221 protein-coding genes, 1 tRNA gene and 1 riboswitch (1 of these 223 only partly in view) are annotated in these 221,269 nt (G+C 64.7%); of the genes, 119 read left to right on the top strand and 103 right to left on the bottom strand.

From position 1 onward, the window contains the following. Positions 1-827: the 3' portion of a LysR family transcriptional regulator gene (locus AB7531_RS38470; RefSeq protein ID WP_063985662.1), read on the top strand. It extends 82 nt beyond the left edge of the window; only the last 827 of its 909 coding nucleotides appear in the window; the start codon falls outside the window, past its left edge; its stop codon occupies positions 825-827. A gap of 237 nt (positions 828-1,064) precedes the next feature. On the opposite strand, the gene iaaH is transcribed toward AB7531_RS38470, so the two are convergent. Together iaaH and AB7531_RS38460 are read right to left on the bottom strand one after the other, a co-directional pair. Continuing rightward, on the bottom strand, positions 1,065-2,483 hold the full coding sequence (gene iaaH, locus AB7531_RS38465) for an indoleacetamide hydrolase (protein WP_063985661.1): 1,419 nt from the start codon (positions 2,481-2,483) through the stop codon (positions 1,065-1,067). A 76-nt stretch (positions 2,484-2,559) separates the two neighbouring features. After that, the gene (locus AB7531_RS38460) at positions 2,560-6,009 is read right to left on the bottom strand and encodes an indolepyruvate ferredoxin oxidoreductase family protein (RefSeq protein WP_063985660.1); all 3,450 of its coding nucleotides are present in this window, start codon (positions 6,007-6,009) and stop codon (positions 2,560-2,562) included. Between the two features lie 152 nt (positions 6,010-6,161). On the opposite strand from AB7531_RS38460, the gene AB7531_RS38455 reads away from it, so the two are divergent. Beyond that, positions 6,162-6,617, top strand: coding sequence for an Lrp/AsnC family transcriptional regulator (locus AB7531_RS38455; RefSeq protein ID WP_014491864.1), 456 nt, complete (start codon positions 6,162-6,164; stop codon positions 6,615-6,617). A gap of 252 nt (positions 6,618-6,869) precedes the next feature. Here AB7531_RS38455 and AB7531_RS38450 read toward each other — a convergent pair whose 3' ends face one another. Genes AB7531_RS38450 through AB7531_RS38440 form a run of 3 tightly spaced genes read right to left on the bottom strand, consistent with a single transcriptional unit; the run spans position 6,870 to position 10,110 of the window. Continuing rightward, entirely contained in the window at positions 6,870-7,655 is a 786-nt protein-coding gene (locus AB7531_RS38450; RefSeq protein ID WP_231143644.1) for a fumarylacetoacetate hydrolase family protein, read from the bottom strand. A 15-nt stretch (positions 7,656-7,670) separates the two neighbouring features. After that, the gene (locus AB7531_RS38445; RefSeq protein WP_028147946.1) at positions 7,671-9,038 is read right to left on the bottom strand and encodes an LLM class flavin-dependent oxidoreductase; all 1,368 of its coding nucleotides are present in this window, start codon (positions 9,036-9,038) and stop codon (positions 7,671-7,673) included. A 19-nt stretch (positions 9,039-9,057) separates the two neighbouring features. Continuing rightward, entirely contained in the window at positions 9,058-10,110 is a 1,053-nt protein-coding gene (locus tag AB7531_RS38440; RefSeq protein WP_063985658.1) for an Ldh family oxidoreductase, read from the bottom strand. Between the two features lie 294 nt (positions 10,111-10,404). On the opposite strand from AB7531_RS38440, the gene AB7531_RS38435 reads away from it, so the two are divergent. Further along, positions 10,405-14,520 carry a bifunctional diguanylate cyclase/phosphodiesterase gene (locus AB7531_RS38435; RefSeq protein ID WP_441280255.1) on the top strand — a complete coding sequence of 1,372 codons (4,116 nt, stop codon included), beginning with the start codon at positions 10,405-10,407 and terminating at the stop codon, positions 14,518-14,520. Here the strand turns inward: AB7531_RS38435 and AB7531_RS38430 are convergent. From AB7531_RS38430 to AB7531_RS38410, 5 genes are all read right to left on the bottom strand, one after another. Continuing rightward, a complete protein-coding gene (locus AB7531_RS38430) occupies positions 14,494-14,835 on the bottom strand; it encodes a hypothetical protein (RefSeq protein WP_063985656.1) in 342 nt (113 codons plus the stop codon). The two genes, AB7531_RS38435 and AB7531_RS38430, sit on opposite strands and share 27 nt — an antisense overlap. A 223-nt stretch (positions 14,836-15,058) precedes the next feature. Beyond that, the gene (gene galE / locus AB7531_RS38425) at positions 15,059-16,051 is read right to left on the bottom strand and encodes a UDP-glucose 4-epimerase GalE (protein WP_028147948.1); all 993 of its coding nucleotides are present in this window, start codon (positions 16,049-16,051) and stop codon (positions 15,059-15,061) included. A 19-nt stretch (positions 16,052-16,070) separates the two neighbouring features. Next, a complete protein-coding gene (locus tag AB7531_RS38420) occupies positions 16,071-16,877 on the bottom strand; it encodes a WecB/TagA/CpsF family glycosyltransferase (RefSeq protein WP_063985655.1) in 807 nt (268 codons plus the stop codon). After that, on the bottom strand, positions 16,870-19,248 hold the full coding sequence (locus AB7531_RS38415; RefSeq protein WP_441280254.1) for an exopolysaccharide transport family protein: 2,379 nt from the start codon (positions 19,246-19,248) through the stop codon (positions 16,870-16,872). The genes AB7531_RS38420 and AB7531_RS38415 overlap by 8 nt, the downstream gene beginning before the upstream one ends. 282 nt (positions 19,249-19,530) lie before the next feature. Further along, entirely contained in the window at positions 19,531-20,331 is an 801-nt protein-coding gene (locus AB7531_RS38410; protein WP_063985653.1) for a class I SAM-dependent methyltransferase, read from the bottom strand. Between the two features lie 396 nt (positions 20,332-20,727). Here AB7531_RS38410 and AB7531_RS38405 point away from each other — a divergent pair, with 396 nt between their 5' ends. Then, positions 20,728-21,756, top strand: a complete 1,029-nt coding sequence (locus AB7531_RS38405; RefSeq protein ID WP_063985652.1) for a glycosyltransferase family 2 protein — start codon at positions 20,728-20,730, stop codon at positions 21,754-21,756. A gap of 6 nt (positions 21,757-21,762) precedes the next feature. Here AB7531_RS38405 and AB7531_RS38400 read toward each other — a convergent pair whose 3' ends face one another. After that, positions 21,763-22,749: a glycosyltransferase gene (locus AB7531_RS38400; RefSeq protein WP_038942514.1), complete on the bottom strand. Its 987-nt coding sequence runs from the start codon at positions 22,747-22,749 to the stop codon at positions 21,763-21,765. Positions 22,750-22,995: 246 nt separating this feature from the next. Here AB7531_RS38400 and AB7531_RS38395 point away from each other — a divergent pair, with 246 nt between their 5' ends. The 3 genes from AB7531_RS38395 to AB7531_RS38385 all read left to right on the top strand — a co-directional run bounded on the left by AB7531_RS38395 (position 22,996) and on the right by AB7531_RS38385 (position 26,726). Continuing rightward, entirely contained in the window at positions 22,996-24,063 is a 1,068-nt protein-coding gene (locus AB7531_RS38395) for a glycosyltransferase (RefSeq protein ID WP_063986713.1), read from the top strand. Positions 24,064-24,113: 50 nt separating this feature from the next. Further along, the gene (locus AB7531_RS38390) at positions 24,114-25,466 is read left to right on the top strand and encodes an O-antigen ligase family protein (protein WP_063985651.1); all 1,353 of its coding nucleotides are present in this window, start codon (positions 24,114-24,116) and stop codon (positions 25,464-25,466) included. A 117-nt stretch (positions 25,467-25,583) separates the two neighbouring features. After that, positions 25,584-26,726 (top strand): GNAT family N-acetyltransferase, encoded by a 1,143-nt coding sequence (locus AB7531_RS38385; protein WP_231143642.1) that lies wholly within the window; start codon positions 25,584-25,586, stop codon positions 26,724-26,726. 21 nt (positions 26,727-26,747) lie between these two features. On the opposite strand, the gene AB7531_RS38380 is transcribed toward AB7531_RS38385, so the two are convergent. Further along, positions 26,748-27,287: an RBBP9/YdeN family alpha/beta hydrolase gene (locus AB7531_RS38380; protein ID WP_063985649.1), complete on the bottom strand. Its 540-nt coding sequence runs from the start codon at positions 27,285-27,287 to the stop codon at positions 26,748-26,750. Positions 27,288-27,409: 122 nt separating this feature from the next. On the opposite strand from AB7531_RS38380, the gene AB7531_RS38375 reads away from it, so the two are divergent. Both AB7531_RS38375 and AB7531_RS38370 read left to right on the top strand, forming a co-directional pair. After that, positions 27,410-27,886, top strand: a complete 477-nt coding sequence (locus AB7531_RS38375; protein WP_063985648.1) for an Lrp/AsnC family transcriptional regulator — start codon at positions 27,410-27,412, stop codon at positions 27,884-27,886. Positions 27,887-27,999: 113 nt separating this feature from the next. Then, positions 28,000-28,884: a protein-L-isoaspartate O-methyltransferase family protein gene (locus AB7531_RS38370; RefSeq protein WP_063986712.1), complete on the top strand. Its 885-nt coding sequence runs from the start codon at positions 28,000-28,002 to the stop codon at positions 28,882-28,884. Positions 28,885-28,899: 15 nt separating this feature from the next. Here AB7531_RS38370 and AB7531_RS38365 read toward each other — a convergent pair whose 3' ends face one another. From AB7531_RS38365 to AB7531_RS38350, 4 genes are all read right to left on the bottom strand, one after another. Continuing rightward, a complete protein-coding gene (locus AB7531_RS38365) occupies positions 28,900-29,118 on the bottom strand; it encodes a hypothetical protein (protein ID WP_187388105.1) in 219 nt (72 codons plus the stop codon). A 44-nt stretch (positions 29,119-29,162) separates the two neighbouring features. Continuing rightward, positions 29,163-29,762, bottom strand: coding sequence for an NAD(P)H:quinone oxidoreductase (wrbA, locus tag AB7531_RS38360; RefSeq protein ID WP_063985647.1), 600 nt, complete (start codon positions 29,760-29,762; stop codon positions 29,163-29,165). 163 nt (positions 29,763-29,925) lie between these two features. Continuing rightward, positions 29,926-30,624 (bottom strand): pirin family protein, encoded by a 699-nt coding sequence (locus AB7531_RS38355; RefSeq protein WP_028147960.1) that lies wholly within the window; start codon positions 30,622-30,624, stop codon positions 29,926-29,928. A 50-nt stretch (positions 30,625-30,674) separates the two neighbouring features. Further along, positions 30,675-31,427: an SDR family NAD(P)-dependent oxidoreductase gene (locus AB7531_RS38350; protein WP_063985646.1), complete on the bottom strand. Its 753-nt coding sequence runs from the start codon at positions 31,425-31,427 to the stop codon at positions 30,675-30,677. A gap of 117 nt (positions 31,428-31,544) precedes the next feature. Between AB7531_RS38350 and AB7531_RS38345 the strand changes: the two genes are divergently transcribed. Together AB7531_RS38345 and AB7531_RS38340 are read left to right on the top strand one after the other, a co-directional pair. Beyond that, positions 31,545-32,483 (top strand): LysR family transcriptional regulator, encoded by a 939-nt coding sequence (locus AB7531_RS38345; RefSeq protein ID WP_028147962.1) that lies wholly within the window; start codon positions 31,545-31,547, stop codon positions 32,481-32,483. 129 nt (positions 32,484-32,612) lie between these two features. After that, complete coding sequence (locus AB7531_RS38340) at positions 32,613-33,134, top strand: REP-associated tyrosine transposase (protein WP_063985645.1); 522 nt, start codon at positions 32,613-32,615, stop codon at positions 33,132-33,134. Between the two features lie 128 nt (positions 33,135-33,262). Here the strand turns inward: AB7531_RS38340 and AB7531_RS38335 are convergent, their stop codons facing one another. Beyond that, entirely contained in the window at positions 33,263-33,520 is a 258-nt protein-coding gene (locus tag AB7531_RS38335) for a hypothetical protein (RefSeq protein ID WP_063985644.1), read from the bottom strand. Positions 33,521-33,670: 150 nt separating this feature from the next. Here AB7531_RS38335 and AB7531_RS38330 point away from each other — a divergent pair, with 150 nt between their 5' ends. After that, on the top strand, positions 33,671-34,657 hold the full coding sequence (locus AB7531_RS38330) for a tripartite tricarboxylate transporter substrate binding protein (RefSeq protein WP_063986711.1): 987 nt from the start codon (positions 33,671-33,673) through the stop codon (positions 34,655-34,657). Positions 34,658-34,752: 95 nt separating this feature from the next. Further along, positions 34,753-35,106: a cysteine rich repeat-containing protein gene (locus AB7531_RS38325; protein WP_063985643.1), complete on the top strand. Its 354-nt coding sequence runs from the start codon at positions 34,753-34,755 to the stop codon at positions 35,104-35,106. Between the two features lie 72 nt (positions 35,107-35,178). Here the strand turns inward: AB7531_RS38325 and AB7531_RS38320 are convergent, their stop codons facing one another. The 3 genes from AB7531_RS38320 to AB7531_RS38310 all read right to left on the bottom strand — a co-directional run bounded on the left by AB7531_RS38320 (position 35,179) and on the right by AB7531_RS38310 (position 37,479). Continuing rightward, entirely contained in the window at positions 35,179-36,045 is an 867-nt protein-coding gene (locus AB7531_RS38320) for an adenylate/guanylate cyclase domain-containing protein (RefSeq protein ID WP_063986710.1), read from the bottom strand. Between the two features lie 193 nt (positions 36,046-36,238). Then, positions 36,239-36,706 (bottom strand): YbaK/EbsC family protein, encoded by a 468-nt coding sequence (locus AB7531_RS38315; RefSeq protein ID WP_014491890.1) that lies wholly within the window; start codon positions 36,704-36,706, stop codon positions 36,239-36,241. 41 nt (positions 36,707-36,747) lie between these two features. After that, entirely contained in the window at positions 36,748-37,479 is a 732-nt protein-coding gene (locus AB7531_RS38310; RefSeq protein WP_063985642.1) for a haloacid dehalogenase type II, read from the bottom strand. Between the two features lie 533 nt (positions 37,480-38,012). On the opposite strand from AB7531_RS38310, the gene AB7531_RS38305 reads away from it, so the two are divergent. The 3 genes from AB7531_RS38305 to AB7531_RS38295 are packed head-to-tail and all read left to right on the top strand — an operon-like array spanning position 38,013 to position 39,810. Further along, positions 38,013-38,609: a superoxide dismutase gene (locus AB7531_RS38305; RefSeq protein WP_028147969.1), complete on the top strand. Its 597-nt coding sequence runs from the start codon at positions 38,013-38,015 to the stop codon at positions 38,607-38,609. A gap of 14 nt (positions 38,610-38,623) precedes the next feature. Next, complete coding sequence (locus tag AB7531_RS38300) at positions 38,624-39,274, top strand: hypothetical protein (protein ID WP_063985641.1); 651 nt, start codon at positions 38,624-38,626, stop codon at positions 39,272-39,274. 38 nt (positions 39,275-39,312) lie between these two features. Continuing rightward, a complete protein-coding gene (locus AB7531_RS38295) occupies positions 39,313-39,810 on the top strand; it encodes a GlcG/HbpS family heme-binding protein (RefSeq protein ID WP_063985640.1) in 498 nt (165 codons plus the stop codon). Positions 39,811-39,908: 98 nt separating this feature from the next. On the opposite strand, the gene AB7531_RS38290 is transcribed toward AB7531_RS38295, so the two are convergent. Next, entirely contained in the window at positions 39,909-40,793 is an 885-nt protein-coding gene (locus AB7531_RS38290) for an amidohydrolase family protein (protein WP_028147972.1), read from the bottom strand. A gap of 329 nt (positions 40,794-41,122) precedes the next feature. Here AB7531_RS38290 and ykgO point away from each other — a divergent pair, with 329 nt between their 5' ends. From ykgO to AB7531_RS38275, 3 genes are all read left to right on the top strand, one after another. Next, a complete protein-coding gene (gene ykgO / locus AB7531_RS38285; protein WP_006611362.1) occupies positions 41,123-41,248 on the top strand; it encodes a type B 50S ribosomal protein L36 in 126 nt (41 codons plus the stop codon). A 107-nt stretch (positions 41,249-41,355) separates the two neighbouring features. Next, positions 41,356-42,012 carry a tetratricopeptide repeat protein gene (locus AB7531_RS38280; protein WP_094184308.1) on the top strand — a complete coding sequence of 219 codons (657 nt, stop codon included), beginning with the start codon at positions 41,356-41,358 and terminating at the stop codon, positions 42,010-42,012. A 124-nt stretch (positions 42,013-42,136) separates the two neighbouring features. Continuing rightward, the gene (locus AB7531_RS38275; RefSeq protein ID WP_063986708.1) at positions 42,137-42,397 is read left to right on the top strand and encodes a hypothetical protein; all 261 of its coding nucleotides are present in this window, start codon (positions 42,137-42,139) and stop codon (positions 42,395-42,397) included. Positions 42,398-42,404: 7 nt separating this feature from the next. On the opposite strand, the gene AB7531_RS38270 is transcribed toward AB7531_RS38275, so the two are convergent. Next, positions 42,405-42,587, bottom strand: a complete 183-nt coding sequence (locus AB7531_RS38270) for a hypothetical protein (RefSeq protein WP_063986707.1) — start codon at positions 42,585-42,587, stop codon at positions 42,405-42,407. Between the two features lie 328 nt (positions 42,588-42,915). Between AB7531_RS38270 and AB7531_RS38265 the strand changes: the two genes are divergently transcribed. Then, positions 42,916-43,872 carry an alpha/beta fold hydrolase gene (locus tag AB7531_RS38265; protein WP_063985639.1) on the top strand — a complete coding sequence of 319 codons (957 nt, stop codon included), beginning with the start codon at positions 42,916-42,918 and terminating at the stop codon, positions 43,870-43,872. A gap of 118 nt (positions 43,873-43,990) precedes the next feature. Here AB7531_RS38265 and cycA read toward each other — a convergent pair whose 3' ends face one another. Then, positions 43,991-44,386 carry a cytochrome c-550 CycA gene (cycA, locus tag AB7531_RS38260; protein WP_063985638.1) on the bottom strand — a complete coding sequence of 132 codons (396 nt, stop codon included), beginning with the start codon at positions 44,384-44,386 and terminating at the stop codon, positions 43,991-43,993. 264 nt (positions 44,387-44,650) lie between these two features. On the opposite strand from cycA, the gene AB7531_RS38255 reads away from it, so the two are divergent. Together AB7531_RS38255 and AB7531_RS38250 are read left to right on the top strand one after the other, a co-directional pair. Continuing rightward, entirely contained in the window at positions 44,651-46,144 is a 1,494-nt protein-coding gene (locus tag AB7531_RS38255; RefSeq protein ID WP_063985637.1) for an FAD-linked oxidase C-terminal domain-containing protein, read from the top strand. Positions 46,145-46,170: 26 nt separating this feature from the next. Beyond that, positions 46,171-47,334 (top strand): acyltransferase family protein, encoded by a 1,164-nt coding sequence (locus AB7531_RS38250; RefSeq protein ID WP_063985636.1) that lies wholly within the window; start codon positions 46,171-46,173, stop codon positions 47,332-47,334. A gap of 45 nt (positions 47,335-47,379) precedes the next feature. Here the strand turns inward: AB7531_RS38250 and AB7531_RS38245 are convergent, their stop codons facing one another. Continuing rightward, positions 47,380-47,865: a putative quinol monooxygenase gene (locus tag AB7531_RS38245; protein WP_155794877.1), complete on the bottom strand. Its 486-nt coding sequence runs from the start codon at positions 47,863-47,865 to the stop codon at positions 47,380-47,382. A 221-nt stretch (positions 47,866-48,086) separates the two neighbouring features. On the opposite strand from AB7531_RS38245, the gene AB7531_RS38240 reads away from it, so the two are divergent. The 4 genes from AB7531_RS38240 (at position 48,087) to AB7531_RS38225 (ending at position 52,570) form a co-directional block, all read left to right on the top strand. Next, positions 48,087-49,325: an FAD-binding protein gene (locus AB7531_RS38240; protein WP_063985635.1), complete on the top strand. Its 1,239-nt coding sequence runs from the start codon at positions 48,087-48,089 to the stop codon at positions 49,323-49,325. Next, positions 49,322-50,644, top strand: a complete 1,323-nt coding sequence (glcF, locus tag AB7531_RS38235) for a glycolate oxidase subunit GlcF (RefSeq protein WP_063985634.1) — start codon at positions 49,322-49,324, stop codon at positions 50,642-50,644. Before AB7531_RS38240 ends, glcF begins: the two co-directional genes overlap by 4 nt. 68 nt (positions 50,645-50,712) lie before the next feature. Next, on the top strand, positions 50,713-51,087 hold the full coding sequence (locus AB7531_RS38230) for a histone (protein ID WP_071909499.1): 375 nt from the start codon (positions 50,713-50,715) through the stop codon (positions 51,085-51,087). A 451-nt stretch (positions 51,088-51,538) separates the two neighbouring features. Then, a complete protein-coding gene (locus AB7531_RS38225) occupies positions 51,539-52,570 on the top strand; it encodes a TorF family putative porin (RefSeq protein WP_063985632.1) in 1,032 nt (343 codons plus the stop codon). Positions 52,571-52,828: 258 nt separating this feature from the next. Here AB7531_RS38225 and AB7531_RS38220 read toward each other — a convergent pair whose 3' ends face one another. Then, a complete protein-coding gene (locus AB7531_RS38220) occupies positions 52,829-54,592 on the bottom strand; it encodes an ABC transporter ATP-binding protein/permease (protein ID WP_063985631.1) in 1,764 nt (587 codons plus the stop codon). Positions 54,593-54,899: 307 nt separating this feature from the next. On the opposite strand from AB7531_RS38220, the gene AB7531_RS38215 reads away from it, so the two are divergent. Both AB7531_RS38215 and AB7531_RS38210 read left to right on the top strand, forming a co-directional pair. After that, positions 54,900-56,564, top strand: coding sequence for an L-lactate permease (locus AB7531_RS38215; protein ID WP_063985630.1), 1,665 nt, complete (start codon positions 54,900-54,902; stop codon positions 56,562-56,564). A 242-nt stretch (positions 56,565-56,806) separates the two neighbouring features. Then, a complete protein-coding gene (locus AB7531_RS38210) occupies positions 56,807-57,205 on the top strand; it encodes an META domain-containing protein (RefSeq protein ID WP_063985629.1) in 399 nt (132 codons plus the stop codon). A 146-nt stretch (positions 57,206-57,351) separates the two neighbouring features. Here AB7531_RS38210 and AB7531_RS38205 read toward each other — a convergent pair whose 3' ends face one another. The 3 genes from AB7531_RS38205 to AB7531_RS38195 all read right to left on the bottom strand — a co-directional run bounded on the left by AB7531_RS38205 (position 57,352) and on the right by AB7531_RS38195 (position 60,743). Next, the gene (locus AB7531_RS38205) at positions 57,352-58,563 is read right to left on the bottom strand and encodes a hypothetical protein (RefSeq protein WP_063985628.1); all 1,212 of its coding nucleotides are present in this window, start codon (positions 58,561-58,563) and stop codon (positions 57,352-57,354) included. A gap of 143 nt (positions 58,564-58,706) precedes the next feature. Beyond that, positions 58,707-60,338 (bottom strand): chaperonin GroEL, encoded by a 1,632-nt coding sequence (gene groL, locus AB7531_RS38200; protein ID WP_063985627.1) that lies wholly within the window; start codon positions 60,336-60,338, stop codon positions 58,707-58,709. Between the two features lie 108 nt (positions 60,339-60,446). Next, a complete protein-coding gene (locus tag AB7531_RS38195) occupies positions 60,447-60,743 on the bottom strand; it encodes a co-chaperone GroES (protein WP_014491914.1) in 297 nt (98 codons plus the stop codon). A gap of 329 nt (positions 60,744-61,072) precedes the next feature. Between AB7531_RS38195 and AB7531_RS38190 the strand changes: the two genes are divergently transcribed. Next, entirely contained in the window at positions 61,073-61,594 is a 522-nt protein-coding gene (locus AB7531_RS38190) for a hypothetical protein (RefSeq protein WP_063985626.1), read from the top strand. Between the two features lie 189 nt (positions 61,595-61,783). On the opposite strand, the gene AB7531_RS38185 is transcribed toward AB7531_RS38190, so the two are convergent. Then, positions 61,784-62,563 carry a protein phosphatase CheZ gene (locus AB7531_RS38185; protein WP_063985625.1) on the bottom strand — a complete coding sequence of 260 codons (780 nt, stop codon included), beginning with the start codon at positions 62,561-62,563 and terminating at the stop codon, positions 61,784-61,786. Positions 62,564-62,877: 314 nt separating this feature from the next. Between AB7531_RS38185 and AB7531_RS38180 the strand changes: the two genes are divergently transcribed. Next, positions 62,878-63,693, top strand: a complete 816-nt coding sequence (locus AB7531_RS38180; RefSeq protein ID WP_063985624.1) for a L,D-transpeptidase — start codon at positions 62,878-62,880, stop codon at positions 63,691-63,693. Positions 63,694-63,766: 73 nt separating this feature from the next. Here AB7531_RS38180 and AB7531_RS38175 read toward each other — a convergent pair whose 3' ends face one another. The 6 genes from AB7531_RS38175 to AB7531_RS38150 form a co-directional block, all read right to left on the bottom strand. Further along, complete coding sequence (locus tag AB7531_RS38175) at positions 63,767-64,642, bottom strand: DUF2076 domain-containing protein (RefSeq protein ID WP_063985623.1); 876 nt, start codon at positions 64,640-64,642, stop codon at positions 63,767-63,769. Between the two features lie 125 nt (positions 64,643-64,767). After that, positions 64,768-65,613, bottom strand: a complete 846-nt coding sequence (locus AB7531_RS38170) for a ChbG/HpnK family deacetylase (RefSeq protein WP_063985622.1) — start codon at positions 65,611-65,613, stop codon at positions 64,768-64,770. Beyond that, on the bottom strand, positions 65,610-66,656 hold the full coding sequence (locus AB7531_RS38165) for a glycosyltransferase family 2 protein (protein ID WP_063985621.1): 1,047 nt from the start codon (positions 66,654-66,656) through the stop codon (positions 65,610-65,612). Before AB7531_RS38165 ends, AB7531_RS38170 begins: the two co-directional genes overlap by 4 nt. A gap of 85 nt (positions 66,657-66,741) precedes the next feature. After that, positions 66,742-67,719, bottom strand: a complete 978-nt coding sequence (hisG, locus tag AB7531_RS38160; RefSeq protein WP_063985620.1) for an ATP phosphoribosyltransferase — start codon at positions 67,717-67,719, stop codon at positions 66,742-66,744. A gap of 3 nt (positions 67,720-67,722) precedes the next feature. Then, on the bottom strand, positions 67,723-68,874 hold the full coding sequence (locus tag AB7531_RS38155; protein ID WP_028157923.1) for an ATP phosphoribosyltransferase regulatory subunit: 1,152 nt from the start codon (positions 68,872-68,874) through the stop codon (positions 67,723-67,725). Between the two features lie 195 nt (positions 68,875-69,069). Next, positions 69,070-69,294 (bottom strand): hypothetical protein, encoded by a 225-nt coding sequence (locus tag AB7531_RS38150; RefSeq protein WP_063986705.1) that lies wholly within the window; start codon positions 69,292-69,294, stop codon positions 69,070-69,072. 248 nt (positions 69,295-69,542) lie between these two features. Between AB7531_RS38150 and AB7531_RS38145 the strand changes: the two genes are divergently transcribed. After that, the gene (locus tag AB7531_RS38145) at positions 69,543-69,995 is read left to right on the top strand and encodes a hypothetical protein (RefSeq protein WP_441280253.1); all 453 of its coding nucleotides are present in this window, start codon (positions 69,543-69,545) and stop codon (positions 69,993-69,995) included. A 10-nt stretch (positions 69,996-70,005) separates the two neighbouring features. Next, a complete protein-coding gene (locus tag AB7531_RS38140; protein WP_081369124.1) occupies positions 70,006-71,016 on the top strand; it encodes a helix-turn-helix domain-containing protein in 1,011 nt (336 codons plus the stop codon). Positions 71,017-71,072: 56 nt separating this feature from the next. On the opposite strand, the gene AB7531_RS38135 is transcribed toward AB7531_RS38140, so the two are convergent. Further along, complete coding sequence (locus AB7531_RS38135; RefSeq protein ID WP_063985618.1) at positions 71,073-71,837, bottom strand: 16S rRNA (uracil(1498)-N(3))-methyltransferase; 765 nt, start codon at positions 71,835-71,837, stop codon at positions 71,073-71,075. Between the two features lie 211 nt (positions 71,838-72,048). On the opposite strand from AB7531_RS38135, the gene AB7531_RS38130 reads away from it, so the two are divergent. After that, a complete protein-coding gene (locus AB7531_RS38130) occupies positions 72,049-72,708 on the top strand; it encodes a hypothetical protein (RefSeq protein WP_063985617.1) in 660 nt (219 codons plus the stop codon). Then, positions 72,705-73,637: a 4-hydroxybenzoate octaprenyltransferase gene (gene ubiA, locus AB7531_RS38125; protein WP_063985616.1), complete on the top strand. Its 933-nt coding sequence runs from the start codon at positions 72,705-72,707 to the stop codon at positions 73,635-73,637. The genes AB7531_RS38130 and ubiA overlap by 4 nt, the downstream gene beginning before the upstream one ends. 113 nt (positions 73,638-73,750) lie before the next feature. Here the strand turns inward: ubiA and AB7531_RS38120 are convergent, their stop codons facing one another. Next, entirely contained in the window at positions 73,751-74,269 is a 519-nt protein-coding gene (locus AB7531_RS38120; protein WP_063985615.1) for a DUF6101 family protein, read from the bottom strand. Between the two features lie 276 nt (positions 74,270-74,545). Here AB7531_RS38120 and AB7531_RS38115 point away from each other — a divergent pair, with 276 nt between their 5' ends. The 7 genes from AB7531_RS38115 (at position 74,546) to AB7531_RS38085 (ending at position 80,711) form a co-directional block, all read left to right on the top strand. Continuing rightward, positions 74,546-75,949 carry a TldD/PmbA family protein gene (locus AB7531_RS38115; RefSeq protein WP_063985614.1) on the top strand — a complete coding sequence of 468 codons (1,404 nt, stop codon included), beginning with the start codon at positions 74,546-74,548 and terminating at the stop codon, positions 75,947-75,949. After that, positions 75,936-76,754, top strand: coding sequence for a 3'(2'),5'-bisphosphate nucleotidase CysQ (locus AB7531_RS38110; protein ID WP_063985613.1), 819 nt, complete (start codon positions 75,936-75,938; stop codon positions 76,752-76,754). Before AB7531_RS38115 ends, AB7531_RS38110 begins: the two co-directional genes overlap by 14 nt. A gap of 60 nt (positions 76,755-76,814) precedes the next feature. Beyond that, positions 76,815-77,057 (top strand): DUF4170 domain-containing protein, encoded by a 243-nt coding sequence (locus tag AB7531_RS38105; protein ID WP_063985612.1) that lies wholly within the window; start codon positions 76,815-76,817, stop codon positions 77,055-77,057. Continuing rightward, positions 77,054-77,767, top strand: coding sequence for a lysophospholipid acyltransferase family protein (locus tag AB7531_RS38100; RefSeq protein ID WP_063985611.1), 714 nt, complete (start codon positions 77,054-77,056; stop codon positions 77,765-77,767). The genes AB7531_RS38105 and AB7531_RS38100 overlap by 4 nt, the downstream gene beginning before the upstream one ends. Beyond that, positions 77,760-79,064, top strand: coding sequence for a 3-deoxy-D-manno-octulosonic acid transferase (locus AB7531_RS38095; RefSeq protein WP_063985610.1), 1,305 nt, complete (start codon positions 77,760-77,762; stop codon positions 79,062-79,064). Before AB7531_RS38100 ends, AB7531_RS38095 begins: the two co-directional genes overlap by 8 nt. Further along, positions 79,057-80,073, top strand: a complete 1,017-nt coding sequence (gene lpxK / locus AB7531_RS38090; RefSeq protein WP_231143640.1) for a tetraacyldisaccharide 4'-kinase — start codon at positions 79,057-79,059, stop codon at positions 80,071-80,073. Before AB7531_RS38095 ends, lpxK begins: the two co-directional genes overlap by 8 nt. A gap of 302 nt (positions 80,074-80,375) precedes the next feature. Beyond that, entirely contained in the window at positions 80,376-80,711 is a 336-nt protein-coding gene (locus AB7531_RS38085; protein ID WP_063985608.1) for a GYD domain-containing protein, read from the top strand. A 382-nt stretch (positions 80,712-81,093) separates the two neighbouring features. Here the strand turns inward: AB7531_RS38085 and AB7531_RS38080 are convergent, their stop codons facing one another. Beyond that, the gene (locus AB7531_RS38080) at positions 81,094-81,291 is read right to left on the bottom strand and encodes a hypothetical protein (RefSeq protein WP_223153847.1); all 198 of its coding nucleotides are present in this window, start codon (positions 81,289-81,291) and stop codon (positions 81,094-81,096) included. A gap of 510 nt (positions 81,292-81,801) precedes the next feature. Between AB7531_RS38080 and AB7531_RS38075 the strand changes: the two genes are divergently transcribed. Further along, entirely contained in the window at positions 81,802-82,116 is a 315-nt protein-coding gene (locus AB7531_RS38075; RefSeq protein ID WP_063986703.1) for a hypothetical protein, read from the top strand. 16 nt (positions 82,117-82,132) lie between these two features. Here the strand turns inward: AB7531_RS38075 and AB7531_RS38070 are convergent, their stop codons facing one another. Continuing rightward, the gene (locus AB7531_RS38070; protein WP_014491939.1) at positions 82,133-82,360 is read right to left on the bottom strand and encodes a DUF2093 domain-containing protein; all 228 of its coding nucleotides are present in this window, start codon (positions 82,358-82,360) and stop codon (positions 82,133-82,135) included. Positions 82,361-82,554: 194 nt separating this feature from the next. Here AB7531_RS38070 and AB7531_RS38065 point away from each other — a divergent pair, with 194 nt between their 5' ends. After that, positions 82,555-83,379 carry a dienelactone hydrolase family protein gene (locus tag AB7531_RS38065; RefSeq protein ID WP_441280252.1) on the top strand — a complete coding sequence of 275 codons (825 nt, stop codon included), beginning with the start codon at positions 82,555-82,557 and terminating at the stop codon, positions 83,377-83,379. A 224-nt stretch (positions 83,380-83,603) separates the two neighbouring features. Next, the gene (locus AB7531_RS38060; protein ID WP_008130160.1) at positions 83,604-83,753 is read left to right on the top strand and encodes a hypothetical protein; all 150 of its coding nucleotides are present in this window, start codon (positions 83,604-83,606) and stop codon (positions 83,751-83,753) included. 180 nt (positions 83,754-83,933) lie between these two features. Here the strand turns inward: AB7531_RS38060 and xseA are convergent, their stop codons facing one another. Continuing rightward, a complete protein-coding gene (gene xseA, locus AB7531_RS38055) occupies positions 83,934-85,574 on the bottom strand; it encodes an exodeoxyribonuclease VII large subunit (protein ID WP_084795308.1) in 1,641 nt (546 codons plus the stop codon). Between the two features lie 118 nt (positions 85,575-85,692). Here xseA and AB7531_RS38050 point away from each other — a divergent pair, with 118 nt between their 5' ends. The 5 genes from AB7531_RS38050 (at position 85,693) to AB7531_RS38030 (ending at position 90,267) form a co-directional block, all read left to right on the top strand. Further along, positions 85,693-86,703: an alpha/beta hydrolase gene (locus AB7531_RS38050; protein ID WP_063985605.1), complete on the top strand. Its 1,011-nt coding sequence runs from the start codon at positions 85,693-85,695 to the stop codon at positions 86,701-86,703. Next, positions 86,700-87,254, top strand: a complete 555-nt coding sequence (locus AB7531_RS38045; protein WP_063985604.1) for a hypothetical protein — start codon at positions 86,700-86,702, stop codon at positions 87,252-87,254. The genes AB7531_RS38050 and AB7531_RS38045 overlap by 4 nt, the downstream gene beginning before the upstream one ends. 3 nt (positions 87,255-87,257) lie before the next feature. Continuing rightward, positions 87,258-87,557 (top strand): winged helix-turn-helix domain-containing protein, encoded by a 300-nt coding sequence (locus tag AB7531_RS38040; RefSeq protein WP_063985603.1) that lies wholly within the window; start codon positions 87,258-87,260, stop codon positions 87,555-87,557. Positions 87,558-87,865: 308 nt separating this feature from the next. Next, complete coding sequence (gene purD / locus AB7531_RS38035; protein ID WP_063985602.1) at positions 87,866-89,149, top strand: phosphoribosylamine--glycine ligase; 1,284 nt, start codon at positions 87,866-87,868, stop codon at positions 89,147-89,149. 215 nt (positions 89,150-89,364) lie between these two features. Continuing rightward, a complete protein-coding gene (locus tag AB7531_RS38030; protein ID WP_063986702.1) occupies positions 89,365-90,267 on the top strand; it encodes an alpha/beta fold hydrolase in 903 nt (300 codons plus the stop codon). 142 nt (positions 90,268-90,409) lie between these two features. Here AB7531_RS38030 and AB7531_RS38025 read toward each other — a convergent pair whose 3' ends face one another. Then, complete coding sequence (locus AB7531_RS38025; RefSeq protein WP_038945284.1) at positions 90,410-90,868, bottom strand: nucleoside deaminase; 459 nt, start codon at positions 90,866-90,868, stop codon at positions 90,410-90,412. A gap of 119 nt (positions 90,869-90,987) precedes the next feature. Between AB7531_RS38025 and AB7531_RS38020 the strand changes: the two genes are divergently transcribed. Then, positions 90,988-93,147 carry a pseudouridine synthase gene (locus AB7531_RS38020; protein WP_231143639.1) on the top strand — a complete coding sequence of 720 codons (2,160 nt, stop codon included), beginning with the start codon at positions 90,988-90,990 and terminating at the stop codon, positions 93,145-93,147. Then, positions 93,148-93,702 carry a 16S rRNA (guanine(966)-N(2))-methyltransferase RsmD gene (rsmD, locus tag AB7531_RS38015; protein WP_063985600.1) on the top strand — a complete coding sequence of 185 codons (555 nt, stop codon included), beginning with the start codon at positions 93,148-93,150 and terminating at the stop codon, positions 93,700-93,702. A gap of 103 nt (positions 93,703-93,805) precedes the next feature. Here the strand turns inward: rsmD and mutL are convergent, their stop codons facing one another. Further along, positions 93,806-95,617, bottom strand: coding sequence for a DNA mismatch repair endonuclease MutL (gene mutL, locus AB7531_RS38010; RefSeq protein WP_063985599.1), 1,812 nt, complete (start codon positions 95,615-95,617; stop codon positions 93,806-93,808). 242 nt (positions 95,618-95,859) lie between these two features. Between mutL and AB7531_RS38005 the strand changes: the two genes are divergently transcribed. After that, the gene (locus AB7531_RS38005) at positions 95,860-96,177 is read left to right on the top strand and encodes a ribbon-helix-helix domain-containing protein (RefSeq protein WP_063985598.1); all 318 of its coding nucleotides are present in this window, start codon (positions 95,860-95,862) and stop codon (positions 96,175-96,177) included. A gap of 229 nt (positions 96,178-96,406) precedes the next feature. On the opposite strand, the gene AB7531_RS38000 is transcribed toward AB7531_RS38005, so the two are convergent. From AB7531_RS38000 to AB7531_RS37985, 4 genes are read right to left on the bottom strand one after another with little or no spacing between them, the layout of a single operon-like run. Continuing rightward, positions 96,407-97,975, bottom strand: coding sequence for a GMC family oxidoreductase (locus tag AB7531_RS38000; protein WP_063985597.1), 1,569 nt, complete (start codon positions 97,973-97,975; stop codon positions 96,407-96,409). A gap of 29 nt (positions 97,976-98,004) precedes the next feature. Then, positions 98,005-98,553: a hypothetical protein gene (locus tag AB7531_RS37995; protein ID WP_063985596.1), complete on the bottom strand. Its 549-nt coding sequence runs from the start codon at positions 98,551-98,553 to the stop codon at positions 98,005-98,007. A gap of 45 nt (positions 98,554-98,598) precedes the next feature. Continuing rightward, entirely contained in the window at positions 98,599-98,994 is a 396-nt protein-coding gene (locus tag AB7531_RS37990; protein WP_063985595.1) for a VOC family protein, read from the bottom strand. Continuing rightward, positions 98,995-99,381, bottom strand: coding sequence for a c-type cytochrome (locus tag AB7531_RS37985; RefSeq protein WP_084795402.1), 387 nt, complete (start codon positions 99,379-99,381; stop codon positions 98,995-98,997). Positions 99,382-99,576: 195 nt separating this feature from the next. Here AB7531_RS37985 and AB7531_RS37980 point away from each other — a divergent pair, with 195 nt between their 5' ends. Next, positions 99,577-99,990, top strand: coding sequence for a hypothetical protein (locus AB7531_RS37980; protein ID WP_245328492.1), 414 nt, complete (start codon positions 99,577-99,579; stop codon positions 99,988-99,990). A 69-nt stretch (positions 99,991-100,059) separates the two neighbouring features. Here the strand turns inward: AB7531_RS37980 and arfB are convergent, their stop codons facing one another. The 7 genes from arfB to AB7531_RS37945 all read right to left on the bottom strand — a co-directional run bounded on the left by arfB (position 100,060) and on the right by AB7531_RS37945 (position 109,069). After that, entirely contained in the window at positions 100,060-100,479 is a 420-nt protein-coding gene (arfB, locus tag AB7531_RS37975; RefSeq protein WP_063985592.1) for an alternative ribosome rescue aminoacyl-tRNA hydrolase ArfB, read from the bottom strand. A 116-nt stretch (positions 100,480-100,595) separates the two neighbouring features. Further along, on the bottom strand, positions 100,596-101,951 hold the full coding sequence (locus tag AB7531_RS37970; protein ID WP_063985591.1) for a M16 family metallopeptidase: 1,356 nt from the start codon (positions 101,949-101,951) through the stop codon (positions 100,596-100,598). Next, positions 101,948-103,342 carry a M16 family metallopeptidase gene (locus tag AB7531_RS37965; RefSeq protein ID WP_371496566.1) on the bottom strand — a complete coding sequence of 465 codons (1,395 nt, stop codon included), beginning with the start codon at positions 103,340-103,342 and terminating at the stop codon, positions 101,948-101,950. The genes AB7531_RS37970 and AB7531_RS37965 overlap by 4 nt, the downstream gene beginning before the upstream one ends. Before the next feature lie 204 nt (positions 103,343-103,546). After that, positions 103,547-104,269: a hypothetical protein gene (locus AB7531_RS37960; protein WP_063985590.1), complete on the bottom strand. Its 723-nt coding sequence runs from the start codon at positions 104,267-104,269 to the stop codon at positions 103,547-103,549. A 106-nt stretch (positions 104,270-104,375) separates the two neighbouring features. Then, entirely contained in the window at positions 104,376-104,870 is a 495-nt protein-coding gene (gene lspA, locus AB7531_RS37955) for a signal peptidase II (protein ID WP_063985589.1), read from the bottom strand. A 9-nt stretch (positions 104,871-104,879) separates the two neighbouring features. Continuing rightward, positions 104,880-107,879, bottom strand: coding sequence for an isoleucine--tRNA ligase (gene ileS / locus AB7531_RS37950; RefSeq protein ID WP_063985588.1), 3,000 nt, complete (start codon positions 107,877-107,879; stop codon positions 104,880-104,882). 218 nt (positions 107,880-108,097) lie between these two features. Continuing rightward, positions 108,098-109,069, bottom strand: a complete 972-nt coding sequence (locus tag AB7531_RS37945; protein ID WP_063985587.1) for a bifunctional riboflavin kinase/FAD synthetase — start codon at positions 109,067-109,069, stop codon at positions 108,098-108,100. A gap of 231 nt (positions 109,070-109,300) precedes the next feature. Here AB7531_RS37945 and AB7531_RS37940 point away from each other — a divergent pair, with 231 nt between their 5' ends. Beyond that, positions 109,301-109,696, top strand: coding sequence for a response regulator (locus AB7531_RS37940; protein ID WP_007596883.1), 396 nt, complete (start codon positions 109,301-109,303; stop codon positions 109,694-109,696). Positions 109,697-109,904: 208 nt separating this feature from the next. On the opposite strand, the gene AB7531_RS37935 is transcribed toward AB7531_RS37940, so the two are convergent. The 3 genes from AB7531_RS37935 to AB7531_RS37925 form a co-directional block, all read right to left on the bottom strand. Then, positions 109,905-110,759 (bottom strand): TIGR01459 family HAD-type hydrolase, encoded by an 855-nt coding sequence (locus AB7531_RS37935; protein ID WP_063985586.1) that lies wholly within the window; start codon positions 110,757-110,759, stop codon positions 109,905-109,907. 15 nt (positions 110,760-110,774) lie between these two features. Further along, complete coding sequence (locus AB7531_RS37930; RefSeq protein WP_063985585.1) at positions 110,775-112,250, bottom strand: EAL domain-containing protein; 1,476 nt, start codon at positions 112,248-112,250, stop codon at positions 110,775-110,777. 230 nt (positions 112,251-112,480) lie between these two features. Further along, positions 112,481-114,043, bottom strand: a complete 1,563-nt coding sequence (locus AB7531_RS37925) for a winged helix-turn-helix domain-containing protein (RefSeq protein ID WP_063985584.1) — start codon at positions 114,041-114,043, stop codon at positions 112,481-112,483. 119 nt (positions 114,044-114,162) lie between these two features. On the opposite strand from AB7531_RS37925, the gene AB7531_RS37920 reads away from it, so the two are divergent. Next, positions 114,163-115,002: a class I SAM-dependent methyltransferase gene (locus AB7531_RS37920; protein ID WP_063985583.1), complete on the top strand. Its 840-nt coding sequence runs from the start codon at positions 114,163-114,165 to the stop codon at positions 115,000-115,002. A gap of 49 nt (positions 115,003-115,051) precedes the next feature. Here the strand turns inward: AB7531_RS37920 and AB7531_RS37915 are convergent, their stop codons facing one another. From AB7531_RS37915 to uvrC, 7 genes are all read right to left on the bottom strand, one after another. After that, entirely contained in the window at positions 115,052-116,182 is a 1,131-nt protein-coding gene (locus AB7531_RS37915; RefSeq protein ID WP_231143638.1) for a YihY/virulence factor BrkB family protein, read from the bottom strand. Between the two features lies 1 nt (position 116,183). Continuing rightward, positions 116,184-116,771 carry a phage holin family protein gene (locus AB7531_RS37910; RefSeq protein ID WP_063985582.1) on the bottom strand — a complete coding sequence of 196 codons (588 nt, stop codon included), beginning with the start codon at positions 116,769-116,771 and terminating at the stop codon, positions 116,184-116,186. A gap of 90 nt (positions 116,772-116,861) precedes the next feature. After that, positions 116,862-117,821 (bottom strand): 50S ribosomal protein L3 N(5)-glutamine methyltransferase, encoded by a 960-nt coding sequence (gene prmB, locus AB7531_RS37905; protein WP_063985581.1) that lies wholly within the window; start codon positions 117,819-117,821, stop codon positions 116,862-116,864. Beyond that, positions 117,821-118,303 (bottom strand): molybdenum cofactor biosynthesis protein MoaE, encoded by a 483-nt coding sequence (locus tag AB7531_RS37900; RefSeq protein ID WP_063985580.1) that lies wholly within the window; start codon positions 118,301-118,303, stop codon positions 117,821-117,823. Before AB7531_RS37900 ends, prmB begins: the two co-directional genes overlap by 1 nt. Before the next feature lie 3 nt (positions 118,304-118,306). Next, on the bottom strand, positions 118,307-118,558 hold the full coding sequence (moaD, locus tag AB7531_RS37895) for a molybdopterin converting factor subunit 1 (protein ID WP_015688556.1): 252 nt from the start codon (positions 118,556-118,558) through the stop codon (positions 118,307-118,309). Then, the gene (gene pgsA / locus AB7531_RS37890; RefSeq protein ID WP_014491974.1) at positions 118,555-119,172 is read right to left on the bottom strand and encodes a CDP-diacylglycerol--glycerol-3-phosphate 3-phosphatidyltransferase; all 618 of its coding nucleotides are present in this window, start codon (positions 119,170-119,172) and stop codon (positions 118,555-118,557) included. Before pgsA ends, moaD begins: the two co-directional genes overlap by 4 nt. Before the next feature lie 96 nt (positions 119,173-119,268). After that, entirely contained in the window at positions 119,269-121,332 is a 2,064-nt protein-coding gene (uvrC, locus tag AB7531_RS37885) for an excinuclease ABC subunit UvrC (protein ID WP_085403343.1), read from the bottom strand. A 249-nt stretch (positions 121,333-121,581) separates the two neighbouring features. Between uvrC and AB7531_RS37880 the strand changes: the two genes are divergently transcribed. Further along, positions 121,582-122,205, top strand: coding sequence for an outer membrane protein (locus AB7531_RS37880; RefSeq protein WP_014491976.1), 624 nt, complete (start codon positions 121,582-121,584; stop codon positions 122,203-122,205). Between the two features lie 85 nt (positions 122,206-122,290). On the opposite strand, the gene AB7531_RS37875 is transcribed toward AB7531_RS37880, so the two are convergent. The 4 genes from AB7531_RS37875 to AB7531_RS37860 form a co-directional block, all read right to left on the bottom strand. After that, positions 122,291-122,506 (bottom strand): cold-shock protein, encoded by a 216-nt coding sequence (locus AB7531_RS37875; RefSeq protein ID WP_063986700.1) that lies wholly within the window; start codon positions 122,504-122,506, stop codon positions 122,291-122,293. 254 nt (positions 122,507-122,760) lie between these two features. After that, positions 122,761-123,621 (bottom strand): 23S rRNA (adenine(2030)-N(6))-methyltransferase RlmJ, encoded by an 861-nt coding sequence (locus AB7531_RS37870; protein WP_063985579.1) that lies wholly within the window; start codon positions 123,619-123,621, stop codon positions 122,761-122,763. A 121-nt stretch (positions 123,622-123,742) separates the two neighbouring features. Then, complete coding sequence (locus AB7531_RS37865) at positions 123,743-124,465, bottom strand: ribonuclease T2 family protein (protein ID WP_063985578.1); 723 nt, start codon at positions 124,463-124,465, stop codon at positions 123,743-123,745. Between the two features lie 122 nt (positions 124,466-124,587). Continuing rightward, the gene (locus AB7531_RS37860) at positions 124,588-125,049 is read right to left on the bottom strand and encodes a hypothetical protein (protein ID WP_063985577.1); all 462 of its coding nucleotides are present in this window, start codon (positions 125,047-125,049) and stop codon (positions 124,588-124,590) included. Between the two features lie 183 nt (positions 125,050-125,232). Here AB7531_RS37860 and AB7531_RS37855 point away from each other — a divergent pair, with 183 nt between their 5' ends. From AB7531_RS37855 to AB7531_RS37845, 3 genes are all read left to right on the top strand, one after another. Further along, complete coding sequence (locus tag AB7531_RS37855; RefSeq protein WP_063985576.1) at positions 125,233-125,526, top strand: hypothetical protein; 294 nt, start codon at positions 125,233-125,235, stop codon at positions 125,524-125,526. Between the two features lie 29 nt (positions 125,527-125,555). Continuing rightward, positions 125,556-126,086 carry a DUF3617 domain-containing protein gene (locus AB7531_RS37850; protein ID WP_063985575.1) on the top strand — a complete coding sequence of 177 codons (531 nt, stop codon included), beginning with the start codon at positions 125,556-125,558 and terminating at the stop codon, positions 126,084-126,086. A gap of 205 nt (positions 126,087-126,291) precedes the next feature. After that, a complete protein-coding gene (locus AB7531_RS37845; protein WP_166348444.1) occupies positions 126,292-127,251 on the top strand; it encodes an IS5 family transposase in 960 nt (319 codons plus the stop codon). Between the two features lie 129 nt (positions 127,252-127,380). Here the strand turns inward: AB7531_RS37845 and AB7531_RS37840 are convergent, their stop codons facing one another. The 3 genes from AB7531_RS37840 to AB7531_RS37830 are packed head-to-tail and all read right to left on the bottom strand — an operon-like array spanning position 127,381 to position 130,058. Next, positions 127,381-128,769, bottom strand: a complete 1,389-nt coding sequence (locus AB7531_RS37840) for an ATP-binding protein (protein WP_063985574.1) — start codon at positions 128,767-128,769, stop codon at positions 127,381-127,383. Between the two features lie 18 nt (positions 128,770-128,787). Continuing rightward, a complete protein-coding gene (locus AB7531_RS37835) occupies positions 128,788-129,519 on the bottom strand; it encodes a response regulator (RefSeq protein ID WP_028169830.1) in 732 nt (243 codons plus the stop codon). Beyond that, on the bottom strand, positions 129,516-130,058 hold the full coding sequence (locus tag AB7531_RS37830) for a MarR family winged helix-turn-helix transcriptional regulator (RefSeq protein ID WP_063985573.1): 543 nt from the start codon (positions 130,056-130,058) through the stop codon (positions 129,516-129,518). The genes AB7531_RS37835 and AB7531_RS37830 overlap by 4 nt, the downstream gene beginning before the upstream one ends. Positions 130,059-130,394: 336 nt before the next feature. Between AB7531_RS37830 and AB7531_RS37825 the strand changes: the two genes are divergently transcribed. The 5 genes from AB7531_RS37825 (at position 130,395) to AB7531_RS37805 (ending at position 134,648) form a co-directional block, all read left to right on the top strand. Beyond that, positions 130,395-131,477, top strand: a complete 1,083-nt coding sequence (locus tag AB7531_RS37825) for a branched-chain amino acid aminotransferase (protein WP_063985572.1) — start codon at positions 130,395-130,397, stop codon at positions 131,475-131,477. 138 nt (positions 131,478-131,615) lie between these two features. Further along, entirely contained in the window at positions 131,616-132,140 is a 525-nt protein-coding gene (locus tag AB7531_RS37820; RefSeq protein ID WP_063986699.1) for a YegJ family protein, read from the top strand. 84 nt (positions 132,141-132,224) lie between these two features. Beyond that, entirely contained in the window at positions 132,225-133,745 is a 1,521-nt protein-coding gene (hisS, locus tag AB7531_RS37815) for a histidine--tRNA ligase (RefSeq protein ID WP_063985571.1), read from the top strand. Between the two features lie 55 nt (positions 133,746-133,800). Further along, positions 133,801-134,049 carry a tautomerase family protein gene (locus AB7531_RS37810; protein ID WP_071909549.1) on the top strand — a complete coding sequence of 83 codons (249 nt, stop codon included), beginning with the start codon at positions 133,801-133,803 and terminating at the stop codon, positions 134,047-134,049. A 206-nt stretch (positions 134,050-134,255) separates the two neighbouring features. After that, entirely contained in the window at positions 134,256-134,648 is a 393-nt protein-coding gene (locus AB7531_RS37805; protein WP_063985570.1) for a thioesterase family protein, read from the top strand. A 150-nt stretch (positions 134,649-134,798) separates the two neighbouring features. On the opposite strand, the gene proC is transcribed toward AB7531_RS37805, so the two are convergent. Then, positions 134,799-135,635, bottom strand: a complete 837-nt coding sequence (proC, locus tag AB7531_RS37800) for a pyrroline-5-carboxylate reductase (RefSeq protein ID WP_231143637.1) — start codon at positions 135,633-135,635, stop codon at positions 134,799-134,801. 191 nt (positions 135,636-135,826) lie between these two features. Then, positions 135,827-136,327, bottom strand: a complete 501-nt coding sequence (locus AB7531_RS37795) for a YbjN domain-containing protein (protein WP_028151553.1) — start codon at positions 136,325-136,327, stop codon at positions 135,827-135,829. A 387-nt stretch (positions 136,328-136,714) separates the two neighbouring features. After that, positions 136,715-136,890, top strand: a riboswitch (FMN riboswitch). Positions 136,891-136,964: 74 nt separating this feature from the next. Here AB7531_RS37795 and AB7531_RS37790 point away from each other — a divergent pair. The 9 genes from AB7531_RS37790 to AB7531_RS37750 all read left to right on the top strand — a co-directional run bounded on the left by AB7531_RS37790 (position 136,965) and on the right by AB7531_RS37750 (position 146,523). Continuing rightward, on the top strand, positions 136,965-137,522 hold the full coding sequence (locus tag AB7531_RS37790; protein WP_063985568.1) for a 6,7-dimethyl-8-ribityllumazine synthase: 558 nt from the start codon (positions 136,965-136,967) through the stop codon (positions 137,520-137,522). Between the two features lie 100 nt (positions 137,523-137,622). Next, positions 137,623-138,825: an MHYT domain-containing protein gene (locus tag AB7531_RS37785; RefSeq protein WP_063986698.1), complete on the top strand. Its 1,203-nt coding sequence runs from the start codon at positions 137,623-137,625 to the stop codon at positions 138,823-138,825. Between the two features lie 359 nt (positions 138,826-139,184). Beyond that, positions 139,185-140,048, top strand: a complete 864-nt coding sequence (locus AB7531_RS37780) for an FAD binding domain-containing protein (protein WP_063986697.1) — start codon at positions 139,185-139,187, stop codon at positions 140,046-140,048. A 13-nt stretch (positions 140,049-140,061) separates the two neighbouring features. Further along, positions 140,062-140,562, top strand: a complete 501-nt coding sequence (locus AB7531_RS37775) for a (2Fe-2S)-binding protein (RefSeq protein ID WP_063985567.1) — start codon at positions 140,062-140,064, stop codon at positions 140,560-140,562. Next, the gene (locus tag AB7531_RS37770) at positions 140,559-142,979 is read left to right on the top strand and encodes an aerobic carbon-monoxide dehydrogenase large subunit (RefSeq protein ID WP_063985566.1); all 2,421 of its coding nucleotides are present in this window, start codon (positions 140,559-140,561) and stop codon (positions 142,977-142,979) included. The genes AB7531_RS37775 and AB7531_RS37770 overlap by 4 nt, the downstream gene beginning before the upstream one ends. 153 nt (positions 142,980-143,132) lie before the next feature. Continuing rightward, entirely contained in the window at positions 143,133-143,999 is an 867-nt protein-coding gene (locus AB7531_RS37765; RefSeq protein ID WP_063985565.1) for an AAA family ATPase, read from the top strand. Beyond that, complete coding sequence (locus AB7531_RS37760) at positions 143,996-145,204, top strand: vWA domain-containing protein (RefSeq protein ID WP_063985564.1); 1,209 nt, start codon at positions 143,996-143,998, stop codon at positions 145,202-145,204. The genes AB7531_RS37765 and AB7531_RS37760 overlap by 4 nt, the downstream gene beginning before the upstream one ends. 10 nt (positions 145,205-145,214) lie before the next feature. Continuing rightward, positions 145,215-146,054 (top strand): XdhC family protein, encoded by an 840-nt coding sequence (locus AB7531_RS37755; protein ID WP_063985563.1) that lies wholly within the window; start codon positions 145,215-145,217, stop codon positions 146,052-146,054. Between the two features lie 10 nt (positions 146,055-146,064). Next, positions 146,065-146,523, top strand: coding sequence for an SRPBCC family protein (locus AB7531_RS37750; RefSeq protein ID WP_063985562.1), 459 nt, complete (start codon positions 146,065-146,067; stop codon positions 146,521-146,523). Positions 146,524-146,637: 114 nt separating this feature from the next. Here AB7531_RS37750 and AB7531_RS37745 read toward each other — a convergent pair whose 3' ends face one another. The 4 genes from AB7531_RS37745 to AB7531_RS37730 form a co-directional block, all read right to left on the bottom strand. After that, positions 146,638-147,672, bottom strand: a complete 1,035-nt coding sequence (locus tag AB7531_RS37745) for a D-alanine--D-alanine ligase family protein (protein WP_063985561.1) — start codon at positions 147,670-147,672, stop codon at positions 146,638-146,640. Further along, a complete protein-coding gene (locus AB7531_RS37740) occupies positions 147,669-148,697 on the bottom strand; it encodes a putative zinc-binding metallopeptidase (RefSeq protein ID WP_063985560.1) in 1,029 nt (342 codons plus the stop codon). Before AB7531_RS37740 ends, AB7531_RS37745 begins: the two co-directional genes overlap by 4 nt. Before the next feature lie 216 nt (positions 148,698-148,913). Continuing rightward, the gene (locus AB7531_RS37735) at positions 148,914-149,867 is read right to left on the bottom strand and encodes a ribose-phosphate pyrophosphokinase (protein ID WP_063986696.1); all 954 of its coding nucleotides are present in this window, start codon (positions 149,865-149,867) and stop codon (positions 148,914-148,916) included. Positions 149,868-150,060: 193 nt separating this feature from the next. Continuing rightward, positions 150,061-150,675, bottom strand: a complete 615-nt coding sequence (locus AB7531_RS37730) for a hypothetical protein (RefSeq protein ID WP_063985559.1) — start codon at positions 150,673-150,675, stop codon at positions 150,061-150,063. A gap of 87 nt (positions 150,676-150,762) precedes the next feature. Here AB7531_RS37730 and AB7531_RS37725 point away from each other — a divergent pair, with 87 nt between their 5' ends. Next, positions 150,763-151,332, top strand: coding sequence for a hypothetical protein (locus AB7531_RS37725; RefSeq protein WP_187387821.1), 570 nt, complete (start codon positions 150,763-150,765; stop codon positions 151,330-151,332). Positions 151,333-151,370: 38 nt separating this feature from the next. Here the strand turns inward: AB7531_RS37725 and pgeF are convergent, their stop codons facing one another. Genes pgeF through AB7531_RS37705 form a run of 4 tightly spaced genes read right to left on the bottom strand, consistent with a single transcriptional unit; the run spans position 151,371 to position 154,866 of the window. Then, positions 151,371-152,138 carry a peptidoglycan editing factor PgeF gene (gene pgeF, locus AB7531_RS37720; protein WP_063985557.1) on the bottom strand — a complete coding sequence of 256 codons (768 nt, stop codon included), beginning with the start codon at positions 152,136-152,138 and terminating at the stop codon, positions 151,371-151,373. Continuing rightward, positions 152,135-153,253, bottom strand: a complete 1,119-nt coding sequence (locus AB7531_RS37715; RefSeq protein ID WP_441280251.1) for a class I SAM-dependent methyltransferase — start codon at positions 153,251-153,253, stop codon at positions 152,135-152,137. Before AB7531_RS37715 ends, pgeF begins: the two co-directional genes overlap by 4 nt. Before the next feature lie 21 nt (positions 153,254-153,274). Further along, the gene (gene lgt / locus AB7531_RS37710; RefSeq protein WP_063985555.1) at positions 153,275-154,120 is read right to left on the bottom strand and encodes a prolipoprotein diacylglyceryl transferase; all 846 of its coding nucleotides are present in this window, start codon (positions 154,118-154,120) and stop codon (positions 153,275-153,277) included. A gap of 14 nt (positions 154,121-154,134) precedes the next feature. Further along, positions 154,135-154,866, bottom strand: a complete 732-nt coding sequence (locus AB7531_RS37705) for a dienelactone hydrolase family protein (protein ID WP_063986695.1) — start codon at positions 154,864-154,866, stop codon at positions 154,135-154,137. Positions 154,867-155,033: 167 nt separating this feature from the next. Here AB7531_RS37705 and AB7531_RS37700 point away from each other — a divergent pair, with 167 nt between their 5' ends. From AB7531_RS37700 to ychF, 4 genes are all read left to right on the top strand, one after another. Further along, complete coding sequence (locus tag AB7531_RS37700; RefSeq protein WP_063985554.1) at positions 155,034-155,285, top strand: accessory factor UbiK family protein; 252 nt, start codon at positions 155,034-155,036, stop codon at positions 155,283-155,285. 342 nt (positions 155,286-155,627) lie between these two features. After that, entirely contained in the window at positions 155,628-156,344 is a 717-nt protein-coding gene (locus AB7531_RS37695) for a 50S ribosomal protein L25/general stress protein Ctc (protein WP_063985553.1), read from the top strand. A 58-nt stretch (positions 156,345-156,402) separates the two neighbouring features. After that, entirely contained in the window at positions 156,403-157,008 is a 606-nt protein-coding gene (gene pth / locus AB7531_RS37690) for an aminoacyl-tRNA hydrolase (RefSeq protein ID WP_063985552.1), read from the top strand. A 54-nt stretch (positions 157,009-157,062) separates the two neighbouring features. After that, positions 157,063-158,160 carry a redox-regulated ATPase YchF gene (gene ychF / locus AB7531_RS37685; protein ID WP_028151572.1) on the top strand — a complete coding sequence of 366 codons (1,098 nt, stop codon included), beginning with the start codon at positions 157,063-157,065 and terminating at the stop codon, positions 158,158-158,160. 151 nt (positions 158,161-158,311) lie between these two features. Here ychF and AB7531_RS37680 read toward each other — a convergent pair whose 3' ends face one another. Beyond that, on the bottom strand, positions 158,312-158,608 hold the full coding sequence (locus AB7531_RS37680) for a DUF4282 domain-containing protein (protein ID WP_063985551.1): 297 nt from the start codon (positions 158,606-158,608) through the stop codon (positions 158,312-158,314). Positions 158,609-158,764: 156 nt separating this feature from the next. Between AB7531_RS37680 and AB7531_RS37675 the strand changes: the two genes are divergently transcribed. From AB7531_RS37675 to AB7531_RS37665, 3 genes are all read left to right on the top strand, one after another. Next, positions 158,765-159,217, top strand: a complete 453-nt coding sequence (locus AB7531_RS37675; RefSeq protein ID WP_063985550.1) for a MaoC family dehydratase — start codon at positions 158,765-158,767, stop codon at positions 159,215-159,217. Beyond that, positions 159,217-159,696: a MaoC family dehydratase gene (locus tag AB7531_RS37670; RefSeq protein ID WP_063985549.1), complete on the top strand. Its 480-nt coding sequence runs from the start codon at positions 159,217-159,219 to the stop codon at positions 159,694-159,696. The genes AB7531_RS37675 and AB7531_RS37670 overlap by 1 nt, the downstream gene beginning before the upstream one ends. A 199-nt stretch (positions 159,697-159,895) precedes the next feature. Continuing rightward, the gene (locus tag AB7531_RS37665; protein WP_166103493.1) at positions 159,896-160,042 is read left to right on the top strand and encodes a hypothetical protein; all 147 of its coding nucleotides are present in this window, start codon (positions 159,896-159,898) and stop codon (positions 160,040-160,042) included. Between the two features lie 42 nt (positions 160,043-160,084). Here the strand turns inward: AB7531_RS37665 and AB7531_RS37660 are convergent, their stop codons facing one another. The 5 genes from AB7531_RS37660 to AB7531_RS37640 all read right to left on the bottom strand — a co-directional run bounded on the left by AB7531_RS37660 (position 160,085) and on the right by AB7531_RS37640 (position 163,779). Further along, positions 160,085-160,222 carry a hypothetical protein gene (locus AB7531_RS37660; protein ID WP_014492018.1) on the bottom strand — a complete coding sequence of 46 codons (138 nt, stop codon included), beginning with the start codon at positions 160,220-160,222 and terminating at the stop codon, positions 160,085-160,087. A gap of 485 nt (positions 160,223-160,707) precedes the next feature. After that, positions 160,708-161,130, bottom strand: a complete 423-nt coding sequence (locus AB7531_RS37655; protein ID WP_063985548.1) for a hypothetical protein — start codon at positions 161,128-161,130, stop codon at positions 160,708-160,710. A gap of 213 nt (positions 161,131-161,343) precedes the next feature. Next, entirely contained in the window at positions 161,344-162,267 is a 924-nt protein-coding gene (locus tag AB7531_RS37650; RefSeq protein WP_063985547.1) for a hypothetical protein, read from the bottom strand. A 382-nt stretch (positions 162,268-162,649) separates the two neighbouring features. After that, positions 162,650-163,090: a nuclear transport factor 2 family protein gene (locus tag AB7531_RS37645; RefSeq protein WP_063985546.1), complete on the bottom strand. Its 441-nt coding sequence runs from the start codon at positions 163,088-163,090 to the stop codon at positions 162,650-162,652. 236 nt (positions 163,091-163,326) lie between these two features. Continuing rightward, positions 163,327-163,779: a nuclear transport factor 2 family protein gene (locus AB7531_RS37640; protein WP_063985545.1), complete on the bottom strand. Its 453-nt coding sequence runs from the start codon at positions 163,777-163,779 to the stop codon at positions 163,327-163,329. 293 nt (positions 163,780-164,072) lie between these two features. On the opposite strand from AB7531_RS37640, the gene AB7531_RS37635 reads away from it, so the two are divergent. After that, entirely contained in the window at positions 164,073-164,309 is a 237-nt protein-coding gene (locus AB7531_RS37635) for a hypothetical protein (protein WP_028151579.1), read from the top strand. A gap of 100 nt (positions 164,310-164,409) precedes the next feature. Here the strand turns inward: AB7531_RS37635 and uvrB are convergent, their stop codons facing one another. The 4 genes from uvrB to AB7531_RS37615 form a co-directional block, all read right to left on the bottom strand. Beyond that, positions 164,410-167,367, bottom strand: coding sequence for an excinuclease ABC subunit UvrB (gene uvrB, locus AB7531_RS37630; protein WP_084795307.1), 2,958 nt, complete (start codon positions 167,365-167,367; stop codon positions 164,410-164,412). 89 nt (positions 167,368-167,456) lie between these two features. Then, positions 167,457-167,687 carry a hypothetical protein gene (locus tag AB7531_RS37625; protein ID WP_063985544.1) on the bottom strand — a complete coding sequence of 77 codons (231 nt, stop codon included), beginning with the start codon at positions 167,685-167,687 and terminating at the stop codon, positions 167,457-167,459. 54 nt (positions 167,688-167,741) lie between these two features. Then, the gene (locus tag AB7531_RS37620; protein ID WP_063985543.1) at positions 167,742-167,969 is read right to left on the bottom strand and encodes a hypothetical protein; all 228 of its coding nucleotides are present in this window, start codon (positions 167,967-167,969) and stop codon (positions 167,742-167,744) included. Between the two features lie 125 nt (positions 167,970-168,094). After that, positions 168,095-169,012 (bottom strand): LysR substrate-binding domain-containing protein, encoded by a 918-nt coding sequence (locus tag AB7531_RS37615; RefSeq protein ID WP_063985542.1) that lies wholly within the window; start codon positions 169,010-169,012, stop codon positions 168,095-168,097. 314 nt (positions 169,013-169,326) lie between these two features. On the opposite strand from AB7531_RS37615, the gene AB7531_RS37610 reads away from it, so the two are divergent. From AB7531_RS37610 to AB7531_RS37600, 3 genes are all read left to right on the top strand, one after another. Then, a complete protein-coding gene (locus AB7531_RS37610) occupies positions 169,327-170,106 on the top strand; it encodes a sulfite exporter TauE/SafE family protein (protein ID WP_063985541.1) in 780 nt (259 codons plus the stop codon). Continuing rightward, positions 170,103-170,333: a hypothetical protein gene (locus AB7531_RS37605; RefSeq protein WP_063985540.1), complete on the top strand. Its 231-nt coding sequence runs from the start codon at positions 170,103-170,105 to the stop codon at positions 170,331-170,333. The genes AB7531_RS37610 and AB7531_RS37605 overlap by 4 nt, the downstream gene beginning before the upstream one ends. A 185-nt stretch (positions 170,334-170,518) precedes the next feature. After that, positions 170,519-171,214: a glutathione S-transferase family protein gene (locus AB7531_RS37600; RefSeq protein WP_441280250.1), complete on the top strand. Its 696-nt coding sequence runs from the start codon at positions 170,519-170,521 to the stop codon at positions 171,212-171,214. Between the two features lie 62 nt (positions 171,215-171,276). Here AB7531_RS37600 and AB7531_RS37595 read toward each other — a convergent pair whose 3' ends face one another. Next, on the bottom strand, positions 171,277-171,504 hold the full coding sequence (locus tag AB7531_RS37595) for a cysteine-rich CWC family protein (RefSeq protein WP_084795306.1): 228 nt from the start codon (positions 171,502-171,504) through the stop codon (positions 171,277-171,279). A gap of 114 nt (positions 171,505-171,618) precedes the next feature. On the opposite strand from AB7531_RS37595, the gene AB7531_RS37590 reads away from it, so the two are divergent. The 3 genes from AB7531_RS37590 (at position 171,619) to AB7531_RS37580 (ending at position 174,805) form a co-directional block, all read left to right on the top strand. Continuing rightward, positions 171,619-173,175: a DUF1800 domain-containing protein gene (locus tag AB7531_RS37590; RefSeq protein ID WP_063985538.1), complete on the top strand. Its 1,557-nt coding sequence runs from the start codon at positions 171,619-171,621 to the stop codon at positions 173,173-173,175. Positions 173,176-173,177: 2 nt separating this feature from the next. Then, positions 173,178-174,395, top strand: a complete 1,218-nt coding sequence (locus AB7531_RS37585) for a DUF1501 domain-containing protein (RefSeq protein WP_063986693.1) — start codon at positions 173,178-173,180, stop codon at positions 174,393-174,395. Between the two features lie 86 nt (positions 174,396-174,481). After that, positions 174,482-174,805 (top strand): antibiotic biosynthesis monooxygenase family protein, encoded by a 324-nt coding sequence (locus AB7531_RS37580; protein WP_028151824.1) that lies wholly within the window; start codon positions 174,482-174,484, stop codon positions 174,803-174,805. 18 nt (positions 174,806-174,823) lie between these two features. On the opposite strand, the gene AB7531_RS37575 is transcribed toward AB7531_RS37580, so the two are convergent. The 6 genes from AB7531_RS37575 to AB7531_RS37550 form a co-directional block, all read right to left on the bottom strand. Beyond that, positions 174,824-175,765, bottom strand: coding sequence for an aldo/keto reductase (locus AB7531_RS37575; RefSeq protein WP_063985537.1), 942 nt, complete (start codon positions 175,763-175,765; stop codon positions 174,824-174,826). Between the two features lie 262 nt (positions 175,766-176,027). After that, on the bottom strand, positions 176,028-176,483 hold the full coding sequence (locus AB7531_RS37570) for a GNAT family N-acetyltransferase (RefSeq protein WP_014492036.1): 456 nt from the start codon (positions 176,481-176,483) through the stop codon (positions 176,028-176,030). 87 nt (positions 176,484-176,570) lie between these two features. Beyond that, on the bottom strand, positions 176,571-177,383 hold the full coding sequence (locus AB7531_RS37565) for a PAS-domain containing protein (protein WP_063985536.1): 813 nt from the start codon (positions 177,381-177,383) through the stop codon (positions 176,571-176,573). A gap of 128 nt (positions 177,384-177,511) precedes the next feature. Next, complete coding sequence (locus tag AB7531_RS37560; protein WP_162137015.1) at positions 177,512-177,658, bottom strand: hypothetical protein; 147 nt, start codon at positions 177,656-177,658, stop codon at positions 177,512-177,514. 85 nt (positions 177,659-177,743) lie between these two features. Then, positions 177,744-177,920, bottom strand: a complete 177-nt coding sequence (locus AB7531_RS37555) for a hypothetical protein (RefSeq protein WP_187387820.1) — start codon at positions 177,918-177,920, stop codon at positions 177,744-177,746. Positions 177,921-178,072: 152 nt separating this feature from the next. Continuing rightward, complete coding sequence (locus tag AB7531_RS37550) at positions 178,073-178,723, bottom strand: glutathione S-transferase family protein (protein ID WP_063985535.1); 651 nt, start codon at positions 178,721-178,723, stop codon at positions 178,073-178,075. Between the two features lie 574 nt (positions 178,724-179,297). Between AB7531_RS37550 and AB7531_RS37545 the strand changes: the two genes are divergently transcribed. From AB7531_RS37545 to AB7531_RS37505, 9 genes are all read left to right on the top strand, one after another. Beyond that, positions 179,298-180,500 (top strand): pyridoxal phosphate-dependent aminotransferase, encoded by a 1,203-nt coding sequence (locus AB7531_RS37545; protein ID WP_039157959.1) that lies wholly within the window; start codon positions 179,298-179,300, stop codon positions 180,498-180,500. 172 nt (positions 180,501-180,672) lie between these two features. Further along, positions 180,673-181,155 carry a DUF992 domain-containing protein gene (locus AB7531_RS37540; RefSeq protein WP_063985534.1) on the top strand — a complete coding sequence of 161 codons (483 nt, stop codon included), beginning with the start codon at positions 180,673-180,675 and terminating at the stop codon, positions 181,153-181,155. Positions 181,156-181,308: 153 nt separating this feature from the next. After that, positions 181,309-183,357: an elongation factor G gene (locus AB7531_RS37535; protein ID WP_063985533.1), complete on the top strand. Its 2,049-nt coding sequence runs from the start codon at positions 181,309-181,311 to the stop codon at positions 183,355-183,357. Between the two features lie 307 nt (positions 183,358-183,664). Further along, positions 183,665-183,937: a helix-turn-helix domain-containing protein gene (locus tag AB7531_RS37530; RefSeq protein WP_014492044.1), complete on the top strand. Its 273-nt coding sequence runs from the start codon at positions 183,665-183,667 to the stop codon at positions 183,935-183,937. Between the two features lie 96 nt (positions 183,938-184,033). Further along, positions 184,034-185,788 (top strand): SulP family inorganic anion transporter, encoded by a 1,755-nt coding sequence (locus AB7531_RS37525; protein WP_063985532.1) that lies wholly within the window; start codon positions 184,034-184,036, stop codon positions 185,786-185,788. Positions 185,789-185,854: 66 nt separating this feature from the next. Then, positions 185,855-186,499: a YoaK family protein gene (locus AB7531_RS37520; protein ID WP_063985531.1), complete on the top strand. Its 645-nt coding sequence runs from the start codon at positions 185,855-185,857 to the stop codon at positions 186,497-186,499. Positions 186,500-186,551: 52 nt separating this feature from the next. Further along, positions 186,552-187,391, top strand: a complete 840-nt coding sequence (locus AB7531_RS37515; protein WP_063985530.1) for a shikimate dehydrogenase — start codon at positions 186,552-186,554, stop codon at positions 187,389-187,391. A 67-nt stretch (positions 187,392-187,458) separates the two neighbouring features. After that, positions 187,459-188,085 (top strand): hypothetical protein, encoded by a 627-nt coding sequence (locus AB7531_RS37510; RefSeq protein ID WP_028151813.1) that lies wholly within the window; start codon positions 187,459-187,461, stop codon positions 188,083-188,085. Between the two features lie 14 nt (positions 188,086-188,099). After that, a complete protein-coding gene (locus AB7531_RS37505) occupies positions 188,100-188,720 on the top strand; it encodes a hypothetical protein (RefSeq protein WP_063986692.1) in 621 nt (206 codons plus the stop codon). A gap of 126 nt (positions 188,721-188,846) precedes the next feature. Here the strand turns inward: AB7531_RS37505 and AB7531_RS37500 are convergent, their stop codons facing one another. Further along, a complete protein-coding gene (locus AB7531_RS37500; RefSeq protein ID WP_014492050.1) occupies positions 188,847-189,983 on the bottom strand; it encodes an alpha-hydroxy acid oxidase in 1,137 nt (378 codons plus the stop codon). Positions 189,984-190,102: 119 nt separating this feature from the next. Between AB7531_RS37500 and AB7531_RS37495 the strand changes: the two genes are divergently transcribed. From AB7531_RS37495 to AB7531_RS37445, 11 genes are all read left to right on the top strand, one after another. Continuing rightward, complete coding sequence (locus tag AB7531_RS37495; RefSeq protein WP_166103414.1) at positions 190,103-190,270, top strand: hypothetical protein; 168 nt, start codon at positions 190,103-190,105, stop codon at positions 190,268-190,270. 218 nt (positions 190,271-190,488) lie between these two features. Continuing rightward, positions 190,489-191,832: a phosphoglucosamine mutase gene (glmM, locus tag AB7531_RS37490; RefSeq protein ID WP_063985528.1), complete on the top strand. Its 1,344-nt coding sequence runs from the start codon at positions 190,489-190,491 to the stop codon at positions 191,830-191,832. A gap of 296 nt (positions 191,833-192,128) precedes the next feature. Then, positions 192,129-193,379, top strand: a complete 1,251-nt coding sequence (locus AB7531_RS37485) for an MFS transporter (protein WP_063985527.1) — start codon at positions 192,129-192,131, stop codon at positions 193,377-193,379. Positions 193,380-193,607: 228 nt separating this feature from the next. Beyond that, positions 193,608-194,438, top strand: a complete 831-nt coding sequence (locus AB7531_RS37480) for an outer membrane protein (RefSeq protein ID WP_063985526.1) — start codon at positions 193,608-193,610, stop codon at positions 194,436-194,438. 169 nt (positions 194,439-194,607) lie between these two features. After that, a complete protein-coding gene (locus AB7531_RS37475; RefSeq protein ID WP_063985525.1) occupies positions 194,608-195,495 on the top strand; it encodes an outer membrane protein in 888 nt (295 codons plus the stop codon). Between the two features lie 75 nt (positions 195,496-195,570). Further along, entirely contained in the window at positions 195,571-196,161 is a 591-nt protein-coding gene (locus AB7531_RS37470) for a glutathione S-transferase family protein (protein ID WP_063985524.1), read from the top strand. A gap of 30 nt (positions 196,162-196,191) precedes the next feature. Beyond that, positions 196,192-196,656: a GNAT family N-acetyltransferase gene (locus AB7531_RS37465; RefSeq protein WP_063985523.1), complete on the top strand. Its 465-nt coding sequence runs from the start codon at positions 196,192-196,194 to the stop codon at positions 196,654-196,656. Positions 196,657-196,829: 173 nt separating this feature from the next. Then, positions 196,830-197,021, top strand: a complete 192-nt coding sequence (locus AB7531_RS37460) for a hypothetical protein (protein ID WP_014492058.1) — start codon at positions 196,830-196,832, stop codon at positions 197,019-197,021. Positions 197,022-197,100: 79 nt separating this feature from the next. After that, positions 197,101-198,273 carry a phosphoserine transaminase gene (locus tag AB7531_RS37455; RefSeq protein WP_028151805.1) on the top strand — a complete coding sequence of 391 codons (1,173 nt, stop codon included), beginning with the start codon at positions 197,101-197,103 and terminating at the stop codon, positions 198,271-198,273. 237 nt (positions 198,274-198,510) lie between these two features. Further along, positions 198,511-200,100 carry a phosphoglycerate dehydrogenase gene (gene serA / locus AB7531_RS37450; RefSeq protein ID WP_063985521.1) on the top strand — a complete coding sequence of 530 codons (1,590 nt, stop codon included), beginning with the start codon at positions 198,511-198,513 and terminating at the stop codon, positions 200,098-200,100. A gap of 189 nt (positions 200,101-200,289) precedes the next feature. Then, complete coding sequence (locus AB7531_RS37445; protein ID WP_063985520.1) at positions 200,290-201,462, top strand: thiolase family protein; 1,173 nt, start codon at positions 200,290-200,292, stop codon at positions 201,460-201,462. Positions 201,463-201,611: 149 nt separating this feature from the next. Here the strand turns inward: AB7531_RS37445 and AB7531_RS37440 are convergent, their stop codons facing one another. Further along, on the bottom strand, positions 201,612-202,544 hold the full coding sequence (locus AB7531_RS37440; RefSeq protein WP_063985519.1) for a LysR substrate-binding domain-containing protein: 933 nt from the start codon (positions 202,542-202,544) through the stop codon (positions 201,612-201,614). Between the two features lie 106 nt (positions 202,545-202,650). Between AB7531_RS37440 and AB7531_RS37435 the strand changes: the two genes are divergently transcribed. Then, positions 202,651-204,093 (top strand): MFS transporter, encoded by a 1,443-nt coding sequence (locus AB7531_RS37435; RefSeq protein WP_231143633.1) that lies wholly within the window; start codon positions 202,651-202,653, stop codon positions 204,091-204,093. Positions 204,094-204,410: 317 nt separating this feature from the next. On the opposite strand, the gene AB7531_RS37430 is transcribed toward AB7531_RS37435, so the two are convergent. Then, positions 204,411-207,857 (bottom strand): PAS domain-containing protein, encoded by a 3,447-nt coding sequence (locus AB7531_RS37430; RefSeq protein ID WP_231143632.1) that lies wholly within the window; start codon positions 207,855-207,857, stop codon positions 204,411-204,413. A 702-nt stretch (positions 207,858-208,559) separates the two neighbouring features. Between AB7531_RS37430 and AB7531_RS37425 the strand changes: the two genes are divergently transcribed. From AB7531_RS37425 to AB7531_RS37405, 5 genes are all read left to right on the top strand, one after another. Continuing rightward, positions 208,560-208,994: a phasin gene (locus tag AB7531_RS37425; protein ID WP_063985516.1), complete on the top strand. Its 435-nt coding sequence runs from the start codon at positions 208,560-208,562 to the stop codon at positions 208,992-208,994. 191 nt (positions 208,995-209,185) lie between these two features. Further along, positions 209,186-209,262, top strand: a tRNA-His gene (locus AB7531_RS37420). 96 nt (positions 209,263-209,358) lie between these two features. Continuing rightward, a complete protein-coding gene (locus AB7531_RS37415; protein ID WP_231143631.1) occupies positions 209,359-210,168 on the top strand; it encodes a hypothetical protein in 810 nt (269 codons plus the stop codon). An 874-nt stretch (positions 210,169-211,042) separates the two neighbouring features. Further along, on the top strand, positions 211,043-211,186 hold the full coding sequence (locus AB7531_RS37410) for a hypothetical protein (RefSeq protein WP_166103377.1): 144 nt from the start codon (positions 211,043-211,045) through the stop codon (positions 211,184-211,186). 191 nt (positions 211,187-211,377) lie between these two features. Beyond that, positions 211,378-212,667: a tetratricopeptide repeat protein gene (locus AB7531_RS37405; protein WP_441280249.1), complete on the top strand. Its 1,290-nt coding sequence runs from the start codon at positions 211,378-211,380 to the stop codon at positions 212,665-212,667. Positions 212,668-213,114: 447 nt separating this feature from the next. Here the strand turns inward: AB7531_RS37405 and AB7531_RS37400 are convergent. Beyond that, positions 213,115-214,304, bottom strand: a protein-coding gene (locus AB7531_RS37400) for an IS3 family transposase (protein WP_094183805.1) whose coding sequence is annotated in 2 segments (ribosomal slippage) — positions 213,115-214,055 and positions 214,055-214,304 — 1,191 coding nt in all. Because the reading frame shifts where the segments join, the coding sequence is not laid out codon by codon here. Between the two features lie 208 nt (positions 214,305-214,512). Here AB7531_RS37400 and AB7531_RS37395 point away from each other — a divergent pair. Beyond that, entirely contained in the window at positions 214,513-215,739 is a 1,227-nt protein-coding gene (locus AB7531_RS37395; protein ID WP_441280248.1) for a chromosomal replication initiator DnaA, read from the top strand. Between the two features lie 101 nt (positions 215,740-215,840). Further along, entirely contained in the window at positions 215,841-217,331 is a 1,491-nt protein-coding gene (locus tag AB7531_RS37390; protein ID WP_084795305.1) for a hypothetical protein, read from the top strand. Between the two features lie 29 nt (positions 217,332-217,360). Here AB7531_RS37390 and AB7531_RS37385 read toward each other — a convergent pair whose 3' ends face one another. Beyond that, a complete protein-coding gene (locus AB7531_RS37385; protein ID WP_231143629.1) occupies positions 217,361-217,633 on the bottom strand; it encodes a hypothetical protein in 273 nt (90 codons plus the stop codon). Between the two features lie 242 nt (positions 217,634-217,875). On the opposite strand from AB7531_RS37385, the gene AB7531_RS37380 reads away from it, so the two are divergent. Then, entirely contained in the window at positions 217,876-218,463 is a 588-nt protein-coding gene (locus tag AB7531_RS37380) for a DUF4126 domain-containing protein (protein WP_063985511.1), read from the top strand. Positions 218,464-218,483: 20 nt separating this feature from the next. Here the strand turns inward: AB7531_RS37380 and AB7531_RS37375 are convergent, their stop codons facing one another. Next, positions 218,484-219,428 (bottom strand): AEC family transporter, encoded by a 945-nt coding sequence (locus AB7531_RS37375; RefSeq protein ID WP_063985510.1) that lies wholly within the window; start codon positions 219,426-219,428, stop codon positions 218,484-218,486. A 372-nt stretch (positions 219,429-219,800) separates the two neighbouring features. Between AB7531_RS37375 and AB7531_RS37370 the strand changes: the two genes are divergently transcribed. Together AB7531_RS37370 and AB7531_RS37365 are read left to right on the top strand one after the other, a co-directional pair. Continuing rightward, on the top strand, positions 219,801-220,136 hold the full coding sequence (locus AB7531_RS37370; RefSeq protein WP_063985509.1) for a hypothetical protein: 336 nt from the start codon (positions 219,801-219,803) through the stop codon (positions 220,134-220,136). Between the two features lie 432 nt (positions 220,137-220,568). Next, entirely contained in the window at positions 220,569-221,246 is a 678-nt protein-coding gene (locus tag AB7531_RS37365) for a ParA family protein (protein ID WP_028150667.1), read from the top strand. Positions 221,247-221,269: the final 23 nt, after the last annotated feature.

Raw genomic sequence — 221,269 nt, 5'->3', positions numbered from 1 at the left:
TGTCCACGACCATGGTGAGCAACCACGTCCAGGCGCTGGAGGACCGGCTCGGGGTTCGGCTGCTGAACCGCACCACGCGAAAAGTCAGCCTCACCGAAATCGGCAAGGCCTATTACGACCGCTCGACGCAGATCCTCGCCGATCTCGAACAAGCCGATGACATCGCCGGCGCGCTGCAATTGACGCCGCGCGGCACGCTGCGCATTCACACCGCAACCCACATGGTGCCGTTCGTCGCGCCCGTGATGGCCGAATTCCTCGCGACCTATCCGGAGGTGAAGGTCGATCTGCGCATGGGCGAGACCAATGTCGACCTGATCGAGGAGGGCTTTGATCTCGCGCTGCGCATGGTCGCGCCGCCGGACTCCAGCCTGATCGTGCGGAGCCTGGCGACCTGGCGGCACGTGCTGTGCTGCTCGCACGGCTATATCGAGGCGCATGGGCGCGTGCAGACGCTCGAAGAGCTTGCCGGGCACAATTGCGTGCGCCACATCAACTATCCCTTCGACGAGTGGCGCTTCTTCGATCGTAAGGGCACGCCGGCGTCGGTGCGCGTCTCCGGCAACCTGATCACCAACAGCGGCGAAGCGCTCCGTGAGGCGGCGCTACAGGGCGCCGGCATCAGTCTTGCGGCCGGCTTTCTGGTGGGGGATGACCTTGATGCGGGCCGGCTGGTGCGCCTCCTGCCGGAGTACCGGCCGGTCGAGATGTCGATGAACGCGGTCTATCCGCATCGGCATCATCTGTCGGCGAAGGTCAGGACCTTCATCGACATGCTCGTCCAGCACAGCGCCGAGCAGCAGAAGCTGATCAATCCGTATGCGTGAGACGTCGTCGGTCCTCATCCTGAGGAGCGCGGAGCGCGCGTCTCGAAGGATGAAGGCCCTGCTGGTGGCCTCGCCCTTCGAGACGCTTGCTTCGCAAGCTCCTCAGGGTGAGGAGATAGATATATGTTCGCCTCAAGCGGCAGAGCCGTAGGGTGGGCAAAGGCGCGAAGCGCCGTGCCCACCACCCATCAATGATAGGTGGTGGGCACGCTTCGCTTTGCCCACCCTACGAGAGCGTCAACGCGGTGCGGGCAGTCGTCCGAACACGCTGTCGAGCGCCACGCCGATCGCGAGCAAGCGGCGATCGCTTCCCGCAGGACCATCCAACTCAAGTCCGATCGGCAATTTGCTTGTCGCGCCAAGCGCGATCGGGATCTGGACACCGGGAATGCCGGCATTGCTGCCGGGATCGGTGTTCTGGATGCTCAGGCCGAAATTCTCGAGACTGCTGGCGTCCGGATTGGAGGCAATTGCAACGCGCGGCGTGGTCGGGAAGGCGACGGCGTCGAGCTTGTTGCTGGCAAACGTATTGCCGTAGAGCGCCTGAAGCGCGGGGCGGGCGGTCTTGATTGCGGCGTCATAGATCGGCCTCGCGTCGAACAGCGCGTTGTCGGGGCCGGGCAGTTTTCGCGGGATCACCATGCCATCATAGATGCTTTTCACGTCGGCGCTGGAGATCTTCTCTGCCAGCGCCTCGATGCTGAGGCCGGTCCCGGTGTGCTTGAGATAGGCGACCATGTCGTCATAGGCCTCATACAGCGCGACGGGAAAGCTGACCTGGCCGTTGAGTTCGGCGAGCTCAGGCATCTCGATCTCGACGACCGTGACGCCCTTCGCCTTCGCTTTTGCGATCGCCGTGTGGAACGCGGCTTCCGTATCGGCGTCGAGATTGGTCAGCATCGCGTTCGCGATGCCGATCCGCACCTGCTTCAGATCAGCCGGCGCAACCTCGTCGCCGCCGGCGATCACGCGATCGAGCAGCGCGACATCCGCCATCGTCGCGGCCATGGGCCCCGCGGTGTCGCGGGTGTGCGAGATCGGCGCAATACCCTCTTGCGGATAGCGCCCGACCGTCGGGCGCAACGCGGCGCATCCGTTCAGCGCGGCGGGGACACGGACCGATCCGCCGGTGTCGGTTCCGAGCCCGCCCGTGACGATTCGCGCGCCGAGCGCGGCGCCCGTGCCGGACGAGGAGCCGCCGGCGATCAGCGTGCGGTCATAAGCGTTGCGCACGCCGAACTCCGCGCCGGTCTTGAACGCGGTGTTGTAGCCGGAGATGCCGAAGGCGAGCTCATGCATGCTGGTCTTGCCGATGATGACGGCGCCTGCAGCCCGCAGCTTCGCAACCACCGGTGCGTCAGCATTCGGAATGTAGTCCTTCAGTGCCGGTGTGCCGGCGCTGCAGGGCAGTCCCGCGACCTCGATATTGTCCTTGATCACGATGGGCACGCCGCCGAGCGGCTTTGTCCTGTCGCCCGTCGCGTCGAATGCGGCGGCGGCTTTCAGGGCGCCCGCTTCGTCCAGGGTGACGAAGGCATTGAGCTCGGCATGGGCTTTGGCGCGGCTCAGTGCTTCCGTCGTGAGTGCGGTACTCGTGACTTTCCCGGCGCGCAGGTCGGCGACGGCCTGACTCAGGGTCAACTGGTCCAAATCCATGATGCGTCATCCGATTGCAGGGGCGCCAACAGGGTGCCGCCTAAAGTCCGGAGGCTGAGGCCTCACTGGTGCCGCGTCAACCGTGGGCGTGCATCTTTTGCGTTACCGACGTCGTCAAATTCGTGAGCAGCCGCTCGACCTCGGGCTTCACCTTGGCGATCGCGGTGTCCTTCACTGGTCCGTAGCCGCGGATCTCCATCGGCGCTTTTGCGACGGCAACGAGGTCGGGAAGATGTGCTGCCTCGAGCTGGCCGAGCATGCGTTCGATCAGGCCTTCATACCAGGCGATCAATTCCCGTTCAGTGCGCCGCTCATTCGTGTAGCCGAATGGATCGAACGGCGTTCCGCGTAATCCCTTCAACCGCGCCAGCATGGCGAGCGGCATCTGGATCCACTGGCCGAAAGCGCGCTTGCGCGGACGGCCGCGTGCGTCAGGTTTTGACGGCAGGAACGGCGGCGCGAGATGATATTGGATGCGAAAACCGTCCTCGAACTCGCGCTTCAGCTCGCCGAGGAAGCCGCTCTGCATGTGCAGACGCGCCACCTCGTATTCGTCCTTGTAGGCCATCAGCTTGAACAGGGCGCGCGCGACCGCCTCGGTCAGCACCTCACTGCTCAGAGCGGCTTCGGCCCGGCGGACCCTCGCGACGGTCGCCCGAAAGCGCATCGCATAGGCGGCGTCTTGATAGGCGGCGAGGAAATCGGCGCGGCGATCGATGATCTGATCGAGCGTCTCGGCTTCGAGCGCTTCGTCACTCCCCGGCAAAAACTCCGGATCGGCCGCGGCGATCCGGCCCCAGGCAAAGGCCTGCTTGTTGCGTTCGACCGCGACGCCGTTGAGCTCGATCGCGCGCAGCAGCGCTTGCAGCGCGACCGGCACAAGCCCGTGCTGCCAGGCAAAGCCGAGCATGATGATGTTGGCATAGACGGCATCGCCGAGCAGCCGCTCGGCGAGCGCGTTGACGTTGATGGTGTCGAGATTGTCGTTGCCAATGACTTGTCGGATCGCGCGCAGGCGGGCGGGCGAGGCAAGGTCGGCGTCGCGGAAGCGGACGACGTCGCCGGTCGGCATCTCCGCGGTGTTGATGGCGGCGCGTGTGCCGCGGTGATAGGTGCCGGACGCCTTAGGTGAGGAACTGACGACGAGGTCGCAGCCGATCAGCGCGTCGGCCGCGCCCTGGTCGATGCGGACCTGGTGCAACGCGTCCGGACTTGACGCAAGGCGGATGAAGCTCAGCACGGGACCAAATTTCTGTGCAAAGCCGGTGAAATCCAGCACGGAGACGCCACGCCGCTCCAGATGCGCGGCCATGCCGATCAGCGCGCCGACCGTGATCACGCCGGTGCCGCCGACGCCGGTCACGAGCAAATCGTAGGGACGATCGAGCGTGGCGGGAGCGGGCAGGGGAAGCGTAGCCGCGCGACCGACGGCGTCGGTCTCGCTCGCGGTCTTTTTCCGGCGCGTCGCGCCTTCGACGGTGACGAAGCTTGGGCAAAAGCCGTTGAGGCAGGAAAAATCCTTGTTGCAGGACGAGAGGTTGATCTGGCGCTTGCGACCGAACGGCGTCTCCTTTGGCTCGACACTGAGGCAGTTGGATTCGACCGAGCAGTCGCCGCAGCCTTCGCAGACGAGATCGTTGATATAGGCAAAGCGCCTTGGGTCGGCCATCTGTCCGCGTTTGCGCCGGCGACGCTTCTCGGTGGCGCAGGTCTGCTGATAGATCAGGACGGAGACGCCGGAAATGTCTCGCAGCTCGCGCTGCACGGCGTCCATCTCCTCGCGCGGATGGATGGTCACGCCGATCGGCAGGTCTGCCGGCAAGAACTGCGCGGGATCGTCCGACACCAGCGCGATGCGTCCCACGCCTTCGGCGCGAACGCTGTGGGCGATGGCATGCACGCTGATGGGACCGTCGACCGGCTGGCCGCCGGTCATCGCCACGGCATCGTTGAACAGGATCTTGTAGGTGATGTTGGCCCTGGCGGCGATCGCCTGCCGGATCGCCATCGAGCCGGAGTGGTAGTAGGTGCCTTCGCCGAGATTCTGGAACACGTGCTTGTGGCCGGTGAAGCGTGACGACGCCGCCCAGTTGACGCCTTCGCCGCCCATCTGGATCAGCGAGGAGGTCTCGCGGTCCATCCAGCTCGCCATGAAATGGCAGCCGATGCCGGCTAACGCCTTGGAGCCTTCCGGCACCTTCGTCGACGTGTTGTGCGGACATCCGGAGCAGAAATACGGCGTGCGCGTCGCACCGCTGACGTTGATCGTGCGCGCGGCCTCGGGCATCAAGGCGGCCGCGCGCGCGGCGAGATTGAGGCCTGGGAACATCGGGTCGAGCCGGCGTGCGAGCACGCCAGCAAGCGCACGCGGCGACAATTCGCCGATCCAGGAGATCAGCCGCGCCCCTCGCTCGTCGTGCTTGCCGACCATGCGCTCGGGCTTTGAGCCTGGATAGTCGTAAAAATATTCCTTGAACTGGCTCTCGATGATGCCGCGCTTTTCCTCGACGACGAGGATCTCGCGCTTGCCCTTCACGAAGTCCATCGCGTCATGCAGCGCCAGCGGCCAGACCATGCCGACCTTGTAGACGTCGATCCCGATGTTGCGGCAGGCCGCTTCATCCAGGCCCATCAGCCGCAGGGCCTCCATCAGGTCGAGATGCGCCTTGCCCGTCGTGACGATGCCGTAAGTGGCGTTGGGAATATCGTAGATGTGGCGATCGATCGGATTGGCTTTTGCAAAGGCGTAAACCGCGTGCTTCTTCGCCTCCAGCCGCTCCTCGATCTGGGGGCCCGGCAGGTCGGGCCAGCGATAGTGCAGTCCGCCCGGTGGCGGCGTGAAATCGGGCGTGTTGAAGACGCGTGGCGGGCGCAGCGCGACGGATGCACCTGACTCCACGATTTCCGAAATCGCCTTGAAGCCGACCCACATGCCGGAGAAGCGGCTCAGCGCGTAGCCGTATTCGCCGAACTCCAGATATTCGCTGACGCTTGCGGGGTGCAGCGTCGGCATGAACCAGCTCATGAAGGCGACATCGGACTGGTGCGGCATCGAGGAGGAGACGCAGCCATGGTCGTCGCCGGCGACAACCAGCACGCCGCCACGCGGCGAGGAGCCATAGGCGTTGCCGTGCTTGAGGGCGTCGCCGGAGCGATCGACGCCGGGGCCCTTGCCGTACCAAAGTCCGAACACGCCATCGACTTCGCGATCTGCCTGCGTCTCTACCTGCTGCGAGCCGAGCACTGCTGTTGCCGCGAGGTCCTCGTTCACCGCGGGGAGAAATTCGATGCGATCCCGCTTCAGCCGCTCCTGGATGCGCCAGAGCTCGAGATCGACGCCGCCGAGCGGCGAGCCGCGATAGCCGGAGATGAAGCCGGCGGTGTTCAGCCCGGCGGCGCGGTCGCGCCGCGCCTGGTTGAGCGCGATGCGGACGATCGCCTGCGTGCCCGTGAGGAAGACGCGCCCCTCTTCGCGGTCGTAGCGGTCTGAGAGCTCGTAGCTGTCGAGTGATGGAACGGCGTCCATGGCGGACCTCGTGCGGCATCCTGCCTGATGACGGAAGGGTATGCCGGGGAGGCTGGTAGGTCTTGCCTATTCACCCTGTCTTGATCGATAATTCGGTAAAATTTTGCGGAGGATGGCATAATTCGGTAGAAGTTACCGAATCGGGGGCTTCCATGATTGAAGAGCAGGACGCGCGGATTCTCGCCCATCTCCAGACGGACGGCCGCGCCACCAACCAGCAGCTCGCCGACGAGGTCGGCATGTCCACCTCGGCGTGCTGGCGCCGGGTGCGTGCGCTGGAGGAGGCCGGCGTCATCCAGGGCTATGCCGCGCTGATCGCGCGCGAGCAGGCGGGCTTTGCGATGTCGGCCATCCTGCATGTCTCGCTGGAGCGGCACGATGCCAAATTCGTCGACGAGTTCGTCGCGCGGGTGACCACGCGGCGCGAAGTGCTGGAGTGTTTCGCGACCACGGGCGACGCCGACTATCATTTGCGCGTCGTCGTGCAGGACATGGCGGCCTACAACAGATTCCTCGACGAGTTCATGTTCCGCATTCCCGGCATCCGCTACGTCCGCAGCAACGTGGTGCTGAAGGAGATCAAGACGAGTGTGGCGCTGCCGTTTTGATTGCGCGGGAAGTGCCGTGGTGCCGTAGGGTGGGCAAAGGCGCGCTTGCGCCGTGCCCACCATCTCGCCTCCATTACGAATGCGGTGGGCACGCTTCGCTTTGCCCACCCTACGGCACTGTTGATTTCGCGGCGTATACAACTCTATCTCCTCACCCTGAGGAGGCCGCGCAGCGGCCGTCTCGAAGGGCGAGGCCACAGTCGGGCCTTCATCCTTCGAGACGCTTGCTTCGCAAGCTCCTCAGGATGAGGACTACCGCTGCTCCCGCACAAACCTGTTCCGCAACGTCCCTACGCCCGTGATGTCGATCTCCACCACGTCGCCGTGCCCGATGTCAGGCGAGGCGCCGTCCGTGCCCATCCAGATCACGTCGCCGGGCCACAGCGTGAAGTACTTGGTCAGCTCGACCAGGAACGGCACCACGCCGAAGATCATGTCGTTGGTGTAGAAGCGGTTGGTCTCCTTGCCGTTGACCCGGACGACGGTTTCCATTTTCGCCAGATTGGCCTCGGTTTCGATCCAAGGGCCCATCGGCTTGAACGTGTCGGCGTTCTTCGAGCGCCACAGGCTGCGGTCGGCCTTCTGCCAGCTGCGTTCGCTGACGTCGTTGCCGATGGTGTAGCCGAACACGCAATCCATCGCATTCTGCTTGGTGAGATGCTTCACCTTCTTGCCGATCACGACGACGAGCTCGCCTTCATAGTGGATCTTGTCCGTCGCAAAGGACGGGATCACGACGTCCTCGTCATGCGCGATCAGCGCGTTCTGGGCGCGGTAGCCGATCTCGGGTCTATCAGGGACGGCCGGCACCTCGCCGCGCTTGTCGGCGGCTTCCTTCAGGTGCTTCAGATAGTTCAAGCCGACGCAATAGAAGGTGCGCGGGATTAGCGGCAGCTCGATCCGAACTTGTGCCAGCGGATGCGTGCGCGAGGTGCGCTGCCATTCGCCAAAGGGATCGCCGTCGACCGCGATCACCTGGTCGCCCTCGACAATTCCCCAGGAGGTCTTGTCCGAGACAGTGAATCTCAGCCAGCGCATGCTCTGTCCTCGTTGTTATTCCGCGGCATCGCGCGGCTGCACCTTCCAGGCGCCGGCCGCGGGCCGCTTCAGCCCGAGATTTTCGCGGAGTGTCTTGCCCCGATACTCCTTCTGGAACAAGCCGCGCCGTTGCAGCTCCGGCACGACGTGTTGCACGAAGTCCGCATAGGAGCCGGGCACATAGGTCGCGGCGATGACAAAGCCGTCGCAGCCACGCTCGACGAACATCTCTTCCAGTCTGTCCGCAATCTCCTTGGGACCGCCGACCATGGCGTCGTGGACCTGGCCGCGGCCGGAAAAGGTGACGAAGTCGCGCGCGCTCGGATTGCTCTTGCCGGAATTCTTCAGCACGCCGTCGCGGAGGCCCAGAATGCCCTGCATGCTCTTCAGATCGTCCGTCGTCAACGGCTCGTCGAGGTCCTTGGAGGCGAAGTCGTAATTGAGCGCTTCGGCAAGTAGCGACAGCGCGTCGATCTCGAGCGGCAGTTTGTTGATCAGCGCCATCTTGTCCTCAGCCTCGGCCCTGGTCGCGGCGCAGACCGGCGTCGTCAAATTGCAAAGGCGCATCTGATCGGGATCGCGGCCAGCCTTGGCTGCCTCGTTTCGAACGGCGGCATAACCTTCCTTGGCACCAGCGAGATTGCGCGCGGCCGTGAAGATCACCTCGCCCCAATGGCCGGCAAAGCGTTGGCCGCGGCCGGATGCGCCGGCCTGGATGATGACGGGATGGCCCTGGTCCGAGCGCGGGACCGTGAAGGGACCACGGGACTTGAAGGCCGCCCCCTTGTGATCGAGCCGCTTCACCTTGGCCGGATCGGCAAAACGGCCGCTCTTCTTGTCCATGATGAGCGCGCCGTCTTCCCAGGTGTCCCAATGCCCGAGCACGACCTCCATGAATTCGTCGGCGCGGTCGTAGCGCGAATCATGTTCGGGATGGGAATCGCGACCCATGTTGAGCGCCTCGCCGTCATTGAGCGAGGTGACGACGTTCCAGCCCGCGCGCCCGCCGGACATCAAATCGAGGGTCGCGAAGCGGCGGGCGACGTCGAACGGCTCGTAATAGGTGGTCGAGCAAGTGGCGCCGAGGCCGAGCTTGTCGGTGACCATGCCCATCGTGGTCAGCACGATCAGCGGATCCATCTTCACGCAGCGGATGCCGTATTCGACGGTGTGGGCATGATCGTTGCCGTAGCGGTCCGGCATCGCCAGCCGATCGTCGAAGAACGCCATGTGGAACTTGCCGGCTTCGAGGATCTTGGCGATCTCCTGATAATAGTCCGCCGACATCGAATCGTCGCGCGAGTCCGGATGCCGCCACGAGCTCGGCAAATTCGTGCAGTTCTGCGCCTGGAGGAAGCCGACCAGTACCATCTGCCGCGTCATGCTGTTCTCCCAAATTCCGTCAGGCCAGATCAAGGACGGTGTCGAGCCGGTACTCGCGCGCCAGCGCGCGCAGCTTTTCCCAGGTCGCATCCTCGATCTCGATGCCGTCGCGCAGGCGTTGCTGCTCGCGCAACCCCTCGATCTCGCCGGGATAGTACACGCCCTTGCTGCCTTCGGAGGGCGGCGTCGATTTCAGATAGTGCGCGAATTCGGCGACCTCGCGCTTGAATTCCTTCAGCGGACGGAACGCGGCGACGTTGAACACCGCCATGAAGCATCCGTCATTGTGACGTCCGGTCGGTTCGACGCCGAAGCCGAGACCGGTCAGCAGGCCGCACAGCACCTCGACCATGGCGGCGAGGCCGCTGCCCTTGTAGCCCTCGGTGCCGCCGAGCGGCAGCAGCGCGCCGCCCTTGCGATATTGCGTGGGGTCGGTGGTGTGCCGTCCCTCGGCATCGATGATCCACCCCGTCGGAATCTCCTCGCCGCGGGCGACCGCGAGCTGGATCTTGCCGGCCGCAACCGCCGAGGTTGCCATGTCGAGATAGAACGGCGCATCCAGATCGGACGGCACCGCGATCGAGATCGGGTTGGTGCCGAGCCTAGCCTCCTTGCCCCCGAACGGCGCCACGTGCTTTGGCGAGCGGCCGGAATCCGCCGTCGCAATCCCGATCATGCCTTCGCGCATCGCCATCAACGGATAGGCGGCGAGGCGACCGACATGGCTTTGCCGGAATACGGTGCAGGCGGCAACGTTCGCCGTCTTCGCCTTCTCGATCGTCAGCGCCATCGCCTTGGCGTTGACGTGGAAGCCGAACCCCCACTGGCCGTCGATCACCGTCGTGGTCGGCGATTCCTGGACGATGGTCCATTTGGCGCCGGGCACGATGTGGCCGGCCTTGATGCGGTCGATGTAGGTCGGAACCGCGATCACACCGTGGGAGTCGTGACCGGCGAGGTTGGCGTTGACGCAGCCTGTGGCCACCGCATCGGCCTCTTCGTCGGAAGCTCCGGCGGCACGGAGCAGCGCGGCGCTGATGAGCGTGAGGCGGTCGGTCTTGACGACGGGCATGGCGTTCCCTCGGCATTCTGCCCTTAACGGGCTGCTTGTTGGGAGCCATCGTCTCAAAGCGTGGGAGCGATATCAATCTCCCGTAAACCAATACAGGGCTGCAAAATCGTAAAGAGAGCGCGCCTTCGTCGAAGAATCCTCCCGTGCGGCGGCATTCCCGACAGTTTGGCGCCGGCCGTTCGCAGCTCATTCACTTTGATCGCGGGTTTGCAGCGCGCAATAACGACCACTTAGGCCGTCGCCGTTCATAAAGCACCCGGGAGAATTAGGCAGAAATGCCCGGGAGCTGAGACCGTGCAGACGACCCTCGCGCGCACCTTTGCAGCGTTGAGCGCCATCAACGAAGCGATCCTTTACGCGAAATCGCCGGACGAGCTGTACCAGAAGGTCTGCGACGCCGGGTTTTCGAGCGGAGACTTTTTGGCCGTTGCGGTTTTCCTGGTGGGGCCGGATGGCCGGCGGCTGTGCTTTGCGGCCGGTTGCGGCGATGACATTGCGCGGCTGCGTTCGCTCGAGATCACGACCGACTCCGGCACGCCCGAGGGAGCGGGTGTCGGCGGCGAAGCCTTTCGCAATCAGAAGCTGAGCATCAGCAACGACTACCTGAATGATCCTCGCTCGCTGGCGTGGCGCGAGGGCGCAGCCAAGGCCCACATCGGCGCGGCGGCTGCGCTGCCGCTGCTCTGCAACGGCAAGAGCGTCGGCGTGCTGTATGTGACCCGCAGGGAAGCCGGCTCACTGAACGAGCAGATGGTGTCGCTGTTCGAGCGCATGTCGGCCAACATCTCCTATGCGCTGGACAATTTCGCGCGCGAGACCGCGCGGCAGACCAGCGAGCTCGCGACGCGGCGGCTCAACCGCATGTTCGGCGCGCTCAGCGCGACCAACGAAGCCATCCTGCGTGCGAAGACCGAGCGGGAATTGTATCAGCTCGTGTGCGACGCCTCGGTGCACGGCGGCAAGTCGCTGGCGACCTTCGTTCTGCTGAAAGAGCAGGACTCGCATTGGCTGAAGCCTGTCGCCGGCACCGGCGAGAATCTGGAGATCGTGGCCCGGACCCACTACTCCGTCGACCCCGAGAATCCCTATGGTCGCGGCATTTCCGGCGAGGTGTTTCGAACCCAGAAGCCCCATGTCGAACGTGATCTCGCGCGTCGCACCAGGGGAACGCCGTGGGAGCAGGCCAATCTCAACACGGGTGTTGCCGCCTGCATCGCGGCCCCCCTGATCCGGAACGGCGAGAGCATCGGCGTCATCCTGTCCTTCCTCAGCAAGTCCTGGGCGAAGGATGAGGGGGTCGTCGCGCTCATGCTGCGCATCGCCGAGAACGTCTGCTTCGCGATCGACAATTTCGACCGTGAGGCCGAGAAGGCGCGGATCGCCGAGGAGGAAGACCGCCTGGCGCGCATGTACGCGGCACTGAGCGCGACCAATGAGGCGATCCTGCGCGCACGCTCGCGGGCCGAGCTCTTCGACCTCGTTTGCGAAGCGACGGCGAAAGGCGCCAAGTTCACCTCGGCCAACATCGCGCTCGTCGATCACGATGCCGAGCTGCTTCGCGTCGTTGCTTGCTACGGGCCGAACGCGGATATGGTCCGAAATTTCAAATTCTCCACGTCCGACCAGGTGCCTGAAGGCCGAGGGCTGACGGGAACCGCTTTCCGCACGCGCCAGCCCTGCCTCAGCAACGACGTGCTGTCCGACGACAGGATCAAGCCCTGGCAGGCCAATGCCCGCCGCAACGGCATCGGCTCCTCCGCGGCGCTGCCGCTGTTCAATGGCGACAGGGTCGAAGGCGTCTTCCTCTTCAACTCGCCGGAACGCGGCACGTTCACGCCAGAATTCGTCGAGCTGCTGCAACGGCTCCAGGCCAATGTCGCCTTCGCGCTCGAGAACTTCGATCGCGCCGACGAGAAGGCGAAGGCCGAGATGCAGCGCAACCGTCTTCGGGGCATGTTGGAGGCGCTGAGCGCGACCAACGAAGCGATCATGCGCGTGAAATCCCGCGCCGAGTTGTTCGAAGCCGTGTGCGAGGCCGCCGTGCTCGGCGGAACGTTCTCATCTGCCACCATCGCCTTGGTCGATCCGACGGCGCGCTTTCTCGACATCGTCGTCACCAAGGGCGAGTGTCGCAGTCACGTCGAGAACTGGCGTTTCGCGACGTCCGCCGATGAGCCCGAAGGACGGGGGCTCGCCGGCACCGCATTTCGCACCAAGGCACCCTGCGTCGCGAACGAGCTCCTCACGGACGTTCGTGCGACGCACTGGCGTCGAATCGCGCGGGATCAAGGGACGAAATCCGGCGGCTGCTTCCCGCTGCTGAAGAACGGCACCGATGCCGTCGGCGTCCTTCTGTTCCTTTCGCCGGACGAAGGCACCTTCACGCCTGACCTCATCCAGTTGCTGGGGCGCCTCGCGGAGAACGTCTCCTTTGCGCTCGACAATTTCGCCCGGGCCGAGGAGCGGTCACGGGCCGAGGCGCAGAAGGAGCGCCTGACGCGCATGTTCGCCGCGCTGAGCGCCACCAATGAGGCGATCGTGCGGGCCAAGTCGCGCACCGAGCTGTTCGAGCTGGTGTGTCAGGCCGCGTCCACCGGCGGCAAGTTCACATCGACGACCATTGCGCTGGCCAAAGCCGACAGCGACCAGCTCGCGATCGTCGCGGCCGCAGGGCCGTCTGCCGAAACCACGAGGAACGTTCGCCTCTCCATCGACGCCGACCGGCCCGAGGGGCGCGGCATGAGCGGCACCGCGTTCCGCACCCGGCAGCCCTGTGTCAGCAACGACTATGTCAACGACAGCCGTGTGAGCGCCTTCCACGCCGTCCTGCAAGGCGACGGCGCGCGCTCCGGCGCGGCGTTCCCGCTGATCACGCACGGCCAGCCCGTCGGCGTCATGATCTACATGTCGACCGAGCAGGAGACCTTCACGGCCGAGTTCGTCGAGCTGTTGCAGCGCCTCGCCGACAACGTCTCCTTCGCGATGGAGAATTTCGATCGCGCCGACGAGAAGAACGAGGCCGACGAGCGGATCGAATACCTCGCCTCGCATGACAGCCTGACCGACCTGCCGAACCGCGAGACCTTCAACGGGCTGTTGCGGGAGGCGATCGACGAAGCTCAGCGCCACGATCATCGTTTCGCGGTGTTGTTCATCGATCTCGACCGCTTCAAGGTCATCAACGATTCGCTCGGCCATGAGGCCGGCGATCTGCTCCTGCTCGAAGTGGGGAGCCGACTGCGCGGCGCGCTGCGGGAAACCGACGATGTCGCACGCCTTGGCGGCGACGAGTTCGTGGTGATCCTCGACCAGTGCGGTGAGATCGACGATGTCCAGCGCATCGCGACCGGGCTTCTCGTGGCGCTCGCCGAGCCCATGGAGCTGGCCGGCCACGAATGCCACACCACGGCCTCGATCGGCATCGCGATGTATCCGGCCAACGGCTCCGACGTTCAGACGCTGACCAAGAACGCCGACATGGCGATGTATCTCGCCAAGGAGGACGGCAAGAACGGCTATCGCTTCTTCTCCAAGGAGGTGAAGACGCAGTCGATCGAGCGGCTGTCGCTCGAGAGCGCGTTGCGCCGGGCGTTGGAGCGCGAGCAGTTCTCGCTGAACTACCAGCCCAAGGTGGACATGGAGACCGGCCAGATCACCGGCGTGGAAGCGCTGCTGCGCTGGACGCACCCGGATCTCGGCAGCATCTCGCCGGCCCAATTCATTCCGCTTGCGGAAGAGACCGGGCTGATCGTGCCGATCGGCCGCTGGGTGGTGAAAGAGGCCTGCGCGCAGGCCATGGCCTGGCAGCGTCGTGGCCTGTTGCCGGTGTCGATGGCGGTCAACCTGTCGCCGCGGCAGTTTGTCGACGAACATCTGTTGCAGGACGTCGACGAGGCGCTGGCGGCGTCCGGCATGTCGCCGGTACTGCTCCAGCTCGAGGTCACCGAGAGCATGATGATGCGCAATGTCGGTCGTGCGCTGAAGGTGCTCGACGCCATCCAGAGCCGCGGCATCCGCCTCGCCATCGACGATTTCGGCACCGGCTATTCGTCGATGTCGCTGATGAAGCATTTTCCGATCGACACCATCAAGATCGACCGCTCCTTCGTGCGCGACCTGCCGCAGGATTCGGAGAACCAGGCGATCGCGCAGGCGATCATCAGCATGGGCAAGGCGCTCGGCATGACCGTGGTCGCCGAAGGCGTCGAGAACGCCGAGCAGGAAGCGTTCCTGCGCGCCCATGGCTGCGACGAGATGCAGGGCTTCCTCATCTCCAAGCCGGTGCCGGCGCGGCAGATGGCCGAGCTGCTGCGGCCGATGGAGCTGCCTGTCGCGCCGCCGCTCCAGCCGGAGCCTGACCTCGCTGCGACCGAAGCCGCGGCGTTACGGCTGAAACGCGCTGTCATCTGACGGCTGCGGGTGCAGTTCGCGGACGTTGTCTTGCTTGATGTCCGCTTTGCGCGGAAAATCATCCGGCCAGGGCTGCGAGGTTTGCTCGGCGAACAGCTCAAGGAGGGCATGCGCACCTTCGGCAAAGCTTGAGCCGTCGCCGAGGCCCAGCTCACAACACCAAACCTGTCGCATCGGCTCGTGCGCGTCGACCACCGCCATCGCCGGTCCCCACCACCAGGCCGGTGCGGGCGAGCGTTCGTCCTCCGGCACGGCGTGCCATAGGACGAGCTCGTCCATCACGCGCTCGAATTGCAGGCTTGCGGCCTGATGCATTCGCTCCGTGCTCCCTGGGCCGCGCCTGAAAGCAGGCCGATGCCCGGACTCGATCGTGGCCTTCGCTGTGAAGAACAGGCTCGCGCTATTGGCGGAGCCTCACATGCCGCTTCCATTGGCGGCCATAAGAGCAACATGCGGCGGTCGGGACATGCGCCGCCGCCGGCTGTGATCATCTCTTTAGCCGCTCGGGGGCCCGACCGGCAAGCCGTAATACGGGTGTCTAGCGCGTCCTGAGCGGATGCGCTGTCTGGTGCCAGGCCCAGGCAGTCCGGATCACCGTCGGCAGGTCGGAATGGCGCGGCACGAAGTTCAGCACTTTTCGCGCGGCAGAGGCATCGGCGACCAGATAAGTGGGATCGCCGGCGCGACGCGGCTTCATGGTGTGCGGCACCTCGCGCCCGGTCTCCTGCCTGATGGCGTTCAGGATCTCGCGGACCGAAAAGCCGGAGCCGGTGCCCAGATTGAAGCTGCCGCCGGCATGTCCCGTTTCCAGGAGCTTCAGTGCTGCGACATGCGCCGCAGCGAGGTCGGTGACGTGGATGTAGTCGCGGATCGCGGTGCCGTCCGGCGTGTCGTAGTCGTCGCCGAACACGGCGAAGTCGACATGGCCCTGGAGCGCCATCATGGCGCGCGGAATGAGATGCGTTTCGTTGTCACGCAATTCGCCGATGCCGCCGGCCGGGTCGGCGCCGCTGGCGTTGAAATAGCGCAGGCAGAATGCGCCGAAGCCATAGGCTGCGCGATAATCGGCGAGCATGCGCTCGATCATCCATTTCGACGCGCCGTAGGGATTGATCGGCGCGCAGGGGAAGTCCTCCGGCAGCTCCTTGGAATCGGCGTTGCCGTAGACGGCGCCGGTCGAGGAGAACACGATGCGCTGGCAGCCTGCGTTGCGCATCGCCTGCAGCAGCGACAGCGTGCCCTGGACGTTGTTGATGTAGTATTTCTGCGGGTCGGTCATGGACTCGCCGACGAGGCTTGCCGCCGCGAAATGCATCACCGCCGTGACCTTGTGGTCGGCGAAGGCGCGCGCCAGCGCGGCGCCGTCGAGCAGGTCGCCCGTCACCAGCGGACCGGCGACGAAGCTGCGATGACCTGTCGAGAGATTGTCATAAACGACGGGCTGATAGCCGGCGGCAGACAGTGCGCGGCAGGCATGCGAGCCAATATAGCCCGCGCCCCCTGTGACGAGGACGGTCGGTCGGTCGGTCATGTCGTCTTCTACTCTTCTCTCAGCGATTGGAAGGCCGTTTGCGGCTGAAGAGAAGATAGAGCGCACGAGGGTTGGTGGTCAAATAGCGCCAGAGCAGGCGGCGCGGCTCGAGCCATGTGCGCCAGGCCCATTCGAGTCCGATCTTCTGCATCCACTGCGGCGCGCGGGACCGGCTGCCCGATAAAAAGTTGAACAAGCCGCCGGATGTCTTGATAACGCCAACATTGGTCAGCAGCGGCGTGTATTGCTCGACGAATGCCTGCTCGTTGGGCACGCCGAGCGCGACCCAGAGGTAATCCGGCGCGAGCGCGTTGATCTCCTCGACTTTCGCGCGCAGGGCGTCGCCGCGCAGATAGCCGTGGCTGTACCCGACGATCTTGAGGTTCGGATACAGCCGCTGGACATTCGCGACCGCCGCGGCGTTCTCTTCCTCGCTGGCACCGAACATGTAGAAAGTGCGGCCGACGGCTTCGGCCTTGCGCGCGACCACGTGGAACAAATCGGTGGTGGCGACGCGCTCCGGCAGCGGAAACCAGGATTGCAGCTTTGACGCCGCGACCAGCGGCTGGCCATCGGCGTTGATGAGGTCGGCGCCGCGGAACAGGCGTTCGGTCTCCGGTTCGGTCGAGCAGCGCGCCAACACCTCGCCATTGGCCGAGGTCAGGTGCAGCGGACGGCCGATGCGATGTCTGGGATCGGTGGCCTCGATCATGAAATCGGCAGTTGCTTCCAGGTCGAGCGCGGCCATGCGAAGGCCGCCGATAGTGATCCGCGGCACGTCGGCGGTTGCGGCCCGGCCGTCCAGATTGACGCGGCGCTCAAGCATATTGTCTGCCTCGCTGGCGCGCTTGAGTTGCGGGGGTGAGCTCGTCGAGCACGACGCCGACGAGCTTGCGCTCGGCGCGGCCGAGCGTGTTCAGGATTTCTTCCAGGCCGTCGTTGATGTCGAGGCTGGTCGGCAGCACTGCCACCAGCGCGTCGGCGTCGTCGAGCAGCTTGCGGCTGGCTGCACCAAGCGGCGTCACGGGGCCGTCGAGGATCACGAGATCGTAGCCGCCGGCGGCGCGCGCCTGCTCGATGGCCTTGCGCATGGCCTCAGTCGCCTTGCCGGCATCGCCGTCGGCGGCCGGCAGCACCGAGATGCCGTTGACCGTCTTGATCTCGCGCGAGGCCTTGCTGCCGATCGAGAGCCAGCCGAGCCGGCTTGGCTCGCTCTTGCCGGGGCGGCTCACCTTGTTCGAGAGCGAGTGTGCCTGATGGTCGGCATCGATCATCAGCACGCGGGCGCCGTCGCGCGCGGCCGCGAGTGCGAAATTCAGCGCGGTCACGCTGCGCCCGGTGGTCTCGCCCGCGCCGACCAGCGCGATGACCGGCATGGCCTTGCCGCCGGCACGCCCGGCCACGGCAGTGCGCATGTCGCGCCAGGCGTTGAGCAGCGTCGTCAGCGGAAAGCCGGGGCGGAGCGTCGGCCAGCCCAGCCGGGTCAGATCGACGCCGCCACCGGTGGCGAGGATGGCGCCGAGCGTGTGAATGACGTCGGCCTCCTGGAGGCGCGCGATCAGCGGCTTTCCGATCAGCGTGTTTTCGTCCATCTCAGGCTGCAGCGATGGCGCGGCTAGCTCCGGTAGAGATTGCGCAATTTCCGGAGCTCGCGGAGCCGGCTGCGGCTGGGCTGCTTCCGGTGTCCGCGAAATCTCCGGCGCTCGCGGAGCCCGCGGTGCCGGCGTGCGCTCACGACGGGCCGGTGTGGGCGCTGCCGGCGCGGTCGCACCGGCGGACAGCAGCTCGGCCGCGACGAACCAGCTTGCAGCAGCGAGCGCACCGAAGATGAAGCCGATCATGGCAAACATGCTCATCGCCGGCGGGAACGAGCGCCGCTGCGGCACGGTGGCTTCGCCGATGACGCGGGCCGCCGAGGTGTTCAGGGTCTCCTGCTCCTCGGTCTCGCGCGAGCGCTTGAGGAAGGACTGATAGACGTCGCGGCTTGCATCGGCCTCGCGTTCGAGCTCGCGCAGGCGCACGGCGGCCTGGCTGAGCTGAACGCTCTGCCGCTTCTGCGCTTCCAGGGCCCGGTTGAGCGAGGCTTCAAAGTCGCGGGCGCGTGTCAGATCGTTCTTGGCGGACTGCGCGAAGCGATCGATCTCTTCGTTGATGGTGCGCTTGAGATCCTCGACCTGCTTCTCGGTCTGGCGCAGCGCCGGATGCCGCGGGCCGAGCTCGCCGGCCTGCTCCGCATATTTCTTGCGGGCGTCGGCATATTGCGCGCGCAGGTTTGCGATGGTAGGCGATTGCAGCGCTTCCGAATTCGCGCCGGCATCGGCAGCGGTGCGCCGGCTCGCTTCGATCTGGTCGAGCCGCGCCTGTGCGTCCATCGTCGCCGCGCGGGCCGCGGAAAGCCGCTGGTTGCTGGCGGAGAGCTGCTGGTCGCTGATCAGCGCGTCCTGGGTGCCGACGAAATTGTTCTGGGCCTTGTAGGTGGCGAGCGCGGTCTCGGCACTGCGCAGCCGCTCGCGCAACTCCTTGAGGCGGCCGGAGAGATCGTTGGTGGCGCGTCGCGCGGCCGAAGCCTGCGAGTTGCGGGATTCGGCGAGGTAGGCATTTGTCAGCGTGTTGGCGAGCATCGCCGCTTTCGCCGGATCGGTCGACCAGACCTCGATGTCGACGATGAAGCTCTTCTCGGTCTTGCGGACCGTGACGTGCCTGTTCAGCGCGTCGAGCGCCGCGAGCTGCACTTCCTTCGTCTCCGCGGCGGAGGGCGCGCGGGGCTGAAGGCCGATCAGGCCGAGCAGCGACGACATCAGGCTCCTGGCGTCACCGCCGCCGCCGAATTCGGGATCCTTGTCCAGATTGGCCTGCTGGATCACCTGGAGCAGCACGCTGTTCGAGGTAATCAGGCGCGCCTGGCTCTCCACCACCATGGCCATGCCGGAGACGTCCTGCGCGCGCGGCGTGAGCTCGCGATCGACGAGCTGAAGCTCGCGCGGGTCGACATAGAGCTGGGCGGTGGCGGTGTAGCGGGGCGTCACGCTCTTGCCCGCGGTGACGGCAAGCGTCGCGCCGAGGAGCGCGGCAGCGGCAATCGCGATCTTTCGCCGCCAGAGCAGATTGACGAGCTCCAGCACGTTGAAGCCGGCTTGAGGCCTCTGCTGCGGGGCCTCCGGTCCGGCCCGATCTATCGGCTGGTTGTAGTCAAGCATAGTCCCCAGCTTTCATTCCAACGACCGCGGGCTGAGGGGTTACTCTTCGCTTTACGCCACGCACCCGGGATATAGATGCCCAATCAACGCAACAGGGAAAATTAACCATACTCATTGAGGGACTATTCACCGAAATGGCAAACAAAGCGTTTAAGCGCATGCCACTCTTCGACGCGTCGCGATGACGCTGAGGTCCCCAAGGAATTAACGGTTCGTTACCGCGCGCAGCGATGCCGCAAGGCTTCGCTCGTCCCGCGATGGACCGCGCGCGTGCCATGATCGTCAGCGCTTCCTCAGAATGACGTGGTAATCACCGCGGCGAACGTCGATCCTGCCCGGCAGCACGGCGTTCATCACGGCGGCGCCGGCATCGACCAGAGCGGCGAACAGCGGCTTGCGCCGGCGCATCTCGGGATAGCGCGGACTCTCGACCTCGCGGCGGTAGATCATCTCGAGGCCGTTGGCCGCGGCGAATGTTTCGAGCCGCGGCAGCGTCACCAGCGGATGGAAGAAGGTCGGGAACGGCGGCTCGCCGGGCAGGCCGGCATCCTTGATGCCTCGGATATTCCGGTAGAACCAGACATGAAACCAGTGCGGCGAGTATTTGGTGACGACGCCCGACAGCGAGCGCGGATTGGGTGCGCCGATCAGGATCATTCCACCGGGCTTGAGTGCGTCGCGGAAATTCAGGAGCGCGGCATCGACATGGGGCAGATGCTCGATCACGTTGTAGCAGATCACCAGATCGAAGGTTTCGCGTCCAAAGCTGTAAGTCTGCACGTCGCCTAGGATCGCCTCGTCGGCGTAAGTGTTGTTGCGGACCTGATCCTCGTCGATGTCGACGACGGTGACCTTGCTGCGGTTGAGCAGCTCCGGTGGCAGAACACTGCACGAGCCGCCGCCGGCCTCATAGGTGGCGAGCTGGCCCTGCGGCAGCTCGCGGCGGAGCACGTCGTGGACGGCGAGCAGGCTGTCGCGGGCTTCGCCGGGGACCAGATCGTGCAGCGCCTGGGTGCGTGCCGTGGCCGTTGGGATTTGGATCGCCGTGGCTGTCGCGAAATCGATCGAGGCTGGCTTGTTCATTTTTTCTGACCGCGCTTGTTCGACTCAAATTTACAGGAAAAATCTCGCATGCCCGAAGAGCAAATCCGGTGCCGGGCCGCTTCACCGGTCGCGGTGCTTACGGTCGGGTTAATGCGGGCAGGCGTTAACTACGGCATTGTCCATGTTGCGCTGTTGTGCGCGTGATGGACTGCGAATTGCACTATCACGTATGCAGGGACTTGCAGGAGAAACGCGCAAAAGCGGTTAAGTGTATGGAGGGCGGGAGATCGGCGGCGTTGCGCCGTCGCGAGCCTCGGGCCCGCCGTTCATTTTGGGGCTGATATGTCCCGCGGCGATGTGCCGTCGCAGGACAGCGCCGATTGCTGCGCGATTGACGCAGGGCTTTTTCAATACATATCGGACATCTAGGATGCCATGACGCTGATCCCGACAGACCTTTCCGCCAGCCGGATCTCGGATGCCGTGCGCGATCCCAACCGGGAGATCGCGGCGAGCTCCCGCGTCATCGACCTGTCGGTCGGCATCGTCGTCTGCATTCCATGCTTCCGCCGCCCGCACCATCTGCGGCTGACGCTGGACTCGCTCGCGAGCCAGCGCACGCCGCGCTCCTTCGCGGTGGTCATGGTCGAGAACGACGCGGTGGGGCGCGAAAGCACGCCGGTTGCCGCGGAGTATCTGGCCGACGACCGGCTCCAGGGCGTTTGCCTGGTCGAGAAACGGCAGGGCAATTGCCAGGCGATCAACGCCGCCTTCGAGACGGCCCAGGCGCTGTTTCCGGCCGCGACCCGCTTCCTGATGATCGACGACGACGAGATCGCCTCGCCCGACTGGCTCGAGCTGATGGTTCGCACCGCGGAGGCGACCGGCGCCGACGTGGTCGGCGGGCCGGTGCTGCCGGTCTTCGACGACGACAGCAAGCCCTGGCTGGCACGTCATCCCGCCTTCTGCCCCGCATATGATTACAGCGGCGCGGTGCCGCTGATCTATGGCTGTGGCAACTGCCTGATCACGCGCGCGGCGTTCGAGCGGTTCGATCGTCCCGCCTTCGACCTGCGCTTCAATTTCCTCGGCGGCGGCGATTGCGATTTCTTCGTGCGGTGCCGCGATGCCGGCATGATCTTCCACTGGACGGCAGAGGCGGTCATCACCGAGACCGTGCCGCAAAGCCGCACCAGCCTCGGCTGGATCGCCAAGCGCAGCCTGCGTATTGGCGCTATCAATTATCGCGTGCAGTACAAGGCCGCACAGAGCGCAGGCGCGCGGGCGCGGGTGTTCGCGCAGATGCTAGGACGGCTGCCGCTGTCGCTGGTGCGCTCGGCCCGTCTGCTCGCGACATCGAAGGCCGTCGTCGCCATGCATCCCGCGCTGGTCGCGCTTGGCTCAATGCTCGCGGCGCTCGGCTTCGCTCCGAAGCCCTATGAGGCCTCGAAAATCGTGTCGTGACGCGGGTTAGATGCCCAAACGGGCGAGGGCGACCCTGACCGCGGCGCGGGGCAGCGATTTGAGCGAGCGCCGGCCGACCATCCCGAGATAAGCCAAGGCGTCGCGATATCTGCCGAAGCGGACCGCCTGCATCGCCGAATAGGTGACGAGATGGACCTCGGCGGCCTGGCGCAGCCCGGCCGCCGTACCCTCGGGCAGTCTCGCCAGGATCAGCCCATCGTCGAACACCCGCGCGATCGCAGGGAAGAAGTCCTTCGGCGTCCGCACCGCCGCATTCATGGTGTTGGCGGTGTGCAGGCGATAGTCGAGCAGGAGCTTTGGTGCGAACTCGAACTCGCCGATAGCGGCGAGGCGGCACCAGCAATGCCAGTCCTCGCAATATCTGAGGGACGTGTCGAAGCCGCCGATGGCGCGGAACGCCTCCGCACGTGCGAGCGCGATGCCGCCATTGACGATGAAATTGCCGGCCGCGAGCCGCGCCAGCACGTCGCCTGACGGCTTGCGGCGTCCCTTCAGCAGGCCCCGCCGGCCAATCTGCCGTCCTTCGCTGTCGATCGTGTTGTAGTCGCCGTAGACGAGAACCGCGCGCGGAGCACCGCGGGCCGCCGCCAGCAGCGCCGCCACCGCGCCGGGGCGCAGGCGGTCGTCGGCATCGAGGAAGAGCAGCCATTCGCCGCTCGCATATCGTGCGCCGAGATTGCGCGCGGCGGATACGCCGGCGGAGTCGTTGGTCATCAGGCGCAGCCGCGGGTCACGAATGGCGCGGACAATGGCCGTGGTGGTGTCGCTCGAGCCGTCGTCGACGACGATCACTTCGGTGATCTCGCCTTGCGCCAGTGCGCTGGCGAGGGTTTCGCCGATATAGGCCGCAACGTTCTTGGCGGGAATGACGACGGACACCGATGTGGTTGAGCCGGCCGGCAGCGGGAGACGCGGCGCCGGAACGACGCGCGAGGTAGCCGGCAAATCGAGAACATCTTCGGCAGTGATCAGGGCCACGGCTCGCCTTTAAGGGTCTGTTAACCAGGGCGCATCTGCCGACTGGCATTGCGATCAATCGCGACATTGGCCCGCCGCGAATGATACTCGCATTACGGCCAAATCGTTGTCGCGAAGGCCTGCGTGTTTCTGGTTTCGTAGATTAGCGTTAAGCCGCGGGCATTAAGCCTGTCGCAAATTTAAGAGTGCGACAGCGGGTCCCATGCGAGAATGCGGACCTGTTTGCCGCGGATGGATCTAGTGCCCGCAAAGACGTTCGAACACGACCCCGATGCCATGGTCCTCAACCTCTTCTACGAGGACAAGGACGATCGCTGGTTTCCCGGCGACCGGCATCTGCGGCGCATGGCGCGCCGGATGCTGCTCGGTGAGCCGCGCATGAGCGGGCAGCTTCGCGTGTTCCTCAATCTCTGCGCAGGGCTCGACCGGCTCGGCATCCGCTACCGCGTCAACGATTACGGCTACATCGCGCAGCATCCCGACGAACTCGCCTGCATCATCGGTCGCACCTTCCTGCTCGACAAGTTCGCGTGGAAGAATCCGATCCTGCTCGGCGTCGCCGCCCACAATCATCCGCTGGACGATCCTGATCTGTTCAAGCGGCTGCCGGTGAAGAAGGTCGTGGTGCCCGGCCCTTGGTACGTCGACATGTACCGGCCGTACTGGCCCGACACGGAGGCCTGGCCGATCGGCATCGACACGGATCTCTGGGCGCCGTCGGCGCCGTCGCAAAAGACCGTCGACGTCCTGATCTACGACAAGGTCCATTGGGACCGCGAGCGCTATGCGCCGGAGCTGATCGAGCCCGTCCGCGCCCGGCTCCTCAAGGAGGGCCGCTCGTTCACGGAATTGCGCTACGGCAGCTACAAGGAAGAAGACTATCAGGCCGCGCTGGCGTGCTCGCGCGCGATGATCTTCCTGTGCCAGAACGAGAGTCAGGGCATCGCCTATCAGCAGGCTCTGTCCTGCGGCGTGCCGGTATTCGCCTGGGATCCCGGCGGCCCGTGGCGTGACCCGGATTATTATCCGCACCGCGTCCGGTTCGCACCGGTGTCGTCGGTGCCGTATTGGGACAACCGCTGCGGCGCCAAGTTCATCGACATCGCGGGGTTCGAGGCTGGCTGGGACCGTTTCTGGGCCGGCTGCACCGCTGATGCGTTCGATCCGCGCGGCTTCGTGCTCGACAATCTCACGCTGGAGCAGCGGGCGCTGCAATATTACGAGATCGCGCGCAGCATCGTGCGGCCGCAGGCGGCAACGCAGGCCTCGGCCCTATTGGTTGACGGATGCTTAACAAGGATGGGCTAGACTCAAAGCGTCCCCGGCTTCACCACCTGCCTTGAGCCATGGATCGAAGCATGGATCGCAGCGCCGCTGACATGACCGACGTGGAGACCCGAACGCTGGGCCGCGTCCTGCACGATGGGCTCGCGGGGCTGAATGCCGCGCGGGCGGCGCGCTGCCTCGTCGCGGTTGCGGCGCTGCTGCTGGTGCTGATCACGCTCGATCCGTTTCCTGACCTTCGCAACGAGGATGTGACCACGGTCGTCGGCGGGCGCATGGCGCTCACCTATATCTCCTGGGGTCTGCTGGCTGCGGTCGCGATGTTGTTCGTCGCCGCCACCGATGCGCCTGCGCTGAAGAGCCTGGTGACGCCGCTGCATCTTTGCCTCGTCGGCTGGCTGTTGATCAACATCGTCTTCTCCGAGAGCCGCGGCGTTTCGATCCAGCGCTTCGTGCTGGCGGTCAGCGTGACGTCGCTCGCCATGCTGTTGCCATTGCTGCCGCCGACACAGCGGACTTTCAACCTGTGTCTAGGCGGCGCCGCGCTCGTGCTGCTGGTGCTGTGCTATCTCGGCGTCTTCCTCGCGCCGCAATATTCGATGCACACCGCGCTCGATCTCACCGAGCCGCAGCTTGCCGGCGACTGGCGCGGCAGCTTCGGCCACAAGAACATCGCTTCGCCGGTGATGACCATCCTGGTCTATGTCGGTATTTATCTCTGCGGCGTCGGCTCGTTCGTGATGGGGCCCGCGATCGCCGCGCTTGCCGGCATCTTCCTGATCTACACCGGCGGCAAGACGTCGACGGTGCTGTGCCTTGCGATCTACGCGCTCGCCTCGCTGGTCTATGCCACGCCAGGCCTGTGGCTGAAGCGGCTCATCTGCTTCGTGCCGCTGATCGTGATGAACCTGCTGACGGTCGGCAGCGTCTTGAGCCCGGCGCTCGGGGCGCTGACGCGGCTGCTTCCCCTCGATCCCACCTTCACCGGCCGGTCCGCCATCTGGGAATTCGCGCTCGCGGCCGTCGCCGAGAAGCCGATCATCGGTCACGGCTATGCGGCGTTCTGGGACGACGTGACCGCGCGGCAGACCGCCCAGGGGTCCGAATGGGCGACGTCCGCGGCGCACAGCCACAACAGCTATCTCGACCTCGCGGTCACCATCGGCCTGCCGGGGCTGATGCTCGTGATCCTCGTCTTCGTGCTCGCACCGCTCGGCAATTTCCAGTCGGCCCAGGCTCACAACCGTAGTCGCGCGCTGGCAAAACTGTTCCTCACCGTATGGCTGTTCGGCCTGTATTACGGGGCCACCGAGACGTTCCTGCTCGAACGGCAGAATCCGATCTGGTTCATGTTCGCGCTTGCAGTGGCTGGCCTGCATTTCCTCGCCAGGTTCCAGTGCGTCGAACAGACGGAACCGGAGCGCTGACAGCTTGTCGCAGCCGGAGCGATAGTGATGTTGGCTTAACGATAAGCCGTTACGTCACTTGTGGTCTGCGACAAACATAATCTATCTGGAAACATTCAGTAATCGCATGTCCCGCGGATGACGTTTCTCAGCGTCGAGCAATCAGATGGTCTTGTGTCCAGCACGTCGGGAATCGCTGTCGATTTCGTGCGTGACTGGCGGCAGGCCGCATCGCGCCTGAGCGTGGGGCATCGCACCGCATTCCAGCACGGTTACTGGCTCGGCGCATGGTACGAGGCGTTTCACGGCTTTGCACCGCTGATCGCATTGATCTCCGATGCCGCGACCGGCAAGGACATCGCGGTGGTGCCGATGATCAGCCACATCAGGCGCGGCATCCGCATCGTCGAATTCGCCGACCTCGGCGTCTCCGACAACAACGCGCCGATCCTGGCGCTCGATGCCGCGTTGGACGCTGCGGCGACGGATGCGATCGGCAGGGCGCTGGTCGACGCGGTGCGCGCCTTGCCCGACTGCTTCGATCTGCTGCGGCTGAAGAAGATGCCGGCCCATGTTGGCGACAAGCCGAACCCGCTGGTGTCGCTCGGACGGATCGGATCCTGCTCGCTCAACGGCAACCTCGTGCTGACGGGCGACGACTATGAAGCCTATCGGGCCTCGATCAAGCGCATGCAGATGCCGCGCTGCTGGCGGGTCTTCAGCCGTCATGCCGGCGCGCGGTTCGAGATCGCCACGGATGTCGCGCGTGCGCGCGAGATGCTGGACGTGATGGATGTCCAGCAGCAGGCCCGCATGCGAAAGCTCGGCTCGCGCTTCGTCCTCAACGACGACGCTCATGCCCGGTTCTATCGCGAGGTCACCCGCCAGGGTATCGCGGAGGGCTATGCCGTCATCTCGGCGCTGGTCTGCGACGAGGCCGTCGTCGCCACCACGTTCGGTGTCAGGTTTGGTGCGAGCTATTTCCTTCTGCGTATCAGCCACGCCGCCGATTCATGGCCGAACTGCTCGCCGGGGCTGCTCGTCACCGAACGGACCATGGCGGCGCTGCATGCAGAGGGCGTGCGCCGTTTCGATCTGAGCATCGGCAACCAGGACTACAAGCGCCGCTTCGGCGCCGAGAAGGTCGCGTTGACCGATGTCAGCATCGCGCTGTCCTGGCGCGGCGCTCCCTATGCATGGCGCGACCATACCGCGCAGAACCTGCGTCGCTATCCCAGGCTCGCCGCCTTCGCCAGCAGGGCGATACGCAAGATGCGGTGACGGAGGCCGTCAGTACGCGCGTCATCTCGAAAGGCCGGCACTGAAGGCGTCCAGCAGCGCGCGACCCTGCGGCCAGTCGCCGAGCCCGCTCGACGCATTGATGTGGCCAAGGGCGCCCAGCACGATCAGACCGGACTTCCAGGCACGCGCCCGCTGCTGCGTCTTATCGAGCCTGCCAAAGGGATCGTCGGTGCTGGCGATGATGAGCGAGGGGAAGCGCAGCGTGCGGTCCGGCACCGGCTTGAACGCAGCCGCCTCCGCGGGAAAATTGGCGCCATCGGGATCGGGCACCGCGACCAGAAAAGCACCCGCGATCGTGGATGGGAAGCGCGTGGCCCAGTGCGCCACCAGCAGGCAAGCGAGGCTGTGTGCGACCAGCACCGGCGGTTTCGCGCAGCGCCCGACCGCCTGCTCCAGGGATTGCTCCCAATCGGCGAGCTCCGGCCGGTCCCAGCTCGCCGGCTGAAACCGCGTGAAACGTGTATCGTTGCGCTCCCAGAGTGTCTGCCAATGAGTTTCTGCGGAGCCGCCGAGGCCGGGCAAGGTGATGATGTCGTGCATGATCGTCCCGTGATATCTGAGATGCACGTGCAGTGTGGCCGGTCTTGGCGCTGCGTCACATGGCAAGTCATCGGCGAAAGAGATCATCTGCCGATGATCTCAAGGTGGAATGGAGAATTGTCTTGGATCGCTTCGGAAGCATTGACACCAAGGATCTGAAGATCCTGGAGGCATTGCAGGTCAATGCGCGCGTGCCGCTGTCCGAGCTCGGCCGTTCCGTCGGGCTGTCTCAGCCGGCCATCTCCGAGCGCGTGAAGCGGCTCGAGGAAGCCGGGATTATCGAAGGCTACGGCGCCCGCATCAATCCGCGCGCGCTAGGGCTCGGCCTGATGGCGCTGGTCCGCCTGCGCACCTCGCATGAGCACATCAAGACCTGCCTCAAACGGTTCGGCGAGATTCCGCACATCGTCGAAGTCCATCGCGTGACCGGCGATGATTGCTTCGTGCTCAAGGTGCTGGTTCCGGCGCCGGAAGATCTGGAGACGATCGTGGATCGTATCGCCGGCTTCGGCACTGTGACGACCTCGCTCGTGCTGCGGAGCGAGCCGGCGCGACCGATCGGTAAAGACCTCATCAGGAAGAAGACCGAACGCGGTTGAGGCGTGGCCCGCGCGATCGACACGTCACCGGGCTGTCACAAAGCCTTCGATTGCGCCGAGCTTCGATGATCGCGCGCGTTGTGCTATCGTCGCCCCCGCTTTCCGGAGGCGACATGGAAGATCGTTCGGCGAAATATCGCGCATTCTATGCGCAGTTGATCTGCGCTGCGGCCAAGACGACGGATCCCCGTATCGAGCAGGCCTTTAGCACGGTCAGGCGCGAACCCTTCGCCGGACCCGGACCGTGGTCGATCTCCGTCGGTGGCCATCCCTATGTCGTGACGCCCGACGATGATCCCGCCTTCCTCTATCAGAACACGCTTCTGGCGCTGGATCCGGCGCGCGGCCTCAATATCGGGATGCCGGGCGCGCACGCCTATTGGCTCAGCGGCTGCGGTGTGCGGGAAGGCGAGACGGTGATCCAGATCGGTGCGGGCAGCGGCTACTACACGGCCCTTCTCGCCGAGCTCACGGGACCTTCGGGCCGTGTCCATGCCTATGAGATCGACGAAGGCCTGGCGGCGCTCGCGCGCGAAAATCTGAAGGACATCCCGCATGTCGAGCTGGAAGATCGCTCGGGCATCGCGTCCGATTTACCGGGAGCGGATGTGATCTATGTCTGTGCGGGTGCGGCGCAGCCGGCCACGGAATGGCTCGATGCGCTGCGGCCCGGCGGCCGGCTGGTGTTTCCGTTGGCGCCGGAGGGCATGCTCGGTGGCATGTTGATGATCACGCGCCCGGACGAGGGCACGGTCTGGCCGGCGAAATTCCTGAGTCGAGCCCAGTTCATCGGCTGCGCGGGACTGCAGGACGCGGATGCCGGCCGGCGATTGGCCGAGGCGTTCGCGAAAGGATGGGAGAGCGTACAGTCGCTGCGCAGAGGCGGCGCTCCGGACGAGACGTGCTGGTTTGCCGGTGAGGGCTGGTGGCTTTCGACGGCTGCAGCACCCGTTCCGACGGATTCAATCAAGCCCCACGCCGACCTCACGCAGGCGTGACGGACCGCTCGCGCCTTACGATTTCGCGCACCCGGCGCAATGCAACCGGCCGCGCGAGGCGCGGAACAGGCTGCGGCAATACCAGCGCCGCGCCAATGCTTGCGCAGGCCTGCGGATCATCTGCGCGATCAACAAGAGTTCGAAAGCCATTCGTATCGCTTTGGTCAAATATCCCGACCACGTAAATGGGGCGGCGTTCCCGAATGAGAACGCCGCCCGCGTCGCATCAGCCATGCAGTCGTTCGTGCATAAAGCCTAACTGCGCTCAGCCATGAAGTTCAGCCATGAAGTTTCTTGGCGGTCTCCGCGATCTGGCGGCCCTGATAGCGCGCGCCGGCGAGCTCGTTGGCGCTGGGCTGGCGGCTGCCGTCACCGCCGGTGATCGTGGTGGCGCCGTAGGGGGCGCCGCCGGTGACCTCGTCGAGCTTCATCTGGCCGGCAAAGCCATAGTTCAGACCGACCACGACCATGCCGAAATGCAAGAGGTTGGTGATGATCGAGAACAGCGTCGTCTCCTGGCCGCCATGCTGGGTCGCGCTCGCGGTGAAGGCGCCACCGACCTTGCCGTGCAGCGCGCCCTTGGCCCAGAGCCCGCCGGCCTGGTCCAAGAAGTTCGCCATCTGCGAGGCCATGCGGCCGAAGCGGGTGCCGGTGCCGACGATGATCGCATCGTAATTGGCGAGGTCCTCGATCTTGGCGACGGGCGCAGCCTGGTCGACCTTGTAGTACGAGGCCTTGGCGACCTCGGCCGGCACCAGCTCAGGCACGCGCTTGATGTCGACGGTGGCGCCGGCCTCGCGCGCGCCTTCGGCGACGGCATGGGCCATCGCTTCGATGTGGCCATAGGCGGAATAATAGAGGACGAGAACTTTGGTCATGGTGGTCTCCGTTGGGATCGATGTTGACTGTTTGTGGGGGACGTCATGTCCGGGCAGAAGCGCGAAGCGCGTCTTCGCGCTAGATGTCCCGGGCATCCACGTTCTTGTGCGCCCATGGTGGGGCGTGGATGGCCGGGACAAGCCCGGCCATGACGGATAGCGCTTAAGCCGCGTCGACGAGCACGAGCTCGGAATCTTCCAGAGCCGTGATCTTCAGCCTGTCCTCGTCGCGGATCGCGGCGCCGTCGCGGGCATTGACGCGCACGCCGTTGATTTCGACCGCGCCTGCCGCTGGCACGAGATAAAGGTGGCGCGACTTCTGAGCTGAATACTCAGCCGTTTCGCCGGCCTTGAGCGTGGTCGCCAGCACCCGCGCGTCGGCGCGGATCGGCAAGGCGTCCTTGTCGTTCTCGTCGCCGCTGGCGATGGTGACGAGCTTGCCGGAACGGTCCGCCTTCGGAAACGGCTTCGAGCCCCAGGTCGGCTGGCCCCCGCGCGCCACAGGCTCGATCCAGATCTGGAAGATGCGGGTCTTGGTCGGCTCCAGATTGTACTCGGAGTGGCGGACACCGCTGCCCGCGCTCATCACCTGCACGTCGCCCGCTTCGGTGCGGCCCTCGTTGCCGAGGCTGTCCTGATGGGTGATCGCGCCTTCGCGCACATAGGTAATGATTTCCATGTTGGCGTGAGGATGGGCGGGAAAGCCGGTGTTCGGCGCGATCTCGTCGTCGTTCCACACCCGCAGGGCGCCATGACCCATGTTGTTTGGGTCGTAGTGGCTGGCGAAGGAGAAATGGTGCTTGGCCTTGAGCCAGCCGTGATCGGCGCCGCCGAGCTTTGCGAAAGGTCTGAGTTCGATCATCTGCGTAATTCCTTTGTGTGATCCTTTGGGTTGAACGGGTGGCGCCTTGATCAGGCGCCGAACCCGCCGTCGACGTTGAGCACTGTGCCGGTGACGAAGGAGGCTTCCGGGCTTGCGAGGAACACGACGCCGGCGGCGACTTCCTCGGGGCGGCCGAAGCGCTGCAGCGCGTGCTGCTTGCGCTGCGTCTCGGCGAACTCGCCGCCGTCCTTCGGGTTCATGTCGGTGTCGATCGAGCCGGGCTGCACCACGTTCACGGTGATGCCGCGCGGGCCGAGGTCGCGTGCCGCGCCCTTGGTGTAGCCGACGACGGCCGCCTTGGTGGCGACGTAGTCGGCAAGCCCCGGGAACGAGGCGCGGTCGGCGAGCATGGAGCCGACGGTGACGATGCGGCCGCCTTCGCCCATCAATTGCGAAGCAGCGCGGATCGCCGCGATCACGCCGTGTACGTTGATGGAATCCTGCCGCTCAAGCGCGGCCGTGTCAGCCTTCGCATCATCGATCGCTCCGCCCGCGGCAACGCCGGCATTGTTGACGAGGATGTCGAGATGGCCGAATTCCTTGGCGACGTCGTTGACGAGCTGCGTCACGTCCTTGGCCGAGGCTTGGTCTGCCTTGAAAGCGCGCGCCTTGACGCCGCGGGCCTTGAGCTCGGTAACGACCGCCTCGGCCTTTTCCGGCGAGGCGACATAGCTGATGGCGACATCCGCGCCTTCATCGGCGAGAGCGCGGGCCGAGGCCGCGCCGATGCCGCGCGAGCCGCCGGTGACGAGGGCAACCTTGCCTGAGAGCTTCTTGGTCATTGGATTTCTCCATTCCTGAATGTCTGATGACCCTTGGATAAGCCTCCGTCTGTGGTATAGAAATAGAAACTGTTGAAACGCATTGTTTCCTGAAATACCCCAATTGGACCGGCGCACATGGCAAAACTCCCCGATTTCGAGGCGCTCGCGATTTTCGCAAAAGTCGTGGAATTACGGTCGTTTGCGGGGGCCGCGAGCGAGCTCGCGATGTCCAAGGCAACGGTGTCCAAGGCGGTCACGCGGCTGGAGGAACGACTCGGTGCCCGGCTGTTCAACCGCACCTCGCGGCGGCTGGCGCTGACCGATGCCGGGCACAAGCTCGCCGAACGCGCCACGCGCCTGCTCGTCGACGGCGAGGCGGCCGAGAACGAGGCGCTGGCGCAATCGGTGGCGCCGCGCGGCCTGGTCCGGCTCGCTGTGCCCATGACGTTCGGGATCAAGGCGGTGGCGCCGTTGCTGCCGGAGTTCTTCGAAACCTATCCGGAGGTCTCGGTCGATCTGCATCTGAGCGATGCGACGATCGATCTGATCGGCGAGGGTTTTGACATGGCGGTGCGGATCGCGCGGCTGCCGGACTCTTCGCTGATCGCACGGCGGCTCTTCACCATGCCGCGCTTCACGGTGGCGGCGCCGTCCTACCTCAAGAAACATGGCCGGCCGACGCATCCGATGCATCTCGCCGAACACAAATGCTTCAGCTACGCCTATCTCTCCACGCCCAATGTCTGGAACTACACCAATTCGGCAGGCGAGCAGGCCAGCGTCCGTCCGGGCGGACAGCTTCGCGTCAACAACGGTGAAGCGGTGATGCCGGCGCTGATCGCCGGTCTCGGCATCGCCGAGCTGCCCGAGTTCATCGTCGGCGAGGCGATTTCGTCCGGCGAAGTCGAGGTGATCCTGAAAGACTGGAAGCAGGCCGAAGGCGCCGTGCATCTGGTCACGCCACCCGGCGGCCCGCGCCCCGCACGCGTCGAGGCGCTCGGCGATTTTCTCGCGGCGAAGCTGCCGGGCACGTGCAAGCGGCGGCCGAAGAAAGGTGTCAACAAAGCGGGGTAGATCCCTTGGTGGGCACGGCGCGTTGCGCCTTTGCCCACCCTACGTGATCTCGCTAGTCTATCCTGCAAACGGCTATCGTAGGGTGGGCAAAGCGAAGCGTGCCCACGCCTTTGCCTGATGGGATCGCAGATGTCTCGATATCGGCGCACACAAGGCAGCACATTCTTCTTTACGGTCGTGCTCGCCGATCGTTCAAGCACTCTGCTCGCGGATCATGTTGATCGCCTAAGACGAATTTACCAAACCGTTCAGCAGCGCCGACCGTTCGAGACCGTCGCGATCTGTATCCTGCCCGACCATCTCCATGCCATTTGGTCGCTCCCGAAGAATGATTCCGACTTTTCGTCGCGTTGGAATTTGATCAAGGGCGGTTTCTCGCGAGGATTGGAAGCGCAGGAGCGCTCGGCAAGCAAGTCACTCAAGCGCGAGAAGGGAATTTGGCAGCGCCGCTACTGGGAGCACGCGATTCGAGACGACGCGGACTTGGAGCGCCACGTCGATTACATCCACTTCAATCCAGTGAAGCATGGCCTCGTCACGCGTGTGCGCGATTGGTCGCTCAGCAGCTTCCATCGCTACGTCGACCAAGGCACTCTCCCCGTGGATTGGGGAGGGGATATGCGGGATATCGCGGGGCAGTTCGGAGAATGATGGTGGGCACGGCGCGCGAAGAGCGCGCCTTTGCCCACCCTACGAGATCTCGCTCGTCGATCCTCCGCACAACTATCGTAGGGTGGGCAAAGCGAAGCGTGCCCACCATTTCAGATTACGACTTCCGATCACGACACCTTCACGCCGTTGATCGCGACAATGCGCAAGGCTGGCTTCAGCGTCTCCTCCAGCTGCGACTTCAGTTCATGAACACGCGGGTCGTTCGAGCGCGCCGCGCAGGCGGTGTATTGATGGACCGATTGCGCCAGGGCGCGCCGCGCTTCCGGCGTTCGCGTCAATTCGGGCTTTGAAAGCCGCAAGACGATCGCTGCGAGATTCACCAGCATCTCGTCCAGGGCGACGTCGATGGTCGCAAGATTCCGCATCACTCACTCCCTCAAGAGGGCAACAGCGGGTTCACGGAAGCGTTCCGGGCCGGACCGAACATGGTCAATACTTCGTAAACGCCTTGTTCTTGCCGCTCGGCCGGTTAGGCTGCCAGCGAAACAAAGATAATCGGGGGCGAGGGGACTATGATGGATCGACGCGATCTCTTGCGCGCCGCTGCGGCATTGCCGTTGTTGCGGGCTGCTTTACCTGACAAGGCCTTCGCGCAAGCCTATCCGGTGCGCAACATCACCATGATCGTGCCGTTTCCGGCCGGCGGCCAGGCCGATCTCGCGGCGCGCCCCGTCGCGATGGCGCTGGAGCGGATCCTCGGCAAGCCCGTCATCGTCGACAACCGCGCCGGTGGCGCCGGCGGATCGGTCGGCAATGCCGCGGCGGCGCGCGCAGAGCCCGACGGCTACACGCTGCTGATGACGCTGTCCTCGCTCGCGGTGCTTCCCGAGGCCGACCGTCTGTTCGACCGACCCGTTGCCTACGAAGTCTCGCAGTTCATGCCGATCGCGCGCGTCCTCGCCGATCCCACGCTGCTCGCGGTGCCGGCCTCGGCGCCGTGGAAGACGGCGCAGGATTTCGTCGAGGATGCGAAGAAGCGGCCGGGCCAGATCACTTACGGCTCGTCCGGTCCTTACGGGACGCTGCATGTCGCGATGGAGATGTTCGCGAGCAGCGCCGACATCAAATTGCTGCATGTTCCGTTCCGCGGCGCGGGCCCGGCGCTGACCGCGCTGCTCAGCGGCACCGTGCAGGCGATAGCAGCCGCGCCCGGTACCTTGAAGCCGCAGGTCGACGACGGCAAGCTGCGCGTGCTCGGCAATTGCGGCGCACAGCGCATCGCGAGCTTCCCCGACGTTCCGACCTTTCAGGAGCTCGGCTACAAGGACGTCGAGATGTACATCTGGGCCGGGCTCTTTGCGCAGAGCGCTCTTCCTGCGCCGGTCGCGAGCCGCCTGCGCGAAGCGATGGCGAAGGTGATGACGAGTCCGGATGTGCTCAGGAGCTTCGAGGCCTCGGGCAGTCTGGCCGCCTATCAGGACGCGCCGGCATTCTCGCAATTCGTGGCGACGGACAGCGCGCGGCTGATCGCGGCGGTGAAGAAGATCGGCAAGGTGGAATAGGTTCCCGCCGCATTTTCACATTTTTTTGTTGGTTCAGAACCTGACCGCGTCTCATTGATTGAAGACAAATCAAGGGAATCGAGAAGGATCGGGATATGCGAACAGAGCGGATTGCGCTGGGTCTGGCGCTTGCAGTCAGCGGCATCGTCGCGCAGGGCGCGGCGTCAGCCCAGGACTATCGCGGCACAATGGAACAGCAGATGGCGTGCACGCCGGATGTCTGGCGCCTGTGCAGCGACCAGATTCCGGATACGAACCGCATTGTGGCCTGCCTGCAGCAGAACACGCCGCAACTTTCGAGCGCATGCCGGGCGGTGTTCCAGTCGAACAACCAGGCCCAGCCGCAGCAGCCGGTCCCGCGCGGCCGGTCTGTGCCGCCGCCGCGCTACAACAATGCGCCGCCGCCTGTCGCCGCGCCACCACGTCCCTATGATGATGACAACGACTAGAGCATGATCCGGAAAAGTGTGATGCGATTTTCCGAAGAGGTCATGCTCAAGTCATAACCTGAAGCGACCGTCTCACTCCCGACTCGTTTGGCGCTCCCGCTTGCTGTTCGGCTCGGGTCGCTGCCGGAGCGCTGTCCGCAAGAGGGCACCGAAGAGCAATGCTGCGACTGGCCAATGGAACCAGATCTTGTGCATGCCGGTGAAAACGTTGATCAGAATCAGAAAGCCCGAAACCGTGAGGGCCACTGCAACCGGGCGGGGCAGCTTCGCCAGCCAATCCGAGACGAAGCCCATCCAGGTGGATGGCTCGTGCCTGCTGTCAATCCATCGCGCGCCAGTTTCCGAATCTGCAACTGCCCGCCCCTGGGAAGGGAGGCTTTCGTCAACCGGGAAGCTCCGTCGCCCAGCGCTTTGGCCGCTCATGGCCACGCGATAGCTGGTCATGGGAGCAACGTTCTTCATTGGTCGCTGGCCGAGACAGTCGAAGCCAACGGACAATTTGTTGTGCACCTGATCGTAGACGGAGCTTGAGATCACAACGCCGCCGGGTTCGGCGAGCTCTTGCAGCCGCGACGCGATATTGACTCCGTCGCCGTAGATGTCGGACCCGTCCACCATCACATCGCCGAGGTTAATGCCGATGCGAAACCGCATCGGGTTCGCGTGAGGTGGGTCCGAATCCTGGTTGGAAATTTCCTGCTGAATTTCGACCGCACATTGCACGGCCTCGACGACGCTGGCGAACTCGGCGATCACAGCATCGCCCCAGGTATTCACGATCCGGCCGTCATGACGCTCCACCAGTCCCGCAAAGGCAGTGCGGTAGCGGCGCAGCGTCTCCAACGTTCCGGTCTCGTCTGCCTCCATGAGGCGAGAATAGCCCTGCACGTCAGCGCACAGGACGGTGGTCAATCGTCGTTTCACCTTGTCGTCGGTCATGGTCCATATGGTAGCCTCCCTGACCGGCAATTGCATCAGGCATCGCATCTGGCCCCATCGCGGCTCAACGACCGGTCGTCCAGTCCCGAAACCGTCATACCCGTGCAACGAATGCAGCCAGCCAGGTGCCAAAACCGACCTGGCGTGAGGTCTGCCTCCGCGCCGTGGTTCACGAGGACAGGCCGGAGCCGCCTTAAGGCCTGTGCTCGCAGACGTCGACCCATTCGGCCGCGGTGAGCTCCGCCATCCGCTCGGGTGTGATGCGCACGGCGCTGTGGGTCGAGCCTGCGGCCGGCACCACCACGTCGAACGCCTTCAGCGACACATCGCAATAAATCGGCAGCGGTGACTTCAGTCCGAACGGGCAGACGCCGCCGACCTCGTGGCCGGTGATCTCGGCAACCTCCTCCAGCCCCAGCATCTTCGGCTTGCCGCCGAACGCAGCCTTGACCTTCTTGTTGTCCATGCGCGAGGTGCCGGCGGCAACGATCAGGATCACACGCTCGCCGATGCGCAACGACAGGGTCTTGGCGATCCGGCCGGGCTCGACGCCATAGGCTTCGGCGGCCAGCGGCACCGTGGCCGAGCTGATCGGGGATTCGATGACGGAGATGTCGGGGGCTTTCTCGGCGAAGAAGGCGCGAACGGATTGAAGGCTCATTCCAAACAGCTCATTCCAGACTCATGGGCGGGCGGCGATGCTTAGGCGATCGTTGGCAGTTCCGAGAGCGCGCGGACACGATGATCCGGCGCGAACCCTAGCTCGTCCATCTGGGTCCGGATCGCCTTATACATCGTCAGCGGTGCCACGAGTTCGTTCTCGACGCAAGCCAGCGCCATCGCCTCGGGCGTCACGCGTTCGATCCAGGCGACGTTCAGCCCGAACGACTTCGCGCCGGCGACATCCCAGGGATTGGACGAGACGAACAGAACCTCATCCGGCTTGGTGCCGAACGTCTCGCCGATCAGCGTGTAGGCCTCTGGAGATGGCTTGAAGACCTTCTTTGCATCCACGCTGATGGTAGCGTCGAGCAGACGGTCGAGCCCGGAATTGCGCACGAGCGCATTCAGCATGTCCGGACTGCCATTCGAGAGGATGGCGAGCTTTCGCGGCTTCAGCGCGGCAAGCGCGGCGGCTGCATCGGGGTAGAGATCGAGATCCAGGTATTTCTCGATCACCCGCTCGAACGCTTCGCCTTCGTAGGCGAGCCCGAGCAGGCGCAGCGTATGGGCGAGCGAGTCGCGCGTGACGGCGGCAAAATCCTGGTAGCGCCGCATCAGCGAGCGCAACCAGGTGTATTCGAGCTGCTTGATCCGCCAGACCTGCGTGATGATCTCGCCATAACCCGGAAAAGCATCCTCGGTGATCTCTGCGACCGACTGGATGTCGTACAGCGTTCCGTAAGCGTCGAAGACGACGGCCTTGATGCTCATGGCTCGCTCCTTTGGGACTTTGCGGTGGCGCACGGACAATACCGAAACGGCCCGGTACTCGACAAGGTCGGAACCTTCTTCAAACAATCGTCACCCCGTCGACCTCGCGCAGCAGATTGACACTGCCGCCGGCAGGCGTTTAATTCAGGGTACGGGGATTTGCGATCTCCCCGCGAGGCGACATGCCCAAGTATCGCGTCCTGGTCACCAAGGACGCCGCATGTCTTCTTTCATCTCGATCTCATCAGAGAAATTGTCCCGTCAATTGGCGCCGCCAGCGCGCCGACCCTCGTCGATGTCCGTATCGACAAGGACCGCGCGGTCTATTTGCGCACTCGACAAGACGGCGAGCACCAAGAGCTAGCGAGCACACGGGGCAAGTCGGGGACGACGATGACGTGGAGGACTCCATGACGACGAATACCGACCGCCGAGACTTCATCAGGGGCGTGGGGGCCGCCGCGGCATCGACCGCAATACTCGCGGGGACGCAAGCCCTTGCGCAAGCCAATCAGCCAACAGGAGCCAGGCCAATGACATACCAGCCCAAGCCGATGCCGTTCGATCCGAAATCCATTGCCGGCATCTCGGAGAAGGTGCTCGTCAGCCACTACGAGAACAACTATGTCGGTGCCGTAAAGCGACTCAACGCGATCGGAACGCAACTCGCCGAGCTCGACTTCGCGAAAGCTCCGAACTTCGTCATCAACGGCCTGAAGCGCGAGGAACTCGTCGCGTCAAACTCGATGATCCTCCACGAAATCTATTTCGACGGGCTCGGCGGTGCCGGCAAGCCGAGCACACCACTTGCCGACGCGATCGCGCGCGACTTCGGCAGCATGGAGCGGTGGCGCGCGGAGTTCTCCGCCATGGGCAAGGCCGAAGGCGGCGGCTCCGGCTGGGTGATTCTTTCCTACTCACCGCGCGACAAGCGGCTGGTCAATCAGTGGGCCGCCGACCACACGACGACGCTGGCCGGCGGACGCCCCGTGCTGGTGCTCGACATGTATGAGCACGCCTATCATATGGATTATGGCGCGGCGGCCGCGAAGTATGTCGACATCTACATGGAAGCGATCAAGTGGGACAACGCTGCAACACTGTACGATCAATACAGGCGGGAAGCTTAGACGTCGTGCAAAAAATGAGCGTAGCGCTCTTGGGGGCGGCGTTGTTCCTATTGTTGGTGGGAGGAAACGCGATGGCAGAAACTGTAAATTTTGACAACGCAGCAACCGGCGCAGCGCCCGAAGGCTGGACTCTGACGATGACGGGTCGTGGCCAGCCCAAATGGACGGTCGAGGTGGAGTCGACGGCGCCAAGCAAGCCGAACGTCCTGAAACAATCCGGTCAGGCGACGTTTCCAGTGGCGCTCAGGAACGGTACCAGCATCCTGGACGGGTTTGTCGAGGTCAAGTTCAAGGCGATCGCAGGCTCCGAGGATCGTGCGGCCGGTATTGTCTGGCGCGCAAAGGATGCCGACAATTACTATGTCGTGCGGGCCAACGCGCTTGAAGACAATGTTGTGCTCTACAAGACGATCAAGGGTGTTCGCAGCGCGCTCGATATTGTCGGCCGGAAAGGCGGCTATGGCGTCAAGGTATCGGTGCCGTCAGGTCAATGGCATTCCCTACGTTGCGAATTCGCGGGAAAGCTATTCAAGGTGACGTATGACGGCAAGCCGATGTTCGAGGTGGAGGACGAATCGATCAGGGACGCCGGCATGATCGGCTTGTGGACCAAGGCCGACAGTGTCACCGTATTCGACGACCTGACATACGGTGCGCTGAACTAGGTTAACATCGGCGTCGACCCGCTCACGTCGGAGAAACCATGCTCGCTCGAACCCTGCTTGCGGCCACCGTCCTGTTGATGCTCGCGCACCCGGCAACGGCGCAGGAGCCGCTCGCGACCTACAAATCCCTGAGTCCTGAGCTGGCGCTTGATCTGGCCCGGGCATCGCTTGCCGATTGCCGATCACGCGGGTACCAGGTCGCCGTCGCGGTCGTCGATCGCTTCGGGGGGACACAGGTGATCCTTCGTGACAGGTTCGCAGGTGCTCACACCGTTTCAACGGCCTCGGGCAAGGCGTGGACCGCAGCAACATTCCGTACCAGCACCACCGAACTGAATGCCGTCAGCCAACCTGGCATGATGCAGGCCGGTATCCGCAATCTCCCCGGCACGGTCATTATAGGTGGCGGATTGATTGTCGAAGCGGGCGGTTCGCTGGTCGGAGCCGTCGGTGTGTCTGGGGCGCCCGGCGGTGATGCTGACGAAGCCTGCGCCAGGGCCGGAATCGACGCCATACGCGACAAGCTGGAGTTTTAGGGCCGCCTTGCCCGCCTCAGCGAGGCCTCGAGCGCCTGAGCGTGAGGGCTTCGGCAACCGGTCGAAGCCCTCAATGCGCCGTGGCGATGAGTACGCGGCTAGATCCCCAGCAGCCTGCGCGCGTTGGCCTTCAGCACCTTCGGCCGGATCTCGTCGCGGATCTCGATTTTTGCGAAGTCCGACAGCCAACGGTCCGGCGTGATCACCGGCCAGTCCGAGCCGAACAGCATCTTGTCCTGAAGGATCGAGTTGATGTAGCGCACCAGGATCGGCGGGAAATACTTTGGCGACCAGCCCGAGAGGTCGATGTAGACGTTCGGCTTGTGAGTCGCGACCGAGAGCGCTTCCTCCTGCCAGGGGAAGGAGGGGTGGGCGAGGATGATCTTGAGGTCGGGGAAGTCAGCCGCGACGTCGTCCATGTACATCGGGTTGGAATATTTCAGCCGCATGCCCATGCCGCCGGGCATGCCGGAGCCGACACCGGTCTGGCCGGTGTGGAACAGCGCGATCGCGCCGCCATTGTTGATCTCTTCGTAGAGCGGATAGGCCATGCGGTCGTTGGCGTAGAAGCCCTGCATGGTCGGATGGAATTTGAACCCGCGGACGCCGTATTCCTCGATCAGCTTGCGCGCCTCGCGCACGCCGAGCTTGCCCTTGTGCGGGTCGATCGAGACGAAGGGGATGAGGACGTCGAGATGGTCGGAGGCGATCTCCAGCATCTCCTCATTTTTGTAGCGGCGGAAGCCGGTCTCGCGCTCGGCATCGACAGGGAAGATCACGGCTGCGATGTTCTTGGAGCGATAGTAGGCCGCGGTCTCCGGCACGGTCGGCGGATGCTTGTGCGGCGACTTGAAATAGTCCGCCATCTGCGCCTGGAAGTCGTCATAGCCGTCGTCGGGATGGGTGCCGCAGGGCTCCTCGGCGTGGGTGTGGATGTCGATGGCGACGACATCGTCGATGTTGGGCAGCTTCAGCTTCGGCATTGGTTTCCTCCCGACGGGTTGTCGAATTGATTATATGATATAACGAATTTGGCAAGGCACGTCGTCGAAGCGAAGCCCCAAGTCGACAAATGCGTAGATCGGGCCGATCCGGCCGTTTCTACTTGCTTTCTACTTTGCATGGGGTTGTTTTCCAGAATTTGCTGGTCCGGAACCGGGCAGTTAACATTGACATCCGGTCCTCCCATGCCTTAAGAACCGCCCCGTCCCGGGCGGTCGGTCCGCCAGCGGGAAAGATCTCATTTTGCCACATTCGCGCGTGCCGAAACGGTAGTGCCGAACACGGCCTTTCGAACGTTCAGGATTCTGCCATGAAGGTCCGTAACTCGCTGAAATCGCTGCGCGGTCGCCATCGCGCCAACCGCCTGGTCCGCCGCAAGGGCCGGGTCTATGTGATCAACAAGGTGCAGCGCCGCTTCAAGGCTCGCCAGGGCTGATATTGCCCTCGCGGTCGCCTCGCGCGCGCCCCGCAAGACCACGGCTCACACGAGTTTGACGCCGCCTTTGCTTTGCAAGGGCGGCTTTGCGCGTCTAGACTTTGGCCATGGCAGTGAGATTCTTGGCAGTGAGCTTCCCTTTCGCGCGCACCCTGTGTCTGGCCCTTGTGCTGGGCGCCACTGGCCTTACGCCAGCCCTGGCGCAGAAAGAGCTGCCTGCCCCTCCCGGCAAGGAACAGAAGAAGCTGCCGGAGGCGCCGGCCAAGCTGCCCAAGGTCGACCGCAGCAAGAATCTCGATTTCCTGTTCGGCGCGCTGAAGGCCGCGCCGGACGAGGCCAGCGCCAAGCATGTGGAGGCACGGATCTGGGCGATCTGGATCCAGACCCCGAGCGACACCGCATCGCTGTTGATGGCGCGGGCCAAGACCGCGGTCGACGCGCAGAAGATCGACATTGCGATCAAGCTGCTGGATTCGGTCATCAAGCTCAGGCCCGACTACATCGAGGCCTGGAACCGGCGCGCCACGCTCTACTACATGCAGAATGACTACGGCCGCTCGCTTGCCGACATCCGCGAGGTGCTGATCCGGGAGCCGCGCCATTTCGGCGCGCTCGCAGGCCTCGGCATGATCATGCAGGAGGTCGGTGACGAGAAACGTGCGCTTGAGGCCTACCGCAAGGCGCTGGCCGTCAATCCGCACCTCGAGAAGATCCCCGAGCAGGTCAAGGCGCTGACCGAGAAGGTCGAAGGCCGCGACATCTAGCGGACAAGTTGATCATTTCCCGAGTGATTGCGGCGTGCGCGGATTAACCACGATCACATGTGCGGTGTTCTCAGGGGTATTGTTGAAGCGCGCGCAGGCCTACCTGCATGGCAGGAGCACGGCCATGAAGCGTTTGATCTTTGCAGGTGTATTGCTGCTCGCGTCGGGCTCGATGAGCCTCGCCGACGGCTTGTTCTGGGTGGTCGGCAATCGCGCCACCGGCAAATGCAACATCGTAACCAGCAATCCCGTGATCATCGGCGACATCTGGTTCGGCGACGGTCCCTACACGTCCAGGGCCGATGCCAAGCTTGCCCGTTCGACGATCCGCGCCTGCCCTGCGGTCACACCCGACGAGGAAAAGGACGAGGACGGAACGAACTAGCCTGCACTTAGTGCAGGACGCTACCGGCGCGCTCGACAAGGCCGTGATCGGCGGCCGCGGCGTAAGCCTTTGCAAGCTCCGTCTCGAGATGCTCGTTGATCAGAAGCAGTGCCCGCACTGCACCGCGCAGGTCACCGTTGCAGCTCGCCACGATCTCGTCGATCGCAGTGTCTTTGGATCTGAAGCTCATCGACATTCTCCGGTTCAAATCAGGACACATCCTGCCGGCCTTCCCGCATCCCCTTGGAGTTTGCGAGGAGGATCGGCGCCCACCCGCGCCTAGATGGCGGAACCGACCGTGGCGATTATATGGAAGCCGCGATGACGACTGCATGAAGCTGGTCCGAGGCTTGCGCGCTGTGGGGAATACCATTGATTTTATTGACTTTTTTCATGCTCGAATTATGCACATATCCACAGCCCCGGCTTTTCAAGTGGAGCGCCGGGTTCCACGGAGCGAAACTGCCGCCCGCTAGTCTCGTAACTGCCAGGTGCCCTGGATCGCCCGGATTCTCTCCATGATCGTGATGTCAGTCGTGACCGCGCTGGTTCTGCTGGCGCTGGCCACGCAGGCCGGCGTCCTTGCCGTGCAACGCGCCTTTCCGCCTCAGGGCCGGATGGTCGAGGTCGACGGCGCTGTGCTTCACGTCGTCGATATCGGTCCGCGCGGTTCAGGCGTGCCGATCGTGATGCTGCACGGCGCGAGCTCCAATCTCGAAGCGATGCGGCGTCCGCTCGGCGACCTCCTGGCCAAAGACCATCGCGTCATCCTGATCGACCGTCCCGGTCACGGCTGGAGCACGCGGATGCGGCGGCAGGATTCGACGCCGCAGATCCAGGCCCGGATGATTGACGAGGCGCTTCGTAAGCTCGGGATCGATCGCGCGGTCTTCGTCGTGCATTCCTGGAGCGGTGCGCTCGGCGCGCGGATCGCGCTCGATCATCCCGGCCGCGTCGCCGGTCTCGTCATGCTGGCGCCGGTGACCCATCCCTGGCGCGGCGGCGTCGGCCGCTACAACGAGATCATCGCAACGCCGGTGATCGGCCCGCTGCTCGCCTACACCATCACGCTGCCGATGGGGTATTTCGTTGCCGAGGCCGGCGCGCGCAGCGTCTTCGTGCCGCAGACCATGCCGGATGGCTTCGTGCAGGACTCCGCGACGCCGCTATTGCTGCGCCCGCGCGAGTTCATCGCCAATGCCTACGATTTGGTGACGCTGAAGGAAGCGGTGACGGCGCAGGCTGCGCGTTACGGCGAGATCAAGGCGCCGGTCACGATCATCGCCGGCGAGCCCGACAAGACGGTGAAGACCGGCATCCACGCGCGTCCCTTCGCCGCGATGGTGCCGGGTGCAAAGCTGATCGTGCTGCCCGATCTCGGCCACATGGTGCAGAACGCTGTGCCGGATCTGGTGAAGACGGAGATCGAGACGATGATCGGGAAAATCGTCCCGGCGCAGGCGGCCGCCGATTAAAGCGTTTTCGAGCGAAGTGGATACCGGTTCGCGTGAAGAAAACGCGTCAAAACAAGAAGCCCGAGCTTCGGTTCTGACTCAATCAGAACCGAAGCTCGGGCGGCCGCCGTTCACGCGCTTACTGCTTGATTTTCCCGTCCTTGTCGAACTGCGCGACGAAGGACCAGAGATTGTTGATCTCGTTCTCATTCTTGATGCCGGCGAACGCCATCTTGGTGCCGGGGATCTTGGCCTTGGGGTCCTTGATGTATTCCTTGAACGTGGCTTCGTCCCAGGTGATGCCGGAATTCTTGTTCGCATCCGAATAATTGTAGTCCGGCGCGGTGCCTGACTTGCGGCCGTTGAGGCCGTTGAGCTCGGGGCCGACCTTGTTCTTGGCGCCTTCGCCGATGGCGTGGCAGGCCAGGCATTTGTTGAACGACGATTTGCCGGCCGCAACATCCTGCGCCATCGCGGCGGGTGCGGTGGCAGTCACGGTGAGGATCATCAGTGCGCCAAAAGTCAGTTTTGTCATCGGGTGCTCTTCGTCTCTTCCCTGGTGGGTCTAGGCTGGTCGGTCTTGCCTGGTCGGCAAACGACGGACCCGCCGGTTTTGGCAGGCCCGCCCGGCTTGGACAAGCCGCGAAACCATGACAGGTTTCATGCTGTCCTACTTGTCCCAGAGCGAACTCGCCGAAGATGGCCGCTCCGACTTTCGGATGGCCTACCCAAACAGGCGCGGACGTGGTTGATTTGCCGCGATAATTTGATCGTGGGCTACGAGTCGGAAGGATATGTTATGGCCATCATGATGCCCGCGAGCGACCAGACCGTGCTGGCGCGCCGCGCTGAGATCGTGGCTGCATTGCGCGCAATCGTGCCCGGCGAGGGCGTGATCGACAGCGCCTCCGAGATGCGGGCCTACGAATCCGACGGGCTGACGGCCTATCGGCAACCGCCGATGGTCGTGGTGCTGCCCGACACCACCGAGCAGGTCTCGCTCGTCCTGAAATATTGTGCCGGGCAGGGGATCAAGGTGGTTCCGCGCGGCTCCGGCACTTCGCTGTCCGGGGGCGCGCTGCCGCTGGAAGACGGCGTGCTGCTCGGGCTCGGCAAGTTCAAGCGGATCCGCGAGATCGATTTCGACAACCGCGTCGTCGTCACCGAGCCCGGCGTCACCAATCTCGCCATCAGCCAGGCGGTCGCGCATGCCGGCTTCTACTACGCCCCCGATCCGTCCTCGCAGATCGCCTGCTCGATCGGCGGCAATGTCGCGGAGAATTCCGGCGGCGTGCACTGCCTGAAATACGGCATGACCACCAACAACGTGCTCGGTTGCGAGATTGTCCTGATGAGCGGCGAGATCCTGCGCATCGGCGGCAAGTCGGCGGAGAACACCGGCTACGACCTGATGGGCGTCATCACCGGCTCGGAAGGTCTGCTCGGGGTCATCACCGAGATCACGGTGCGCATCCTGCAAAAGCCGGAGACGGCGCGGGCGCTGATGGTCGGCTTCGCGCAGGTTGAGGCGGCCGGCGAATGCGTGGCGCGCATCATCGGCGCCGGCATCATTCCCGGCGGCATGGAGATGATGGACAAGCCGGCGATCCACGCCGCCGAGGCCTTCGTTCATGCCGGCTATCCGCTCGACGTCGAAGCGCTGCTCATCATCGAGCTCGACGGTCCCAAGATCGAGGTCGACGAGCTGATCACGCGCGTCGAGACCATTGCGAATGCTTGCGGCTCGACCACCTGCCAGATCTCGACCTCCGAGGCCGAGCGCAATTTGTTCTGGGCCGGCCGCAAAGCGGCGTTTCCGGCCGTTGGCCGCATCTCGCCCGATTATCTCTGCATGGACGGCACGATCCCGCGCGGCGCGCTGCCGAAGGCGCTCGCCCGCATCCGCGAACTGTCGGAAAAGTACCAGCTCGGCTGCGCCAACGTGTTCCACGCCGGCGACGGCAATCTGCATCCGCTGATCCTCTACGATGCCAACAAGCCCGGCGAGATCGAGCGCGCCGAGGCCTTCGGCGCCGACATCCTGCGCGCCTGCGTCGAGTTCGGCGGCGTGCTCACCGGCGAGCACGGCGTCGGCATCGAGAAGCGCGACCTGATGCCGGAGATGTTCACCGAGATCGACCTCAACCAGCAGCAGCGCCTGAAATGCGCTTTTGACGCGCAGGGCCTGCTCAATCCCGGAAAGGTGTTTCCGACCTTGCATCGCTGCGCCGAGCTCGGCCGCATGCATGTGCACGCCGGGAAGGTGGCGTTTCCGGACATTCCGCGGTTCTGACGGTCGATACCCGGCATGGCGGCGACATGGCGGACGTTCGGATCAGTGTGACGAAAGAAGCGCCGGGCAGGCCGCTGGCGAAGTCGCGCCTGTTGTTTATCGACAACATCCGCTGGTCGATGATCATTCTCGTGCTGAGCATGCACGCAGCCGACACGTACAGTCCGTTCGGCAATTGGTACTATGTCGACCGGCGGGAGACCGGCTTCGGCACGGCCCTCTTCTTCGGCATCTATCAGAGCTTCCTCCAGGCCTTCTTCATGGCCGCGCTATTCTTCATCGCCGGCTATTTCGCTGTCGGCGCCTTCGATCGGAAAGGACTTTCGAAATTTGCACGTGATCGGCTGATCAGGCTCGGCTTGCCGACTTTGCTCTACATGTTGATGATCGGCCCACTGACGCAGTATTTTCTGTCATGGACTTGGGGCAAGGGCGGTTTCGGCCATCAATGGCTGACCCATCTGATGGACGGCGAATGGCTTTCCGAGACGGGACCGATGTGGTTTTGCGCGGTGCTGCTGTTGGTCTCGCTCCTCTATGGCCTGATCCGCCAGACCGGATGGCGGGAGCCCAAGGTTGCGCTGTGCGGCACGGGGATTGTTCTGTTCGTTGCGGCCATGGCGGCACTCACCTTCGGCGTTCGCATCGCCATCCACGCCGATACCTCCGTGCTCAACGTTCACCCCGGCGATCTCCCGCAATACGCTCTCATGTTCGCGGCCGGCGCCGTCGGCTCTCGCGGCAATTGGATGCTTGGGCTTGCCGAGCGCTCCTGTATCCGCTGGGGACTGCTCGCGCTGTCGCTCTCTGTGCCGCTGTTTGCAGCGCTCGTGCTGTTCGGGGGAGGCCTGCAGGGGGACACCGCGCTCTATGCAGGCGGCTTCAACGTCGTCAGTGCCGGGAAGTGCCTGTGGGAGGCGCTGGTCTGCGTCGGCATGGGTCTCTTGATGCTGGCCGTCTACCGCCGCTATTTCGACGAGCAAGGGCCGGTCGCCAAATGGCTCTCGGACAACGCCTTCGGCGTCTACCTGATCCATCCGCCGATCCTGGTCGGCTTTGCCCTGCTTCTGCACGCACTGCCGCTCTTCGCACTCACGAAGGCGCTCCTGCTGACCATGTTGGCCGCGATCGGCAGCTTGGCCGTCTCGGCACTGATCCTGCGCAGATCGCCGCTGCGCGCGATCATATAGTCGTATGCCGCGGTCCGGATCGAACCGCGGCGTACGAGCTGGTGCTTACATGAGTGCGTATTGAGCCCGTTCCCGCTTCGCCAGCAGCGGCAGGGCTTCGCCGGCGATCCAGGTCTTGAAATGTGCGCTCTCCTGATGCGCCTTGAAAGCCGCCTCGTCGCGGAACAGCTCGTAGAACAGGAACTGGGCCGGATTGTCCCTGGCGCGCGAGATCAGGAACAGCTTGACGCCGTCCTCGCGCTGCGCCTCCGGCAGGAAGCGGTCGAGGATCGCGGCGACCTTGTCGGCCTCACCGGGCTTGGCCTCCCATTGCGCGACGACGAGCAGGCCGCCGCCGTCGACGGCGTCGCTGAGGGATTTCTGCGTGGCATAGTGGTTCATGGTCCTTGCTCCTTGCTGCTGGGCTTGAGATGACGCCGCCGCCCATGGCGAGAGATAGATCGCCAGGACGGCTCCGAAGGCCCGGATCACCGACCTGCGGCTGAACGCTTCGTGGACGCGCGGCACCAGCCGCTGATGTGTCGATCGCATGCTTGTCTCCATCGGTTGGCCTCGATCGCGATCGGCGCAAGCTTGTAGCGAGGGCCTGCCGGCTTTGGTTCGCCGCTGGTCGAAGTGTCGATGTCGTGAACGCTTCGATCATGATCGAGGCGTCGTGGTCGCCCGTGCAGGATCCCCGACTGCACCGGCGCTGATCGCCAGCGTCACGCCGCATTTGATTTTGGCGGCGAATTTCGCTACCGCCTTTTCCCGTGGATACGCTCAGGGTCAGAGACGCCAAAGACGTCGAAGAGGTGGTGCGCGCGGCGATTGCCAACGAGCAGCCGCTCGAGATCATCGGTCATGGCAGCAAGCGCAGCATTGGCCACACGATGGCGACCAACGCCGTGCTCGACCTCTCCGCGCTGAATGCCGTCACCTCCTACGAACCCAACGAGCTGATCGTCACGCTCCAGGCCGGCGCCCCGCTGGCCGACGTGCTGTCGCTGATCGATGCCAAGAACCAGCAATTCGCCTTCGAGCCGATGAATACGGCGCCGCTGCTCGGCACGCCCGCGTTGGGCACCATCGGCGGCATGATCGCGGCCGGCCTCGCCGGTCCGCGGCGGATCAAGGCGGGCGGGGCGCGCGATCACCTGCTCGGGGCGCACGCCGTCTCCGGTTTCGGCGACAGCTTCAAGACCGGCGGCAAGGTGGTGAAGAACGTCACCGGCTACGACCTCTGCAAGCTGCTGGCGGGGTCCTGGGGCACGCTGTCGGTGATGACCGAGGTCACGCTCAAGGTGATGCCGAAGCCCGAAGCGGAGCGGACGCTGCTGCTGCGCGGGCTCGACGATGCCGCCGCCAACAAGGCGATGACCGCGGCGCTCGGCTCGCCCTTCGACGTCTCTGCTGCCGCGCATCTGCCGAAATCGGCGTTCCGGGCGAAGACCGACGGGCTTGGCGACATCGCCAGCCAGGGCGAAGCGCTGACCGTGCTGCGGCTCGAGGGCATCACGGCGTCCGCCGCGCACCGCGCCGGCTCGCTGCGCGAATTGCTGGCGCCGTTCGGAACCGCGACGCTGGTCGAGGATGTGGCCTCCGCCGCATTGTGGGCCACGATCCGCGACGTCCTGCCGTTCGCGGCCGGCGGTGCAGTTGGGGCCTGGCCGGTGTGGCGGATCGTCTGTCCGCCGGCTTCCGGCGCGGCGCTCGGGACCCAGCTGGCGCGCGAGACCGGCGGCGACATCATCTACGATTGGGGCGGCGGCCTGATCTGGGCCGCGCTGCCGCCGAAGGCCGACGCGCATGCCCCGGCCGTGCGCCAGCGCGCGGATGCGGTCGGCGGGCACGCCACGTTGATCCGGGCGGCCGAGGACGTCAGGCGCGGTGTGGACGTATTCCATCCGCAGGCGCCCGGCGTCGCCGCGCTGAGCGATCGGGTCCGCGCCAGTTTCGATCCGAAAACCATTCTCAACCGGGGGCGGCTGACGCGGGGCGCTGCGGCATGAAGACCGAATTCTCACTGGCGCAGCTCGCCGACCCCGACATCGCGGAAGCCGACAAGATCCTGCGCGCCTGCGTCCATTGCGGCTTCTGCACTGCAACCTGTCCGACCTATGTGCTGCTCGGCGACGAGCTCGATAGCCCGCGCGGCCGCATCTACCTGATCAAGGAGATGCTGGAGAAGGACCAGACCCCGACGGCCGAGGTGGTCAAGCATGTCGACCGCTGCCTGTCGTGTCTGTCCTGCATGACGACCTGTCCCTCAGGGGTGAACTACATGCATCTCGTCGACCAGGCCCGGGTCAGGATCGAGCAGCGCTACCAGCGGCCGCTGACCGAGCGGCTGTTGCGCCAGGTGCTGGCCTTTGTCCTGCCGAATCCGCAGCTCTTCCGCACCAGCATGTGGCTGGCGCGGCTCGCCCGTCCGCTTGCCGTATTCCTGCCGACGCCGCGGCCGTCGGCGACGCCCGGCCTGATCCAGCGCCTCAAGGCGATGCTGGCGCTGGCGCCGAACCGTCTGCCGTCGCCGGGCCCGCTCCCCGGCAGCGTATTCGCGGCACTCGGCAAGAAGCGCGGCCGGGTCGCGCTGCTGCAGGGCTGTGCCCAGCAGGTGCTGGCGCCGCGCATCAACCAGGCCGCCATCAGCCTCCTCACCCGCCACGGCATTGAGGTTGTCCTGGTCCGGGACGAGCAGTGCTGCGGCGCGCTGACCCATCATCTGGGCAACGACCAGGATGCGTTGGCGCGGGCCCGCGCCAACGTCGCGGCGTGGCGAAAGGAAGCGGCCGGCGAGGGGCTCGACGCCATCCTGGTGACGGCCTCCGGCTGCGGCACGGTGATCAAGGACTACGGCTATCTCCTGCGCGAGGACACGGCGTTTGCCGCCGATGCGGCGCAGGTGTCCACGCTCGCCAAGGACATCACCGAATTCGTCGCCGGCCTCGAGCTCGTGACCACTACGCGACAGGACAACATCGTCGTCGCCTATCACTCCGCGTGTTCGTTGCAGCACGGCCAGAAAATCACGGGCCTTCCGAAAGAATTGCTTTCCAAGAATGGATTCGTGGTGAAAGATGTGCCGGAGAGCCATTTGTGTTGCGGCTCGGCGGGGACCTACAACATTCTCCAGCCCGAGCTTGCGGGCCGGTTGCGCGACCGCAAGGTCGCCAACATCGCAAGCGTCAAGCCGGACATGATTGCCGCGGGCAATATCGGCTGCATGGTGCAGATTGCCAGTGGCACGTCAGTTCCGGTCGTACACACGATTGAGCTTCTCGATTGGGCTACGGGCGGGTCGCGGCCGGCATTGAATGCCTCGAGCTAGCCTTCGTCCGGAGGTGACGGCTGAAGACGCCCGATCGACCATTGTTCGGCGGCAACAGGAGGACCACGATGGCGAAAGCGAAGAAGAAAAAAAGCAAGAAGGCCAAAAAGGCCAAGAAGGCTGTAGCGGCGAAGAAGACCGCGAAGAGGGCAGCCAAGAAGTCCGCGAAAAAGTCTGCCAAGAAGTCTGCGAAGAAATCTGCCAGGAAGGCCGCCCCGAAGAAGGCCGCCAAGAAGGCTGCGAAGAAGTCGGCCAAGAAGGCTGCCAAGCCGGCTGCACCGAAGAAGGCCGCAAAGAAAGCGGCACCGAAGAAGGCGAAGGCAGCTCCTGCGCCGAAGCCCTCAGCGCCGGTGGCGGCTCCGGCTCCGGAGCCCGCCGCCGAGACAAGCTGGGCGATGCCTTCGTCTTCTGCGGAGCCGACGCCGGCTGAGGGGCAAGGTTAGGCCCCGAGGTAGGGTCCAAGGATAGGCCCAAAGTCAGGTCCAAGGTGAGGGCAAAGGCTGGGTCCATCCCGACGACAACGACCGACAACAGTAAGGCCGCAGCGGTGACGCTGCGGCCTTTTTGTATCGTCGCAATGGTCGCGGTCTGGTTGTCGTTTCTCACGTCAGTCCGATTCGTGGCACAGGCACCACTGCACCGGCGGCTCCCGTACTAATCCGGGCGGCTCTGTGCACTTTGGAATGCAAATAATGTGATCAAGAAGCAACACAGGCGGACAACCTTTTGTAGAAGTGTCAGAACGCCTAAAAAGTCGGCAGATGCTCGTGATTTTTGCTTCACGGTTCGCATCCTCCCAGCCAGATTGTCGCGGTAACGAAATTTTGCAGTCAGGTCGTACGGCCCGGGGGGCTTCCGGGAAACCGACTGGGTGAACTGGTGATGGGGATTGAAATGAAAAAAGTGGCTTTGTTGGCAACGGCGCTGGCAATGGTGACGGGTTCGGCTTTCGCGGCAGACATGCCGGTCAAGGCTCTGAAGGCCCCGCCGCCGCCCGCCTTTGACCCCTGGGATGTCGCCTTCGGCGCCGGCATCATGAGCGATTACATCTTCCGCGGCGTTACTCAGTCGAACCACAATCCGTCGGTCGCCGCCTATTTCGAGCCGCGCTACAACGTCAACAAGGACCTCCAGCTCTACGTCGGTGCGTCCGCGGAGAGCATCTCGTTCCCGAACCGCGCCGCGGCTGAAGTCGACATCTACGGCGGTATCCGCCCGACCTTCGGCATGTTCGCCTTCGACTTCGGTATCTGGGGCTACCTCTATCCGGGCGGAAGCTGCTTCGGTTCGCAGGGCACCCTCGCCCAGGGCAATTGCGGCACCGGCCTCGACAATTCGCAGGGCGCGATCGGCCTGCCGATCAACGGCAACTTCGCCAAGAAGGACGCAAGCTTCTACGAAGTCTATGCCAAGCTGAATCTCAATATCAACGATCAGTGGGTCGTTGGCTTCAACGAGTACTATTCGCCGAACTTCCTGAACCTCGGCGCCTGGGGCAACTACGCCTCGATCACCGCCAAGTGGACCGCGCCGAGCACCACGTTCGGTGCCAGTGGCGTCGGCATGTATGTGTCGGGTGAATTCGGCCGTCAGTGGCTCGGCACGTCCGACATCTTCTACGGCATTGCCGGCGACCCGCTGTACTCCAACGGCATCAAGGAGCCGAGCTACAACACCTGGAACGTCGGCGTCGGCTTCACCTACAAGGTGTTCACGCTCGATCTGCGCTACTACGACACCGACCTCTCGAAGGGTAACTGCAACGCCTTCACCAGCGACTTCTCGGCCACCAACTCCAGCCCCGGTTTTGTGACGCCGATCAATGGCGGCGCGAACGCGGGCACGGCGTTCGGCTCCAACTGGTGCAGCGCGGCCGGCGTTGCCAAGCTCTCGGTCGACCTGACGGCGATGACCAACCTGAAGTAAGTTTCTTCCCGAGACGACCTAACGAGGGCGGCAGAGCAATCTGCCGCCCTTTTGCTTTGGGCGTAGGGTCGTCTGTGAGAGCGCTCGGCCTGCATTGGTTCGAGACGCGCCGTAAGGGCGGCGCTCCCCACCATGAGGGTCTAGGATCTTGCCGCGAGACAGACCTCATCCTGAGGAGCCCGCCGGAGGCGGGCGTCTCGTAAGGATGGCTGCAACGAAGGTCCTGTCGAGGCTAGCCTCAGGCTTGGTTGTGCCGCCTCAGCTCGCCACGGTCGGCTCCGCCTGGGCCGGCTCGCCGTCCTTGCCGAGAACGTGGATCTCGCCGTCCTTCACCAACGCCACCTTGCGGGTGTGGAAGGCGTCGAGCGTCGAGCGGTGGCCGATCGAGACGATGGTGGCCTGCGGCAGCTTCTCCGCCAGCAGCCGGTACAGCCGGGCTTCCGATGGTTCGTCCAGCGACGCCGTGGCCTCGTCGAGGAACAGATAATCCGGCACGTGCAGCAGGGCGCGCGCGAGCCCCAGGCGCTGCTGCTCGCCGAGCGAGAGCGTCCTGTTCCAATGACCGTCCTCGTCGAGTCGCTCGGCCAGCTTCGGCATGCCGACCGCAATGAGTGCGTCCCGGATTTTCTCCGATGCGACGGCGCCATGTTCTGCCGGGTAGATGACCGCGTCGCCTAGCGGGCCGATCGGGAAGTAGGGGCGCTGCGGTAGCATCATCAGCTTCGATTTCCCGGGTATGGCGATGGTGCCGGTGCCGAACGGCCAGACGCCGGCGATGGCCCGGAAAAGCGTCGACTTGCCGGAGCCCGACGGCCCGGTCACCAAGACCCGCTCCGCCGGTTGGATCGTGAAGGCATCGGCTGCGACCAGAGGCGCACCGTTCGGTAGCTTCACGAGCAGCTGCTTGAGCGCGATCGCCGTCGTGCTGCCAGATGGTGCAAGGCCGATGGTCGGCTCATGCGTCGGCGGGTGTGCGGCCGAGGCCACCGACATCTCGAAGCCGTCGAGACGGGCGACGATCGCGCGCCATTCCGCCAGCGCCCGGTAGGCCACCACGAAGAACGACAGCGCACCCTGGACGCTCGAGAAGGCCGATGCCGTCTGCATCATGTCGCCGAGCTGGATCTTCTTGGCGAAGAAGGCTGGCGCCACCAGCACGTAGGGAAAGATCACGGCAGCCTGCTGATAGCTCGCCGTGAACGCAGTGAGGCGCTTGGTCCGGCTCATGATGGCGTACCAATTGCCGATCACGAAGCCAAAGCGACGGAAGAGACCGCCGCGTTCGGCACCCTCGCCCTTGAGCAGCGCGATCTGCTCGGAATTCTCGCGGACGCGGACGAGGTTGAAGCGGAAGTCGGCCTCATAGCGCTGCTGCTCGAAATTGAGATTGACCAGCGGGGCGCCGATCCAGTGCGTCAACGCGGTGCCGAAGATCGCGTAGATCAGCGCGCCCCAGCACAGGTAGCCGGGGATCATGAGATCGGTGCCGAACAGGTGCAGCGGCGCGGCGTTGGACAGGCCCCAGAGGATGATCACGAAGGAGAACAGCGTCACGATCGACGAGAGCAGGCCCAGTCCGATCGTCAGGGTCTGCTCGACGAAGTTCTTGACGTCGTCGGTGATGCGCTGGTCCGGGTTGTCGGCCGCATCGCCCTTGAGCTGCATGCGGTAATGCGTCGAGCCGTCGAGCCATTCGCGGAGATAGTGTTGGGTGAGCCACTGCCGCCAGCGGATCTGGAGCCACTGGTTCAGGTACAGCTTGTAGACCGCCAGCGCGATCGCCGTGAAGGCGAGGCCGATGAAGATCCAGATCTGCGTGACGAAGGCGTCCCAGTCGCTGTTCTGGAGCGCGCTGTAGAACCGGTTCTGCCACTGGTTCACCAGCACGTCGATCGCGACCAGCGCCAGCTCGATCGCGATCACGGCGGCGAGCAGGCCGCGGCCGACCCACTTGTCCTCCGATCGGAAATAGGGGGCGGCGATTCGCCAGACGATCGCGAGCGTGGCGCTGATGTTCTTCACAGAGCTCTGTCTCCTGAGGGGATGTGCACAACGCCCATAGGCCAAATGGCTGTGGCAACGGCAGAAAGCGCTTAGACTAAAGTCGCAAGTTCAGCAATTTGCGTTGGCTTGTCGCAGCTTGCAACCCTAGCATGGGTACAACGGCGCGGGGTGGGGGCCTCCGGGACTTCGCGGGCTTGTGAGCGGACGGGAACCGCCGCACTCGCGAGGAATTCGCGTCCAGCTCGGGGGTTATCGCTTCCAGCGTCAAGCAGGCTCGGCTGTCCACGCGGGCCGCCTGCCGCAACAGGCGTGGGGGAGGAAGACCATGTGGAATCAAGTCTATGACCCGCTGCACAGTCCGGTGCTGTCGACGATCGCAGCGGCAATACCCGTCGTCACGCTGCTGATCCTGATCGCGAGCGGTCGCGTCCAGGCCCATATTGCTGCAATCATCGCCGTGATCGTGGCCAACCTGATCACGATCTTCGTGTTCACCATGCCGGCGAACATGTCGATCCGCGCCTCGATCCTCGGCATCGTGACCGGCTTCTTCCCGATCGGCTGGATCGTTCTCAACGTCATCTTCCTCTACCAGGTGACGGTGACCACCGGGCGCTTCGAGCTGCTCAAGCGCGCGGTCGGCGGCGTCACCGAGGACCGGCGGCTGCAATTGCTGCTGATCGCGTTCTCCTTCGGCGCGTTCTTCGAGGGAGCCTCGGGCTTCGGCACGCCGGTCGCCATCACGGGCGCCGTGCTGATCGGGCTCGGCTTCTCGCCGCTCGCGGCCTCCGGCCTGTCGCTGATCGCCAATACCGCGCCGGTCGCTTTTGGCGCGCTGGGCACGCCGATCCAGGGTCTTGCCTCGGTCACCGGGCTTGATCCCTACATCCTCGGCGCGATGGTCGGACGGCAGTTGCCGATCTTCTCTCTGATCGTGCCGTTCTGGGTGGTGTGGGCCTTCGCAGGTTGGAAGGGCATGAAGGATGTCTGGCCGGCGATCCTCGTCACCGGTGTGTCGTTTGCGGTCCCGCAATTCGTGATCTCGAACTTCATCAATCCCTGGATTGTCGACATCGGGGCGTCGCTGATCTCTATGGGCGCGCTGATCCTGTTCCTGAAGGTCTGGCAACCGAGGCAGCTCTGGCTGTCGCCGGCGCTGCGCGGCCGCGATGAATCGGCCGCCACGATGGCCGCGGCCAAGCCGCTCGATAAGACGCCGCTGACGCAGAGCGAGCTCTTCAGCGCGCTGCTGCCATGGATCATCGTCTGCATCGTGATGCTGGTCTGGGGCAACGGCGGCTTCAAGACCTGGGCGAACTCGATCTTCACCTGGAACTATCCCGTTCCCGAGCTGCATCAGATGATCAACAAGATGCCGCCGGTCGCGCCAGGGCCGACCAAAGAGAGCGCGGTGTTCGGCTTCACCTATCTCTCGTTCACCGGCACGGGCATGTTGATCGCCGCAATCATCTCAGGCTTCCTGATGGGCGTCGGTCCCGGCAGGCTGCTGATCCAATACGGCCGCACCATACGGCTCTGCGCGATCTCGCTGATCACGATCTCGGCGATGCTCGCAATCGGCACGCTGACGCGGCTCTCCGGCGTCGACGCAACGCTCGGCCTCGCCTTTGCCGCAACCGGCGTGCTCTATCCCTTCTTCGGCACGCTGCTGGGCTGGCTCGGCGTGGCGCTGACGGGGTCGGACACCGCTTCCAACGTGCTGTTCGGCAATCTCCAAAAGATCACGTCCGAGCAACTCGGCCTGTCGCCGATCCTGATGGCCGCGGCCAACTCGTCCGGCGGCGTGATGGGCAAGATGATCGACGCGCAATCGATCGTCGTCGCCTCCACTGCCACCAACTGGTACGGCCATGAGGGCACGATCCTGCGCTTCGTGTTCTGGCACTCGATCGTGCTGGCCTCTCTGGTCGGCCTGTTCGTGACGTTGCAGGCCTATGTCTGGCCGTTCACGGCGATGGTGCTGAAGTAGCAGACCACGCCACGCTTCAACGCAAATCCCCGCAGGGCTTCGCCGCCTTGCGGGGATTTTTGCATCTAAAGCATGATCCGGAAAAGTGCGAAGCGGTTTTCCGAAAAAATCATGCTCAAACAACAAGCTGAAGCACGATGACGATTCGTCCCAATCTCATCGCGCTTTAGCCTCCGCGAACCTTCTCAACGGCGCCGCCGTCTTATAGAAGGTGCCGCAAATCAGGTCGGTCGAGAGGTCTCATGGTTTCGCTAAAGCAGATGGCGTGTTTGGCGGTTGCAATGCTCGCGATGTCCACGCTGGCGCGTGCAGAGGACGGTTTTCCGTTCGGTACCGAGATGACGCTGGAGGCCCTGCCGCAGCCGGGATCGAAGCGGATTCCGAACATCGAGATCGGCGACAATGGCGAAGTCGTGCTGGAGCTCTGGTGCAAGGGCGGCAAGGGCCAGTTCTCGGTCGCCGGCAACACGGTGATCTTCGTCCCCGGCCAGATCCAGGACCGTTCCTGTCCGCCGGCCAGGGCGCAGGCCGACGACGAACTCGTCGCGTCGCTCAGCAGCGTCGAGACCTGGAAGCGTCAGGGCGACGTACTGACACTGATCGGTCCCAAGCCGCTGCGCTTTCGCACGACGGGGAATTAGGTCTCGTGTCCCGGACGCGCTGCAGCGTGCAACGCTGCTGCGCAGAGCCGGGACCCAGACTCGATCGGCGACTTCGCTTGCGGCCTCTGGGCCCCGGCTCAGCAGCGCATCACTGACGTGCTGCGCTGCGTCCGGGGCACGAGAGCCTACTTCCACACCGACTTGTCGGCGTCCCAGCGCTGGCCTTTCAGCTCTTTCGCGAGGGCCTCGATCGAGCCGTTGTCGTCGGGCTGATCGCCTTCCTCGTCGGCCGAAGCGTCGTCCGAGAGATTGAGCTTGGCGCCGCTGCTCTCATCGGCGGTCGTGGTCGAGGGGCTGCCGATCCAAAGCATCAGTTTGTCGGTCGTGCCGGGCTTGTCGGGCGAGATGAGGCCTGCAACCTCGATCGTGTCGGTGAGCTCGAGTGCCGGAAAATCCTGGTTCGGTCGCTTGAAGACGAGCTTGAGCTTGCCGGTGGCCGGGTTGAAGCTGTGCGAGACCTGCTTTGCCGCAAGCGTCCGGCTCATCACGCCGGCGACGGCTGAGGCGAGCTTGTCACGGCTGATCTTGTCGCCGTCGCGCCAGTCGGCTGCGGGAAAGCGGATGGTGCGGTCCATCTCGGTCATGCCCGCGGTCCAGCCCGCCGCGGTGACGCCGGGCATCGCCTTGAACTTCGCCAGCAGCGCGCCGGCGCGTTCCGGATCGACCGACATGTTGATGGTCTGCTCGCCGGCACGCAGCGCGTCGCAGCCGACGGTCAGGCTCGCCAGCGTCACCTCGACGTCCTGGCCCTTCAGGCTCTTCAGGAACTCGGTCGCCGCATCCAGCTTGACCTTGACCGCGATCGCTTCCGGAGAGACGTCGGTGAAATCCTTCGGCTGCGGCGTGATGCCGTCGTCGGAGGTCTGGTTGTCCTGAAATTCCTTCTCGCTGAGATCGGAATTGTCGGGCGAGGTGACCTCGGTCACGGCCTGGCCGATCGCGATCTGGCCGCGGAACTCGAACGTGTCGCCGGACTGTTTGCGCAGCAGCTTGACGGTGACGGGCGCCTTCTCGCCGAGGCTCTGCGTCGTGCCCGTCAGGTTCTGGCCCGCGACCTGGAGATTGACGACGAAGCGGTCCTTGCGGTCGGAATTCTTTGCGACGGGATAGCAGACGTCGAGCACGGCCGCCGTCACCGTCTTGCCCTGCCGCGTCTCCTTCAGGATCACGTCGGCATTGCCGTCCATCAGGCCGTCGATCGAGGTGAAATAGCGGGTCTCCGTCCCGCCCGGCGCCGCGGCCTTCGGCGACAGCTTCATCTGGGCCGATGCGACATCGGGCGAGACGGCAAGCAGGGCCGCCAAAAGGGCTGTCGAACAAACCAGAAGCGCACGCATCGATGAATCCTCGCGCAATCGAATCGGCGCGCCACCGTAGTGGGTTTTGGCCGCCGGTTGAATTGGAAAGCAGAAGGGGCAGGGTCGGCAAAAAAGAAGGCCGCCCGGAGGCGGCTTTCGCAACATTGTAACGGAACGGAGGCTTAGAAGCCGCCCATGCCGCCGCCGCCCGGCATGGCGGGCGGAGCTTCCTTCTTCGGCGTTTCGGCGACCATGGCCTCGGTGGTCACCAGCAGGCCGGCCACGGACGAGGCGTCCTGCAGCGCGGTGCGGACCACCTTGGCGGGATCGATGATGCCCTTCTCGACCATGTCGACATAGTCCTCGTTCTGGGCGTCGAAGCCGAAGGTCTCGGACTTGTTCTCCAGGATCTTGCCGACCACGATCGAGCCTTCCACGCCCGCGTTCTCGGAGATCTGGCGGATCGGGGCTTCCAGCGCCTTCAGCACGATGTTGATGCCGGCCTGGACGTCGGCATTGGCGTTGGTGAGACGGCCCACCGCCTTCTTGGCGCGCAGCAGCGCGACGCCGCCGCCGGGGACGATGCCTTCCTGCACCGCGGCGCGGGTGGCGTTGAGCGCGTCCTCGACGCGGTCCTTCTTCTCCTTGACCTCGATCTCGGTCGCGCCGCCGACGCGGATCACCGCGACGCCGCCGGCGAGCTTGGCGAGGCGCTCCTGGAGCTTCTCACGGTCGTAGTCCGAGGTGGTCTCCTCGATCTGGGCCTTGATCTGGCCGACGCGGGCCTCGATCTCCGGCTTCTTGCCGGCGCCCTTGACGATCGTGGTGTTCTCCTTGTCGATCACGACCTTGCCGGCGCGACCGAGCATCTTCACCGTGACGTTCTCGAGCTTCATGCCGAGGTCCTCGGAGATGAGCTGGCCGCCGGTGAGGATCGCGAGGTCCTCGAGCATGGCCTTGCGGCGGTCGCCGAAGCCCGGCGCCTTGACGGCGGCGACCTTCAGGCCGCCACGCAGGCGGTTGACGACCAGGGTGGCCAGCGCCTCGCCCTCGACGTCCTCGGCGATGATGACGAGCGGCTTGCCCGACTGCACCACGGCTTCCAGCACCGGCAGCATGGCCTGCAGGCCGGACAGCTTCTTCTCGTGCAGGAGGATGTAGGCGTCCTCGAGCTCGGCGGTCATCTTCTCGGCGTTGGTGACGAAGTAGGGCGACAGATAGCCGCGGTCGAACTTCATGCCCTCGACGATGTCGACCTCGGTGTCGAGTGACTTGTTCTCCTCGACGGTGATGACGCCCTCGTTGCCGACCTTCTGCATCGCCTGGGCGATCATCTTGCCGATGGCGGCATCGCCGTTGGCCGAGATGGTGCCGACCTGGGCGACCTCGGAGGAGGCGGCGACCGGCTTGGCGCGCTTTTCAATGTCCTTGATCACCGCTGCAACCGCGATGTCGATGCCGCGCTTGAGGTCCATCGGGTTCATGCCGGCGGCAACCGCCTTGGCGCCTTCGCGCACGATGGCCTGGGCCAGCACGGTCGCGGTGGTGGTGCCGTCGCCGGCGAGGTCGTTGGTCTTGGAGGCGACCTCACGCAGCATCTGGGCGCCCATGTTCTCGAACTTGTCCTCGAGCTCGATCTCCTTGGCGACGGTGACGCCGTCCTTGGTGATGCGGGGCGCGCCGAAGCTCTTCTCGATGACGACGTTGCGGCCCTTCGGACCGAGCGTCACCTTGACGGCGTTGGCGAGAATGTCGACGCCGCGCAGCATGCGATCGCGCGCGTCTCCGGAAAACTTGACGTCTTTGGCAGCCATTTCTTCAATCCCTCGTGTTTCGTGATGTGTTTGCCGCTTGCGGAATGACCGAATGCCCGGATCGCGCGATCCGGGCATGACATTCAGCGGCTGTTCAGGCTGACGGCCTTAGGCCATGACGCCCATGATGTCCGACTCCTTCATGATCAGGAGCTCTTCGTTGTCGATCTTGACCTCGGTGCCCGACCACTTGCCGAACAGCACGCGGTCGCCGACCTTGAGGTCGATCGGGATCAGCTTGCCGGCCTCGTCGCGGCCGCCGGGGCCGACGGCGACGACCTCGCCCTGGGACGGCTTTTCCTTGGCGGTGTCCGGAATGATGATGCCGCCCTTGGTCTTTTCCTCGGCGTCGATACGTTTGACCACGACACGGTCATGCAGCGGACGAAATTTGGATTTAGCCATGACGTTTCCCTTTGGAGGCTCGCTTCGGAAGGAATGGAAGTGGGTAGGGGCGGCGTCCGTCCACCCTCTTGCCGAGGATCGAACGGCGCGCTTAGCAATCGGGCTTTCCGAGTGCTAATAGTGCGCCCGGAAATATGGCTTGGCCGCGATCCTGTCAAGCAAGGGTGGTTAAGCGATTGGTGAGGCGGATATAGGATCGTGTCTAGAGAAACTTATTGGTCGCGCTGGCGTATAAAGGACGTCATTGCTCCGACAGCGGTTTTGCGCTTGGCTGCAGGAGGGATGCGGTCGGGGTCTCATTTGGGGGACGGTTTGCTCGGGGGAATGTCATGATCAGGTCAGCTCACGCACGCACGGTTGCCAATCTGGCGGCCGCCTCCTGCCTGGCGCTGCTGCTTGGCGCCTGCGGCGGCGGTATGAGCCTGCCGTCGTTCTCGTCGTCTTCGCCGCCGCCCGAGGCTGAGCCCGGCACCGGCCCGGAAATGCCGGCGAGCATCCGCGCCGACGAGATCGTCGGCCGCTGGGGTCTCGCCTCGTTCCAGAACCCGGCCGACCGCGCCCGCACCGAGGCCGCGGCCCGGGCGCAGTGCAAGAATCCCTACGTGATCACCGCCGGTTCCTCCGGCGGCGTGATCATGCATCTCGCCGACCAGGCGACGCCGCAGGAGCTGCGGCTGAAGGGCTCGCCCAGCGGCAAGAACTACATCGGCCCGGCGGGTCCCACCCCCGGCGAGCAGGACCGCGAGATCGTCTCCTTCGACGGCCGCGTCCTGATCACCCGCTTCATCGACAAGGACGCCGCCACCCGCTACGGCAACATGGTCTACGTCCGCTGCGCGCCAAGGGCGTAGTTTCTCCTTCGTCATGCCCCGGCTTGACCGGGGCATCCAGTACGCCGCGGCCTCTCGGCTCAATCACCGCCGCCTCTGGAATACTGGATCGCCCGGTCAAGGCCGGGCGATGACAGTGGAGGGGATGGCCCCAAAAACAAAAACGCCGGCTCTCGCCGGCGTTTTGTTTTTCCGTAATGCCGCGCCCGATCAGTCGAACAGCGCGTCGATGTCGTCCTGCGAGGCGTGGCCGACGTCGCCGGCGAGCTTGGGGCCGTTGAGGAGCTTTTCGTCGTCGCTGCGGGTGTCGGCCGGCGCGGGCACATGGGCCTTGATCGCGTCGACGCCGCCCCAGATCTCCATCATCGCATTGATGTGCTGCTCGATGAACTTCATCGTGGTCATGACCTTGCTGATGCGCTGGCCGGTCAGGTCCTGGAAGTTGCAGGCTTCGAAGATCGAGATGACGCGTTCCTGGATGTCGTCGGCGAGCCGCTTCTGCTGGTCGGCCGATTGCACCTTGGACATCGCGCTGGCCGCCTGGTCGATCGATTCGGCGGCTTCGAGGATCTGCTGGGTCGCCTGCTCGGTGCCGCCGACGACCGCGCCGAGCTCGCCATTGACCTTGGCCATCTCGCCGCCGTCGAAGCTCTTGCCGTGCAGCGTCGCGATCTCGCGCTTGGTGCGGTCGATGGCGTCGTGGATGAGGTCGAGCTCGACCTTCAGCTTCTCGCACTGCTCGATCTGCGCCCGGTAAGTATCGAGCATGGTACGAGCTTCGGAGAGCTCGTGGGCGGTGGAAGCGTCGATCGCCGCCATGGCCGCGCTGCCGGACAAGGGCACGGTGCCCTTCGCCATCTGTGCGCGGATCGCACGCAGCTCCGCCATGATCTCGTTATGCATCGGCGCAGCCTCCTCAATCATTTCGGGGCTGGGCATCTCGCCGACAATAGCCTCCTCGACACGAAAACGTTTGCGGTGAATAGCCATCAGGAACTCCCCCCACCTCACTCACGCGTCTTTGTAGACAGAAGCAATTTAACACGAGGTTCACAGCGGGAACTGTTGCGCGGCCGCACGCGACGGCGCGAAAAGAAGCGATTAACCATGGGCCTGCGGCGTTCATGGAAAATAAACGCTGATCGCCAAATTGCACCCTCGCTCGCGACGTGGTGAATCGAAACGGCTGATACGTTTACCAAACAAAACGGCTTTTGCTCTTTATTGACCACGTCGCGGTCGCCGGTCAGCCATCGGCTCTGCACGACGCATGGGATCTAGACGAAACAGTACAGAGTACGTCGATGTTCAAGAAAATGTCTGTCGCGCTGCTCGGCAGCGCTTGCACCTTCATTGCCGGCGCGAACAGCGCCAGCGCCTTCGACAATAGTGTGCCGAACGATCCGCCCGCGGTGCTCTACCAGCCGCAGGTGCAGCCGGCGCCGGTGCGTGTCGCCTCCAATGCGAATATGGGCGGCGGCTTCATCGAGTTCCTGTTCGGTGACGGTCCCGGCCGCGGCCCGGCCTACGCGCCGCAGCAGCCGGTTTATCAGCAGCAGCCCGGCTATTACGACCAGCGCCGCCTGCCACCGATGGGCGAGCCGCAGATGCAGGGTGGATATCAGCAAGGCGCAGGTCTCCAGCAGGAGGCGGTCGATCCGCGCCAGCGTCCGTTCGATCCGAGATTCGAGAAGCAATCCGTCGACTATAGCGGCAAGGAAACTGCCGGCACCATCGTGGTCGATACGCCGAACAAGTTCCTCTATCTGATCGAGGGCAACGGCCGGGCGATGCGCTACGGCATCGGCGTCGGCCGTCCCGGCTTCACCTGGTCCGGCGTGAAGTCGATCACGGCCAAGCGCGAATGGCCGGACTGGACGCCGCCGGCGGAAATGATCGCGCGCCGGCCCGACCTGCCGCGGCACATGGAAGGCGGCCCGGAAAACCCGCTGGGCGCGCGGGCGATGTATCTTGGCTCGACGCTCTACCGCATCCACGGCTCCAACGAGCCCTGGACCATCGGCACCAACGTCTCCTCAGGCTGCATCCGCATGCGTAACGAGGACGTCATCGACCTCTACGGCCGCGTCAATGTCGGCACCAAGGTCGTGGTGATGTGATCGTCTGACGCTCGACATGAAAACGGCCGCCTCCCGGGCGGCCGTTTTTGTTTGTCGCGCTGATCGGGCAGCCTCACGCGTAGTCGCTGCCGCCATCGTCTCCGCCGCCGAAATCGCTGTCGTCGTCGGCTACGTCCATATTGCCGTTGTCGTGGTCGTTGTCGTCGTAGTTCTGATCGTTGTTGTTGTTGTCCCGGTCGTTCGACGCCTGGTCGGTGAAGCCCTGGCGGGAACCGTCGTCGCGGTCGCGGTTGGAGCCGATGTCGTTGAGACCGGCATCGCGCGCGAGCGAGCCGCCGGACTGGTCACTGCCGCCCCAGGGACTTCCACCAGCGCTGCGGTCGCCGAGCGCGTTGGTGTCGCCGAAGGCCTGCTGGTGCGATCCGCCCATCATGCCGCGGATGCTGGAGAGCAGCAGCGAGCCGCCGACGACGCCGGCCGCGGCTGCCGCCGCGGTGCCGAGGAACGAGCCGCCGCCACCGCCCATCGGCGGAGCGCCATAGCCCTGACCCGGAGCTTGACCGGGACCTTGACCTGGGCCTTGGCCGTAGGCCTGTCCATAAGGAGGCGGCGCGCCGTAACCGGGCTGCGTCTGCGGCATCGCCTGACCGGTGTTCCAGACCGGCCGCGCGTCACGCGGCGGCACGTTCGGAACCGAGCCGCGCGAGGGGCCTCCGCCGAACAGCGAGTCGCGCATGGTATCGAGGAAGCCGCCGGACTGCGCCTGCTCGGGCGCATGGGCCGCTTCCAGCTCCTGGATGCGGTTATGAGCACGCTTCAGCGCTTCGTCCTGCAATAGCGTGGTCTGCACCAGTGCGTAGACCGCGCCGGGCGCCTTGCGCAGCCCGTCGGAGATCGCGGCGATCGCGTCGGGATCCCGCGGTGCATTTTCCAGTTTCGAAAGCCGGTCGAAAAGCTCGTCGACGAGCTGGCGTTCCTGCGGCGTCATGATCAGTCTCCCTCGCTCAAACCAAGCGCGAGGCAGATGTAGGGTTCCATTGTGGCCCCAACAGTGCCGGCCGGATTAAATTTCGGTATGCGACAAGCTGCCCAGCGGCTTGCTTTCCGCCGGTTTCACCCCAGCGTGACGCCGCTGTCGGCCAGCAGGCGCGCAAACCCATCGCCTGAAAGATAAGCATGCTCGCGTTCGCGGACGTCGGTCATCGGATCGAGGCCGGTGAGGACATCGTCGACGAAGCCGGGGTGGCACATCACGAGGCCGCCATCGGGGAGGCCTTCCAGAAACTGCCGCATCAGCGCGCCGAAATCGGCCTCGCGCGTAAAATCATAGGCGCCGGCAAAGCCGGGATTGAAGCCGAGGCCGGCGCTGGCGGCGCGGCGGCGGAATTGCGCGCTCAGGATATCGAGCACCATGGCTTTTGGTGAGGCCAGCCGCTGCACGAGCGGCAGGTCGCGCCCGCCCTGGCGGACCCAGGCTTTCGGCGCGGCTTCGCTGACCGCATCGACAAAGCCGTCACGCACCTGCGGATACAGCTGCACATGTTGGTGGCCGTCGACGAAGTCGGGCGCGCGCCCGAATGCTTCCGCGAACGCCGCCAGCTGCGCCTTGACCTCATTGCGAAAGAATTCGCGGTCGAGCCGGCGCGCAAGGCCGGCGCGCAGCAGCTTCGGGAACGGCACGAACATGTCGCCGTCCAGCGGTCGGAAATGCATGGTGAGCGGCCGGAACGGCGCCGACAATGTCACGTGCAAGCCGATCGCGCAGCGCGGGCTCGCTTTCGCCGCCGTCTGGAGCGCCTCGATCTCGCCGCGCTCGATCGCCGGTCCCACCATCATCACCGAGGTGGCATTGAGACGCCCGCGTTCGATCAGGTCGCGGATGGCCCGATTGACGCCCGGGCTGATGCCGTAATCGTCGGCGCAGAGCCAGATCCGCCGCAGGCCCGCGGCCGCGCTCATTCGGCGGCCGTCCTCTTCGAGGCGTCGTCGGCCTTCCCGGTCTCGAAATGCTTTTCGCTGTGCTCGGCGACGAAGTAGATCGGGCGCGCCTTCAGCTCGGACAGGATCTTGCCGATATATTCGCCGACGATGCCGATCATGATGAGCTGCACGCCGCCGATGGTCATCAGGCCGATCACGAGCGAGGGATAGCCGGGCACCTGCTTGCCCGTGGTCCAGACTTCCCAGAGGATCGAGAGGCCGAACAGGAAGGCGCCGCCGGCGAGGATCACGCCGAGCAGGCTGGCGAAGCGCAGCGGTGCCACCGAGAACGAGGTCACCCCTTCGATCGAAAGACCGAGCAGGCGCGCGGCGCTGAAGGTCGTCACGCCATGGGTGCGCGGCGCGGGCTCGTAATCGACGCGGATCTGGCGGAAGCCGATCCAGCTCGCGAGGCCCTTGAAGAAGCGGTTGCGCTCCGGCAGCTGCCTGAGCGCTGCGACCGCGCGCGGCGACAGCAGGCGGAAGTCGCCGGCGTCTTCGGGGATCTTCTGGCGCGCGCCCCAATTGATCAGCGAATAGAACCCGCGCACGGCGACGCGGCGCAGGAAGGGCTCGTTGTCGCGATGCGCCTTGGCGGTATAGACGACGTCATAGCCGTCCTCGATCCAGTGCCGCACCAGCTGCTCGACCAGGGCCGGCGGATGCTGGCCGTCGCCGTCCATGAACATCACGGCGCCGAGCCGGGCATGGTCGAGGCCGGCCATCAGCGCGGCTTCCTTGCCGAAATTGCGCGACAGCGACACCACCTGAACGTCGACCGCGTCGGCCGGCAGCGACCGGGCGATCGAGAGCGTCGCGTCCGCGCTGCCGTCGTCGACATAGACGACTTCGCAACGCAAGCGATAGCGCTGCTGCAAGGTCTTGGCGAGATCGCAAATGCGCTGGTGCAGGGCGGCGAGGCCCGCCGCCTCGTTGTAGACGGGGACGACAATCGACAACCCCTTCGCGGCGGCACTGGCCGCGGTGGTCGTCATGCCGGAAACGTCAGAGCCCAGCGTCATTGATCAAGGTTCCAGAGGCGTCCATGGTTCTCAACAGCATATGGTAGCTGCCGTTTGCTGTCGCTACGCTGAACGGACCTGAGGCTCACTGCCGCAGGAATGCCTCGAGCTTGGCGAACAGCGGGTTCTCCCGGTCGAACACATAGTCGAGCGAAACCACCGAGACGGTCTCGGCGCCATGCTCGCGCAGGAAGCTCGCCAGCGCATAGAGCTGACCCGGCGGACAGTGCAGCGTCAGCATGCCCGACGAGGTCGGCCCGCCGAACGGGGCTTCGACACCGAAGCGCTCGTGGGCTTCGCCGAGCAGGGCGGCGTCGCATTGCTGGAAGCGGGTGCGGACCTCGCGGTATTTGTTGGCCCGCGCCCTTGCTGCGATGTGATCGAGGATGACGCGCGCGGTCTCCCGCGCCTGCGGCGACCAGTCGGCATCCTTCGAGGCGACCAGATTGGCCTGGCTGCGCAGGATCACGCCGTCGTCGAGCACCCGCAAGCCATTGGCGGCGAGCGTCGCGCCGGTCGTGGTGATGTCGACGATCAGCTCGGCGCTGCCGGCCGCCGGCGCGCCTTCGGTCGCGCCCGCGCTTTCGACGATGCGGTAATCGGTGATGCCGTGGCTCTGGAAGAAGGTGCGGGTGAGGTTGATGAACTTGGTCGCGACCCGCATCCGCATGTGATGCTGCTCGCGGAAGCCGGTGGTGACGTCGTCGAGGTCGGCCATGGTGCGGACGTCGATCCACGCCTGCGGCACCGCGACGACGACGTCGGCATAGCCGAAGCCGAGCCCGTCGATCAGGGACACGCGCTTGTCGGCATCCGCGATGTTCTCGCGCACCAGGTCTTCGCCGGTGACGCCGAGATGCGCGAAGCCGCGCGACAGTTGCGATGCGATCTCGCTCGCCGAGAGATAGGCGACCTCGACATTGTCGAGGCCCGCGAGCGTGCCGCGATAGTCGCGCGCGCCGCCGGCCTTCGACAGCTTGAGCCCGGCGCGGGCGAAGAACGCCTCGGTGTTTTCCTGCAGGCGGCCCTTGGAGGGAACGGCCAGGACGAATGGCGCGCTCATGACTTAAGCTCCCACCTTGCGACCGATCCGGGTCAGCGCGTCGACCCAGACCGAGAAGCCGACCGCGGGGATCGGCTCGGCCGATCCGAGCTGGGTCATCAGCCCGTCATAGCGGCCGCCGGCGACCAGCGGCTCGGCGCCGTTGCCCCTGTGATGCAGCTCGAATTCGAAGCCGGTGTAATAGTCGAGGCCGCGTCCGAACGCGGTCGAAAAGCGCGTCTGCTTCACGTCGATGCCGCGCGCGGCCATGAAGCCGACCCGGCTTTCGAACTGGTCGACGGCGGCGCTGAGGTCGAGCTTCGCGTCCGTGGTGAGCGCGCGGAGCTCGGCGACGGCATCGTCGGGATTGCCTGCGATCGACAGGAAGCGCTTGAGCACGGCGATCGCCTCGCGCGGCAGCGCGCCGCCCTTCAGCGTCGACTGCTCGAGGAAACGGTCGGCGATCTCGGCCGTGGTGCGGCCCCCGACATTGGTGGTGCCGGCGATCGACATCAGATCGGTGACGAAGGCGAGCGCCGCCTTGCGGTCGGAGCCGGCGAGCGCGGCCAGCACACCCTCATATTCGCTGCGGGTCGCGGTGGTCGCGGCCGCCAGCTTCTCCAGATCTTTTTCCAGGCTGATCTTGCGGTTGAAATCCTTGACCAGGCGGCGGCGCCAGACCGGATAGAGGTCGAGCGCATCGAGCAGGGCGTTGAACAGCGCCACGTCGCCGGTGCGAATCTCGACATCGCGGACACCGAAGGCTGCGGTCGCTTCCAGCGCCAGCGCCAGCATCTCGGCGTCGGCCGCGGCGCGGTCCTGGCGGCCGAACGATTCGATGCCGGCCTGCAGAAATTCGCTGGCCTGGCCGCTGCGGTAGCGGAACACCGGGCCGAGATAGCTGAACCCGGCCGGCTGGCCCGCGCGGCTCGAGGTGAGGTAGTCGCGGGCGACGGGAATGGTCAGGTCCGGGCGCAGGCAAAGCTCTTCGCCGGACAGGTCCGTCGTCAGGTACAGGCTCTTGCGGATGTCCTCGCCGGAGAGGTCCAGGAACGGCTCGGCCGGTTGCAGGATCGCGGGCTCGGCCCTGACATAGCCGGCCTGCGCGAACGACAAGAGCAGCGTGTCCGCCCAGGCGGCGGAGCCGGCAGCATTTGAGGTGGCAGTCGCGGTCATAACAGGGGTCCATCGTCCCGGTGGAACCGGGCAGGGCGAAAGAAGGGAGGCGAATTGGCGCAGGCCTTAGCATGGCGCGAAAGCGGTTTCGACCTCCAAAGGATCAATCGCTTAACGGCTTTGGAGGCGGGACGCAGCGATCTGTCAGAAAGTATTTTAGGTATTTTAATACCTAGGGCGGGAGGGGCCTGGCTTTCACTCAGTTTGGCCAGGGAGATCTCTGGGCGCATCGCCAAGCGATGCATCGGTCGAGGCGAAGGCAATCCCTGCGGTTTCGGACGCGGCGTGATCTGCGAGCTCCTCGGCAAGCTCGAGAATTCTCTGCCTCCTGCTCGGGTCCCTTATGCCGAGAAATGCCTTGATGAGCCCTAGCTCCTCGCGTCGCCGCCTGTCCGATGCAACATCGTCGTCCATGGCCATGTCGTCCTGCGCGACAGCCTCATTGCCCGTCGCTGATTCCTGTCCGGGCATGCGACTCAATGCAGCAACCGCAAGCTCAACGTCACATTGAGAAATTGAGGAGGACAGGCAAGTCGTCGCATACTCATATTGGGTATGGCGGATGACCCGTTCGCTGCTGCCTTCGCTTACAATGTGAATGTTGGTTTCGATTCATGCGCAATGCATCAGATGCTATCCGGACGGTCTCGCGACACACGCTGGCCTATATGCTGTTTTCGATCAGCGAGCTGTTCCCGCACTACGACGAATTCGATCCGCTGGACCTATTGATCGTTCATGCGATTCTCAACGCAAACGTGATCAATGTGATGAACGATCCGTCGCTGGACGAGAGATTCTCCAGCATTCACGCGGTCGAGCCGGATGCGATCAAGCAAGGGGTGTCCCGCGCGGCGCTCTCTCGCTTCCTCAGCCTGCCGCTCGAGACGGTTCGCCGTCGCGTGACGGGACTTAAGAGACGAAAGATTCTCGCCGAAACCAAGGCCGGGCTCATCGTGACCGAGCAGAACGCATTCAGGTTTGGAAACAATCACGAACTGCAGAAGACTAATATGCTGCTGCTCACAAAACTGCTTCGCGATCTCAAGCGCGCCGGCATCAACGGGCCGGATGATCTGCGTGCCCCCAAGGGCGCGGCATCGACAAGGAAGGCGAAGTAAGCGGCAGGATATGGATCAAAGCCTTCTCGATACTGCTCGCGATGGAACGCAAAGAACAGCATTAGACGGCTTGCTGTCGTTTCAGGGCCTCAAGCCATCCGCGGCTCTCGAGCTCCGATCGTACGACATCGATCATTTCGGAGAGAGTGAGAGATATGCCGGCGCATCCAGCATGCCGCTGTCGGCGGGGGCGACTGCAATCAAGCGTGCCCAGCTCAGCCTGCCGGTCCTGACGCTGTCTCTGGTGAAGACCTTCCCGCGGATCATCCGCGGTTATGATCTGGCGCACGCCATCGCGGTGGCGGTGCCGATGGACCATGTGACCTCCACCCGCATCAACGGGCAATCAATTGGCAGCTCCATACTCGTTCTCAAGGGGAGATCCGATTGCCTGGTCTATGAGCCGGCGGGGCGTTTGTGGGCTGTCGCCTATTTCAGCCCGCCCGAGCGCGAGCCCTGGTCTCAGCTGGATGACGGCTATCATTTGCTGAGTCCGGCATCGGAAGTACTTGCCTCCCTGCATGGCTCGATTTCCACGACGCTTGAAACCGCGGCACATGATCCAGACTTCCTGAACGAGCCGACGTCGCGAACGGCGGTCGAACAATCCCTGTTCGCCGCAATGGATGCTGCCATTCGGTCCAACGTGAAGCGCGGGCCCATGCACTCCACGACGGACAGCTATCAGCGGATCGTCGCAGAGATGGAACGATTGATCCGCCACGATCTCGCGATCTGGCACAAGACGACCGAACTGGCAGAGCGGGTGGGAGTGTCCGTTCGGACCCTCCAGAGTGCGACGCAGGCCATCTGCGGCATGAGCCCTCATCGCTACAGCCGGGTCTTGCGCCTCTGGTCGGTACGAAAGCAGCTGCGCACCGGCCCGGCTCGTCGCAGTGTGAAGGCCTGCGCAATCGGCCATGGCTTCTGGCATCTGAGCGAGTTCGCAGCGAGCTATAGGGCGGCTTTCGGAGAGCTGCCGTCCGAGACCCTGCATCGGTCGAAGCGAGAGGTCATCTAAAGCGCGAACCTGTAGAGCCGCCGCGCGTGAATCGACCTTAGGTTCGCCTGACTAGGTTAGGTGCCGCCCCAGTCGCCCAGCACCGCCTGCACCAGCGCCAGCGCCGCCACCGCGGCCGTGTCGGCCCGCATGATTCGGGGTCCCAGCGCCAGCCGCAGGATTTTCGGCTGCCGCAACAGCAGGGCGCGCTCCTCCTCGGCAAAGCCGCCTTCGGGGCCGATCAGCACGTCGATGCCAACGCTGCCTTGGTCATGTCCGGCTTCGCGCGCGTCTTGCAGGCTCTGAATGGGGTTTTGGACCTCCGCCGCTTCATCGCAGAAGATGAGCAGCCGGTCGGCAGGGCGCTGACTGAGATACCGGTCCAGCGGCACCGGCTCGGCGACCGTGGCGATGCTGAGGATGCCGCATTGCTCGGCGGCCTCGACGACATTGGCGCGCATCCGCTCGGTGTTGACCCGGGAGGCCTGGGTGAAGCGGGTCAGGACCGGCTGAAGCGTGGCAGCGCCCATTTCGATGGCCTTCTGGACCATGTAGTCCAGCCGGGCATGCTTGAGCGGGGCAAAGACGTAGGTGAGGTCAGCGAGCCGGTCCTGGGGCCGGGCCTGCTGGAGGATGACGAGGCCGTCCGGCCGCTTGCGGCCTTCGATCGCGGCCTGCCACTCGCCGTCGCGGCCGTTGAACGCCAAAACCTCGGCCCCGGCGGTAAGCCGCAGCACATTGCCGAGATAATTGCTCTGGTCGCGGTCGAGCGGAACCCTGGCGTCCTGGGCAAGGGGGACATCGACAAACAGGCGGGGGGCACGAAAATCGTGGGAGGGCATCGTTCAAAGGTCCAATTTGCCGCCGTTATTAACCGAAAGCCGCCATTTCGGGGGTAAATATTGCCAAATCGGTGCGTCGGCGCGCCGCGCTCTTGCCCTATTCGACGGGTTGTTAAGGGCCGGCGGGAATCGTAAAATCGCGAGCACGCTGGTTGCGCTTCAATTGGGAAGACGCCAAGCCCCGTAAGCTCCTGCCGGAGAGACTGCCTTGATGATCCGTCATTTGATGGTTCCGATCACTGCCGCCATGGTCACCTTGGGCGCCGCGGGTGCCCACGCGCAGGGCTTCCCTGCGCCGCTGCCTGGCCAAGCCCCAACCAGTTCCGCGTTTCCGCCCGTGAACGGCTCGGCGCCGAGCGCTTCGGTCGGTGCAGCGCCCCAAGGATCGTTTCCCGTGAACGGCGCCGCGCCCGTCGGTGGCGCAGGTGCCTTCAGCGCCGCCCCGCCGACGCAAGGCGGTCCCGGCGAGGACTGCATGAAAACCTTCATGCCGCTGCGCGAGGAAGCCGAGAAGCGCGGCAAGCTGATCAAGGCCGCGAGCGATCGTCACGCCTCGCCGGACGAAGCCTGCAAGCTGATTCGCAATTTCAGCCAGGCTGAGACCAAGATGATCAAGTACATCGAGGTCAACGCTTCGAAGTGCGGGATTCCGGCGCAGGTCAGCGCGCAGATGAAGGACGGCCACAAGAACACCGAGGCCATGGCGACGAAGGTCTGCAACGTCGCGCAGCAGATGCAGAACCAGCCGCGCGGTCCGGCCGGTCCGTCGCTGAGCGAGGTGCTGGGCTCGGGCTCGGCGCCTGAAGCCAATGCCGGCAAGAAGGGCGGCAGCACCTTCGATACGCTCAACGGCAACGTCCTCACCCGATGAGTGATACATCCGCCCGCGTTGCCGATTCCACCGGCAACTGGGTCGATACGCTTGCGCCGCAATGGGCGCGGCCTTATTTGCGCTTGTCCCGCTTCGATCGTCCGATCGGCTCCTGGCTCCTGTTGATGCCGTGCTGGTGGTCGGCGGCGCTCGCGGCGGGCATGGCGCATGATGTCCGCGGCCTGCCCCTCACCATCGTGCTGTTCTTCATCGGCGCCTTCGTCATGCGCGGAGCAGGCTGCACCTGGAACGACATCACCGACCGGGATCTCGACGACAAGGTCGAGCGCACCCGCTCGCGGCCGCTGCCGTCGGGCCAGGTGACGACCAAGCAGGCGCTGGCCTTCATGGTCGCGCAGGCGCTGACCGGTCTCGTGGTGCTGCTGCAATTCAACCGCTTCGCAGTCCTGACCGGCATCGCCTCGCTTTTGATCGTCGCGATCTATCCCTTCATGAAGCGCATCACCTGGTGGCCGCAGATCGTGCTCGGCCTCGCCTTCTCCTGGGGCGCGCTGATGGGATTTGCCGTCACCTTCGGGCGCATCGAATTGACCGCGCTGGTGCTCTATGCCGGATCGATTTCGTGGGTGATCGGCTATGACACGATCTATGCGCACCAGGACGCCGAGGACGACGCGCTGATCGGCATCAAATCCACCGCGCGGCTGTTCGGCGCGCACACGCACCAGGCGCTGATCCTGTTCTACGGGCTTGCGGTGATGCTGATCGGCGTCGCGCTGGCCTCAGGCGATGCGCGCTGGCCGGCCTGGCTCGGGCTTGCGGCGTTCGCCGTGCATCTGGCCTCGCAGATCGTGCGGCTGGATATCAGCGACCCCTTGCTCTGCAAGCGCCTGTTCTTCTCGAACAAGTATGCGGGCTTCCTGCTGTTTGCGGGATTGCTGGTCGACGCGGTGATGCGGGCGGCGTAGCCCGTAGGGTGGGCAAAGGCGCTCTTGCGCCGTGCCCGCCATCTTCCCGGGATTGAGATAAAAAAGGTGGGCACGCTTTCGCTTTGCCCACCCTACGGCACTGTGCGTGCCGTTCAATTCCTTGCGATGATCTCGCGTTCGCCCTGATGAACCGACAGCTCGCGCGTCATGGCGGTGCGCCGGCGCATCAGGAATTTCGGACGGCGGGCGCGGATCGCGTTGGCGCGACGACGGCGCGGCGTCGGCTTGCGGGCACCTTCGTCGAGCTGCGGAAGCGCAAACAGCTCGCTCCAGATCGCCCAGGCCTCGGCGAGCTCGTCGCCATCGTTGCTGACCAGCAGCGGAACGGACAGCGAGGGATCGCGATGCACGAGGACGAGGGTCTGCGCCTCGTCATTGCCGCGCAACGCAACGCCGATGAAGTCGCTGACGCGGACGTTGATCGCCATCTGCATGCCGCGGACGGCACGGCGCAGCACGACACGCTCGCGATGAAGCTCGATCTGCCTGGTGTATCCGTCGGCGCGCGGATCGTGCGCATCGAAGCGGACCGGAAGGGAAAGAGGGTCGAGCCGCAAGCTGCGGCCCGACCCGGCGGGAGCGATCCCGCTTGTTGCTGTTTGACGCCTCACGGCTTTAGTTCTCCCCGCCGGGATTATGTTCCCGGTCGATGCGAGGACCTTAGCGCGCGCCGTTCCGAAACCACTTAAAAAGGCTGGTTAATCCAGCGTCACCGCCGCTCATGATTGACAAGACCTTGGCACGCATGATTGACGAGACGTTGCGCTAGACTTGCGAATCTGAGCTTTTTGCGGGCTGAAAACGCTTGAAGTCCGTACCAATTGGGCACATCTGGTGTTCAGGGCCGGTATCGCCCCGAAACCTCCCGCCGCAACAGGATTTCGTTTGTGAACCCTTCACCAAGCTCGACGCTTTCGCCCCAGGATTCGTCCAAAGCCAATCGCGACCTGTTCGATCAGACCGCGCTCTCCGATCTCGCGCAGCGGCTGGTCGAGGCGGCCAAGCGCGCCGGTGCGGATGCGGCCGATGCCGTCGCCGTGCGCGGCGTCTCGCAGGGCGTCGAGGTGCGTGACGGGCGCGTCGAGGAATCCGAACGCTCCGAGGGCGACGATGTCGGCCTGCGCGTGCTGGTCGGCCAGCGCCAGGCGGTGGTCTCGACCAACGACGTCAGCGGCGATGCCGTGACCAAGCTTGCCGAGCGCGCGGTTGCGATGGCGCGCGTCGCGCCCGACGACAAATATGTCGGCCTGGCCGATCCCGCGCTGCTGGCGCGCGACTTCCCCGATCTCGATCTGCTCGATCCCGACGTGCCCGCGACCTCCGAGCTCGAGCGCCGCGCGCTCGAAGCCGAGGCTGCCGCGCTCGCCGTGAAGGGGGTGACCAAGTCCGGCGGCGCCTCCGCCTCCGCCGGCATGGGCGGCATGGTGCTCGTCACCAGCACCGGCTTTCATGGTTCTTATTTGCGTTCCAGCCAGGGCATTTCAGCGACCGCGATATCGGGCGAAGGCACCGGCATGGAGCGTGATTACGACTTCACCTCGGCGCCGCACGGCGCCGATCTCCTGTCGCCGGAAATCGTCGGCCGTTCCGCCGGCGAGCGTACCGTGGCGCGTTCCAATCCGCGCAAGGTCGAGACCTGCAAGGTGCCGGTCGTGTTCGATCCGCGCGTTGCGGGCTCGCTGGTCGGCCACGTCGTCGGTGCCATCAACGGCGCCTCGATCGCACGCAAGACCAGCTTCCTGAAGGACAAGCTCGGCCAGCAGCTGTTCGCCAGGAACATCCGCATCATCGACGATCCCCTGCGCAAGCGCGGCCTGCGCTCGCAGACGTTCGATGCCGAAGGCGTCGCGGTGAAGAAGATCGCGCTGGTCGACGAGGGCGTGCTGACGACCTGGCTGCTCGACTGCGCGACCGCGCGCGAGCTCGGCCTCACCACCACCGGCCACGCCCATCGCGGCGTCTCGTCCTCGCCGTCGCCCGGGCCGTACAATCTGCATCTCGAACCGGGCACGCCGACCCCGGCCGAGCTGATCGCCGACATCAAGCAGGGCTTCTACGTCACCGACCTGATCGGCTCCGGCGTCAACGGCGTCACCGGCGATTACAGCCGCGGCGCCTCCGGCTTCTGGATCGAGAATGGCGAGCTGACCTATCCCGTCAGCGAAGTCACGATCGCGGGCCATCTGTTCGAGATCTTCAAGTCGATGCAGCCGGCGAACAATCTCGAGTTCCGCTACGGCATCAATGCGCCGACGGTGCGCATCGAGGGTTTGACGCTTGGCGGACGCTGACGCGCATGCAACTGACGAAACCATCCTGACGCGCGACGCGGCGCTGCTGCAGGACGCGGTGCGGGAGGCAGGCAGCCTCGCGCAGTCGATGTTCCGCACCGAATTGAGGACGTGGACCAAGGGCGCGTCCTCGCCGGTGTCGGAAGCCGACATTGCCGTCAACGATTTGCTCGAAGCGCGCCTGCGCTCGGCGACGCCCGATTATGGCTGGCTGTCCGAGGAGAGCGCCGACGACGAGGTGCGGCTGTCGCGGCGGCGGACCTGGGTGGTCGATCCCATCGACGGCACCCGCAATTATCTCGGCGGTCATGACGAATGGTGCGTCAGCGTCGCGCTGGTCGAGGATGCCTCGCCGGTGCTGGCTGCGGTGTTTGCGCCCGCGACCGACGAGTTCTTCTTCGCGGCCCGCGGGCAGGGCACGACGCTCAACGGCAAAGCCGTGCGGGCGGCGTCCGGATCCGCGCTCGACTTCTCCCGCGTCGCCGGCCCGAAGCCGATGGTCGAGCGGCTCAATATTGCTGGCGGCGACATCAAGCTGCATCCGCGAATCGGTTCGCTCGCGCTGCGCCTGTGCCGGGTCGCCGATGGCGTGCTGGATGCGGCTTTTGCCGGGGGCAACAGCCATGATTGGGACCTTGCGGCGGCCGATTTGATCGTGCAGGAAGCGGATGGTAGGATGAGCGACCTCTCCGGAGATCCCATCCTCTATAACCGCCGGGAAGTCACGCACGGGGTGCTGGTGGCAGCGGGTCGCGATCGTCATGCGGGCATCGTCGCGCATTTTCGAAATCGTCCCTTGCCCTGAGTGCGTCCGTCGTGCTTCTCGAACACTGCTTTGCCGGGCAGCCCGTTAGGAACAGAACCCATGCCAGATAGTGCCCCGCAACAATTGCTGCATCTCGTCATCGGCGGCGAACTGCTCGATCTCGAGCACAACACCTTCAAGAACCTCGATGACGTCGAGGTCGTCGGCCTCTATCCGAACTATGCGTCCGCTCACGTCGCCTGGCGCGCCAAGGCGCAGAGCACGGTCGACAACGCGCAGATGCGCTACTTCATCGTCCATCTCCATCGGTTGCTCGACCCGAATCAAGAACCGGCGCGTTGAAAAAACTGCTTCGCAATACGCTGCGAAGCAGCTGGTTTCAGCGTGCCGTCGGGGTTCTGGCGGCCGAATATCTGCGCCTGGTCTGGCGGACCAACAAATTCACGTTCGATCCGCCTGACGTCTATGACATCGTCGAGCCGCAGATCCCCGCGATCTTCGCCTTCTGGCACGGCCAGCATTTCCTCACGCCCTTCATCAAGACCAAGGAGTCCTACCGGGCCAAGGTCCTGATCTCGCGGCATCGCGACGGCGAGTTCAACGCGATCGCCGTCGAGCGGCTCGGCATCGGCCTCATCCGTGGTTCCGGTGACCACGGCGGCGCCTTCCACCGCAAGGGCGGGGTGGGCGCGTTCAGGGAAATGGTGCACACGCTCCAGGACGGTTGTAATGTCGCGCTGACCGCCGATGTCCCCAAGCGCTCGCGCGTGGCCGGGCTCGGCATCATCATGCTGGCACGGGAATCGGGGCGGCCGATCATGCCTTTCGCGATGGCGACCAGCCGCTTCATCCGGCTCAAGAACTGGGACCGCACCACCATCAACCTGCCGTTCGGGCGGGGCGCATTGGTCGGCATCAAGGAAATCCACGTGCCGCCGGATGCCGACGCCGCCACCATGGAAGCGCTGCGGCTGGAGCTGGAAGAGACCTTGAACGAGGCGACCCGCCGCGCATACGCGCAACTCGGCCGTCCGGGGCCCCAAGATGGCTAATTCGCTGCCGATAACGCTGCGGATGTACCGGCGCCTGGCCTCGGGCCTGGTGCCGCTTGCGCCGGCGCTGATCAAGCGGCGGCTGAAGCAGGGCAAGGAGGATCCCGCCCGCGTCGGCGAGCGGCGGGGCCTGTCCCGGGACGTGCGTCCGCACGGCCCCCTGGTCTGGATTCACGGCGCCAGCGTCGGTGAGGTGCTCGCCGCAGCCGCGCTGATCGAGCGCCTGCGCGACCTCAATCTGCGCATCCTGCTCACCTCGGGCACCGTCACCTCCGCCGCCGTCGTCGCAAAGCGCTTTCCGCCCGACGTCATCCATCAATACGTGCCGTATGATTCCCCGCGCTATGTCGCGCGCTTCCTCGATCACTGGAAGCCGTCGTTGGCGCTGTTCATCGAATCCGATTTGTGGCCGAACCTGATCCTGGCGGGCGCCGCGCGCCGCCTGCCGATGGTGCTGATCAACGGGCGGATGTCACCGCGCTCCTTCCCGCGCTGGCGGCGGATGTACGGCACCATCTCGGCGCTGCTGTCGCGGTTCGACATCTGCCTGGCGCAATCGAAGACCGATGCTGAACGTTTCTCCGCGCTCGGCGGCCGCGACGTGGTCACCACGGGCAATCTCAAGCTCGACGTGGCCGCGCCGCCGGCCGATCCCGCCAAGCTCGAGCGGCTGATGGCGATAACGCGCGGCCGCCCGATCATCGTCGCGGCCTCGACCCATCCGGGCGAGGACGAGATGCTGGTCGCGGCGCATCGCAGCCTCGTCGGTTTCTTCCCGCAGCTTCTGACCGTGATCGTGCCGCGGCATCCGGATCGCGGCACCTCGATCGCGGGCCTGATCACGGCGTCGGGCCTGAAGCCGGCGTTGCGCTCGCGCGAGGAATTGCCGACGGCCGCGACCGACGTCTATGTCGCCGACACCATGGGCGAGCTCGGCCTGTTCTACCGCCTATCGCCGGTCGTGTTCATGGGCGGATCGCTGATCCGCCATGGCGGCCAGAATCCGATCGAGGCGATCAAGCTCGGCGCCGCGATCGTCCATGGTCCGCACGTCTTCAACTTCGCCGATGTCTACGAGGCGCTCGACGGCAGCGGCGGCGCGCGCCAGGCCGACACACAGGAGGCGCTGGTCAAGCAGCTCGGCCAGTTGCTGGCCGATGCCGCCGTGCGCGACGGGATGCAGCGCGCCGGCGCAGGCGTGGTCGAGGAGCTCGGCGGTGCGCTTAATCGCACCATGACGGCGCTCGAGCCCTATCTGTTGCAGCTTACCATCGAGATGGGGGCCGCCAATGCGTGAGCCGGCCTTCTGGTACCGGCCGCGTTCCTTCAAGTCTCATGCGTTACGGCCGTTGGGCTTGCTCTATGGCGCGATCACCGAACGGCGCATGCTGCGCCAGGGCTTTGACGCCGGCATCCCCGTGATCTGCGTCGGCAACTACCATGTCGGCGGCGCCGGCAAGACGCCGACCGTGCTCGCATTGACAAAGCTGTTGCGCGAGCTCGGCGAGACGCCGGTGGTGCTCAGCCGCGGTTATGGCGGGCGCCTCAAGGGTCCGGTCATGGTCGATCGCGAGCGTCACACCGCTTCCGACATCGGCGACGAGCCGCTGATGATGGTGCGCGACGTTCCTGTCGTGGTCGCGCACGACCGTCTCGAAGGCGTTGCGCTCGCGAAGTCGCGGGGCGCGACCGTGGTCCTGATGGACGACGGTTTCCAGAACCCGCGCCTGCTGAAGGACGCCTCCCTGATCGTGATCGACAGCGAGCGCGGCCTCGGCAACGGCAAGGTGTTTCCGGCCGGTCCCTTGCGCGCGCCGCTGAAGGCGCAGCTCGCGCGCACCGATGCGCTGGTGCTGATCGGCAATGGCCATGCCGCCAACGATGTCGCGGCGGAGCTTGCGAAGCGCAACAAGCCGGAGCTGCGCGCGCGCCTGAAGCCGGATGCGGCCTCGGTCGCGCAACTCCTCGGCAAACGAGTCTTTGCGTTCGCCGGCATCGGCGATCCCGCGCGTTTCTTCCGCAGCTTGCGTGCCTGCGGCATCGAGGTCGCGCGCACGCGCCCCTTTGCCGATCACCACATGTTTTCGCAGAACGAGATCGCGGCGCTCGCAGCGGAGGCGCAGCGCGAGCAGCTCACGCTGGTGACGACGGAAAAGGATCTTGCGCGCCTGCGCGGCCGCGAGGGCGTGCCCGACGGCATCGTGCCGTTCGCGGTGCAGCTCGAATTCGATGATCCGGCAGCGCTCCGGCAATTGATCAGCGATCATCTCTACAGGGCGCGCGAGCGGCGGTTCGGCAGGCGATGATGTCTTGATGATTTCTTGGCGTGGGCAAAGCGCTCCGCCGTAGCCCAACACCGCGCGCCATGCGATATGCGACAATTGACCGGGGCGACATGTCGCGGCGGATGAATTGTCTTCCGCACGTTCGGGAGTTGATGTAGCCTCGCATGAGAGCCGTCACCGGGACGTGCCGAACTCCCGGCAATCATCGGCGGCGTTTATGCCCACGGCGGGCAACGTACCATCATCATTTCAGATGCGAGACCGTTACGATCAGTTCGGAACGGCCGGAGAGTTATTGCCAAAAGCTCAGAGGAGAACATGCCATGCATTTTTGCCTCACTGGACAATATACACCACGCGCTCTCAACGCCATTTTGGAAAACCCCACGATCAATCGCCAGGAGGCGGCGACAAAACTCATTGAAGCGGCCGGCGGCAAGCTGATTTCGATGTACAGCGTTGCTGCCGACGGTCCGGGCGTTCTGGTGATTTTCGATGTGCCTGATCCGAGCACGGCTCCGGCCATCTCCGGTCTGACCGTCACGGTGGGCACCCTGCAGAACGTGAAACTGACCCGGCTGTTCACGCAGGACGAGATCAAGCAGGTCCGCCAGAACGCGGCGAAGCTGCGCTCTTCGTATAGTCCGCCCGGAGGCTGACATCCGGATCTCAAGCGATGCCGCCGCAATCGTATCGGGCGGCGGCAACGCTTACCTCACAGCAAAAAGCAGGTCTGCGCGCTGAGGCGAGGCGAAGGCCTTCCGGCGTCTATCGACGGACGATGCGGAGGGCGCGTGCTGTGTCCGGCGCCACAGGTCCGACTGAACGTGCTTGCCAGCGGACCCGTCAAGGGCATGCAATCCCGGCTCAGCGGTCAGTCCCCTCACCAGGCTCCAACAGCCATCATTCCGATGATGGTCAGGCACGAGACGCAGGCCACCATGACAGTATAGCATTCGGGTGTATTCATCGCTTGCTCCCAAACTGCCGCCAATTGCTTGGTCACTGCTACGCGGGAGAGTTCGCCGGTCTCGGGCCGCTTCAATGCGGCACGCCGCGACCGGTCTTGCGTTGTGCGTCCGTCCTCTCATCGTCACCCTGATCCGCAAGATGATGATGCGCTTCGGAAGCTTCAGAGCGTTGAGCTATGATCAGAAGCTGTTTCCGCATTTCAGCGAGGCGGGCGCGGCAATATTCACGATAGAGCATGTCTAGTATGGTGGGCATGATCACCCCCATCGTTGACTTTCGATTTAAAAAGTATCCACCGCGAATTTTCGAGGTGATCGTAGCCCGTCAGATGGCTCTTCCGATGTGAGCCCGTTCACAGACTGCATCAATTCCAAAGCTCAATGGTCGTTTGGTTGACTTGATGGTCTGTGCGGCAAAGCAGCAGGGCTAATTACCTAACGCGCACTTTAGCAGCGCTCTGTTTCACCAAGACTTCGTCAAACAACTTGAGGGCGCCGAACCGCAGCGAAAAATCCAACTACAGCGCGAAGTGACTTACCACGGAGTGCAAGCGCGATTCGATGCAACGCAGATCGGCACGACGGAGATCATTTCGGCGGTAAGGCCTGCAGTTCAGGTGCGCACGAACATCGTCTCCATCCTCATGCTGCGCGAAAGGCTGTGCCGCTCGTGCGATGCCGGCAGGACAGCTACACTTTGCTCACCCTGCAGCAGCCTGCCATTCAGCCGACATTCATCGCAAGACGCCTATCGGTTCCAGACGATCAGGAGAATCCGATGAAACTGCCATCCGCAGCCGTCGCTGCCAGTCTTGTGTGTCTGATCATTGCGCCCGTGTTTGCGCAGACGGCGCCGACGACGGCTCCCGCTGCTCCAACCAGCACGGTGCCAGTCCCCGCGACCAAGCGCGTCACATGTCTTGCGACGACGCAAAGCCTGAAGGGCCAGGACAAGCGCGACCAGATGCAGCTCTGCATGGCGCAGGCGCGGGTCGATTGCCTCAAGCAGGCGATCGATCAGAAGGTCGTCGGCGAGCCCAGGAAGACCTTCATCAAGACCTGCGTGGGCGGAGATGCCACTGAACAGCAATAGAAGCGCAGGCGCGGCCTCACGGCTGCGGCTTCAGCGCGCCGGGGAAATGCCGCTGCAGCACGGCGGCGGGCGTGGCGTAGGCCTCTTGCAGGTCCACGCTCCAGTACTTCAATTCGTCGAGCGGTATCCGCGTGTCGGTGATCGCGCAGCGCACGAAGGTCCCCGGCGAGATCACGCGGAAATCGCCGTCGAGATATTGCACCTGCGCTTCGCCATGGCCCGAGGGGCCGAACTTGTTCAGCACGGTCGAAAGTCTCCGTGGAAGGCCTCTCCGTGGAAAACCCTGGAGGGCACGATGTGTTGGACGGGATTTAGCATAGATAGGGTGGCTTGTCCGCCCGGTAAACCCACCGGTTTGTGATGTTTTGCCGCCGTTTCCGCATGATAGTGCTTCGCGCGAGGGATGGCCGGTTCCGGCATCTTCCACGGCAGAATCCGATGCGCCTTCGACTGACCGCCCTGTTCCTGATGCTGCTGATGTCGGCCGCGCACGCCGCGCCGGCGCCGCAGCAGGTCGACATTCCGCTGTCGTCCGGAATCCTGCATGGGCAGCTCTACAAGCCCGAAGGCGAGGGGCCGTTTCCGACCGTGATCGCGCTGCACGGCTGCGGCGGCCTCGGCAATCATTCAGAATCGGTGCTGCCGCGCTATCGCGACTGGGCGCTGCAATTGCTGAAGGCCGGCAATGCCGTGCTGCTGCCCGACAGCTACGGCTCGCGCGCGCTTGGGCCGCAATGCCGCGTCAAGGAGATGCACATCAAGGCACGTCGCGAGCGCGTCGCCGACATCGCGGCCTCGCGCGCCTGGCTGATGAAGCAGAGTTGGGTCGCGCGCGACCGCGTCAGCCTGATCGGCTGGGCCAACGGTGCCAGCGCGCTGCTCTGGGCGGTGCGTCCGCAGAGCGCCGCGCGCGAAGCCGGGCCGGATTTTCGCGCGGCGATCGCGTTCTATCCGGATTGCCGGATCTCCGCCGGCCTCGGCTGGAGCGCGCGGGTGCCGACCCTGGTGCTGATCGGCGCCAATGACGACGTCTCGTCGCCGCCGGCCTGCCGCCAGATGGTCGATGGTGCGCGCGGCCGCAGCGCGCTCACGCGCATCGTGGTCTATCCCGGCGCCTATCACGATTTCGACCGCGCCAATACGCCGCTGCATGCAGCTGCCGGTACCACCGACGCCGCCGCGCCCGAGCACGGCCATCTCGGCACGGACGCAGAGGCGCGCGCGGAGTCGCAGCGGGAAGTCGCGGAGTGGCTGGCGCGGTGAGGGCGGTCCTGTAGCCCGGATGGAGCGGGCTTGTCCCGCCGTAGCTCGATAGAGCGAAGGCGGAAGCGGGGCCGCCCGAGGAACAAATCTGGCGGACAGCCCCGCATCGACCACCGCCCTGCACGGAGTATGGCCGACCGTGAATCTACGTATCGCGTGTCGCGGCGGTTTCAGCAGGTGACGGCGCCTTAGTTCGACCACGATGTCGATTAAACGCAGTCCTCATGCGCAACCGCTTCGTCCTGTTCTCATCCGCACTGATCGTCTTCACCGTCGCGATCTTCCTGTTCGAAGCCCACGCCGGCGCGCCGATGATCGCGCCGGAACATTGCGGCTTCTGGACCACGATCGACGCGGGATTGTCCTGCCGGTAGGACGGGCTGCAATGACGTGGTTGGGGCTGCATGCGTGCACCACACAGTCGGTGTCGTCGCCCGGCTTGACCGGGCGATCCAGCACTCCGAGACGTCCGTGAGTCACCGAGAAGCCGCGGCGTACTGGATTCCCCGCCTGCGCGGGGAATGACACCGAGGGCGGAACGCCGCCCTCGCGCCTCAGAACAAATTGCCCTGATCCACCGGCTTCGCCACGCGCTTCGGCGCCGGTTTTGCGTCTTGCGCGGCCGGCTTTGCTTGCGCCAACGCACGCTTTGCCGTCGGAACTGCACGATCCGCATCCGCCGTCGCACCGACACGGCCGTCCGCAAACTCGATCTCGACGCGTGCGCCGGGACCAATCGCGTCGGCCGAATGCAAGGGATGGCCGGCCTCGTCCCGTACCAGAGCAAAGCCGCGGGCGAGCACGCCGCGATACGACAACGCCGAGAGCAGCTTGCCGCTGTTCTCGATGCGGGCATCCAATCGCTGCAACAGCGTGACAAGCGCGCGGTTGGCGCGTTCGGCCAGACGATGCGTGCGCTCGCGCTGGCGGGCAATTGCGTTGCGCTGCGCCTGTGCATTCGAAAGTTTCGAGGCGCGCAAGCGCACCTCCAGCCCGGCGAAACGGTCGCGCCGTTGCCGCAGCAGCGAGCGCGCGGACAGGCCGAGCCGCTCGCCGCACACGGTGAGGCGGTGATCGGCCTGCGAAATCTGCCCGTGCAGCACCCGCAGCGTCAGCTTTGCGCTCGCCGCGGTAAACCGGCGGAAATGCGCATGCGTGTTGGCCTTGAGGCCGCGGGGTAGCGACGCGCCCGCCGAATCCAGCCGTTGCCGCGGGATTGCGAGCAGATCGCCCGCCGCGGGCAGGGCGCGCGCGGCGGCGCGCAGCTCGCTGCGGCGGCTCTCATGGGCACGCTGCCAATAGGCGCGGGTGCGCCGCGCGAGATCGGCGACCTCGACGAACAAGTCGCTGCGCACCGGCACCGCCATCTCGGCCGCTGCCGTCGGCGTCGGCGCGCGCTTGTCGGCGACGAAGTCGATCAGCGTGATGTCGGTCTCGTGCCCGACCGCCGAGATCAGCGGGATCATGCTCTCGGCTGCCGCCCGCACCACGATCTCCTCGTTGAACGACCAGAGGTCCTCCAGCGAGCCGCCGCCGCGTGCCACGATCAGCACATCGGGCCGCGGAATCTTGCCGCCCTCGGGCAGCGCATTGAAGCCGCGGATCGCGGCTGCGACCTGCTCGGCCGAGCCTTCGCCCTGCACCTTGACCGGCCACACCAGCACGTGGCGGGGAAAGCGGTCCTCAAGCCGATGCAGGATGTCACGGATGACGGCGCCGGTCGGCGAGGTCACCACGCCGATCACCTCCGGCAGCCAGGGCAGCAACTGCTTGCGCGCCTCGTCGAACAGGCCCTCGGCGGCGAGCTTCTTCTTGCGCTCCTCCATCAGCGCCATCAGCGCGCCGATGCCAGCCGGCTCCAGCGCCTCGATCACGATCTGGTATTTTGAGGAGCCCGGATAGGTCGTGAGCTTGCCGGTGGCGATGACCTCGAGCCCTTCCTGGGGCTTGAAGCGCATCCGCCCGTGCACGCCCTTCCAGATCACCGCCTCGATCTTGGCGCTCTCGTCCTTGAGCGCGAAATAGCAGTGGCCGGAGGAGTGGGCGCCGCGGAAACCGGAAATCTCGCCGCGGACCCGGACATGGCCAAAGGCGTCCTCGACCGTCCGCTTCAGGGACTGCGAGAGCTCGGAGACGGTGAATTCGGGGGCGTTGAGCAGTGGTTCCGCAGGCGGCATCGGCAAACGATTCGGCATTTTGGGGTCAGACCCGACGTTAAGGATTTTCGCGGCGCAGCGCCAATCCGGGGATTGATATGAAGAGTACTCTGTAATATAGAGTTCTCTATCGATGATCAGTTCGAGGGAGTTTGCGATGGCGATGCGGCTGCTGCGGGGTTCTCTAAGCCTGTTGAAATGGGGCCTGTGCGCGGTTGGCGCAGTCGCGCTGCTGCTCACCGCCCTGATCGCGACGCCGCTGGAACGACCTGCGGAGATGCGCTCAGTCTCGGACTCCGCCAAGGGGATCGACTGGTCCACCCTCCCGCCGCTGGAGCGGTTCCAGGCCCGCGACGGTACCTGGCTTGGCTTCCGGCACTACGCGCCGAAGGGGACGGCCACCGACCGCGGCGCCATCTTCATCCATGGATCGTCCGGTTCCTCCGGCACCGTGAACCATGCCCTGACGGCAGCATTCGCCGCGCACGGCGTCGAGACCTGGGCACTCGATACGCGCGGCCACGGCGCCTCCGGCACGCGCGGTGATATCGGCTATGTCGGCCAGCTCGAGGACGATCTGGTCGACTTCGTCGCCCATGTCCGCAAGAGCGCGCCCGATTTGCCACTGACCTTGATCGGCCATTCCGCCGGCGCCGGCTTCTCGCTGCGCGTTGCCGCGACGCCGATCATGCAGGACCTGTTCGTCCGCACCGTCCTGATTGCGCCCTATCTCGGCTACGACGCGCCGACCAACAAACCGCACGCCGGCGGTTGGGCCAATGCTGACCTTCCGCGCTACTTCGGGCTGGCGGCGCTGCGCAAGCTCGGCATCGACTGTTGTTCGCAGCTTCCAGTGCTCGCCTTCGCCGTGCCGCCGAACTCGGAGCGGATCCTGGTGCCGACCTATTCCGATCGCCTGATGCGCAACTTTGCGACGCGCGGCTATCGCCTCGATTTTCCGGCGGTGACTCATTCGATGACGATTTTCGGCGGTGCCGAGGACGAGATGATGATCTCGGACAAATATGCCGAGACCGTGCAGGCGGTGAAGCCGTCGGTCGACGTCAAGATGATCGACGGCGTCAATCACATGGGCATGGTCACCAACCCGAAGGCGGTCAATGCAATCGCCGAGGACGTGGCAACGCGCGGAGCAGGCCAGTCATGATCGACAGCAAGGAGGCGTCTGCAGCGTTGGCCGACATCGACGACATCGTCCAGCGCGTGAAGCAATCGCAGCTCTACGAGCTCGCAAGCCTCGCAGCGGTCTGGTGGGGAGTCCTGGTGTTCGCAGGCAATCTCGTGACCTGGCTCTGGCCGGTCTACGCGGTCCACGCCTGGGTTGCCGTGGACGTTCTGGGCGTCGGCGGTCTGGTCGGAATCCGGTTGCTCAATCCATCACCCCGTCCGCATGGTGCCGCCTTCGATGTCAGGCTCGTTCTGGTCTTCGTGCTGTTCTTCGCCTTCGGCTATCTCTGCACCAACGTCGTCGGCCATTTCGGTCCACGCCAGCTCGGCGCGTTCTGGCCGCTCTACTTCATGCTGTTCTATACGCTGGCGGGTCTCTGGTTCGGCTACGCCTTCGTCGCGATCGGTCTTGGCATCGCTGCGCTGACACTGATTGGGTTCTTCTACATCGGAGAGGCGTTCCCGCTCTGGATGGCGTTCGTCAATGGCGGCGGTCTGATCCTCGGCGGCCTTTGGATGCGGCGGATCTAGCGCATGGCCGAGCTCGACGACATCATCCACCAGCCGCTGCGGCTCAAGATCATGGCGGCATTGAACGCGCTGCCTGCGACTGCAGGTCTGGAATTTTCGAGGCTGAAAAAGCTCACCGGCGCCACCGACGGCAATCTCGGCGCACACATCGAGACGCTGGCGAAGGCGGGCTACGTCTCGGTCGACAAGGCCTTCGTCGGCAAGAAACCGCAGACCACGGTCACCGCCACCGCCGCCGGCCGCGGCGCCTTCGCACGCCATGTCGCGACGCTGCAGGAGATCATTGCGGGGAAGCAGGTGTAGCGGCGATTGTCGTTCTCGGGCGTCGCTGACGCGGTGCAGATTGTTGTGCCCTCTCCCCTTGCGGGAGAGGGCATCTCCGCCGGTGGACGCAGGCTCACTCGGGTGAGGGGGCTGCCTCCACGAGCTTTTATGCGTGTGGATAGATACCCCTCATCCGGCGCTTCGCGCCACCTTCTCCCGCAAGGGGAGAAGGAAAGCGGGCTTCGCCGCGCCCCCGGAATGACGGGGAGTTCGGGGCGTTTCCCCTTGAGACCCGCGGCGATTCGTGCGACCTCCGGCACCAGCAAACCCCTTATTCTGAGCCCTCGATGCACATTCTCCTGCTCGGTTCCGGCGGCCGCGAACATGCCCTGGCGTGGAAAATCGCAGCCTCCCCCCTGGTGACCAAGTTCTGGTGCGCGCCCGGCAATGCCGGCATCGCGCGGGAGGCGGAATGCGTGGCGCTCGATGTCGCCGACCATGCCGCGGTGATCGACTTCTGCAAGACGAATGCGGTCGAGCTCGTGGTGGTCGGCCCGGAGACGCCGCTGGCCGCCGGCATCGTCGACGACCTCACCGCCGCCGGCATCAAGGCGTTCGGGCCGAGCGGGGTGGCGGCGCAGCTTGAAAGCTCCAAGGGGTTCACCAAGGCGCTGTGCACCGAATTCGGCATTCCGACCGGCGCCTACAAGCGCTTCACCAACGCCAATGATGCGCGTGCCTACGTGCAGAGCCAGGGTGCGCCGATTGTGGTCAAGGCCGACGGCCTTGCCGCCGGCAAGGGCGTCGTGGTCGCCAAGACCGTGCGCGAGGCCGAGGACGCCATCGCCATGATGTTCGAGGGCGCCTTTGGCGATGCCGGCGCCGAGGTCGTGATCGAGGAATTTCTGCCGGGCCGCGAGATCAGCTTCTTCGCGCTGTGCGACGGCGAGACCGCCATCCCTCTCGCTTCCGCGCAGGACCACAAGCGGGTGTTCGACCACGACGTCGGCCCGAACACCGGCGGCATGGGCGCCTATTCGCCGACGCCGCTGGTCACGCCCGCGATCCACGATGCGATCATGGCAAAGATCATTTTGCCGACGGTCGCCGGCATGAAGCAGCGCGGCACGCCGTTCCGCGGCATACTTTACGCCGGGATCATGCTGACCACCCATGGCCCAAAGCTGTTCGAGTTCAACGTTCGCTTCGGCGATCCCGAGTGTCAGGTGCTGATGCTGCGGATGATATCCGACATCGTGCCGGCGTTCCTCGCCTCCTGCGACGGGGAGCTTAAGCACTTCGACCTGCGCTGGCATCCGGACTCCGCGCTCACCGTGGTGATGGCGGCGAAGGGCTATCCCGGCGACTATCAGAAGGGCACGCGCATCGAAGGGCTCGATGACGCCGCCAAGGTCGAGACCGCCGAGATATTCCATGCGGGCACGGTCGAGGAGGACGGCGCGATCCTCGCCAATGGCGGCCGCGTGCTCAACGTGTGCGCGCTCGGCAAGACCGTGACCGAGGCGCAGGCGCGTGCCTATCAGGCCGTCGACCGCATCAACTGGCCGGAAGGCTTCTGCCGCCGCGACATCGGCTGGCAGGCGGTGGAAGCCGAGAAGGCCCGGGGCTGACAGGCTTTTTTCCGGAATACACGCATGGTGGCATCAAGATTGCCGCGTGCCTCCGCCCCGCCACATCGACATTCCAAAATTGCGCAATCGCCTGTTGGGGTTAGCAACCCTCACAGGTGACGACCGTGCTACTGTGCATGGGGTTGTTTTCGACATTTTTGTTTGAGGCGGCCCAGGACTGACCAGACAGGACTGACCAGATATGGATGCAGAAGATGTCCGATCTCGCCGACCTCTATCCGGGCTTTGGCTCCGAGTGGGTCAACACCTCCTTCGGCCGCATCTTCGCCCGCGTCGGCGGCAAGGGGCCGCCGCTGCTGCTGCTGCACGGCTTCTCCGAGACCAACGTGATGTGGCACCGCGTGGCGCCGCAGCTCGCCGACAAGTTCACGCTGATCATTGCCGATCTGCCGGGCTATGGCTGGTCCGACATGCCCGAGAGCGATGCGCAGCACATCCCCTACAGCAAGCGCGCGATGGCCAAGGCCATGGTCGAGGCGATGGAGCAACTCGGCCACGTCCACTTCGCGCTTGCCGGCCACGACCGCGGCGGCCGGGTGTCGTATCGGCTGGCGCTCGATCATCCCGGCCGGCTGTCGCGCCTTGCGGTGCTCGATATCCTGCCGACCTATAATTACTGGGAGCGGATGAACCGCGCCTACGCGCTGAAGATCTATCACTGGACCTTCCTCGCCCAGCCGGCGCCGCTGCCGGAGACGCTGATCTCGGGCAATGGCGAGTTCTTCCTGCGCTTCAAGATGGCGAGCCAGACCAAGTCGAAGACGCTGGACGCCATCGACGAGCGCGCACTGGAACATTACATCGCCCCGTTCCGCGATCCCGCCCGCGTGCATGCGATGTGCGAGGACTACCGCGCCGGCGCCTATTTCGATTACGACCTAGACAAGACCGATTTCGAGGCCGGCAAGAAGATCACGGTGCCGATGCTGGCCCTCTGGGGTGGCGCGGGCATCGCCCAGGCCGCCGCGACGCCGCTCGATACGTGGAAGCAATGGGCGACCAACGTCGACGGCATGCCGGTGGACTCCGGCCATTTCCTCACCGAGGAGAACCCGGACGCCACCGCAAAGGCGCTGCGCGAGTTCTTCGCAGGCTGAACTAAGCTGTCGCGACACACACAACTGTCATCGCCCGGCTTGACCGGGCGATCCAGTACTCCGAGACGGTGGTGGTTGATCGATAGGCCGCGGCGTACTGGATGCCCCGCCTTCGCGGGGCATGACGGCGGAATATGTGAATCTACCGCCGCTCCCGAAAGAAGTCCCTGAGCAGCCGCGCCGCCTCGCTCTCGCCGACCCCGGAATAGACGTCCGGCGCATGATGGCAGGTGGGCGAAGCGAAGAACCGCACGCCGGACTCGACCGCGCCGCCCTTGGGATCGGCGGCGCCGTAATAGAGCCGCCTGACCCTTGCAAAGGAGATCGCGCCCGCACACATGGTGCAGGGCTCCAGCGTCACGTAGAGGTCGCAGTCGACCAGGCGCTCGCTGCCGATCTTTTTGGCGGCCTCGCGCAGCGCAATGATCTCGGCATGGGCGGTCGGGTCGTAATCGGTCAGCGTCCGGTTCGCCGCGGTGGCGATGACCTCGTAATTGCGGACCACGACGCATCCGATCGGAACTTCGCCCGCCTTTCCGGCATTTTCGGCCGTTTTGAGCGCCAAATCCATGAAAGAGGGGGCTTTCAAGCCTCGTATCATCGTCAGAAACCTGCTAGTAGCTCCGCCTTCAGCAAGAGTGAATACCGGATTTGCCTGAGCATGCGGCTCGAAACGAGCGCGCACAATGCTTTCTGGCCACCCCCTAAGTGAGATTATTCATGCCTCGCGACAGCGACAAAGACAACGATTCCCGCGGCCGGCGTGATCGAGGCCCGGCAAGGGGAGGCCCGCCCAAGGGCCGGTCCGGCAAGCCGCGTGGCCCTGAGAAGAAATTCGCCAAGCGCGGCCCTGAGGGCAGGGGCGACGCCCGCCCGCCCCGTGGCGACCGCGACAGCCGTCCGCCTCGCGCCGACCGCGGGGATCGTCCGTTCCGCCGCCGCGAGGAGGGCGATGCCCCGCGCCGCGATTTCAGCGACCGTCCGAAATTCAAGCGCGACGACCGTGGTGGTGAGGAGCGCGGCGAGCGCAGCTTCAAGCCGCGCGGCGACCGCCCGTTCTCCGATCGCGGCTCGCGCGATGGCGAGAAGCGGCCATTCAAGCCGCGTGGTGATCGTCCGTCCTATGGCCGTGACGACCGTCCGCCGCGCAGCCGGGATCGCGACGATTCCCGTCCCGCCGGCCGGTTCGGTGACAAGAAGTTCGGCGACAAGCGGCCCTACGCGCCGCGTGGCGACCGCCCGGAACGCAAGTTCGACGGCGAGCGGAAGTTTTCGCGCGGCGCACCGGATCGCGAGCGCGACCGTGGGGATCGCAGCGACCGCCCGCGCGACTTCGGCGACCGCCCGCGCGATCGCGGCGAGCGCAGCGATTCAAAGCCGTGGCAGAAGCGCGACGCGGGTCCGCGTGGCGATCGTCCGCCGCGCAAGGACTTCAGCAAGGGTCCGCGCAAGGATTTCGGCGGCCGCGACCGCAGCGAAGACAAGCCCTGGCAGAAGCGCGACGATCGGCAGGGTGGCGGCGATGACCGTCCGCGTTTCTCGCGCTCGCGCGACGATCGCGCGTCCGGCGATCGTCCGTTCCGCGAGCGGCCCAAGTTCGATCGACCCAAGTTCGATCGCCCGCGCGACGACCGTCCGAAATTCGATCGGCCCCGTCGTGATGGCGATGGCGAACGCGGCGGTGACCGTCCCAAATTCAATCGTCCGCGCGAGCGCTCTGAGGGCCGCTCCGACTGGCACGAGCATCCGCGCAACGAAGGCCGCTTCGGCGACCGTCCGCGCCGTGAAAACGAGGATGAGAGCAGGATCTTCGAGAAGCGCCCCGCCTTCGGCGGTCGCGGCGCCTATCGTGACCGTGATCGGGATTTCGAGGGCCGTCCGCGCCGTGACGAAGCACCGAAGCCGAAGAAGGCCGGCGAGCGTATCGCAAAAGTGCTGTCGCGTGCGGGCCTCGCCTCGCGCCGCGACGCCGAGGAGATGGTCACGCAGGGGCGCGTCTCCGTCAACGGCCGCGTCATCAATTCACCGGCGCTCGACATCACCTCGAACGATGTCGTCACTGTCGACGGCAAGCCGTTGCCGGAGCGTGAGCGCACGCGGCTGTTCCTCTACCACAAGCCGCGCGGCCTGATGACCACGCATGACGACCCTGAGGGCCGTCCGACCGTGTTCGACAATCTGCCCGAAGGCCTGCCGCGGCTGATCTCGATCGGCCGCCTCGACTTCAACACCGAAGGCCTGCTGCTGCTCACCAATGATGGCGGGCTCGCGCGCACGCTCGAGCTGCCGGACACCGGCTGGCTGCGCCGCTACCGCGTTCGCGCCCATGGCGACGTCACGCAGGCCCAGCTCGATCAATTGAAGGAAGGCATCGAGGTCGAAGGCGTCAAATACGGCCCGATCGAGGCGACGCTGGAGCGTGATCAGGGTGCCAATGTCTGGCTGGTGTTCGCGATCCGCGAAGGCAAGAACCGCGAGGTGCGCAACGTCTGCGCCCATCTCGGGCTCGAAGTGAACCGGCTGATCCGCGTGTCCTACGGACCGTTCCAGCTCGGCGAGGTCCCCGAAGGCCAGGTCGAGGAGATCAAGTCGCGCGTGCTGCGTGATCAGCTCGGCGACAAGGTGATCGAGAAGTCGGGCGCGCAGTTCGACGTGCCGAAGAAATCTTCTTCACCCGACGGCGAAGCGCCACGCGAGAAGAAGCCCGCCAGCAAGCGTGACGTGATCAACGATCGCAAGGGCCGCCGTGTGCTGGTACAGCGCACCGGCAGCGAGGAAGCGCGCGAGCGCAACGAGTCCGAGGCCAACGGCTACGGCCCGCCGCGCCGCCCCAAGCGCGGCTATCACGGCAAGCGCGATTTGACGCCGCGGGAGGACTGATTGCGCGTCGTCGGCGGTCGTTTGAAGGGGCGCAATCTCGCCTCACCGTCCTCGCGCGACATCCGCCCCACGGCGGACCGCCTGCGCGAGTCCGTGTTCAACATCCTCGTGCACGCCTATGACGATCCGATCGAGGATGCGCGCGTGCTCGATCTCTTCGCCGGCACCGGCGCGCTCGGCATCGAGGCGTCCTCGCGCGGCGCAAAGTTCACACTGTTCGTCGACAACGGCGCGGAAGCGCGCGCGCTGTTGCGCAACAATGTCGAGACGCTCGGCCTTGGCGGCGTGACCAAGGTCTATCGCCGCGATGCGACCGATCTCGGCCCTGCGCATCCCGTCGAGCCGTTCTCGCTGGTGTTCCTCGATCCGCCCTATGGCAAGGGATTTGCGGAGAAGGCGCTTGCGAGCTTGCGCGATGGTGGCTGGCTCACGCCGGGCGCGCTGCTCGTGGTGGAAGAGGCTAAGGCTGCGGAGTTCGTGACGCCGGAAGGTTTCGAGGAATTGGAGCGGCGGGCGTATGACGACACGGAGTTCGTGTTTTTGAGGAAGCCGTAGTCTCGCTGCCGTAGGGTGGGCAAAGGCGCAACGCGCCGTGCCCACCAACTTTCTGCGATCGCGATAGGTGGTGGGCACGCTTCGCTTTGCCCACCCTACGAAATCATCGCCGCCCGAACAGCTTCTCCACATCGCTCAGCTTCAGCTCGACATAGGTCGGCCGGCCGTGATTGCACTGGCCGGAGTTCGGGGTGTCCTCCATCTCGCGGAGCAGGGCGTTCATTTCCTCCGGCCGCAGCCGGCGGCCGGCGCGCACCGATCCGTGGCAGGCCATGGTCGCGGCGACGTGCATCAGGCGGCGCTCCAGCGGCAGCGCCTCGTCCCATTCGGCCATATGCTCGGAGAGATCGCGGAGCAGCCCGCCCGCATTGGTCTTGCCGAGCAGCGACGGCGTCTCGCGCACCGCGACCGCGCCGGGGCCGAAGGATTCGATCGCCAGCCCAAACGACGCAAGCTCCTCGCTGCGCTCCAGCAGGCGCTCGACTGTCGCCTCGTCCATCTCGACGATCTCGGGAATCAGGAGGATCTGCCGCTGCACGCCATTGGCGGCGAGCGAGGCCTTCAGCCGCTCGTAGACGATGCGCTCATGCGCGGCATGCTGATCGACGATGATCAGGCCGTCGCGGGTCTGCGAGACGATGTAGGTCTCGTGGATCTGCGTGCGCGCCGCGCCGAGCGGACGGTCGACCAGGTCAGCCGTCGGTTGCGTCTCGAACCGCACGTCCGCACTAGGTGCGCCGACGTCGAACGCGGCCTGCGCGCGCTCGGCGAAGGCGGGTGCGGCCGCACCTTCGAAGGACGGCATCGGCGCGACCGGGGCGGATGGCGAAGCCCGCCAGTCCCAGCTCGCAGGCCGTGGCGTGAAAGCGGGCCGGAACGAGGACAATGCGCTCTCGCCACTGTTGGCGGCCGTGCGCCGGCCCTCGCGCGCGAGCGCGTCCTTCAATCCGTGCACGATCAGCGCGCGCACGAGGCCGGCATTGCGGAAGCGCACCTCGGTCTTGGCCGGATGCACGTTGGCATCGACCTCGCGCGGATCGAGCGTGACGAACAACGCCAGCACCGGATGGCGGTCGCGCGGCAGATAGTCGGCATAGGCCCCGCGCACGGCGCCGAGGATCAGCTTGTCGCGCACCGGGCGGCCGTTGACGAAGAGATATTGCCCGAGCGCGTTGGCCTTGGTGAGCGCCGGCGCCGCGGCATAGCCGGCGATGACGACGCCCTCGCGCTCGGCGTGGACCTCGATGGCGTGGCTGCGGAATTCTGCGCCGAGGATATCGCCGAGCCGCGTCAGCCGTCCGGCGGCGCCGGGCAGCGCGGCGGTCCAGGTCACCGGCGCGCGCTCCTCGCCCGCGAGCGTGAAGGCGACGTCGGGCCGCGCCATGGCGAGGCGCCTGACCACCTCGCGGATCGCCTCCGCCTCGGTGCGATCGGTCTTCAGGAATTTCAGCCGCGCGGGCGTTGCATAGAAGAGGTCGTTGACCTCGACGCGCGTGCCATGCGCCAGCGCGGCCGGCATGATCTCGGACTTGTCGCCGCCCTCGACTGACAGCGCCCAGGCATGCGGCTCGCTCGCGTGCCGCGTGGTGATGGAAAGACGCGCCACGGAGCCGATCGAGGGCAGCGCCTCGCCGCGGAACCCGAGCGTGCGGATCTGGAGCAGGTCCTCGTCGTCGAGCTTGGAGGTGGCATGGCGTTCGACCGCGAGCGCGAGGTCCTTCGCGGTCATGCCGCTGCCGTCGTCGGTGATCCCGATCCGCCGCCGCCCGCCGCCATCGGTGAAGACGTCGATCCGGCTCGCACCGGCATCGATGGCGTTCTCGACCAGTTCCTTGACCACGCTTGCCGGACGTTCGACCACCTCGCCGGCGGCGATGCGGTTGACGACTTGCTCTGGCAGCTGGCGGACGGGCATGGGGCTTTCGATCTGGATTCGCTGACGGCGCTATTCTAGGCCGTGTTGCGTCAAAAGCATGTGTTGGGCAACAGCCGTGTGGCGGGCTGGGGAAGAGGGATGCCTATCACATTGAAGGGATTGGACGTTCGAGAAAATTGCGCAACCGGGACGGAGCGGTCGCCCTGCCTGCCGTCCTGATTGTGGGGGCACGGGCAGCGGTGTAGCATCGTGAAAAAATGGCAACAGGATGGGAGGACGCCATGTGCAATTTCTTCGCGCACCAGCCCCAACGCAACTACGAATCCCAGACCCGCTCGTTGCGGATCGGCGGGCACTGCACCTCGATCCGGCTGGAAATGGCGTTCTGGGACACGCTGGAGGAGATCGCGGCCAAGGAGAGCATGAGCGTCGGCAAGTTCCTGACCACGCTCTACAATGAGGTGCTCGACCATCACGGCGAGGTCAATAATTTCGCCTCGCTGCTGCGCTGCTCCTGCCTGATCTACCGCTCCCGGAGCGTGACGCAGGTGCAGGAGTTCAAGGCAACCGTCGCGCCCATCCTCGATGCGGCCGAGTAGCCGTTGCTGTGGCGGCCCGCATCCGCATTCTCAATGCCATCATGCCGAACGTTCTTGGCCTGCATGGTTCGAGACGCCCGCCTCGGCGGGCTCCTCACCATGAGGGTCTGATATCTCGCCGCGCAACACGACCTCATCCTGAGGGCCCGCCGTAGGCGGGCGTCTCGAAGGATGGCCGCAAGCGAAATGCCTGCCACGTTCTTCCAATCAGACGGGATAACGCCCGACGTCAGATCTCCTTTTTCTGCATCGCGCCGGCGATGTAATCAGCCTGCCGGATCGCGAGCGCGACGATGGTCAGCGTCGGATTGCACGCCGCCCCGCTGGTGAACTGACTGCCATCCGAGACGAACAGATTCTTGACGTCGTGGCTCTGTCCGAACTTGTTGACCACGCCATCCCGCGGTTTCTCGCTCATCCTGTTGGTGCCGAGATTGTGCGTGCTCGGATAGGGTGGCGTTGGATAGGTCACGGTGGCGCCGACGGCGTCGTAGACGGCCGCACCCTGCTTGTAGGCATGTGCGCGCATCGCGAGGTCGTTGGGATGGTCGTCGAAATGGACGCTCGCGACCGCTTGGCCGAACTTGTCTTTGACGACGGGGTCGAGCGTGATGCGGTTGGTCTCCTGCGGCATGTCCTCGCCGACCAGCCACATGCCGGCCATCCTGGGATAGCCGTCGAGCGCCGCGGTGAACGGACGGCCCCAGGCGCCGGGATTGAGGAAGGCCGCCATGAACGGCAGGCCAATCGACAGCGTCTCCATCTCGTAGCCGCCGACGAAGCCGCGCTTCGGATTGTTGGCGGATTCATCACGGATAATGCCGGCCATGGTGGTGCCGCGATACATGTGCACCGACTTCTCGAACACGGCGTAGACGCTGCCGGTCATGTGCCGCATGTAGTTGCGGCCGACCTGGCCCGATGAATTGCCGAGGCCATCGGGGAACATGGTCGAGGCACTGTTCAACAGCAACCGCGGGCTTTCAATCGAGTTGCCGGCCACCGCGACGACGCGCGCCTTCTGGCGCTGCATCGCGCCACTCTCGTCGGCATAGACAACGCCGGTCACCTTGCCGGAGGCGTCGTGCTCGATCTTGACCGCCATGCTGCTCGGCCGTACTTCGAGATTGCCGGTCGCCTCGCCCTTGGGGATTTCGGTGTAGAGCGTCGACCATTTCGCGCCGGATTTGCAGCCCTGGAAGCAGAAGCCGATCTGCTGGCAGGCGCCGCGGCCGTCACGCGGCTGGCTGTTGATGGCCATGTTGCCGGTGTGCACGGTTTTGTAGCCAAGCTTCTTCGCACCGGCCTCCAGCACCTTGAAATTATTATTGCCGGGCAGTCCGGGAATGCCGTTGGTGCGGGTCACGCCCATCTTGTTCTCAGCCTTGGCGTACCACGGCTCGATTTCCGCGAGCGTCACCGGCCAGTCCAAAAGATTGGCGCCGGGAATGTTGCCGTAGGTGCTCTTCACCTTGAACTCGTGCTCGTCGAAGCGCAGCGATGCGCCGGCCCAGTGTGTGGTCGAGCCGCCGACCGCCTTGACGATCCAGGCGGGCAGGCCAGAGAAGTCCTTGGCGACGCGCCATGTCCCCGACGTGGTGCGGGCATCGGTCCAGGCGAGCTGGGAAAAGCTCTCCCACTCGTCGTTGACGAAGTCCTGGTTCTCGATGCGGGGACCTGCTTCGAGGATCACCACCTTGACGCCCTTCTGCGCGAGCTCGTTGCCCAGCGTGCCGCCGCCGGCACCGGAGCCGACGATCACCACAACGCTGGAGTCGTTCAGATCGAATTTTGCCATATGCGTTCTCCTGAACCGTTGGGTGAGCCTTAAGCCTTCGGCAGCCAGTCGATGTCGGCAAAGCCGCGGTTGATGTAGCCGCCGTGCTCTGCGGAGGAGCCTTCGTAGCCGAACCGCGGCCAGACCTCTTTCTGGTTGTAGAGCGACACCACGAGGTCGCCGCGCACCTTCTGGAAGAAGTCGCTCTGCTCGATCTCCGTCAGCAGCACCACGCGGTCGGCTTCCCATGGCACTTCGGCGTAAGCCACCTTGTGCCGATCCCGCGCGTTCTGATCGAGCCGCGTGATGCCGTCGCTGATCAGAGACTTGACGGCGGGGTCCTTGGCCGCCTTGCCGTCCCACGGCTTGATCGCGGTGATGTAGTAGCTGTCGCCGAGGACGTCGTGCGGATAGATGTCGCGCGCGACCTTCAGCAGCGTCTTCATCGTTGCGGGCGAGAGCGTGCTGGCATCATCCGCCCAGGCATCCTCGATGCTGACGGCGACGCTGGTCGCGACAGCGACGACCGGAACGGCGGTCGCCGCGCCCTTGAGAAAGACGCGGCGGCTGTGCTTGCTTCGACGATCGACTTCTCTCATGGCATTCCTCCGTAGATTTTGTGATTTGGATTTTTGTGATTTTGATCAGCCGAAACGACCCCCTCGCTGGATCACCTCGATCTTGTAGCCATCGGGATCGCTGACGAAGAAGAAGCGCGCCAGCGTCTTGCCGTCGTGCTTGAAGTCGTGCAGCGGTCCCGGTGCGAGCTTCTCGCGCTCGAAGCGGGCATGTTCGGTATCGAGATCCTCGACCACCACGGCAATATGTCCGTAGCCGTCGCCGAGCTGGTACGGCTCCTTGCGATCGAAATTCACCGTCAGCTCGACCTCGAAAGGTGAGGAGGGATGACGCAGATAGATCAGGGCAAAGTCCGAAAATTTCAGATGGTCGGCGACCTCCAAGCCGAAGGCGCGCTTGTAGAAGTCGAGCGAGCGGGCCTCGTCGAGCACGCGGATCATGGAATGAACGGGCTTTGCCATTCAGTTCAGCTCCTTCAGGTAGGTGATGATGGCGGCGCGCGTCTCCGGCTTCGCCTGCCGGTAGACCATGGTCACGCCGGGAATGACGGCTTGCGGATTGCTCAGCCAGGCGTCGAGCCTGGTCTCGTCCCAGGCGAAGTCCACTTTCGACAGCGCCTCCGAGTATTTAAAACCTTCGGTCTTGCCGGCGGGACGGCCGACGACCTTCACCAGCGGTGGGCCTTGCCGCGCCGGCTCTGACAGGCTTGTCGTGTGGCACACCGCGCATTGCTGTTTGAACAGCGTCGCGCCATCCGGCGGCTTGGCGGCCGGCAAGGGCATTTGCGCATCGGCAACCCGCGTCACCAGCACCATCGCGGTGCACAATCCCAGCACGATTGCGCGCATCGCCAAGAATCCGCCCATCCACATCAACGTGCGCAAACTCTAGGCGGCGTCAAAGATGCGGTGGTAGTAGCGGGCTGTTTCGATGCGCGCGGAGACACTGGTGGCCGCGTGTGTTCCGCAATGCCTTATATGCGGAGCACAATTCCGCGAAACCGCCGTCAAATCCCTAAACGATCACCACACCATGCGCATTGCATGACGACCGCGCCGCTTGAACTCTCTACGCGATGCAATGACCCGGTGCAGGTGAGCGGCGCAGGATGCAGCCGAGCCATTCGTCGCGGAAAAATCCAGGAGAAATGGATGAAGTTGGTGAAGACCTCGATGATCGCATGCGCTCTGTCGGCTCTCATTGCGACGCCGGTTCTCGCGCAAGGCGCGCCACCCGCCAAGACGGGCGGCGCCGTGCAAGGCAAATCGATGCAGGGCAGCACAATGGGCAGCGGGGATGAGGAGATGAATGCTCAGCCGGGCGCGGCGGGCGAGAAGACGGGCATGAAGTCGACCAAAGGCACCAGGGGCACGGTCGGCACCACCGGTAGCGCTGCGCATAAGGGAACCGCCGACGATTCCGCGACGGGCGGTGCAGCCCCGGCCAAGCGTTACTAGTCCCGCCGGGTGAAGCAAGCAGACTCCGGTCGCCCCGCGGCCGGAGTTTTTTTGACTGGGTCTGCTTTGCTAGTCGTCGAAGCGGCCGCCGCCGCGCCCTGCCTTGATGTCGCTGCGGCGCTTCTTGCCGTCGAGCCGGCGCTGCTTGGAGCCAAAGGTCGGCCGTGTCGCGCGGCGCGGCTTTGGCCGTATCATCGCTTCGGTCAGGATCTCGGTGAGCCGGTCGATGGCGTCCTGACGGTTACGCTCCTGGGTGCGGAAGCGCTGGGCGTGGATCACGATCACGCCGTCCTTGGTCATGCGCTGGCCGGCGATGCGGGCGAGCCGGATCACCGCATCCTCCGGCAAGGTCAGCTTGCGCGTGTCGAAGCGCAGCTGGGCCGAGGTCGAGACCTTGTTGACGTTCTGCCCGCCCGGGCCGGAGGCGCGGACGAAGCCGATCTCGATATCGTCCTCGTCGATGACGAGATCGCGGGATATCCGCAGCATGCTGGCACCATTCGTGATGTCCGGACATATCGCGGACGTCCACGTTCGGCAATGGCGCATCCTGGAAACGCAAATGGCCGGGCGAGCCCGGCCATTTCAGGAAACGTCAGGGGACGTCAGTTCGACTTCGTCGCCGGTGCCGCGGCCGCCTGTGGGGCGCGGCCGACGACGACGGTCAGGAGGCCCTGGCCCCAGAGGCGCTTGGCGGCGGCCTTGGCGTCGTCCAGTGTCACCGCATCGACGATGGCGTTGCGCTTCTCGATATAGTCGATCGGCAGCTTGTCCTGCTGGTATTGCAGCAGCGCCTGCGCGAGCTTCGAGGAGGTATCCAGCGCCAGCATCTGCGAGCCCTTGAGGTAGGACTTGGCTTCGTCGAGCTCCTTCTGCGTCGGGCCCTCCTCGGCGATGCGGCGCACTTCCTTGTCGATGGCGTCGATGGTGTCGCCGGCCCGGTCGGCGCGGGTGCCGGTGTTGCCGATGAAGACCGCCGAATGCTCCATCCAGAGCAGCGATTCGAACACGGAATAAGCCAGCCCGCGCTTCTCGCGTACCTCGCGATAGAGCCGGGAGGACAATCCGCCGCCGCCCAGGATGTGGTTGACGACATAGGCGGCCATGAAGTTCGGATCGCTGCGCTTCACGCCGGGGCCGCCGAAGGTGATGACGGTCTGCGGCACGTCGAGCGGCACGAAGGCGCGCTGCGGCGGTTTTGCCGCCTCGACGTCGGCGACCGGCGTGAGATTGGCTTTTGCGGGCAGGCTACCAAAAGTGTGGTCGAGCAGCTTGCCGAGGGTGGCCGGATCGACGTCGCCGACCACCGCGATCTTCAGCCCGTCCTTCGCAATCACGCGGCCGACATAATCCTTCATGTCGGCGACCGTGATGGTCGGCACGCTGTCCAGCGTGCCATTGGTCTGCCGGCCATAGGGATGGTCGCCGAACGCGACCTCCAGGAATTTGCGGCTCGCCAGCGACGACGGATTGGTGGTCTCGCGGCGCAGGCCCGAGATCACCTGTGAGCGGATGCGCTCGACGTCGGCGGTGTCGAAATGCGGCGAGGTCAGCGCGCTCCTGAGCAGGTCGAAGGCCTCGTCCTTGTTGTCGCGCAGCATCCGCAGGCTGCCGCGGAACGTATCGCGGGTGGCGCTGAAGGAGAGCTCGATGGCGCGGCGGTCGAGCCGCTCATGGAAGGTCTTGGAGTCGAGATCGCCGGAGCCTTCGTCGAGAAGGTCGCCGACCAGATTGGCGACGCCGGACTTGTCCTTGGGATCCTGCGCCGAGCCGCCGGCAAAGGAATATTCCATGGCGATCAGCGGCACCGTCGCATCCTGTACGAACCAGGCTTCGATGCCGCCCGGCGAAGTCAGGTGCTGGATTTTTGCAGCCGCCTGTGACGGCGACACCGTAGCCAGCGCGAGTGCCGCGCCGGTGGCAAGCGAGAATGCAACGCGTCGAAGGAAGGGATAGGTCACGAACGCTTCTCCTCGCGCTTGGCGGCACTGGTGTCCTTGATCAGATAGCCCGTCACCGATCGCTTCTTCTCGAGCCATTTCTGCGCGACAGTGCGAACCTGCTCGGCGGTGACCGCGCGAATGCGGTCGGGCCAGCTCCTGATGTCCTCGATCGAGAGGCCCGTGGTCAGCGCGCCGCCATACCAGCGCGCCAGCACCGCCTGGTTGTCCTGGGCGTAGATCGCTTCCGCAATGAGCTGGGTCTTGACCCGCTCGAGGTCCTCGGCGCGGATCGGGTTCTGTGCGATGTCGGCGATGACGCCGTCGACCACTTGCTCGACATCGGCAAAGCTGACGCCCGGTTTCGGCGAGGCCGAGATCGCGAACTGGGTCGGGTCGAGCGAGATGCTCGAATAGCTGGCGCTGGCGGACACCGCGAGCGGCTTGTCGACCACGAGCGCGCGGTAGAGATAGGAATTGCTGCCGCTGCCCATCAGCTGCGCCAGCACGTCGAGGGCGGCGCTTTCACCTGCGGCGGCGGTCGTCGCCGACGGTACGAGATAGTAGCGGCGCAGGCTCGGCTGCTCGACGCGCGGGTCGGCCAGCGTGACCGTGCGCGGCGCCGCCGGCTCCGGCTCCTGCGGACGGATGCGCCGCTCCGGGATCGCGGGCTGGGCCGGAATGGAGCCGAAATTCCGCTCGACCAGCGGGCGGATGTCGGCGGCTTCCACGTCGCCGGCGATCACGAGGATCGCGTTGTTCGGCGCGTAGAAGCGGCGGTAGAAGGCGAGCGCATCCTCGCGGTCGAGCTTCTCGATCTCCTGGTGCCAGCCGATCACCGGCCGGCCGTAGGGATGATTGAGATAGAGCGCGGCCATGATCTGCTCGTTGAGCCGCGCGTCCGGATTGTTGGCGACCCGCATGTTGTACTCTTCGAGCACGACGTCGCGCTCGGGCAGCACGTTCTCGTCCTTAAGGATCAGGCCGGTCATGCGATCGGCCTCGAACTCCATCATGGTCGGCAGCTGCTCTTTCGGCACGCGCTGGTAGTAGTTGGTGTAGTCGACCGAGGTCGAGGCGTTCTCGTTGCCGCCGACGCGGAGCACGGTCTGGGAGAATTCGCCGACCGGATGCTTCGAGGTGCCCTTGAACATCAGATGTTCGAGGAAGTGCGCGAGCCCGGACTTGCCCGGCGTCTCGTCGGCCGAGCCGACCTTGTACCAGATCATCTCCGTGACCACGGGCGTGCGGTGGTCCGGGATCACCACGACCTGCATGCCGTTGGCGAGCGTGAAGCTGGCGGGCGGGGCCGATGTCACCGTGGTCTGGGCGAGGGCGGCGCTGGCTGAGAGGACACTCGTCGAAAGCAGCGCGGCAAGGAGGCAGGCGGCCGATCGGTAAGAGGACATCATAATCCTTATGAAAAGGCCGAACCCGGATGTCCGGCTCGGAGGCACTGCATGCTACACCGTGCGGCTGAGGCTTCGCGTCACGAAGCAGAGAACTCAACGCGCTGGCAAGTTACTGATAAGCAATATGCAGACTGCGTCCGGCGTGCGTAAGCCGCCGGTGCCAGGATGCGCCTGTCAGGATGTCGCGGTGGGGCAGGAGCGCTATTATTCCTTTTCCTTGCCCGACATGATGTCGAAATAGGTCCGGCGCGACTTGTCCGGCCCGGCGCCATAGGCGTAGTTCGGGGACGGCGTCTGGTAGCCCGGCGGCGGCTCGACCAGCGACGAGCGCGGCGGCTCGCTGGTGAATTTCTTCTCTTCGGAGCTGTTGCCGCCCTTCATCATGTTCCAGAGACCACCGGCGTAACCGAGCTCGGTGGGGCTGAGCGACGGGTTGCCGTTGGTGCCCGGCTGGATCGGGTCATTGCTTGTACGGGGGGCTGCGGCGACCTCGCCGGCCTTCATCTCGGCGGGCGTCAGCGGTTGGGCCGCCTGCCAGTTCTCCGTCGCCTTGGTCGCCTTCTTGCGCGCTGCGATGGCTTCCTTGCGGCGCTTCTCTTCGGGGTCCTTCGGCCAGTTCGGAGCATTCTTGGCCTGGGTTGCCGGAGGCGGCAGGTCGAGCTTGGGCGGCACGACGAGCGGCGAGCGCTCGCGGTATTCGATGCCGGGCTTTTCCATGCTCTTGGCGCCGATGCCGGACATCAGATTGTCGATGATCTTCTCTTCGAAGGTCATCCCGTCATCATCATCGTCGTCGTCACCGGCACGGACCGGGCCTGCCGTCATGACGAGGCCGATGCCGAGCGCGACAGCGGACAATTTCAACGCCCGCCAGAACCCTGCCTTGGGGTCTCGAACCATCGAACCGCTGGTCTCGGAGCTGCGCATCACTGTACCTGTTCCATATTGTGGCAGATTGCTGCACTTTGCCGCTCGCACGCGGCCAATCCTCGCAAAAAGCAGGGTTCCACCTGCCGGTCCGTATCGGCCGGGATCAGGGCGCTTTTGCGGCGGGTACCCCCAGGAAGGAATCATACAATAGCGCCGCCACCCCGACAACGATGGCCACGTCCGCGAGGTTAAACACATACCAATTATAGGTATTTCCGCCGAGCTCGATGTGGAACAGGGCGAAATCGACCACCGCGCCGTAGGCGAAGCGGTCGATGCCGTTGCCGATCGCGCCGCCGATGATCAGCCCGAGTGCGACCGTGGCGAGCAGGGTGTGCGAGCGGGCCATCCAGATCGCCAGGGCGACCACGGCGACGACCTTGACCGCCATCAGCGCGATCTGCGCCGACTGGCCGTCGTTCTGGAGCCAGCCGAAGCTGATGCCGATGTTCCAGGCCAGCACCAGGTCGAAGAACGGCGTCACCTTCACTACGCCGCGGCGGGCGAGGTCGAACACGTTCAGGAGCCAAAGCTTTGAGGCCTGGTCGGCCACCAGCGTGACCACGGCCGCGAGGATGCCGGCGCGAAGCGGGGTCATGGCCGGGGATCAGACCCCCACCCCCAGCGCCTTCCATTCGCGCAGCGCCTGGGCGTCGCGCGGGCTGACGTCGGGGTATTCAGGGTCTTCACCGACCAGGGGCGAGATCTTCCAGGAGCGGGCGCATTTGGTGCCGACCGCCTTCTCGACGACGACCGCGACGCCGGGCACCGCATCGAGACGGAACGCGCCCGCAGGCGCTTCGCCCTCACGCACCTCGTAGTTCGAGGTGATGCAGACCTCGGCGAGATCGGTGTCGAACAGCGTCGCCAGCATGTCGCGGTCGGCGACATAGATCACTGGTGAGGCCTCGAGCGACGAGCCGATGTTCTTGGCGGCGCGCTCAAGCTCCAGCGCGCCGGTGACGACGCGGCGGACGTTGCGGATCGTCTCCCATTTCGCGGCGAGCTTGTCGTCGCGGAGCGTCTCGATGCCTTCGGGAAACAGGGTCAGATGGACCGAAGGCTCCGCGTTCGGCCGGAACATGCGCCAGGCTTCATCGGTCGTGAAGCTCAGGATCGGCGCAAGCCACTTCAGGAGCGCATCGCACAACAGGTCGATCGTGGTGAGCGCGGCCTTGCGCGCCGGCGAGGACGGCGGGTCGCAATAGAGCGTGTCCTTGCGGATATCGAAGTAGAACGCCGAAAGCTCGGAGTTCATGAAGGCCGCGAGGCTCGCGACGACGGTCTTGTAGTCGAAGGCGGCATAGGCCTTGCGAACGGTTTCGGCATGGCCGGCCAGTTCGTGCAGCATCAGCCGCTCGAGCTCGGGCATCTCGGCATAGGCGACCTTCTCGCTCGCCTTGAAGTGATGCAGCGTACCGAGCATCCAGCGGATCGAGTTACGCAGCTTGCGATAGGTCTCGATGGTGTTCTTCAGGATCTCCGGGCCGATGCGCTGGTCGTCGGCATAGTCGGTGGCGCAGACCCACAGGCGCAGGATGTCCGCGCCCGAATCCTTGATCACCTTCTGCGGCTCGACGGTGTTGCCGAGCGACTTCGACATCTTGCGGCCGTTCTCGTCGAGCGTGAAGCCGTGGGTGAGCACGATGTCGTAGGGCGCGCGGCCCCGCGTGCCCGCGCTTTCCAGCAGCGAGGAATGAAACCAGCCGCGATGCTGGTCGCTGCCTTCCAGATACATCACGGTGTCGTTGCCGCCGTCGATCTTGCGGACGATGTTGCCGAGCTGCGGGAAGTTCTGGCGATCCTCGAGCACGAAGGCGTGCGTGGAGCCCGAATCGAACCAGACGTCGCAGATGTCGTCGACCTTCTTCCAGTCCTCGCTCGCGCGGGACCCGAGGAAGCGCTCGCGGGCGCCGTCCATGTACCAGGCGTCGGCGCCTTCCTCCATGAAGGCTTCGGCGATGCGCTGGTTGACGATCTCGTCCTGCAGGATCTCTGCCGAGCCGTCGCTCTTCTCGCGCACGAACACGGCGATCGGCACGCCCCAGGCGCGCTGGCGCGAGATCACCCAGTCCGGACGGTTGGCGATCATGCCGTTGATGCGGTTCTCGCCCGACGGCGGCACCCATTGCGTGACCGAGATCGCGTGCAGCGCGCGGGCGCGCAGCGTGTCGCCCTTCTTCGCATGGCCGTCATCGTTGATGTCCTTGTCCATCGCGATGAACCATTGCGGCGTGTTGCGGAAGATCACCGGCTTCTTCGAGCGCCACGAATGGGGATATTGGTGCTTGAGGCGGCCGCGCGCGAGCAGCTTGCCGCCTTCGATCAGCGCCTTGATCACGGCCTCGTTGGCATCGCCCTTCTCGCCCTTGTCGTTGAGCACGCGCTTGCCGGTGAAGCCGGGGGCCTGCGCGGTGTAGGCGCCGTTCTCGTCGACGGTGTAGGGGATCGCGGTCGGGATGCCGCGCGCATCGAGCTCGCGGGTGTTGGCCGTCCAGACGTCGAAGTCCTCGCGGCCGTGGCTCGGCGCGGTGTGCACGAAGCCGGTACCGGTGTCGTCGGTGACATGCTCGCCGGCGAGCAGCGGCACGATGAACTCGTAACCGCCACCGAACCCGCGCAGGGGATGGGCGCATTCCACGGCATCCAGCGTGTCGCCGGGAATGTCGCGCACCTTCTCGTAAGACGTGACGCGCGCCTGCTTGAACACTTCTGCGGCGAGCGCATCGGCCAGGATCAGGAGATCGCCAGTCTTGGCCCAGTTGTCGGCGGGCGCATCCGTCACCTTATAAAGGCCGTAGGCGATTTTCGGCGAGAACGAGATCGCGCGGTTGCCGGGCAGCGTCCAGGGCGTGGTGGTCCAGATCACGACCGAGGCACTGGCGAGTGCGCCATGCGCCGGTGACGTGACGGGAAACTTCACCCACACCATGTCGGAGGTGTAGTCCTCGTACTCGACCTCGGCTTCCGCAAGCGCGGTCTTCTCGACCACGCTCCACATCACCGGCTTGGAGCCGCGATACAGCGTGCCGTTGGCCGCGAACTTCATCAGCTCGCGGGCGATCTGCGCTTCGGCCGGATAGCTCATCGTCTGATAGGGATGATCCCAGTCGCCGATGATGCCGAGCCGCTTGAACTCCTCGCGCTGCACGTTGATCCAGTGCGTCGCATAGGCGCGGCATTCCTTGCGGAACGCCACCATCGCGGCGGAGTCGCGGAAATCGGGCTTCTGCTTGCCCTTCTTGCGGTAGTTCTCCTCCTCGATCTTCCATTCGATCGGCAGGCCGTGGCAGTCCCAGCCCGGCACGTAATTGGAGTCGAAGCCGAGCATCTGCTGGCTCTTGGTCACGACGTCCTTGAGGATCTTGTTCAGCGCGTGCCCGATATGGATGTTGCCGTTGGCGTAGGGCGGGCCGTCATGCAGCACGAATTTGGCGCGGCCCTGGGCTTCCCGGCGCAGCTTGTCGTAGAGGCCGATGTCGTTCCAATACTTCAGCAGTTCCGGCTCGCGCTGCGGCAGGCCGGCGCGCATCGGGAAATCCGTCTGCGGCAAATAAAGGGTCTTGGAATAGTCTTTGGCGTCGGACTTTTGCGGCTTTTCGGACATGGGGCTGACTGGCTCGGAAGGGCGCGGAAACGGATAGCGACTGGAATCGCGGGGTGAAACGACGAAATCCCGGTCTTGCGCCGAGCCTTCAGGCTCAGGCGGAAGCCGGGCCGCTAATCCCTATGATGCACCGCGCAAACATGGGCTCTCCATAGCAGGGGGCCAAGGGAAGCGCAAAAGGTAGAAGCGCAAAAGGTACGGCGGGCCGGATTTGGGCCTCAATCGATCACGCCAAGCCGCGGAAACGCGTCCGGGGCGGCGGCCAGCACGGCGCGGGCGCGGGCGGAATCGTCGTCCATCTGGCGGATCAGGGCCTCCAGGCTGTCGAATTTCAGCTCCTCGCGGATGAAGCCGACGAAGGCGCAGTCGAGCGCTTGTCCGTAGAGGTCGCCCTTGAAGTCGAACAGGAAGATTTCCAGCAGCGGCGCACCATTATCAAAGGTCGGACGGCGGCCGAAGCTTGCCACCCCGTCCAGCCGCTCGGCGCCGCGGCTGACCCGCACCGCATAGATGCCGTGCTTGAGGCCACAATTGGCATCGAGGCGGATGTTGGCGGTGGGATAGCCGAGGTCGCGGCCGCGCTTCTCGCCGTGGATCACCTCGCCGGTGATGAACCAGGGCGCGCCCAGCATGGTGGTGGCCTCGTCAATGAGGCCCTCGGCGAGCGCGATCCGGATGGCGCTGGAGGAGACCGGCCGCTCGTCGATGTCGACATGGGCCTGCACGTCGACCTCGATGCCGAGCCGGGGCGCCTCGTTCACCAGGAGGCTCGGCGAGCCGACGCGACCCTTGCCGAAATGAAAGTCGTAGCCGACCGCGATGCCGCTGACGCCGAGGCGCCCGATCAGGTCATGGTGAATGAAGTCTTGCGCGCTGGTCCCGGCCCTGGCCTTGTCGAAGGTCATGACCACGGCGCCGGCGAGCCCGGTGCCGGCCAAAAGCCGCAGCTTGGCCGGCTCGTCCGTCAGGCGGAATTGCGGGGTGTTCGGGCTGAAAAACCGGCGCGGATGCGGCTCGAAGGTCAATGCCAGCGCAGGGCGGCCATGCGCCCGGCCCATTTCCAGCGCGGCTGCGATCACCGCGCGATGGCCGAGATGAACGCCGTCGAAATTGCCCATGGCGACCACGGCGCCCCTCAAAATCGCGGAATCCGGCGTTGTGTCGCGGATAACGGTAAAATGCGGGACCATCAGGGGAATTCTCGAAGCGGCAGGACCTGCGGACCGTGGCTTGACCGGCCGGACGAAGTCAAGCGGCAGGGAGAGCGGCCGCATTGAACGTGATTTCAGTCCTTCGGAGGCGCCCCCAGTTAACGCGCTGTTTAACGCCTTGGTGCTAGTCCTTGAATTGTGGAACAGCGGGGCTCCGGCCCCGGCGGGTCCGATCGTAATATTTCCTGGGTTTGCGTTGGGGGAGTCGAGATGGCGGTTGATTTGTCGATGTCGGTTCTGGTGGTTGATGACTACAGCACCATGATCCGTATCATCAGGAATCTCCTGAAGCAGCTTGGCTTCGAGAATATCGATGATGCAAGCGACGGTTCGGCGGCGCTGAACAAGATGCGTGGCAAGAAGTACGGGCTCGTGATTTCCGATTGGAACATGGAGCCGATGACGGGTTACGACCTGCTGCGCGAAGTGCGCGCGGATCCGAACCTCGCCACCACGCCTTTCATCATGATCACCGCGGAATCGAAGACCGAGAACGTGATCGCGGCCAAGAAGGCCGGCGTGAACAACTACATCGTCAAGCCGTTCAACGCGGCGACGCTGAAGACCAAGATCGAAGCGGTCTTCCCGGACATGGCGAGCGCGTAAGCGCGCTCTTCGCCGGACAATTATCTTCCATTTGGAACGTCGTGCCCGGGCTTGTCCCGGGCATCCGCGTTTGCGGGTGCCAAAAGCGTGGATGGCCGGGGCGTAGGTGCGCGCGAGCGCCGCCGTCCTTCGGCTGGCTATGCCCGGCCATGACGACGACCGGGGCTTAGCAATTCGTCTAAGCCGGCGTCGGTTCAAGCCGCAACCGTCACCACTTCAATTCGCGCATCAGCGCCTTCGGCGGGTGGCCGAACAACTCCATCACCGAATTCGGGTCGAGCTGGTCGAGGCCCTCGAACTCCTCGGCATGGATGCCGCGGGTGACGAACAGGCAGTCGATGCCGAATTCGCGCGCGCCGGTGAGGTCCGTGCGGACGGAATCGCCGATCGCCAGCACCTTTTTCCGGTCGATCATGTGACCCTGGCGTTCGCCGGCGAGCATCATCGCGCGCTCGTAGATCGGGCGATGCGGCTTGCCGTAGAAGATCACCTCGCCGCCGAGTTCGCGATAGAGTTCCGCGATCGCGCCGGCGCAATAGATCAGCCGGTCGCCGCGCTCCACCACGATATCGGGATTGGCGCAGACCAGCGTCAGCTTGCGCTCGCGCGCCTTCAGCATCATGCCGCGATAGTCTTCCGCCGTCTCGGTCTCGTCGTCATAGAGGCCGGTGCAGACGATGTAGTCGGCTTCTTCCAGCGGCGCGGTCGTCGCATCGAGGCCGCGATAGATCGAGTTGTCGCGCTCGGGTCCGAGCCAGAACATCTTGCGGCCGGGATGCTCGGCGACATAGAGCCGCGTCAGGTCGCCCGACGAGACGATCGCGTCATAGGTCTCGTCCGCGACGCCGAGCTTGCGCAATTGCCGTTGGACAGAGTCGGCCGGGCGCGGGGCATTGGTGATCAGGATCACCGTACCGCCGCGGCTGCGATAGGTGTGCAGCGCCTCGCAGGCCTCGGGGAAGGATTCCAGGCCGTTGTGAACCACGCCCCAGATGTCGCTGAGCACAACGTCAACGCCGCCCACGAGCTCGCGCAGGCTTTCGGCGAAATGCAGCGTGGTCATGATGCGTGCGGCCGATCAGATCCGGCGCGCGAGCGCCGCGTTGCCGGTGATACGCTGGGCTGGAGGCGCTGAAGACGTGGCGCCTGGGCTGGGAGAAGCGGAGCCATTGGATCCCTGAATTTCCTGCGCCGGGTTCGGCGAGGCCCCGCCGGTAGCAGATGCCCCTTCAGGCCGCAATGGCCGGGGTGGCGCGAACAGGAACCCCTGACCGAACCGCACGTCAAAGTCGAGCAAATCGACCACTGCGCGCTCGCCCTCGATCCGTTCGGCGATCAGGTCGATGCCGAAGCGGCCGAGCAGGTCGGAGAGGTCGGAAGGGTGGATGTCCGAGGTCGAGGCCTGCCTGGGGTCGAGCAGGAGGGACGCCGGCACCTTGATGAAGCGCACGCCGCGATCGGCGAGCTCGCGCGGCTCGATCCTGAGGTCAGTGACATGGTCGATCGAGAAGCGGAAACCGCGCTGGGCGAGCGCCGCGAGGTTCTCGGTCTCGGCCGGGCCGAGATTGCGGAAGGTCGACTGCTTGAACTCCAGCACCAGCGAGGGCGCCAGCGCCCGGTTGGCTTCGAGGAAGTCGAGGCACTGCGCGAAGGTGGTGGAATTGCCGAGCGTGGAGGCCGCGACGTTGCAGAACACGCCGACATCCTTGTTGCGCACCATCAGGCGCCGCAGCACCTGCACACAGCGCAGCATCACCATGTTGTCGATGCGTCCGATCAGACCCGAGGCTTCGGCGATGCTGATGAATTCCTCGGCGGCGATCAGCTGGTCGCGCTCGTCGCGCAGGCGCGTCACGGCTTCGTAGAACCGCACCTTGCGCTGCGGCAGCGTCACCATCGGCTGGAGGAAGATGTCGATGCGGTTCTCGTCGATGGCGTTGCGCAGTGTCGCCAGTAACTGGGTCGGGTTGCGGCCATTGGCCGTCTGAACCGGAACGGCGGTGTGGGTCTGGATCGCCGGTGTTGGCCGCGGCGGCGGTGCGGGCAGCGGCGGAGGGGCGGCCGGCCGCTCCTCGAAGGCCGCAATCAGGTCGAGAGGCGCCTCCGGCTCTGGCCGGGCGACCGGAGCGGGGGCGGGGGTCGGCGCGGCCCCGGCCAACAGGTCTTCATGGGCTGACACGGTGGTGGCGAGCTGCCTGACCAGCCCACCGAGCTCGTTGATCTCGCCGACCACTGACTGGATGCGGTCGGAGTTGGTCGAATTGGCCGAGGCGATGCGCCCCTCCATCGCCGCGAGCCGGCGGCCGAACTCGGCGACCTGGCGGGCGAGGTCGGCGGTGCCGCGCGAGAGGTCGGCGATCTGGCCGCCGACGTCACTGCGATCGCGCAGCCGCATCGAGACCGCGTTGTAGAGGATCAGGAAGGTCAGCGCGGTCAGCGCCACGATGGCGGATTCGGTTCCGCTGATGCCGGCGACCGAGTAGAGGACAAGCCCGAGCGAGGCCGCGACCAGAACCATGCAGATGGCGATGAAGATCGTCGAAATGCGAATCATGCCGCGCGTTACGCCTCAAAGAGCTGACTGCCTCATCCGGGAAAACACGGGTCAGTGTGCGAACCCGTCACGCCTCATGCTCCCCCAAGCAGGGCGACCTTAACATCATTGTTGATTCGAGGGGATAGCGGCCTGTTCGCGGCGCCGGAGCATGATCCGGAAAGTGTGCAACGGTTTTCCCCCGCGACAAACGCGGAACGCGTTTGTCGCGGAGATCATGCCCAGACAGTCTAGGTCAGGCCGGCCCGGCGAAAGGCTTCGAGGTAGTGCTCGCGGTCGGCGGCGAGCTTGATCGGCATGAACTCGGCGATCCAGGCGAGCGAGACGTTGGGCTGGGCACGCTGGAGTTCCTTCAGCGCCGCGCGGGCGGTCTCGGTTTGCCCGGCCATCGCCGCGGCCGCGGTCAGCACCCGGTGCCCGCCGACGAAGTCACTGCGCTGGCGCAGGGCCTCCTGCGCGAGCCGGATCGCTTCCGCATAGTCCCTGCCGAGGAAGCGGGCAAAGGCGGCGATGCCGAAATAGACGGGTGCATAGGGGTCGCGCGGGCTGAGGCGGATCGCCCGCCGCGCGGCGTCGTCGGCATCCCGCCAGCGGCCGCAATAGCTGAGCGTCAGGCCATAATAGCCCTGCGCCAGCGCAAAGTTCGGATTGAGCCGTAGCGCGGTCTCGAATTCGGCAAGCGAATCCTCGAACCGGCGTGCGAACAGATCGACATGGCCGAGCGCATTATGCGCCCAGGCATCCTGGTCGTCGGCGCGGATCGCGGCCCGCGCCGCGCGCTCGGCCACCGGCAGCGCGGCGGCCATCTCCATCCAGCCCATATGCGCCGTGAACATGTAGCTGGTGCCGAGCAGCCCGAGTGCCTTGCCGTAGTTCGGGTCGAGCGCGATGGCCTTTTCGAGCAGGGCTCGCGCCGCGACGTGGTCCTGCCGCGTTACGCGCCAGTAATGGGAGAGGGCGCGCATCAGAAGGTCCCAGGCGTCCAGGCTGTCGGGCGGCTTGCGCTCGGCGCGAAAATTCTCCGCGGCATAGAGCTGCGGCTCGATCGCGGCGACGATGCGTTCGGTGATCTCGTCCTGTACGGCGAAGACGTCGGCGAGCTCGCGGTCGTAGCGTTCGGCCCAGAGATGGCTGCCGGTGGCGACATCGTTGAGCTGCGCGGTGATGCGGACGCGATCGCCCTCCTTGCGGACGCTGCCCTCGACGACATAGCGCACGCCGAGCTCCTCGGCGACCTGCCGCAGGTGAACCGTGCGGCCCTTGTAGATGAAGGAGGAGTTGCGCGCGATCACGAAGAACCAGCGCAGCTTCGACAGCGCGGTGATGATGTCCTCGCTGATGCCGTCGGAGAAATAATCCTGCTCGGCCTCGCCGCTCATGTTGGTGAAGGGCAGGACGGCAATTGCGGGACGATCGGGCAGCGGCAATTCCGTCGGTGTTGGGTCGGGCGGCTTGCCCGGCGCCGACGATGAGGCTGCGGCGGAGCGTTCGGTCACTGCGCCGACGAACCGCACGCCCTTGCGCGCGACTGTGCGGATCAGCCGCTGATCTTCTCCATTGTCATTGACCGCGCGCCGCGCCGCGTTGATCCGACTGGTCAGCGTCGATTCCGAGACGACGCGGCCATTCCAGATCGCGTCGAGCATGTTGTCCCGCGTCACCACGCGCTCGCGGTTGCGGACCAGATAAAGCAGGAGATCGAACACCTGGGGCTCGAGCCCGACGAGCGTCTCTGCCCACCGCAATTCGCGGCGTGCGGGGTCGAGCACGAAATCCTCGAAATGAAATGTCACGCCGCCCTCGGCTCCAGCGGGAAATCAAGGTGTTCTCAGCGTAAAATAACGCCACTCTCAAGGCCAGCGAGCCGCATGCGCCCTATCGTCCCGGCGTCTTCAACCGCAGGAGAATTGCCATGTCGACGTCCGCCGCGCTCAAGCCGGCCCTCGCCCAACCAGATCTCGCCGCCGTCAAGCAGCGCCAGCACAGCGCCTGGTCGTCCGGCGACTATGCCATTGTCGGCACCACCTTGCAGATCGTCGGCGAGCAGCTCTGCGAGGCGCTCGACTTGCGTGCCGGCAGCAAGGTGCTTGATGTCGCCGCCGGCAACGGCAATGCGACGCTGGCCGCCGCGCGGCGCTGGTGCGACGTCACATCGACCGACTATGTTCCAGCGTTGCTCAAGCGGGGACGCGAACGGGCCGCGGCGGAGCATTTGATGGTCGAATTCCGTGAAGCGGATGCCGAAGCGCTGCCGTTTGCGGATGCCAGCTACGACGTCGTGCTCTCGACCTTCGGTGTCATGTTCACGCCGGATCAGGACAAGGCGGCGTCCGAGCTCGCGCGGGTCTGCAAGTCCGGCGGCAAGATCGGCCTCGCCAACTGGACGCCCCAGGGCTTCATCGGTCAGCTCTTCAAGACCATCGGCAGGCATTTGCCGCCGCCGGCGGGCGTGAAGTCGCCGGCCTTGTGGGGCACGCCGGCACGGCTTGAGGAGATGTTCGGCAGCCAAGCCTCCGAGATCGCCGCCGAGCCGCGCATGTTCGCCTTCCGCTATCGCTCTCCGGAGCACTGGCTCGAGGTTTTCAAATCCTATTACGGGCCGATGCTGAAAGCGTTCGTGGCGCTGGAGGAGACCGGCCAGGCCGCGCTGCGGCGCGATCTCATGGCGCTGCTCGGCGAATTCAACCGTGCCGACGACGGTACGGTGGTGGTGCATAGCGAGTATCTGGAGGTCGTGATCAGCAAGCGCTGAATTGCCGTCGTGATCCGGTCAGGCCGAGCCCCGGCCTGACCGCCGGCAATCAGGATGGCGCGGCGGCGCCGACCGTGTCGGCCGAGACGGCCTCGCGGGTGCCGAGCGGCTTGGGCGGTCCGGTGGTCGTATCCCGAAGGGTCTGCCGCTCGATCTCCGAGTTCAGCTCGGCCCCGAACATGATGACGATCGCCGACATCCACATCCACATCATCAAGCCGATCGCCGCGCCGAGCGAGCCGTAGGTCGCGTTGTAATTGGCGAATTCCGAGAGATACCAGGACAGGAGCGCCGAGCCGGCGATCCAGAGGATGGCGGCCGTCACCGCGCCGAGGCTCAGCCATTGCCAGCGCGGCGCGTCGCGGCTCGGTGCGAAGCGGTAGAGGACGGCAAGCGCCGCCAGCAGGATGACGAACAGCACCGGCCATCGCGCGAGAGCGACGATCAGCCTGCTTTCCGGCGCGATGCCGAGATGGTTGAGCGCGAGCGGGAAGGCGACCACGGTGCCCACCATCAGCAGCAGCGCCGCGATGCTGCCGACGGTGAAAGCCAACGACACCGTGTTCAGCCGGACGAAGCTGCGCTTTTCGCGCTCCTCATAGGCGACGTTGAGGGCATCGAAGATGGCTTTGACGCCCGCATTGGCGCTCCAGATCGCGAGCAAGAGGCCAAACAGGAAGGTGACGCCCAGGGCGGTATTGCCGTTGGACACCACGCGCGCGACCTGGTCCTCGACGATCTGGAACGCGCCCTCGGGCAGCAGCATCGCGAGCGAATGCAGGTTGGAACTGATCGTCGAGGGATCCGCGAACAGGCCGTAGGATGAGACCAGCGCGGTCACGGCGGGAAAGATCGCGAGCAGCCCGAAGAAGACGACGCCGCCCGCAGTCGCGAGCAGGCGATCGTCGTCGATGCGCTGATAGGTGCGCCAGAAGATGTCTTTCCAGCCCGCCCACGGGATCGCGAAAGGGCTTTTCGCGTGCCGGCCGTGGCCAAGCTGCATCGCCGCGCCGGCCGGGCTCGTTTCCGGCGAGTTTGCTTCATTATTGCGATGGTCTTGCGGAGGCCCCGGCCGGATGGGGCCGGACTCCTGAAAGTAGCGTTCCGCGGACAGCACGAAGACGGCCGTGGCGGCGACCAGCAACCAACTGTCGAGGTGCTCGGTGCGCCGCGCGCGCATTTCAAGCGTCCAATCTGTGGCCGTGTCGCCGCCGCCGTGCGGCCGTGAAGCCCAGCAGCCCGACGGCTGCGAGCATCAGACCTAGCTGCACGGGCCGGTTAGTCCGAGCCGACACGGCGTTGCCGCCACGGCCACGTTCGCCCGGTGCGGGCGACACCAGCGGAATCGTCGTTGCGACCTCTTTCACCGCCTGCTTGACCGTTCCGCGCGGGATCCGCGGGGTGGCGATCGCAACGCGCATACGGCTGGCAAGCGGCACGATCGGCTTGTCCCGACGCTTCATTTGGGCCTGAGCCAGGCCGGCGCAGGATACGGCCAGCACCAGGAGCACGGCCGCGACGGCACCGAAGCCCCAGAATTGTCCGTGGGTGATTGCGACCCAACGATAAAGGGCGATCAGGCCGACAAAGAGGGTGGCGATCAGGAACAGCCCGGCCATTGCGAACAGTCCTGCCGCGACCGCATAGGACGTCGCGCGGCCCGTGGCCTGATTGGTGCGGTCGCGCAAGTACGATCGCGCGGCGCGCTTGAGGTGATTGATCTTGAGCGCCATGCCGGCGCGCAGCAGTTCGCCCGATGGCGCGAGCATGCGGACATCCTCCGAGAACGAAAAAATCGTCGGGGGATGAACGTGGCGGAATTTGACTTGTTCCGCGCGGAGCGCGGGTGCCGGGACGGATCAGCCGAGATCGGCGGCCGCGATCCAGAACACCTCGCCCTCGGATTCCTCGGTGTCGAGCCAGAGCAGCGGCAGTTCCGGAAAGGCCTCGTCGACCAGTTCGCGGCCGCGGCCGATCTCGCAGATCAAGCCGCCATCCGGCGTCAGGTGATCGGGCGCATCGCGCAAGATCCGGCGCACCACGTCGAGACCGTCGGCGCCGCCGTCAAAGGCGAGCTTCGGCTCGGCGCGGCACTCCGGCGGCAGCGCCGCCATGCCTTCGGCATCGACGTAGGGCGGGTTGGTGATGATCAGGTCGTATCTGTTGTCGCCGAGCGGGGCGAACAGGTCGCCGCGATGCAGGCTGATCCGGTCATCGAGCCCGAATTCGCCGACATTTCGTGTGGCGACTTCGAGCGCGCCCTTGGAGATGTCGACGGCATCAACGGTGGCATTCGGGAAATGATGCGCGGCAAGGATGGCGAGACATCCCGAGCCCGTGCAGAGATCGAGCACACGTTCGACGGCCGTGGGGTCGTCGATCAGCGAGCCCGCCTCGCCGTCGCCGCCGAAATGCGACTCCAGCAGCTCGCCGATGAAGGAGCGCGGAACGATGACGCGCTCGTCGACATAGAAGGGCAGGCCGCGCATGTAGATCTTGTTGACGAGATAGGCGGTCGGTTTGCGCGTGGTGACGCGCTGATGGATGAGGTCGACGATGGTCTTGCCTTCCGCCGACGTGACGCAGGCATGGGCAAAGATCTCGAACTGGTCGGGATGCAGATGCAGGGCTTCGCAGACCAGGAAGGCTGCTTCCGCGACCGGATCGGTCGTGCCATGGGCAAAGGCGAGCTTCGCCTCGGTGAAGCGGCTCACGGCGTAGCGCACGAAATCGATCAGCGTGAGCAACTCGCCGCGGCCGACCTTCGCGAGCTTTGGCGCGGCGCGGCCGCGCGTGGTCTTCTTGGATGCTTGTGCCATCAGGATCGGGTCCAGCGTGCGGCGGCCTCGTCGTCACGGGCGTGGGCTTCGACCCAGCCGGTACCGGTGGCGCTCTCTTCCTTCTTCCAGAACGGGGCGCTGGTCTTGAGATAATCCATCAGGAACTCGGCCGCCTGGAACGCCGCCTGGCGGTGCTGCGACGCCGTGAGCACCAGCACGATATTCTGCCCGGGCATGAACCGCCCGACGCGATGAATGATGGTGACGCCGTTCAGCGGCCAGCGCGATGTAGCCTCGTCGGCATGGCGCTTGATCTCTTCTTCCGCCATGCCGGGATAATGTTCGAGCGTGAGGGCGGCGATCTTCGCGCTGTTCTCGTCGCCGCGGCAGATGCCGGAAAAGCTTACGACCGCGCCGATGTCGGTGCGGCTCCCGGTCAGGATCGCGATCTCGCGCGCGATGTCGAAATCGTCCTGCTGGATGCGGATGGTGACGGGGCAGGGGCCGGCGGGGGAGGTCATGGCCTAGCCGCCGGTCATCGGCGGGAAAAACGCGATCTCGCGGGCGCCCGCGATCGCGGCGTCCGATTTGACATGGGCATGATCGATCGCGGTGCGGATCACCTTCGGCTTCTCGAAGGCGTAGGCATAGGCCTCGCTCCGGCCGGACAGCCAGGCGATCAGCTCCTCGACGGTGCGCACGGTCGCCGGCGGCTCGATGGTCTCCTCGGCCTTGCCGACGCGCTCGCGCACCCAGGCGAAGTACTTCACCTTCATGCCTCATCCTCCTTGATGAGGTGATGGATGCCGGCGCGGAAATAGTCGTAGCCCGTGTATATGGTGAGGATCGCCGAGGCCCAGAGCAGCGCCAGCCCGATCATCGAGACCACGGGCACCACCTCATCGCCGGCCGGGCCAGCGAGCAGGAAGCCGATGGCGATGAGCTGAACGGTCGTCTTCCACTTCGCAAGCTTTGTCACGGGAACGCTCACCCGCAACGCCGCGAGATATTCGCGCAGGCCCGAGACCAGGATCTCGCGGCACAGGATCACGATGGCGGCCCATAGCGACCAGCCATGGATGATGCCGTCGGCGGCGAGCATCAGCAGGCAGGAGGCCACCAGCAGCTTGTCGGCGATCGGATCGAGCATCCGGCCGAACGCCGATTGCTGATTCCAGATCCGCGCGTAATAGCCGTCGAGGTAATCGGTCACTGCCGCCGCGATAAAGATGGCGACCGCGACCCACCGCAGCCACAGCGGCTGATCCAGAATCGACTGTGCATAGATGCACCCGACCACGACCGGGATCGCGGCGATCCGGCCATAGGTCAGGATGTTCGGGAGGGACATCGCGCGGCTGGTCGTCCCTCGTGTCGTGGCGATGTTCATCCGTCCTACCAATACCGCTCGTGCCTGAAGGTCAACCGTCCCGCTCCCCAAATGAGGTGCAGCATGCGACGACCATATGACCGCGGCCCCCTTAGTTCACCCCGGCTGGGGATGGAAATAGTCGAAAATCCTGCGGGCGCTCTCGGCGCTCACCCCCGGAACCTTGCCGAGATCGGCGATCGAGGCCCGCTCGATCTCCTTCAGGGTTCCGAAATGGTGCAGCAAGGCACGTTTGCGTGACGGGCCGATGCCCGGAATCTCCTGCAAACCGGCCTCGCGGATGTCCTTCTTGCGCAGCTTGCGGTGCGAGCCGATGACGAAGCGGTGGGCCTCGTCGCGCAGGCGCTGGATGAAATAAAGCACGGGATCGCGCGGCTCCAGCTTGATCGCCTCGCGCTCCGGCATGAACAGGGTTTCGCGGCCGGCATCCCGGTCCGGTCCCTTGGCGACCGACATCAGCGACACCTGGGTCAGGCCGAGATTCGTAAAGATCTCCCGGACGGCGTTGAGCTGGCCGCGACCGCCGTCGATGATCACGAGGTCGGGCCATTGCGGGAAGTCGTCGTCCTTGGCCTTGCCGGCGGCGTCCTCGGGCGGATTGATCAGGCGCTTGAAGCGGCGCTCCAGCACCTCTTTCATCATGCCATAATCGTCGCCCGGCGTGAGCCCTTCCGACTTGATGTTGAACTTGCGGTACTGGTTCTTCACGAAACCATCGGGCCCGGCGACGATCATGGCGCCGACCGCATTGGTGCCCTGGATGTGGCTGTTGTCGTAGACCTCGATGCGCTTGGGCGAATGCGGCAGGCTCAGCGTCGTGGCCATGGCGTCGAGCAGGCGGCTCTGTGTCGCGGTGTCCGCGAGCTTGCGGCCCAACGCCTCGCGCGCATTGGTCAGCGCGTGGGCGACCAGCTCCTTCTTCTCGCCGCGCTTGGGCGCCGTGACCTCGATCTTGTGGCCGGCCTTGATCGACAGCGCATTGGCGAGCAGCTCGCTTTCCTCGATCTCGTGCGAGAGCAGGATGTTCTTCGGCGGCGGCTTGTCGTCGTAGAACTGGGCGAGGAAGGACCCCAGCACTTCCTCCGGCGTATAGGTCTTCTCTGCGCGCGGGAAATAGGCGCGGTTGCCCCAGTTCTGTCCGGTGCGGAAGAAGAACACTTCGACGCAGGAGAAGCCGCCCTCCTGGTGGATGGCGAACACGTCGGCTTCTTCCACCGTGCGCGGATTGATGCCCTGCTGCGACTGGATCGCCGACAGCGCGGCGAGGCGGTCGCGGTAGAGTGCCGCGGTCTCGAATTCGAGCTCGCCGGAGGCCTTCTCCATCTCGCCGGCAAGCTCCTGCTTCACCGCTTGGCTCTTGCCGGAGAGGAAGTCTGTCGCCTCGCGCACCAGCGTCGTATAGCCGGGGAAATCGATCTCGCGGGTACAGGGGCCGGCGCAGCGACGGATCTGGTAGAGCAGGCAGGGCCGCGAGCGGCTCTCGAAGAAGGAATCGGTGCAGGAGCGGATCAGGAACGCGCGCTGCAAGGCGGTGATGGTGCGGTTGACCGCACCGGCGGAAGCGAACGGGCCGAAATAGCGGCCGGGCCGCGACTGCGCACCACGATGCTTGAGGATCTGCGGCGCCCAATGGTCGCCGGTGATCAGGATGTAGGGAAACGACTTGTCGTCGCGCAGCTGCACGTTGAAGCGCGGCCGGAGCTGCTTGATGAGATTGGCTTCCAGCAGCAGCGCTTCGGTCTCGGTGTTGGTCGAGACGATCTCCACGGTCACCGTGGCTGCGATCATGCGCAGGATGCGCGCCGGTTGCGGCGCGCTCTGGCGCGCATAGTTCGACAGGCGCTTTTTGACGTTCTTGGCCTTGCCGACATAGAGCACGTCGGCATTGGCGCTGAGCATGCGATAGACGCCCGGCGAGGTGGGCGCGAGGCGGACCGCGCGCTCGATCGCTTCATGGCCGGTCGCCAGCGGCTCTTCGCCGACCGCGCCGCTCTCCTCCAGGATGTCAGGCAGCAGCGCGTCGTCCTCGTCCTCGCCAGCGGTGGTGGCGGGATCGAGGTCCGGCGGCGCCAGGCTCTCCGGCGGGGCGTCGGCCGTCGTGCCGCGCGGAGATTTGCGCGCGCGTGCGTCGTCCGGATTGTCGGTGGAATCGTGAGCCATGATGCGAATTTAAGCGCTGGGGGTGCCGATTTGAAGTTCCAGCCTTGCGGCACACACAGGATGGCGGCGCGGTTCCGGGTAACACTTGCTTAAGCCTGTTAAGAGCGTGGTAACCCGGCTTAACAGGCCTTTAACTTAAAACTCTCGATAAATCTTACGCGAAAAAGAGGAGGTTCCGTAACCATGCGATTTTGCCTTGCGCGGCGGCGCAGGCATCGCGGGGGGCGGCCGTTGCGTTGGAGAGTACCGATGAGGGGGTTCGTTGTAGGCGCAGCCGTGTTGGTTGCAGCCGGCTGGACAGCTTCGGCAGAGGCCGCCGATCTCAATTACGGGCAGGGTGCGCCCTACACCGTCAATCAGCCGCTCAATGCCTATAGTTGGGCCGGTCCGTATCTCGGTGCCAATCTCGGCTATGAGTGGGGCTCGGTGAGTAACTCGCCCGTCAAGCCCTCCGGTTTCGTCGGCGGTGTACAGGCCGGCTACAATTTCCAGAACGGTCCATGGGTGTTCGGCGTCGAGGGCGATATCCAGGCCGCGGGCGCTGATGACACCTTCGCGCCGTGGAAGTTCTCCAACCCCTGGTTCGGCACGCTGCGCGGCCGTGCGGGCTATGCCTTCAGCAACGTGCTGTTCTACGGCACCGCCGGCCTCGCCTTCGGCGAACTGCGCGCGCAGACATTCGGCTGGACGGAGTCGCACACCACCGCAGGCTGGACCATCGGTGCCGGCGCGGAAGTCGGCTTCGCGCCGAACTGGAGCGCCAAGCTCGAATATCTCTACATCGATCTGTCGACGAGCCAGTTCGCAATTACCGGCGTGTCAAACGGCTATAGCGCCAGCGTTGTGCGCGCAGGCGTGAACTATCACTTCTGATAGTTGAAGAAGAAAATACCGGACAACAGCCTCCCGGCCGCTCGCGGCCGGGATTTTTTTCGCCAGGTGTTCGCTCGAAAACGCTCTAGGAGACGATGACCAAATTGACTGCCTTTGGTCCCTTCCCCTTCTTGTCCGGCTCGACTTCAAAAGTAATGCGCTGTCCTTCGGCGAGATCTTTCAGTCCCGCCCGCTCCACAGCAGTAATGTGCACGAAGACGTCGCGCCCGCCGTCGTCGGGCTTGATGAAACCGTAGCCGCGCTCGCCGTTAAAAAACTTGACCGTTCCCGTCATGGCCATCGGGAAACTCCCCCTCATTGCTCCTCCGTCGCGACGCAGACTCACGTCACGACATGACCGGGCCTTACGAAGCCCGGGAGCTGGCCATCCTTGGGCGGACCTTTCTTTCGGTCCGATCGGATCTTTCTTAGGCCTTCACTCCGCCGCAACCATTCGCGGAAGCGGAACGTAAAGCCAGTCACGGAAACAGCATAATACGGTTCTCTGCAGATTGACTACCGCTCCTGCATCTTTTTCCCAAGAATGCCGGGGTGTTACGGTCTCGGCACCTCTAATCGGAATCTGGCAGCTCCGCCCTGTCCGAGCGGTATCTCCAGCTCGGGCAGGATCGTCTTGAGCTCGCCATGCAGCGTGTACGGCGGATTGACGATCAACAATCCGGCGGAGGTGAGGGCGGCGCCATCAAGCTGCGGCGCGACACTGAATTCGAGACGCAGACATTTTCCTGGCGGTTTTGCTGCGGCTGCGAGCCGCGCCACTGATTGCACCAGCGTGTCGGTGGCGCGCCGGCTCTTGGCCGGATACCAGATTACATAGATACCGGTCGGCCATTTGGTGAAAGCCGCCGCGAAGGCGTCGCCGAGCTTTTCGAACTCGTCTTTCGCCTCGAACGGCGGGTCGATCAGCACGAGCCCGCGCCGTTCCTTCGGTGGCACGAAGGCCGGCAGCGCGACCCAGCCGTCGAGATCGACCACGCGCGCCTGTTCGTCGCGGCGCAGCACACCGATCAGCGCCTTGCGCGCCTTCGGCTCGAGCTCGCAGGCAACGAGGCGGTCCTGCGGCCGCAGCAGGCCGCGCGTGATCAGCGGCGAACCCGGATAGGCCTTGAGCTCGCCCTTCGGATTGTAGGCGCGAACGATGTCGAGATAGGGCTTGGCCAGCGCCACGGCGTCGTTCGACAGGCGCGCCTGCATCAGCCGCGCGATGCCGGTCAGCCATTCGCCGCTACGGCGCGCCTCGTCGCTTTCGAGATCGTAGAGGCCAGCGCCGGCATGGGTGTCGATGACACGGAATGCCCCCGGCTTGTCCTGGAGGTAAGTAATGATGCGCGCGAGCACGATGTGCTTGATGACATCGGCGAAGTTTCCGGCGTGGAAGGCGTGACGGTAGTTCATGAGACAGGACTACGCTACGTCACGGCTTGAGCAAAGCGGGATGCGCGCCTGTGCCGGCATGGGCCCCGAATCTGCAGCGCACCGCCGAACCGGCGCTGCGTCCGGGGCACAAACACTTGGACTAGCCACCTCTGATCGGCGGCATCGTCACCTGGTCGCGGCGGCAGGCGCGGCGCTCGATCTCCTCGCAGGCCCGGAATTGCAGGTCCTTGCTGAGGCAGATGCGGACCTCGGAGAGCCGGGTCCGATTGCAGGTGACCGAGATGGCCGCGTTGCTCAGGCCCGCATTGGCCTTGATGAAGGCTTCCTCCACCTCGCCCGGCGCCACGGTCTTGGCCTGCGACAGTTCGAGATATTCCGCCGGGATCTTGATCGCGGCGCGCGCCTTTCGGATCGTCTCGAAATAATTGCGGCTGTCGAGCCCGGAGCAGGTGCCGTGCTTGTCCCACTCGTTGAAGATCAGCCCCGGCGCCGGCATCAAATCGAGCATCGAAGAGACGATGTTGCGGTTCAGGCGTGGCGACGGCCGCTGGCAATATTCAGGGAAGCCATTCTCATATTGCGGCCACAGCCCGTGCACCACGAACGCGTAGGGCCGCCCGCTGCACTGCATCTGCGAGCGACCACCGCCGCCGCCGCCGCGGTTGCGCTCGGACGCCTCCTCGCAGAACGAGGGCGACCATGACAGCGACAGCACATAGAAGTCGAATTCGCCGGGCGCGTTCTGCCGTTTGTCCTGGGCCTTCGCGCCGCCCGGCAGCGCGACCAGCCCGGCGGCCAGAACCAGGGGGAGGGTCAGTGAGATCACGAGACGGGTGAACGAACGCAATCTAAAATGAAACATGGCGACGCCCCTCAACTAGACTGTGCAATCAGCCTAGCAGGCAACAAGAACATTTCAAGAACAAAATTCGGGCCGGCCCGTCAGGCGCCTGATCAGTCCGATTCAGGCCTTTCGATCGAGGCTCAGGGCCTGGCGGCGCGGCAGGACGGATTGTAGGCCCAGTTGCGGTCAAGCCCGACCACGCACCATTCCACACCATTGCCGTAGCCGGAGAAGCCGCCATCCTCGATGATCGAGAAATGCACCTTGCGCACCTTGCCGTCATTGAGCATGGCGTCGCCGGTGCAATAGCGGCGCGGAATGTTGTCGGACTGCCAGGGCCGGAACGCGATCTCGTGAACGGCGGCGAAGCCGGTGATCTTCAACGAGGAATTCCAGAACGAGCTTTCCTTCTCCCAGAACTGGGTGGCGATGGTCGGCAGCGCCCTCTCGCAATCGACGACGGCGCCGTCATAGCGCGGCCCGTTCAGCCAGAAGTTCAGCTCCAGCGGATTGGCGGCCCTGGCCTCACCGAGCGACAGCGCTCCGAACATGAGGCCAAGCAAGGTGGCAAAGCGGAGCGATTTCAGGGGGAGGGCGCGCATGGGCAATCCGGACAGCTGGGTCTTGCGAAGGATGGACGGTGCCGCGAAGGCCGGGGCAGGTCAAGTGCAGCGCGGCAACACTTGGCCAAGAGTTGACCCCAACCTCGCAGCCGGCGGGGCATCAGTTCTTTTCATGGACCTCCCGGCACCGTAAACTGGCGCCAACCAATTGGAGTGACGGGAATGCGAATCATTGCGGCCGCGGGCTTTCTTGCCCTGGGTATGATGGCCAGCCAGTCGGCACGCGCCGATCTCCTTCCGGTGCCTCCGTTCAAGGGCAACGACACCGGCGGCATCATCGCTTATTCGCTGGCGACCCAGGCGGATGCGCGGCAGGTCGCGGTCGATCACTGCGCGCGCTACGGCAAGGTCGTGAAATTCCTCGCGGTGCAGGCCTTTGAGGGCGGCTACATCTCGTTCTCCTGCCGTTGGGTGCCCTATGGCGCTGCCCAACAGCCGATCCGCACGCTGTACTGAGGCGCTTTCGGAACGTCGGGAGCTTCCACATGACGCGCAAGCTCGCTTTGCTCGGCTCGGCCCTTTGTCTTGTGGTGTCGGCAGGCAGCGCCAGCGCCGACGATCTGCCGGTGCGCAAGGCCGGTCTCTGGGAAATGAAGATGGTCAGGACCGGCACGCCCATGCCCGAGATGACCATGCAGCACTGCACCGACGAGACCGTCGACAAGGAGATGAACAACAACGTCTCCCCGATGGCCAAGCAGATCTGCGCCAAGCAGGACATCAAGAAGACCGCGACCGGCTATGTCAGCGATTCCGAGTGCAACGTCGCCGGCATCAGCACGACCTCGCATGCCGAGATCACCGGCGATTTCAACTCGGCCTATACGGTGAAGACCTCGTCGCACGCGCAAGGCGGCGCCGCCGGCGCAGCAGGCCGCGACACCACGATGCAGCTCGAAGCCAAGTGGCTGGGGGCCTGCAAGCCCGACCAGAAGCCCGGTGACATCGTGATGCCCGGCGGCTTCAAGATGAACGTGCGCGACATGGACAAGCTGAAGGCGCTGTTGCCGAAGTAGGTTTGTCTTCCCTCTCCCCTTGTGGGAGAGGGTGGCTCGCCGCGTAGCGGCGAGACGGGTGAGGGGTCTCCGCGCGTGACTCTCTTACTTCTGAATTCGCGGAAACAACCCCTCATCCGGCGCTTCGCGCCACCTTCTCCCACAAGGGGCCTGTTGCGTAATTCGTCAATTGTGATTCCCTAGGGCAAAGCCTTGGAGGGTAGCGATGGCGGTCAAGCGGACGGGACAGCCGAGCTTTGTGGAAGCGCTGATGCCGAAGGGGGCCGGCGCCAATGCGGCGCTGGATCGGCTGGCTGGCCTGGTCAAGTGGTACCGGTTCGAGAAGCTGATCGGCCATTTGCGGGATGAAGGGAGCCCCGGTCGACCAGGCTATCCGGTGCTGGTGCTGTTTCGTGCTGTGCTGTTGCAGTCGCTGTATGGTCTTTCGGAGCGCGAACTCGAGGAAGCGCTGGGCGACCGGTTGTCGTTCAAGCGCTTCGTCGGTTTGAGCCTTGAGGATGCGACGCCCGACCATACGGTCCTGAACCGCTTTCGGAACCAGCTTGTCGAACAAGGCCTGCTGGAGAAGCTGTTTGGTGAGCTGGATCGTCAGCTTGAGAATGCCGGCGTCATCCTCAAGCGCGGCACGATGCTGGATGCGACCTTGATCCAGGCGGTGTCGGCTCCTCCGAAGGAGGATCGCCCCTCAAACGATCCCGACGCCCGCTTCACCAAGCGGCAAGGCAAGAGCGGCACGACGTTCGGTTACAAGGCCCATGTCGGTGTCGACGAAGGATCCGGCTTGATCCGCACGGTACTGACCACACCGGCCAACATCAACGACACGACACCGGCGGACGCTTTGATCCGCGGCGATGAAGCTGCGGTGTGGGCCGATGCGGCTTACGACACCCATGCCCGACGGGCCCGGCTGAAGGCGGAGGGCAAGAAACCCCGCATTGCTCGTCGGCCCAACCGGCATCACCCGGAGTTGCCGCCGAGGCTCAAACGCTACAACCTCCTCATCGCGCGCCGCCGAGCCCAGGTCGAGACCACCTTCGCTACTCTCAAACGCCGCATGCGGCTGACCTGCATCCGCTACGTCGGTCTGATCAAGGCGACCGGGCAAGTTCTGCTCGCCTCAATCGCCTTCAACATGAGGCGGTGGGCCACGATCGCCGCGTGAGCTGCCCGCTGAGGGCAACAACTACAGATCTTCGCAGGCATTGCCAGGACCAAGGCCTTCTCTCCTGACGTCTTCAGCCTCAAAAGCCGATAACGCAACAGGCCCACAAGGGGAGAAGGAAGAGCAAAGCTACACCGGTATCCTGACGCTCGCCCTTAATCCCCCCATCGGGCTGTCGCCGAGGGTGATGTCGCCGCCATGCGAGCGCGCGATGTCGCGGGCGATGGCTAGCCCCAAGCCCGTGCCGCCTTCGTCCTGGTTGCGGGCGTTGTCGAGACGGAGGAACGGCTTGAACACCTCTTCGCGCAAGTGCGCGGGAATGCCGGGGCCGTCGTCCTCGACCGTGACGGTCAAATAACGGTGATCGCGCTGGCCGCTGATGGCGATGCTCTTGCCGTAGCGCGCCGCGTTGGTGACGAGGTTGGCGAGGCAGCGCTTGAACGAGGCCGGCTTCACGGTCACCACGGGCAGGCCGTGGAACGCGACGGTCGCGGTGTGGCCGTGGCGCTCGGCGTCGCTGCGCAGTTCCTCGAGCGCCTGCGCCATGTCGGTCGGCTGCGATTGCTCGCCGGAATCGCCGCGGGCAAATGCAAGGTAGTCCTCCAGCATCATCGACATCTCGTCGACGTCCTTGCGCATGCCTTCGAGCTCTGGGTTGTCGCCAATCAGCGCCAGCTCGAGCTTGAACCGGGTCAGGATGGTGCGCAGATCGTGGCTGACGCCGGCTAGCATCGCGGTGCGCTGCTCCATCGTGCGCTCGATGCGTGACTTCATCTCGAGGAAGGCGACCGCCGCGCGCCGTACCTCGCGCGCGCCGCGCGGCCTGAAGTTCGGCGCCTCGCGGCCCTTGCCGAAACTTTCGGCGGCGTCCGCCAGCCGCAGGATCGGTTTGATCTGGTTGCGTAGGAACAGCACCGCGACGATCAGGAGGATCGAGGACGTGCCGACCATCCAGAACAGGAAGATCTCCGAGTTCGAGGCATAGGCGGCGCTACGCTGCGCGAACACGCGCATCACGGCATCGTCGAGCTGGATGCGGATCTCGACGAGGTTGGAGCGGCCGACGGTGTCGATCCAGAACGAGCGTCCGATCTGGCGGCCGAGTTGCACCGACAGCGTCTGGTCGAGCAGCGAGAAGAACGGCTTTGGCCCCGGCGGCGGCATGTCACCGGCAGGCAGGAAGTCCACCACGAGGCCGAGGCGCTGCTGGGCGATGCGGCGGATCTCGTTGCGGTCCTTGTCCTGCGGATAGCCCTTGTAGACGTCGATCAGCGCGGCGATGTCCTGCACGACGGCAGCCGACAGGCGGCGCGTCACCGTGTTCCAGTGCCGCTCCATGAACACGAAGGCGACGACCGATTGCAGGATCACCATCGGTACGATCATGATGAGGAGCGCGCGCGCATAGAGGCCGGTCGGCATCCAGCCCTTGAACGCGTTGCCCATCCAGCCATTGGCGGCAGAGACGCGGCCGGCGGCGCTCTTCAACAGCGTCAGGCCGGTATCGATCGTGCTCATCGGTCGCGCTTCACTGCTTTATGGCGAGGCCACCAGGCGGTAGCCGATGCCGCGCACCGCCTGGAGGAACAGCGGATTGGCGGGGTCGGTCTCGATCTTGCGCCTGAGGCGGTTGATCTGCACGTCGACGGCGCGCTCGTTGACGCTGCCATTGCCGGTGAGCGCGCTGCGCGGCACGGTCTCGCCCGGGGTCTCCGAGAGAATCCGCAGCATCTCGCGCTCGCGGTCGGTGAGGTGAATGACTTCCTCGCCCTGGCGCAGCTCGCCGCGATCGAGATGGTAGACGTAAGGGCCGAACGCGATCTTCTCCACCGCGGCGGTTTGCGGCGGCGGTGCGGCGCGCTTGAGGATGTTGTTGATGCGCAGCGCAAGCTCGCGCGGCTCGAACGGTTTTGCCACGTAATCGTCGGCCCCGATCTGCAGGCCCTCGATGCGGGCTTCGGCCTCGTGCCGCGCCGTCAGCATCACGATCGGCACCGAGGATGAGGTCCGGATGAAGCGGGCGAGATCGAAGCCGGTCTCGCCGGGCATCATGACGTCGAGGATCAGGAGATCGAAATGCAGGCCCATGAGCTTCGAGCGTGCATCGCCGGCGCTTGCGGCGGTGGTGACGCGATAACCTTCGCTGGCGAGGAAGCGCGACAACAGATCGCGGATGCGGCGGTCGTCGTCGACCAGCAGCAGATGCGGCGCATCGTCGGCCGGTTCTACCGGCGGGCGGGCGAGCGTGGCAGCGAACGGCACGTTCACTCCTTTCCGTCCTGATTGACGTTGGCGAAGATCGTCTCCAGCACCTTGTCCGGATCGTCGCGGTCGATCATCGCGCGCAGGAAACGCTTGACGGTATCGGCATCCTGCGGCGCCAGCTCGGCGAGCGCCTTGGTGATCCGCGTGGTCTGGAGCCCGGCGAGCTTCTGCACCAGCGCCTCGCCCTTCGGCGTCGCGTAGAGCAGGCGCTGGCGGCGGTCATTGTCGCCGGTCTTCTGCACGATATAGCCCTCGTCCAGGAGCTGCTTGAGCACGCGGCCGAGCGACTGCTTGGTGATGCGCAGGACATCGAGCAGGTCGGCGACCTTGAGGCCGGGATAACGATAGACGAAATGCATGACCCGGTGGTGGGCCCGGCCGAAGCCGAAAGCCTCCAGCTCCTGGTCGGGATCGCCGACGAAATCACGATAGGCGAAGAACAGCAGTTCGATGATATCCCAGCGCAAATTGCCTCCATCGCCTGCGGCCGGCCGCGGCTCGGCTGCGTCTTGAGAGGGAGTTGCGAAATTTATGTCAGGCATATTGACGTATCTTGGGTTCAATGTTACAAAACGATCAGCCCGCACGAAATTTTAGATCGCTTCGCGTCGGGTGGCAGTTCTAGGAGCGGCCGGAGAGAGCCGGACAGGCGGCGACGGCCGAAGCAGATCTACCGTGCGATTGTCGAGCGGCATTTCGGCAAAACATACTGGACTTCCGCCTTCCGCAAAAGCATGTCCTCGGCGACATGCTGGCCACGGAAACCGGCCGTAACAAGGCTGGCGGCGGTCCAGCCACAACCTAATCAAGCCAGCCGGGCCCAAACAGGGCAGGCGGGCGCCAGAACAGCGCCGCTACCGGCAGCGGGAGGCAAGGACATGAGTATGAAATTCGACATCCAGCCCGCATCCAATCCGACATCCGAGAAGGACCGCGTCGCCAAGCTGGTGGATCCCGGCTTCGGTCGGGTTTTCACCGATCACATGGCGATCGTCCGCTACAACCAGGCCAAGGGCGGCTGGTACGAAGCACGCATCGAGGCGCGCGCCAACTTCCAGCTCGATCCGGCCGGCGCGGTCCTGCACTACGCGCAGGAAATCTTCGAAGGCCTCAAGGCCTACAAGCGTGACGACGGCGGCGTGAACCTGTTCCGCCCCGACGCCAATGCGCGGCGCTTCAAGGACTCCGCCGACCGCATGGCGATGGCGCAGCTGCCCGAGGACGTCTTCATCGAGGCGGTCGAGCAGGTCGTGCGCATCGATCGCGCCTGGATGCCGGGCGGCGAGGGCAGCCTTTATCTGCGCCCCTTCATGATCGCGAGCGAGACCTTCCTCGGCGTCAAGCCGTCGTCCGAATACATCTTCGCGGTGATCGCTTCGCCGGTTGGCTCCTATTTCAAGGGCGGACCTGCGCCGGTCTCGATCTGGGTCTCGGAGAACTACACCCGTGCCGCGATCGGCGGCACCGGCGCCGTCAAGTGCGGCGGCAATTATGCCGCGAGCCTGCGTGCGCAGGCCGAAGCGATCCAGCACGGTTGCGATCAGGTCGTCTTCCTCGACGCGGTCGAGCGCCGCTACATCGAGGAGCTCGGCGGCATGAACGTCTTCTTCGTGTTCGAGGACGGCTCGCTCTCGACGCCGCCGCTCGGCACGATCCTGCCCGGCATCACCCGCGACTCCATCATCGCGCTCGCGAAGGATGCCGGCAAGACGGTGCGCGAGGAGCCGTACTCGCTCGACCAGTGGCGCAAGGATGCGGCGAGCGGCAAGCTGAAGGAAGCGTTCGCCTGCGGCACCGCTGCCGTGATCTCGCCGATCGGCAAGGTGCGCTCGGTGAGCGGCGATTTCGAGATCAGCGGCGGCGCCGCCGGCCCCGTCGCCACAGGCCTGCGCAAGCAGCTCATCGACATCCAGTACGGCCGCACCAACGATCCGCACAACTGGATCCGCAAGGTGTTTTGATCGACGGCGATTACGTTTCCCCTCTCGCACAAGGGAGAGGGGAAACGCGCAACGTTTGTGGCTTATTGCGCACTGAACGTGCTGCTGCCGACACGCGACAAAGCCAGGAGACATCGAAGCATCCTGGACATCGCGAACATGGCAACAAAACTCTCCCAGCCCATGAAATGGGTCGTTCTCGCCGCAATCACCGGCGTCAGCGTTCTCGGCATCCTGACCATCGGGCCCATGCCGGAGGTCGTCGCACAAGACCGCTCGCCGATCGTCGACGTGCGCACCACCGATCCCGAGATGAACACCGCGATCGCGCGCGCTCGCGGCACGCTTCCCACCTTCTGGGCGTCCTATGACGCGCCAAAGCCGTCGGAGACCGGGCACGCCTTGAAGGTGCGCTTTTCGACCCGCAGGGGCGGAGAGCATATCTGGATCGGCGACGTGAAGAAGCTGCCGAACGGTACCTATTCGGGCCTCTTCGCCAACGAGCCGCGCGATCTGCCGGGCAAGCGGGCCGGCGACGCGGTCAAGTTCAGCGAAGCCGACATTTCAGACTGGATGTTCATGCGCAACGGCAAGATCGTCGGCGGCGAAACCATCAAGCCGACGCTGAAGTCGCTGCCAAAGGCGGACGCCGATGCCCTGAGGGCGCGGATGGAGCAGCCGTAGATTCTCTTCCCCTCTCCCCGCAAGCGGGGCGAGGTAAAGCGAACTTCGGTTGCCGCACCGCGCGTCGGCTGGTAAACGCCGCGCATGGCCGAGAAACCCAAAAAACCCCAGAAACTGAAGGCGCGCCTGCCGCGCGGGCTCGAGGATCGCGACCCCACCGCGATCCGGGCGACGCGCGAGATGGTCGAGAAGATCCGCGCCGTCTACGAGCTCTACGGGTTCGAGCCCGTGGAAACGCCGGCGATGGAATACACCGATGCGCTCGGCAAGTTCCTGCCCGACCAGGACCGTCCGAACGAGGGCGTGTTCTCGTTCCAGGACGATGACGAGCAGTGGATCAGCTTGCGCTACGATTTGACCGCGCCACTCGCCCGCTATGTCGGCGAGCGATACGGCACCGACGGTCTGGTCCTGCCCTACCGCAGCTACCGCGTCGGCTACGTGTTCCGCAACGAGAAGCCCGGCCCCGGCCGCTTCCGCCAGTTCATGCAGTTCGATGCCGACACGGTCGGCTCGGCGACGCCGGCGGCGGATGCCGAGATCTGCATGATGGCCGCGGACACGATGGAGGCGCTCGGTATTGCGCGCGGCTCCTATGTCGTGAAGGTCAACAACCGCAAAGTGCTCGACGGCGTTCTGGAAGCCATCGGGCTCGGCGGTGACGAGAATGCCGCGCGCAGACTGACTGTGCTGCGCGCGATCGACAAGCTCGACAAGTTTTCCGCCGACGAAGTGCGCAAGCTGCTCGGTCCCGGACGATGGGATGGCGGCGAAGAAGGCAAGGGCGACTTCACGAAAGGCGCCAATTTGAGCGAAGCTGAGGCCGACGTCGTTCTCGCCATCACCAAACCGCGCGACGATTGGAAAGAGGCCGTCGCCGCGGCGGAAACTTACCTCGCCAAGAGCGAGATTGGTCAGGCCGGCGTGAGCGAGCTGGAAGAGATTGCCAAGCTGGTGACAGCGTCGGGTTATGGCGCGGACCGCATCAAAATCGATCCCTCCGTCGTGCGCGGCCTCGAATATTACACCGGCCCCGTCTATGAGGTTGAACTGCTGCTCGAGACCAAGGACGAGAAGGGCCGGCCCGTGCGGTTCGGCTCCGTCGGCGGCGGCGGACGTTACGACGGACTCGTTTCGCGCTTCCGCGGTGAGCCAGTGCCGGCGACCGGGTTCTCGATCGGCGTGTCCAGGCTCCAGGCCGCGCTGACGCTGCTCGGCAAGCTCGACACGCGGCCCGAATTCGGCCCCGTCGTCGTCACCGTGTTCGATCGCGACCGCGTCGCGGACTATCAGAAAATGGTGGCGTCCTTGCGCGCTGCCGGCATCCGCGCCGAGCTCTATCTCGGCAATCCCAAGAACATGGGCAACCAGCTCAAATATGCCGACCGCCGCAACTCACCTTGCGTGATCATCCAGGGCTCGGATGAAAAGGCGCGCGGCGAGCTGCAGATCAAGGATCTGATCGAAGGCGCCAAGGCCGCTGCCGCCATCGCCTCCAACCAGGAGTGGCGCGAGAGCCGTCCGGCGCAGTTCTCGTGCAGCGAAGCCGACCTCGTCGCCAAGGTGCGCGAAGTCCTGGGCCGCCATGACGTAAAGTGGGGATAGCCATTCCGGAAGGCCGTCACGCCCGGGCTTGTCCCAGGCATCCACGTCTTGTTTGATGGCGACCGTCAATGGCCGGTGTTCGGCCGCAAGGGAGAGAACGATGCCTGAGATTACCGTCAGCATGGCCGAAGGCCGCACCGACGAGCAGAAGGCCGGCATGATGCGCGACATCACCCAGGCCCTGGTGAAGAATCTCGGCGTCGATGCCGATGCCGTCGTCATCCAGATCAACGAAGCCCCGCTCCGTCACAAGATGAAGGGCGGCAAGACCTTTGTGGAGCGCGCGGCGGCTGCGAAGAAATAGCCAGCGCTATATCGGCAGTCTCTACTGTCGTCCCCGCCGAGTGCGCAATTGCGCACGAAAGGGGGGACCCATAACCACAGGCAGTGGTTATTTGGCGAGCTGGTAACTCGGAGTCTTCGCCAAACTACTCCCTGTGGTTATGGGTCCCGGACCAGCGCTCCGCTTCGCTGCGCTTGTCCGGGACGACAGCGGAGTTTGAGGCCCCCATGGACGCACGCGACTTCATCAAGGTCGGCATGAGCGCCGAGCGCACGCTGGTGGTGCCGGCTGAGCGCACGGTCGGGCATTTCGTGCCCGGCATGCCCATGGTCTATGCGACGCCGATGATGATCCTGGAGATGGAGATGACGTCGGGCGATGCGATCCGCGCCGCGCTTCAGCCGGGCTGGGTCACTGTCGGCACCGAGGTCGACATCCGCCATCTCGCAGCCGCTCTCGTCGGCGCGACGGTGCGGACCACCGCGAAGGTGGTCGCGGTCGAGCGCCGCGTCATCCGCTTCGAGGTCGAGGCGTTCGAGGGCACGCGCAGGCTCGGCGAGGGCCGCCATGCGCGCGGGCTTGTGAATGTCGAGATGTTCAACAAGCGGCTGGGGGCGTAGCGGCGAGCGCGAATGTCGTAGGGTGGGCAAAGGCGCGAAGCGCCGTGCCCACCATCTTTCGGGATCGCGAACGAAGTTGGTGGGCACGCTTCCGCCTTCGCTCGTCGAGCTTCGGCGGACAAGCCGCTTTGCCCACCCTACGACACCTCGCTATTTCGCCAGCTCCTTCGACCGCTTCGTCGCGGCCGCGATCGCGCTGATCATCAGATCGCGCAGGCCCGGCTCGCCCATCAGCACGCCGAGTGCTGCGGCGGTGGTGCCGCCGGGCGAGGTGACGTTCTGGCGCAGCGTGCTGGAGGGAAGCTCCGACTGATGCAGAAGTTCACCAGAGCCGGCGACGGTTTCGCGTGCAAGCTTCGTCGCCAGCGCTTCGGGCAGTCCGGCCTCGACGCCGGCGCGCGCGAGCTCTTCGGCGAGCAGGAACACATAGGCCGGGCCTGAGCCGGACACCGCGGTGACCGCATCCATCAGGCCTTCATCCTCGACCCATTCGACCGAGCCGGTGGCACGCAGCAGCGCATCGGCTACCGCGCGCTGCGTGGTGCTGACGTTCTTCGCCGCGACGGCGACCGTGATGCCGCGACCGATCGCGGCCGGCGTGTTCGGCATCGCGCGCACCACGGCACCGCCGCAGACCTCTTCGAGCGATGCGATCGTGGTTCCCGCCATGATCGAGACCACCGATGTTTTCTCCGAGACGAACTGCTTCAGCTTGGCGCCGGCCTCGCGGAACATCTGCGGCTTCACCGCGACGACCAGTGTCTCGACTGTGCCGGCGGCCTTGACATCGGGATTGAGCGCAACGCCGTTGGCGGCAAGAGCGGTGATCTCAGATGAAATGTGCGGATCGATCACCGCGACGCGGCGCGGGTCGAGCCCGCCCGCAAGCCATCCGGTCAGCATCGCGCCGCCCATCTTGCCGGCGCCGGCGAGGAGGATGGTGCCGGTGATGTTCTTGAGAGTGCTGCTGTCTGCCACTGTGGTCACCACAAACAAAGGTGTCGTCCCGGCGAAGGCCGGGACCCATAACCACAGGCGGTTCTAGTGGATGGAGGGCGGAGCAACAAGCATCGCGCGATACGGAGAACTCGCGCGGTAAGGGTCCGGATCTGCGCCCCGCTTGTCCGGCACGATGCTGAGGAGGGGGCGCGCGCCCCTCACCATCTTGGAGAGAGGCCTTACGCCTCTCCGACCGTGTCGAACATCGCCGCGTCCATCGCCTGCGCGGTGGTCTTACCGGCCCACACCACGAACTGGAACGCGGGAAAGTAGCGCTCGCAGGCATGGATGGCCCCGGCGAGCATGGCCTCGCATTGCGCGGTCGAGGCGGTGAGCCCGCCCGGCAGCACCAGGGCCTGGCGGTGCATGATCATGCCGGTGTTGGTCCACAGGTCGAAATGGCCGACCCACAATTGCTCGTTGACCGCAGCGACGAGACGTTGCACTTCGCCCCGCCGCGCAACCGGAATCTTCATGTCGAAGGCGCAAGCCAGATGCAGCGCCTCGATCTCACCCATCCAGGTGAAGGAGATCTGATAGTCGGTCCATTGTCCCTTGGAGACAATCGTGAGCTCGTCTTCGCCGGAGCGTTCGAACGGCCAGTTGTTGCTGGCAGCGATGTCCTCGACCACCGCGAGCGGGTGATTTCTGGAATCGATAGTGCCTTCGAGCAGGGACATTCCGTCTCGACCTCTTGCCTTTTTGTTGTCTTTGATACGCACGCGGTCGGCCCGGCGCGCTCCCTCAACGTCGCTGTCGCGATCCCCTCGGATCAGCGCGAGCCTGTCGCGGATCAAGTGATGTGATTTGCGGAATCTGCGCAACTGGCTGCCGAGTCCGTCCACAAGCCAGGACTCGTTCGTCCACAGCTCATCTCCGCCACAATTCTTAACGAATGAGAACAAATCGGAATCGGATTCGCCGATGGCGCGCCAATCGTTAATTCCGCCGGGCGAGGGCACACCCGTCATGGCGGCATGGGACCATGCGGTTTTTCATGCGGAACGCGCTTGCTGCGGCCGCCGGGCGGCGTCATATTTCCGGTCAGGCCGTTCATCCCGGGCGGCCGATGTTCTCAGGGCGGGGTGAAAGTCCCCACCGGCGGTAAGGGTCGCAAGGCCCAAGCCCGCGAGCGCCTTCCCCCAGGAATCTTCCTGAAAAGGAATTTTGCCGAAGGGAAGGGTCAGCAGATTCGGTGCAACTCCGAAGCCGACGGTTAAAGTCCGGATGAAAGAGAACGGTCGGTGGCAGACGCATCGCAAGGTGCGGCTGCTTGTCGTTCCGTGTGCCCTGATTCTGGTCCTTTGAAGGAAAGCCATGAATCAGATGTTGCAAGACCCCCAAACCGAAACTTCCGAAGTCACCCAACCGCCGGTTCCGCAGGATCCGGCACCCGAGCATCCGCGCTTCGCGAAACCGCAGCGGGTGGCCTTCGTGCAGGCCTGCTGGCATCACGACGTGGTCGAGGAGGCCCGCATCGCCTTCGTGAAGGAGGCGGCCGCGCGTCACCTCAATCATGTCGACGTGTTCGAGGTGCCGGGCTCGTTCGAGATCCCGCTGCATGCGCAGATCCTCGCCAAGACGCGGCGCTACACCGCGATCGTCGCGGCGGGCCTCGTTGTCGATGGCGGCATCTACCGACACGAGTTCGTCGCCGACACCGTCATCAAGGCGCTGATGGACGTGCAGCTGCGCACCGAGGTGCCGGTGTTCTCAGCGGTGCTGACGCCGCAGCAATTCCACGAGACCGAGGTGCATTACGATTTCTTCCGCAGGCATTTTGCGATCAAGGGCGTCGAGGTCGCCGCAGCCTGCGCCGAGACGTTGCTCGGCCTGGAGCGCCTGCGCGGCCAGGTCGCGGCGGGCATTGTGTAGCCGTCCGCTCACACGCCGCTGATTGTCAATCCCGTCGCCGTCCCTATAAAGTCGGCGGCGGGAGGAGGCCGTGCCGTGGAGACGGACGGCCGACAAGATCATGTTCGAAGGACACGATCCCTATCTCGTCGCGCTCTCTGTGGCGGTCGCGAGTCTGGGTGGCTATACCGGCTTTGCGCTTGCTGCTCGCATCCGCAACACGCCCGGCGTCAGCAACCGCGTTCTGCTCGCGGGTGCGGCCGCGTTTCTGGCCGTCGGCATCTGGACCATGCATTTCGTCGGCATGCTGGCTGCGCCGCTGCCGCCGGACACGGTCTATCTCGTTCTTCCCACCATCATCTCGTTCCTGATCTGCGCGCTGGTGGTCGGCATCTCCTTGTTCTTTGTCTCGATCGGCGAGCCATCCCTGAAGCGAGTGGCCTCGTCGGCCGTTTTGCTCGGCGTCGGCATCGCCAGCATGCATTATGTCGGCATCCACGGCCTCGCCGGTCATTTCATTATCGTCCACGACCGGACCATGGTGCTGCTCTCGGTCGTGGTCGCAATCGTCACGGCCTATGGCGGCCTGCGCGCCTTCCTGGCGCAGCAGGAGGGCGTCCGGCTGATCGTCAGCTCGATTGTTTTTGGCGTCGCCGTCTCCGGCATGCATTACACGGCGATGCTGGGTATGCATTTCGAGCCGCTGACCGGTGCGGCGCATCACCACGCCGGCGGCGGTCTTGCCGCGTCGCAACAAATCTTGTCGATCATCGTTGCGGTGCTGTGCTTCGTCATCGCAGCCGGCTTCCTGCTGTCGCTGGTTCCCGACCAGCGGCGTCAGACTTCGACCTCTGTTGCCGCCGAACCGGTTGCTTCGCCGGTCGCGGTGGCCGCCATCGAACTGATCGCTGCGCCGGCTGCAGCTCCGCGCCCGGTGGCACCCCTCGGCGGTCTCGGCCAGCCGCCCCGCGCGCCGGTTCCCCGATTGCCGGTCGAGAGCGCCGACGGCACGCACTTCATCGAGACAGCCAATGTCCGCAGCGTCCGGGCCGATGCGCACTACACCCGTGTTCACGACGGCACCCGCGAGCGAATGTGCCCCTGGTCGATCTCGGAGGCCGAGGCGCAGCTCGATCCCTCGCTGTTCCTCCGGGTGCACCGCAGCCATATCGTTGCCATCCCCCATGTCGCATTGGTCCGCAAAGAGGGGGATGGCGCCGTGCTCGAGCTCGACGGTCCGTCGCCGCATCGGGTCCCGGTCAGCCGTGCCAAGATAGCCGAGGTGAAGGCAAGGTTGGGGCTAGCGAACCGGCGGCACGCGTAGAGTCGGGCCGCACGGGAGGCGCGTTCTTTCTTACCCCCCTGGTGGGGGAGGGTCGCTTCGCATGGAGCGGAGCGTAATGCGGAGCGGGGTGGGGTGACGGTCCCTCCGCGATGAATACTGCCCGAGTGGAGAGATCACCCCACCCCGCCGGCGCTTCGCGCGGTCGACCCTCCCCCTCCAGGGGAGGGTAAGTGGCCGCCGCCATACGTCGCTACCCCTGACGCAATTCGTGCGTTCCCCGCCGCAACTCGTGCGAAATCCGCTGTTCCGTGCCCGAATGATTGCGGCGCGCCCCTCTCGGAGTGAGCCTCCCCTCAACGTCCGCGCCGTCACGCGCAAAGGACGACGAGGAGGAGATGATGATCCCAGGCTCATTCAGCTATCACCGGCCGGCGAGTGTCGCCGATGCCGTCAAGCTATTGTCAGACCTCGGCGAGGATGCCCGGCCTCTGGCCGGCGGGCATAGCCTGGTGCCGATGATGAAGCTTCGGCTCGCCACCCCCGCCCATCTGATCGACCTGCACGGCATCGCCGCCCTCAAGGGCATCAGCCGCGACGGCAACAATCTGGTCATCGGCGCGATGACCACCCAGCACGAGCTGCTGGTCTCGGACGACGTTGCCAAGTCGATGCCGATCCTGCATGAAGCGGCACTGCTGATCGCCGACCCGCAGGTGCGCTACCGCGGCACGATCGGCGGCAATGTCGCCAATGGCGATCCCGGCAACGACATGCCGGCGCTGATGATGACCTTGGGGGCAACCTATCGCCTCGAAGGCCCGGGTGGCTCCCGCGACGTCGCGGCGGCCGACTTCTATCAGGGCGCCTATTTCACCGCGCTCGAGCCGGGCGAGATCCTGACCTCCGTCTCGGTTCCCGTGCCCGCGGCCGGCCACGGCTACGCCTACGAAAAACTCAAGCGCAAGGTCGGAGACTACGCCACCGCCGCCGCCGCCGTCGTTCTCACCATGGCGAGTGGCAAGGTCGCGACCTGCGCGATCGGGCTCACCAACGTCCACGAGACGCCGCTGCTGGCTGCCGATGCCGCCAAGGCCGTGATTGGCACCAGCCTCGATGCGGCGACGTTGAAGAAGGCCGCCGCTGCGGCCGCAGCGATCATGGCGCCAGCTGCGGATGCCCGCGGCCCGGTCGAATACCGAAAACATGTCGGCGGCATCATGGTGACGCGCGCGCTTCAGCGCGCCGCCGCTGTCGCGAAGTAAGGGAGAGGGATCGATGGCTAAAACACACGTCACCATGAAGGTGAACGGCGCCGAGGTCGAAGGCCTCGTCGAGCCGCGCACGCTGCTGGTGCATTTCATCCGCGAGAATCTGCAGATGACCGGCACCCATATCGGCTGCGAGACGACGCATTGCGGCGCCTGCACCGTCGATATCGACGGCATGTCGGTGAAGTCCTGCACCATGTTTGCGGTGCAGGCCGATGGCAGTGACATCACCACGATCGAAGGCATGGCCAATGCCGACGGCACGCTCTCGGCGCTCCAGGAAGGTTTCCGCATGATGCACGGTCTGCAATGCGGCTTCTGCACGCCCGGCATGATTGTCCGCGCGCATCGGCTGCTGAAGGAAAATCCCTCGCCGAGCGAGCCGGAAATCCGCATGGGCATCTCCGGCAACATCTGCCGCTGCACCGGCTACCAGAACATCGTCAAAGCCATTCAATACGCCGCCGCAAAGATCAACGGCGTGGAATTCCAGGAGGCCGCAGAATGAACGACCTCACTCCCACGCGGGAACAACGCACCGCCGCACTCGAAGGCATGGGCTGCAAGCGCAAGCGCGTCGAGGATATCCGCTTCACCCAGGGCAAGGGCAATTACGTCGACGACGTCAAGCTGCCCGGCATGCTGCACGGCGACTTCGTCCGCTCGCCGCATCCGCATGCGCGCGTCAAGAAGATCGACGACAGCGCGGCGCTAAAGGTGCCCGGCGTGCTCGCGGTCATCACCGCTGAGACGCTGAAGACCGTGAACCTCGCCTGGATGCCGACCTTGGCCGGCGACGTGCAGATGGTTCTGGCCGACGGCAAGGTGCTGTTTCAGAATCAGGAGGTCGCCTTCGTTGTCGCCACCGACCGCTATGCGGCGGATGACGGCATCAACGCGGTTGTCGTCGAATACGAGCCGCTGCCTCCGCTGGTCGATCCCTTCAAGGCGATGGACAAGGATGCGCCGGTGCTGCGCGAGGATCTCGTCGGCAAGATGTCCGGCGCGCATGGTCCGCGCAAGCACGACAACCACATCTTCGAGTGGACCGTCGGCGACAAGGAATTGACCGACGCGGCCTTCAACAAGGCCGAGGTCAAGATCAAGGAGATGATCTCCTACCACCGCACCCATCCATCGCCGCTGGAGACCTGCCAGTGCGTCTGCTCCTTCGACAAGTTCAAGGGCGAGCTGACGATTTACGGCACGTTCCAGGCCCCGCACGTGATCCGCACCGTGGTGGCGCTGATCGCAAAAATTCCGGAGCACAAGATCCACGTCATCGCGCCCGACATCGGCGGCGGTTTCGGCAACAAGGTCGGCGCCTATCCCGGTTATATCTGTGCGGCGGTGGCCTCCATCGTCACCGGCAAGCCGGTGAAATGGGTCGAGGACCGCATCGAGAACCTCACCGCGACCTCGTTCGCGCGCGACTATCACATGACCACCGAGATCGCCGCGACCAAGGACGGCAAGGTCACCGGCCTTCGTGTCCACGTGCTCGCCGATCACGGTGCGTTCGACGCCTGCGCCGACCCGTCGAAATGGCCTGCCGGCTTCTTCAACATCGTCACTGGCTCCTATGACTTCCCGACCGCACATCTGGCTGTCGATGGCGTCTACACCAACAAGGCGCCGGGCGGCGTCGCCTACCGTTGCTCGTTCCGCGTCACGGAGGCGGCCTACTGCATCGAGCGCGCCATGGATATTCTGGCGCAGAAGCTCAACATGGACCCCGCTGAACTCCGGCTGAAGAACTTCATCAAGCCGGAGCAGTTCCCCTATCACTCGGCGCTCGGCTGGGAATACGATTCCGGCGACTACCACACCGCCATGCGCAAGATGATGGAGACGACCGGCTACGCCGCGCTCCGGAAGGAGCAGGCGGAGAAGCGTGCCGCGTTCGCGCGGGGGGAGACCCGCGAGATCATGGGGCTCGGCATCTCCTTCTTCACCGAGATCGTCGGTGCTGGCCCGTCGAAGAACTGCGACATCCTCGGCATCGCCATGTTCGATTCCTGCGAGATCCGCATGCATCCGACCGGTGCGGGCATCGCGCGCATGGGCACCAAGAGCCAGGGCCAGGGTCACGAGACCACCTGGGCCCAGATCATCGCGACCGAGATCGGCATTCCCGCCGACAACATCATGGTGGAGGAGGGCAACACCGACACCGCGCCCTACGGGCTCGGCACCTACGGTTCGCGCTCGACGCCGGTGGCGGGCGCGGCGATCGCGATGGCTGCGCGAAAAATCAAGGCCAAGGCGCAGATGATCGCGGCCTACAAGCTCGAGGTCCACGAGGACGATCTCGAATTCGACATCGACGGTTTCCGGGTGAAGGGCCTGCCGGAGAAGTTCATGTCGATGAAGGACATCTGCTGGGCGGCGTACAACTCGGTGCCGCCAGGCATGGAGCCCGGGCTGGAGGCGGTCAGCTATTACGATCCGCCCAACATGACCTATCCGTTCGGCGCCTATCTCTGCGTGATGGACATCGATGTCGATACCGGCGTGTACAAGGTCCGGCGCTTCTACGCGCTCGACGATTGCGGCACCCGCATCAACCCGATGATCATCGAGGGTCAGGTGCATGGCGGCCTCACCGAAGCTTTCGCCATCGCGATGGGCCAGGAGATCCGCTACGACGAGGTCGGCAACGTCGTCACCGGCTCGTTCATGGACTTCTTCATGCCGACCGCGGTGGAGACGCCGCATTGGGAGACCGACTTCACTGTCACCCCGTCGCCGCATCACCCGATCGGCGCCAAGGGCGTCGGCGAAAGCCCGAATGTCGGCGGCGTGCCGGCCTTCTCCAACGCCGTCAACGACGCGTTCTCGTTCTTAGGCTCCACGCACATCCAGATGCCGCATGATTTCTGGCGCAACTGGAAGGCGGCGAAGGATCTGGGCGCGGTGGCGTAGGGTGATTGGCGAAAGCCGGGCCTTCATCCTTCGAGACGCGGCGTACGCGCCGCTCCTCAGGATGAGGTCATAGACCCTCATGGTGAGGAGCGCGTCTTCGCGCGTCTCGAACCATGAAGGCCACGGAACGTGCGGCATTTAGTTCGAGGACCAATGAAGAATCGAGACGAGATCGCGCAAGCCTTGGCCGCATCGGGCTATATCGCCGATGCGGACCTTGCGACCGCGATCTCGCTGATGCAATTGTTGCGGCGTCCGCTGCTGCTCGAAGGCGAAGCGGGCGTCGGCAAGACGGAAGTGGCGAAAGCACTTGCAAAAGTGCACGCGACCGAGCTGATCCGGCTGCAATGCTACGAGGGCCTCGATCAGTCCTCCGCGCTCTACGAGTGGAATTACCAGCGCCAATTGCTGGCGATCCAGGCCCATCGTGGCAGCGATAGCATCGAGGACCAGGTGTTCTCGGAAAAATACCTGCTCGAGCGCCCCTTGCTCGCCGCGATCCGCCGGCCGAGGGCGCCGGTGCTGCTGATCGACGAGATCGACCGGGCCGACGACGAGTTCGAGGCCTTCCTGCTGGAATTGCTGTCCGACTTCCAGGTCTCGATCCCCGAGCTCGGCACGATCGCGGCCGTCACGATCCCGCATGTCGTGCTGACCTCGAACGGCACGCGCGAACTGTCCGACGCGTTGCGCCGGCGCTGCCTCTATCACTATGTCGAATATCCCGACGTCGACCGCGAGACTCGCATCATCCTGACGCGCGTCATGGGCGCCAGCCCGTCGCTGTCGCTCCAGATCGCGCGCATGGTCGAGGGTGTGCGCAAGGAGGAACTGCGAAAAGTCCCGGGCGTGGCGGAGACGCTGGATTGGGCGGCAGCTCTCGTCGGCCTCGACGTAACCAATCTTCACGACGCACCCGAGACTGTGCATGAGACGCTCGTCTGCCTGTTGAAGACTCACGAAGACCGCGCCCGTGTCACGCCAGAGGTGACGCAGCGCCTGCTGGGAAAGGTCGCATGAGCTGCTGTGGCTCCAGCCCCGGATATGATGACCTCAACGAGGTCTCGCGCCTCGTCTCCGCGAAGCTTGCGGCGTTCCTGCGCACGCTGCGCGAGGCCGGCTTTCGCGTCGGGCTTGCCGAGGGGCAGGATGCGGCGACGCTGATGTCATCGGGCTATGCGGCCCGGCCGAACCTGCTGCGCGCGGCGTTCAAGCACCTGTTCTCGGCACGCAAATCCGACTGGGACAAGTTCGACGGGCTGTTCGATGCATTCTGGCTCGGGAAGCGTGTGCGCTCGCGTTCCCGCACGATTGGATCCGCGCCGGGCGCCAGCAATCCTTCGCTGAAAAGCTTGCAAGAAAAGGCGGCGGAGCAGGGCAGTAACCAGTCCGCCGTCGACCAGCTTCCGTCCTCCGACGACGCGCCGGAAGGCCGCTCCGGCGAGGGCCGCATGGAAGGTGCTTCACGCGCCGACAATCTTGCCGAGGTCGATTTCCGAAAGCTGAGCGATCCAGATCAGGTCGCGCAGGCCCATGAGGCCGCAGCAGCGCTCGCCAAGGCAATGCGCACGCGGCTGACCCGGCGCGATCTCGCGCGCCGGCGCGGCTACCGGCTTGATCTCCGCCGCACCATTCATCGCAACATCAGCCATGGCGGCGTTCCTATCAGCCTGGTGAAACGCCAGCGCAAGGACAAGCCGTTGCGGCTCGTCGTGCTGCTCGATGCCTCGGGATCGATGAGCATGTACACGTCAGTCTTCCTGCGCTTCATCCACGGTGTGCTCGACCAGTTCCGCGAGGCCGAGGCGTTCCTGTTCCACACGCGGCTCGCCTATGTCTCCGATGCGATGAAGGAGAAGGATGCCGGCCGCGCGCTCGACCGGCTCTCGATCATGGCGCAAGGCGCGGGTGGCGGCACCAGGATCGGCGAGTGCTTGCAAACCTTCAATCGCTGGCACGCCGCGCGCGTGATCCATTCCCGCAGCTGCGTGATGATCGTGTCCGACGGCTACGAGACCGGGGATGCCGCATTGCTTGGCCGCGAGATGGCGGCGTTGCACCGGCGCTGTCGCCGCATCGTCTGGCTCAACCCGATGATGGCGTGGGAGGGCTACACGCCCGAAGCGCGGGGCATAAGAGCTGCGTTGCCGCATGTCGATCTCTATGCGCCCGCGAATTCGCTGCAAAGCCTGCGCGCGCTCGAACCCTATTTGGCGAAGCTCTGAGGATACGCCGATGATCGCCCATGTCGAAGTACTCGATCTCATTGCGCAGATGAAGGCGGCCGAGCGCGCCTTCGTGCTCGCGACGGTGGTGCGCACGGTGTCGGTGACCGCGGCGAAGGCTGGCGCCAAGGCGATCATCGCCGCCGACGGCACCATCGTCGCGGGTTGGATCGGCGGGGGCTGCGCCAAGGGCGCGGTGCTGAAGGCGGCGCGCGAGGCGCTCGCCGATGGCGAGCCGCGGATGGTCTCGGTGCAGCCGGAGAACCTTCTGGCCGAGCTGGGCGTCAGCGCAGGCGAGAGCCGCGACGGCATTCGCTTCGCCAGCAACATGTGCCCGAGCAAGGGCACGATGGACATCTTCGTCGAGCCGGTGCTGCCGCATCCCTCGCTTGTCATTCTCGGGGCAAGCCCGGTGGCGCTGTCACTTGCGGCGCAGGCGCGCGTGCTCGGTTATCACGTCACGCTGGCTGCACCCGCCACCGATCGCACGGCGCAGCCGGATGCCGATGCAGTCATCGATGGTTATCACCTCGGCGAGCTCAACGACGCTAAGCGCTTCGTCGTGGTCTCGACGCAAGGCAAGGGTGATGAAGCCGCCTTGCGTGCCGCGGTCGCGACCAAAGCCGACTACCACGCCTTCGTCGGCAGCCGCCGCAAGATGGCTTCGTTGCGCGCCAAGCTTCTCGCGGAAGGCGCCAATGCCGCCGCGATCGATGATTTCAAGGCGCCGGCCGGCCTCGATCTCGGCGCGATCACGCCGGAGGAGATCGCAATGTCGATCCTCGCGGAGATCACAAGGGAACGACGGCGTGGCCAGCGCGCGGCCAATCAAACAGCAAGCAGAGAGTGAGACACCGATCATGCAGATGAACGACAGCCAGCGAATTCCCGCCTCACGCGAGCAGGTGTGGGCGGCGCTGAACGATCCCGCTGTGCTGAAGCAGTGCATCCCCGGCTGCCAGTCGCTCGAGGTGACCGCCCCGAACGAGATGACGGCGACGGTGGTCTTCAAGGTCGGCCCGGTGAAGGCGACGTTCAGCGGTAAGGTGACGCTGTCCGATTTCGATCCGCCCAACTCCTATCGCATCTCGGGCGAGGGCTCCGGCGGCGTCGCCGGCTTCGCCAAGGGCGGCGCGCTGGTGCGGCTGGAATCCGAGAGTGCCGACGTGACAGTGTTGCATTACGAAGTCGATGCGCAGATCGGCGGCAAGCTCGCGCAGTTGGGAGCGCGGTTGATCAATTCGACCGCGACGAAGCTGGCGGGGGAGTTCTTCAAGTCATTTGCGGACGTGGTGAGCGCGAAGGTCGAGGCGCAATAGGTCTCGTAGGGTGGGCAAAGCGTAAGCGTGCCCACCATTCTCTATCGCAAACAAAGAACGTGGGCACGGCGCTTTGCGCCTTTGCCCACCCTACGATAGTTGCGCAAGCCGCCATCACCCCAGCGACACCCCCGCCTTGGCCCGGCTGATCCCCAGCGTCAGGATGCGCTGCAGGAGATCCGGATATTTGAGTCCGGCATGTTGGGCCGCCGTGGCGAACTCCTGGCTCTTGGCGATCTCGGGGTTGGGATTGGCCTCGATGAAATACGGCGTGCCGTCGGCGGCGAGACGAAAATCGATGCGCGCATAGCCGTCGAGGCCAAGCGCCCGGTAGATGCGCTTCGCGGCGCGCTGGATGCGCGCGGTGACTTCGGGCGCAAGGTCCTTCGCCGGCCCGTCGACGATGCCGAGCTTCTCCTGATAGTCGGTGTCGTGCTTGGCTTTCTCCGTGGCGATGTGCCGTGATCTGCGCCCGCCCATGCTGCCGAATTTCAGTTCCCAAACCGGCAGGACGCGCAGCCGGTTGTTGCCGAGCACGCCGACATAAAGCTCTCGCCCCTCGATGAACTGCTCGGCGATGGCGGCGGATTCGACCCGCTCGTGGATGAAGGCGACGCGCTCCACGAGCTTCTCGTCGGTATCGACGATCGAGGCCTGCGAGATGCCGAAGGACCCGTCCATGTTCAGGCTCTTGACGATCAGCGGCAGCGCAAGGCGCGTCGGGCGCTTCACCTTGCGGCGCATCGGGAAGACGGCGAAGGCCGGCGCTGCGATCCGGCGGTGATGCACCAGCGTCTTGGACAAATCCTTGCCGCGCGCCAGGATCAGGCCGCGCGGATTGCACCCGGTATAAGGGACTTTCATCAGCTCGAGATAGCTGGCGATGTGCTGGTCGTAGGCGACGTTGTTGTGGAATTCCTCGAGCAGCGTGAAGACCACGTGCGGCTTGAATTCTTCGATCGCCTCGCGGATCGGCTTGATCTCGTCCTGCGCACCGAGGGCGCGAACCTCGTGGCCGGCCGCACGCAAGGTGCTCACCACGTCGTATTCCGTCTTCCAGTTGTTGATTTCCTGCGGCGTGTATCCGTCGGAGGAGTCCGGAGGCATGAAGTCCGGATGCATCAGCACCAGAATGCGTGAGCGTCTCATAGCGCGATCCATTTGCGCCGAGACGGGCCAAACAGCGCGTGCATCGTCTTGGCGGTCACGAGGACGGTGAAATCGAGAACGAGCTTCTGTTCGGGGCCGACGGCGCGCAGATCGAGCTCACGGCAGCGGGAGATCATATCATCGAGCACGGCATCGAGCGTGAGCTGGTTCTCGCCCGTCCACCGCGCGACCAGCTGCCTGATCTGCGCGCGGTGACGCCTGATCAGGGCCGAAGCCGGCTTTGAGCGGTGATGCCGTGGATCGGCTGAAAACAGCCTGGAGAGGTCGCGGTCGTAGGTCTTCGGCGCTGTGAAGGCGTAGAACGCCTGCTTCTTCTTGTAGTGGTCTTCGAGCGTCTGGCTGAGCCGGCCCAGCGTATCGACACGCTCCCGCGTCGTGATCAGCGGCCGCTTTCCCGCAATCTCGTGCATCAGCTCGTCGACATATTCGAGCTTCTTCAGCGCCGGCCATCCGGCATATCGCGTCCGCCAGTTCGAGCGTGGGCGCAGCCACACCGCGAAGGTCTCGGCGAAGTCTTCATCCGGATGGCTTTGCGCGTACCACAGCCGGAGGTGCTGGACGTAGCGCCTGCTGGCAGGATTGGGCCGGTAGTAGCGCGGGTAGTGTTTCGACGACGGGCCGAACAGCTGCTGCCAGCGCCGGCGGCGCTGCAGCTGATAGCCGTGCTGCACGGCATGGCCGGCCTCGTGACGGAGGATACCCATGCACTCGCGCCAGGTTCCGCCCTCGACGTCGAACATCATCTTCTTCTCGAGCTTCATCAGACGGGGATGGGCGAGATAGAAGGGGATGGCGATGCCCGGCACATCGCCCGGACTGAACCATTCGCTCGAGATCCATGTGTGCGGTCGCAGCCGGATGCCCCGCTCTTCGAGCTCCTCATGGAGCGTGCTGACGCAGTCCTCGAGCCAGGTGCCTTTGACCGTAACCCTCAGGCTGGAGAGGCGCTGCTTGAGCAACTCGTCATCCGACAGCTTCTCCCAGGCAAATTTCCGGCGTGGCATCAGGCATCCAGAGGGCAAAGATGGCTCAGTATCCGGATGATGTCATGGGCCGCAGCCGGCAACAACCCGTGGGGTTTGCGAGGGGGGCTGTGGGGCGTCAGTGCACGAGATCGTAGGGTGGGCAAAGCGCAGCGTGCCCACCGTCCGCGTGCCAAAGAAAAAGGTGAGCGTGGCGCGTCGCGCCTTAGCCCACCCTATGGCATCGCGAAACTTAACCTAGTCGAACAGGCTCGACACCGACTCTTCCGCCGCGGTGCGCGCGATGGCGTCCGAGATCAGGCTGGCGATCGGAAGCGTGCGGATGTTCGGAGCCTTGGTCACCGCCTCCGTCGGCAGAATCGAGTCGGTGATCACGAGCTCCCTCAGCTTCGAGCCCGCGATGCGGGCGGCCGCGCCGCCGGAGAGCACGCCGTGGGTGATGTAGGCGTAGACGTCCTTGGCGCCCTTGGCGATCAGCGCGTCGGCTGCGTTCACCAGCGTGCCGCCGGAGTCCACGATGTCGTCGATCAGGATGCAGGTGTAGCCGGCGACGTCGCCGATCACGTTCATGACCTCGGATTCGCCCGCCCTCTCGCGGCGCTTGTCGACGATCGCGAGCGGGGTGTTGATGCGCTTGGCAAGGCCACGTGCGCGCGCCACGCCGCCGACGTCGGGCGAGATCACCATCGTCTTGGAGAGGTCGAACTTGTCCTTGATGTCGCGCACCATCAGCGGCGCCGCGTAGAGATTGTCGGTCGGGATGTCGAAGAAGCCCTGGATCTGGCCGGCATGCAGGTCGAGCGTCATGACGCGGTCGACGCCGGCCTGCGTGATCAGGTTGGCGACGAGCTTGGCCGAGATCGGCGTGCGCGAACCCGATTTGCGGTCCTGCCGGGCGTAGCCGAAATAGGGCAGCACCGCGGTGATGCGGCGTGCCGAGGAGCGGCGCAGCGCATCGGTGATGATCAGCAGTTCCATCAGATGGTCGTTGGCGGGGAACGAGGTCGACTGGATGACGAAGGCATCCGAGCCACGGACGTTCTCCTGGATCTCGACGAAGATCTCCATGTCGGCGAAGCGCCGTACCACCGCCTTGGTTAGCGGCAGGTCGAGGCCTTGCGCGATCGCCTGCGCGAGGGCCGGGTTTGAGTTGCCGGCGACAAGCTTGATGGAGCCGTTCTTGGCCGACATGGACGCTTCCTCCCGCGCTTTGCTGGATACGACGTTCAACATCAGAGAATACCCACTGGAAGCACGGTTACGACGGGCGAGGAAATATCAGGCCGGGGCCTGCAATGGCAACCCGGCATGCTACGTTTTCCCTCCGAAATCCTGAGTCGGGCCAACGGTTTGGCCGCAACTTGGGGCCGTGGTTTCGCGGGGGTTATCGCTCGGCATAGCCCAGCGCCGAGGCCGGCATCTCGGCCGCCGGAGCCTCCGGGATCACGCTGGCCACCGCCGGTCCCCGCAAGCCGGGAACAGTGCCCGGCGCGTCCGGTGTGCCGTTGATCATGTTGGAAAGTCCGCTGAATCCGGCCTGGGCGATCTTCCGCAGTACGAGGTCGTCGGCGGCGCCCCAGGGGTCGCGGCCACCCTTGGCGGCGGTCAGTTCCTCGCCGGAGAGGCGCAATGCGCGCTGCTGGTTGGCGTCGTAGACGTCCCAGACCCAGGCGATCACGGTCTTGCCGCGCACGATTTGGGCGGAGAGGTAACTGCGCACGCGATAGGCAGCCGTCCCCTCGCGGGAGACGACGGACAGGCTGCGCAGCTTGGATTCGCTGTCGAGCACGCCGACCATGCGGTCGAACACCTGCGGGGGCGGCCCGTCGATCGATTCGAAGGCCACGGTCGCCCCTGAGCCGGCGCTCGGCGCCATCGCATAGGAGTTGGCGGCACCGCCGCCGCCGGCGCAGCCGCCAAGCGCGACCGCCGCCGCCAGCAGCATGACCGCCAGCACGCGCGAACCCGCGCGGCCCAGGATGAATGACGCGTCCCTCATTATGGAGGGCAGCGATATCGTTAAAATCGATTAAGGTCTAGGGCAGGAAGGACACATCATTGGGCCGATCCGGCCGAGGAATTGTCGATGAGGGGAGCGACTTTGGGGGTAATCGTTGCCTGCCTCATCGTGGGGCGGGCCGCGGCGGCAGAAAGTGCGGCCGAGGCAATCCGGGCTTTCGGACTGACCGGTACCTGGTCGGTTGATTGCAAACGGGATCCGTATCAGGCCTGTGAGAACAACCGCTGTGGCGCGCGATTGACGTACATCGCGTCGTCCTCCGGAGCGCCGACGACAAGGAATGTGATCGGGACGTTCACACCTGGGCAGGTAAGGACATTCATCAGCGCGATCTATTCGGCGACGCGTATTGCCGACGACAAGATCAAGATCGTGTCGGTTCAGGACCCTCCACCCAGCACGACACTGATCTGGTGGCGTCAGCCGGGCGAGGTTTGGGAGATCGTTCTGCTCAAGGTCGGCGACAAATATCGGACTTTCTCCGCGCATCGCGACGATTGGAAGAAGATCGAAGTCGATGAAGGTTTCGAGGTCCGACCGCCGCCGCCTCCACCAACTCAAATGTACGTTGATTTGCCGACTAAATGGCTTCGCGGAAAGAATGAAACGCCATTGTTCGAAAGATGCAGCGACTAACCTAATGGGTTGCGGCAAGAACTAGGCCGAATTCGTTCTTAATTCTCCAGCGCGATCGCGTGGATGTGCCGGCCGTAATCCGGCTCCTTGCGATGCACCGAGCGGCGATAGCTGAAGAAGCGCTCGTCGGCATAGGTGTCCAGGCCAAGATCGTCGATCATCAGGATGCCGGCGGCTTCGAGCCGCTTCCGGATGAATCCGGCGAGGTCGAACATCGCGTGTCCGGCGCGCACCGACGGGATGAAGAACATGGCGTTGTCCGCGTCCGCCTCGATGAAGCGCGCCACGAATTCGTTGCCGACCTCGTAGCTGTCCTGGCGGATCAAGGGGCCGATCGCGGCGATGATGCCGCTGCGCGTGGCGCCGAGCTTCTCCATCGCCGAGATCGTCTGATCCAGCACGCCGGTCAGCGCGCCTTTCCAGCCGGCATGGGCGCCGCCGATCACGCGCGCGTTGGGATCGACGAACAGCACCGGCCCGCAATCGGCGGTGGAGACGCCGAGCGCGATGCCGGGTGTTTTCGTGACCAGCGCATCGCCTTTCGGCCGCGGTCCGCTCGGCCACGGCGCTTCGGCAACGAGGACATCGGGCGAATGGATCTGGTGCAGGCTGATGAAGCGCTCCGGGGCGACGCCGACATGCTCGGCCATGCGGCGGCGATTCTCCGCGACATGCGCCGGATCGTCGTTGGAGCCGAGCCCGCCATTGAGCGCCGAATAAATCCCGCCTGAGACACCGCCCTCGCGGGTGAAGAAGGCGTGGCGCAGGCCGGGCACGGCCGACAGCAGTGACGAAGCAAGCGTCATGAGGTGCCTCCGGCCCGTTCGAGATCGCTGAGGCCGGCGATGCCGGTCAGCCGCGGCTCGGAGATGCCGAGCACCTTGAACATCGAGCCCATGCCACTGCGCCCGGTATCGGTCAGGCGCTTGAGCGCGACCGAAATGTCGGTGGCGACTTCAGGCGTCGCCTTCTGCATCAGGGCGGCTGCGCGGGTATCGATGCCGACGCGCTTGAGGAAATCGCCCTGCGTCACCGGGCCGTGCACACGGGCGCCGACATCCTCGGCCGCGCGCGCCAGGGCCTGGAAGTCGACATGGGCGGTGACGTCGGCCTGGCCCGGCGCCTTCAGGGGATCGGTGAAGGTGTGGCGCGCGATCGCCTGGAAGGTGTCGCCGGCATCGCTGCGCAGATGGCCGTAGTCGATGATCAGCGCCGCGCCGTCCTGGTCGCGCACGCGCGTGGCGAGCTTCATGATCTCGCCGTCGGGCCGCCATTCGAACACGGCGCCGACGGGAGCGGCGCGCACCAGAGGCGGCAGCAGCACGTCGAAACGCGGCGTCGGGTCGGCGGCCGCGCCGAATTGAAGCCTGCTGTTGGGATCGATCTCGATCACCCGCTCGTGCCAGCCGTTCTCGCGCTTCACCATCTGGCGGATCGGCAGCACGTCGAAATATTCGTTGGCGAGGATGATGCTCGGGCCCTCAGGCACGTCGTCGATGCTGTCGTGCCAGGCGATGTTGCGCACGCCCGCCAGCGTCGCACTCTGCCGCTCGCGCAGCACGGGATTGACCTCGACCATGTGGACGTGAAGCGCCTGGTAGAGCGGCGGCAGCACGCGCAGTGCGCGCAGCGCATCCGCCATCATGGTGCCGCGGCCGGGGCCGAGCTCGATCAGCCGCAGGAATTGCGGCGAGCCCATCTGCTTCCACACCGAGGCGGTCCACAGCCCCAGGAGCTCGCCGAACATCTGGCTGACCTCGGGCGCGGTGGTGAAGTCGCCTTCGCGCCCGAGCGGATCGCGCGAGACGTAATAGCCATAGCGCGGATGCATCAGGCACAGTTCCATGTACCGCCAGACCGGCATGGGCCCTGAGGATTTGATCAGCGCCCTGATCTCGTTGAGTAGCGGCTGTTCGGTCAAGGTCTGTCTTCTCGAAAGGAATTAACTGATGGCCCCGGCGGGCTTCGGCGCGCCGCGCCTGATAGCCAATACAATAAGTATGAGGCCTACAATAAGCATCGGGATCGACAACAGCATGCCCATGGTTAATCCGCCCCAGAGGAAGCCGAGCTGGACGTCCGGCTCGCGAAAATGCTCGCCGGCGATGCGGGTCAGGCCATAGATCAGGATGAAGGCGCCGAGGATCATGCCGGGCCGCTTCAGGGCGCCGAAACGGATCATGATCGCGAGCACGGTGAACAGCAGGATGCCCTCCATGCCGGCCTCATAGAGCTGGCTCGGATGGCGCGGCAGCTGCGTCGGATCGTTGGGGAAGATCATCGCCCAGGGCAGGCTGGGGTCGGTGGCGCGGCCCCACAATTCGCCATTGATGAAATTGGCGATGCGTCCGAGCAGCAGCCCGACCGGGGCGACTGCCGTGGTGATGTCGCCCAGCGACAGGATCGAGATGCGGTTGCGATAGGCAAACCACATCACCGCGACGACGCAGCCGAGGAAGCCGCCATGGAAGGACATGCCGCCCTCCCACAATTTGAAGATCGCGGCGGGGTGATCGATGAAGAAGGGCAGATTGTAGAACAGCACGTAGCCGGTGCGGCCGCCGAGGATGATGCCGAGCGTGACCCACAGGATGAAGTCGTCGATCTGCACCAGCGACATCGGCGCGGGGCCGCTCCACAGGCGCTCTTTCTTCAGCAGCGAGCGCGCATAGAGCCAGCCGAACACGATGCCGCTGATATAGGCCAGCGCATACCAGCGGATCGCGAACGGACCGATCTCGATCGCGATCGGCTTGAAGGCGGGAAAGTCGATGAGCAGAAAGGGCATCAGGCCTTCTAGACTTAAACGAGATTGCGGCGATAGAGCGCCAGCAGACGCTCCCAATGCCGCTCGGCGGCGTCGCGGTCGTAGACCGGGCGCTTGGGGAAGGCGAAGCCGTGATGCGTGCCGGGATAGATCTCGACCTCGGCTTTCGGACCGCTCATGCCCTGCTTGACCTTCTCGATGACCTCGGCGGGCGCGTAGATGTCGGTCTCGGCGCAGGCGAAATAGAGCTCGGCCTTGGTCCTGCCGGCGGCGAGATGCGGGCTGTTGTCTTCGTCGGTCGCCAGATGCGTTCCGTAGATCGAGGCGGCGGCCTTGACGCGGTCGGCAAAGTGCGTGGCCGCGTTGACGGCGTAACGGCCGCTCATGCAATAGCCGACGGTGCCGACGATTTTCGTATTGGCAGCCGCCTGGCCCTCGGCATAGGTGAGCAGGGCCCTGGTGTCCTCCATGATCATGGGAATATTGAGCGAGGCCATGAGCTGGAACATGCGCTTGCGCTCGGGTGCATTCGGATCGGCCGGCAGCGCGCCGAGCTCCATCACGCCGGAGCGGTAATAGAGGTTCGGCAGCATCACGTAATAGCCCGAGGTGGCGAGCCGGCGCGCCATGTCGCGCAGCTCTTCGCGGATCGCCGGCGCATCCATGTAGAACAGGATGACCGGAAACGGCCCGCCGCGTTCGGGATGGGTGATGAAGGTTGCGGTGTGGCCGTCCTTGGTGGGAATCGCGATCTGCTGATCGATCATCTCGTGCGCCTTCTGATTCTTGTTATGCAGGGACGTTGAATACGATTGCAAGGAAACCGGGGCATGACAAGGATACCGCAGATCGGCTCTTGAACCGTTTCGCCCGGATTGCCATTGTCTTTTCGCGCGTTCGCGCAAAGTTTATCTGAGGCCGCCAGGAGACCGACATGACCCAGACCAACAACCGGTTTTTCGACGAGATCGGCCGCCTGATGAACGACGCCGCCGGTGCCGCCCAGGGCGTCAAGCGCGAGTTCGACACCGTGATGCGCACCCAGGCCGAGAAATTCCTGCGCGACATGGACCTGGTCAAGCGCGAGGAATTCGAGGCGGTCAAGGACATGGCCCGCCTCGCCCGCGAGGAGAACGAGGCCCTGAAGGTGCGGATTACAGCGCTGGAGGCTAAGCTGGGCGGGTAGCGCCGGCGTACGGCGCTCTTCCTTACCCTCCCCTGGAGGGGGAGGGTCGATCGCGCGTAGCGCGAGCGGGGTGGGGTGACAGTCTATCCGCGTCGAACAGTGCCCGTGGGGAGGGATCACCCCACCCCGTCTCACATTTCGCTGCGCTCAATGTGAGCCGACCCTCCCCCTCCAGGGGAGGGTAAGAGCCCGGGCTGCCCGCCCATTCTCCTTGTCATTTCCGCATCTTCCGGCTAAAAGCCCGCCAAGTTCGCGGCCCCCGCACCCCTGGAGGCTTGCTGCGAACTGCACCATGGGCCGCGCTGCGGCCCATTAACTTTTGCAAAAACAAGGACTTAGACTATGGCGACGACCGTCAAGGAATTGAAGGCGACCGCACGTCCGAAGAGCGGCAAGGGGGCCGCCCGGGCTGAGCGTCGCGCCGGGAAAGTGCCCGGAGTGATCTATGGCAACAAGCAACCCCCGCTCCCGATCTCGGTTGACGATCGTGAACTGCGCCAGCGCATCCTCGCCGGCCGGTTCCTGACCACGCTGGTCGACATCGACCTCGAGGGCAAGAAGCACCGCGTGATCCCGCGCGACTATCACCTTGATCCGGTCAAGGATTTCCCGATCCATGTCGACTTCATGCGTCTCGGCGAAGGTGCCACCATCCGCATCAGCGTTCCCTTGCATGTGGTGAAAGCGGAAGGTTCGCCCGGCGTGAAGCGCGGCGGCGCCGTCAACATCGTCGCGCATTCGATCGAGCTCGAATGCGGCGTCGAGAGCATCCCGCAATTCATCGAGGCTGATGTCGGCTCACTCGAAATCGGTCACTCGCTCCATCTGTCGGACGTCAAGCTGCCGGCCGGCGTGAAGGCGCTGACCCGCGAGGACGCGACCCTCGTCACCATCGTGCCGCCGTCCGGCTACGCCGAAGAGCAGAAGGCCGCGGCTGCGGCTGCAGCTCCGGGCGCTGCTGCGGCTGCTCCGGCGGCTGGCGCTGCGGCTCCGGCTGCGGGTGCTGCTGCTCCGGCTGCGGCTGCCAAGGCTCCCGCCGGCGGCGACAAGAAGAAGTAATCTCTCAAAGCTGGCGCGCGGTCCTTGATCGCGCGCCGAGCGAGGGGCGCGCCGCGTCATGCGACTCTTTGTTGGGCTCGGCAATCCCGGCGCTAAATACGCACGTAACCGGCACAATGTCGGCTTCATGGCCGTCGACGAGATCGCGCGGCGTCATGGTTTCTCGCCATGGCGCCGTCGTTTTCAGGGCGAGACATCGGAAGGTGCGATCGGCACTGAGCGCGTTATCCTGCTCAAGCCGACGACCTACATGAATGACTCGGGCCGCAGCGTTCAGGAGGCGGCAAGCTTCTTCAAGATCGCGCCGGGCGACGTCACCGTGTTCCACGACGAGCTCGAACTGCCGCCGGGCAAGGTGCGCGTGAAGATCGGCGGCGGCATCGCCGGCCACAACGGCCTGCGCTCGATCTCGGCGCATATCGGCAACGACTATCGCCGGGTCCGGCTCGGCATCGGTCATCCCGGCGTCAAGGAACTGGTGCACGGCCACGTGCTGTCGGACTTCGCCAAGGCCGACAATGACTGGGTGGCGACGCTGTGCGAGGCGGTGGCCGAGCACGCGGCACTGGTTGCCAAAGGCACGGACGCGACCTTCGCCAACAGGGTGCATCTCGCCATGCAGGCGAAGGGATTCTTGACCAAGGACGAGAACGGCAAGGAATAGGGCGCCGTTTTCTCCGTCAAGCCCGGCCATGACGAATACGGATAGAGGACGACCATGGGATTTAAATGCGGGATCGTCGGGTTGCCCAATGTCGGCAAGTCGACCTTGTTCAACGCGCTGACCGAGACGGCCGCTGCGCAGGCCGCGAACTATCCGTTCTGCACCATCGAGCCGAATGTCGGCGAAGTCGCCGTGCCCGATCCGCGGCTCGACAAGCTCTCGGCCATCGCCAAATCGGCGCAGATCATCCCGACCCGGCTGACCTTCGTCGACATTGCCGGCCTCGTGCGCGGCGCTTCCAAGGGTGAAGGCCTCGGCAACCAGTTCCTCGCCAACATCCGCGAGGTCGACGCCATCGCGCATGTCGTGCGCTGCTTCGAGGATTCCGACATCACGCATGTCGAGGGCAAGATCGCCCCGCTCGCCGACATCGAGACCATCGAGACCGAGCTGATGCTCGCCGACCTCGACAGCCTCGAGAAGCGCGTCGACAACCTCACGAAGAAGGCCAAGGGCAACGACAAGGACGCCAAGGAGCAGCTCGACCTCGTCAACCGCACGCTGGTGCTGCTGCGCGAGGGCAAACCCGCCCGCCTCGTCGAGCGCAAGGCGGAGGAGGAGCGGGCCTTCGGGATGCTCGGCCTGCTTTCGTCGAAGCCCGTGCTCTACGTCTGCAATGTCGAGGAAGGCTCGGCCGCCACGGGCAATTCGTTCTCCAAGGCGGTGGAGGAGCAGGCGGCCAAGGAAGGCGCCGTTGCCGTCGTCATCTCCGCCAAGATCGAATCCGAGATCGCCACCATTTCGCGCGAGGAGCGCGCCGACTTCCTGGAGACGCTGGGTCTCGAAGAGGCCGGGCTCGATCGCCTGATCCGCGCCGGCTACACGCTGCTCGACCTCATCACCTATTTCACGGTGGGCCCGAAGGAAGCGCGCGCCTGGACCATCTATCGCGGTACCAAGGCTCCGGGCGCGGCCGGCGTGATCCACACCGACTTCGAGAAGGGTTTTATCCGCGCCGAGACGATTGCGTATGAGGACTATGTCGCGCTGAACGGCGAAGCCGGCGCCCGCGATGCCGGCAAGCTGCGTCTCGAAGGCAAGGAATACGTCGTCGCCGACGGCGACGTGATGCATTTCAGGTTTAATACGTAAGACGCGAAAGAGCGGTGCTGTAGGGTGGGCAAAGCGACTTGTCCGCCGTAGCTCGAAGAGCGAAGGCGGAAGCGTGCCCACCACGTCTCTCTCAAATCGCGAAAGGATGGTGGGCACGGCGCCTTGCGCCTTTGCCCACCCTACGGCCGCCTCACCGCGCCCCGCCGCCCTGGTCGCGGATCGCGCCGAGATGCTCGTTGATGCGGAAGACGATCAGGATCAGCTCCGCGGCGATGCGCGAGAACACGATGCCGACGACGATGCTCGCGATCGATGACAGCAGCACCAGGAAGCCGCCGAACGGGCTGATCGCCATCGTCGCGAGACCGGAGAAGATTCCGGAAAGGCCGAACAGGCAGATCAGTGCGATCACCAGCCAGTAGAAGGTCTTGATGATCGTAGGGGTTATGAATCGGTCCCATTGAAACAGGTCGCTGAATGAAAACATTGCTCTCCCCAGGGCAAATCGGGCCTCGGCCTGCCGGTTGATCCGACTCAAGACCAACGCCGACACCCCATATGTAGCACGAGCCATGCGGGCCGGCGGGTTGAGATTGCCGCAAAGTGCGGCCACAATCTGTCATTCCCTCAAAGCATTCCCGAGATGACCCTGACCTTCGAAGATTTCCCGCCCGGCCGGTTCGGAACATTCGGCCCGCGCCATGTCACCCGCGACGAGATCTTGGCTTTCGCCGCCGAGTTCGATCCGCAGCCGATGCACCTCGATGAGGAGGCCGCGGCCAACAGCATGCTGCGCGGCCTGTCCGGCTCGGGCTGGCACCTCTGCTCGCTGATGATGCGGATGATGGCCGATGGCTTCATCACACGCGCCGCTTCGCTCGGCTCGCCCGGCGTCGACGAGGTGCGTTGGCTGTCACCCTTGCGGCCCGGCGACGATCTCATGCTCGACGTCGACGTGCTGGAGGCGCGCGCCTCGAAGAGCCGGCCGGAGCTCGGCATCGTCAAGTTCAAATGCACGGTGCGCAACGCCAAGGGCGAGGCGCTGTGCGAGATGACCTCGCCGATCCTGATCAAGCGCCGCGAGGGAGCAGTCTGATGCCCTTCTTCGAGGAGATCGAGATCGGCCACCGCCGCGAGATCGGCGCCTACACGTTCACCGCGGAGTCCATCAAGATTTTCGCCGCAAAGTTCGATCCGCAGCGCTTCCACCTCGACGAGGAGGAAGGCAAGAACTCGCTGTTCGGCGGCCTCGCGGCCTCGGGCTGGCATGTCGGCTCGGCCTGCATGAGCCTGCTTGTCGCCGATGGCCAGCGTCTGGCGCGTGAGGCCGCTTCGCGCGGCGAGGAGGTCGCGGTGTGGGGGCCGTCGCCGGGTTTTCGCGACCTGCGCTGGATCAGGCCGGTGCTCGCCGGCGACACCGTCGCCTACGTCAACGAAGTCATCGACAAGCGCAGCTCCGCCTCGCGCCCCGGGTGGGGCATTCTGACGGCCCGCACCACCGGCACCAACCAGCGCGGCGAGGAGGTCTATTCCATCACCGCCAGCGCCTTCGTGCCGATGCGGAAGGGCGATTAGACCTGTTCCAAGATGAACGGTCCAAATGTGTGTGCGAGTGTTGCCCGCGCGCTATGGACGCGATTCCGGGCGGCTGCCATAAGCCTGCTCAACATGATGACCCGCGAAGCAGTTGGCGGAACCATCGAGTTGCTAACCAATTATGAACCTGTCGCTGTCTAATTGAAACGAATTGGGCAGAGAACAGGGGACGAGGACCATGGCAGACCGCGGCGCACTCAAGCTGGTGGGATTTATCTTTGCGACCGCGACGCTGGCAGTGATGCTGGTCGCCGGCATGGTGGTGAAGGGCTATGCCGATGGCGGCTACACCCTGGAAGCCTCGACGGTCGACGCGAGCCGTTAAGGGCTCGTTAACTCTTCGGGGCCGGACGTCCGGCCTCCGCCGTCAGCGGCTATAGACGAACGCCAGCACCGCGATCGCGACCGCCAGCAATCCGACGAAGCGCAGCATGATCGTGCCGAACTGGTTCGGCGCGGGCCGCAGCGGGATAGGGTCCGTATTGTCGGGCCGAATGCTTTCCATCTGAAATGTCCCCGGACCCGGCCGCAAGGCTGCGGGCGCTTGGCATTGGTCGGCGCTGGGGCGCGGAGGGTTCAAAGTGAACCGGGTCGGCTGCATTGACTGTGTGAACGCATGTCCACTGCCCCAATCTTTCGCAGCCACACCCTTCGCTGTCATGCCCCGGCTTGCCGCCTTCGCTGAAGCTTCGGCGGCCGGGCGAGCTTGTGGCCCGGCGTAGCCTTGGCGGAGCCGGGACCGGGGCATCCAGTACGCTGCGGCGTCTCGGCTCTTGCCTCATTGTCTCTGGAATACTGGATCGCCCGATCCCGTCTCCGCCAAGGGCTTCGCCGGGCCAAGAACTCACTCGGCCGCCGAAGCCTTAGCGAAGGCGGCAAGTCGGGCGATGACACCTATTGTGGGGAGCTTGTGCGCATCCAACTCCCCACGAATCAAAACCGCCGCGCCCCTTGCGGAACACGGCGGCTGGTGATGCTTGACGTGAGTGATCAGCTGTTGCGCAGGCCGTCGGCGGCGCGCTTCCACTGCGCGACGTTGTCGGCGATCATGCGGGTCGACTTCATCGCGGCCTGGCTGAGCTGGGCGTAGCCGGAGATCTCGCGCTGGACGCGCTGGCCTTCGGCATGGAGCAGGTCGCGCAGGCTCTCGAGCTCGGAGATCAGGTTCTCGATCTCGGCGAGCGAGGTGCCGGCGACGCGCTGGATCAGCGAGTTGACGTTGGTGACGGTGGCTTCCGCGCTCGGATCGAGCGGCGGCGTGTCGGTGGTTCCCGATGCCGGCCGGCGCAGATAGGCGATGTCGTTGCGGACGAAGTCGCGGATGCCGGCTTCAACTTCCGTCACTGCGGCGAGGTTGGTGTCGACCGTCTCGGTCTCGGTGGCTTCGGTCTTTTCCGGACGCATGGCGTTCATCGTTATTCCCCTGTTCGCGTTGAGCGCGGCGCGAGTGTCCCCCGCACGACGAGTTCGGTCATCCGACTAGGGCGTCGGATTTTGACCGCAACTTGGCCGAGATACGGCAAGGGCGGACGATTCGGGGGCTTTGCCGTGGCGTATGGTTACGAGAGTCTGAACTGCTGGGAAAACGAACCTATCCCGGGATGATGGGAGAGGGGGGCTGGACTGCTACCAGCTCTTCTTGAAGCCCGCCGTCAGGCTCTTGTTGATCGCGCCCTGCGAGGTCTCGCCGACCGAGCCGGAGACGGTGACGTTGTCGAACAGCTTTTGCTCCGCGCCGACCTTGCGCAGCCATTTGTCGTCGGTGGTCAACAGCGACTGGCCCGCGGTGATGCTGGTGCCGGTGTCGGTGAGGGTGACCTTGGCGCTCTGCTCGGTCTCGTAATTGCGCGTGACGTGCCCGCCGATGCCGGGCACCGCGGTGGTGCCCTGCTGGTTGACGCTGTAGCCGTTCTGGAGCGTCAGCGACGTGTCGCTCGACAGCGGCACCGACTTGGTCAGCGATGCCCCGAGCTTGCTCTGCTCGGCGCCGGGATCGACGCGGGCTTCCACCGCGGTCTTGTCCCAGATCGAGCCGGCGCCCGGCGCGGTCGCCGCCGCCCAGGCGCTGCCGGACGATTGCGGCAGGCTGCCGCCATTGGTGGCTTTCTGCGCCAGCAGCTCGGACATCGTTCGCGGCTCGCTCGTCACCGTCATGTCGGCTCCGATGCGGGCGTCCCAGAACGAGGAGACCGACTGCTTCACCGTCACCGCCGAGGAGCCGTTGGCGTTCGCGTTCGACGACCAGTTCAGTCCGTCCTTGGCGGCGGCCTGGGCGCGCTTCTTGGCGGCCATGACGTCGTTGCCGGTGCCGGCGTCGATCGCGAGTTGACTCCAGTCGAGCTTGTCGACGTCGATGCCCTTTAAGATGTCGGGGTCGTTGACGTCGGGGGCTGCGGCGGTCTCTGTGGCTTCGGTCTCGGCCTCGTCGTCAGGCGCCGCCGCCGAGAAGGGCGGGATGATCTGCGCCGAGACCGTCAGAACCGAGCCCAAAATGAATGTGGCCGCCAGCACCGGCAGCCTGGTCCAGCCAAAACCTGTCGAGAATTCCATCGTCCTGCCCGCGAGCCCAGCGCATGCTTGCCGCCACTATAATGCGGCCTTCGGTGATGACCATGCGCCATTCGGTCCACTCAACACATGGTGATCTATCGTTGCGAAATTGTGGCGGCTCGCCTCGGCCAGGGCATGATCCGGACCCGAAGGGCCGCGCCGGCGCAAAGTGTGCAGCGGGTTTTCCCTCGCGACAAACGCGGAACGCGTTTGCGCGGAGCATGCTCAAACCACTGGAATGGCGAACCAACGGGCCGCGCGAAAGGCGCGCGCCCGATGACGAGCTTCGCCACGACGGCATCCGGCGGGGCTGGAGGCCAGGACGCGGGTCGGGCGAGCATCAATCATCGGTCCCGGCAAGCGGGGCCCGTTGGCGTCCCCCTCAGCCGACGCGGGTCATCTTCGGCAGATGAATGGCGCGGCCGAGTGCCTGTTCAACCAGATCGAAGGTGTCGACCAGCACGCGCATGCTGATCAGCTTGCCCGCCCTGAACTGGGCGAACTGCGCCACCCGCAAGCTGATCGGCTTGTCGGAATCCAGCGCGGTCAGCGAATAGCGCAGCATCGAGGCGGCGGAATCCACGCCGAGCATGATGCTCTCGCGGTCGAAGCGGCGGACATGGAAATTGTCGGCGAGCTGGCGGATGACGTCGAGCACGGCGTCCCGGCCCTGGCGCGCGCCGAGGAACGGAAACATGTCGATCGGGCCGTAGATCGCCCACTCGACGTCCTCGTCGATCAGGGCCTCGATGTCCCTGAAATCCCGGTCGTTCACCGCGCGATGCAACGCGCGCGAGAAACGCCAGAGGCTGTGCTCTGTCATTTGGGGGGCGTCCTGAAGCTGGCTTGCAGAAAAAACGGAAAGCAACCCCATGCACAGAAAAGGTGCCGGGGACGCTCAACTCGTTCGTATACAAATAAAATAGGCGATTTCGGCCAAAACGCAATTCACGTTTTCGCAATGCACAATTGATGCGGGTTTGTGAGATTTACAACAGAACCCCGTAATCTCCCGGTCTCCGTTTCACCTGTCCGTAAGAACGGGGCGAGGGAGAAGGATCATCCCCCGTCTACCCGCGCGCCCACGATCAGCGGCCCGATCTCCCGCTCCAGCACCTGCTGCACCAGATCGTAGGAATCGATGATCTCGCGGATCTGCGCCACCAGTCCGCCCCGGAAGCTGTAGAACACCGCCATGTCGAACTGCACGACGCGATCGTTGCTGCGCTTCTTGAAGTAGGTGTGCATGTAGGTCGCGACCTCGTCGCCCTCGGCGAGGATGTGCGGCGCCTTGTAGCGGATTTCGGAATAGCGCGACCAGACCGTCTGCCACAGCTCGCGCAGTTCCTGCTTGCCGTGGCGCGGCACCATGTGCGGCAGCACGTCGATCGGCGCGTGGGTGAGGAAGTCGACGTCGTCGGTGCAGCACGACAGCGCGGCCTCGATATCGCCGCGCGCAAAACTGTCCAGCAGATGCAGCACGCGTTGCCTGTTCAGCGATTCAACCGTCATGCCGCTCCCGCCCTCTTGGGGTGTCGATTGCAAACGCCAATGCGCGCTCCGCGGGTCCATTAATCCGCAAAAACAAAGGTGTCCGGATCATATGACGCGCCGATGCAAGGCCGGGTTCATGAAATGCAATTAGGGATTGCGTACGTAGTCGCCTGCACGATTTCGAGCGGGTTTTCGCGCCCCGCGATGACGCCGCGTGCATGCCGGTGGGCGCGTCCCGCCACACCGGTACGCGGGAACCCGCGCCCGTCGGTGCTCGTTGAGACACCGAAACCGATCCGGAGACATCGATTATGAAATCCCCGCTTCTCACCGTCGCCGCAGCACTTCTGATGCTGGGCGCGACCTCCGCCGCCAACGCCAAGGGCTGCATCAAGGGCGCGGTCGTCGGCGGCGTCGCCGGCCACTATGCCGGCCATCACGGCGTCCTGGGCGCCGCCGCCGGCTGCCTCTACGGCAGGCATCACGCCAAGGAGCAGGAAAAGCAGCAGCAACAGCAGGGACAGGTGAACGGGCAGGGGAAGCTGTAGGCGCGAACGGCACCACATGCGCCCTCGTCATTCCGGGGCGCCGCAAAGCGGCGAGCCCGGAATCTATAGCCACGACAAGCGCGGACGATACTCCGTCGCCCTACCTCTTCTTCCACCCACCCCGCCGTCCCGGCTGCCCACCCGTCGACTTCGGCGCCGGCCCGAACTCCGGCCCGGACTGCCTTGAATCCGTCGGCTGGATGATCCGGCTCGTGCTGCCGAACGGCTTTGCCGGCAGGCTCGGGTTTTCGCGGTAGGGCAACGACTCCGGGCCGTGCATCTCGTCGAGATGCGGCTTGTGCACCTTCGAGCCGCTGCCGCCACCGCTGGCTTTCAGTGCGGAGCTCACGGTTTTCTTCTTCATCGCGCTGACGGGCAGGTTGGCGGCGTCGCCGTACTTCTTGGTGCCGGCATAGGCGCCGGCCTTGCCCTGCACGGTGCGCTGCTTGACGGTGGGGTCGTCGACCACCGCGAGCTCGGTGGCGCGCAGGCGCTTGACTTCGTCGCGCAGGCGGGCGGCTTCCTCGAAGTTCAGATCGGCGGCGGCCTCGCGCATCCTTGTTTCGAGATCGGCGAGCACGGCTTCGAAATTGTGGCCGATCGAGATGACGTCATCGGTCATGTCGTGGCCGCCGACCTCGACCAGCACGTGGTCGCGCTCGTAGACCGAGTTGAGGATGTCGCCGATCTGCTTCTTCACGCTCTCCGGCGTGATGCCGTTGGCGGTGTTGTACTCGACTTGCTTTTCGCGGCGCCGGTTGGTTTCCGCAATGGCGCGCTCCATCGAGCCCGTCATCTGGTCGGCATAGAGGATCACCTTGCCGTCGACGTTGCGCGCGGCGCGGCCGATGGTCTGAATCAAGGACGTTTCACTGCGCAAAAAGCCTTCCTTGTCGGCGTCAAGGATCGCGACCAGCGCGCATTCGGGAATGTCGAGGCCTTCGCGCAAGAGGTTGATGCCGACCAGCGCGTCGAAGGCGCCCAAGCGAAGATCCCGGATGATCTCGATACGCTCGATGGTGTCGATATCGGAGTGCATGTAGCGAACGCGAATACCCTGCTCATGCAGATATTCGGTGAGGTCCTCCGCCATGCGCTTGGTCAGCACCGTGATCAGCGAGCGATAGCCTGCCTGGGCGGTGGCGCGGACCTCGCCGACGAGATCGTCGACCTGGGTGCGAGCGGGGCGGATATTAACGGGAGGATCAATAAGTCCGGTCGGTCGGATCACCTGCTCGACGAACACGCCGCCGCTTTCGTTCAGCTCCCAGCCGCTCGGCGTCGCCGACACCGCGACCGTCTGCGGCCGCATCATGTCCCACTCCTCGAAGCGGAGCGGGCGGTTGTCCATGCAGGAGGGCAGGCGGAAGCCGTATTCGGCGAGCGTCGCCTTGCGGCGGAAGTCGCCGCGGAACATGCCGCCGATCTGCGGCACGGTGACGTGGCTCTCGTCGGCGAATACCAGCGCATTGTCGGGGACGTATTCGAACAGCGTCGGCGGCGGCTCGCCGGGCAGGCGCCCGGTGAGATAGCGCGAATAGTTCTCGATGCCGGCGCAGCTTCCGGTCGCCTCCATCATCTCGAGGTCGAAGGTGGTGCGCTGCTCCAGCCGCTGCGCCTCCAAGAGGCGGCCCTGGTCGTGCAGCTGGTCGAGCCGCTGCTTCAGCTCCGATTTGATCGACTTGATCGCCTGCACAAGCGTCGGGCGCGGCGTCACGTAGTGCGAGTTGGCGTACATCTTGATGAATTCGAGCTCGTCCTGTTTGTGGCCGGTGAGCGGATCGAACTCCTCGATGGTCTCGATGGTGTCGCCGAACAGGTTTACGCGCCAGGCCCGGTCCTCATAGTGCGCCGGGAAGATGTCGATGACGTCGCCGCGCACGCGAAACGTGCCGCGGGTGAAATCGGCCTGGGTGCGCTTGTACTGGAGGGCGACGAGGTCGGCGATCAGCTGGCGCTGGTCGATGCGCTCGCCCTTCTTCAGCGCGAAGGTCATCGCGGTGTAGGTCTCGACCGAGCCGATACCGTAGATGCAGGACACCGACGCCACGATGATGACGTCGTCGCGTTCGAGCAGCGCGCGCGTCGCCGAGTGGCGCATGCGGTCGATCTGCTCGTTGATCGAGGAGTCCTTCTCGATGTAGGTGTCCGTGCGCGGGACGTAGGCTTCCGGCTGGTAGTAGTCGTAATAGCTGACGAAATATTCGACCGCGTTATCGGGGAAGAAGCTCCTGAACTCGCCGTAGAGCTGGGCGGCCAGCGTCTTGTTCGGCGCCAGGATGATAGCGGGCCGCTGCGTCGCCTCGATCACCTTGGCCATGGTGTAGGTCTTGCCGGAGCCGGTGACGCCGAGCAGCACCTGCGAGCGGTCGTTACGCTGGATCCCTTCGACCAGCTCGGCGATCGCGGTCGGCTGGTCGCCGCGCGGCTGGTACGGCGATTTGATCTCGAAGCGCACCCCGCCTTCGGACTTTTCCGGGCGCGGCGGGCGGTGCGGCGTCCACACCTTGGTGGAGCCGTCGTCCCTGCGGAACTCCGGCCGGCCCTCGCGGATCAGCGATTCCAGCGCGTCGGCGGTCGCCTTGACGCCGAGCGCCTCCATCTTGGTGCGCGGCGGACGCGCCAGCGCTTCGGCGTCGTCCTCCTCGGTGGGAAGCCCGAGCTGCCGCGCCAGTTCCGGATCGAGCGTCGGGATCGTGGCCGCGGTGCCGTAATTGGCCTGCGGCGCTTCTTCAAAGCCTTCGGTGGTCGCGCGCGCGCCCGGCGGCTGCGGATTCGGCCGCAGCGGCATCGGCTTGGCATTATCCTGCGGAAACTCCTTTGGCGTCGAGGCCCGTGCGCGATGGGCGGCAGCCTCGCCCCCGGCGCGGCGGTCGCGCGAATTGTCCGGCGGCGGCTGCAGCCCGGTGCCCGATCCCAGCCCGGCATCGCCGCGATTGATCGCGGGATTGAGCAACTCGGCCAGCGCCGGCCCGATCGGCTGCACGTCAGGCCGGTGCGCCTTGGAGTTCGGGGCCTTGGATTTGGGGGATTTCGGGGGAGCAGGTTTCTTCGCCATGCCCCGAATATGGGACGAGTCAGCCCTTCAGAAAAGAGCGAAGGTACGTCCGTGCGCAGGCTGCTGACAGCAGGTTGGCAGCAGCCTCTTTAAGCCGCCGGCGGCGGGGCCTCGTCGTCGTTGCTCGCCCGGTGCGGCTCGAGGATGTCGAGATGGATCCCGCCGCAATCGGTGCAGCGCATGGTCCAGTACTCGCACCCCGCGCGGCCGCCGATCACGCGAAGCACCGCGAGATCGCCATCGCATTCGGGACATTTCGACAGCACATTGCGGGCATAGATTCTCGGCCGCGGCGTGTCTTCGAATTCGATGACTGACATGACCGGTTCCCCCTTTATGCTGCGCTGTCCCTTGGTTCGCTTGGAGTCCCGCGCTTATTCGTCGTCGCTGTCGTCGGCCCGCCGGCGGAAGCGATCGATGTGGTGCTTGGCATCGGCGATCGCCGCGTTCTGATCCGGCCAGGCGAAACCGACTTCCATGGCCGGAAACAGCACGCCGTCGATGGCGAGGGGGCTGAGATCGGCGCGGCGGATGCGGGCATGCCAGAGGCCTTTGCCGGCCTCGAAGGATTCGATGTCAAAGCCGTCGTAGATGGTCGTCATTGTAGTCCCCAAATGTTCCGTAAGTGTCTTGTTGAAGAGTCAGGGGACCACGTTTGGCGGGTTCAGTATGTGAAGCCATTCACAAGCGGCCGGCTTTTTTGCCTAAGGGCCTCGTGGAACGGGCGTCAGTTCCGTGGCGCGGCGCGGCCGATCCGCCTGGCGGGGCGTGCGGCGGGCTCCGAGGCCGCCCGCATGATCCAGCGCCGGAACGCGGCGAAGTCGCGCTGCTCGGTCTGAAAACTGCGATACAGCAGGTACCAGCGCATGCCCTTGGGAACCGAGAGATCGAACGGCGCGACCAGCCGGCCGGCGGCGAGATCGTCGTCGATATAGGGCCGGATGCCCATGGCGATGCCGAGGCCGTCGGCGGCGGCCTGGAGCGCCTGGCCGTAGAACTGGAATTCCGGTCCGCGCGCGTTGATGCGGGTGAGGTTCGCCGCCTTGAGCCAGATCGGCCAATCCTCCGGCGAATGCGTGACGCGGATCAGGCCTGGCCCTTTGAGGTCGGCGGGCCGCTTCAGGCCGGTGGCGAGGCGGGGCACGCAGACCGGCGTGAGGTCGCCGGCGAACAAGGGCTCGGCGACCAGGCCGGGCCAGTCGCCGGTGCCGAGCTTGATGCCGCAGCTCCAGTCCTCGCCGAATGGGACCTCGGCACCACCGGTGGTGAAGCGCACCTCGATGTCGGGCTCCTCGCTGCGAAACTCCGACAGCCGCGGGATCAGCCAGCGCATCGCAAAGGTGTGGCCGACGCCGATGGTGAGTACGCGGACGCTGGAGGGCGCCGTCACCTGCGCGGTGAGGCTTGCCAGCGCGTCGAAGATCGGCGTCAGCCCGCCTTGATAGGCGCGGCCTGCCTGCGTCAGCACGAGCTTGTTGGCCTTGCGCTCGAACAGCGCGACGCCGAGACGTTCCTCCAGCAGATGCACCATGCGGCTGACGGCCGCCGCCGACACGCTGAGCTCGAGCCCGGCCGCCGCAAAACTGCCGGTCCGCGCCGCCGCCTCGAATGCCTTGATGCCGTTGAGAAACAGCAGCCGCCGCAAATGACCCACCCTCAGGAAAGCTGATGCAAGGCCAAGATAACTCAGTTTGCGAAGCTAGGGCAAGCGAGGCACAAGAATGAGAGTAATTCCAAGTTGTGTTTCGGGGCCGCCGCCGCGTTCTTCGTCTCTCCCCGCACGCGGGGAGAGGCCGGAGTTTGCGAGAGCAAATTCCGGGTGAGGGGACTCTCCGCGAGCCCCTCTGCCACCTTCCTTGCGGAGACTCCCCCCTCGCCCCAGCCTCTCCCCGCAAGCGGGGCGAGGGAGTGATGCACTCTGCGTCCCTGACTTGAACCGTACCCCAGGAGATTCCGCCCGTGACGCCCATCATGATCGCTGCCCTTGGATTGCTGATGGTCGCCACCGCGTTCCTGTCGGGGCTGTTCGGCATGGCGGGCGGGTTGATCCTGATCGGCGTGCTGCTGGCGCTGATGCCGCTGCCGACCGCGATGGTGCTGCATGCGATCACGCAGATGGCCTCGAACGGCTGGCGCGCTTTCCTCTGGCGCGCGCATATCCGCTGGCGGCCGGTCGCGAACTACATGGTCGGCGCAGCCGTCGCGCTCGCGGCCTGGTCGCTCACCCGCTACGTGCCGGACAAGCCGATGGCGCTGCTGCTGCTCGGCGTCACCCCGTTCATGGCGCGGCTGCTGCCGTCGAACATCAAGCCGGATCCTGACCGTCTCTGGCAGGGCACCGTCTATGGCACGATCTGCATGGGCCTGATGCTGATGACCGGCGTGTCGGGCCCGTTGCTCGACACCTTCTTTCTCGGCGGCGATTTCGGCCGGCGTGAGAAGGTGGCGACCAAGGCGATGTGCCAGCTCGTCAGTCATTTCACCAAGCTCGTCTATTTCGGCGGCATCATCGACCAGGCCGCGAGCCTCGATCCCGTGCTCGCCGGCGTCGCGATTCTCGCCTCGATGCTCGGCACCACGCTGGCGCGGCGCATCCTCGAAGCCATGACCGACCAGCAATTCGTGGCCTGGTCGAACAAGCTGATCACCACCATCGCTTGCTACTATATGGCCTATGGCGGCTGGCTGCTGGTTCGCACGCCGGTGCTGGCGGCCTTCGACAAGGGAGGTTTGCAATGAGCGAGACGGCCGATCCGCTGGTGCTGGACTTCGTCGAATGGGTCGCGCGCGAGCCGCGCGCCTATGCCGAGGTGATCGCGACCTGGAAGACCTCGTGCCCGCGTCTCACCATCTGGGAAGACGCCGCCGAGCGCGGCTACGTCACCCGTGACACGCTGCCCGGTGTGGGGCTGATCATCGCGGTGACGACGGACGGCGAGAGGTTGCTGCGCACGAACGGGCGGTGACACACACCTCCGCCTCCACATCGTCATTGCGAGCGCAAGCGAAGCAATCCAGAATGGGAGACCCTCACCCTGAGGAGCGCGCATCTTGCGCGCGTCTCGAAGGGCGAGGCCGAGATCGGGCCTTCATCCTTCGAGACGCGCGTTCCGCGCTCCTCAGGATGAGGGTCTGGCAGGGAAGGCCTTTCATGTCGCTCAAGCTCTTCGAACTCGTCGGTACCGATGCTGCGCGCCCGTTCAGCCCATATTGCTGGCGCACGCGGATGGCGCTGGCGCACAAGGGCCTGTCGGCGGAATCGCTGCCCTGGCGCTTCACCGAGAAGGGCGCGATTTCGCCGCACGGCTCGGAGAAGGTCCCGGTGCTCCTGCATCATGACAAGCCCGTGATCGATTCCTGGGCGATCGCGAACTATCTCGAAGACAATTTTCCAGACCAGCCGTCGCTGTTCGGCGGCGAGGGCGGCCGCGCCATGGCGCGCATGCTCAATGCCTGGGGCGACATCGCCATCGTCGGCGGCCTCTCTCTGCTGATCGTCGCCGACATCCCGAAAAACCTCGGCCAGGTCGACGCCGCCTATTTCCGCCAGTCGCGTGAGGCGCGGTTCGGCAAGCCCCTGGAAGAGGTCCAGGCGAGCCGCGAGACCGGCGTCGTCGCGTTCCTCAAGTCGCTCGAAGTAATGCGGCAGACGTTCAAGACGCAGGCCTATCTCGGCGGCAGCGCGCCGAACTATGCCGACTATATCGTGTTCGGCGGTTTTCAATGGGCGCGTGTGGTGAGCCCGTTCAGGCTGCTGGAAGTGGATGATCCCGTCTATGCGTGGCGCGAAAAACTGCTCGACGCGTTCGACGGCATGGCGCGGAAGTCGCCGGGGCACGCGGTGTAGCTTCGTAGCCCGGATGGAGCGCAGCGAAATCCGGGATTGGTGCCCGCGGAAGGATTCCCGGATTACGCTTGCGCTCCATCCGGGCTACGCGCTTCTGCCGCCGCCTTCCTCAGACATTCCCGGCACAAACAATCCTCGCCCTTGACTGGCATCGGCAGCCGCGCCGTTTCCTCCGCGCACCAGCAGTTTCCCGAGAGATCGCAGCCGAACTCGGTGCCGCAACGGGAGCAGGCGAGGCGGCGCGGTTCCGGCAAGGGAAAATCGGAGGGAAATTCTTTCGGATTTGTCATGATTTGCCCAAACGCTGCGCCGTCATTTTCATGCCGGGTTCATCTCCCGCTACGGTATATTAGGCGCTGCGCTCAGACTCGGAAAGCGGTTGGCAACGCGCGAAGGACACATCGATGGCCCGCGATTCGCAAGCTGCCCTCGTCGCGCTCAACCGTTTCGGTTTCGGAGCGCGCGGCGGGGCGTCCGGCGATCTCGTCAACGCGGCGTCCGATCCGCGCGGCTTCGTGAAGGCGGAACTCGCCCGCCCCAACGGCGTGCTGCTGGAAGCGCCGGGGCTGCAATCGACGCCGCAACTCGGGCAGGCCGTGTTCGCCTATCAGGACCAGGTCAAGCAGGCGCGCGAGGCCGCGAAGGCCGCTGCGCCCGCCGAAGGGTCGCAGCAGGCACCGGCCGATCAGAAGCCGGGGCTGCGCCGCAATCTTTCGCTGAACGCGGCCGCGACCGAGATCGCCGGCCAGATGGCCGAGGCCAAGCCCGCCGACAATGCGGCGAAACCGGACGCCATGCAGCCCAGCGCTGCCGCACCCCCTGCCGCCAAGCCCGCGCCGCAGCCGCTCAACGTGATCCAGAAAACCTTTCGCGCCGAGGCGCTGGCGCGCTTGCAACGCGCGACGCTGGTCGAGTGCGGCTTCACCGAGCGGCTGGTGGTGTTCTGGTCCAACCATTTCTGCATCTCCGCGAGCAAGGGCGAGCTGGCGCGGATCTGGGCCGGCGCGTTCGAGCGCGAGGCGATCCGGCCGCATGTGCTCGGGCGCTTCGCCGACATGCTGAGGGCGGTCGAGCAGCATCCGGCGATGCTGTTCTTCCTCGACAACCAGCAATCGCTCGGGCCGGACTCGCGCGCCGGGCAAAACCGCAAGCGCGGGCTGAACGAAAATCTCGCGCGCGAGATCATGGAGCTGCATACGCTCGGCGTCGGCGGCGGCTACACGCAGGACGACGTCACCTCGCTCGCGCGCATCATCACCGGCTGGACCTTTGCCGGACGGCAGGGGCAGCTGGGAACGCCCGGCTCCTTCGCGTTCAACGCCAACGCGCACCAGCCCGGGCCGCAAATGCTGCTCGGCAAGACCTACGGGCCGACCGGCCTTGCGCAAGGCGAGGCCGCGCTCGCCGACATCTCGCGCCATCCCTCGACCGCCAATTTCATCGCCACCAAATTCGTCCGCCATTTCGTTGCCGACGATCCGCCGCCGGCGCTCGTTGCGCGATTGCGCGACGTCTTCGTCAAGACCGACGGTGATCTCAAGGCAATGGCTGTTGCGCTAGTCGATTCCGACGAGGCCTGGAAGGCGCCGCTGACGAAGATGCGCTCGCCTTACGACTTCGTGGTCGCGAGCGGACGGCTGCTCGCGCGCGTGCCGGAGGATCCCGGTGGCTATCTCAATAACCTGAACCTGCTCGGCCAGCCACTGTGGTCGCCGGCCGGGCCGAACGGTTTTCCGGATACCAGCGCGGCCTGGGCCGCACCCGAAGGCATCAAGCTCCGGCTCGACATCGCGGCACAGATGGGCGCGCGGCTCGGTAACAACATCGATCCGCTCGACCTGCTGGAGTTCGCGGCTGCGGATGCGGCCTCGATCGAGACGCGCAAAACCATCGAGCGCGCGGAGTCGCGGCAGCAGGCGCTGGCACTGCTGCTGATGTCGCCGGAAATGCAGAGGAGATGATGATGATCGACTGCGTCGAGAACCGGCTCCTCACCTCGCGCCGCGGCCTCCTGCTCGGCGGCGCGTCCTTCGCGGCCTGGGCCTATTTGCCGAAATTCGCCCGCGCGGCCGGCGGGCGCGATCCGCGCTTGATCGTGGTGATCCTGCGCGGCGCGCTCGACGGGCTCTCGACCGTCGCGCCGCTTGGCGATCCCGATTATGCCGGCCTTCACGGCTCGATCGCGCTTGCCGCCGACGGCGCGCATCCCGCGATCATGCTCGATACTTTTTTCGCGCTGCATCCGGCGATGCCGGAGTTCGCGCGCATGTATCGCGACATGCATGCCGCGGTGATCCATGCGGTGGCGACGCCCTATCGCGACCGCTCGCATTTCGATGGCCAGGACGTGCTCGAAAGCGGTTATGCCGGTCCCGGCCGCGTTCAATCGGGCTGGCTCAATCGCGCGCTCGAAGCGCTGCCGCGCGGCGAGCGTGTGTCGAGTGGGCTCGCGGTCGGTCCGACCACGCCGCTGGTCTTGCGCGGCAATGCGCCGACCGTCGGCTGGGCGCCGGTGGCGCTGCCGCAAGCCGACGACGACACCGCCATGCGCCTCGTCGATCTCTACCGTCACCGCGATCCCGCGCTGGCCTCCGCGCTGTCGCAGGGCCTCCAGTTGGAGAAGGCAGCGAGCGGCGACGACATGAAGCCGAAACCCGGCAACCAGGTTGCGCAGATGCGCCAGGTCGCGCGCGGCGCCGCAAAGCTGATGGCGGCCGATGACGGCCCGCGCATCGCCGCGCTCGCCTTCGACGGCTGGGATACGCATGCCAATGAAGGCGGTCCGGTCGGGCGTCTGGCCTTCCTGCTCGGCGGCCTCGATGGCGCGCTCGCCGAGTTCGAAAGCGGCCTTGGCGAGCGCTGGCGCGACACCGCAATCGTCGTCGCCACCGAGTTCGGCCGCACCGCGCGCATCAACGGCACCGACGGCACCGATCACGGCACGGGAACGATCGCGCTGCTCGCCGGCGGCGCGGTGAAAGGCGGCCGCGTCATCTCCGACTGGCCCGGTCTCAAGCTCGCGAACTTGTATGAGGGACGCGACCTCAAGCCCACCACGGACTTGCGCTCCGTGATCAAGGGAGTGCTGCAGGGACAGTTCGGCCTGTCCGATCGCGTGCTGGCTGAAACCGTATTCCCGGACAGCGCCGCAGCGCGGCCGATGAAGGGATTGGTGGCGTAATAACAGCCACCGTCATTCCGGGCCCGTGTCTTGCGGTGCGTCCCGGAATGACGACATGATGAGCCGAGCATCAGGAGATCACCCGCATGTACATCGCCATGAACCGCTTCCGCGTCGCCAAGGGCTCTGAAGCCGCTTTCGAACAGGTCTGGCTCTCGCGCGACACGTTTCTCGACGGGGTGCCGGGCTTCGTCGAATTCCATCTGCTGCGCGGTCCCGAGCTCGAGGACCACACGCTCTATGCCTCGCACACCATCTGGGCGAACCATGCCGCGTTCGAGGCGTGGACCAAGTCGGAGGCGTTTCGCGCGGCGCATCAGCGCGCTGGCGATAACAAGCCGCTCTATCTCGGCCATCCCCAGTTCGAGGGCTTTGAGGTGATGCAGACGGTGGGACGCGGCGCGAAGTAACGCGCCGCGCTTTAAACATCAGCCCTGGGTGATCTTGTCGATCTCCGCCATCTCATCGGCGCTGAGCTTCCACGCGATCGCCTTGACGTTCTGCTCGATCTGCTCGACGCGGGTGGCGCCCGCGATGACGCTCGAGACCTGCGGGCGGCCGGCGAGCCAGGAGAAGGCGAGCTCGAGCATCGAGTGACCGCGCGCTTGCGCAAAGGCCTGCAGCTTCTCGACGATCGCCTCGTTGCGCGGGGTGACATAGCGGTCGCGCAGTCGCGGAGTTTGGCCAAAGCGGGTGTCGCCGGGTGCAGACTCACCCTTTTTGTATTTGCCGGTCAGAAGTCCGCTTGCGAGCGGGAAGAACGGCAACAGGCCGAGCTTGTATTCCGTTGCTGCCGGCAGCAGGTCCTTCTCGATGTCGCGCACGACCAGGGAATATTCGTCCTGGCAGGAGACGAAGCGGCTGACATTCATCGCGCGCGCGACATACTCCGCTTCCGCAATCCGCCACGCCGGAAAGTTGGAGTTGCCGATGTAGCGGACCTTGCCATGGCGGACGAGATCGTCGAGCGCGCGAAGACTCTCCTCGATCGGCGTCAGCGGGTCGTAATCGTGCTGCTGGTAGAGATCGATGTAATCGGTCTTCAGCCGCTTCAGGCTCGCGTCCACGGCCGCCATGATGTAGCGGCGCGAGGCGCCCTGCTTGGTTCCGTCCTCCGCCATCGGCTTGGAGTATTTCGTCGCCAGCACGATGTCCTTGCGGCGATCGCCCAGCACGGCGCCGAGCACATTTTCCGAGCCGCCCATGGCCGAATAGATGTCGGCAGTGTCGAACAGCGTGATGCCGAGATCGAGCGCGCGGTGGATCACCTTGCGCGAGGCCTCGAGGTCGATGCGCTGGCCGAAATTGTTGCAGCCGAGCCCGACCGCGGACACGCGGAGGCCGGAGGCGCCGAGATTACGAATTTCCATGGGAGGTCCTGTCAGGAGAAAGCGGGCCATTGTGGCCGCGCTGCCCGCTAGCGGCAAGGCGTCGCCTTGCGTTGCTGCCATGCTGCCGGGAACTGAAGGCAAAAAAATGCGGCCCCTGTCAGACGCGGCGACTGACGGGGACCGCTTTGGGGCGCTTGATCGGTGACGGGGGGCCTGATCAGACGCAGGTGCAACGTAGTCCCGCTATGTTACGCGCGGGTGACAGGCAGAGTTATCCACAGGGACTCCGCGGCTGCCGCGATCAGAAGATCTTGCGATAGACGATGAAGCCGGAGCGCTCGGCGACCTTGTCGTACAGGCTCTGCGCCGTGACGTTGGTCTCGTGCGTCTGCCAGTAGACCCGCGGGGACCCCGCGAGCTTTGCGCGCTCGTAGACGCCGTAGATCAGCGCTGAGGCGACGCCCTTGCCGCGCGAGGCCTCCAGCGTGAACAGGTCCTGCAGATAGCAGGACGGTTCGATCGCCGTGGTGCTGCGGTGAAACAGATAGTTCGTCATGCCGAGCAGCTTGCCGTCGCTCTCGGCGACCAGCCCATGCACCGGCTCATAGCCATCGAAGAAGCGCTGCCACGTCATCCGCGTGATTTCGGGCGCCAGCGCGGTCGGGCCGGAGCGGCCGTAGAAAGCGTTATAGCCATCCCACAACGGCAGCCATTGATCGTAGTCCTGTTTCGTGACGGAGCGAATGGTGAGCGACATGTGGGTTTCCGCGATCTCGGAGGACGCAAGACGATGAAGCGTCCTTCATACGTGATGATCGCACTGCCGATCAATCGCGCCGTCGCATCACTCCGCGACGCGCAAGTACCGCATCAGCCTGCGGCCCGCGGGATCGCGCAGCGAGCGGTAGTACTCGGCGCGCGCGGGCGGGTCGGTGTGGCGTACGAGGTCGGTCACGGGCGTGTAGCTCAGCATGCGCCCGCCATCGGGCAGGACGGCGCAGACGAAGCGCAGCACCTCGCCATTGCGCAAGGCGATGTTGATCGGCCTGGCATCGCCGATCCGCACCATTTGCATCCGCTGCGCGATGAAGGTGCCAAGCTCATCCTCGGGCAGCTCGAACGCGCCGGTGTCGCGGCCGTGATACATCAGCGCAATGAAGGGCGGCTTGCCGTCGGCCACTTCGTCCGGCAGCGCAAAATAGTCGCGAAATGCGCGGTTGATGAATTCGGCACGCGTTTCGGCGTCGAGCAGCACGATGCCGATATCGACCTGGTCGAGCGCGGCCGACAGCCGCGCGGCGGTGGCGTGGCTCTGGCGCTCGGCGGCGAATGTGCCGAGCAGCCGCTCGCGCATCAGGCCGGTGATTGCGGCGGTGCCGGCAGTCGTCACGGCGAGGAGGCCGAGCCGGACCAGATCCGCCGTCGCATAGCCCGGCAGGGCTCGATGGGCCAGAAAGAACAACGCCGCGCCGATCACGGCGACGGCAGCGCTGGTCATGGCGGAAGCGAGACCCGATAGCGAGCCGGCGAGCGCCACGATGCAGACGAACAGGGGGGCAGGCGAGGGAACGTGGATATAGCGATCGAGCAGGATCGCCAGCAGCGCAATTGCCGCTGTCAGCGCCGGACCGGAGATCGCACGCCATCCAAACCGCATGGGCCAGTCTCGCTCCTCCCGAACGAGGTAAGGCCGCAACACTGGCCGATCGTTGCGCCCATGCGATGCGATTTCATGCGGTGCGCTTAAGGAGCACTTGCCGGCAAGGGCAAAGCTTTCGCATGATTTTAGGCCAAATGCGCGTGCCTGAGGCGCTGCTGCTGCGCCGGCGCATTCAGCGTCGACGTCCCGGAGCTCTTGCGCACCCCGGTGAAAATCAACAGCGATGCCGCGACCAGGATGGCCGCAGTCAGGGTGATTGCAACGACTACCACAGGCGATTTCATCGGTGTCCTGTCGCGATGCCGGTCGGCGCGGGCCGCGTGGCACCTTGAAGGCGGGTCCGGGATGAAACGGGGATCAGACCGGCAGGCCCATCGCCATGGTCGCCTTGGTCGACAGCACCGTCAGGGTGACGATCAGGCACAGCGAGAGCGCGGCGACGGCGAGCGAGGCCACGACCGCGTTGGTCAGCCGGGAAGACGAAACGGTAACGGTTTGGCCCCGAAAGCCTGCCGTGCCGGACGCCCGAATCATGGTCTAAATCCTTCAACGTGCGAGCGAATCACCCGCGACTCGAACAATTTCCCCGTTTCAACCGGCAATATTGGGGCGGCCATAGCGTCGAAAATGGCGAGAATGCGGCATAGGCTGCCCTTATGCCCGCTATTCCCGGGGCCAGCGCGCCGTCAGGCGCCCGCCGCGATGCTGGCGGGGTCGTCGACGTCGGCCGGCCGCCAGTCCATCGCCACGAAGCCGGGTGCAGCTTCCACGCGCTTCAGCCAGTCCCGGATCGCCGGGAAGGTCGAGAGGTCGAAGTCGCAGCGCTCGGCGAGGTGGGTGTAGCCGTAGAGCGCGATGTCGGCGACCGTGAGCTGGCGGGCGGCGAAATAGGCGTTGGTCTTGAGGTGGTTTTCCATCACCTGGAGCGCGCCATAGCCGCGCTCCATCCAGTCTTCCAGGGAGTGGGTCTGGAGATCGCGGCCGCCCTTGACCAGCGACAGCCAGAAATAGGCGGCGCCGATGTTCGGCTCGAGCGCGTGCTGCTCGAAGAACATCCATTGCAGCGCCTCGGCGCGGTCAATGCGGTTCTCGGGCGCAAGCGGCGTGCCGACCGCGACGTACCAGAGGATGGCGTTGGACTCGGCGAGATAGCGGTCGTCGCCGACCTCGAGCAGCGGCACCTGGCCCGACGGGTTCTTGGTCAGAAAGTCCGGCGTGCGACTCTCGCCGCGCAGAATGTCCACTTCGACTGCTTCGTAAGGCACGTTCAACAGGGCCAGCGCAAGGCGGACCTTGTAGCTGTTGCCGGAGCGTTGCATCGAATAGAGCTTGTACATTCTGGGAGTTCGTTCCGAAAACGGGAAGGCGCGGTACTCGTTGCCCAGTACCGCGGCCAAACAATGATGCCGTTGCGAATCCGCCGCAAGACCCGCGCCATAGAAAAACTCGAAAACCCTACCGCACTGCAATGCCGCGGAAGATCATTTTCGCGCGACGCTACAAATCAGATCACGCTTGCGTCAGCGCGCGGACGCATCGCGGCCGCACGTTCGTGCAGGACGATTGAACGGTCGTGATCGCCTCGGCTGCTGACGGGTCCAAGTCTTTCAAAGCAAGTCGCTCAAAGGTTGTCTCAAGTGTCCTCTCGAGCGTCAGACTGCCGTCAGCTTCATGGCGGCGCGCAACGCGCCAAATTGCTCCGAGGACAGGCCTTGCCGGATATGAGGGATTCCGGCGGCAAAGTTACGGAAAATTGCGGGAAAACGCGCCTAGAAGCGCTCCAGATCCGTAAACTTTTTCGAGATCGGGCCGAAGTTTCTTGCGGCGCAGCGGCACACGTTTTAGGGTGGCTCATTCCCACAATCGGAGTCGTGAGGCCAAAGGGTTCACGACGCTTGTCAGGAGATGACGATGTCCTTCCTTGCCGCTGCGCTCGACCGTGTGAAGCCGTCCGCGACCATCGCGGTCACGGATAAAGCACGTGCGCTGAAAGCGGCGGGCCGCAACGTCATCGGCCTCGGTGCCGGCGAGCCCGACTTCGACACGCCCGCCAACATCAAGCTGGCTGCGATCCATGCCATCGAAGCCGGCAAGACCAAGTACACCGCCGTCGACGGCATTCCCGAGCTGAAGGAAGCCATCATCGGCAAGTTTCAGCGCGAGAACGGCGTGGCCTACAAGCCGAACCAGATCATCGTCGGCACCGGCGGCAAGCAGGTGCTCTACAACGCGCTGATGGCGACCATCAATCCGGGCGACGAGGTGATCATCCCCGCGCCGTACTGGGTCAGCTATCCCGAGATGGTGGCGCTCGCCGGCGGCGAGCCGGTGCCGGTGGTCTGCACCGCCGCGACCGGCTTCAAGCTCCAGGCCGAGGCGCTCGAGCGTGCGATTACGCCGAAGACCAAATGGGTGATCCTGTGCTCGCCGTCGAACCCGACCGGCGCGGCCTACACCAGGACCGAGCTGAAGGCGCTCACCGACGTGCTGGTCAGGCATCCGCATGTGTGGGTGATGACCGACGACATGTACGAGCACCTCGTCTATGATGACTTCCAGTTCACCACGGTCGCGCAGGTCGAGCCGAAACTCTACGACCGCACGCTCACCGTGAACGGCGTGTCGAAGGCCTATTGCATGACCGGCTGGCGCATCGGCTACGCCGGCGGTCCGGCGCAGCTGATCAAGGCGATGTCGACGATCCAGTCGCAGTCGACCTCGAACCCGTCGTCGATCGCACAATGGGCCGCGGTCGAAGCGCTGAACGGTCCGCAGGACTTCATCCCCGCCAACAACAAGGTGTTCAAGGAGCGCCGCGACCTCGTGGTCTCCATGCTCAACCAGGCCAAGGGCATCGAGTGCCCGCGTCCCGAAGGTGCGTTCTACGTCTATCCCTCCTGCGCCGGCACCATCGGCAAGACCGCGCCGTCGGGCAAGGTGATCGACAATGACGAGACCTTCGTGACCGAGTTGCTCGAGACCGAAGGCGTCGCCGTGGTGCAGGGCTCGGCCTTCGGCCTCGGCCCGGCGTTCCGCATCTCCTACGCGACCAAGACCTCGGACCTCGAAGACGCCTGCAAGCGCATCCAGCGCTTCTGCGGTAATCTCCGCTGAGCCCGTCGCAAATACCTATCGAAAAGGCCCGCCTCCGGCGGGCCTTTTTATTGTTTGCACGCTTATCGTCACGCGTGATCTGGCACCACCACGGCTCTTGTGGCATAGACCATCGCGCAACACGGGTGGGGCGCTCTCTCTGCTCGCATCACATTCATCGCCGGAGATATTCATGCGCCGTTCGTTCATCCTCGCCGGGCTCGCCGCGGCCAGCCTCGTTGCCTCCGTCGCAAACAGCGGCGCTCAGCAGCAGCGGATGGTCCGGGTCGGCGTGCTCGAATGCCGCGGCGGCGCCAGCGTTGGCTTCATCGTGGGATCGGTGACCAATCTCGGTTGCGTCCTGCGTGCCGACGGTTTGCCGGAAGATCGCTACGTCGCGACCATTCGTAAAGTGGGCCTCGACATCGGCATCACCCAGGAGACCACACTTGCCTGGGGCGTGTTCGCGCCGGTCGATCGGCTCGGCCCCGGCGATCTCTCGGGCAATTATGCCGGCGCGCAGGGCAGCGCCTCGGTCGGCGTCGGTATCGGTGGCAACGCGCTGATCGGCGGCTCCAACAATTCGATCGCGCTCCAGCCGCTCAGCGTACAGGGCCAGGTCGGCCTCAACGTCGCCGCCGGCCTCGAGAGTCTGGAACTCCGTCCGGGTCGTTGACAATTTCGCGTGTGCAGATCGCGTCGGTCCGACGCGATCTCGGCAACGACGCACCGCAGCGATTTTTGATGCTTGCCAAATCTCGGGGACGGGCAGAGCATCGGCGTTTGCCGACCCAATCATGGGCCGAGCTCCACACCAAGGAGGCGGCGAATGGGACAAGACGTCAGAAGTCCCCGAGGTCCACGGTGCATCGCACTGGTGGGCCCATTCCAAAGCGGTAAAACCACACTTCTCGAAGCAATACTGGCGCGAACGGGCGCAATACCCCGCGTCGGCAGCGTCGACGCCGGAACATCCGTCGGCGACGCCTCCCCGGAGGCCCGTCATCACAAGATGACCGTCGGCCTGACTGCCGCCACCACGAGTTTCATGGGCGACAGCTACACCTTCCTCGATTGTCCCGGTTCCGTTGAGTTCGCCCACGACATGCGTGCAGCGCTTCCCGCTGTCGACGCCGCGGTCGTGGTCTGCGAGGCCGACGAGAAGAAGCTGCCGCAGCTTCAGATCATCCTGCGCGAGCTGGAGGAACTGAAGATCCCGCGTTTCCTGTTCCTCAACAAGATCGACCGCGCCAACAAGCGCATCCGCGAGACGCTGGCGACACTCCAGCCCGCCTCGCGCGTACCGCTGGTGCTGCGCCAGATCCCGATCTGGAAGGGCGAGCTGATCGAGGGCTTCGTCGATCTCGCGCTGGAACGTGCGTTCATCTACCGCGAGCACAAGGCCTCCGAGGTGGTCGCGCTCGAAGGCGGAGATCTCGATCGCGAGAAGGAGGCCCGCTTCTCGATGCTGGAGAAGCTCGCCGATCACGACGACGCGCTGATGGAGCAATTGCTCGAGGACATCCAGCCCCCGCGCGATGCGGTGTTCGACGATCTCGCGCGCGAATTGCGCGAGGGGCAGATCTGCCCCGTGCTGCTGGGTGCCGCCGCGCGCGAAAACGGCGTGCTGCGCCTGATGAAGGCCCTGCGCCACGAGGCGCCCGGCATCGAGGAAACTGCAAAGCGTCTCGGTGTGCCTGCCAGCAAGGAGGCGCTCGGCTACGTCTTCAAGACGCTGCATTCGCAGCACGGCGGAAAGCTGTCGCTGACGCGATTGCTCGCCGGCCATCTCGACGACGGAGCCACGCTGCAATCCGCCTCCGGCGGGAGCGGCCGCATCTCCGGCATCCTCGCCGTCAACGGCGCCTACGATACCAAGCGTGCCGCGGCCGAAGCCGGCGACACGGTTGCGCTCGCCAAGGTCGACCCGATCAAGACCGGCGACACGGTCTCGAGCGGCAAGTCCCCGCCGGCTGCGCTGTTCGCCCCGGAGCCGACGCCGCCGGTGCTCGCGATCTCGGTCGCCGCCACCGACCGCAAGGACGACGTCAAGCTCGGCCAGGCCCTTGCTCGGCTGCACGAGGAGGATCCTTCGCTCGGCGTCGTGATGAACGCCCAGACCCACGACACCGTGCTGTGGGGCCAGGGCGAGATGCATCTGCGCGTGGCGAGCGAGCGGCTGCGCGACCGCTTCGGCGTCAAGATCACCTCGCATCCACCCGCGATCGGCTACCAGGAGACCATCCGCAAGCCGATCGTCCAGCGCGGCCGCCACAAGAAGCAATCCGGCGGCCACGGGCAGTTCGGCGATGTCGTGCTCGACATCAAGCCGCTGCCGCGCGGCGAGGGCTTCAAGTTCACCGAGAAAGTGGTCGGCGGCGCGGTGCCGCGCAATTATATCGGCGCGGTGGAAGAGGGCGTTGTCGACGGACTGACGCGCGGCCCGCTCGGTTTCCCCGTCACCGATCTGCAGGTGACGCTGACCGACGGCTCCTATCACAGCGTCGACTCCTCCGACCTCGCCTTCCGCACGGCGGCGCGGGTCGGACTCAACGAAGGCCTGCCGCAATGCCAGTCGGTGCTGTTGGAGCCGATCCACGTGGTCGAGATCGTCTGCCCGACCGACGCCACCGCCAAGATCAACGCGATCCTGTCGGCGCGGCGCGGCCAGATCCTCGGCTTCGACACCCGTGACGGCTGGAGCGGATGGGACTGCGTCCGCGCCATGATGCCGGAAGCGGAGATCGGCGAACTCATCGTCGAGCTGCGTTCGGCCACGGCCGGAGCCGGCAGCTTCACCCGTCAGTTCGACCACATGGCCGAGGTGACCGGCCGCGCCGCCGACCAGATCATCGCCGCGCATCAGCACGCGGCGTGATGTAAGGGAAGCACGGCTCTCTCACTCCCTCTCCCCGTTCTTTACGGGGGGAGGCTGAGGTGAGGGGCTGTTTCCGCGCCCACGGTGTTTCGTTTGGCCGAACCCGCGCCCAACCTCCGTCATTGCGAGCGCAGCGAAGCAATCCAGACTGGCTGCGGAGGCGGTCTGGATTGCTTCGTCGCAAGAGTTCCTCGCAATGGCGGAGGCGGCAGGACGGGCACCCCTTGCGCCCGCCCTACAATGATGTATTTTACATCATTGTACATGCTCCAGATATCACTTATAAACTCTGATACGTGAGGCCACGGTGATCACGTCGTTCCAGATGCGGGCAGCCCGCGCGCTGCTTGGCATTGACCAGAAAGCCTTGGCCGAGCTCGCCGGCGTTTCGCTGCCGACCATCCAGCGGATGGAGGCCAGCACCGGCAATGTGCGCGGCGTGGTCGAGACCTTGATCAAGGTGGTCGAGGCGTTCGACCGGGCCGGCGTCGAGCTGATCGGCGAGCAGGCCCGCAGCGACAGCGGCGGGCGGGGCGTTCGCCTGAAGGAGCCGGGGCCGCCGCGCCGCGTGGGAGCATGATCGCATTGATCGTGCTCGGGATGAGCTAGCGCATCGTCGCACGCGCGCGCTGCACGATGCACCGGAGCATTGTGGGCAGCGGAGCACTCTGCGGACATGAGCATCACAGGCGAACACGCAGGCAAGCTGCATCAGCTGCGTCGACCGACCTTTGCCGAACTCTATCTCCCCAAGCTCGTCACCGTCTGGCGCGAAGGCTACGGCCTCGCGGATCTCCGCGCCGATGTGTTCGCGGGCCTGACGGTTGCCATCGTCGCGCTGCCGCTGTCGATGGCGATCGCAATCGCCTCGGGCGTGACGCCGGACCGCGGGCTCTACACCGCTGTCGTCGGTGGCTTCATCGTGTCGCTGCTCGGCGGCAGTCGCTTCCAGATCGGCGGGCCCGCCGGCGCCTTCATCGTGCTGGTCGCGGTGACCGCGGAGCGGCACGGCGTCGACGGCGTCATCCTCGCCACCCTGATGGCGGGCATGGTCCTGATCGCCGCGGGCCTGTTGCGGATCGGCACCTACATCAAGTTCATTCCCTACCCCGTCACGGTCGGCTTCACCGCGGGCATCGCCGTGATCATCTTCGCCAGCCAGCTCCGCGATCTCGGCGGGATCACGCTGGCTGGGAAAGAGCCCAGCGAATTCGTGCCGAAACTCGTTGCGCTAGCCGCAGGCCTGCACACCATCAATCCCTCCGCCGTCGCGGTCGCGATCGTCAGCATTGCCGTCATCGCCGGCCTGCGGCGCTGGCGGCCGTCCTGGCCCGGCATCCTGATCGCGGTCGTGCTCGCGGCGGTCGCGACTGCCGTGCTGTCGCTGCCGGTCGAAACCATCGGCAGCCGGTTCGGCGGCATTCCGCGCGAATTGCCGTCGCCGGCGCTGCCGGCGTTCTCGCTTGCGAAGGCGACGGCCGTGCTGCCGGATGCGATCTCTTTCGCGCTGCTCGCCGCGATCGAATCGCTGCTGTCGGCGGTGGTGGCCGACGGCATGACCGGTCGCCGTCACCGCTCCAATTGCGAGCTGGTGGCGCAAGGCGCGGCCAATATCGGCTCGGCGCTGTTCGGCGGCATCTGCGTCACCGGACTGATCGCGCGCACCGCCACCAACATCCGCGCCGGCGGACGCGGGCCGCTCGCGGGCATGCTGCATTCGGTCTTCCTGCTGCTGTTCATGCTGATCGCAGCGCCGCTCGCGAGCTACATCCCGCTGGCCGCGCTGGCCGCCGTGCTCGTCGTCGTCGCCTGGACCATGGCGGAGAAGCACGAATTCGCGACGCTCTTGCGCTCATCCTGGGGCGATGCCGTCGTGCTGCTTGCGACCTTCCTGCTCACCATCTTCCGCGACCTGACCGAAGGCATCCTGGTCGGCTTCGCGCTGGGCGCGGTGCTGTTCATCCACCGCATGGCGGAGATGACGGGCATCGAGGAGCGCTCCCCGCTGGTGGCCGCCGATCGTCCCGATGACGGCAATGGCGAGCGCGTGCCTTACGATCCCGCGCTCGCCATCGATCGCGACGTGCTGGTCTATCGCATCACCGGTGCGTTCTTCTTCGGTGCCGCCTCGGCAATCGGAAACGTGCTCGACGGCATCGCCGACCAGCGCAAGGGTCTTGTGGTCGATTTCGCCGCGGTGCCGTTCCTGGATTCGACGGCCGCCAACGTGCTCGGTCGCGTCGCCGTCAAGGCGCACCGCCACGGCATCCGGCTGTTCATCACGGGGGCGTCGCCCGCGGTTCGCCGCGCGCTGCTCACCCACGGCGTGACGCCGCCGCGTGCGCGCTATCGCGCGACGATCGCGCGTGCCGTCGCTGACATCAAGGGCGGCGCGGCGCGGCCCGTGGCCGATGACGCGGCCGCGACCTGACGGCAGCGCACTTCTCAAGCCGGCCGATTTGATCGACACTGCCGCGTCACGGCGGTGGTGCAGGGAATGCTGGATTCGCGTCGCAATATTGCGCTGGCCTGCGCGCTCAGCATGCTGGCGGGCTATGTCGACGGCATCGGCTTCTTGCATCTCGGCGGCCTGTTCGTCTCGTTCATGAGCGGCAACTCCACGCGTCTCGGCGTCAGCCTTGCCGAAGCGCAGTGGTGGCAGGCCGCCAGCGCCCTCGGCCTGATCGCGCTGTTCGTGGCCGGAGCTGCGGCCGGCAGCCTCGTCGTGCTCGGCGGCGGGGCCGAGCGGCAGCCCTGGCTGCTCCTCATTGAAACCGGGCTGCTTGCGGGTGCCGGACTTTGCCATGCCTACGGCCTGTCGAACCTCGCGATCGCGGCCATCGTGCTCGCGATGGGCCTGGAGAACGCCGTGTTCCAGATCGATGGCGGCGCGGGCCTTGGCCTCACCTATGTCACGGGCGCGCTGGTCAAGGTCGGCCAGTTCCTCGCGGTGAGCCTCACCGGCGGGCCGCGCTGGAATTGGGCGCCGAACCTGCTGTTGTGGGCGGCGCTCGTTGCGGGGGCGGCGGGCGGGGCGCTCGGCTATGCCCGGATCAACCTCGCCGCGATCTGGTTCGCCGCTGCCGCGGCGCTGGCATTGGCTGCGATCGTGGCTGCGGCGATGCGGCGGTCGCGCGCTTGACAGAGCCGGCGGGACGCGAAATGGATCGCCTCGAACACGACCCGAGGGAAAGATGACCGCGCTCAGGACTCCCGCAGCCTGTTTGATCGGATGGCCGGCCGCGCATTCGCGCTCGCCGCTGATCCATCGTTACTGGCTGCGCACGCTCGGGATCGAGGGTGGTTACGTCATCGAGGCGGTCCCGCCCGAGGATCTGCGCGACTTCGTGCTGCGGCTGTCGCTGCGCGGCTTCGTCGGCGCCAACGTCACCATCCCGCACAAGGAAGACGTGCTGGCGCTGTCCACGCCCGATGCGCGTGCCAGGGCCGTCGGCGCTGCGAACACGCTGTGGTTTGCCGACGGCGAGCTGCGCTCGACCAATACCGATGTCGAAGGCTTCATCGGCAATCTCGATGCCGGAGCGGCCGGTTGGGACAGCGCGGAAGAGGCATTGGTGCTCGGGGCCGGCGGTTCCTCGCGCGCGGTCGTGTTCGGCCTGCTCGAACGCGGCATCAAGCGCATCCATCTCGCCAATCGCACCATCGCGCGCGCCGAGACGCTGGCAAGACAGTTCGGGCCGAACGTGCATCCGATTCCCTGGGACGGCATCAACGACGTGCTGCCGCGCGCAAGACTTCTCGTCAACACGACCTCGCTCGGCATGCACGGCCAGCCTTCACTCGATGTCGACGTGGCGCGCCTGCCGGATGGGGCGGTCGTCGCCGACCTCGTCTATGTTCCCCTGGTGACGCCGCTGCTGGCGGCTGCGAAAGCGCGCGGCCTGAACACCGCCGACGGCCTCGGCATGCTCCTGCATCAGGCGGTGCGCGGCTTCGAGCTGTGGTTCGGGCAAAGGCCTGCTGTCACGGCCGAGCTGCGCGCGCTGGTCGAGGCCGATCTCACAAAGACTTGAAAGGATAACGGCGAATAGCACCCCACCTCCGGAGTTCTATCCCCGTGGGGACAATCCGGAGACCGTCATGCCTGTTCAACGTGCAACTTTCACACGTCCGCTCATCGCCGTCGCGATGGTGGCCGCTTCCACCCTCTATGCCGTCGCGCAGAGGGCGCCGGTGCCGACGCGCGTTCGCGGCACGATCGAGAGCGTCAATGGCGACACCATGCAGGTCAAGTCGCGCAGCGGCGAGGACGTCAAGCTTCGCATCGCCCCTGACGTGAACGTGTCGGGCGTTACCAAAATTTCACTCGCCGACATCAAGGTCGGCTCCTTCGTCGGCGCCACCACGGTGCCGGGTCCGGACGGCGGCCAGAACGCGGTCGAGGTCCACGTGTTTCCGGAGAGCATGCGCGGCACCGGCGAGGGCTCGCGGCCCTATGACCTCAAGCCGAACTCCACCATGACCAACGCCACGGTGTCGGAGAGCGTGGTCGGCAATGACGGCCATACGCTGCTGGTGAAGTACAAGGACGGCGAGAAGAAGGTGTTCGTCGCCGACAACACGCCGGTCGTGACCTTCGTGCCCGGCGACAAATCCGAGCTGAAGGCCGGCGCAAAAGTCGTCGCCTTCATGAAGCAGCTGCCGGACGGCTCGTTCGAAACCAACCGCGTCAGTGTCGGCCTCGACGGCCTGACACCACCGATGTGATGGAGAATCGCAACATGTCGAAATCAAGCTGGATGCCGCGCCTGTTCGTAGCCGCGTTCGTCGTCACTTCCATGTTCTCCGCCTCGGCGCAGCAGTCGCCGACGGTCCGCATCCGCGGCACCATCGAGAGCGTCGACGGCAACACGCTCGGCATCAAGACGCGCGAAGGCAGCGACGTGAAGGTGCGCATGACCGACAACGTCGCGGTCTTTGCCGTGGTCAAGACGTCGCTCGCGGAGATCAAGGAAGGCTCCTATATCGGCGTCACCGGCATGCCCCAGCCCGACGGCACGCAGAAGGCGATCGCGGTGCACATCTTCCCGGAAAACCAGCGCGGCGCGGCCGAAGGTTTTCGTCCCTGGGATGCGCGCGCGAACTCGACCATGACGAACGCGACCGTGGCGCAGACGGTGGAAGGCACCGACGGCCAGAACATCACCGTCAAGTACAAGGACGGCGAGAAGAAAGTGGTGGTGCCGCCGGATACGCCGATCGTCACCTTCGTCGCCAGCGACAAATCCGAGATCAAGCCCGGCGCCAAGCTGATCATCTTCGGCGCGGCGAAGAAGGAGGACGGCTCGCTGGAAGCCAACCGGGTGAACGTCGGTCGCGACGGGATTACGCCGCCGATGTGAGGGACTAGCGCTGAACTCGTAGGGTGGGCAAAGGCGCACTTGCGCCGTGCCCACCACGCTCCTGTGTTTCGCGAAAGTTGGTGGGCACGCTTCGCTTTGCCCACCCTACGGTGCTGCCGCTACGCCTCACACCGCAATGATGTGATCGTCGATCTCGTCGATCCTGTTGACGCCGCACAGGCCCATGGTCGTGAGCAGCTCCTTCTGGATGATGTCGATCGCCTTGGCGACGCCGGCCTGGCCGCCGGCACCGAGGCCATGGGCGTAGGCGCGGCCGATCATGCAGGACTTTGCGCCGAGCGCGAGCGCGCGCATCACGTCCTGGCCGGAGCGGACACCGCCGTCGAACATGATCTCCATCTGCGAGCCGACCGCGTCGACGATCTCCGGCAGTGCCTCGATCGAGGACGGCGCGCCGTCGAGCTGACGGCCGCCATGGTTGGAGACGACCAGCGCCTGGGCGCCGGTCTTCGCAGCGAGCTCGGCGTCCTCGACGTCGAGGATGCCCTTCAGGATCAGCTTGCCCGGCCAGATGCTGCGGATCCACTCGATGTCGTTCCAGTTCAGCGAGGTGTCGAACTGCGAGTTGATCCAGGTCGACAGCGACGTGATGTCGTCGCTGACCTTCAGATGACCGGCGAGATTGCCGAAGGTGCGGCGCTTGCCCTGCAGCACGCCCGACACCCAGGCCGGCTTGGTGGCGAAATCGATCAGCTTCGACAGCGACCATTCCGGCGGCACCGTCATGCCGTTCTTGATGTCCTGGTGGCGCTGGCCGATCACCTGGAGATCGACGGTCAGCACGAGCGCGCTGCATTTCGCCGCCATCGCGCGCTGGATCAATTCCTTGATGAAGCCGCGGTCCTTCATCACGTAGAGCTGGAACCAGAACGGCTTCTCGACATTGGCGGCGATGTCCTCGATCGAGCAGATCGACATCGTCGACTGCGTGAACGGGATGCCGGCGGCCTGCGCGGCGCGACAGGCGTGAATCTCGCCGTCGCCATGCTGCATGCCCAGGAGGCCGACGGGCGCCAATATCAACGGCATGGTCGACGACTCGCCGAGGATCATGGTCGAGGTGTCGCGCCTGGAGACGTCGACCAGGACGCGCTGGCGGAACTTGATCGCCTGCATGTCCTCGCGGTTGGCGCGCAGCGTTTCCTCGGCATAGGAGCCGCGGTCGCAATAGTCGAAGAACGCCTTCGGCACGCGGCGCTGATGCAGCGTGCGAAGATCGTCGATACAGGTGATGTGCTTCATGAACGTTTCCCCGGCCCGTCTTGCATCAGAAGTCTTGCTTCAGAAGTCTTGCATCGGAAGATCGAGGGGTCATCTAGCATGGTTGGATGCACAGCCAAATCGTTTGGGAGGAGGGCGCCATGAGCAAACCGCGCGGCCAGCCGACACCGGAAGAGATCAAGGAGAAGCAGGATCTCGACGACGCGCTGGAGGAGGGTCTGGAAGAGACCTTCCCGGGGTCCGATCCCGTCAACGTCACCCAGCCGGCGCCGAGCCGCCAGGACGGCCATGTGAAGCGCTCCGACTAGGGGCGGGTTCCGCTCCGTTCCGCCCTGTCGGCCGGAAATATAGTGCTAACAATAAGTTACCGGGGCGCCTTGGGCCCGGTCCCGTAATGATTAATCACATTTTTTGAAGCCAAGTTGGCCGCGAAGGCATTATAACGTCTCAGCAAATCAGGGATGCGGGTCCCTTTCGGGCATCCCGTAGTTGTAGAGGGGTCCCTGGTTGTTGCGTGGGGGACGATATGAGCCGCAAATATTTCGGGACGGACGGGATCCGGGGCCGCGCCAACGGACTGATCACGCCGGAGCTCGCGCTCAAGGTCGGCCAGGCCGCAGGCCTTGCGTTTCAGCGTGGTGACCATCGCCACCGGGTCGTGATCGGCAAGGACACGCGTCTGTCCGGCTACATGATCGAATATGCGATGGTCGCGGGTTTTACCTCGGTCGGCATGGACGTGCTGCTGGTCGGCCCGATGCCGACGCCGGCGGTGGCGATGCTGACCAAGTCGATGCGCGCCGATCTCGGCGTGATGATCTCGGCCTCGCACAATCTGTTCGAGGACAACGGCATCAAGCTGTTCGGCCCGCAGGGCTTCAAGCTCTCCGACGACGTCGAGAAGCAGATCGAGCAGCTGCTCGACGAATCCCTCGACAAGCGGCTCGCTCAGAGCGCGAGCCTCGGCCGCGCCCGCCGTATCGACGGCGTGCATGACCGCTACATCGAATTCGCCAAGCGCACGCTGCCGCGCGATCTCTCGCTCGACGGCCTGCGCGTCGTGGTCGATTGCGCCAACGGCGCCGCTTACAGGGTGGTGCCGGAAGCGCTGTGGGAATTGGGCGCCGACGTCGTGCCGATCGGCGTCGAGCCCGACGGTTTCAACATCAACAAGGAATGCGGCTCGACCTCGCCGGAAACGCTGTCGAAGAAGGTGCGCGAGATGCGCGCCGACATCGGCATCGCGCTCGATGGCGACGCCGATCGCGTCATCCTGGTCGACGAGCGCGGCCACACCGTCGACGGCGACCAGCTGCTCGCGGTGATCGCGCAGAGCTGGAAGGAAGACGGCCGGCTGTCGCGGCCGGGCATCGTCGCCACCGTGATGTCCAATCTCGGCCTCGAACGCTTCCTCAAGGGGCAGGGGCTCGATCTCGTGCGCACGCCGGTCGGCGACCGCTACGTGCTCGAGCAGATGCTGAAAGGCGGCTACAATCTCGGCGGCGAGCAGTCCGGCCACATCATCCTGTCCGACTATGCCACCACCGGCGACGGCTTCGTTGCGGCGCTGCAGGTGCTGGCCGTGGTGCAGAAGCTGCGCCGGCCGGTGTCGGAGGTCTGCCACCGTTTCGACCCGCTGCCGCAGATCCTGAAGAACGTCCGCTACAAGAGCGGCAAGCCGCTCGAGGATTCCGACGTCAAATCCGCGATCTCCGACGGCGAGAAGCGGCTCAACGGCCACGGCCGCCTTCTGATCCGCTCGTCCGGCACCGAGCCCGTGATCCGCGTCATGGGCGAGGGCGAGGACCGCCTGCTGGTCGAGGACGTCGTCGACACCATCGTCTCCGCGCTCGGACAGGCGGCGGCCTGAGGCGCATCGCTACGCGAAGCACGATCGTAGCCCGGATGGAGCGCAGCGAAATCCGGGGATCGCGCTCGCGGACATAGACGTCCCGGATTACGCTTCGCTCCATCCGGGCTACGAAATCCCGGACCCTCATGGTGAGGAGCCCGCCAACGGCGGGCGTCTCGAACCAAGCAGGGCGTGTCGCCTCGCGGTGAATCCGGCACGTGCATTCCAGCCATCGACGATTGGCGGTGGATCGGCCGCAGCCGGCATCGTAGTTAGGCGGTGCGGCAATCTGCCGTGCCCGCCAGGATGCTCCATTGAACAAGCCTGTCGTCGTCTCCGAGGAAACGCTGACCGAACCGGTCGTCGTCAGCGACGTGGCGCCCGCCGCACGGGCTGCCGCAGGACCGGCCTATGTCGTGCTCGCCGGCATCAGCTTCTCGCACTTCCTCAACGACACCATGCAGTCGCTGATCGCCTCGGTGTATCCGATCCTGAAGGACACCTACGCGCTCGACTTCGCGCAGATCGGCATGATCACGCTGGCCTTCCAGTTCACGGCCTCGCTGCTCCAGCCGGTGGTCGGGCACTACACCGACAAGAAGGCGCAGCCCTATTCGCTGTCGATCGGCATGGCCTCGACCTTCTTCGGCCTGCTGCTGCTCAGCGCCGCGCACCAATATCTCGTCATCCTGATTGCTGCCGCGCTGGTCGGCCTCGGCTCGGCGGTGTTTCATCCTGAATCCGCGCGCATCGCGCGGCTCGCCTCCGGCGGTCGCTACGGTTTTGCGCAATCGGTGTTCCAGCTCGGCGGCAGCTTCGGCACGTCGATGGGGCCGGTGCTGGCGGCGTTGATCGTGGTGCCGTTCGGGCAGGGCAGCATCGCATGGTTCTCCTCGATCGCGTTCCTCGCGATCCTCATCCTCTGGCGCATCGGCCGCTGGTATGAGCCGCAGATCAAGGCGAAGAAGACGGCGACGGTTCAGGCCCATCCCGACGCGCCGAGCTCGCGCCGCGTCGCGGTCGCGCTTGCCGTGCTGGTGGCGCTCTTGTTCTCGAAGCAGCTCTACGTCTCGAGCCTGTCGAGCTACTACATCTTCTATCTGATCGACCGCTTCGGCGTGTCGACGCAGGCGGCGCAGATCTATCTTTTCATCTTCCTTGCCGCGAATGCGGTCGGCGCGTTCTTCGGCGGTCCGCTGGGCGATCGCTTCGGCCGCAAGATCGTGATCTGGATCTCGATCCTCGGTGCGCTGCCGTTCACGCTGGCGCTGCCCTATGCCGGGCTCTATGCGAGCGCGGTGCTGTCGGTGATCATCGGCTTGATCATCTCCTCGACGACGTCGTCGATCATCGTGTTCGCGCAGGAACTGGTGCCGCACCGCTTCGGCATGATCTCGGGCGTGTTCTTCGGCGTTGCCTTCGGCATCGGCGGTCTGGGTGCCGCCGTGCTCGGCAAGCTCGCCGATCATACCTCGATCGAGTTCGTCTACCAGGTTTGTGCCTGGCTGCCGGCGATCGGCCTGCTTGCGGTGTTCCTGCCCAAGCTGCCGCGGCACCTGCGTTAACAAATCCTGTTTCGCTGCGTTGCGGCTTCATCAATCGTTAGCAATTGGTGCGTCGGGGCGCCGCATTTTTGCAACGCTTCTGCCGCATGCGCGCGAGTGGTGAGAAAAAATCAACCTTAAAAATTAGGGTTAAGTGGCGCTTAAACATTTGGTGCCATCGTCTTCCCGTGAGTTTCCAGAACGTGGGGCGTCAGCATTTTGCCTCACCGGCCATAAGGACGAAGCCAAATGCGTAGCGTTAAGTCTCTCCTTGCCGCAGGTGCGGCGACCCTCATCTCTTCGATGGCGTTCGCCGCCGATATGCCGATCGCCGCTCCGCCTCCCATGTACGCGCCGCCGGCTCCGCCCGCCGACTTCGGCGGCTGGTATCTCCGCGGCGACATCGGCATGACCAACCAGAGCGCCAAGCGGATCGACAGCGCGACCGCGCAGACGTTCCCGACGACCACGGTGGGACTCGGCTTCGACTCCTCGCCGCTGTTCGACCTCGGCGTCGGCTATCGCTTCAACAACTGGTTCCGCGCCGACGTGATCGGCCAGTATCGCGGCAGGGCCAATCTGCACGGTGCGGACAACGTCATCGCACCCGGCTTCGTCGGGTCCGACAGCTACTCCGGTAGCAAGTCGGAGTGGGTCGTCATGGCGAATGCCTATGTCGATCTCGGCACCTGGTGGTGTATCACCCCGTTCGTCGGTGCTGGTGTCGGCGGCTCCTACAACAAGCTCAGTGGATTCCGTGACGACGGCATTCAGATCGCTGGCGGCGTGCCGTCCAGCAGCGCAACCTACTTTGCCGACAACGGTAAGTGGAATTTCGCCTGGGCCGCCCACGCCGGTCTTGCCTACAAGGTCAGCCCCGGCTTCACCGTCGAACTCGCCTACAGCTACATGGATCTCGGCGACGCCAATCCCGGCAACTTCCGCGCCTACGACAATAGCATCTCGGGTCCGTCGACGATCAAGATCAAGGATATCACTTCGCATGACGTGAAACTCGGCGTGCGTTGGGATCTGAGCAGCCCGCCGACCTACATGCCGCCGCTCGTCACCAAAGGCTGATCGTCAGTTCCATCGCTTAACGTCTCTTAACGGCGCGGGATCATCCCGCGCCGTTTTGCTTTGCATTTTTTTTCATGGCGAGCGGCGACGAAAACGTCAGGCGCAACCATTGGTTAAGGTTAACGAGCCATGATCACGAGTGAAAGTTCGAGTTCGATGGAGCGTTGCAATGCGTAGGCTGATGTTGGCAGCGGCGATGTTGGGGACGGTGTCTGCCGCGCAAGCGGCCGACATGCCGGATCTGCCCATCCTGCGCGGCGGCTTCACCGACGGCCTGTCGAAGACGACGCGCAACTGGGACGGCGTCTATGCCGGCGGCAGCTTCGGCTACTCCTCGGCATCGACCGATTTCAGCCAGAGCGTCGTCGGCCTGACCAATTTCATCTTCCGCGACAGCGTGCTGCAAGGGCCGACGTCGTCGTGGTCGCTCCTCAACAAGACCACGACGCAAGGCGCAAATTTCGGCGGCTTCGTCGGCCGCAACTGGCAATGGTACGATGCCGTTCTCGGCCTCGAGGGCACCTACACCTATTTCAACAAGATTTCCTCGCAGTCGTCCGGCTCCAATTCGCTCGATATCGTCAACCCGCCTGGTGACGTCCAGCCCACCGGCGTGACCAACCACTATCTCACGACATTGACCGGCACCGCCGCAGCGACCGTCAAGGACATGGTCACGCTCCGCGGGCGCGTGGGTTGGGACGGTGGCGATTTCATGCCTTACGCGTTCGCCGGCGCGGCCGTCGGCCGCATGGACGTCTCCCGCACCGTGACGAGCGATGTGAAGCTGCGTCAGGATGCGACCGTGCAGGACGCATTCGGTAACGTCATCACCATCATCGGAACGCCGCACCAGGTTTTGGCGCAGTCGCAGACGCAGACCCAGCACAGGACCAACAATTTCGTGGTCGGCTGGACCGCCGGTCTCGGACTGGAATACTGCCTGTGGGAAGGATTGTTCGCACGGGTGGAATATGAATACGTGAAGTTCTCTCCCGTCATGAACACGTCGGTGACGCTGAACAATGCGCGCGTCGGGCTCGGTTACAAGTTCTGACGCTGCTTCGCCGCGCCGCGGTTGACAGGTTCCCTCCGTCCTGATGCTCTGTCGCTCCAAAACGGGGCGACGGCGATGAAGATCTACGGCGACACCAATTCCGGCAATTGTCTCAAGGTGAAGTGGGTCTGCGACAAGCTCGCATTGCCCTACGACTGGATCGAAATCGACACCCGCAAGGGTGAGACGCGCACGCCGCAATTCCTGAAAATGAACGGCGCCGGCCAGGTGCCCACTGTCGCCTTCGACGACGGCCGCACGCTGGCGCAGTCCAATGCCATCATCCGCTATCTCGCCCGCGACAGCGCGCTCGTTCCGCGCGATACCTTCACTGCGGCCAAGATGGACGAATGGCTGTTCTGGGAGCAGTACAGCCACGAGCCCTATATCGCGGTGTGCCGCTTCCAGCTGGTCTATCTCGGCAAGGATGCGTCCGAGCTCGATCCTGACAAGGTCAAGCGCGGCTATGCGGCGCTCGACCGCATGGAGCAGCATCTTGCGGCAAGCCGCTTCTTCGCCGGCGAGGAAGTTTCGCTCGCCGACGTCTCGCTGCTCGCCTATACCCGCCTCGCGCATGAAGGTGGCTTCGATCTCGGCCGCCATGCCGCCATCCGCCGCTGGATCGGCGAGGCCGAAGCCTGGCTCGGCCTTCCACCGGCGCGCTGAGAGTCGCGCTGATTCTTGGAGTTTCCCGACATGAACGAGAAGTCCGTCTCCATCCGTCCCGCGCGCCGCGAGGACGTTGCGGCGATCGTCGCCATGCTTGCCGACGATCATCTCGGGCGCGCCCGCGAGCGCGTGGAGGATCCGCTGCCTGAGTCCTATTACCAGGCGTTCGAGCGGGTCGCGCGCGATCAAAATCTCACGCTCGTGGTCGCAGAGAGCGAGGGCAGGGTGGTCGGCTGCCTGCAGCTTGCGATCTTGCCGGGCATCAGCACGCAAGGCGGCATCCGCGGTCTGCTCGAAGATGTCCGCGTTGCTTCCGATTGTCGCAGCCGCGGCATCGGCGAGCAGCTGGTGCAATGGGCGGTCGCGGAAGCGAAAGCGCGCGGCTGCAATCTGGTCGAACTGCTGACGCATCAGACGCGAACAGACGCGCAGCGCTTCTACAAGCGGCTCGGGTTCGCTGCGAGTCACGTCGGTATGACTGTCCGCTTTTGACGCAGCTCGTCGCGAGCCTTGCGCGATCAGCAAATTCGGATCGCGCATTCGTTCATATTAAGAGCCGGTAAACTACCCAGCCGTCGTTCACGTTGAGCCGGGAACGAACGGTGCTACGGCAGCGTCAGACACCGGGCTCGGTCGGTTCGGGGATTTCGATGACAAGCTATTCCATGATCAAAGTCGGCAACGATTACGTCGTGCAGGCCAATGACAAATGCATTTTGAAAGTCGGCAGCCGCCGTCGTGCCGCGCAATTGATCAGCGATGCCACGGACTTGCTGAACGCGCTTGCCGTGGTCGAATCCCCCAAGATTGCGCCGGAAGCGCCTTCACTCCAGCGTGAGACGCCGGAACTTCCTTGACGACTCTTCCCGTTTCCCGTATCAGCCGCGGCGGGACACCTCCCCCCAACGGGAGGCTTACTATCTGGAAGGGTAGATCATGACTGTAGCGAAGCCCGCTTCGCGGCCGAACGTGCCGCATTTCTCCTCCGGCCCCTGCGCCAAGCGCCCCGGCTGGAACGCCCAAAATCTCAAGGACGCAGCGCTCGGCCGTTCGCATCGCGCGAAGGTCGGCAAGACCAAGCTCAAGCTCGCGATCGATCTGACGCGCGAAGTGCTTGAAGTGCCCGCCGATTATCGCATCGGCATCGTGCCGGCGTCCGACACCGGCGCGGTCGAGATGGCGCTGTGGTCGCTGCTCGGTGCGCGGCCCGTCACCACGCTCGCCTGGGAATCCTTCGGCGAGGGCTGGGTCAGCGACATCGTCAAGGAATTGAAGCTCAAGGACGTCACCAAGCTCAACGCTGCCTACGGTGAAATCCCCGATCTCTCGAAGGTCGATCCCAACAGCGACGTCGTGTTCACCTGGAACGGCACCACGTCAGGCGTGCGCGTACCGAACGCCGACTGGATCAGCGCGACCCGCGAAGGCCTGACCATTTGCGACGCCACCTCGGCCGCGTTTGCGCAGCCGCTCGACTGGGCCAAGCTCGACGTCGTCACCTTCTCCTGGCAGAAGGCGCTCGGCGGCGAAGCCGCGCACGGCATGCTGATCCTGTCGCCCCGCGCGGTGGAGCGGCTCGAGACCTACAAGCCGGCCTGGCCGCTGCCGAAGATCTTCCGCATGACCAAGGGCGGCAAGATCAACGAAGGCATCTTCGTCGGCGAGACCATCAACACGCCGTCGATGCTGTGCGTCGAGGATTATCTCGATGCGCTGAACTGGGCCAAGTCGATCGGCGGCCTGAAGGCGCTGATCGCGCGCGCCGACGCCAACACCAAGGTGCTGGCCGACTGGAAGGCGAAGACGCCCTGGATCGACTTCCTGGCCAAGGACGCCGCGATCCGCTCCAACACCTCGGTGTGCCTGAAGTTCACCGATCCCGCGATCACCTCGCTCTCCGAGGACGCGCAGGCCGACTTCTCCAAGAAGCTGGTCGCGCTGGTCGAGAAGGAAGGCGCGGGCTACGACTTCGCCTACTACCGCGATGCGCCGGCCGGCCTGCGCATCTGGTGCGGCGCCACCGTCGAGGCGAAGGACGTCGAGCTCTTGACCCAGTGGATCGACTGGGCCTTCGCCGAGACCAAGGCACAGCTCGCCAAGGCAGCTTAGTTTTTTCACCTCTCCCCGTTCTTACGGGGAGAGGTCGGATCGCGCCTGGCGATGCGAAGCATCGTCCAGCAGCAATCCGGGTGAGGGGCTCTCTCCGCTTGCACCTTCGCCTGTGGCTGCCGCTCACCCCAACCCTCGCCCCGTAAGAACGGGGAGAGGGGGAAGACAAAGCTTCTTCACTCAATTCCGGCCGTCGCAGGCCGATCCTCCCGTTAGGGAAGGCGAAGGATCATCCCCATGACCAAACCCAAAGTTCTCATTTCCGACGCGCTCTCTCCCGCTGCCGTGCAGATCTTCAAGGATCGCGGTGTCGAGGTCGACTTCCAGCCCAACCTCGGCAAGGACAAGGACAAGCTTGCCGAGATCATCGGCAATTACGACGGTCTCGCCATCCGCTCCGCGACCAAGGCGACCGCAAAAATCCTCGAGAAGGCGACCAACCTCAAGGTGATCGGCCGCGCCGGCATCGGCGTCGACAATGTCGAGATTCCCGCCGCCACGGCCAAGGGCATCATCGTGATGAACACGCCGTTCGGCAATTCGATCACGACCGCCGAGCACGCCATCACGCTGATGCTTGCGCTCGCCCGCGAGATCCCGCAGGCCGACGCTTCGACCCAGGCCGGCAAGTGGGAGAAGAACCGCTTCATGGGCGTCGAGATCACCGGCAAGGTGCTCGGTGTCGTCGGTTGCGGCAACATCGGCTCGATCGTGGCCGACCGCGCGCTCGGCCTGCGCATGAAGGTCGTCGCCTTCGATCCGTTCCTGTCGCCGGAGCGCGCCAAGGACATCGGTGTCGAGAAGGTCGAGCTCGACGACCTCTTGAAGCGCGCCGATTTCATCACGCTGCACACCCCGCTCACAGAGAAGACGAAGAACATCATCGACGCATCCGCGATCGCCAAGATGAAGAAGGGCGTGCGCCTGATCAACTGCGCCCGCGGCGGCCTCGTCGACGAGCAGGCGGTGGTCGATGCGCTGAACTCCAAGCACATTGCGGGTGCCGCTTTCGACGTCTTCGTCGAGGAGCCGGCGAACGCGAACGTGCTGTTCGGCCATCCCAACGTGATCTGCACGCCGCATCTCGGCGCCTCCACCACGGAAGCGCAGGAGAACGTCGCGCTCCAGGTCGCCGAGCAGATGTCGGATTACCTGCTCACCGGCGCGATCTCGAATGCCGTCAACTTCCCGTCGATCACGGCTGAAGAAGCGCCGAAGCTGAAGCCGTTCATTTCGCTCGCCGAGAAGCTCGGCTCGTTCGCCGGCCAGCTGACCGAATCCGGCATCCTCAAGGTGCAGATCACCTATGAGGGCCACGTCGCCGAGATGAAGATCAAGGCGATCACCTCGGCCGTGCTGTCGGGCCTGCTGCGGCCGATGCTGGGCGAGGTCAACGTGGTGTCCGCCCCCGTCGTCGCCAAGGAGCGCGGCATGGTGGTGGACGAGATCGTGCGCGCCGCCCAGAGCGACTATGAGAGCCTGATTACCGTCACGGTGGCGACGGAGCGCCAGGAGCGCTCGGTCTCCGGCACCGTGTATCATGACGGAAAGCCGCGCCTCGTCGACGTCAAGGGCATCCGCGTCGACGCCGAGTTCGGCAAGTCGATGATCTACGTGACCAACGAGGACAAGCCGGGCTTCATCGGCAAGTTCGCGAGCCTGCTGGGCGACGCCAAGATCAACATCGCGACCTTCCATCTCGGCCGCGTCGCGCCGGGCTCCGATGCCATCGCGCTGATCGAGGTCGATGGCGTCGTGCCGCCCGATCTGCTCGCCAAGGTGCAGGCCCTGCCGCAGGTCAAGCAGGTCAAGGCACTGACGTTCTGAGGCGCTCGCGCGCCACGGAATGACGGCCGTCATATATTCCGACCTGCGGAACAACCACGCCGCCCTCCCGAGAGGGCGGCGTTTTTGTTAATGCTGCGGCCCGCTTTATTTCTCCCAAGCCAGTCGAACTTTGTGTACCAATGGCGTCCAGGACGCTCCGTTCAAAATCGTTCGAAAAGGGAGAAGACAATGCGTGAAGCCGTCATCGTTTCCTATGCACGCACGGGCCTCGCCAAGTCCGGCCGCGGCGGGTTCAACATCACGCCGCCGATGTCGCTGGCCGCGCATGCCATTCATCACGCGGTCGACCGCGCCGGCGTCGAGAAGGACTATGTCGAGGATTGCTATCTCGGCAATTGCGCCCATGGCGCGCCGAACATCGGCCGGCAGGCCGCGCTGCTCGCCGGCCTGCCGACGACCACGGCCGGCGTCTCCGTGAACCGCTTCTGCTCGTCGGGCCTGCAGACCATCGCGATGGCCGCCAACTCGATCCGCTCCGACGGCGCCGACTGCATCGTTGCCGGCGGCGTCGAGAGCATCTCGATCCCGGGCGGCGGCTCGCCGAAGGAATCGATCGATCCGGAGCTGCTCAAGGTCGCACCCGATATCTTCATGGCGATGATCGACACCGCCGACATCGTCGCCGAGCGCTACAAGCTCAGCCGCGAATACCAGGACGAGTTCTCGCTGGAATCGCAGCGCCGCATGGCCGCGGCCCAGCAGGCGAACAAGTTCAAGGACGAGATCGTCCCGATGAAGACCAAAATGAAGGTCGTCGACAAGGCGACCAAGGCGGAATCGATCGTCGACTACGTCGTCGATCGCGATGAGTGCAATCGTCCTGAAACCACGCTGGAAGGATTGGCAAAACTCGAGCCGGTGAAGGGCCCCGGCAAGTTCGTCACCGCCGGCAATGCCAGCCAGCTCTCGGACGGCGCCGCCGCCGTGGTGCTGATGGAAGCCAAGGATGCCGAGAAGCGCGGCCTCAAGCCGCTCGGCCGGTTCGTCGCCTGGGCAACGGCCGGCTGCGAGCCGGACGAGATGGGCATCGGCCCGGTGTTCGCGATCCCGAAGCTGCTGAAGCGCACCGGCCTGAAGATCGACGACATCGATCTGTGGGAGCTCAACGAGGCCTTCGCCAGCCAGTGCCTCTACTCGCGCGACAAGCTCGGCATCGATCCCGCCAAGTACAACGTCAACGGCGGCTCGATCGCGATCGGTCATCCCTTTGGCATGACCGGCGCGCGTCTCACCGGCCACATCCTCCAGGAAGGTGCGCGCCGCAAGGCCAAGTGGGGCGTCGTGACCATGTGCATCGGCGGCGGCCAGGGTGGCGCCGGCCTGTTCGAGATCTACAGCTGAGCCAGGCCACGTGAATGAGAAAGGCACGGCGCCGCAAGCGCCGTGCCTTTTTCGTTGCAGCAATCGCCTCAAGCTCGAGGTCAGCAGGTTCCTGGACACGGTGCGCGGCATGATCGCGCGCCGCTCGCGACAGCAAGACGCATCTTGGACTAGGCAGCCGACATATTCTTCACGGTCGTCTCGGCTTGCTCGGCGAGCCAGTTCACGAACAATTCGACGCTGCGATCGCCGATCAGATCGGCTGGCCACTGGGCAACCTGAATTTTTGTGCACTCGACTGTGGGGTAATTGGCGAGTGCGGACACGAGGCGTCCAGACGAAACCGCATCTGCGATCAGAAGCGAGCGCCCCAGTGTCACGCCGGCCCCCTCGGCCGCAGCCGACATGCACATTCCCATGTCGTCCAGCGTCAGGCTGCCGGCGGCAGCGCCCGATTTCGGCAATCCCAGGCGTCTGAACCAGGAGGGCCAGCCCCAGTCGCCGGTCGCGTTGTCGCCTTTGTGGATGAGCGGCAGGGCCAGCAGGCCGTCGGGGTCGGTCAAGGGACGCCGCCGGGGCAACAGGTGCGGCGCGCAGACGGGAAAGATCCGCTCCCAAAACAGCGGCAATTGCGTCGACGTCCGCCGTGCGTCTTCGCTCGCGTTCCAGACAATTCGCACGTCGAGCGGCCGCCTTGAGCTGTCCCCTGTCTCCAGTGGTTTGAGATCAACGTTGATCGACGGATGTCGCGCCGTAAAGTCCGGCAGACGGCGGACGAGCCACCATGTTGCCAACGCCGAGCTCGCGCCCACGCGCAACGTCGTTCGGTTCGAGCGCCGCCGCACCTGAGCATCCAGCGCACCAAGCGCGTCGAGTGCTGCCGCAAGCTCCTGCCTGAGCTGCGCGCCGGCGGGTGTTATCCCGATCCCCGGGTTCTGCCGTTGCAACAATGCGACCCCGAAATGGTCCTCCAGCTTTCGGATCTGATGGCTGACCGCACTCTGTGTGACGCCCAGCTCCGCCGCGGCGCGTGTGAATGAACCATGGCGGGTGACGGCGTCGAACGCGACGAGGGGTGCGAAGGGTGGCAAGCGGCGTGGCATCTCGGTCTCCTCAAGCCATGATACAGATTCATGAGCTTTTGAGGAACCATCATTCGACCAGAGCCTGTTGCCCGGCCATCCATGCTCGATGGAGGCCGCAACGATCATGCTCGACAAACCCCAGCAGAATGATGATGAAACGCGGAGCGCCAGTTGGCGTGCCGACGACGGCCATCGCGGCAATCGCATGTCCCTGGAAACGGCGACGCTGCTTGCAGCGTGCTTGAGCGGCTTTCTGTTTCAAGTCGACCTGACCGCTCTGGCAGCTGCCTTGCCCGACATTGGCCGCGACCTCGGCGCCGCTTCCGCGCGAGCGGCCTGGGCCATCGACGTCTATAGCCTTGCCTTGATCTTCTGTCTGCCGATTGCAGGTAGCCTTGCCGACAGATACGGACGCGTTCAAATGTTCACTTGGGGTGCAGGGCTGTTTGGCCTGGCTTCTCTGCTGTGTGCGTGCGCGACCACGTTCGACGTTCTGCTGACATTCCGCACATTGCAAGGTATCGCCGGTGCTTGCATCACCAGCACCTCGTCCGCCCTCCTTGCCGGTGCCTACGAGGGGCCTCGCCGTGCGCGGGCGTTTGGACTTTGGGGCACGATCGTCGGTGCCTCGATGGTCGCTGGCCCGCCGCTCGGATCGTTGCTGGCCGATACGATCGGGTGGCGTTGGATTTTTTGGGTCAACTTGCCGCTTTGCGCACTCTTGGTTGTTCTGGTGCTGTGCAGAATTGGCAATGGGCTCGACCAGCAGCGTTCGAGCGCCAAGGTGGATTGGCTCGGTGCCGGCCTTCTTGCGATCACGTCGGCGACGCTCGCGTTTATGTTGCTGGAAGCGCCCGCGCTCGGCGGCATCGCGTCGGCGACGTTCCTGGCGGGCCTCGCCGCTTCGGGGATTGCGCTGCTTTTGTTCGTTTGGGTGGAACGCCGGCACCCCAACCCGGCGTTCGATCTCAAGCTGTTCGGATCCCGGCAATTCATCGCGATGTGCCTCGTCCCGATCGCGGGATCGACCGGATTCTGGTCGCTGCTCGTCTACGTGCCGCAATTGGCGCGCGGACCATTGGGACTCAGTCCGCTCGGGGCGGGCTGGCTCCTGGTCGCGCTCACGTTGCCGATGATGGTGTTGCCGCGCTATGGCGCGGCCTTGACGACCCGCATCCCGTCACGGTCGTTCTTCTGTGGTGGTCTCGCTCTTATCGGCGTGGCTGACCTGGCGCTTGGCGCGATCTCCGGCGCACATGCGGGGCCGGGCACGCTGGCCATGACCGTCATCGCGTTGCTGGTCAGCGGATCAGGCTGTGCCGTGATCAACGCTCAGATCACCGCCGCCGCCGTGTCGGCGGTTCCCGGCGATCGTGCGGCGACCGCATCGGCCATTTGCGTCACGATGCGGCAAATCGGTTTCAGCTTCGGGATCGCGCTTCTGGGCGCGGCCCTGCAACTCAGCCCGAATGGCGACTATCTCGCCGCGTTCATCGTTGCAGGCGCATCGACCCTTGCCCTGACCGCCATCGTCTATTGGCTCATGGACGGGAAACAGGCTGCATAGCGGCGCGCGCCGTGCCCTTTTTGCTTGGGCTTTGCCAGAGAGCGAGATGAGTTTTGGTTGAACAGTAAGGGACGCGCCGCTCTCTCGCTCCCTCACCCCGCTCCTACGGGGAGAGGGTGGGGTGAGGGGCTGTCTCCACAGGCTTGATTTGAGTTGAGGGTATGAAGGGTTCGGCGGCATCAGAGATGTCGGGTGGACCGCCCATCGTGGCTGCACGTTGCCCTGCCCCTCACCCGGATCGCGCCGGACGATGCTGCGCGTCGCCGGGGGCGATCCGACCTCTCCCCGCAGAAGGGCGGGGAGAGGTTGAAGGCAACTTAAGCCCCCACCGCCACCGGTGCGAACACCACCTCGATCAGCGTGCCGGAATTGCCTGCGCTCTTGATGTTGAACCGGGCGCGGTTGGCTTCGACCAGGGCCTTGGTCAATGACAGGCTGAGCGCCGAACTGTCCGCGGCATCGCCGGGCGGTGGCGTGCGGAACGGCTCCATCGCGGCGGCGACCTCGCGCTCGCTCAGGCCGTGGCCGGTGTCGCGGATGCGCAGGGCAATCTCGCCGCGGTCGGTGAGCGCGGTCGAGACGATGACCTGTCCGCCGGCGCTGGCGAGCCGGATCGAGTTCGAGATCAGGTTCATGGTGATCTGCCGCATCGCGCGCGCGTCCGCGCTCACCTGCGGCAGCGCATGCCCGAGCGAAGTGCGGATGATGATGCGCTCGCGGTTGGCCTGCGGCTGCATCACCGTGACGCAGGCTTCGACGAGATCGTTGAGATTGAGGTTGGCGAAATTGAGATCGAGCTTGCCGGTCTCGATCCGCGACAGCTCCAGCAGATCGTCGATGATGGTGATGACGCGCTCGCCGGAGGCGCGGATGTCCTTCATGTATTCGCCGTAGCGCTCGTTGCCGAGCGTCCCGAAGCGCTCGGAGATCATCACCTCGGCGAAGCCGATGATGGCGTTGAGCGGCGTGCGGATCTCGTGGCTGATCCGCGCCAGCATGTCGGCCTTGGCATTCGCCGCGCCGTCGGCGAGACGGCGGGCGTTCTTGAGCTCGCTCTCGCCCTTCTTGTTCTGCGAGAGGTCGCGGAACACGGCGAAGAAGTTCGGGCCGTCGGGCCTGGTGCGGCCCATGATCATGGCGAGCGGAATGACGCCGCCCTTCTTCTCGCGCCCCAGCACCTCGCGGCCGTGGTCGAGCAGGCTCGCGATGTCCTGGCTCTTGAGGCTCTCGAGATAGTCGACCACGACGTGCTGGCTCTCCGGCGCGAACAGCGTCACCAGGTTCCGCTGCATCAGCGCTTCGCCGTCATAGCCGAACAGCGCTTCCGCGCTGCGGTTGCAGGCGTGGATGTTGCCTTCGGCATCGAACATGACGATGCCCTCGGCGGTGGTGTCGAGGATCGCGGCGAGATCCTGGGCGTCGGCATCGCCGGCCTCGGGCTCGAGTTCGGGCGCGTAGGGGAAGGATTCCGCGACGACGGGTTCGACGACGACAGGCGGCGCGATGACTGGCGCAACAACGACGGGCGCCGCTTGCGGCAGCGCGCAGATCAGCGCGTGCGCGCTCGCGCCGTCCCAGTCGATCGTGTGCAGATGCGCTTCGGTGGTCGGAAGCGGCTCTTCGCCGTTCGCCACCGTCGCGCTGATCGTCACCGGCGTGCCGGCTTGCGACGTGCTGCTCGCCGACGACACGCCGGGCTCGACATAGAGCGCGTCCAGCCCGCCGGCATCCTCGAGCGCGCCCAAATTGGAATAGCCCATGCGCGCGAGGAAGGCGGGGTTGGCGTAGAGCAGCCGGTCGAGCCGGTAGATCAAAATGCCCGTCGGCAGCAGATCGAGCAGCGCGCGGTCGCGCACGCTGTGGCCCTGCGCGGGCGGCGCCGGTTCGGTCAGCCATTCGGCCGGCGCCTGCGGCGCCTCGGGCTCCGGCATCGGAGGTTCGGGCGTGGTTTCCGCCGTCGGCGGCTCGGACGCGACGGCGGCAATGGTCTCGCGTTCGCGTTCGAGGCGCTCGGACAATTGCCGGGCGAGCTCGTTGAACGCGCTGTTCTCGACCGGGGTCAGCGTCGGCGATCGCGCATCGCCGGGCGGGCGGAACGGCACGACATTGGGAGGCGTTTCCACTGGTGTTTCCGGATCGGTTGGGTGTGAATTCGCGTCGGCTACGGGTTCGGGCAGTTCGGGTTCAGGTGTCGGCTCAGGCTCAGGCTCGGGTGCGGGCGGCTCGCTCGGCGGAGGCGGTGCCTCCGCCATGGGCTCCGGCTCCGGATCCAGTTCGACGACGTCGGCGGAGAGGCCGTGCTGTGCGGGCGGCGCGGCCAACAGCTCAAAGCGCCTGAGCGCATCGAGCCGGTTCAGTCCGTCGAGATCGCGGCAGACGCCAAAGCCCCTGAAGCCCGCGAAATTGCGCTCGCGGTCGTAGACCGGCAGGCCCGCGAGCTCGACTGGCAGATGCTCGCCGCCGTCGGCCGGCCAGTTCACGGTGATCCCGGCCCAGGTGTCGTGGCTTGCAAGCGCCTGCGCCACGCGGCCATCAGGGTCGAGTGCAAACTCGTCGGCAATCTCGCGCCAGGGGCGGCCGAAGCCGGCGGCGGTGTGTGCGCCGATCAGGTGGATGAACTCGTCTGAGCCGAGCACAAAGCGCCCCTCCGCATCCACCTGCCACAGGAAGCGCAGCGGATGCTGACGCGGTGCGGACGGCTCCGCTGGCGGCGGTTCGACCATGTGTGAGGTGATCGGCGCGGCCTGCGGCGACACAATGGCTTCTCGCGGGTTTTCAACCGGAGTTTTGGGCGCGGCGTCGATCGCTTCGCTGACAGTTTCCTGGACAGGCGCTTCGGCCGCCTCCTGGATCGTGACGACCTCCGGCATCGCGTCGCTCGAGGCGTGCGCGTCCGCGATCGCCTCCGATGGCGGGACGGTCTCGCTCGGAGCCGGCGTTTCGACCGGCTCGGCGAAGGCGTCGAACAGCGCGATTCCGGAGGCGGCCTCGTTCGGGCGCGCAGGCCGCGCATGGTCCGGCACCGCAGCCGGAGGGACCGGCGGAGCGTCGGGCGCGGGCTGAGCATCTTGTTCGCGCGCGCTATTCTCTTCGACATCGGGCGCCGCCGGCCGGGCGGCAGGCTCGATCAGCGCGACCAGGCCGACATCGGCGCCGATGCCGACCCGTTGCAGCACCATCTGGCCGATGCCGATCGGCGTCTCGGCGCGGCCTTTCATCAGCGCATCGCTGCGGGCCTGGTCGAGGCCGGCATCGCCGAGATCGCGGAAGCCGAGCAGGGAGCGGGCGGCTTCGCTGGCGCCGACGAACAGGCCGTCGGGCGCGAACGCCGCCATCGGCACCCTGGCGCCCTCGACGAGACGATGCAGGCGTTCGACCAGCGGCATGGAGCGCAGCGTCGGATCCATCGCGGTGACGAGCACGCCGGAGCTTCCATCGGCGAAGTCGAGGCGGGCGCAGGCGCAGGTCATCAGCATGCCCAAGCGGGCGCCGAACCCGTGCAGCCGTTCGAGCCTGATCGCGCCGTTCGGCGCCAGCCGGCGCGCGAGCCGGGCGACCTGGCGGCGATGGCTGTCCGCCGGGCCGAAGGTCCTGTCCGCGAGCGCTGTGCCATGGGCCGCGCCGAACAGCCTTGCGCCGACCGGATTGGCCCAGAGCACGCGCGTGCCGTCGATCGACCAGAGCCAGGCGGGCAACGGAGAGGTCGCGTGCACGGCCAGCCGGGGATCGCCCACGCCTCGCAACTGGAAATCCGAACTCGTCATCCGACCGGCTTCAAGTCTCGCTTGTCAACATCAGGGTGCAAGGCTGCCGGAATGACAGCCTTAAGAAAGGGTTAGTATCGCGCGCAGGCGCAGGCAGGTCCACGGCTCCGGTCTACACGGCCAAGCCTAAAGCCGCGATAACCTTAATGTAGCCGCCCCCGCAAGCCGCAGCCCAACGGCATCCGCAGAATTCGCGGGCGGGGCAGCCCAGCGAAATGCGCCAGATCGTCAGCGGCATCACAGGTGCCCATCCTCCCCTGGAGGGGGAGGATCGGTTCACACGCAGCGAAGCGGCATGCGAACCGAGGTGGGGTGACAGTCTCTCAATGGAGGCGGTGCCCGAGTGGAGAGATCACCCCACCCAGCTCGCGCTTTGCGCGATCGACCCCCGAGCGAGCTCCGCTCGTCTCGACCCCTCCAGGGGAGGGTAAGAGAGCGGCCAGCAGGCACCAGACTACCTCAACCCAGGGTTCCCTCAGGCGGAACCATCACCCTGACCGCGATTAAATTTCGCGGCGCAGCCCGGATCACGTTTGCGTTGCACAATGTTGACATCTTAGGCAGCGATAGTGATCGGCGCTGGGCGAGCCATCTTCTTGTATCGCGTTCCAGTGTTCGTTCCCGCTGAATTTGAGGCCTAGGTCGGGGCCGGCGGGCGCGCCAGAAGGCTCACTCCATTTTTTCTTTATCGTGAGGGACATCATGACAGGTGCGACTGATCCGTTTTCTGCCTCGATCATTCCGTTCGAGGTTCCCGAGCAGATGCGTGCGTTCGCCGAAAAGGGCGTGTCGCAGGCCCGCGAGAGCTACGCCAAGTTCAAGGACGCGGCCGAGACCCACAACGGCACCGTCGAGGCCGTGTTCACCTCCGCCAACAAGGGCGCGAGCGAGTACACCGCCAAGCTGGTGGAGTTCATGAAGGCCAATACCAGCGCCCAGCTGGACTTCGCCCAGCAGCTGTTCGGCCTCAAGTCGCCGGCGGAAGCGCTGGAGCTGTGGACCGGCCACACCCGCACCCAGCTCGAGACCTTCCAGTCCCAGGCCAAGGAGCTGGCCGAGCTGACCCAGCGCGTCGCCGCCGAGACCGTCGAGCCGATCAAGGCCTCTGCCTCGAAGTTCTACAAGCCCGCCGCCTGATTAGGCCGGCTGGTTTAAATTAAGAAACCCGGGCCTAGAGCCCGGGTTTTGCTTTGGAAATAACCTCGTCGGAAGCGCGATTCTCGGGTTTTGCGGCCTTGCCAAAAACGCCCGTTGCACCTAGTTTCCGCCCCGTCCAGCCCCCCTTAGGTCGACGGCCCGTCCAGGCGCCCAAGGCGGCTCGCAAGGATGCAGTTGTAGCTCAGTTGGTTAGAGCGCCTGTCTGTGGAACAGGAGGTCGGTGGTTCGAGCCCACCCAACTGTACCAAGATTGCGGATAACACCGCGTTCCCAGCATCTTACTGATAGACCAGCAGGATTTGCGCCGCCTAAAATACAAAAGGCTGCACAAATGGCGTTGCGAATGGTCGCGTTGAATCGAGCCGCAGATGGTCGGTGGTTCGCCCGTAAGGGCATCCCCGAGGACGTACGCGAGGACTACCAACGGCTCTATGGGCACAAGCGCGAGGCGCACCTCAGGCTTCCGGCCGGTACGCCTAAGCACGAAGCCAAGGCCCGCCTCGGAGAGTGGGAGGCCGAGGTCGAGACCCGCATCGCGACCCTGCGGGCCCAAAGGAATGGCGAGGGTCAACCACTCACCAAGCTCAACGCAATCGCGCTTGCGGGCCGTTGGTACAACTGGTTCGTGAAGCAGCACGAGGCCGATCCAGGGAAGCCAACGTACTGGCGGGACTTCAGCGATCACGTCGTGTGGAATGTGATCCGCCCAGAGGCGCCTGACGAGTACGAAGAGGATCCAGGGTCCGACCCTCACGCAGATTGGCAATATGACCCAGAGGTGCGGGAAGCCGTGAGGCCGCAGATTGCCGAATTGGCGCGGGTCGCAACCTTCCTCGCCAACGAGGGGAAGGCGTTGAACCTTACCGCGCATGCGCTGTTCGTGGACGCTGTCAGCGACAATCTGTTGCCCGCAATCCAGCTATTGGAGAAGCGCGCGAATGGCGACTACGCCCGTGACGAGAGGCCCGATACCTTCCCGCCGTTCGCAGACGGGGCGCCGCGCTCGCCCAGTGTGAGTTGCTGGGAGCTTTTTGAGGCTTTCGTGCTTGCAACAAAGCCGGCGCCGAAGACGGTGACCCGTTGGCGGGCCGTTTTCCTTGAGATGCAGCGAGAGTGGTCCCTCCGACCTAGCTCCGGAAGGCCTAGCATGTAGAACGCCGGGCGCACGTTTTAAGGCCGCTAGACCCCTTCCGCCCTCGGCGAAATCATCACCGATACGAGTTTCGACACGTGTATCCGGGTTGTGGTGGATCAGTTGCTGACCTTGATTGCTGATGATGATCGAAGTGTGCTCAATTGAAAACGCGCTTTGCCATTTCATCGAATGGGACAGCAGTGCTCGCTTGAAGAGCATCGCCACCAGTCACATCTCATAGGGATCGGGGATCGTTGGCCCGGCACACTGGCAACGCACCCACCGGCCCTCATTGAAGGTCGCGTGCGTCCAATAAGAGCGAGTACGGGCTGCGTTCGAGCACCGCTCGACACAGTACCTCTACGCAAACGCAACGGCACGAGCCGTCGAGGGAGACCTTGGCGGCTTTTGCGTGTGGCAGGCCTCCTGTGATTGACAGTTGAGCGAACCCGTGTCGACCCTTCGGCGCTGTCTGTGGGAACAGGAGGTCGGTGGTTCGAGCCCACCCAACTGTACCACCGTTGCGGATAAGTCCGCTTTCCCAGCAACTTACTGATAGGCCTGATGTATTTGCGCCGCCTAAAATACAAAAGGCGCTACAAATGGCATTGCGGATGGTTGAGTTAGTTCGAGCGAAGGGTGGCGGCTTTATCGCTCGAAAAGGTATCCCGGCCGATGTGCGCGACGACTATGAGCGCTTGTATGGGGTGCGCTGGGAAGCTCAGCTTCGGATACCGAGCGGGACGCCAATCCCCTTTGCGAAGTCACAGCACGGCGAGTGGTTAGCTGAGATTGAGACCCGTATCGCTGCATTACGGGCGCATAGGAATGGCGAAGGCCAGCCTCTCGGCTTAACGCTATAGCACTCGCTGGGCGCTGGTACGTTTGGTTCGTGAAGCAGCACGAGGCCAATCCCGATCCAGCAAAATACTGGCGGGAGTTCGGTGACCATCTCGTGTGGAATGTCATCTACCCCGAGGCGCCCGACAGCTACCACGAAGACCCTTATATGGACAGCTTTGCAACCTGGTTGTAACTTTCCAAAGGTTGACGTTCGGAGGAACGGTGGACGGTGGCAGACACGCCCCTAAACGACGCTCCGAAGTTGAACGATAGCAAATCCGCATCGTTCGCCTGCGTCTTCGCCTTGGGAAACTCGGCGCGATCATTGCGTCCGTTGGTGCTGTGGTCGGCGGGCTCGCGGGCTACTGGCACGCATGGGACATTTTGCACAGCCACGTCGGCAGAGATACGACCACGACTGCCGCGTCCACCGGTCTGATCGTCTCGAAGGGGCCTTCAGTAGCTGTATTGCCTGTTTCGAGCCCCATCGCCGCGCCGGGGCTTGTTTCGTTTGCCGAGAGGGTAACCCAACAACTTGCATCCTCCCTCGGCAGGTTCAGCACTTTGCGAGTGATACCGCGCGCAACCGCTGCAAACTTTCTAAAGGAAGGTGATGATGCCATCAAAGCGGCCCGGAAGGCGCAAGTCGACTATCTGGTGAGCGGTGAGGTTCATCCATTGGGCGGCGGTGCTCGCGCGAATATCCACGTTTCGGACCTGCGCACTGGTACAGAGATTTGGTCGAAGTCCTTCGATGCGAATGCCGAAGGCGTGCAAACGGAAACGTCCGCGTACGAAATTGGCGACGCCGCCGCCGTGCAGATTGGTGGCTACCCCGGCGCAATTATGAACGCAGATTACTCGCAATCCCAGAACAAGCCGGTCTTCGAACTCAGTCCATATGAATGTATTGTTCATGCGGTAGTCGGGTCTGTACGTGGATTGTCATCCGCAATTCTGAAAGCGTTAGAGTGCTCCAAGCGACTTACCGAGCGACAGCCGAATAACGCATTCGCGTGGTCAGCACGCGCCACTGTTCTTTTTAACCAAAGAAGCATGGGGATCGGTCTACCGTCCGACCAAATTCAACACACCGATAAGCGTCTGTATTTGAACGAGGAAATCTTACGGGGCGCGACACGGGCCGTGGAGCTTGCACCCGACGATGCGTTCGCTCAAAGAACCTACGCTCTGGCGATGAGTACCAAATGTCAAATCCACCTGTACCGACAAGAATTGGAAAAGGCCCTCGCGCTCAATTCCAACGATGCGCGAACCCTCTCAGGAGGTATGTGGCTCGCCTTCATGGGGGACTGGGATGACGGGACCGCAATGGCCGAAAGGGCCATTCGCTTGGCGGGTCCCAATGCCTCGTTTGCTTGGTGGTTAGCGCCCGCAAAGCGACACTGGTGGAAAGGCGAATACCAACAGGCGCTTGAGGATTTCCGGCACGCCTACCTTGAGGGTTTTTGGCTCAGTCATCTCGATCAGGCGTACGCGCTGCCGTTTCTCGGTCGGTTCGACGAGGCCAAGGCGGAGGTCGGAAAGCTGCTGAAATTGCGCCCGGATTTCACCATTCGCGAGGCCGACAGTTATTATCGAATGTTCTGCTTTCAGCCCGAATACATCGAGAAAATGAACAGCGCGCTACGGCAGGCAGGGCTGCCAGAATAGAGAAGAAGCTCTGGAAGCCGACGCAGAGCACGCAAGTGCCTTCCCTATTAGATGGTCGTGAAGCTTCAGTGCCAGTCGTGCTCCGGCTACGTCGAGCTTCTCAAGAATACAAAAACGCGCTGCAAAAGCCGATCTTTGGCGAGCAAAAAAGCTAGGTTTATCAAAGACAAAGTTGAGCGGCGGCAGTACCCACCCAACTGTACCAGTCTTACTAACCCTCTAAATCGAACCACTCTGTTCGCTTCCTTTGGGTAGCGAATTTAGGATGCGGCGCACACCTGAGTTTGTACGCACTCGTTCTCGCCGATCATCGCCAAAGTATCATTTGGATTCAATTAGGACGCGAGTAGAGTGCCATCATCATGGCTCGCGTGCATAATCCCACCCTATTTTCAACCTACTTCAAAGTTCAGTCGCAAGCATTGGCGGTGACCTTGCCCCCAAGTTTTATCCAGTCCTGAGTTCGCCCCGGCTGTTGGATTTGCCCGGTTGGACGGTGGCAGCGGCGGGAGCCGGCGCGGAGCCCTCGGCATAGCGCAGCGCCGGCTCCCGGCGCGGGTGGCAGGTGAAGGCGAACTCGGACGGCGTCTTCCATCCGAGCTGCGAGTGTGGTCGTGCCTCGTTGTAATCGGCCCGCCAGCATCCGAGCGCGACGCGGGCCTGGGCCAACGACGTGAACAGCGTCTCGTTCAACAGTTCATCGCGCAGCCGGCCGTTGAAGCTTTCGATGAAGGCATTCTGCATGGGCTTGCCCGGCGCGATGTAGTGCCATGCCACGCGGCTCTGATCAGCCCATGTCAGGATGGCGTTGCTGGTGAGCTCGCTGCCGTTGTCGCTGACCACCATCTTCGGCTTGCCGCGCTCAATCATCAGCCGGTCCAGCTCCCGCGCCACCCGGGGGCCCGAGAGCGAGGTATCGGCCACCAGCGCCAGGCACTCGCGGGTGCAGTCGTCGACCACGGTGAGGATACGGAAGCGGCGACCATCGGTGAGCTGATCCGATACGAAGTCGAGCGACCAGCGGTCGTTCGGCGCCATCGGCACCGTCATCGGCGCCCGGGTCCCGATCGCCCGCTTGCGGCCGCCACGGCGACGCACCGCAAGCTTCTCTTCCCGGTAGAGCCGGAACAGCTTCTTGTGGTTGATCACATAGCCCTCCCGCTTGAGCAGAACGTGGAGGCGCCGATAGCCAAAGCGGCGGCGCTCCTGGGCGATCGCCCTCATGCGTTGGCGAAGACCGGCATCGTCCGCCCGGGTCGTCTGGTATCTCATGGTCATGCGACAGCAGCCGATGGCTTTACACGCCCGCCGTTCGCTCATCCCGAAGGCGTCTCGGAGATGGGCGACAGCTTTCCGCTTGGCCGCGGGCGTCACCATTTCTTTCCCACGAGGTCCTTCAAGGCTGCGTTGTCCAGCATGGCGTCGGCCAGCAACCGTTTCAGCCGCGTGTTCTCGTCCTCCAGCGTCTTCAGCCGCTTGGCCTCCGAGACCTCCAGCCCGCCGAACCTGGCCTTCCATTTGTAGATGCTGGCGTCGCTGACGCCATGCTTGCGGCACAGATCGGCGACCGACACGCCGGCCTCATGCTCCTTCAAGATCCCGATGATCTGCTCTTCCGAAAAGCGGCTGCGCTTCATGCTCTGGTCCTTGTCGTGGGCCAGAACGAACTTCAAACTGGATTAAACCCGCGGGGCAAGGTCAGCGGCCGCCGGACTGATAGATCCATTCGTGGATGTAGACGTACCATTGTTCATCGATCCGGTCCTCCTAGCGAAGTCCGGAAACCAAATTATCGCAACAGCCGCAGCCGAGCGATTTCGCAAGCACTTCGAGATATTGGTCCGCATGCTTGCAATCTCCAATGGCGAAGGTGATGCAGCATGGAAAGGTGCTCGACGACAGCTTGACTTGAGCGAGCCGCCAGAAAACGGACTTGGCTACGGCGGAACCGGCCGATCAGGAAATTCGAGGCCAGAGCTAATTCGCGAAACGATCCTCCGCACAAGCAAGGAGGTGATCACGCTGGGCGCAAGCGACCCGGAAATGATCTCTCTGATGGGCTTCTTCGAGGAGGATGTCGGGCCTGATACAATCAGCGATATGACAACAACGGTGATCATGGATGACTTGGCGCAGATCACAGAGGCTTTCTGTCAAGCGCATGGGGTGCCAGTCTTCTCGTTTGACGTTTGTCCAACTCACAAGTTGCCAAAATATGTGAACGCCAGAGGCAAGCAGGTGCCCATCGTTCTCGTGCCGACCGACATCGTGCGCGATTTGCCAATCGCGAATGATTGGTCGGATATAGAGCGGGCAGCCATGGAAAACGCGCGTATCCGAGAACGCGTCAACCGACTCTTGGGAGGCATTGCGGAGCCGACAGTGGCGGAGCGGAAGGCTGCGCTGCGTACCGCCGCGTTAGGGTCAGCGTCCGACTTTGATTTCTTCTTAGCAGCCGTAAAGGGTAATGTAAGTAACTACGACCCCAACTTGGATGCGCTCGGCTACTATCGCCTCAAAGAAATTCTCACAAACGGACTTCCGGACCTTAAGCAGGCGGCTGCCTACAATCTCAAACTCGGAGCGCACGAGATATTTCGTGTGGTCATCGACACCATTGAGCTGTTTAGGCGTCATGTTGAGGCAGGTAATCTGTGGGAAGAGCTGTGGGTGAACGGGAAGCCAAAGAAAGAACGGGCCTCTCAACTAATCTACTACGCGATCGCGGATTGCTTTTGTAAAGCGAACGACGTTGACATCTCACCTGAAGCAAACATGGGTGGTGGCCCCATCGACTTCAAGTTTTCAAGCGGCTATCAGGCGCGCGTCTTAGTTGAAATGAAGCGATCCGGTGGCACCGTTGTGCACGGATACGAAAAGCAGTTGGAATTTTACAAAACAGCCTCACAAACTGATTTCGCAGTATTTGTCATTATCGACTACGGAGATGGAGGCAATAAGTTCAATGAGATTAGAAAAGTTCGAGAAGGGCGACTTGCGCGCGGCGAACGCGCGTCAGAGATTGTAGTGATTGATGCGATACCAAAACTCTCAGCCAGCAAACGAAAGTAATAAAGCTCTTGATAGCTCGATGATAAGAGAAGGCCCTTGGCCTCATGGGGATGGAAGGCCGAAGCAGATAGCGGCCGGGTATTGCAAGCCGGAGATTGTGAATGCCGCTCGTGACTGCAGACGCTGAAGCAACTCTTAGGTCACGGTTGGGCAAGCCCGCTAAACCGCCCACCGACTATGTGATCGGCTTCTCGACGCCAACCGGGAAGGTCCTGGCCCTTCATCGCGAGGCCAGCGAAACACGTATTTGGTTCGAGCCGCCGGCTCCACCGAAGCTCGATGGTGTGCGCCTGATGGATAATCCCTCAAACGGAAACTCCAACATCAACGGGCCGCTTTTACGGCTTCGGTCGCCCTCCACGCTGCGTGTCGAAGTCGATAGCCCCGGCGCTTTGGACAGGTTTCTTGATTGGTATGCCGGTTCCGGAAACGCTGCTCGGCCGACTATGGCCGCTGACATTGACCCGTCTGCCTTCAGCGAAGCGTTCGCACGCTTCCAGAGACTCGTCACGACAAAGTCCGGTCATCCGTTCAAAGGGTTTGACGAAGGACTTGCTGCGGTCTGGGAAGGCTATAAGCCGCGTCTGCGTGATCATGCCCTTGGATTGCTTCGAGCAGGGGAATGGACGGAAGAGAGTATCGGCTCAGGCGCGATCTTGGAGCGTACGATCGAGGCTATTGAGATACAGGACAGTGGCCGCAAACTTACGAATAATCTTGTGTTCTGGCAAAACCGCTACGGTCATGCCAACCGCGACCATCGGGAGTTGTTGGAAGCGCGGGCGAAACCGAAGCTTCGCCGTGACATCGAAGGTCTACTTTTTGGACTCTATCGAGGCAACGCTGATGAAGGCGCAACATTTGATCGACTGAGCGATCTGACGGCCCGCAAATATCCGTTGTTGGCCTATCTGTTCTTTCTTAAGGACATGGATCGATTTATGCCGATTCAGCCAACCGGTTTCGACCGCGCATTTCGAGCACTCAATATATACTTTTCGACCATACTCCAATGTGGCTGGGAGAACTATTCGACGTACAACCGTACGCTCGCTTCGTTGCGGCCGCTTATTGAAGAGGGCGCCGGCCTAAGACATATCCGCCTTATTGACGCACACACCTTCTGCTGGGTTTTTTCGACGCTGCTAAAGCGTGAATCGGAAGGCTCGATCGCTAAAGCGCCAGGCGCCAGAGACGATGGGCGCATCCTTGGCGGACGCGAGAAGTCCATCATCGAAATGCGCCTGTCGGTCGAGAATACGGTAAGGAACGCCAACGGACAAAGCGTCCAACGGATTTTGAAGAACAAAGAATTGCGGATGACTGCGGCTGAATTAGAGAAGCTTATCGCATCTTTGCTTGATCTACAGGGTAACTGTTGCGCCTTAACCGGAATCCCGTTTGAATTTGTCAATCCCAATGCGAACAAGAACCTCCTGCCATCGCTGGATCGGATCGACAGCGACGGTCATTACGAGGCAGGCAACCTTCAAGTAGTTTGCCAATTCATCAATTTTTGGAAGAGCGATTCGAACGATGAGGAGTTCCGCCGGCTCTTGGGGTTGGTGAGGGGGCAAGAGGAGGGGAGCTGACCGAAGTAATGTTTTCGTTCAACGCCCGCCTATGCACTTGTGCAGCGCGTTGAGCACGCAGCGGACACGCGCACGCTAACCAAAGCTACCTCCCCCCCGCCACGTTCACCCCCACCACCACGCGGCAGCGTCACCGCAGCCAGCAGCGTGCCCAGCGCCACCGCGCCCGACACCGGGTTCACCAGCCGCTGATACTGAACCGCAAAGATGTACGCGTTCGCGCCGGTCGGCATCGCCGCGAACAGCACGCCGGCCGCGACCGGCGGCAGGTTGAGCAGCTTTGCCAGCACGAACGCGACCACCGGGCGTCGCCAGAAGCTTGAGCGCGCCCATCACTGCGATGCTGCTCGCCTTTGAACTCGAAGTGGAAGAAATGCGCAGTGATCGGCTACGTCAACATTTCTGGCTTGGTTTGATCATCCTCCGCGATGTAGCCTGATTGCGCGTTGCGATCTGCGTCGATGGCCGTTCTCATCCAAATGACCTCGGCCGCATCACGTCTAACCTTCGAGGAAATTCGAGCGCAACAATCGTTGGGGATCTCATGTCGAACTCCGATCTCGCGTTGTCGATTGCGCTCGGTGTCGGTCTTGCGGCCGCGACGGGCTTCCGGGTGTTCCTGCCGATGCTGGTTGCCAGCGTGGCCGCTTACTCGGGTTCGCTTCCTTTGGGCGACGGTTTCGCGTGGCTTGGAACACCTGCTGCAATGCTCATGCTTGGCGTGGCCGCGCTCCTGGAGGTTGGTGCGTATTTCATTCCCGGCGTGGATAATGTGCTCGATGTCATCGCCGCGCCTGTCGCCGTGATCGCCGGAGCCATCCTGTCGGCGGCGACCATGGCAGATCTTCCACCGATGATGAAATGGACGGCCGCCATCGTCGCGGGTGGCGGCGCGGCCGGCATAGTGCATGGCGTCACCGCGGCCGTGCGGGCCAAATCGACGGTCCTGACGGCTGGCCTCGGCAACTCAACCGTTGCGACCGCCGAACTGGGCGGTGCACTCCTCGTATCGCTTCTTGCCCTGGCTGCGCCGGTTGCCGCCTTCGTGCTCGTCGTTCTGATGCTCTGGCTGGCGATACGTTTGATCCTGCGCTTGCGGAGGTCAGCTCCTCGCACGGATCAACCGGGATGACCGCGTGACTGCTCGTGCGGCTACCTCACCCCCGCCACGATCACCACCACCACCGGCAGCGTCACCGCCGCCAGCAGCGTCCCCAGCGCCACCGCCCCCGACACCGGGTTCACCAGCCGTTGATACTGCGCCGCGAAGATGTAGGCGTTCGCGCCGGTCGGCATCGCCGCGAACAGCACGATCACGCCGGCCGCGACCGGAGGCAAACCGAGCAGCTTTGCCAGCACGAACGCCACCGCCGGCATCGCCAGCAGCTTGAGCGCGCTCATCGCGGCGACGCTCAGCATCTCGCCTTTCACCTCGAACCGAAACAGATTGATGCCGAGCGCGATCAGCGCCGCCGGCGAACCCGCCTGCGCGAGCAGTTCGATCGTTCGGTCGACGACGGGGTTGAGGCCGAGCCCCGTAAAACGCCAGACCACGCCAAAACCGATCGCCAGCATCAGCGGATTACGCGCGAGATCCGCGAGCACGGGGCGGATGACCGACAGGACCGAGCCCGTCCGCTTGCGGCTGACAAGCTCCATCTGGAGGATGCCGCAAAGCCAGAGCAGCGGCGTGTTCACCGACAGGATCAGCGACATCGGGCCTGCGGCTTCGTTGCCGAGCGCTGAGAGCACCAGCGGAATGCCGAGCATCACGATGTTGCCGTAGACCGAGCCGATCGCGAACACGACGCCGTCCTCGCGGTCTTCGCGCCGTTCGCGCAAGCATGCCGAGAGCGCCAGCGCCGCGATCCAGGTGATGGCGAGCGCGCCGTAATAGGCGCCCCACATCCGCCAGGGGCTGACATCGGGGAATTCCGACACGACGATGGTGCGGAACAGCAGCGCCGGAATGGCGATGCTGAAGGCGAATTCGGAGATGCCCTTGTGCGCGGTCTCGGAGACGAAGCGAAACAGCACCGACGCATAGCCGGCCGCGATCAGGGCGAACACCGGCGCGACGATCAACACTGTGGCCATGCGCCCCTCATCTCACGGGGACATCACACGACCACCCCACGTTCTCGATCATGCCATCATGCCGCTGTTTTGCCCGACGAGTCAAATCGACTTCGTAAAATCCGTAAATGGCCGCCGTGGCCTGGCTACTGTGCATGGGGTTGTTTTCGCGTTTTTTTGCTGGACCGAAGCTGAAGCCGCGCGCGGACCCGATCTCGCCAGCCCTGCCAAAGGCTTAGCCTGATAGCGCGACATCGTGCCCGGGATGGGACCGCGCCGGGCCGACCGGCCTGTTGCCCGGAGCGCACAGGTGGCCGTTTTCGCTTCAGGCCTCGTTGCCAACGAACGCCCGTTCACCCACTATTCGCTCTAACTCGACATGTGGGGGGATCGATGCCGGCGCTCCGTTTCAAAGAATCCTTGGCTGCTGCGATCTCGGGCATTGCGCTCGCCGTCCTGGTCCATCCCGGCGCCGGCTTCGCTTACACGCAGGAGGAGCAGCAGGCCTGCTCGCCGGACGCGATGCGGCTGTGCGGCGAGTTCGTTCCGAACGTCGATGCCATCACCGCCTGCATGATCCAGAAGAAATCGCAGCTCTCGCCGCAGTGCAAAGTGTTCTTCCGTCAGGGACCTGAGCCCGGCGAGGCTCGCGCCGGCAAGCCGACGGCCAAGAAGAGCACCAAGCCTTCGCAGAAGGCGGCCAAGAAGAAGAAATCCAGCGAAAGCTGAGCGCGGGGCCAGCGTTCTTTCTTTGAAGCTCGTCGCGTCAGGGCAACAGCGCGAAGCGTCTTCGCGTCGGTGTCCCCTGCATGTGTGTTGCCGGCATCAGCTGCGCGCCAGCCTCCGGACTCCTTTTGTTCGCCTCGCCGTGCGGACGCCTGCGACAATTACCAGCGCGTTCGACGGAAAAGAGTCGCGAGAGGGTTTGCGCGGCGAGGTTGCATTCCGTTTTTCCCGCGTTGCTGCCGAAAAAGCGTGGGATTGCCGGCGTGAAGGGCGTTTCGTTGCGATTGGTATCCTGGTCGCGCGAAGCAGTGTGACTCAAAAGCCAACACGTCTTGTTATTTCGTGGCTCTGAGGCAACTGCCGGTAAATTTTTCTTTCCCGAATCAGCGCGGTGATTCATTTTCGTGATCTGGGGTCAATCTGGAGGCCAGAGGTATGAACGTAATTGTTTTTGCATCGCGTAAAGGCGGCTCGGGCAAGAGTACCCTGGCCGCACATCTCGCCGCGCAGATCAAGGCGAGCAAGCAGGTGATGCTCGTGGACGCGGATCCGCAGGGCTCGCTGACGCTGTGGCACAAGCTGCGCGGCACCAACGAGCCGCCGATCAAGGCTGCCGTGAACTCGGTCAGCGGCATCGTCTCCGCTGCCAAGCGCGACGGTTATGAATGGGTGTTGATCGACACGCCGCCGAATCTCTCGGCCGTCGTCGACGACGCGATCAAGAACGCGACCATGGTGGTCATTCCGGCACGTCCCGGCGTGTTCGACGTCAACGCAGTGCAGGAAACCATCCAGATGTGCCGCGCGGCGCGCAAGCCCTACGCGGTCGTGCTCAACGGTGCGCCGGCGCGCCGCGACGAGTCCGAAAGCCCGATCGTTACCATCGCCCGCGAGGCGCTGGCGAAATTCCGCGCGCCGGTGTGGGGCGGCCAGATCACCAACCGTTCGGATTTGCTGATGGCGCTCAGCCACGGCGAAGGCGCGCGCGAGTATCAGGCCGAGAGCCGTGCGGCCCAGGAAATCGCAAGGCTGTGGGCGGCAATCGAGCGTTCAGTGAAGGCTATTCGCGGCACGGCGTCGGCATCCGGCGCAATGCACAAGCAGGCGGCATAATTTTCATAAATCATTCCCCGGAC

Origin of the sequence: Bradyrhizobium sp. 63_E2_N1_3 (genome assembly GCF_052076005.1) — a bacterium.
GTDB lineage: Bacteria > Pseudomonadota > Alphaproteobacteria > Rhizobiales > Xanthobacteraceae > Bradyrhizobium > Bradyrhizobium barranii.
Note: the sequence above shows the minus strand (reverse complement) of the source record. Positions and strands in the feature narration are given on the sequence as shown.

Excerpts from the sequence above, each read along its gene's own strand:
- AB7531_RS37735 (WP_063986696.1), bottom strand. The coding sequence starts at position 149,867 with ATGTCGGCCAAGAACGGCTCCATCAAGCTTGTCGCCGGCAACTCAAAC.
- AB7531_RS37770 (WP_063985566.1), top strand. The coding sequence starts at position 140,559 with ATGAACGACCTCACTCCCACGCGGGAACAACGCACCGCCGCACTCGAA.
- AB7531_RS37415 (WP_231143631.1), top strand. The coding sequence starts at position 209,359 with ATGGTCGCGTTGAATCGAGCCGCAGATGGTCGGTGGTTCGCCCGTAAG.
- galE (WP_028147948.1), bottom strand. The coding sequence starts at position 16,051 with ATGACCGACCGACCGACCGTCCTCGTCACAGGGGGCGCGGGCTATATT.
- AB7531_RS38095 (WP_063985610.1), top strand. The coding sequence starts at position 77,760 with ATGGCTAATTCGCTGCCGATAACGCTGCGGATGTACCGGCGCCTGGCC.
- AB7531_RS38450 (WP_231143644.1), bottom strand. The coding sequence starts at position 7,655 with ATGCGCTGGCTGAGATTCACTGTCTCGGACAAGACCTCCTGGGGAATT.
- AB7531_RS37825 (WP_063985572.1), top strand. The coding sequence starts at position 130,395 with ATGAGTATGAAATTCGACATCCAGCCCGCATCCAATCCGACATCCGAG.
- AB7531_RS37845 (WP_166348444.1), top strand. The coding sequence starts at position 126,292 with ATGGCGGTCAAGCGGACGGGACAGCCGAGCTTTGTGGAAGCGCTGATG.
- AB7531_RS37910 (WP_063985582.1), bottom strand. The coding sequence starts at position 116,771 with ATGCTCGCGCCATCGGGCGAACTGCTGCGCGCCGGCATGGCGCTCAAG.
- AB7531_RS37570 (WP_014492036.1), bottom strand. The coding sequence starts at position 176,483 with ATGTCGCTCACCATTCGCTCCGTCACGAAACAGGACTACGATCAATGG.
- AB7531_RS38295 (WP_063985640.1), top strand. The coding sequence starts at position 39,313 with ATGCTCGCTCGAACCCTGCTTGCGGCCACCGTCCTGTTGATGCTCGCG.
- AB7531_RS37700 (WP_063985554.1), top strand. The coding sequence starts at position 155,034 with ATGACCCAGACCAACAACCGGTTTTTCGACGAGATCGGCCGCCTGATG.
- AB7531_RS38140 (WP_081369124.1), top strand. The coding sequence starts at position 70,006 with ATGGATCAAAGCCTTCTCGATACTGCTCGCGATGGAACGCAAAGAACA.
- prmB (WP_063985581.1), bottom strand. The coding sequence starts at position 117,821 with ATGGCACAAGCATCCAAGAAGACCACGCGCGGCCGCGCCGCGCCAAAG.
- ubiA (WP_063985616.1), top strand. The coding sequence starts at position 72,705 with ATGAGTGATACATCCGCCCGCGTTGCCGATTCCACCGGCAACTGGGTC.
- xseA (WP_084795308.1), bottom strand. The coding sequence starts at position 85,574 with ATGCCGAATCGTTTGCCGATGCCGCCTGCGGAACCACTGCTCAACGCC.
- AB7531_RS37620 (WP_063985543.1), bottom strand. The coding sequence starts at position 167,969 with ATGACGACCATCTACGACGGCTTTGACATCGAATCCTTCGAGGCCGGC.
- AB7531_RS38415 (WP_441280254.1), bottom strand. The coding sequence starts at position 19,248 with ATGCTTGACTACAACCAGCCGATAGATCGGGCCGGACCGGAGGCCCCG.
- AB7531_RS37705 (WP_063986695.1), bottom strand. The coding sequence starts at position 154,866 with ATGATCGATCAGCAGATCGCGATTCCCACCAAGGACGGCCACACCGCA.
- AB7531_RS38000 (WP_063985597.1), bottom strand. The coding sequence starts at position 97,975 with ATGGCAAAATTCGATCTGAACGACTCCAGCGTTGTGGTGATCGTCGGC.
- AB7531_RS38315 (WP_014491890.1), bottom strand. The coding sequence starts at position 36,706 with ATGAGCCTTCAATCCGTTCGCGCCTTCTTCGCCGAGAAAGCCCCCGAC.
- AB7531_RS37790 (WP_063985568.1), top strand. The coding sequence starts at position 136,965 with ATGAATCAGATGTTGCAAGACCCCCAAACCGAAACTTCCGAAGTCACC.
- AB7531_RS37380 (WP_063985511.1), top strand. The coding sequence starts at position 217,876 with ATGTCGAACTCCGATCTCGCGTTGTCGATTGCGCTCGGTGTCGGTCTT.
- AB7531_RS37960 (WP_063985590.1), bottom strand. The coding sequence starts at position 104,269 with ATGCGCAGCTCCGAGACCAGCGGTTCGATGGTTCGAGACCCCAAGGCA.
- AB7531_RS37675 (WP_063985550.1), top strand. The coding sequence starts at position 158,765 with ATGACCCTGACCTTCGAAGATTTCCCGCCCGGCCGGTTCGGAACATTC.
- AB7531_RS38180 (WP_063985624.1), top strand. The coding sequence starts at position 62,878 with ATGTTCAAGAAAATGTCTGTCGCGCTGCTCGGCAGCGCTTGCACCTTC.
- AB7531_RS37445 (WP_063985520.1), top strand. The coding sequence starts at position 200,290 with ATGCGTGAAGCCGTCATCGTTTCCTATGCACGCACGGGCCTCGCCAAG.
- moaD (WP_015688556.1), bottom strand. The coding sequence starts at position 118,558 with ATGAAGGTGAAGTACTTCGCCTGGGTGCGCGAGCGCGTCGGCAAGGCC.
- AB7531_RS37515 (WP_063985530.1), top strand. The coding sequence starts at position 186,552 with ATGACCGCGCTCAGGACTCCCGCAGCCTGTTTGATCGGATGGCCGGCC.
- AB7531_RS38440 (WP_063985658.1), bottom strand. The coding sequence starts at position 10,110 with ATGCCCGTCGTCAAGACCGACCGCCTCACGCTCATCAGCGCCGCGCTG.
- AB7531_RS38340 (WP_063985645.1), top strand. The coding sequence starts at position 32,613 with ATGTCTCGATATCGGCGCACACAAGGCAGCACATTCTTCTTTACGGTC.
- ychF (WP_028151572.1), top strand. The coding sequence starts at position 157,063 with ATGGGATTTAAATGCGGGATCGTCGGGTTGCCCAATGTCGGCAAGTCG.
- AB7531_RS38265 (WP_063985639.1), top strand. The coding sequence starts at position 42,916 with ATGATCGTGATGTCAGTCGTGACCGCGCTGGTTCTGCTGGCGCTGGCC.
- AB7531_RS37745 (WP_063985561.1), bottom strand. The coding sequence starts at position 147,672 with ATGAGACGCTCACGCATTCTGGTGCTGATGCATCCGGACTTCATGCCT.
- AB7531_RS37695 (WP_063985553.1), top strand. The coding sequence starts at position 155,628 with ATGGCGACGACCGTCAAGGAATTGAAGGCGACCGCACGTCCGAAGAGC.
- AB7531_RS38155 (WP_028157923.1), bottom strand. The coding sequence starts at position 68,874 with ATGACCGCGACTGCCACCTCAAATGCTGCCGGCTCCGCCGCCTGGGCG.
- AB7531_RS37575 (WP_063985537.1), bottom strand. The coding sequence starts at position 175,765 with ATGGAAATTCGTAATCTCGGCGCCTCCGGCCTCCGCGTGTCCGCGGTC.
- AB7531_RS38390 (WP_063985651.1), top strand. The coding sequence starts at position 24,114 with ATGGATCGCAGCGCCGCTGACATGACCGACGTGGAGACCCGAACGCTG.
- AB7531_RS37780 (WP_063986697.1), top strand. The coding sequence starts at position 139,185 with ATGATCCCAGGCTCATTCAGCTATCACCGGCCGGCGAGTGTCGCCGAT.
- AB7531_RS37395 (WP_441280248.1), top strand. The coding sequence starts at position 214,513 with ATGCTTGCAATCTCCAATGGCGAAGGTGATGCAGCATGGAAAGGTGCT.
- AB7531_RS38075 (WP_063986703.1), top strand. The coding sequence starts at position 81,802 with ATGAAACTGCCATCCGCAGCCGTCGCTGCCAGTCTTGTGTGTCTGATC.
- AB7531_RS37640 (WP_063985545.1), bottom strand. The coding sequence starts at position 163,779 with ATGACGGTTGAATCGCTGAACAGGCAACGCGTGCTGCATCTGCTGGAC.
- AB7531_RS37510 (WP_028151813.1), top strand. The coding sequence starts at position 187,459 with ATGCCTGTTCAACGTGCAACTTTCACACGTCCGCTCATCGCCGTCGCG.
- AB7531_RS38230 (WP_071909499.1), top strand. The coding sequence starts at position 50,713 with ATGGCGAAAGCGAAGAAGAAAAAAAGCAAGAAGGCCAAAAAGGCCAAG.
- AB7531_RS38335 (WP_063985644.1), bottom strand. The coding sequence starts at position 33,520 with ATGCGGAATCTTGCGACCATCGACGTCGCCCTGGACGAGATGCTGGTG.
- AB7531_RS37985 (WP_084795402.1), bottom strand. The coding sequence starts at position 99,381 with ATGCGCGCAATCGTGCTGGGATTGTGCACCGCGATGGTGCTGGTGACG.
- AB7531_RS37795 (WP_028151553.1), bottom strand. The coding sequence starts at position 136,327 with ATGTCCCTGCTCGAAGGCACTATCGATTCCAGAAATCACCCGCTCGCG.
- cycA (WP_063985638.1), bottom strand. The coding sequence starts at position 44,386 with ATGACAAAACTGACTTTTGGCGCACTGATGATCCTCACCGTGACTGCC.
- arfB (WP_063985592.1), bottom strand. The coding sequence starts at position 100,479 with ATGCTGCGGATATCCCGCGATCTCGTCATCGACGAGGACGATATCGAG.
- AB7531_RS38105 (WP_063985612.1), top strand. The coding sequence starts at position 76,815 with ATGCCAGATAGTGCCCCGCAACAATTGCTGCATCTCGTCATCGGCGGC.
- hisS (WP_063985571.1), top strand. The coding sequence starts at position 132,225 with ATGGCCGAGAAACCCAAAAAACCCCAGAAACTGAAGGCGCGCCTGCCG.
- ykgO (WP_006611362.1), top strand. The coding sequence starts at position 41,123 with ATGAAGGTCCGTAACTCGCTGAAATCGCTGCGCGGTCGCCATCGCGCC.
- AB7531_RS37755 (WP_063985563.1), top strand. The coding sequence starts at position 145,215 with ATGATCGCCCATGTCGAAGTACTCGATCTCATTGCGCAGATGAAGGCG.
- AB7531_RS38420 (WP_063985655.1), bottom strand. The coding sequence starts at position 16,877 with ATGCTTGAGCGCCGCGTCAATCTGGACGGCCGGGCCGCAACCGCCGAC.
- glmM (WP_063985528.1), top strand. The coding sequence starts at position 190,489 with ATGAGCCGCAAATATTTCGGGACGGACGGGATCCGGGGCCGCGCCAAC.
- AB7531_RS37595 (WP_084795306.1), bottom strand. The coding sequence starts at position 171,504 with ATGACAAATCCGAAAGAATTTCCCTCCGATTTTCCCTTGCCGGAACCG.
- AB7531_RS38380 (WP_063985649.1), bottom strand. The coding sequence starts at position 27,287 with ATGCACGACATCATCACCTTGCCCGGCCTCGGCGGCTCCGCAGAAACT.
- AB7531_RS37590 (WP_063985538.1), top strand. The coding sequence starts at position 171,619 with ATGGCCCGCGATTCGCAAGCTGCCCTCGTCGCGCTCAACCGTTTCGGT.
- AB7531_RS38410 (WP_063985653.1), bottom strand. The coding sequence starts at position 20,331 with ATGAACAAGCCAGCCTCGATCGATTTCGCGACAGCCACGGCGATCCAA.
- AB7531_RS37840 (WP_063985574.1), bottom strand. The coding sequence starts at position 128,769 with ATGAGCACGATCGATACCGGCCTGACGCTGTTGAAGAGCGCCGCCGGC.
- AB7531_RS37435 (WP_231143633.1), top strand. The coding sequence starts at position 202,651 with ATGCTCGACAAACCCCAGCAGAATGATGATGAAACGCGGAGCGCCAGT.
- AB7531_RS38020 (WP_231143639.1), top strand. The coding sequence starts at position 90,988 with ATGCCTCGCGACAGCGACAAAGACAACGATTCCCGCGGCCGGCGTGAT.
- AB7531_RS37940 (WP_007596883.1), top strand. The coding sequence starts at position 109,301 with ATGGCGGTTGATTTGTCGATGTCGGTTCTGGTGGTTGATGACTACAGC.
- AB7531_RS37565 (WP_063985536.1), bottom strand. The coding sequence starts at position 177,383 with ATGCGGTTTGGATGGCGTGCGATCTCCGGTCCGGCGCTGACAGCGGCA.
- AB7531_RS37390 (WP_084795305.1), top strand. The coding sequence starts at position 215,841 with ATGCCGCTCGTGACTGCAGACGCTGAAGCAACTCTTAGGTCACGGTTG.
- AB7531_RS37945 (WP_063985587.1), bottom strand. The coding sequence starts at position 109,069 with ATGGTCCCGCATTTTACCGTTATCCGCGACACAACGCCGGATTCCGCG.
- AB7531_RS37430 (WP_231143632.1), bottom strand. The coding sequence starts at position 207,857 with ATGACGAGTTCGGATTTCCAGTTGCGAGGCGTGGGCGATCCCCGGCTG.
- AB7531_RS37680 (WP_063985551.1), bottom strand. The coding sequence starts at position 158,608 with ATGTTTTCATTCAGCGACCTGTTTCAATGGGACCGATTCATAACCCCT.
- wrbA (WP_063985647.1), bottom strand. The coding sequence starts at position 29,762 with ATGACCAAAGTTCTCGTCCTCTATTATTCCGCCTATGGCCACATCGAA.
- AB7531_RS37495 (WP_166103414.1), top strand. The coding sequence starts at position 190,103 with ATGAGCAAACCGCGCGGCCAGCCGACACCGGAAGAGATCAAGGAGAAG.
- iaaH (WP_063985661.1), bottom strand. The coding sequence starts at position 2,483 with ATGGATTTGGACCAGTTGACCCTGAGTCAGGCCGTCGCCGACCTGCGC.
- AB7531_RS38195 (WP_014491914.1), bottom strand. The coding sequence starts at position 60,743 with ATGGCTAAATCCAAATTTCGTCCGCTGCATGACCGTGTCGTGGTCAAA.
- AB7531_RS38050 (WP_063985605.1), top strand. The coding sequence starts at position 85,693 with ATGGCGATGCGGCTGCTGCGGGGTTCTCTAAGCCTGTTGAAATGGGGC.
- serA (WP_063985521.1), top strand. The coding sequence starts at position 198,511 with ATGACCAAACCCAAAGTTCTCATTTCCGACGCGCTCTCTCCCGCTGCC.
- AB7531_RS37580 (WP_028151824.1), top strand. The coding sequence starts at position 174,482 with ATGTACATCGCCATGAACCGCTTCCGCGTCGCCAAGGGCTCTGAAGCC.
- AB7531_RS37665 (WP_166103493.1), top strand. The coding sequence starts at position 159,896 with ATGGCAGACCGCGGCGCACTCAAGCTGGTGGGATTTATCTTTGCGACC.
- AB7531_RS37365 (WP_028150667.1), top strand. The coding sequence starts at position 220,569 with ATGAACGTAATTGTTTTTGCATCGCGTAAAGGCGGCTCGGGCAAGAGT.
- AB7531_RS38065 (WP_441280252.1), top strand. The coding sequence starts at position 82,555 with ATGCGCCTTCGACTGACCGCCCTGTTCCTGATGCTGCTGATGTCGGCC.
- AB7531_RS37750 (WP_063985562.1), top strand. The coding sequence starts at position 146,065 with ATGCAGATGAACGACAGCCAGCGAATTCCCGCCTCACGCGAGCAGGTG.
- AB7531_RS37830 (WP_063985573.1), bottom strand. The coding sequence starts at position 130,058 with ATGCCTGACATAAATTTCGCAACTCCCTCTCAAGACGCAGCCGAGCCG.
- AB7531_RS37605 (WP_063985540.1), top strand. The coding sequence starts at position 170,103 with ATGAGCGAGACGGCCGATCCGCTGGTGCTGGACTTCGTCGAATGGGTC.
- AB7531_RS38345 (WP_028147962.1), top strand. The coding sequence starts at position 31,545 with ATGGCAAAACTCCCCGATTTCGAGGCGCTCGCGATTTTCGCAAAAGTC.
- pth (WP_063985552.1), top strand. The coding sequence starts at position 156,403 with ATGCGACTCTTTGTTGGGCTCGGCAATCCCGGCGCTAAATACGCACGT.
- AB7531_RS38300 (WP_063985641.1), top strand. The coding sequence starts at position 38,624 with ATGAGCGTAGCGCTCTTGGGGGCGGCGTTGTTCCTATTGTTGGTGGGA.
- AB7531_RS37995 (WP_063985596.1), bottom strand. The coding sequence starts at position 98,553 with ATGAGAGAAGTCGATCGTCGAAGCAAGCACAGCCGCCGCGTCTTTCTC.
- AB7531_RS37520 (WP_063985531.1), top strand. The coding sequence starts at position 185,855 with ATGCTGGATTCGCGTCGCAATATTGCGCTGGCCTGCGCGCTCAGCATG.
- AB7531_RS38175 (WP_063985623.1), bottom strand. The coding sequence starts at position 64,642 with ATGACGCCGCAGGAACGCCAGCTCGTCGACGAGCTTTTCGACCGGCTT.
- uvrC (WP_085403343.1), bottom strand. The coding sequence starts at position 121,332 with ATGGCTCACGATTCCACCGACAATCCGGACGACGCACGCGCGCGCAAA.
- AB7531_RS38150 (WP_063986705.1), bottom strand. The coding sequence starts at position 69,294 with ATGGCCATGGACGACGATGTTGCATCGGACAGGCGGCGACGCGAGGAG.
- AB7531_RS37500 (WP_014492050.1), bottom strand. The coding sequence starts at position 189,983 with ATGAAGCACATCACCTGTATCGACGATCTTCGCACGCTGCATCAGCGC.
- AB7531_RS37930 (WP_063985585.1), bottom strand. The coding sequence starts at position 112,250 with ATGATTCGCATTTCGACGATCTTCATCGCCATCTGCATGGTTCTGGTC.
- AB7531_RS38460 (WP_063985660.1), bottom strand. The coding sequence starts at position 6,009 with ATGGACGCCGTTCCATCACTCGACAGCTACGAGCTCTCAGACCGCTAC.
- AB7531_RS38245 (WP_155794877.1), bottom strand. The coding sequence starts at position 47,865 with ATGCGATCGACACATCAGCGGCTGGTGCCGCGCGTCCACGAAGCGTTC.
- AB7531_RS37670 (WP_063985549.1), top strand. The coding sequence starts at position 159,217 with ATGCCCTTCTTCGAGGAGATCGAGATCGGCCACCGCCGCGAGATCGGC.
- AB7531_RS38005 (WP_063985598.1), top strand. The coding sequence starts at position 95,860 with ATGTGCAATTTCTTCGCGCACCAGCCCCAACGCAACTACGAATCCCAG.
- purD (WP_063985602.1), top strand. The coding sequence starts at position 87,866 with ATGCACATTCTCCTGCTCGGTTCCGGCGGCCGCGAACATGCCCTGGCG.
- AB7531_RS38205 (WP_063985628.1), bottom strand. The coding sequence starts at position 58,563 with ATGCGTGCGCTTCTGGTTTGTTCGACAGCCCTTTTGGCGGCCCTGCTT.
- AB7531_RS37740 (WP_063985560.1), bottom strand. The coding sequence starts at position 148,697 with ATGCCACGCCGGAAATTTGCCTGGGAGAAGCTGTCGGATGACGAGTTG.
- AB7531_RS37810 (WP_071909549.1), top strand. The coding sequence starts at position 133,801 with ATGGCGACCGTCAATGGCCGGTGTTCGGCCGCAAGGGAGAGAACGATG.
- AB7531_RS37820 (WP_063986699.1), top strand. The coding sequence starts at position 131,616 with ATGGCAACAAAACTCTCCCAGCCCATGAAATGGGTCGTTCTCGCCGCA.
- AB7531_RS37625 (WP_063985544.1), bottom strand. The coding sequence starts at position 167,687 with ATGTCAGTCATCGAATTCGAAGACACGCCGCGGCCGAGAATCTATGCC.
- AB7531_RS37585 (WP_063986693.1), top strand. The coding sequence starts at position 173,178 with ATGATCGACTGCGTCGAGAACCGGCTCCTCACCTCGCGCCGCGGCCTC.
- AB7531_RS37850 (WP_063985575.1), top strand. The coding sequence starts at position 125,556 with ATGACGCGCAAGCTCGCTTTGCTCGGCTCGGCCCTTTGTCTTGTGGTG.
- AB7531_RS37540 (WP_063985534.1), top strand. The coding sequence starts at position 180,673 with ATGCGCCGTTCGTTCATCCTCGCCGGGCTCGCCGCGGCCAGCCTCGTT.
- AB7531_RS38210 (WP_063985629.1), top strand. The coding sequence starts at position 56,807 with ATGGTTTCGCTAAAGCAGATGGCGTGTTTGGCGGTTGCAATGCTCGCG.
- AB7531_RS37870 (WP_063985579.1), bottom strand. The coding sequence starts at position 123,621 with ATGAACTACCGTCACGCCTTCCACGCCGGAAACTTCGCCGATGTCATC.
- AB7531_RS37655 (WP_063985548.1), bottom strand. The coding sequence starts at position 161,130 with ATGAACGCCATGCGTCCGGAAAAGACCGAAGCCACCGAGACCGAGACG.
- AB7531_RS38280 (WP_094184308.1), top strand. The coding sequence starts at position 41,356 with ATGGCAGTGAGATTCTTGGCAGTGAGCTTCCCTTTCGCGCGCACCCTG.
- AB7531_RS38255 (WP_063985637.1), top strand. The coding sequence starts at position 44,651 with ATGGCCATCATGATGCCCGCGAGCGACCAGACCGTGCTGGCGCGCCGC.
- AB7531_RS37935 (WP_063985586.1), bottom strand. The coding sequence starts at position 110,759 with ATGACCACGCTGCATTTCGCCGAAAGCCTGCGCGAGCTCGTGGGCGGC.
- AB7531_RS38170 (WP_063985622.1), bottom strand. The coding sequence starts at position 65,613 with ATGAGCGCGGCCGCGGGCCTGCGGCGGATCTGGCTCTGCGCCGACGAT.
- AB7531_RS37775 (WP_063985567.1), top strand. The coding sequence starts at position 140,062 with ATGGCTAAAACACACGTCACCATGAAGGTGAACGGCGCCGAGGTCGAA.
- AB7531_RS37730 (WP_063985559.1), bottom strand. The coding sequence starts at position 150,675 with ATGAGGGACGCGTCATTCATCCTGGGCCGCGCGGGTTCGCGCGTGCTG.
- AB7531_RS38445 (WP_028147946.1), bottom strand. The coding sequence starts at position 9,038 with ATGACGCGGCAGATGGTACTGGTCGGCTTCCTCCAGGCGCAGAACTGC.
- AB7531_RS37785 (WP_063986698.1), top strand. The coding sequence starts at position 137,623 with ATGTTCGAAGGACACGATCCCTATCTCGTCGCGCTCTCTGTGGCGGTC.
- AB7531_RS38135 (WP_063985618.1), bottom strand. The coding sequence starts at position 71,837 with ATGCCCTCCCACGATTTTCGTGCCCCCCGCCTGTTTGTCGATGTCCCC.
- AB7531_RS37645 (WP_063985546.1), bottom strand. The coding sequence starts at position 163,090 with ATGACAGAGCACAGCCTCTGGCGTTTCTCGCGCGCGTTGCATCGCGCG.
- ileS (WP_063985588.1), bottom strand. The coding sequence starts at position 107,879 with ATGTCCGAAAAGCCGCAAAAGTCCGACGCCAAAGACTATTCCAAGACC.
- AB7531_RS37880 (WP_014491976.1), top strand. The coding sequence starts at position 121,582 with ATGAGGGGGTTCGTTGTAGGCGCAGCCGTGTTGGTTGCAGCCGGCTGG.
- AB7531_RS37425 (WP_063985516.1), top strand. The coding sequence starts at position 208,560 with ATGACAGGTGCGACTGATCCGTTTTCTGCCTCGATCATTCCGTTCGAG.
- AB7531_RS37550 (WP_063985535.1), bottom strand. The coding sequence starts at position 178,723 with ATGTACAAGCTCTATTCGATGCAACGCTCCGGCAACAGCTACAAGGTC.
- AB7531_RS37505 (WP_063986692.1), top strand. The coding sequence starts at position 188,100 with ATGTCGAAATCAAGCTGGATGCCGCGCCTGTTCGTAGCCGCGTTCGTC.
- AB7531_RS37765 (WP_063985565.1), top strand. The coding sequence starts at position 143,133 with ATGAAGAATCGAGACGAGATCGCGCAAGCCTTGGCCGCATCGGGCTAT.
- AB7531_RS38060 (WP_008130160.1), top strand. The coding sequence starts at position 83,604 with ATGCGCAACCGCTTCGTCCTGTTCTCATCCGCACTGATCGTCTTCACC.
- AB7531_RS37860 (WP_063985577.1), bottom strand. The coding sequence starts at position 125,049 with ATGCGCGCCCTCCCCCTGAAATCGCTCCGCTTTGCCACCTTGCTTGGC.
- groL (WP_063985627.1), bottom strand. The coding sequence starts at position 60,338 with ATGGCTGCCAAAGACGTCAAGTTTTCCGGAGACGCGCGCGATCGCATG.
- AB7531_RS37915 (WP_231143638.1), bottom strand. The coding sequence starts at position 116,182 with ATGCGCGCGCGGCGCACCGAGCACCTCGACAGTTGGTTGCTGGTCGCC.
- AB7531_RS38320 (WP_063986710.1), bottom strand. The coding sequence starts at position 36,045 with ATGACCGACGACAAGGTGAAACGACGATTGACCACCGTCCTGTGCGCT.
- lpxK (WP_231143640.1), top strand. The coding sequence starts at position 79,057 with ATGCGTGAGCCGGCCTTCTGGTACCGGCCGCGTTCCTTCAAGTCTCAT.
- AB7531_RS38370 (WP_063986712.1), top strand. The coding sequence starts at position 28,000 with ATGGAAGATCGTTCGGCGAAATATCGCGCATTCTATGCGCAGTTGATC.
- AB7531_RS37650 (WP_063985547.1), bottom strand. The coding sequence starts at position 162,267 with ATGGAATTCTCGACAGGTTTTGGCTGGACCAGGCTGCCGGTGCTGGCG.
- AB7531_RS38040 (WP_063985603.1), top strand. The coding sequence starts at position 87,258 with ATGGCCGAGCTCGACGACATCATCCACCAGCCGCTGCGGCTCAAGATC.
- AB7531_RS37725 (WP_187387821.1), top strand. The coding sequence starts at position 150,763 with ATGAGGGGAGCGACTTTGGGGGTAATCGTTGCCTGCCTCATCGTGGGG.
- hisG (WP_063985620.1), bottom strand. The coding sequence starts at position 67,719 with ATGAGCGCGCCATTCGTCCTGGCCGTTCCCTCCAAGGGCCGCCTGCAG.
- AB7531_RS38330 (WP_063986711.1), top strand. The coding sequence starts at position 33,671 with ATGGATCGACGCGATCTCTTGCGCGCCGCTGCGGCATTGCCGTTGTTG.
- AB7531_RS37855 (WP_063985576.1), top strand. The coding sequence starts at position 125,233 with ATGCGAATCATTGCGGCCGCGGGCTTTCTTGCCCTGGGTATGATGGCC.
- AB7531_RS38080 (WP_223153847.1), bottom strand. The coding sequence starts at position 81,291 with ATGGGGGTGATCATGCCCACCATACTAGACATGCTCTATCGTGAATAT.
- lgt (WP_063985555.1), bottom strand. The coding sequence starts at position 154,120 with ATGCCCTTTCTGCTCATCGACTTTCCCGCCTTCAAGCCGATCGCGATC.
- mutL (WP_063985599.1), bottom strand. The coding sequence starts at position 95,617 with ATGCCCGTCCGCCAGCTGCCAGAGCAAGTCGTCAACCGCATCGCCGCC.
- pgsA (WP_014491974.1), bottom strand. The coding sequence starts at position 119,172 with ATGAACATCGCCACGACACGAGGGACGACCAGCCGCGCGATGTCCCTC.
- AB7531_RS37370 (WP_063985509.1), top strand. The coding sequence starts at position 219,801 with ATGCCGGCGCTCCGTTTCAAAGAATCCTTGGCTGCTGCGATCTCGGGC.
- AB7531_RS38355 (WP_028147960.1), bottom strand. The coding sequence starts at position 30,624 with ATGATCGAACTCAGACCTTTCGCAAAGCTCGGCGGCGCCGATCACGGC.
- AB7531_RS37965 (WP_371496566.1), bottom strand. The coding sequence starts at position 103,342 with ATGATGTCCTCTTACCGATCGGCCGCCTGCCTCCTTGCCGCGCTGCTT.
- AB7531_RS37535 (WP_063985533.1), top strand. The coding sequence starts at position 181,309 with ATGGGACAAGACGTCAGAAGTCCCCGAGGTCCACGGTGCATCGCACTG.
- AB7531_RS38085 (WP_063985608.1), top strand. The coding sequence starts at position 80,376 with ATGCATTTTTGCCTCACTGGACAATATACACCACGCGCTCTCAACGCC.
- AB7531_RS38250 (WP_063985636.1), top strand. The coding sequence starts at position 46,171 with ATGGCGGACGTTCGGATCAGTGTGACGAAAGAAGCGCCGGGCAGGCCG.
- AB7531_RS37375 (WP_063985510.1), bottom strand. The coding sequence starts at position 219,428 with ATGGCCACAGTGTTGATCGTCGCGCCGGTGTTCGCCCTGATCGCGGCC.
- AB7531_RS37805 (WP_063985570.1), top strand. The coding sequence starts at position 134,256 with ATGGACGCACGCGACTTCATCAAGGTCGGCATGAGCGCCGAGCGCACG.
- AB7531_RS38405 (WP_063985652.1), top strand. The coding sequence starts at position 20,728 with ATGACGCTGATCCCGACAGACCTTTCCGCCAGCCGGATCTCGGATGCC.
- AB7531_RS37920 (WP_063985583.1), top strand. The coding sequence starts at position 114,163 with ATGTCGACGTCCGCCGCGCTCAAGCCGGCCCTCGCCCAACCAGATCTC.
- AB7531_RS37480 (WP_063985526.1), top strand. The coding sequence starts at position 193,608 with ATGCGTAGCGTTAAGTCTCTCCTTGCCGCAGGTGCGGCGACCCTCATC.
- glcF (WP_063985634.1), top strand. The coding sequence starts at position 49,322 with ATGAAGACCGAATTCTCACTGGCGCAGCTCGCCGACCCCGACATCGCG.
- AB7531_RS37875 (WP_063986700.1), bottom strand. The coding sequence starts at position 122,506 with ATGGCCATGACGGGAACGGTCAAGTTTTTTAACGGCGAGCGCGGCTAC.
- AB7531_RS38365 (WP_187388105.1), bottom strand. The coding sequence starts at position 29,118 with ATGGCTGATGCGACGCGGGCGGCGTTCTCATTCGGGAACGCCGCCCCA.
- AB7531_RS37600 (WP_441280250.1), top strand. The coding sequence starts at position 170,519 with ATGTCGCTCAAGCTCTTCGAACTCGTCGGTACCGATGCTGCGCGCCCG.
- AB7531_RS38325 (WP_063985643.1), top strand. The coding sequence starts at position 34,753 with ATGCGAACAGAGCGGATTGCGCTGGGTCTGGCGCTTGCAGTCAGCGGC.
- AB7531_RS38025 (WP_038945284.1), bottom strand. The coding sequence starts at position 90,868 with ATGATACGAGGCTTGAAAGCCCCCTCTTTCATGGATTTGGCGCTCAAA.
- AB7531_RS38145 (WP_441280253.1), top strand. The coding sequence starts at position 69,543 with ATGCTGTTTTCGATCAGCGAGCTGTTCCCGCACTACGACGAATTCGAT.
- AB7531_RS38310 (WP_063985642.1), bottom strand. The coding sequence starts at position 37,479 with ATGAGCATCAAGGCCGTCGTCTTCGACGCTTACGGAACGCTGTACGAC.
- AB7531_RS38225 (WP_063985632.1), top strand. The coding sequence starts at position 51,539 with ATGAAAAAAGTGGCTTTGTTGGCAACGGCGCTGGCAATGGTGACGGGT.
- AB7531_RS38430 (WP_063985656.1), bottom strand. The coding sequence starts at position 14,835 with ATGCATCAGGCCGCAAGCCTGCAATTCGAGCGCGTGATGGACGAGCTC.
- AB7531_RS37660 (WP_014492018.1), bottom strand. The coding sequence starts at position 160,222 with ATGGAAAGCATTCGGCCCGACAATACGGACCCTATCCCGCTGCGGCCC.
- pgeF (WP_063985557.1), bottom strand. The coding sequence starts at position 152,138 with ATGACGCTTGCTTCGTCACTGCTGTCGGCCGTGCCCGGCCTGCGCCAC.
- AB7531_RS37900 (WP_063985580.1), bottom strand. The coding sequence starts at position 118,303 with ATGACCTCCCCCGCCGGCCCCTGCCCCGTCACCATCCGCATCCAGCAG.
- AB7531_RS37760 (WP_063985564.1), top strand. The coding sequence starts at position 143,996 with ATGAGCTGCTGTGGCTCCAGCCCCGGATATGATGACCTCAACGAGGTC.
- AB7531_RS38045 (WP_063985604.1), top strand. The coding sequence starts at position 86,700 with ATGATCGACAGCAAGGAGGCGTCTGCAGCGTTGGCCGACATCGACGAC.
- lspA (WP_063985589.1), bottom strand. The coding sequence starts at position 104,870 with ATGACCCCGCTTCGCGCCGGCATCCTCGCGGCCGTGGTCACGCTGGTG.
- AB7531_RS37475 (WP_063985525.1), top strand. The coding sequence starts at position 194,608 with ATGCGTAGGCTGATGTTGGCAGCGGCGATGTTGGGGACGGTGTCTGCC.
- AB7531_RS38350 (WP_063985646.1), bottom strand. The coding sequence starts at position 31,427 with ATGACCAAGAAGCTCTCAGGCAAGGTTGCCCTCGTCACCGGCGGCTCG.
- AB7531_RS37440 (WP_063985519.1), bottom strand. The coding sequence starts at position 202,544 with ATGCCACGCCGCTTGCCACCCTTCGCACCCCTCGTCGCGTTCGACGCC.
- AB7531_RS38385 (WP_231143642.1), top strand. The coding sequence starts at position 25,584 with ATGACGTTTCTCAGCGTCGAGCAATCAGATGGTCTTGTGTCCAGCACG.
- AB7531_RS37635 (WP_028151579.1), top strand. The coding sequence starts at position 164,073 with ATGAAATCCCCGCTTCTCACCGTCGCCGCAGCACTTCTGATGCTGGGC.
- AB7531_RS38030 (WP_063986702.1), top strand. The coding sequence starts at position 89,365 with ATGTCCGATCTCGCCGACCTCTATCCGGGCTTTGGCTCCGAGTGGGTC.
- AB7531_RS37555 (WP_187387820.1), bottom strand. The coding sequence starts at position 177,920 with ATGATTCGGGCGTCCGGCACGGCAGGCTTTCGGGGCCAAACCGTTACC.
- AB7531_RS38270 (WP_063986707.1), bottom strand. The coding sequence starts at position 42,587 with ATGAGCTTCAGATCCAAAGACACTGCGATCGACGAGATCGTGGCGAGC.
- AB7531_RS38185 (WP_063985625.1), bottom strand. The coding sequence starts at position 62,563 with ATGGCTATTCACCGCAAACGTTTTCGTGTCGAGGAGGCTATTGTCGGC.
- AB7531_RS38275 (WP_063986708.1), top strand. The coding sequence starts at position 42,137 with ATGAAGCGTTTGATCTTTGCAGGTGTATTGCTGCTCGCGTCGGGCTCG.
- AB7531_RS37980 (WP_245328492.1), top strand. The coding sequence starts at position 99,577 with ATGACGACCGCGCCGCTTGAACTCTCTACGCGATGCAATGACCCGGTG.
- AB7531_RS38290 (WP_028147972.1), bottom strand. The coding sequence starts at position 40,793 with ATGCCGAAGCTGAAGCTGCCCAACATCGACGATGTCGTCGCCATCGAC.
- AB7531_RS38130 (WP_063985617.1), top strand. The coding sequence starts at position 72,049 with ATGATCCGTCATTTGATGGTTCCGATCACTGCCGCCATGGTCACCTTG.
- AB7531_RS37865 (WP_063985578.1), bottom strand. The coding sequence starts at position 124,465 with ATGTTTCATTTTAGATTGCGTTCGTTCACCCGTCTCGTGATCTCACTG.
- AB7531_RS37545 (WP_039157959.1), top strand. The coding sequence starts at position 179,298 with ATGTCCTTCCTTGCCGCTGCGCTCGACCGTGTGAAGCCGTCCGCGACC.
- AB7531_RS37525 (WP_063985532.1), top strand. The coding sequence starts at position 184,034 with ATGAGCATCACAGGCGAACACGCAGGCAAGCTGCATCAGCTGCGTCGA.
- AB7531_RS38190 (WP_063985626.1), top strand. The coding sequence starts at position 61,073 with ATGATCAGGTCAGCTCACGCACGCACGGTTGCCAATCTGGCGGCCGCC.
- AB7531_RS37455 (WP_028151805.1), top strand. The coding sequence starts at position 197,101 with ATGACTGTAGCGAAGCCCGCTTCGCGGCCGAACGTGCCGCATTTCTCC.
- AB7531_RS37470 (WP_063985524.1), top strand. The coding sequence starts at position 195,571 with ATGAAGATCTACGGCGACACCAATTCCGGCAATTGTCTCAAGGTGAAG.
- AB7531_RS38165 (WP_063985621.1), bottom strand. The coding sequence starts at position 66,656 with ATGACGCTGGGCTCTGACGTTTCCGGCATGACGACCACCGCGGCCAGT.
- AB7531_RS38215 (WP_063985630.1), top strand. The coding sequence starts at position 54,900 with ATGTGGAATCAAGTCTATGACCCGCTGCACAGTCCGGTGCTGTCGACG.
- uvrB (WP_084795307.1), bottom strand. The coding sequence starts at position 167,367 with ATGGCGAAGAAACCTGCTCCCCCGAAATCCCCCAAATCCAAGGCCCCG.
- AB7531_RS37990 (WP_063985595.1), bottom strand. The coding sequence starts at position 98,994 with ATGGCAAAGCCCGTTCATTCCATGATCCGCGTGCTCGACGAGGCCCGC.
- AB7531_RS38305 (WP_028147969.1), top strand. The coding sequence starts at position 38,013 with ATGACATACCAGCCCAAGCCGATGCCGTTCGATCCGAAATCCATTGCC.
- AB7531_RS38455 (WP_014491864.1), top strand. The coding sequence starts at position 6,162 with ATGATTGAAGAGCAGGACGCGCGGATTCTCGCCCATCTCCAGACGGAC.
- AB7531_RS37465 (WP_063985523.1), top strand. The coding sequence starts at position 196,192 with ATGAACGAGAAGTCCGTCTCCATCCGTCCCGCGCGCCGCGAGGACGTT.
- AB7531_RS37460 (WP_014492058.1), top strand. The coding sequence starts at position 196,830 with ATGATCAAAGTCGGCAACGATTACGTCGTGCAGGCCAATGACAAATGC.